Annotated in this window: 201 protein-coding genes, 1 tRNA gene, 1 pseudogene and 1 riboswitch (1 of these 204 running past the window's edge); of the genes and pseudogenes, 107 read left to right on the forward strand and 96 right to left on the reverse strand. The window is 70.4% G+C overall.

The genetic code is table 11. The features are described from left to right. Positions 1–159: 159 nt before the first annotated feature. The 6 genes from ACIBAE_RS00810 to ACIBAE_RS00835 form a co-directional block, all read right to left on the reverse strand. On the reverse strand, positions 160–561 hold the full coding sequence (locus ACIBAE_RS00810) for a cyclic nucleotide-binding/CBS domain-containing protein (protein WP_399281579.1): 402 nt from the start codon (positions 559–561) through the stop codon (positions 160–162). A 268-nt stretch (positions 562–829) separates the two neighbouring features. Next, positions 830–1630 (reverse strand): histidinol-phosphatase, encoded by an 801-nt coding sequence (gene hisN, locus ACIBAE_RS00815; RefSeq protein ID WP_399281580.1) that lies wholly within the window; start codon positions 1628–1630, stop codon positions 830–832. Positions 1631–1816: 186 nt separating this feature from the next. Next, positions 1817–2140 (reverse strand): DMT family transporter, encoded by a 324-nt coding sequence (locus ACIBAE_RS00820; protein WP_399281581.1) that lies wholly within the window; start codon positions 2138–2140, stop codon positions 1817–1819. 89 nt (positions 2141–2229) lie between these two features. Continuing rightward, complete coding sequence (gene rsgA / locus ACIBAE_RS00825) at positions 2230–3240, reverse strand: ribosome small subunit-dependent GTPase A (RefSeq protein WP_399281582.1); 1011 nt, start codon at positions 3238–3240, stop codon at positions 2230–2232. Positions 3241–3243: 3 nt separating this feature from the next. After that, complete coding sequence (gene aroA / locus ACIBAE_RS00830) at positions 3244–4608, reverse strand: 3-phosphoshikimate 1-carboxyvinyltransferase (protein ID WP_399281583.1); 1365 nt, start codon at positions 4606–4608, stop codon at positions 3244–3246. Positions 4609–4673: 65 nt separating this feature from the next. Next, a complete protein-coding gene (locus ACIBAE_RS00835; protein ID WP_399281584.1) occupies positions 4674–5396 on the reverse strand; it encodes a M50 family metallopeptidase in 723 nt (240 codons plus the stop codon). 504 nt (positions 5397–5900) lie between these two features. Between ACIBAE_RS00835 and ACIBAE_RS00840 the strand changes: the two genes are divergently transcribed. The 9 genes from ACIBAE_RS00840 (at position 5901) to ACIBAE_RS00880 (ending at position 14569) form a co-directional block, all read left to right on the forward strand. Next, positions 5901–6716 carry an SOS response-associated peptidase gene (locus ACIBAE_RS00840; protein ID WP_399281585.1) on the forward strand — a complete coding sequence of 272 codons (816 nt, stop codon included), beginning with the start codon at positions 5901–5903 and terminating at the stop codon, positions 6714–6716. 98 nt (positions 6717–6814) lie between these two features. Then, positions 6815–7480 (forward strand): alpha/beta family hydrolase, encoded by a 666-nt coding sequence (locus tag ACIBAE_RS00845; RefSeq protein WP_399281586.1) that lies wholly within the window; start codon positions 6815–6817, stop codon positions 7478–7480. A gap of 249 nt (positions 7481–7729) precedes the next feature. Further along, positions 7730–8386 carry a sigma-70 family RNA polymerase sigma factor gene (locus ACIBAE_RS00850; protein WP_399281587.1) on the forward strand — a complete coding sequence of 219 codons (657 nt, stop codon included), beginning with the start codon at positions 7730–7732 and terminating at the stop codon, positions 8384–8386. Beyond that, complete coding sequence (gene rsrA, locus ACIBAE_RS00855; RefSeq protein WP_399281588.1) at positions 8383–8703, forward strand: mycothiol system anti-sigma-R factor; 321 nt, start codon at positions 8383–8385, stop codon at positions 8701–8703. Before ACIBAE_RS00850 ends, rsrA begins: the two co-directional genes overlap by 4 nt. 302 nt (positions 8704–9005) lie before the next feature. Beyond that, on the forward strand, positions 9006–10478 hold the full coding sequence (locus ACIBAE_RS00860; protein ID WP_399281589.1) for an HD-GYP domain-containing protein: 1473 nt from the start codon (positions 9006–9008) through the stop codon (positions 10476–10478). Then, positions 10475–11764, forward strand: coding sequence for an HD-GYP domain-containing protein (locus ACIBAE_RS00865; protein ID WP_399281590.1), 1290 nt, complete (start codon positions 10475–10477; stop codon positions 11762–11764). The genes ACIBAE_RS00860 and ACIBAE_RS00865 overlap by 4 nt, the downstream gene beginning before the upstream one ends. A 96-nt stretch (positions 11765–11860) precedes the next feature. Further along, entirely contained in the window at positions 11861–12865 is a 1005-nt protein-coding gene (locus tag ACIBAE_RS00870; protein WP_399281591.1) for a tetratricopeptide repeat protein, read from the forward strand. 120 nt (positions 12866–12985) lie between these two features. Further along, positions 12986–13642 (forward strand): peptide deformylase, encoded by a 657-nt coding sequence (gene def / locus ACIBAE_RS00875; RefSeq protein ID WP_399281592.1) that lies wholly within the window; start codon positions 12986–12988, stop codon positions 13640–13642. Positions 13643–13831: 189 nt separating this feature from the next. After that, the gene (locus tag ACIBAE_RS00880) at positions 13832–14569 is read left to right on the forward strand and encodes a D-Ala-D-Ala carboxypeptidase family metallohydrolase (protein WP_399281593.1); all 738 of its coding nucleotides are present in this window, start codon (positions 13832–13834) and stop codon (positions 14567–14569) included. Between the two features lie 252 nt (positions 14570–14821). Here ACIBAE_RS00880 and ACIBAE_RS00885 read toward each other — a convergent pair whose 3' ends face one another. After that, the gene (locus tag ACIBAE_RS00885; RefSeq protein WP_399281594.1) at positions 14822–15850 is read right to left on the reverse strand and encodes a ribonucleotide-diphosphate reductase subunit beta; all 1029 of its coding nucleotides are present in this window, start codon (positions 15848–15850) and stop codon (positions 14822–14824) included. After that, entirely contained in the window at positions 15850–18261 is a 2412-nt protein-coding gene (locus ACIBAE_RS00890) for a ribonucleoside-diphosphate reductase subunit alpha (protein ID WP_399281595.1), read from the reverse strand. The genes ACIBAE_RS00885 and ACIBAE_RS00890 overlap by 1 nt, the downstream gene beginning before the upstream one ends. A gap of 143 nt (positions 18262–18404) precedes the next feature. Beyond that, positions 18405–18537, reverse strand: a riboswitch (cobalamin riboswitch). A gap of 130 nt (positions 18538–18667) precedes the next feature. Here ACIBAE_RS00890 and ACIBAE_RS00895 point away from each other — a divergent pair. Then, positions 18668–19231, forward strand: a complete 564-nt coding sequence (locus tag ACIBAE_RS00895; protein WP_399281978.1) for a Uma2 family endonuclease — start codon at positions 18668–18670, stop codon at positions 19229–19231. Between the two features lie 56 nt (positions 19232–19287). Here ACIBAE_RS00895 and mctP read toward each other — a convergent pair whose 3' ends face one another. The 3 genes from mctP to ACIBAE_RS00910 form a co-directional block, all read right to left on the reverse strand. Continuing rightward, positions 19288–20919, reverse strand: a complete 1632-nt coding sequence (mctP, locus tag ACIBAE_RS00900; protein WP_399281596.1) for a monocarboxylate uptake permease MctP — start codon at positions 20917–20919, stop codon at positions 19288–19290. After that, entirely contained in the window at positions 20916–21188 is a 273-nt protein-coding gene (locus tag ACIBAE_RS00905) for a DUF3311 domain-containing protein (protein WP_399281597.1), read from the reverse strand. The genes mctP and ACIBAE_RS00905 overlap by 4 nt, the downstream gene beginning before the upstream one ends. Before the next feature lie 290 nt (positions 21189–21478). Continuing rightward, complete coding sequence (locus ACIBAE_RS00910; RefSeq protein ID WP_399281598.1) at positions 21479–22243, reverse strand: GntR family transcriptional regulator; 765 nt, start codon at positions 22241–22243, stop codon at positions 21479–21481. Between the two features lie 281 nt (positions 22244–22524). On the opposite strand from ACIBAE_RS00910, the gene ACIBAE_RS00915 reads away from it, so the two are divergent. The 4 genes from ACIBAE_RS00915 to ACIBAE_RS00930 all read left to right on the forward strand — a co-directional run bounded on the left by ACIBAE_RS00915 (position 22525) and on the right by ACIBAE_RS00930 (position 27312). Then, the gene (locus tag ACIBAE_RS00915) at positions 22525–23808 is read left to right on the forward strand and encodes an extracellular solute-binding protein (RefSeq protein ID WP_399281599.1); all 1284 of its coding nucleotides are present in this window, start codon (positions 22525–22527) and stop codon (positions 23806–23808) included. A gap of 77 nt (positions 23809–23885) precedes the next feature. Further along, complete coding sequence (locus tag ACIBAE_RS00920; protein WP_399281600.1) at positions 23886–24881, forward strand: carbohydrate ABC transporter permease; 996 nt, start codon at positions 23886–23888, stop codon at positions 24879–24881. Continuing rightward, entirely contained in the window at positions 24878–25756 is an 879-nt protein-coding gene (locus ACIBAE_RS00925; protein WP_399281601.1) for a carbohydrate ABC transporter permease, read from the forward strand. The genes ACIBAE_RS00920 and ACIBAE_RS00925 overlap by 4 nt, the downstream gene beginning before the upstream one ends. An 8-nt stretch (positions 25757–25764) precedes the next feature. After that, positions 25765–27312 (forward strand): glycoside hydrolase family 3 protein, encoded by a 1548-nt coding sequence (locus ACIBAE_RS00930; RefSeq protein ID WP_399281602.1) that lies wholly within the window; start codon positions 25765–25767, stop codon positions 27310–27312. Between the two features lie 81 nt (positions 27313–27393). Here the strand turns inward: ACIBAE_RS00930 and nagB are convergent, their stop codons facing one another. Beyond that, positions 27394–28176 carry a glucosamine-6-phosphate deaminase gene (gene nagB / locus ACIBAE_RS00935; protein ID WP_399281603.1) on the reverse strand — a complete coding sequence of 261 codons (783 nt, stop codon included), beginning with the start codon at positions 28174–28176 and terminating at the stop codon, positions 27394–27396. A gap of 613 nt (positions 28177–28789) precedes the next feature. Here nagB and ACIBAE_RS00940 point away from each other — a divergent pair. After that, positions 28790–30283 (forward strand): PAS domain-containing sensor histidine kinase, encoded by a 1494-nt coding sequence (locus ACIBAE_RS00940; RefSeq protein ID WP_399281979.1) that lies wholly within the window; start codon positions 28790–28792, stop codon positions 30281–30283. Positions 30284–30589: 306 nt separating this feature from the next. Here the strand turns inward: ACIBAE_RS00940 and ACIBAE_RS00945 are convergent, their stop codons facing one another. Together ACIBAE_RS00945 and ACIBAE_RS00950 are read right to left on the reverse strand one after the other, a co-directional pair. Next, the gene (locus tag ACIBAE_RS00945; RefSeq protein WP_004937597.1) at positions 30590–30847 is read right to left on the reverse strand and encodes a WhiB family transcriptional regulator; all 258 of its coding nucleotides are present in this window, start codon (positions 30845–30847) and stop codon (positions 30590–30592) included. 315 nt (positions 30848–31162) lie between these two features. Beyond that, positions 31163–32131 (reverse strand): diacylglycerol/lipid kinase family protein, encoded by a 969-nt coding sequence (locus ACIBAE_RS00950; RefSeq protein WP_399281604.1) that lies wholly within the window; start codon positions 32129–32131, stop codon positions 31163–31165. A 126-nt stretch (positions 32132–32257) separates the two neighbouring features. On the opposite strand from ACIBAE_RS00950, the gene ACIBAE_RS00955 reads away from it, so the two are divergent. Beyond that, positions 32258–32692: a hypothetical protein gene (locus ACIBAE_RS00955; RefSeq protein ID WP_399281605.1), complete on the forward strand. Its 435-nt coding sequence runs from the start codon at positions 32258–32260 to the stop codon at positions 32690–32692. Between the two features lie 200 nt (positions 32693–32892). Here ACIBAE_RS00955 and ACIBAE_RS00960 read toward each other — a convergent pair whose 3' ends face one another. From ACIBAE_RS00960 to ACIBAE_RS00970, 3 genes are all read right to left on the reverse strand, one after another. Next, complete coding sequence (locus tag ACIBAE_RS00960) at positions 32893–33879, reverse strand: RNA polymerase sigma factor SigF (RefSeq protein ID WP_399281606.1); 987 nt, start codon at positions 33877–33879, stop codon at positions 32893–32895. Next, the gene (locus ACIBAE_RS00965) at positions 33876–34289 is read right to left on the reverse strand and encodes an anti-sigma regulatory factor (protein WP_329829332.1); all 414 of its coding nucleotides are present in this window, start codon (positions 34287–34289) and stop codon (positions 33876–33878) included. The genes ACIBAE_RS00960 and ACIBAE_RS00965 overlap by 4 nt, the downstream gene beginning before the upstream one ends. 242 nt (positions 34290–34531) lie before the next feature. After that, on the reverse strand, positions 34532–34795 hold the full coding sequence (locus ACIBAE_RS00970; protein WP_399281607.1) for a UBP-type zinc finger domain-containing protein: 264 nt from the start codon (positions 34793–34795) through the stop codon (positions 34532–34534). A 35-nt stretch (positions 34796–34830) separates the two neighbouring features. On the opposite strand from ACIBAE_RS00970, the gene ACIBAE_RS00975 reads away from it, so the two are divergent. Beyond that, positions 34831–36441, forward strand: a complete 1611-nt coding sequence (locus ACIBAE_RS00975) for a Na+/H+ antiporter (protein ID WP_399281608.1) — start codon at positions 34831–34833, stop codon at positions 36439–36441. Here ACIBAE_RS00975 and ACIBAE_RS00980 read toward each other — a convergent pair. Together ACIBAE_RS00980 and ACIBAE_RS00985 are read right to left on the reverse strand one after the other, a co-directional pair. After that, positions 36408–37352: a 1-aminocyclopropane-1-carboxylate deaminase/D-cysteine desulfhydrase gene (locus tag ACIBAE_RS00980; RefSeq protein ID WP_399281609.1), complete on the reverse strand. Its 945-nt coding sequence runs from the start codon at positions 37350–37352 to the stop codon at positions 36408–36410. The genes ACIBAE_RS00975 and ACIBAE_RS00980 overlap by 34 nt on opposite strands. A 93-nt stretch (positions 37353–37445) precedes the next feature. Beyond that, the gene (locus ACIBAE_RS00985; RefSeq protein ID WP_399281610.1) at positions 37446–38036 is read right to left on the reverse strand and encodes an N-acetylmuramoyl-L-alanine amidase; all 591 of its coding nucleotides are present in this window, start codon (positions 38034–38036) and stop codon (positions 37446–37448) included. Positions 38037–38453: 417 nt separating this feature from the next. Here ACIBAE_RS00985 and ACIBAE_RS00990 point away from each other — a divergent pair, with 417 nt between their 5' ends. The 4 genes from ACIBAE_RS00990 (at position 38454) to ACIBAE_RS01005 (ending at position 42203) form a co-directional block, all read left to right on the forward strand. Beyond that, complete coding sequence (locus ACIBAE_RS00990; RefSeq protein WP_399281611.1) at positions 38454–39860, forward strand: family 2B encapsulin nanocompartment shell protein; 1407 nt, start codon at positions 38454–38456, stop codon at positions 39858–39860. Positions 39861–39972: 112 nt separating this feature from the next. Further along, complete coding sequence (locus tag ACIBAE_RS00995) at positions 39973–41013, forward strand: family 2 encapsulin nanocompartment cargo protein polyprenyl transferase (RefSeq protein ID WP_399281980.1); 1041 nt, start codon at positions 39973–39975, stop codon at positions 41011–41013. 89 nt (positions 41014–41102) lie between these two features. Next, complete coding sequence (locus ACIBAE_RS01000) at positions 41103–41711, forward strand: GNAT family N-acetyltransferase (RefSeq protein WP_399281612.1); 609 nt, start codon at positions 41103–41105, stop codon at positions 41709–41711. A gap of 48 nt (positions 41712–41759) precedes the next feature. Beyond that, positions 41760–42203: a DUF6304 family protein gene (locus ACIBAE_RS01005; RefSeq protein WP_399281613.1), complete on the forward strand. Its 444-nt coding sequence runs from the start codon at positions 41760–41762 to the stop codon at positions 42201–42203. Between the two features lie 88 nt (positions 42204–42291). Here ACIBAE_RS01005 and ACIBAE_RS01010 read toward each other — a convergent pair whose 3' ends face one another. Both ACIBAE_RS01010 and snpA read right to left on the reverse strand, forming a co-directional pair. Continuing rightward, positions 42292–42948, reverse strand: coding sequence for a hypothetical protein (locus tag ACIBAE_RS01010; protein WP_399281614.1), 657 nt, complete (start codon positions 42946–42948; stop codon positions 42292–42294). A 111-nt stretch (positions 42949–43059) separates the two neighbouring features. Next, positions 43060–43749 carry a snapalysin gene (gene snpA, locus ACIBAE_RS01015; protein ID WP_399281616.1) on the reverse strand — a complete coding sequence of 230 codons (690 nt, stop codon included), beginning with the start codon at positions 43747–43749 and terminating at the stop codon, positions 43060–43062. Positions 43750–43938: 189 nt separating this feature from the next. On the opposite strand from snpA, the gene ACIBAE_RS01020 reads away from it, so the two are divergent. The 3 genes from ACIBAE_RS01020 (at position 43939) to ACIBAE_RS01030 (ending at position 45843) form a co-directional block, all read left to right on the forward strand. Beyond that, entirely contained in the window at positions 43939–44913 is a 975-nt protein-coding gene (locus tag ACIBAE_RS01020) for a LysR family transcriptional regulator (RefSeq protein ID WP_399281617.1), read from the forward strand. Positions 44914–44987: 74 nt separating this feature from the next. Continuing rightward, on the forward strand, positions 44988–45323 hold the full coding sequence (locus ACIBAE_RS01025) for a hypothetical protein (RefSeq protein ID WP_399281618.1): 336 nt from the start codon (positions 44988–44990) through the stop codon (positions 45321–45323). A gap of 166 nt (positions 45324–45489) precedes the next feature. Then, complete coding sequence (locus ACIBAE_RS01030; protein ID WP_399281619.1) at positions 45490–45843, forward strand: hypothetical protein; 354 nt, start codon at positions 45490–45492, stop codon at positions 45841–45843. A 388-nt stretch (positions 45844–46231) separates the two neighbouring features. Here ACIBAE_RS01030 and sodN read toward each other — a convergent pair whose 3' ends face one another. After that, entirely contained in the window at positions 46232–46627 is a 396-nt protein-coding gene (gene sodN, locus ACIBAE_RS01035; RefSeq protein WP_399281620.1) for a superoxide dismutase, Ni, read from the reverse strand. A gap of 150 nt (positions 46628–46777) precedes the next feature. Between sodN and sodX the strand changes: the two genes are divergently transcribed. Then, complete coding sequence (gene sodX, locus ACIBAE_RS01040) at positions 46778–47194, forward strand: nickel-type superoxide dismutase maturation protease (RefSeq protein WP_399281621.1); 417 nt, start codon at positions 46778–46780, stop codon at positions 47192–47194. On the opposite strand, the gene ACIBAE_RS01045 is transcribed toward sodX, so the two are convergent. Beyond that, positions 47098–47727, reverse strand: coding sequence for a CGNR zinc finger domain-containing protein (locus tag ACIBAE_RS01045; protein ID WP_399281622.1), 630 nt, complete (start codon positions 47725–47727; stop codon positions 47098–47100). The genes sodX and ACIBAE_RS01045 overlap by 97 nt on opposite strands. 89 nt (positions 47728–47816) lie before the next feature. Here ACIBAE_RS01045 and ACIBAE_RS01050 point away from each other — a divergent pair, with 89 nt between their 5' ends. Next, positions 47817–48578, forward strand: a complete 762-nt coding sequence (locus ACIBAE_RS01050) for a class I SAM-dependent methyltransferase (RefSeq protein ID WP_399281623.1) — start codon at positions 47817–47819, stop codon at positions 48576–48578. A gap of 153 nt (positions 48579–48731) precedes the next feature. On the opposite strand, the gene ACIBAE_RS01055 is transcribed toward ACIBAE_RS01050, so the two are convergent. Genes ACIBAE_RS01055 through ACIBAE_RS01065 form a run of 3 tightly spaced genes read right to left on the reverse strand, consistent with a single transcriptional unit; the run spans position 48732 to position 51420 of the window. Continuing rightward, positions 48732–49505, reverse strand: coding sequence for an amino acid ABC transporter ATP-binding protein (locus ACIBAE_RS01055; protein ID WP_399281624.1), 774 nt, complete (start codon positions 49503–49505; stop codon positions 48732–48734). Beyond that, the gene (locus ACIBAE_RS01060) at positions 49502–50440 is read right to left on the reverse strand and encodes an amino acid ABC transporter permease (protein WP_399281625.1); all 939 of its coding nucleotides are present in this window, start codon (positions 50438–50440) and stop codon (positions 49502–49504) included. Before ACIBAE_RS01060 ends, ACIBAE_RS01055 begins: the two co-directional genes overlap by 4 nt. 29 nt (positions 50441–50469) lie before the next feature. Continuing rightward, complete coding sequence (locus ACIBAE_RS01065; RefSeq protein WP_399281626.1) at positions 50470–51420, reverse strand: ABC transporter substrate-binding protein; 951 nt, start codon at positions 51418–51420, stop codon at positions 50470–50472. A 522-nt stretch (positions 51421–51942) separates the two neighbouring features. Here ACIBAE_RS01065 and ACIBAE_RS01070 point away from each other — a divergent pair. Together ACIBAE_RS01070 and ACIBAE_RS01075 are read left to right on the forward strand one after the other, a co-directional pair. After that, positions 51943–53229, forward strand: coding sequence for an NADP-dependent malic enzyme (locus tag ACIBAE_RS01070; RefSeq protein WP_399281627.1), 1287 nt, complete (start codon positions 51943–51945; stop codon positions 53227–53229). A 281-nt stretch (positions 53230–53510) separates the two neighbouring features. Then, entirely contained in the window at positions 53511–54473 is a 963-nt protein-coding gene (locus ACIBAE_RS01075) for a zinc-binding dehydrogenase (protein ID WP_399281628.1), read from the forward strand. 89 nt (positions 54474–54562) lie between these two features. Here ACIBAE_RS01075 and ACIBAE_RS01080 read toward each other — a convergent pair whose 3' ends face one another. Next, a complete protein-coding gene (locus ACIBAE_RS01080) occupies positions 54563–55441 on the reverse strand; it encodes an MBL fold metallo-hydrolase (RefSeq protein WP_399281629.1) in 879 nt (292 codons plus the stop codon). A gap of 63 nt (positions 55442–55504) precedes the next feature. Here ACIBAE_RS01080 and ACIBAE_RS01085 point away from each other — a divergent pair, with 63 nt between their 5' ends. From ACIBAE_RS01085 to ACIBAE_RS01095, 3 genes are all read left to right on the forward strand, one after another. Continuing rightward, positions 55505–55714, forward strand: coding sequence for a helix-turn-helix domain-containing protein (locus tag ACIBAE_RS01085; RefSeq protein WP_399281630.1), 210 nt, complete (start codon positions 55505–55507; stop codon positions 55712–55714). Further along, positions 55714–56271 carry a Clp protease N-terminal domain-containing protein gene (locus ACIBAE_RS01090; RefSeq protein WP_399281631.1) on the forward strand — a complete coding sequence of 186 codons (558 nt, stop codon included), beginning with the start codon at positions 55714–55716 and terminating at the stop codon, positions 56269–56271. The genes ACIBAE_RS01085 and ACIBAE_RS01090 overlap by 1 nt, the downstream gene beginning before the upstream one ends. Positions 56272–56405: 134 nt before the next feature. Then, positions 56406–57029 carry a GntR family transcriptional regulator gene (locus tag ACIBAE_RS01095; RefSeq protein ID WP_399281632.1) on the forward strand — a complete coding sequence of 208 codons (624 nt, stop codon included), beginning with the start codon at positions 56406–56408 and terminating at the stop codon, positions 57027–57029. Positions 57030–57126: 97 nt separating this feature from the next. On the opposite strand, the gene ACIBAE_RS01100 is transcribed toward ACIBAE_RS01095, so the two are convergent. Together ACIBAE_RS01100 and ACIBAE_RS01105 are read right to left on the reverse strand one after the other, a co-directional pair. Beyond that, complete coding sequence (locus ACIBAE_RS01100) at positions 57127–58128, reverse strand: helix-turn-helix transcriptional regulator (RefSeq protein WP_399281633.1); 1002 nt, start codon at positions 58126–58128, stop codon at positions 57127–57129. A 1-nt stretch (position 58129) separates the two neighbouring features. Beyond that, positions 58130–59041, reverse strand: a complete 912-nt coding sequence (locus ACIBAE_RS01105; protein WP_399281635.1) for a DUF4097 family beta strand repeat-containing protein — start codon at positions 59039–59041, stop codon at positions 58130–58132. A gap of 162 nt (positions 59042–59203) precedes the next feature. On the opposite strand from ACIBAE_RS01105, the gene ACIBAE_RS01110 reads away from it, so the two are divergent. Further along, positions 59204–60019, forward strand: coding sequence for a hypothetical protein (locus ACIBAE_RS01110; RefSeq protein ID WP_399281636.1), 816 nt, complete (start codon positions 59204–59206; stop codon positions 60017–60019). Positions 60020–60091: 72 nt separating this feature from the next. On the opposite strand, the gene ACIBAE_RS01115 is transcribed toward ACIBAE_RS01110, so the two are convergent. From ACIBAE_RS01115 to ACIBAE_RS01135, 5 genes are all read right to left on the reverse strand, one after another. Next, entirely contained in the window at positions 60092–60277 is a 186-nt protein-coding gene (locus ACIBAE_RS01115; protein ID WP_030207192.1) for a DUF6104 family protein, read from the reverse strand. 142 nt (positions 60278–60419) lie between these two features. Further along, a complete protein-coding gene (locus ACIBAE_RS01120) occupies positions 60420–64283 on the reverse strand; it encodes a multifunctional oxoglutarate decarboxylase/oxoglutarate dehydrogenase thiamine pyrophosphate-binding subunit/dihydrolipoyllysine-residue succinyltransferase subunit (RefSeq protein WP_399281638.1) in 3864 nt (1287 codons plus the stop codon). 280 nt (positions 64284–64563) lie between these two features. Continuing rightward, positions 64564–65619 (reverse strand): ATP-binding protein, encoded by a 1056-nt coding sequence (locus ACIBAE_RS01125; RefSeq protein ID WP_399281981.1) that lies wholly within the window; start codon positions 65617–65619, stop codon positions 64564–64566. A gap of 128 nt (positions 65620–65747) precedes the next feature. Then, positions 65748–66485 carry a response regulator transcription factor gene (locus tag ACIBAE_RS01130; RefSeq protein WP_399281639.1) on the reverse strand — a complete coding sequence of 246 codons (738 nt, stop codon included), beginning with the start codon at positions 66483–66485 and terminating at the stop codon, positions 65748–65750. Positions 66486–66588: 103 nt separating this feature from the next. Continuing rightward, positions 66589–67206, reverse strand: coding sequence for a spermidine synthase (locus ACIBAE_RS01135; RefSeq protein ID WP_399281982.1), 618 nt, complete (start codon positions 67204–67206; stop codon positions 66589–66591). Positions 67207–67753: 547 nt separating this feature from the next. On the opposite strand from ACIBAE_RS01135, the gene lon reads away from it, so the two are divergent. Further along, positions 67754–70168 carry an endopeptidase La gene (gene lon / locus ACIBAE_RS01140; protein WP_399281640.1) on the forward strand — a complete coding sequence of 805 codons (2415 nt, stop codon included), beginning with the start codon at positions 67754–67756 and terminating at the stop codon, positions 70166–70168. A 67-nt stretch (positions 70169–70235) separates the two neighbouring features. Here the strand turns inward: lon and ACIBAE_RS01145 are convergent, their stop codons facing one another. Together ACIBAE_RS01145 and ACIBAE_RS01150 are read right to left on the reverse strand one after the other, a co-directional pair. Then, the gene (locus ACIBAE_RS01145) at positions 70236–70784 is read right to left on the reverse strand and encodes a GntR family transcriptional regulator (protein ID WP_399281641.1); all 549 of its coding nucleotides are present in this window, start codon (positions 70782–70784) and stop codon (positions 70236–70238) included. Positions 70785–70905: 121 nt separating this feature from the next. Further along, complete coding sequence (locus tag ACIBAE_RS01150) at positions 70906–71754, reverse strand: lysozyme (RefSeq protein ID WP_399281642.1); 849 nt, start codon at positions 71752–71754, stop codon at positions 70906–70908. A gap of 205 nt (positions 71755–71959) precedes the next feature. On the opposite strand from ACIBAE_RS01150, the gene ACIBAE_RS01155 reads away from it, so the two are divergent. Then, complete coding sequence (locus ACIBAE_RS01155; protein WP_399281643.1) at positions 71960–72454, forward strand: MarR family winged helix-turn-helix transcriptional regulator; 495 nt, start codon at positions 71960–71962, stop codon at positions 72452–72454. Between the two features lie 52 nt (positions 72455–72506). Here ACIBAE_RS01155 and ACIBAE_RS01160 read toward each other — a convergent pair whose 3' ends face one another. After that, positions 72507–73289, reverse strand: a complete 783-nt coding sequence (locus ACIBAE_RS01160) for a hypothetical protein (protein WP_399281644.1) — start codon at positions 73287–73289, stop codon at positions 72507–72509. 385 nt (positions 73290–73674) lie between these two features. On the opposite strand from ACIBAE_RS01160, the gene ACIBAE_RS01165 reads away from it, so the two are divergent. From ACIBAE_RS01165 to ACIBAE_RS01185, 5 genes are all read left to right on the forward strand, one after another. After that, positions 73675–76737, forward strand: a complete 3063-nt coding sequence (locus tag ACIBAE_RS01165; protein ID WP_399281645.1) for a nitrate- and nitrite sensing domain-containing protein — start codon at positions 73675–73677, stop codon at positions 76735–76737. Continuing rightward, positions 76734–77216 (forward strand): roadblock/LC7 domain-containing protein, encoded by a 483-nt coding sequence (locus ACIBAE_RS01170; RefSeq protein ID WP_399281646.1) that lies wholly within the window; start codon positions 76734–76736, stop codon positions 77214–77216. The genes ACIBAE_RS01165 and ACIBAE_RS01170 overlap by 4 nt, the downstream gene beginning before the upstream one ends. After that, entirely contained in the window at positions 77213–77629 is a 417-nt protein-coding gene (locus ACIBAE_RS01175) for a DUF742 domain-containing protein (protein ID WP_399281647.1), read from the forward strand. Before ACIBAE_RS01170 ends, ACIBAE_RS01175 begins: the two co-directional genes overlap by 4 nt. Beyond that, positions 77610–78269: a GTP-binding protein gene (locus ACIBAE_RS01180; RefSeq protein WP_399281648.1), complete on the forward strand. Its 660-nt coding sequence runs from the start codon at positions 77610–77612 to the stop codon at positions 78267–78269. The genes ACIBAE_RS01175 and ACIBAE_RS01180 overlap by 20 nt, the downstream gene beginning before the upstream one ends. Before the next feature lie 71 nt (positions 78270–78340). Beyond that, positions 78341–79582, forward strand: a complete 1242-nt coding sequence (locus ACIBAE_RS01185) for a styrene monooxygenase/indole monooxygenase family protein (protein WP_399281649.1) — start codon at positions 78341–78343, stop codon at positions 79580–79582. Here ACIBAE_RS01185 and ACIBAE_RS01190 read toward each other — a convergent pair. The 10 genes from ACIBAE_RS01190 to ligD form a co-directional block, all read right to left on the reverse strand. Next, complete coding sequence (locus tag ACIBAE_RS01190; RefSeq protein WP_399281983.1) at positions 79563–80846, reverse strand: NlpC/P60 family protein; 1284 nt, start codon at positions 80844–80846, stop codon at positions 79563–79565. The two genes, ACIBAE_RS01185 and ACIBAE_RS01190, sit on opposite strands and share 20 nt — an antisense overlap. Before the next feature lie 421 nt (positions 80847–81267). Then, positions 81268–81564, reverse strand: coding sequence for a hypothetical protein (locus ACIBAE_RS01195; RefSeq protein ID WP_399281650.1), 297 nt, complete (start codon positions 81562–81564; stop codon positions 81268–81270). Positions 81565–81713: 149 nt separating this feature from the next. Further along, positions 81714–82658, reverse strand: a complete 945-nt coding sequence (locus ACIBAE_RS01200; protein ID WP_399281651.1) for a diiron oxygenase — start codon at positions 82656–82658, stop codon at positions 81714–81716. A gap of 272 nt (positions 82659–82930) precedes the next feature. Beyond that, the gene (locus tag ACIBAE_RS01205; RefSeq protein WP_399281652.1) at positions 82931–83356 is read right to left on the reverse strand and encodes a VOC family protein; all 426 of its coding nucleotides are present in this window, start codon (positions 83354–83356) and stop codon (positions 82931–82933) included. A 79-nt stretch (positions 83357–83435) separates the two neighbouring features. Continuing rightward, positions 83436–84893, reverse strand: a complete 1458-nt coding sequence (locus ACIBAE_RS01210; RefSeq protein WP_399281653.1) for a penicillin-binding transpeptidase domain-containing protein — start codon at positions 84891–84893, stop codon at positions 83436–83438. Then, positions 84890–86440 carry an FtsW/RodA/SpoVE family cell cycle protein gene (locus ACIBAE_RS01215; RefSeq protein WP_399281654.1) on the reverse strand — a complete coding sequence of 517 codons (1551 nt, stop codon included), beginning with the start codon at positions 86438–86440 and terminating at the stop codon, positions 84890–84892. Before ACIBAE_RS01215 ends, ACIBAE_RS01210 begins: the two co-directional genes overlap by 4 nt. Before the next feature lie 126 nt (positions 86441–86566). Continuing rightward, positions 86567–86941, reverse strand: coding sequence for an SH3 domain-containing protein (locus ACIBAE_RS01220; RefSeq protein WP_399281655.1), 375 nt, complete (start codon positions 86939–86941; stop codon positions 86567–86569). A gap of 151 nt (positions 86942–87092) precedes the next feature. Continuing rightward, on the reverse strand, positions 87093–87431 hold the full coding sequence (locus ACIBAE_RS01225) for a zinc-ribbon domain-containing protein (protein ID WP_399281656.1): 339 nt from the start codon (positions 87429–87431) through the stop codon (positions 87093–87095). A 140-nt stretch (positions 87432–87571) separates the two neighbouring features. Next, positions 87572–88072, reverse strand: a complete 501-nt coding sequence (locus tag ACIBAE_RS01230; RefSeq protein ID WP_399281657.1) for a levansucrase — start codon at positions 88070–88072, stop codon at positions 87572–87574. Between the two features lie 71 nt (positions 88073–88143). Next, on the reverse strand, positions 88144–89031 hold the full coding sequence (gene ligD / locus ACIBAE_RS01235) for a non-homologous end-joining DNA ligase (protein ID WP_399281658.1): 888 nt from the start codon (positions 89029–89031) through the stop codon (positions 88144–88146). 41 nt (positions 89032–89072) lie between these two features. Here ligD and ACIBAE_RS01240 point away from each other — a divergent pair, with 41 nt between their 5' ends. From ACIBAE_RS01240 to ACIBAE_RS01250, 3 genes are all read left to right on the forward strand, one after another. Continuing rightward, positions 89073–90137 (forward strand): Ku protein, encoded by a 1065-nt coding sequence (locus ACIBAE_RS01240; protein ID WP_399281659.1) that lies wholly within the window; start codon positions 89073–89075, stop codon positions 90135–90137. 111 nt (positions 90138–90248) lie between these two features. Further along, positions 90249–90320, forward strand: a tRNA-Arg gene (locus ACIBAE_RS01245). Positions 90321–90615: 295 nt separating this feature from the next. Further along, a complete protein-coding gene (locus ACIBAE_RS01250) occupies positions 90616–90741 on the forward strand; it encodes a hypothetical protein (RefSeq protein WP_399281660.1) in 126 nt (41 codons plus the stop codon). Between the two features lie 42 nt (positions 90742–90783). On the opposite strand, the gene ACIBAE_RS01255 is transcribed toward ACIBAE_RS01250, so the two are convergent. Further along, a complete protein-coding gene (locus tag ACIBAE_RS01255; RefSeq protein WP_399281661.1) occupies positions 90784–91140 on the reverse strand; it encodes a hypothetical protein in 357 nt (118 codons plus the stop codon). Positions 91141–91264: 124 nt separating this feature from the next. On the opposite strand from ACIBAE_RS01255, the gene ACIBAE_RS01260 reads away from it, so the two are divergent. From ACIBAE_RS01260 to ACIBAE_RS01380, 25 genes are all read left to right on the forward strand, one after another. After that, positions 91265–91771, forward strand: a complete 507-nt coding sequence (locus tag ACIBAE_RS01260) for a PleD family two-component system response regulator (RefSeq protein ID WP_399281984.1) — start codon at positions 91265–91267, stop codon at positions 91769–91771. A 68-nt stretch (positions 91772–91839) separates the two neighbouring features. After that, positions 91840–92841: an ArgS-related anticodon-binding protein NrtL gene (nrtL, locus tag ACIBAE_RS01265; RefSeq protein ID WP_399281662.1), complete on the forward strand. Its 1002-nt coding sequence runs from the start codon at positions 91840–91842 to the stop codon at positions 92839–92841. Between the two features lie 89 nt (positions 92842–92930). Further along, positions 92931–94325 carry a diaminopimelate decarboxylase gene (gene lysA, locus ACIBAE_RS01270; protein ID WP_399281663.1) on the forward strand — a complete coding sequence of 465 codons (1395 nt, stop codon included), beginning with the start codon at positions 92931–92933 and terminating at the stop codon, positions 94323–94325. A 95-nt stretch (positions 94326–94420) separates the two neighbouring features. After that, entirely contained in the window at positions 94421–95710 is a 1290-nt protein-coding gene (locus ACIBAE_RS01275; protein WP_399281985.1) for a homoserine dehydrogenase, read from the forward strand. A gap of 7 nt (positions 95711–95717) precedes the next feature. Next, complete coding sequence (gene thrC, locus ACIBAE_RS01280) at positions 95718–96797, forward strand: threonine synthase (RefSeq protein ID WP_399281665.1); 1080 nt, start codon at positions 95718–95720, stop codon at positions 96795–96797. A 395-nt stretch (positions 96798–97192) separates the two neighbouring features. Then, a complete protein-coding gene (gene thrB / locus ACIBAE_RS01285) occupies positions 97193–98113 on the forward strand; it encodes a homoserine kinase (RefSeq protein ID WP_399281666.1) in 921 nt (306 codons plus the stop codon). 383 nt (positions 98114–98496) lie between these two features. Then, complete coding sequence (gene rho, locus ACIBAE_RS01290; protein ID WP_399281667.1) at positions 98497–100590, forward strand: transcription termination factor Rho; 2094 nt, start codon at positions 98497–98499, stop codon at positions 100588–100590. 194 nt (positions 100591–100784) lie between these two features. Beyond that, positions 100785–101912: an LCP family protein gene (locus tag ACIBAE_RS01295; protein WP_399281668.1), complete on the forward strand. Its 1128-nt coding sequence runs from the start codon at positions 100785–100787 to the stop codon at positions 101910–101912. Between the two features lie 156 nt (positions 101913–102068). Next, entirely contained in the window at positions 102069–102290 is a 222-nt protein-coding gene (gene rpmE / locus ACIBAE_RS01300; protein ID WP_161309761.1) for a 50S ribosomal protein L31, read from the forward strand. A gap of 99 nt (positions 102291–102389) precedes the next feature. Continuing rightward, the gene (gene prfA, locus ACIBAE_RS01305; RefSeq protein ID WP_399281669.1) at positions 102390–103469 is read left to right on the forward strand and encodes a peptide chain release factor 1; all 1080 of its coding nucleotides are present in this window, start codon (positions 102390–102392) and stop codon (positions 103467–103469) included. A gap of 93 nt (positions 103470–103562) precedes the next feature. After that, positions 103563–104402, forward strand: coding sequence for a peptide chain release factor N(5)-glutamine methyltransferase (prmC, locus tag ACIBAE_RS01310; RefSeq protein WP_399281986.1), 840 nt, complete (start codon positions 103563–103565; stop codon positions 104400–104402). Between the two features lie 128 nt (positions 104403–104530). Continuing rightward, positions 104531–105178, forward strand: a complete 648-nt coding sequence (locus tag ACIBAE_RS01315; protein WP_399281670.1) for an L-threonylcarbamoyladenylate synthase — start codon at positions 104531–104533, stop codon at positions 105176–105178. Beyond that, positions 105175–105831, forward strand: a complete 657-nt coding sequence (locus tag ACIBAE_RS01320) for a protein-tyrosine-phosphatase (RefSeq protein ID WP_399281671.1) — start codon at positions 105175–105177, stop codon at positions 105829–105831. The genes ACIBAE_RS01315 and ACIBAE_RS01320 overlap by 4 nt, the downstream gene beginning before the upstream one ends. A 114-nt stretch (positions 105832–105945) precedes the next feature. Further along, positions 105946–107235 carry a serine hydroxymethyltransferase gene (gene glyA, locus ACIBAE_RS01325; protein ID WP_399281672.1) on the forward strand — a complete coding sequence of 430 codons (1290 nt, stop codon included), beginning with the start codon at positions 105946–105948 and terminating at the stop codon, positions 107233–107235. Positions 107236–107372: 137 nt separating this feature from the next. Beyond that, the gene (locus ACIBAE_RS01330; RefSeq protein WP_399281673.1) at positions 107373–108731 is read left to right on the forward strand and encodes an MraY family glycosyltransferase; all 1359 of its coding nucleotides are present in this window, start codon (positions 107373–107375) and stop codon (positions 108729–108731) included. 277 nt (positions 108732–109008) lie between these two features. After that, the gene (locus ACIBAE_RS01335; protein WP_399281674.1) at positions 109009–109446 is read left to right on the forward strand and encodes a hypothetical protein; all 438 of its coding nucleotides are present in this window, start codon (positions 109009–109011) and stop codon (positions 109444–109446) included. 210 nt (positions 109447–109656) lie between these two features. Next, positions 109657–110493, forward strand: a complete 837-nt coding sequence (gene atpB, locus ACIBAE_RS01340) for a F0F1 ATP synthase subunit A (RefSeq protein ID WP_399281987.1) — start codon at positions 109657–109659, stop codon at positions 110491–110493. Positions 110494–110568: 75 nt separating this feature from the next. After that, positions 110569–110799, forward strand: coding sequence for an ATP synthase F0 subunit C (gene atpE / locus ACIBAE_RS01345; protein ID WP_073889576.1), 231 nt, complete (start codon positions 110569–110571; stop codon positions 110797–110799). 41 nt (positions 110800–110840) lie between these two features. Then, positions 110841–111395, forward strand: a complete 555-nt coding sequence (locus ACIBAE_RS01350; protein WP_399281675.1) for a F0F1 ATP synthase subunit B — start codon at positions 110841–110843, stop codon at positions 111393–111395. After that, on the forward strand, positions 111392–112207 hold the full coding sequence (locus ACIBAE_RS01355) for a F0F1 ATP synthase subunit delta (protein WP_399281676.1): 816 nt from the start codon (positions 111392–111394) through the stop codon (positions 112205–112207). The genes ACIBAE_RS01350 and ACIBAE_RS01355 overlap by 4 nt, the downstream gene beginning before the upstream one ends. A 139-nt stretch (positions 112208–112346) precedes the next feature. Next, positions 112347–113942, forward strand: a complete 1596-nt coding sequence (atpA, locus tag ACIBAE_RS01360; protein WP_399281678.1) for a F0F1 ATP synthase subunit alpha — start codon at positions 112347–112349, stop codon at positions 113940–113942. 20 nt (positions 113943–113962) lie between these two features. Next, a complete protein-coding gene (locus ACIBAE_RS01365; protein WP_399281679.1) occupies positions 113963–114880 on the forward strand; it encodes a F0F1 ATP synthase subunit gamma in 918 nt (305 codons plus the stop codon). After that, positions 114880–116334 carry a F0F1 ATP synthase subunit beta gene (gene atpD, locus ACIBAE_RS01370; RefSeq protein ID WP_399281680.1) on the forward strand — a complete coding sequence of 485 codons (1455 nt, stop codon included), beginning with the start codon at positions 114880–114882 and terminating at the stop codon, positions 116332–116334. The genes ACIBAE_RS01365 and atpD overlap by 1 nt, the downstream gene beginning before the upstream one ends. A gap of 123 nt (positions 116335–116457) precedes the next feature. Continuing rightward, positions 116458–116832, forward strand: a complete 375-nt coding sequence (locus ACIBAE_RS01375) for a F0F1 ATP synthase subunit epsilon (protein ID WP_399281681.1) — start codon at positions 116458–116460, stop codon at positions 116830–116832. 132 nt (positions 116833–116964) lie between these two features. Then, positions 116965–117411: a DUF2550 domain-containing protein gene (locus tag ACIBAE_RS01380; RefSeq protein WP_399281682.1), complete on the forward strand. Its 447-nt coding sequence runs from the start codon at positions 116965–116967 to the stop codon at positions 117409–117411. Positions 117412–117499: 88 nt separating this feature from the next. Here the strand turns inward: ACIBAE_RS01380 and ACIBAE_RS01385 are convergent, their stop codons facing one another. From ACIBAE_RS01385 to ACIBAE_RS01395, 3 genes are all read right to left on the reverse strand, one after another. Further along, complete coding sequence (locus tag ACIBAE_RS01385) at positions 117500–119371, reverse strand: glycosyl hydrolase family 18 protein (protein WP_399281683.1); 1872 nt, start codon at positions 119369–119371, stop codon at positions 117500–117502. 201 nt (positions 119372–119572) lie between these two features. After that, positions 119573–121582, reverse strand: coding sequence for a GTP-binding protein (locus ACIBAE_RS01390; RefSeq protein ID WP_399281684.1), 2010 nt, complete (start codon positions 121580–121582; stop codon positions 119573–119575). A gap of 156 nt (positions 121583–121738) precedes the next feature. Beyond that, positions 121739–122311: a cob(I)yrinic acid a,c-diamide adenosyltransferase gene (locus ACIBAE_RS01395; RefSeq protein ID WP_399281685.1), complete on the reverse strand. Its 573-nt coding sequence runs from the start codon at positions 122309–122311 to the stop codon at positions 121739–121741. 180 nt (positions 122312–122491) lie between these two features. On the opposite strand from ACIBAE_RS01395, the gene ACIBAE_RS01400 reads away from it, so the two are divergent. From ACIBAE_RS01400 to ACIBAE_RS01410, 3 genes are all read left to right on the forward strand, one after another. Then, the gene (locus tag ACIBAE_RS01400; protein ID WP_399281686.1) at positions 122492–123340 is read left to right on the forward strand and encodes a 3-hydroxyacyl-CoA dehydrogenase family protein; all 849 of its coding nucleotides are present in this window, start codon (positions 122492–122494) and stop codon (positions 123338–123340) included. Between the two features lie 143 nt (positions 123341–123483). Continuing rightward, positions 123484–123807: an STAS domain-containing protein gene (locus tag ACIBAE_RS01405; RefSeq protein ID WP_399281687.1), complete on the forward strand. Its 324-nt coding sequence runs from the start codon at positions 123484–123486 to the stop codon at positions 123805–123807. A 203-nt stretch (positions 123808–124010) separates the two neighbouring features. Further along, positions 124011–126710, forward strand: coding sequence for an ATP-binding protein (locus ACIBAE_RS01410; protein WP_399281688.1), 2700 nt, complete (start codon positions 124011–124013; stop codon positions 126708–126710). A 96-nt stretch (positions 126711–126806) separates the two neighbouring features. Here ACIBAE_RS01410 and nucS read toward each other — a convergent pair whose 3' ends face one another. After that, the gene (gene nucS, locus ACIBAE_RS01415; RefSeq protein ID WP_399281689.1) at positions 126807–127478 is read right to left on the reverse strand and encodes an endonuclease NucS; all 672 of its coding nucleotides are present in this window, start codon (positions 127476–127478) and stop codon (positions 126807–126809) included. 214 nt (positions 127479–127692) lie between these two features. On the opposite strand from nucS, the gene ACIBAE_RS01420 reads away from it, so the two are divergent. Further along, a complete protein-coding gene (locus ACIBAE_RS01420; RefSeq protein WP_399281690.1) occupies positions 127693–128085 on the forward strand; it encodes an SCO5389 family protein in 393 nt (130 codons plus the stop codon). 61 nt (positions 128086–128146) lie between these two features. Here ACIBAE_RS01420 and ACIBAE_RS01425 read toward each other — a convergent pair whose 3' ends face one another. Continuing rightward, on the reverse strand, positions 128147–129172 hold the full coding sequence (locus ACIBAE_RS01425; RefSeq protein WP_399281691.1) for an LLM class flavin-dependent oxidoreductase: 1026 nt from the start codon (positions 129170–129172) through the stop codon (positions 128147–128149). Positions 129173–129385: 213 nt separating this feature from the next. Between ACIBAE_RS01425 and ACIBAE_RS01430 the strand changes: the two genes are divergently transcribed. Then, on the forward strand, positions 129386–129718 hold the full coding sequence (locus ACIBAE_RS01430; protein WP_399281692.1) for an ATP/GTP-binding protein: 333 nt from the start codon (positions 129386–129388) through the stop codon (positions 129716–129718). Between the two features lie 38 nt (positions 129719–129756). Here the strand turns inward: ACIBAE_RS01430 and ACIBAE_RS01435 are convergent, their stop codons facing one another. From ACIBAE_RS01435 to mce, 7 genes are all read right to left on the reverse strand, one after another. After that, positions 129757–130620: an ABC transporter permease gene (locus tag ACIBAE_RS01435; RefSeq protein WP_399281693.1), complete on the reverse strand. Its 864-nt coding sequence runs from the start codon at positions 130618–130620 to the stop codon at positions 129757–129759. Continuing rightward, positions 130617–131753: an ABC transporter ATP-binding protein gene (locus ACIBAE_RS01440; protein WP_399281694.1), complete on the reverse strand. Its 1137-nt coding sequence runs from the start codon at positions 131751–131753 to the stop codon at positions 130617–130619. Before ACIBAE_RS01440 ends, ACIBAE_RS01435 begins: the two co-directional genes overlap by 4 nt. A gap of 149 nt (positions 131754–131902) precedes the next feature. Beyond that, positions 131903–132682 carry an ABC transporter permease subunit gene (locus ACIBAE_RS01445; protein WP_399281695.1) on the reverse strand — a complete coding sequence of 260 codons (780 nt, stop codon included), beginning with the start codon at positions 132680–132682 and terminating at the stop codon, positions 131903–131905. 4 nt (positions 132683–132686) lie between these two features. Beyond that, a complete protein-coding gene (locus ACIBAE_RS01450; RefSeq protein WP_399281696.1) occupies positions 132687–133700 on the reverse strand; it encodes an ABC transporter ATP-binding protein in 1014 nt (337 codons plus the stop codon). Positions 133701–133819: 119 nt separating this feature from the next. Further along, positions 133820–134758 (reverse strand): cellulose-binding protein, encoded by a 939-nt coding sequence (locus ACIBAE_RS01455; protein ID WP_399281697.1) that lies wholly within the window; start codon positions 134756–134758, stop codon positions 133820–133822. Between the two features lie 188 nt (positions 134759–134946). Then, a complete protein-coding gene (gene scy / locus ACIBAE_RS01460; protein ID WP_399281698.1) occupies positions 134947–138663 on the reverse strand; it encodes a polarized growth protein Scy in 3717 nt (1238 codons plus the stop codon). 160 nt (positions 138664–138823) lie between these two features. Continuing rightward, the gene (mce, locus tag ACIBAE_RS01465; protein ID WP_399281699.1) at positions 138824–139252 is read right to left on the reverse strand and encodes a methylmalonyl-CoA epimerase; all 429 of its coding nucleotides are present in this window, start codon (positions 139250–139252) and stop codon (positions 138824–138826) included. 253 nt (positions 139253–139505) lie between these two features. Here mce and ACIBAE_RS01470 point away from each other — a divergent pair, with 253 nt between their 5' ends. From ACIBAE_RS01470 to ACIBAE_RS01485, 4 genes and pseudogenes are all read left to right on the forward strand, one after another. Continuing rightward, complete coding sequence (locus tag ACIBAE_RS01470; protein ID WP_399281700.1) at positions 139506–140705, forward strand: acetyl-CoA C-acetyltransferase; 1200 nt, start codon at positions 139506–139508, stop codon at positions 140703–140705. Positions 140706–140764: 59 nt separating this feature from the next. Next, positions 140765–141727, forward strand: coding sequence for a methylmalonyl Co-A mutase-associated GTPase MeaB (meaB, locus tag ACIBAE_RS01475; protein ID WP_399281701.1), 963 nt, complete (start codon positions 140765–140767; stop codon positions 141725–141727). Between the two features lie 93 nt (positions 141728–141820). Beyond that, a pseudogene (locus ACIBAE_RS01480) lies at positions 141821–141963 on the forward strand (MFS transporter); the annotation flags it as partial. 9 nt (positions 141964–141972) lie between these two features. Next, positions 141973–142155, forward strand: a complete 183-nt coding sequence (locus ACIBAE_RS01485; RefSeq protein WP_399281702.1) for a hypothetical protein — start codon at positions 141973–141975, stop codon at positions 142153–142155. A gap of 185 nt (positions 142156–142340) precedes the next feature. Here ACIBAE_RS01485 and ACIBAE_RS01490 read toward each other — a convergent pair whose 3' ends face one another. Beyond that, the gene (locus ACIBAE_RS01490) at positions 142341–142886 is read right to left on the reverse strand and encodes an ATP-binding protein (protein ID WP_399281703.1); all 546 of its coding nucleotides are present in this window, start codon (positions 142884–142886) and stop codon (positions 142341–142343) included. A 268-nt stretch (positions 142887–143154) separates the two neighbouring features. Here ACIBAE_RS01490 and ACIBAE_RS01495 point away from each other — a divergent pair, with 268 nt between their 5' ends. Then, the gene (locus tag ACIBAE_RS01495; RefSeq protein WP_399281704.1) at positions 143155–144546 is read left to right on the forward strand and encodes a sporulation protein; all 1392 of its coding nucleotides are present in this window, start codon (positions 143155–143157) and stop codon (positions 144544–144546) included. Positions 144547–144609: 63 nt separating this feature from the next. Here the strand turns inward: ACIBAE_RS01495 and ACIBAE_RS01500 are convergent, their stop codons facing one another. Continuing rightward, the gene (locus ACIBAE_RS01500; RefSeq protein WP_399281705.1) at positions 144610–145335 is read right to left on the reverse strand and encodes a PepSY domain-containing protein; all 726 of its coding nucleotides are present in this window, start codon (positions 145333–145335) and stop codon (positions 144610–144612) included. A gap of 132 nt (positions 145336–145467) precedes the next feature. Here ACIBAE_RS01500 and ACIBAE_RS01505 point away from each other — a divergent pair, with 132 nt between their 5' ends. Together ACIBAE_RS01505 and ACIBAE_RS01510 are read left to right on the forward strand one after the other, a co-directional pair. Further along, positions 145468–146130, forward strand: coding sequence for a response regulator transcription factor (locus ACIBAE_RS01505; RefSeq protein ID WP_399281706.1), 663 nt, complete (start codon positions 145468–145470; stop codon positions 146128–146130). An 86-nt stretch (positions 146131–146216) separates the two neighbouring features. Next, the gene (locus tag ACIBAE_RS01510) at positions 146217–147773 is read left to right on the forward strand and encodes an ATP-binding protein (RefSeq protein WP_399281988.1); all 1557 of its coding nucleotides are present in this window, start codon (positions 146217–146219) and stop codon (positions 147771–147773) included. A gap of 138 nt (positions 147774–147911) precedes the next feature. Here the strand turns inward: ACIBAE_RS01510 and ACIBAE_RS01515 are convergent, their stop codons facing one another. The 4 genes from ACIBAE_RS01515 to ACIBAE_RS01530 all read right to left on the reverse strand — a co-directional run bounded on the left by ACIBAE_RS01515 (position 147912) and on the right by ACIBAE_RS01530 (position 150640). Beyond that, positions 147912–148388 carry a MarR family winged helix-turn-helix transcriptional regulator gene (locus ACIBAE_RS01515; RefSeq protein ID WP_399281707.1) on the reverse strand — a complete coding sequence of 159 codons (477 nt, stop codon included), beginning with the start codon at positions 148386–148388 and terminating at the stop codon, positions 147912–147914. A gap of 115 nt (positions 148389–148503) precedes the next feature. Continuing rightward, complete coding sequence (locus ACIBAE_RS01520; protein WP_399281708.1) at positions 148504–149313, reverse strand: AIM24 family protein; 810 nt, start codon at positions 149311–149313, stop codon at positions 148504–148506. Then, positions 149310–149960, reverse strand: a complete 651-nt coding sequence (locus ACIBAE_RS01525) for an AIM24 family protein (RefSeq protein ID WP_399281710.1) — start codon at positions 149958–149960, stop codon at positions 149310–149312. The genes ACIBAE_RS01520 and ACIBAE_RS01525 overlap by 4 nt, the downstream gene beginning before the upstream one ends. Continuing rightward, the gene (locus ACIBAE_RS01530; protein WP_399281711.1) at positions 149960–150640 is read right to left on the reverse strand and encodes an AIM24 family protein; all 681 of its coding nucleotides are present in this window, start codon (positions 150638–150640) and stop codon (positions 149960–149962) included. Before ACIBAE_RS01530 ends, ACIBAE_RS01525 begins: the two co-directional genes overlap by 1 nt. 127 nt (positions 150641–150767) lie before the next feature. On the opposite strand from ACIBAE_RS01530, the gene ACIBAE_RS01535 reads away from it, so the two are divergent. The 4 genes from ACIBAE_RS01535 to ACIBAE_RS01550 all read left to right on the forward strand — a co-directional run bounded on the left by ACIBAE_RS01535 (position 150768) and on the right by ACIBAE_RS01550 (position 155349). Continuing rightward, positions 150768–151112 (forward strand): DUF3817 domain-containing protein, encoded by a 345-nt coding sequence (locus tag ACIBAE_RS01535; RefSeq protein WP_399281712.1) that lies wholly within the window; start codon positions 150768–150770, stop codon positions 151110–151112. Beyond that, positions 151109–151402, forward strand: a complete 294-nt coding sequence (locus ACIBAE_RS01540; protein ID WP_399281713.1) for an MTH1187 family thiamine-binding protein — start codon at positions 151109–151111, stop codon at positions 151400–151402. The genes ACIBAE_RS01535 and ACIBAE_RS01540 overlap by 4 nt, the downstream gene beginning before the upstream one ends. Positions 151403–151572: 170 nt before the next feature. Further along, positions 151573–153351, forward strand: coding sequence for a glycosyltransferase family 2 protein (locus tag ACIBAE_RS01545; RefSeq protein ID WP_399281714.1), 1779 nt, complete (start codon positions 151573–151575; stop codon positions 153349–153351). A 3-nt stretch (positions 153352–153354) separates the two neighbouring features. Next, positions 153355–155349, forward strand: coding sequence for a galactose oxidase-like domain-containing protein (locus tag ACIBAE_RS01550; protein ID WP_399281715.1), 1995 nt, complete (start codon positions 153355–153357; stop codon positions 155347–155349). Here the strand turns inward: ACIBAE_RS01550 and ACIBAE_RS01555 are convergent. Then, positions 155346–156458: a glycoside hydrolase family 6 protein gene (locus ACIBAE_RS01555; protein WP_399281716.1), complete on the reverse strand. Its 1113-nt coding sequence runs from the start codon at positions 156456–156458 to the stop codon at positions 155346–155348. The two genes, ACIBAE_RS01550 and ACIBAE_RS01555, sit on opposite strands and share 4 nt — an antisense overlap. Before the next feature lie 237 nt (positions 156459–156695). Here ACIBAE_RS01555 and ACIBAE_RS01560 point away from each other — a divergent pair, with 237 nt between their 5' ends. From ACIBAE_RS01560 to ACIBAE_RS01585, 6 genes are all read left to right on the forward strand, one after another. Continuing rightward, on the forward strand, positions 156696–157202 hold the full coding sequence (locus tag ACIBAE_RS01560; protein WP_399281717.1) for a MarR family winged helix-turn-helix transcriptional regulator: 507 nt from the start codon (positions 156696–156698) through the stop codon (positions 157200–157202). A gap of 116 nt (positions 157203–157318) precedes the next feature. Next, positions 157319–157645 (forward strand): DUF3817 domain-containing protein, encoded by a 327-nt coding sequence (locus ACIBAE_RS01565; RefSeq protein WP_399281718.1) that lies wholly within the window; start codon positions 157319–157321, stop codon positions 157643–157645. 117 nt (positions 157646–157762) lie between these two features. Further along, positions 157763–159466 carry a methylmalonyl-CoA mutase gene (locus ACIBAE_RS01570; protein ID WP_399281719.1) on the forward strand — a complete coding sequence of 568 codons (1704 nt, stop codon included), beginning with the start codon at positions 157763–157765 and terminating at the stop codon, positions 159464–159466. 191 nt (positions 159467–159657) lie between these two features. Next, positions 159658–160113 (forward strand): MarR family winged helix-turn-helix transcriptional regulator, encoded by a 456-nt coding sequence (locus tag ACIBAE_RS01575; protein ID WP_399281721.1) that lies wholly within the window; start codon positions 159658–159660, stop codon positions 160111–160113. Then, positions 160110–161039 carry an ABC transporter ATP-binding protein gene (locus tag ACIBAE_RS01580; protein WP_399281722.1) on the forward strand — a complete coding sequence of 310 codons (930 nt, stop codon included), beginning with the start codon at positions 160110–160112 and terminating at the stop codon, positions 161037–161039. The genes ACIBAE_RS01575 and ACIBAE_RS01580 overlap by 4 nt, the downstream gene beginning before the upstream one ends. Next, positions 160999–161859, forward strand: coding sequence for an ABC transporter permease (locus ACIBAE_RS01585; protein WP_399281723.1), 861 nt, complete (start codon positions 160999–161001; stop codon positions 161857–161859). Before ACIBAE_RS01580 ends, ACIBAE_RS01585 begins: the two co-directional genes overlap by 41 nt. Positions 161860–161910: 51 nt before the next feature. On the opposite strand, the gene ACIBAE_RS01590 is transcribed toward ACIBAE_RS01585, so the two are convergent. After that, complete coding sequence (locus tag ACIBAE_RS01590) at positions 161911–162549, reverse strand: TetR/AcrR family transcriptional regulator (protein WP_399281724.1); 639 nt, start codon at positions 162547–162549, stop codon at positions 161911–161913. A 282-nt stretch (positions 162550–162831) separates the two neighbouring features. Here ACIBAE_RS01590 and ACIBAE_RS01595 point away from each other — a divergent pair, with 282 nt between their 5' ends. From ACIBAE_RS01595 to ACIBAE_RS01610, 4 genes are all read left to right on the forward strand, one after another. Further along, the gene (locus ACIBAE_RS01595; protein ID WP_399281725.1) at positions 162832–163800 is read left to right on the forward strand and encodes a tetratricopeptide repeat protein; all 969 of its coding nucleotides are present in this window, start codon (positions 162832–162834) and stop codon (positions 163798–163800) included. 656 nt (positions 163801–164456) lie between these two features. Next, on the forward strand, positions 164457–165098 hold the full coding sequence (locus tag ACIBAE_RS01600; RefSeq protein ID WP_399281726.1) for a DUF6230 family protein: 642 nt from the start codon (positions 164457–164459) through the stop codon (positions 165096–165098). A gap of 97 nt (positions 165099–165195) precedes the next feature. Beyond that, complete coding sequence (locus tag ACIBAE_RS01605; RefSeq protein WP_399281727.1) at positions 165196–165741, forward strand: DUF6114 domain-containing protein; 546 nt, start codon at positions 165196–165198, stop codon at positions 165739–165741. After that, on the forward strand, positions 165731–167041 hold the full coding sequence (locus tag ACIBAE_RS01610) for a hypothetical protein (RefSeq protein WP_399281989.1): 1311 nt from the start codon (positions 165731–165733) through the stop codon (positions 167039–167041). Before ACIBAE_RS01605 ends, ACIBAE_RS01610 begins: the two co-directional genes overlap by 11 nt. A gap of 250 nt (positions 167042–167291) precedes the next feature. Here the strand turns inward: ACIBAE_RS01610 and ACIBAE_RS01615 are convergent, their stop codons facing one another. The 4 genes from ACIBAE_RS01615 to ACIBAE_RS01630 form a co-directional block, all read right to left on the reverse strand. Further along, positions 167292–167987 (reverse strand): hypothetical protein, encoded by a 696-nt coding sequence (locus ACIBAE_RS01615; RefSeq protein ID WP_399281728.1) that lies wholly within the window; start codon positions 167985–167987, stop codon positions 167292–167294. An 85-nt stretch (positions 167988–168072) separates the two neighbouring features. After that, positions 168073–169143, reverse strand: a complete 1071-nt coding sequence (locus ACIBAE_RS01620; protein ID WP_399281990.1) for a radical SAM protein — start codon at positions 169141–169143, stop codon at positions 168073–168075. A 57-nt stretch (positions 169144–169200) separates the two neighbouring features. Then, positions 169201–169743, reverse strand: a complete 543-nt coding sequence (locus ACIBAE_RS01625; protein ID WP_399281730.1) for a class IV adenylate cyclase — start codon at positions 169741–169743, stop codon at positions 169201–169203. Then, positions 169731–170129: an ATP-binding protein gene (locus tag ACIBAE_RS01630; RefSeq protein ID WP_399281731.1), complete on the reverse strand. Its 399-nt coding sequence runs from the start codon at positions 170127–170129 to the stop codon at positions 169731–169733. The genes ACIBAE_RS01625 and ACIBAE_RS01630 overlap by 13 nt, the downstream gene beginning before the upstream one ends. A 231-nt stretch (positions 170130–170360) precedes the next feature. Between ACIBAE_RS01630 and ACIBAE_RS01635 the strand changes: the two genes are divergently transcribed. The 3 genes from ACIBAE_RS01635 to ACIBAE_RS01645 are packed head-to-tail and all read left to right on the forward strand — an operon-like array spanning position 170361 to position 172959. Continuing rightward, positions 170361–171788, forward strand: a complete 1428-nt coding sequence (locus ACIBAE_RS01635) for a helix-turn-helix domain-containing protein (RefSeq protein ID WP_399281733.1) — start codon at positions 170361–170363, stop codon at positions 171786–171788. Between the two features lie 32 nt (positions 171789–171820). Next, complete coding sequence (locus ACIBAE_RS01640; RefSeq protein ID WP_399281734.1) at positions 171821–172504, forward strand: RibD family protein; 684 nt, start codon at positions 171821–171823, stop codon at positions 172502–172504. Beyond that, a complete protein-coding gene (locus ACIBAE_RS01645) occupies positions 172501–172959 on the forward strand; it encodes a deaminase (protein ID WP_399281735.1) in 459 nt (152 codons plus the stop codon). The genes ACIBAE_RS01640 and ACIBAE_RS01645 overlap by 4 nt, the downstream gene beginning before the upstream one ends. A gap of 149 nt (positions 172960–173108) precedes the next feature. Here the strand turns inward: ACIBAE_RS01645 and pyk are convergent, their stop codons facing one another. The 3 genes from pyk to pta form a co-directional block, all read right to left on the reverse strand. Next, the gene (pyk, locus tag ACIBAE_RS01650) at positions 173109–174536 is read right to left on the reverse strand and encodes a pyruvate kinase (protein WP_399281736.1); all 1428 of its coding nucleotides are present in this window, start codon (positions 174534–174536) and stop codon (positions 173109–173111) included. 74 nt (positions 174537–174610) lie between these two features. Further along, positions 174611–175945, reverse strand: a complete 1335-nt coding sequence (locus tag ACIBAE_RS01655) for an acetate kinase (RefSeq protein WP_399281991.1) — start codon at positions 175943–175945, stop codon at positions 174611–174613. Positions 175946–175977: 32 nt separating this feature from the next. Continuing rightward, positions 175978–178053, reverse strand: a complete 2076-nt coding sequence (gene pta / locus ACIBAE_RS01660) for a phosphate acetyltransferase (RefSeq protein WP_399281737.1) — start codon at positions 178051–178053, stop codon at positions 175978–175980. 351 nt (positions 178054–178404) lie between these two features. Here pta and ACIBAE_RS01665 point away from each other — a divergent pair, with 351 nt between their 5' ends. Next, on the forward strand, positions 178405–179430 hold the full coding sequence (locus ACIBAE_RS01665) for an ATP-dependent 6-phosphofructokinase (protein WP_399281738.1): 1026 nt from the start codon (positions 178405–178407) through the stop codon (positions 179428–179430). A gap of 169 nt (positions 179431–179599) precedes the next feature. Here the strand turns inward: ACIBAE_RS01665 and ACIBAE_RS01670 are convergent, their stop codons facing one another. The 6 genes from ACIBAE_RS01670 to ACIBAE_RS01695 all read right to left on the reverse strand — a co-directional run bounded on the left by ACIBAE_RS01670 (position 179600) and on the right by ACIBAE_RS01695 (position 186789). Continuing rightward, positions 179600–180931 (reverse strand): ABC transporter substrate-binding protein, encoded by a 1332-nt coding sequence (locus ACIBAE_RS01670; RefSeq protein WP_399281993.1) that lies wholly within the window; start codon positions 180929–180931, stop codon positions 179600–179602. A 227-nt stretch (positions 180932–181158) separates the two neighbouring features. Next, the gene (locus tag ACIBAE_RS01675) at positions 181159–181983 is read right to left on the reverse strand and encodes a carbohydrate ABC transporter permease (protein ID WP_399281739.1); all 825 of its coding nucleotides are present in this window, start codon (positions 181981–181983) and stop codon (positions 181159–181161) included. Continuing rightward, on the reverse strand, positions 181983–182948 hold the full coding sequence (locus ACIBAE_RS01680) for a carbohydrate ABC transporter permease (protein WP_399281740.1): 966 nt from the start codon (positions 182946–182948) through the stop codon (positions 181983–181985). The genes ACIBAE_RS01675 and ACIBAE_RS01680 overlap by 1 nt, the downstream gene beginning before the upstream one ends. After that, on the reverse strand, positions 182945–184297 hold the full coding sequence (locus ACIBAE_RS01685) for an extracellular solute-binding protein (RefSeq protein ID WP_399281741.1): 1353 nt from the start codon (positions 184295–184297) through the stop codon (positions 182945–182947). Before ACIBAE_RS01685 ends, ACIBAE_RS01680 begins: the two co-directional genes overlap by 4 nt. 186 nt (positions 184298–184483) lie before the next feature. Continuing rightward, the gene (locus tag ACIBAE_RS01690; RefSeq protein WP_399281742.1) at positions 184484–185167 is read right to left on the reverse strand and encodes a response regulator; all 684 of its coding nucleotides are present in this window, start codon (positions 185165–185167) and stop codon (positions 184484–184486) included. Then, positions 185164–186789: an ATP-binding protein gene (locus ACIBAE_RS01695; RefSeq protein ID WP_399281743.1), complete on the reverse strand. Its 1626-nt coding sequence runs from the start codon at positions 186787–186789 to the stop codon at positions 185164–185166. The genes ACIBAE_RS01690 and ACIBAE_RS01695 overlap by 4 nt, the downstream gene beginning before the upstream one ends. A gap of 135 nt (positions 186790–186924) precedes the next feature. Between ACIBAE_RS01695 and ACIBAE_RS01700 the strand changes: the two genes are divergently transcribed. Continuing rightward, the gene (locus ACIBAE_RS01700) at positions 186925–188283 is read left to right on the forward strand and encodes a cation:dicarboxylate symporter family transporter (RefSeq protein ID WP_399281744.1); all 1359 of its coding nucleotides are present in this window, start codon (positions 186925–186927) and stop codon (positions 188281–188283) included. Between the two features lie 108 nt (positions 188284–188391). Here the strand turns inward: ACIBAE_RS01700 and ACIBAE_RS01705 are convergent, their stop codons facing one another. Then, on the reverse strand, positions 188392–189675 hold the full coding sequence (locus ACIBAE_RS01705; protein ID WP_399281745.1) for a cytochrome P450: 1284 nt from the start codon (positions 189673–189675) through the stop codon (positions 188392–188394). Positions 189676–189786: 111 nt separating this feature from the next. Here ACIBAE_RS01705 and ACIBAE_RS01710 point away from each other — a divergent pair, with 111 nt between their 5' ends. Continuing rightward, positions 189787–191313: an FAD-dependent monooxygenase gene (locus tag ACIBAE_RS01710; RefSeq protein ID WP_399281746.1), complete on the forward strand. Its 1527-nt coding sequence runs from the start codon at positions 189787–189789 to the stop codon at positions 191311–191313. Positions 191314–191358: 45 nt separating this feature from the next. On the opposite strand, the gene ACIBAE_RS01715 is transcribed toward ACIBAE_RS01710, so the two are convergent. The 3 genes from ACIBAE_RS01715 to ACIBAE_RS01725 all read right to left on the reverse strand — a co-directional run bounded on the left by ACIBAE_RS01715 (position 191359) and on the right by ACIBAE_RS01725 (position 194320). Continuing rightward, positions 191359–191901, reverse strand: coding sequence for a DUF4870 domain-containing protein (locus ACIBAE_RS01715; RefSeq protein ID WP_399281747.1), 543 nt, complete (start codon positions 191899–191901; stop codon positions 191359–191361). Positions 191902–192026: 125 nt separating this feature from the next. Further along, positions 192027–193091 carry an SGNH/GDSL hydrolase family protein gene (locus ACIBAE_RS01720; protein ID WP_399281749.1) on the reverse strand — a complete coding sequence of 355 codons (1065 nt, stop codon included), beginning with the start codon at positions 193089–193091 and terminating at the stop codon, positions 192027–192029. 950 nt (positions 193092–194041) lie between these two features. Next, positions 194042–194320, reverse strand: coding sequence for a hypothetical protein (locus ACIBAE_RS01725; protein WP_399281750.1), 279 nt, complete (start codon positions 194318–194320; stop codon positions 194042–194044). A gap of 550 nt (positions 194321–194870) precedes the next feature. Here ACIBAE_RS01725 and ACIBAE_RS01730 point away from each other — a divergent pair. After that, positions 194871–195455 (forward strand): DinB family protein, encoded by a 585-nt coding sequence (locus ACIBAE_RS01730; RefSeq protein ID WP_399281751.1) that lies wholly within the window; start codon positions 194871–194873, stop codon positions 195453–195455. A 125-nt stretch (positions 195456–195580) separates the two neighbouring features. On the opposite strand, the gene ACIBAE_RS01735 is transcribed toward ACIBAE_RS01730, so the two are convergent. The 4 genes from ACIBAE_RS01735 to ACIBAE_RS01750 form a co-directional block, all read right to left on the reverse strand. Further along, complete coding sequence (locus ACIBAE_RS01735; RefSeq protein WP_399281752.1) at positions 195581–195826, reverse strand: hypothetical protein; 246 nt, start codon at positions 195824–195826, stop codon at positions 195581–195583. Between the two features lie 86 nt (positions 195827–195912). Then, positions 195913–196134, reverse strand: a complete 222-nt coding sequence (locus ACIBAE_RS01740) for a hypothetical protein (RefSeq protein ID WP_399281753.1) — start codon at positions 196132–196134, stop codon at positions 195913–195915. A gap of 172 nt (positions 196135–196306) precedes the next feature. Next, the gene (locus ACIBAE_RS01745; RefSeq protein WP_399281754.1) at positions 196307–196594 is read right to left on the reverse strand and encodes a glutaredoxin domain-containing protein; all 288 of its coding nucleotides are present in this window, start codon (positions 196592–196594) and stop codon (positions 196307–196309) included. Between the two features lie 338 nt (positions 196595–196932). After that, entirely contained in the window at positions 196933–197190 is a 258-nt protein-coding gene (locus ACIBAE_RS01750; protein WP_399281755.1) for a hypothetical protein, read from the reverse strand. A gap of 18 nt (positions 197191–197208) precedes the next feature. On the opposite strand from ACIBAE_RS01750, the gene ACIBAE_RS01755 reads away from it, so the two are divergent. Both ACIBAE_RS01755 and ACIBAE_RS01760 read left to right on the forward strand, forming a co-directional pair. After that, positions 197209–199203 carry a HelD family protein gene (locus tag ACIBAE_RS01755; protein WP_399281756.1) on the forward strand — a complete coding sequence of 665 codons (1995 nt, stop codon included), beginning with the start codon at positions 197209–197211 and terminating at the stop codon, positions 199201–199203. A gap of 33 nt (positions 199204–199236) precedes the next feature. Next, positions 199237–199449, forward strand: coding sequence for an EF-hand domain-containing protein (locus tag ACIBAE_RS01760; RefSeq protein ID WP_399281757.1), 213 nt, complete (start codon positions 199237–199239; stop codon positions 199447–199449). 172 nt (positions 199450–199621) lie between these two features. Here the strand turns inward: ACIBAE_RS01760 and glgB are convergent, their stop codons facing one another. The 4 genes from glgB to ACIBAE_RS01780 all read right to left on the reverse strand — a co-directional run bounded on the left by glgB (position 199622) and on the right by ACIBAE_RS01780 (position 207904). Next, on the reverse strand, positions 199622–202201 hold the full coding sequence (gene glgB / locus ACIBAE_RS01765; protein WP_399281758.1) for a 1,4-alpha-glucan branching enzyme: 2580 nt from the start codon (positions 202199–202201) through the stop codon (positions 199622–199624). 170 nt (positions 202202–202371) lie between these two features. Beyond that, positions 202372–203937, reverse strand: coding sequence for a maltokinase (locus tag ACIBAE_RS01770; RefSeq protein WP_399281759.1), 1566 nt, complete (start codon positions 203935–203937; stop codon positions 202372–202374). Positions 203938–204191: 254 nt separating this feature from the next. After that, positions 204192–205919: a maltose alpha-D-glucosyltransferase gene (gene treS / locus ACIBAE_RS01775; protein ID WP_399281760.1), complete on the reverse strand. Its 1728-nt coding sequence runs from the start codon at positions 205917–205919 to the stop codon at positions 204192–204194. Beyond that, entirely contained in the window at positions 205916–207904 is a 1989-nt protein-coding gene (locus tag ACIBAE_RS01780) for a maltotransferase domain-containing protein (RefSeq protein ID WP_399281994.1), read from the reverse strand. Before ACIBAE_RS01780 ends, treS begins: the two co-directional genes overlap by 4 nt. A 570-nt stretch (positions 207905–208474) precedes the next feature. On the opposite strand from ACIBAE_RS01780, the gene glgP reads away from it, so the two are divergent. The 5 genes from glgP (at position 208475) to ACIBAE_RS01805 (ending at position 224779) form a co-directional block, all read left to right on the forward strand. Beyond that, positions 208475–211120: an alpha-glucan family phosphorylase gene (gene glgP, locus ACIBAE_RS01785; RefSeq protein ID WP_399281761.1), complete on the forward strand. Its 2646-nt coding sequence runs from the start codon at positions 208475–208477 to the stop codon at positions 211118–211120. Positions 211121–211400: 280 nt separating this feature from the next. Further along, positions 211401–212666 carry an alginate lyase family protein gene (locus ACIBAE_RS01790; RefSeq protein WP_399281762.1) on the forward strand — a complete coding sequence of 422 codons (1266 nt, stop codon included), beginning with the start codon at positions 211401–211403 and terminating at the stop codon, positions 212664–212666. 350 nt (positions 212667–213016) lie between these two features. Beyond that, complete coding sequence (locus ACIBAE_RS01795; protein ID WP_399281763.1) at positions 213017–217264, forward strand: LamG domain-containing protein; 4248 nt, start codon at positions 213017–213019, stop codon at positions 217262–217264. A 136-nt stretch (positions 217265–217400) separates the two neighbouring features. Further along, positions 217401–224288, forward strand: coding sequence for an RHS repeat-associated core domain-containing protein (locus ACIBAE_RS01800; RefSeq protein ID WP_399281764.1), 6888 nt, complete (start codon positions 217401–217403; stop codon positions 224286–224288). Continuing rightward, positions 224285–224779, forward strand: a complete 495-nt coding sequence (locus ACIBAE_RS01805; protein ID WP_399281765.1) for a DUF2247 family protein — start codon at positions 224285–224287, stop codon at positions 224777–224779. Before ACIBAE_RS01800 ends, ACIBAE_RS01805 begins: the two co-directional genes overlap by 4 nt. 598 nt (positions 224780–225377) lie before the next feature. On the opposite strand, the gene ACIBAE_RS01810 is transcribed toward ACIBAE_RS01805, so the two are convergent. The 3 genes from ACIBAE_RS01810 to ACIBAE_RS01820 all read right to left on the reverse strand — a co-directional run. Next, a complete protein-coding gene (locus tag ACIBAE_RS01810) occupies positions 225378–226532 on the reverse strand; it encodes a DUF3103 family protein (protein ID WP_399281766.1) in 1155 nt (384 codons plus the stop codon). A 298-nt stretch (positions 226533–226830) separates the two neighbouring features. Further along, entirely contained in the window at positions 226831–228867 is a 2037-nt protein-coding gene (locus ACIBAE_RS01815) for a M4 family metallopeptidase (RefSeq protein ID WP_399281767.1), read from the reverse strand. Between the two features lie 561 nt (positions 228868–229428). Next, positions 229429–230686 carry the 3' portion of an ATP-binding cassette domain-containing protein gene (locus ACIBAE_RS01820; protein ID WP_399281768.1) on the reverse strand. 734 nt of this gene lie beyond the right edge of the window, so 1258 of the gene's 1992 nt are visible here — the last part of the coding sequence; its start codon lies beyond the right edge, outside the window; its stop codon occupies positions 229429–229431.

A 230686-nucleotide genomic window follows, 5' to 3' on the forward strand; every position in this document is an offset into this window, starting at 1 on the left:
CAGCAGCGGATGATGTCGCGTACGGAGACGACGCCGACCGGCTCGTGATCGTCGAGCACGATGAGGTGGCGGAAGCCGCCGTGAGACATGGCGGAAGGGGCCGGGTCCTTGCGGGGATGCGGCCCCTGTCGCCGTTCCGTCGGCGAGCGGTGACCGGGTTCAGCCGGTCAGCACCGCCGCTTCGCGCCGGGCCGGGGCCCAGCAGCGGATGATGTCGCGTACGGAGACGACGCCGACCGGCTCGTGATCGTCGAGCACGATGAGGTGGCGGAAGCCGCCGTGAGACATGGCGGAAGCGGCCTCTTCGAGCGTCCACCCGGGCGCGGCGAAGACGACATCGGTCGTGGTGTGGGTGCAGGCGGTCTCGGTGTCCGGGCTCTGGCCCGCGCCGACCGAGTTGAGGATGTCGCGTTCGGTGAGAATGCCGATCCCGCAGTGGTCGGTGTCGAGGACGACGGCGGCGCCTACGCGGCGGGCCGCCATCAGCCGGGCCGCCTGGCGGAGCGTATGCGTGGGACCGATGGTGAGGACCACCGAGCTCATGGCGTCACGGACAAGCATGGGATGAAGCCACCTCCTTCGTGAATCGGCCCCGGAGAGGCTGGAGAAACGATTCACAAGTTCACAAGATGGGGGGACTTTCAGAGTGACACCGTTGCGCTGAGTCAACAAGAGGGCGGTAGAGGCTCGGCGAGGGGCGTGCAAAAAACCGGCACGCCCTGCACGGGCGCCCCACGCGCCCTATCCGTGACGCTGAAACCCTTGCGGGAACCGGCCCGTGGTGGTGCGAGCGCCGGATGCCGGCCGGGCGGTGCGGGGCGCTGACGCGTCAGTAGCGCTGGTTCAGATAGCCCAGAAGTTCCTCGTGGAGCACACCGTTCGACGCGGCGGCGTTGCCGCTGTGCGGCCCGGGCCGCCCGTCGAGGCCGGTGAAGCTGCCGCCCGCCTCCTGCACGACGATCGCGGTCGCCGCCATGTCCCACAGGGACAGCTCGGGCTCGGCGCAGATGTCCACCGATCCCTCGGCGACCATCATGTACGGCCAGAAGTCGCCGTAGCCGCGGGTGCGCCAGCAGGCCCGGGCCAGGTCCAGGAACCCGTCGAGCCGCCCCTGCTCCTCCCAGCCGGTGAGTGAGGAGTAGGCGAACGACGCGTCCGGGATCCGCGAGACGTCCGAGACCCGCAGCCGGGTCGCCGACGTGAGGCTGCGGCCCGTATAGGCGCCGCCGCCCTTCGCGGCCCACCAGCGCCGGCCCAGCGCCGGCGCGGACACCACGCCGACGACCGGCTCGTAGCCGCCCTCTCCCGCCACCATCAGCGAGATCAGCGTCGCCCAGACCGGCACGCCGCGCACATAGTTCTTGGTGCCGTCGATCGGGTCGATGACCCAGCGGCGCGGGCCGGTGCCCTCGATGCCGTACTCCTCGCCCAGGATCGCGTCGCGCGGTCGCGCCCGCTGGAGATTGCCGCGGATCAGCTCCTCGGCCGCCTTGTCGGCCTCGCTCACCGGAGTCATGTCCGGTTTGGTCTCCACCTTGAGGTCCAGGGCCTTGAACCGGTCCATCGTCACGGCGTCGGCGGCGTCCGCGAGGACATGGGCGAGACGCAGGTCATCGTGGTAATCGGGCATGGTCGTCACAGTATCGACCGCGGCACCGGCGGGGCCACGGGGTCCGGCGCGGCGGGAAGTCGCCACGGGCCTTGACGCTCAGCGACCGGTCGGCGACTCTGTGTATACATCCGCATGTGGCGCCCGACCCGCCACGCCAATCATCCGGTCCGCTCACCCCACCGAATCGCTCAGTCCATCAACCGCTCAGTGCGCCGAACCCGAGAGCTGGAGGCCGACAACTCCGATGATCACCAGAGAGATCGAGACGAGCTTGAGGACGGAGACGATATCTCCGAGAAAGACCATGCCGTAGATCGCGGTACCCGCGGCGCCGATGCCCGTCCACACCGCGTAGGCCGGACCGACGTCCAGCTTCCTCAGCGAGAGCGTCAGCAGACCGAAGCTGCCGAGCGCGAAGCTCGCGAACGCGATGGTCGGCCACAGCCGGGTGAAACCATGCGAGAGCTTCAGACAGACGGCGAAGCCCGTTTCCAGGACCCCGGCGACCAGAACCAGCAGCCACGCCATTTTCAGAGCCTCCCGCGTTCGTGACTGCTCGGTCTCGCTCGGGCCGAGTATGCACTGGCCAACGCGGGCTCACAGCAAATTTATGCCCGTCAGTCGCCTTCGCGTCGTTCCCGGGTCGCGAGAAGGCGACGAAGCGAGTAGAGCCGGGCCGGATCCGCGTGTCCTTCGGCCACCCAGGCGTCGAGTGCGCAGTCCGGTTCGTCGTGGCTGCACGCGCGCGGGCAGCCCTCGGTCCCCGGTACGAGATCGGGGAAAGCAAGGATGACGCGGGAGGGATCGACGTGGTGCAGCCCGAAGGAGCGGATGCCCGGGGTGTCGATCACCCAGCCCTCCGCCTTCTCCAGCGGCAGCGCGAGCGCCGAGGTGGTGGTGTGGCGGCCCCGCCCCGTCACCGCGTTGACCAGGCCGGTCACCCGTCGGCGATCGTCCGGCACCAGTGCGTTGACCAGCGTCGTCTTGCCCACGCCGGAGTGACCGACGAAGGCCGTGACCCGGTCTTCGAGATATTCGCGCACCAGATCGGCCGCATAGCCGCTGGCCAGTTCGTCACGCCGGGTGACGACGTACCGGATGCCGAGTGTCTGGTAGGTCTCCAGCAGTTCGTCCGCCGAGGCCAGGTCGGACTTCGTCAGCACCAGCAGTGGTTCCAGTCCCGCGTCGAAGGCCGCGACCAGACAGCGGTCGATCAGCCGGGGGCGCGGTTCCGGATCGGCGAGCGCGGTGACAATCGCCAGCTGGTCGGCGTTGGCGACGATCACCCGCTCGTACGGATCGTCGTCGTCGGCCGTCCTGCGCAGGACCGAACGGCGCTTCTCGATCCGTACGATGCGCGCCAGGGTGTCCTTCTTGCCCGACAGATCGCCGACCAGGCTGACCTGGTCGCCCACCACGGCGGCCTTGCGGCCGAGCTCGCGCGCCTTCATGGCCAGGATGACACGGTCGTCGACGAGGCAGGTGAGCCGGCCGCGGTCGACGGTCAGGACCATGCCCTCCGCCGCGTCCTCGTGCTTGGGCCGGATGTTCGTCCGCGGTCGGTTGCCCTTGGGATTGGGGCGGGTGCGGATGTCGTCCTCGTCGGGGTTCTTGCCGTAGCGCCGCATGTATCAGGCCCCCGTGCCCGCGAGCATGCCGGCCCACATACCCGGGAAGTCGGGCAGTGTCTTCGCCGTCGTCCCGACGTTCTCGATCTCCACGCCTTCGACAGCGAGGCCGATGATCGAGCCGGCCGTGGCCATGCGGTGATCCTCGTACGTGTGGAAAACGCCGCCGTGCAGGGGGCGGGGACGGATGTGCAGACCGTCCGCGGTCTCGGTGACATCGCCGCCGAGCTCGTTGATCTCCTTGGTGAGCGCGGCCAGCCGGTCCGTCTCGTGGAGTCGCAGATGCGCGACACCGCGCAGCGTGGAGGGCGAGTCGGCGAGAGCGGCGACCGCCGCGATACCCGGTGTCAGCTCGCCGACCTCGCTCAGATCGACGTCGATGCCATGGATCTTGCCGGTGCCCGTGAAGGTGAGGCTGCCGCGGCCGTCGCTCGTCAGGCCGAACTCGCAGGAACCGCCCATCTCGGTGAAGATCTCGCGCAGCGCGTCACCCGGCTGGGTGGTCCGCTCGGGCCAGTCGGGGACCGTCACCCGGCCGCCGGTGACCAGGGCCGCCGCCAGGAACGGCTGGGCGTTGGAGAGGTCCGGCTCGACGGTGAGGTCGCGGCCGAGCAGCGCGCTGGGGGAGACCCGCCAGACGTTCGGCTCCCCGCCCGTCTCCGGCTCGTCGACCTGGGCGCCGACCGCGCGCAGCATGTCGACGGTCATCCGGATGTGCGGAAGGGAGGGAAGGGCGGAGCCGACATGCCGTACCTCCACGCCCTGGTTGAACCGGGGGCCGGAGAGCAGCAGGGCGGAGACGAACTGGGAGGACGCGGAGGCGTCGATCCGCACCGCACCGCCGTCCAGCGCACCGCCGCCGTGCACGGTCAGCGGGAGCGAACCGCGGTTGTCGTCGTCGATCCGCGCGCCGAGGGCACGCAGCGCGTCGATGACCCCGTGCAGCGGGCGCTCGTAGGAGCGGGGGTCGCCGTCGAAGTGGATGGGGCCGTCGGCGAGCGTCGCGACGGGAGGCAGGAAACGCATCACGGTGCCGGCGTTGCCGACATCGACGGTGGTGGGGCCGTGCAGTCCGGCGGGGATCACCCGCCACGCCTCGCCGGTGGAGCCGGGGACGCCCTCGGCGGCGGAACTGGACGACACGGTTTCCTCGATGCCCACGCCCATGGCCCGCAGCGCCTCGGCCATCAGCAGGGTGTCGCGGGAGCGCAGCGGCCGCCGCAGCCAGCCCGGCTCAGCGGCCAGCGCGGCGAGGACGAGACCCCGGTTGGTGACCGATTTGGATCCGGGCACGGTGACCGTCGCTTCGACGGCCCCGCTCGCGTAGGGGGCGGGCCAGAGGGCGGGCTGCACGGAGCTTTCGGTCATGGCTTTCACTTTAGTGGTTCTCCACGGACCCGGATCCCGTTCAAAAGCCCCGAAATCATGACGTATCAGAGAGCCAGTAGCCAGCGCCCGCCCCCGATCAGCGAGCAGAGCGAGACGGCATGGAAGAGGAAGAGCCACAGCGCGGGCGGCGCCTGCGTCAGCCGCCCGAGCTGGTCCGCGTCCGAGTCCCCGGCGCCGCCGTGGCGGCGCTTGGACTGGAGCTCGAATGCCGGGCGTACGCCCCCGAGCAGCAGAAACCAGACGGCGGCGTACGCGAAGGCCGACTGGACGGCGGGACCGGCCAGCCATGAGACGGTCAGGAAGGCCGCCCCGGTGACGATCACGGTGAGCGCGCCGTACGCGTTGCGGATCATCACCAGCATGGCGATCAGCAGGGCCGTCGCGAGCCAGAGCAGCAGGGTGATGTGGTGCGCGGCCAGCAGCCAGGCGCCGCCGAGTCCGAGCAGCGGCGGGGCGGTGTAGCCCGCGGCCGCGGTGAGGATCATGCCGATCCCGGTGGGCCTGCCGCGGCTGACCGTCAGACCCGAGGTGTCCGAGTGCAGCCGGATGCCGTTCAGCCGGCGCCCGGTGGCCACCGCGATCAGCCCGTGGCCGCCTTCGTGGGCGATGGTGATCGTGTTGCGGGTGAGTCGCCAGACCGGACGCGGTACGACGGCGGCGAGTGCGACGACCGCCGTCACGATCACCAGCCAGTCGTCCGGGGCGGGCTGCGTGCCGAAGACGCGATCCCACAGATCGACGGTCGAGGCGGTGTCTATGCCGGCCATTGCTCGGTTGGCTCCTCACGGGGGGTTCGCGTCGTAGCAGTGTGGCACTGGCGTACGAGCGCGCGGATGAGGTGGCTGAGGCCGGAGGCAGGCGAGGGCCGTTACGGCTCGGTCCGCCGGTTCCCGAGACCTTCCAGGATCAGGTCGAGGGCGAAGTCGAAGCGCCGGCCGAAGCTGTCGGCGCCTACGCGCTCGTGCTCATCGCGGTGTGTGTGCCGCGCGGCGAACCCCCGGCCGCGCGGCGAGCCCCCGGCCCCCGGCCGCCGACGGCTGGACTACGCGGGAGCCGGGCTTCTCGTTCGGCGACGCCGGTACCGGCTCTGGTCGGCATGAACGAGGCGCCCCGCCGGGGCTGGGGCTCGCTCCGGGGCGTCGCCTCGTCCCGGCCGCCTTCTCGGCGGCCGGGTGGTTCCGGTGGGACCGGCGCCGCGCACCCGGGGAGGGCGGGGCTGACTTCGGCCCGCCGCTCGGGCAGAATTTCCGGTGGGGAGAGGTGATGACCGGATGTGCGGACGGTACGCGGCGAGCCGGCGGCCCGAGGACCTTCAGGGAGCCTTCGGCATCGAGAAGTGGGAGCCCGAGGAGACCCTCGCCCCCGATTGGAACGTGGCCCCCACCAAGGAGGTCTACGCGGTGCTGGAGCGTCCGCTCAAAGACGCGGCGGACTCCCGCCCGGTCCGTCAGCTGCGCCGGCTGAAGTGGGGGCTCGTGCCGTCCTGGGCCAGGACACCCGAGGGCGGCGCGCGGATGATCAACGCCCGGGCCGAGAGCGTGCACGAGAAGCCGTCGTTCCGCCGGCCGTTCCTCTCCCGCCGCTGCATCCTGCCCGCCGACGGTTATTACGAGTGGGTCACCGGTGCGGGCGGGCGGCAGCTGGAGGAGCAGGGCAAGAGGAAGCGGTCGCGCAAGCAGCCGTACTTCGTCACCCCGGCAGACGGCTCCGTGATGGCTCTCGCCGGGCTGTACGAGTTCTGGCGCGACCGGAGTCTGCCGGACGGCCACCCGGGCGCGTGGTGGGCGACCTGCTCGGTGATCACCACCGAGGCGGAGCGGACCCCGCTGGGTGTGGCCCCGGCCGAGGGGCCCGGAGCGCTGGCCGACATCCACCCCCGGATGCCGCTGATGCTGACCCCGGACCGCTGGGACGCCTGGCTCGACCCGGCCCGTACGGACCCCGGGGAGCTGCGCGAGCTGCTCGCCCCGCCGCCCGCCGGGCTGATGCGGGCGTATGCGGTCCCGACCGCCGTGAGTGACGTCCGCAACAACGGACCCGAGCTGCTGGAGGAACTGGCCGCGCCGGAGGAGAGCACGCTCTTCTGACGGTACTCGTCACGCCGCCGATGACGGTGGCGAAGCCCGTGACGGCGCTCGCCCCGGCGGTCCTCGGTGATAGCTCCGTCACACGGCAGGATGGCCCTGTGACCAGCACAGCACCGAACCGGCCGGGCGCGCCGGAGCAGCAGACCGTCGAAACGCCCGCCGGGGACGCCCGCATCACCTGGCACCTGGCGAAGCGGCCACGGCTCGTCCTCGCCGCCGGCCATGGCGCCGGCGGCGGGATCGAGGCACGCGACCTCCAGGCACTCGCCGCCGCACTCCCCGCGCTCGGGGTCACCGTCGCCCTGGTCGAGCAGCCCTGGCGGGTGGCGGGCAAGAAGCTGGCGCCCGCGCCCAAGACCCTCGACACCGGCTGGCGGGCGCTCTGGCCCGCGCTGGAACGGCCGGGGCAGCCCATCGTCGCCGGCGGGCGAAGCGCCGGGGCGCGCGTGGCCTGCCGTACGGCGGGCGAGCTGGGCGCACACGCCGTACTCGCCCTGAGCTTCCCGCTGCACCCACCCGGCAGGCCGGAGAAGTCCCGCGCCGCGGAACTGCTGGAGTCGGGCGTACCCACCCTGGTCGTCCAGGGCGGGAACGACCCTTTCGGAAGGCCCGCCGAATATCCCGGGGGACCGTATGAACTCCTGGAGGTGCCGGGCGCGGACCATGGCTTCGCGGTAGCCAAAAGGGCTCCCATTTCTCAGGAGGACGCCCTCGGCATCCTGACAAAAGGAGTCGCGGTGTGGCTAAAAACACTAGGGGAATGAAGAGTGCCTGATCGCTGTTGTCAGGTGCATCGGTACACGACGTCAGAAGAGGGAGTCCGTCGCATGGGTTCGACCATCTGCCCGCAGCGCCCAGACGCCGCAGGCCTGGAGTGGACGGTGCTTTCGGCCGCCAAGACCGCTCCCGCGCGGGCTGCCGGCGGAGTCGACGGGAACGCCTCCGTTCAGCCCGGTCGACTATTCTCCAATTCGAGTGGGTCCGCATATGGACCCGCCGCAGCGTTGGAGGAGGTGGGTCCGGTCACTGGGACCGACGCAGGGACGGAAGACGCCCTCATCGAAGAGACCACCGCCGAGCGCAATGCGCGCTTCGAGCGGGATGCCCTGGGCTACCTCGACCAGATGTACTCGGCCGCATTGCGCATGACGCGTAATCCGGCCGACGCCGAGGACCTCGTGCAGGAGACCTACGCCAAGGCGTACGCCTCCTTCCACCAGTTCCGTGAGGGCACCAACCTCAAGGCGTGGATGTACCGCATCCTCACCAACACCTTCATCAACTCGTACCGCAAGAAGCAGCGCGAGCCTCAGCGCAGTGCCGCCGAGGAGATCGAGGACTGGCAGCTGGCACGCGCCGAGTCGCACATGTCGACCGGTCTGCGCTCCGCCGAGTCCCAGGCACTCGACCACCTCCCCGACTCCGATGTGAAGTCCGCGCTCCAGGCGATTCCCGAAGAGTTCCGCATCGCGGTGTATCTCGCCGATGTAGAGGGCTTTGCCTACAAGGAGATCGCGGACATCATGGGGACACCCATCGGTACGGTCATGTCACGACTGCACCGCGGCCGCCGCCAGCTGCGCGGCATGCTGGAGGATTACGCCCGCGAGCGCGGGCTCGTCCCGGCGGGTGTCGGAGAGTCATCGGACGGGAAAGGCTCGGGCGCATGAGCTGCGGAGATCCGCATGAGACGGATTGCACCGAGGTTCTCGATCATCTCTACGAGTTCCTCGACCATGAGATGCCCGCCAGCGAGTCCAGCAAGTTCGAGGTGCACTTCGGGGAGTGCTCCCCCTGCCTGGAGAAGTACGGCCTGGAGAAGGCCGTGAAGACGCTGGTCAAACGGTGCTGCGGGCAGGATGACGTACCCACCGATCTGCGGGCCAAGGTCATGGGGCGGATCGACCTGATCAGGTCGGGAGGCGTCGTACCCGAGCACGAGGTGTCGACCGCCGGCGCGGACGCACCTGGGTCCGCCACGGAGTAGTCCGGTCGGCGCGAGTGCTGCCGAATGTCGTTCCGGAGGGCGTGCCGCGTGACGCGCGGCACGCCCTCCGGCGTGTTCGCGCTCTCCGGCGTGCCGCTCTCCGGTCATGTCGGCGCTCTCCGGCCATGCGCGGCCGGCCATGCGCGCCCTCCGGTGATGTTCGCGCCCTCGTGCGTCTTCGCGCCCCCGCTCCGAGCGCCGCTGTCACCCGAAGGTGCGAATCGGTGGCATCCAGCAGCCCTCCGCTGTCCCACTCGCTAGCCTGACCGTCTGTTTGGGCCGGGCCGAGGGGGCGAGGACGCGTGAGGGTCATACCGGGCGCGGCGCGCGCGTACATCCTGGGCACCGCGCTCTGCGCCGCCGCGTGTGTCCACCCCGCGCTGCGCTCCGGCACTCCCTGGCGGGCCGTCGCGCTGCTCGCCGTCCTGTACGCCTTCTGCGAGATGCCCGCCCGCTGCCGCGTGCTCGGGCGCTCGCTCGGTGGCACCGCGCCGGTCGCCGCCGGATCGTTCTTTCCCGTGCTGCTGGCCGCCGCCTTTCTGCTGCCGCCCGCCGCTGCCGCCCTGGTGGCCGTACCGGGCGCGCTGCTCGGCCGGGTCGAGCGGCGCCCCAGGAGCCCCCGCCGGATCTGGCGCGCGGCGCAGCTCACCGTCGCCACCTGGGCGGCGGCGCGCGCCCAGGAGCTCTTCGGCGGCCCGGTCGCGCTGGGCGGCGGGGGCTACGGGCTCAAGACGCCCGACTTTCCGTACGTCCTGCTTCCCGCCGCGGCCGCGGCCCTCACCTTCTCCCTGGTGCTGTCGGCGCTCGACGGCGGCATCCTCGCCGCCGCCGAGCGCCAGCCGCTGCGCACCGCCTGGCGCGGGCTGCTGGTGCGTTCGCTCGCCGCGCACGGTGCGCACGGGCTTGCCGGGCTGATGATGGCGGTCCTCTGGCGCAGCCCCTACGGGCCGCTCTCCGCGCTCTTCGTGCTGCTGCCCATGTACATCTCCTGCTGGGTCTTCGCCCAGTACCACCGTGAGCGTGCCGCCCACCAGGCCACCATCAGGGCGCTCGTCCAGGCGGTCGACATCAAGGACAGGTACACCCGGGGGCACAGTGAGCGCGTCGGCCACGCTTCCGTGCTGATCGCCCAGGAACTGGGGATGGAACGCGAGCGGATCGAGGTGCTCCGCTTCGCCGGGATCCTGCACGACGTCGGCAAACTCGGCGTGCCGACCCGGGTGCTGCGCAAGGACGGCCCGCTGACGCCCGACGAGCGGCGGGTGATCGAGCTGCATCCCGAGTACGGGCACGAGATGGTGCGCGGCATCGGATTCCTGGGGGAGGCGCGGGCGGCGATCCTGCACCACCACGAGCGGCTGGACGGCAACGGCTACCCGTACGGTCTCGCCGGCCGCCAGATCCCGGAGTTCGCCCGGGTGGTGGCCGTGGCCGACGCCTTCGACGCGATGACCTCGACCCGCTCGTACCGGCGGGCCCGACCGGTGGGGACCGCGCTGGCGGAGCTGGAGCGGTGCTCGGGGACGCAGTTCGACCCGGAGATGGTCGGCGCGCTGGCGCGGGCCCTGGACCGACACGGCTGGCGGACCACCGTCACGGCGGACGAGGAGAACACCACCGCCCCGGCGGCGGGCGCGTTACGGGCCCGGGACCCCCTGCCGTGCCCGCCCACCAACCCCGTGCCGGACCCGTGCCCGCCCCCCGCCTCCGTGCCGCCCCCGGGCTCCGCCCCGCCCCCGGCGCTCGGCCGCACCCCTCGCGGCGGCAGGCGATGACGGCCACCGCGGCCAGGCCCGTCTCCGGCCTGGGACCGGCCGCCTCCCTCACCGTCGTCGCCGTGTACGGCGCGGCGGCGCTGCTGACCGCCGCCGCCCTCGGCCGGACGCTCTGGCAGGGGGTCGCGGAGCCCCGCGACGCGCTCGCCTTCGGCCTGCTCATCGCGGTCGGCGAACTGGCCCGCTGGGGCGCCCTGCCCGGCGAGCGGGAGCCCGCGCCGCTCGGCTCCGCCGGGGCGCTCGCGTACGCGCTGCTCGGCGAGAACGCCGGCCGGCCGACCACCCACGGCGTGCTCCAGACGCTCGCCGTCGTCGTCGTGGCCGGGCTCGCCGGAGCCGTACCGCACGTCGCCCGGGGACACGGGCCCGCGCTCGACCACATGGCGCGCCGCGTCCTCACCGTCGGCTTCGCCGCCGTGTGCTTCCAGCCGCTGTACAACTCAGGCGCGCTGCGCGGACTGTTCGGACAGAGCCCCTGCTACGCGGTGCTGCTGCTCCTGCTGCTGGTGCTCACCGCGCTCTGCGACGCCGTCCTGGCCGCCCTGATGCTGCGCGCCCGTACCCGCCACCCCTTCGGCCCCCTCCTCCGCGACGAGCTGCGGGCCCTGCTGCACATCGGCTCGGCCGTGTGCGCCACGGGCGCGGTGATCGCGCTCGGTGTCGCCGTCGCGGGGCTGTGGGCGCTGCCGGTCTTCTGCGTGCCGCTGCTGCTGACCCAGCTGTCCTTCCGGCGGTACGCGGAGGTGCGGGCGACGTACCGGCAGCTGATCGCCTCGCTCGCGCGGTCCACCGAGATCGCCGGCTACACGCCCCCCGGACACGCCCGCAGGGTCGCGGACCTCAGCCGGGCCGTCGGCCGTGAGCTGGGGCTCTCCGGCCCCGAACTGACCGTCCTGGAGTATGCCGCCCTGATGCACGACATCGGCCAGCTGTCCCTCGTCGACCCCGTACCGGAAGGCGCCACCGCCCTGCTGCCGGTCGCCGAGCAGCGGCGCATCGCCCTGCTCGGCGGGGCGGTGGTCCGCCAGACCGGCGTCCCCGACGCCGTCGCGGTGGTGGTGGAACGGCAGGCGGATCCGTACCGGGAGCAACCGCTGTCCGCCCGGATCGTCCGCGCGGTGAACGCGTACGACGACCTGGCCGGGGAATGTGCCAGTGCGAGCGGTCCGCTCAGCGCGCTGGAGCGGCTGCGGCTCGGGACGGGGCACGACTACCAGCCCGAGGTGGTGGAATCCCTCGCGCGCGTGCTGTCCCGGGGCGGCCCGGCCCCTGGTGGGGCGGAGTGACCCATGGGTAATGAGCGGGCGTCCGACCGGGCATGGTTGGATGCGAAGAAGAGGGTGTCCGGGGGCAGTGACCCGAGCGACCGGCAGGCGGGAATCGTGAGGATCTTCGGGAAGGTACGGCATCGGCCCTCCGCTTCGTGGCGGCAGGCCACCGACCGCGCGTTCACGCTGATCGGTGACGGTCGGTACGAGGACGCGGGCGCGTTGCTGACGCGCGCGGCCGACCTTGAGCCCTGGCTCTCCGAGTCCTGGTTCAATCTCGCGCTGCTGCACAAATTCCGGCACGACTGGGAGCAGGCGCGGGCCGCGGGCCTGCGCGCCGTCGCCCTGCTGGACAAGGAGACCGGCGCCCCCGACTGGTGGAACGTCGGGATCGCCGCCACCGCGCTCCAGGACTGGCCGCTGGCCCGCCGCGCCTGGCAGGCGTACGGCCTGAAGGTCCCGGGCAATCAGCACAGCGTCGAGGCCAACGGCGAGCCGGAAGGCATGGAGCTGGGCAGCGCGGCCGTCCGGCTCTCGCCCGAGGGCGAGGCCGAGGTCGTCTGGGGCCGCAGGCTCGACCCGGCCAGGATCGAGGTGCTGTCGATCCCGCTGCCGTCGTCCGGGCGGCGCTGGGGCGAGGTCGTGCTGCACGACGGTGTGCCGAACGGCGAGCGTGTCACGTCCGCGAGCCCGGACGGCGCCACCCGCGCGTACCCGGTCTTCGACGAGATCGAGTTGTGGGCCCCCTCACCCGTACCCACCTGGGTGGTGCTGCTGGAGGCCGCCACCGAGGAGGACCGGGACGCCCTGGAGCGGCTGGCCGCCGACGCCGGGTTCGCCGCCGAGGACTGGTCGTCCTCCGTACGGCTGCTCTGCCGCGCCTGCTCGGAGAGCCGGATGCCGAGCGCCGAGGGGGACGGCGAGCATCTCGACCCGCACGACCACAGCGAGCCGGGCCACCCGGGGCCGCTGGGGCACCGTACGGCCGGTGAGCTGTGGGTCCCGGAGCGCGAGTGCGGGATCGCGGCGCCGCCGGGGCTGGTCCGTGGCCTGCTCGACGGCTGGGTCGCGGACAGCCCGGACACCCGTGAGTGGCGGGATCTCGAAGAGGTCTGCTGAGCGCCGCCGCCGGTCGCTGTCGCCGAGCGCTCCTGGCGCTGCCCGTAGGCTGTACGCCTTTAGGCTGTACGGGCACATCGTGCGGGCAGCATCGGGAACCGAGGAAGGCGTACTGCGGACATGGCGCAGCAGGAGACGGACCAGCGGAACGACAGCGACACCTCCGTGGCGGGGCCGGGGAACGGGTTCCTCGTGGACACGGAGGACGCCGAGGCGCGTGAGCTGGCGTACCGCGAGCGGGGCACGTCCCGCCCGATCACCGTCGTCGGGAATCCCGTGCTCCACAAGGAGTGCGAGGACGTCACGGAGTTCGACGACAAGCTCGCCGCGCTGATCGACGACATGTTCGCCAGCCAGCACACGGCCGAGGGCGTGGGTCTGGCCGCCAACCAGATCGGTGTGGACCTGAAGGTCTTCGTCTACGACTGCCCGGACGACGACGGCGTGCGGCATGTGGGCGCCATCTGCAACCCGGTCCTGGAGGAGCTGCCGCCGGGGGAGCGCCATCTGGACGACTCCAACGAGGGCTGCCTGTCCGTGCCCACGGCGTACGCCTCGCTGCCGCGTCCCGACTACGCGGTGGTCAGCGGCCAGGACGCCGAGGGCAAGCCGATCCGGGTGGAGGGCACCGGCTACTTCGCGCGCTGCCTCCAGCACGAGACGGACCACCTGTACGGCTACCTGTACATCGACCGTCTCTCGAAGCGGGACCGCAAGGACGCGCTGCGGCAGATGGAGGAGAACACCCCTCGCTACGAGATCGTCCCCAACGACTGACGTGTGGGACGTATGACGGTCCCCGCCGGTGCGTCGCCGGTGCGCCCGGGAGCGGGCCGGCGGCGCGCGGCGCCGTCGGCGGGGACCAAGTGGCCCTTTCCGGGCCGGGGTTGACGCGCGTCGACCGGTAGGCCAGTCTCGGCCTCGGCGCCGCCCTGTCCACCTGTGAGTCCCTGTGAGGGAGATCCGATGCTCAGACGTCCGCTCCGCCTGCTGCTCAGCTTTGTCATGGCCATGTCTTTTGCTTGGGCCGGTACGCTCGCCACGGCGGGCACCGCGCACGCCGACGGCTGCTACACCTGGTCGCGCACACTCTCCCAGGGCGCCTCGGGCGCCGATGTCACCCAGCTCCAGATCCGGGTCGCCGGGTACCCCGGCAGCGGCGCCGTGCTCGCCATCGACGGCGCCTACGGACCAGGGACGGCCGCCGCCGTCAAGCGCTTCCAGTCCGCGTACGGGCTGGCCGCCGACGGCGTCGCGGGCCCCGGGACCTTCAGCAAGCTCTACGCGCTCCAGGACGACGACTGCACACCGGTCCACTTCAGCTACGCCGAGCTGAACGACTGCAACACCACCTGGGCGGGCGGAGCGGTCGACGCCACCACCGCCAAGTCCAACGCCCTGCGCACGATGTGGAAGCTGGAAGCGCTCCGGCACGCGCTGGGCGACAAGCCGATCACCGTGACGAGCGGCTTCCGCTCCCAGGCATGCAACAGTTCGGTCGGCGGAGCGGCGAGCAGCCGTCATCTGTACGGTGACGCCGCCGACCTCGCCGCCGGAGCGAACTCCCTGTGCGCCCTGGACCTGGAGGCCCGCAACCACGGCTTCAACGGCATCCTCGGCCCCGGCTACCCGGACCACGGCGACCACGCTCACGTCGACCACCGGCCGAGCCGCTTCTGGTCGGCGCCCAACTGCGGTATCTGACCGCGCCTCTCCGTACGGACGAGCGCGCTCCGCCCGGCCGGTGCGGCCGGCACCGTGTGGAGCGCGTCACCGGCGTGCCCGCCGGCCGTGCCGGTGGCCAGGGCCGTAACTCCCAGGCCCGTGGCCGGAGTCGGGACCGCCGCACCACATGCCACCAGGCGCGTACGCGCGAGAACGCCCATGCCGGGCACCCTCAGCCGCCGTACGCGCCTGGTGTCGTCCTCGTGGACGCCCTCCCGGACGTCGTCCTTCTCAGAAGTCGTCGTCGAAGCCGACCGTGCCCTCGACCGCGACCTGGTAGGCCGACGGACGGCGCTCGAAGAAGTTCGTCAGCTCCTGGACACCCTGCAGCTCCATGAAGGAGAACGGGTTCTCCGAGCCGTACACCGGGGCGAAACCGAGGCGCTGGAGGCGCTGGTCGGCGACGCACTGGAGGTACTCGCGCATCGACTCGGTGTTCATGCCCGGCAGGCCGTCGCCGCACAGGTCGCGGCCGAACTGGAGCTCCGCCTCGACGGCCTCCTTCAGCATGTCCGTGACCTGCTGCTGGAGGGCGTCGTCGAACAGCTCCGGCTCCTCCTTGCGGACCGTGTCCACGACCTCGAACGCGAAGTTCATGTGCATGGTCTCGTCCCGGAACACCCAGTTTGTGCCGGTGGCGAGACCGTGCAGCAGACCGCGCGAGCGGAACCAGTACACGTACGCGAAGGCGCCGTAGAAGAACAGCCCCTCGATGCAGGCCGCGAAGCAGATCAGGTTGAGCAGGAAGCGCCGGCGGTCCGCCTGCGTCTCCAGCCGGTCGATCTTCTCGACCGAGTCGATCCACTTGAAGCAGAACTGCGCCTTCTCGCGGATCGACGGGATCTCCTCCACCGCGTCGAAGGCCGCCGCGCGGTCCGCCGGGTCGGGCAGATACGTGTCCAGCAGGGTCAGATAGAACTGGACGTGCACGGCCTCCTCGAAGAGCTGGCGGGAGAGGTACAGCCGCGCCTCGGGGGAGTTGATGTGCTTGTAGAGCGTCAGCACCAGGTTGTTCGACACGATCGAGTCGCCCGTCGCGAAGAACGCGACCAGCCGGCCGATCATGTGCTGCTCGGCGGGGCTGAGCTTGGCGAGGTCGGCGACGTCGGAGTGGAGGTCGACCTCCTCCACCGTCCAGGTGTTCTTGATCGCGTCCCGGTAGCGGTCGTAGAAGTCCGGGTAGCGCATCGGCCGCAGCGTCAGTTCGAAGCCGGGGTCCAGCAGGTTCTTCGTCTTCTCGGTGGAGATCTCGGTGGACATCACTGACAGGCCTCGCAGGACTCGGGGTTTTCCAGGGAGCAGGCGATCGCGTCCGCGTCGGGAGCCGTGGGACCGGCCTGCTGGAGGGGGATGGCCGCCGCCGGGGAGGCGGTGGCCGCCGCCGCACCACCGCCCGCCGCGCGGGCGATGCGGGTCGCCGGGCGCGAGCGCAGGTAGTACGTCGTCTTGAGCCCCTTCTTCCAGGCGTACGCGTACATCGAGCTGAGCTTCCCGATGGTCGGCGTCTCCAGGAACAGGTTCAGCGACTGGCTCTGGTCGAGGAACGGCGTACGGGCCGCCGCCATGTCGATCAGACCGCGCTGCGGGATCTCCCACGCCGTGCGGTACAGATCGCGGATCTCCGCCGGTACCCAGGTGAAGCCCGCCACCGAGCCGTTGGACTCGCGCAGCGCCTCACGCGTCTGCGCGTCCCAGACACCGAGGTCCTTGAGGTCCCGCACCAGATACGAGTTGACCTGGAGGAACTCACCCGACAGCGTCTCGCGCTTGAAGAGGTTGGAGACCTGCGGCTCGATGCACTCGTACACACCCGCGATGGAGGCGATGGTCGCCGTCGGGGCGATCGCCAGCAGCAGCGAGTTGCGCATGCCGGTCGTGGCGATCCGGGCGCGCAGCGCGGCCCAGCGCTCCGGCCAGGTCAGCTCGACGTCGTAGTGGTCGGGGTGCAGCACACCGCGCGCCGCGCGCGTCTGCGACCACGCGGGGAGCGGGCCACTCCGCTCGGCGAGGTCGCAGGACGCCTCGTACGCGGCGAGCATGATGCGCTCGGCGATCTTCGTGGAGAGCGCGGAGGCCTCGGCGGAGTCGAAGGCGAGGCGCTTCTTGAAGAAGACGTCCTGGAGACCCATCGCGCCCAGGCCCACCGGACGCCACTTGGCGTTGGAGCGGCCGGCCTGGTCGGTCGGGTAGAAGTTGATGTCCACGACCCGGTCGAGGAAGGTCACGGCGGTACGGACGGTCTCGTCGAGCCGTTCCCAGTCGATCTCGCCGGAAGCCAGCACGAACGAGCCCAGGTTGATCGAGCCGAGGTTGCAGACGGCGGTCTCCCCGTCGTCCGTCACCTCCAGGATCTCCGTGCAGAGGTTGGAGGAGTGCACGACCTTGCCGGGCTCGGCCGTCTGGTTGGCCGTGCGGTTCGACGCGTCCTTGAAGGTCATCCAGCCGTTGCCGGTCTGGGCGAGCGTACGCATCATCCGGCCGTACAGCTCACGGGCCGGGATGGTCTTGCGGGCCAGGCCCGCCGCCTCCGCCTCCCGGTAGGCCGCGTCGAAGTCGTCGCCCCACAGGTCGACCAGCTGCGGCACGTCGGCGGGCGAGAACAGCGACCAGTCGCCGTCCGTCTCGACCCGGCGCATGAACTCGTCCGGGATCCAGTGCGCGAGGTTCAGGTTGTGCGTACGCCGGGCGTCCTCACCGGTGTTGTCGCGCAGCTCCAGGAACTCCTCGATGTCGGAGTGCCAGGTCTCCAGGTAGACGGCGGCGGCGCCCTTGCGCCGGCCGCCCTGGTTCACGGCGGCGACCGAGGCGTCCAGGGTCTTCAGGAACGGGACGATGCCGTTGGAGTGACCGTTGGTGCCACGGATCAGCGAACCGCGCGAGCGGACCCGGGAGTACGAGAGGCCGATGCCGCCCGCGTGCTTCGACAGCCGGGCCACCTGGTGGTAGCGGTCGTAGATCGAGTCCAGCTCGTCCAGCGGGGAGTCCAGCAGGTAGCAGGACGACATCTGCGGGTGGCGCGTACCGGAGTTGAAGAGGGTCGGCGAGGACGGCAGGTAGTCCAGGCGGCTCATCAGCCCGTACAGCGCGGCGACCTCGTCCAGCGCGCGGACGCTGTCGTCCTCGGCGAGGCCGGAGGCGACGCGGAGCATGAAGTGCTGCGGCGTCTCGATGACCTGGCGGGTGATCGGGTGCCGGAGCAGGTAGCGGCTGAAGAGCGTCCGCAGCCCGAAGTAACCGAAGCGGTCGTCGGCGGCCGGATCGATCATCTCGTCGAGGCGGGACGCGTGCAGCGTCACGAAGTCGGCCGTCCGGTCGGCGATCAGGCCCTCGCGGTGGCCGACGGCGACCGACGCGGAGAACGACACCGCGCCCTGTCCGGCCGCTTCCTCGGCGATGGTGCGGGTGAGCAGCCGGGCGGCCAGCCGGGAGTAGGCCGGGTCCTCGGAGATCAGTCCTGCGGCTGCCTCGGTGGCGAGCTCACGCAACTCGGCCTCGTCCGACCGGGCGTTGCGGCCGCGCAGCGCGGCGGCCGCGACCTTGCCGGGGTCGGTGTCGGGCAGATCGGCGGTCAGGTCCGTCAGGACCCGCAGCAGCGCGGTCCCCGGTTCGTCGGTCACCTGTGCGGCGGCCTCGGACGTGCCTGAAACCGGATCGGCTGGCGCGATGGTCACGTGGTGCTCTCCCTCGCTCGGCTCTGGGCCGTCGGGAGGGGAGCGGGGGCGCGCACAGCCGTACGACCCGTATACGGGCAGCACGAGGTGTGGCGTCCACCGGCCCAGCCTCGAGGCCCGGACGTCTTGGCACCCGGATCGGTCGAGCCGGATGCGCTGCCGGCAGGTGTTCGGACTCGTGGGTACGACGAAGCACACCACATCACACCGTTGCGGGACAGTTCCGGATTCGCACCGGATTCCCCTGCGTCGACAGCGAGCACGAGCATACATGTGGGGGCCTGTTCATGAACGTGCCCCCACATGTTGTGTCGTGCGGCACTTCTCCCCTGCTGTCGGCCCCCTCCGCTATCGTCGGAAGGACCAAGGAGGTGCCCCGATGACGGCCATCGATTACGCGACGTAGATCCTCCCGGAGGAGTTCGACGAGGCCACCCGGATACTGGCCCGCACCATCGAGGGCATCCGGCTGGAACTCATCGACGGGAAGATCAGGAGCAGGGTTGTGCCGGACGGGGATCACGGGCGCATCATCGAGTGGCTGACACGCATCTGCATGCAGTCGCGCCCGGAGCTGTGGCTCTATCCCGACCAGGGGCTCAAGGTGCAGGCCTACCGTAAGGGCCGGGCCCGGCCGGACGGCTCCCTGGCGCTCAGCGGCGCTTTCGTCGGCCAGGGCGAGTGGGGCGACGCCGCCCCGGTTCTGATGGCGGTCGAGGTCACCTCGTACGACTCCGACTCCGACTCCGATGAGCGGGACCGGGTGGAGAAGCCGCGCGCGTACGCGCAGACCAAGATCCCGGTCTATCTGCTGATCGACCGGGACAGCTGCGAGGTGACGGTCTACAGCGAGCCTGACGGGGTGCGGTACGAGAGCGCGCGCACCGTGCCGTTCGGCAAGGGGATCACGCTGCCCGATCCGGTGGGGATCACGCTGGAGACCGAGGCGCTCAAGGAATGGGTGCGCTGAGCGGCGGACGGGCCGCCGGGTGAGCCGGCGGCCCGTCCCTCTCCTGAGCGGCCGCGTCAGTGCACCGGGTCCGCCGCCGTGGCGGGTGGCAGTTCGGCCACCACGCCCGGGTCACCGGCGTCGGCCGTGTAGTCGGAAGGGCTCGTCTCGTCGATGCCGTCCGGCGCCTTCGCCGCGCGCAGCACGAACGTCAGCACGAGCGTCACCACCACGTTGAGCACGAACGCGGTGAGTCCGATGTAGCCGATCTCCCCGAGCCCGGGGATCTCGTTCGACGATCCGCCGAAGTGCTTCTGCGTCGGGCTGGCGACGCCGTACGCGGCGGCCGTGCCGTACGCCATACCGGCGGCCCAGCCGGCGAGCAGCGCCCAGCGGTGGAACCAGCGGGTGAACAGGCCGCCGACCAGCGCCGGCATCGTCTGGAGGATCCAGATGCCGCCCAGCAGCTGGAAGTTGATCGCGACCGTCTTGTCCATGGACAGCACGAAGGCCAGCGCGCCCACCTTCACCAGCAGCGAGACCAGCTTGGAGACCTTGGTTTCCTGCGCCGGGGTCGCGTCGGGCTTGAGGAAGTCCTTGTAGATGTTGCGCGTGAAGAGATTGGCCGCCGCGATCGACATGATGGCGGCCGGCACGAGCGCGCCGATGCCGATGGCCGCGAAGGCCACGCCCGCGAACCAGTCGGGGAACATGTTCTCGAAGAGCTGCGGGATCGCCAGCTGCGTGTTGTCGACCTTGATGCCGGCGGCGATCGCCATGAAGCCGAGCAGCGCCAGCAGACCCAGCATCAGTGAGTACAGCGGCAGGATCGTGGTGTTGCGCCGGATCACCTCGCGGCTGCGGCTGGAGAGCGTCGCCGTGATGGAGTGCGGATACATGAAGAGCGCGAGCGCGGAGCCGAGCGCCAGCGTGGCGTACCCCCACTGCCCGGCGGCGCCCGGCGCGAGCGCGCCGCGCGGCTGGCCGGTCTTCGGATTGGGCTGTGCGAACGCCTCACCCGCCTTGGCGAAGATGTCGTCGAAGCCGCCCAGCTTGATCGGGATGTAGATGATCGCGACCAGTATCACGACATAGATCAGGCCGTCCTTGACGAAGGCGATCAGCGCGGGCGCCCGCAGGCCGGAGGAGTAGGTGTACGCGGCCAGCACGGCGAACGCGATCAGCAGCGGCAGGTCCCTGACGAACCAGTGGGTGTTCTCGCCGCCGCCGATGCCCATCACGTCCAGCACCGCCTGGATGCCGACGAGCTGGAGCGCGATGTAGGGCATCGTGGCGAGGATGCCGGTGAGGGCGACCGCCAGCGAGAGCCCCTTCGAGCCGAAGCGGCCCCGGACGAAGTCCGAGGTGGTGACGTACCCGTGCTTGTGCGACACCGACCAGAGCCGGGGCAGGAAGGTGAAGATGAGCGGGTAGACGAGGATGGTGTACGGCACGGCGAAGAAGCCGGCCGCGCCCGCCGCGTAGATGGCGGCGGGGACGGCGACAAAGGTGTACGCCGTGTAGAGGTCGCCACCGAGCAGGAACCAGGTGACCCAGGTGCCGAACGACCGTCCGCCCAGGCCCCATTCGTCGAGGCTCTGCTCGTTCTCCGCCCTGCGCCAGCGCGCGGCCAGGAAGCCCATGGCCGTGACGGCCAGGAAGAAGAAGATGAAGACGGCGAGTGCCACGCCGTTCACGCCGTCCTTCATCGCGCCGCACCCGCCTTTCCGGCGCTCCGGGCGAGCCGTCCGCGCTGGTCCCGCTGCCACAGCTGATACGCGATCAGGGTGAGCGCGGTCGAGATCACGACCCAGAGCATCTGGTACCAGTAGAAGAACGGGATGCCGATGAAGTCCGGCTCGACCTTGGCGTAGGAACTCACCCAGAGCAGCGCCACGAAGGGCGCGAAGAGGCAGAGGGCGATGACCACCCGCAGCGGGGTGACCGTGGGCGGTTTCTCTTCAGGAACTTCTGACACGGTGGCTCCGTTCCCCTGGTTGATCGCCTGGCGTAATGCGCAGGAAATCTAGGGGGAGGGGCGGGGTCGCCGTAACCCCCCGTCCGTATTCCGGTACGCGAACGGAGCGGCGAACCGGTCCCCCGGGCACGGTTGCTGACCGTTCGTCCGCGCCGGGGCCGTACGGGGTCCGTACTGGGCCTGTACCGGGCCGTGCCGGGGGCGTACGGGGTCGTGCCGGGGGCGGTACCGCAGGCCGGTCCGGGTCGCCGGCTGCGACTGGGCCGAACGGGTGACTCGGCCGAGGGCGCTCAGCCGATCGGGCGGCTCAGCCGTGCCACGAACTTGTAGCGGTCGCCCCGGTAGACCGAGCGCACCCATTCCACCGGCTCGCCGGCCGCGTCGACGGAGTGCCGGGACAGCATCAGCATCGGCAGGCCGACGTCCGTACCGAGCAGCCCGGCCTCGCGCGGTGTGGCCAGCGAGGTCTCGATGGTCTCCTCGGCCTCCGCCAGCCGTACGTCGTACACCTCGGCCAACGCCGTGTAGAGGGAGGTGTACTTGACGAGCGACCGGCGCAGCGCGGGGAAACGCTTCGCCGAGAGGTGCGTGGTCTCGATGGCCATCGGCTCACCACTGGCCAGCCGCAGCCGCTCGATCCGCAGCACCCGTCCGCCGGCCGAGATGTCGAGCAGTCCGGCCAGGGTGTCGTCGGCCGTGACGTAGCCGATCTCCAGCAACTGCGAGGTGGGCTCCAGGCCTTGGGCCCGCATGTCCTCGGTGTACGAGGTGAGCTGGAGGGCCTGGGAGACCTTGGGCTTGGCGACGAAGGTGCCCTTGCCCTGGATGCGTTCCAGCCGGCCCTCGACGACGAGCTCCTGGAGCGCCTGCCGTACGGTGGTGCGCGAGGTGTCGAACTCGGCGGCGAGTGTCCGCTCCGGAGGTACCGGCGTACCGGGTGGCAGCGTCTCCGTCATGTCGAGCAAGTGCCGCTTCAGCCGGTAGTACTTGGGCACGCGCGCCGTGCGGATCGCGGCCCCGCCCTCGGTCTCGGTGCCGCCCCCGTCCGTGGCCATAACCTGCCTTCCCGACTTCTGCGCTGCTGCCGTCACCGGCTCCTCCGTCTGTCGCGGCTCACATGGTGGCACGGGCCGGTCATGGGTCGCCGCCCTCCCTCAGGTGTCGGTCCGATAACGGACACGACTGCCCTTCTTATACACCCTTGACACCTATAAAGGTCTAGGCCAAGCTCCCCGTACTGGTCTAAACCATTAAAGACCAGGTCCCAGCCCCGGCAGTACTCGGCGTAAGTCTTCGCGGTGGGCGGGGGGTTGCAGTAATCCCTGAGGAGGGTGGCGTGAAGCGCAAGCTCATCGCGGCGGTCGGCGTCGCGGGCATGTTGGTCAGCATCGCGGCGTGTGGCTCGGAGGACAAGAAGGGCGGGGCGGCCCAGGCCGAGTCCGTCAAGGAGCTCACCGTCTGGCTGACGGTCGACGCCCAGAACAACTGGCCGGAGCTGGTGAAGGCCGCCGACGACGCGGTCGCCAAGAAGCACCCGGGCATCGAGATCAAGCACGAGTACTACGGCTGGCCCGACAAGAACGCCAAGCTCGACGCGGTTCTCGCCACCGACAAGGCCCCGGACGTTGTCGAGATGGGCAACACCGAGATGCTCGGCTACACCGTGAAGGGTGCCTTCGCCGAGATAGACCCGTCCAAGTTCGACAACTCCGACGCCTGGCTCGACGGCCTCAAGGCATCGGTGACGTACGGCGGCAAGGCCTACGGCGTGCCGTACTACGCGGGCGGCCGCGTCGCCAACTGGCGCAAGGACGTCGCCAAGGACGCCGGCATCACGGCCGTCCCGAAGACGTACGCCGAGCTGACCGCCGACCTGGACAAGATCCAGGCCAAGAAGGGCGACAAGTTCAGCGCCTGGTACCAGCCCTCCCGTGACTGGTACGCGGCCATGTCCTTCGTGTACGACGCCGGCGGCTCCATCGCCAAGGAGGACGGCGGCACGTTCAAGTCCAACCTGTCCTCGCCGGAGTCCCTCAAGGGGCTGGGCGAGTACAAGGACGTCCTCGACAAGTGGATGAAGGGCGACAAGACCAAGGACGAGTCCGACCGTTACACCGTCTACGGCCTGGGCAACGCCGGCATGATCTTCGGCGCGGCCTGGGAAGGGTCGGCCACCGAGGACCCGAAGGTCGACAAGACCGGCAAGCTCAAGGGCAACCTCGAGAACTTCGTGATGCCCGGCCCGTCCGGCAACAACATGCCCGTCTTCCTGGGCGGTTCGGACCTCGCGGTCCCGGTCAAGTCCAAGGCGCAGGCCACCGCCGCCGAGTGGATCAACGCCTTCACCGGCGCCCAGGGCCAGAAGGGTCTGATCGGCAAGGGCAACCTGCCGAACAACAAGACCGACCTGGCCGGCCTGAAGGCCGACCCGGCGACCGCCGTTCCGGCCACGGCCGCCGAGTCCAGCTGGTTCGTCCCGATGGCCCCGGGCTGGGGTCAGGTCGAGAAGGCCCAGGTCCTCCAGACGATGCTGCAGTCCATCGCGACCGGCAAGAAGTCGGTGGCGGACGCCGCGAAGGAAGCGGACGCCGCGATCGACCAGGTCATCAACACCAAGTGACCTGATGGCAGGGCCCCGTCGAGCCGACGGGGCCCTGCCTGGCCCGCACCAGGAGAGGGACCGCTGAGGAGCGCGCGATGAGTGCCGTAGAGACAACGACCGCCAAGGTGCCGCCGGCGCGGCGCGATCCACAATCGGGCGGGGCACCGGGAAGCCCGGACCGGCCCGGCAAGAAGCCTGGCGCGGGCGGGGGTTCGGTGCCCTGGCTGCTGCTCGCCCCCTGTCTGGCCGTCCTCGCCCTGGTGCTCGGCTATCCGCTGGTGCGGCTGGTCACCCTGTCCTTCCAGAAGTTCGGACAGCCCCAGCTGTGGGGCTTCCAGGCCCCGGAATCCGCGGGCTTCGACAACTTCACCAACGTCCTCGGGGACAGCGCCTTCTGGGCTGTCGTCGTCCGCACGGTCGTCTTCGCGGCCGGCGCGGTCATCCTCACCATGGTGCTCGGGATGCTCATCGCGCTGCTCCAGCAGCGCGTCTCCGGCTGGGTGAAGACCCTGATCAACATCGCTCTGGTGGGGAGCTGGGGCATGCCCGTCGTCGTCGCCATCACCATCTTCAAGTGGATGTTCGACTCGGACTACGGTGTCCTCAACTGGGTCCTGAGCAGGATCCCCGGGGTCGACCTGATCGGCCACAACTGGTTCGCGAGCGGCACACAGGGACTCGCCGTGATCATGCTGCTGGTGGTGTGGGGCGCCGTCCCGTTCGTCGCCATCACCCTCACCGCCGGCCTCACCCAGGTCCCGAAGGAGCTCGAAGAGGCGGCCCGCCTCGACGGCGCCGGAGCCTGGGGTGTCTTCCGCCATGTCACCCTGCCCATCCTCAAGCCCATCATCGTGATGCTCGCGACGCTCTCGGTGATCTGGGACATGGGTGTCTTCCCGCAGGTGTTCGTCATGCGCAACGGCCACCCCGAAGCCGAGTTCCAGCTGCTCACCACCTACTCGTACGACAAGGCCTTCGTGGTCAACGACTACTCCCAGGGCGCGGCGATCGCACTGATCACGGTGCTTCTCCTGCTGGGCGTGATCGCGGTCTACATGCGGCAGATGCTCAAGATCGGAGAGGTGGAGTGACCACGACGACCGCGGCTCCCGCCGCCACCGCGACCCGCCCCCAGCGGAGCGGGAAGGCCAGGAAGAGCAAGCTCGGCTGGAACCTGATCGGCCTGCTGGTCTTCGTGACCATCGGCTTCCCCGTCTACTGGATGCTCAACACGGCGTTCAAACCGGCCGGGGACGCGATCGACTCCGACCCGCACTTCTTCCCCCGCACGTTCACCCTGGAGAACTTCCGCCGGGCGCTGGACATCGCCGACTTCTGGGGACCGGTCGGCCGTTCGCTGCTCGTCTCGCTCGTCGTGGTCGTCATCGGGATCGCCGTCGGCCTGCTCGCCGCCCTCGCCATCTCGCGGTTCGCCTTCCGCGGCCGCAAGATCGTGATCGTCGGCATCCTCGCCGTGCAGATGGTTCCGCTGGTCGCGATGATCATCCCGGTCTTCCTGCTGCTGAACGACCTCGGTCAGTACGACAAGCTCTCCGGCCTGGTCATCACCTATCTGACCTTCATCCTGCCCTTCACGGTGTGGACGCTGCGCGGCTTCATCGTCAACATCCCGAAGGAGCTGGAGGAAGCGGCGATGGTCGACGGCTGCAGCCGCACCAGCGCCTTCGTCCGCGTGGTCTTCCCGCTGCTCGCCCCGGGCATGGTCGCCACGTCGGTGTACGGCTTCATCCAGGCGTGGAACGAGTACCTGTACGCGCTGATGCTGATGAGCCAGCAGAACCAGACCGCGACGGTCTGGCTCTCCAACTTCTCCACCAAGCACGGAACCGAGTTCGCCCCGATGATGGCCGGCTCCACCATGATGGCCCTGCCCATCGTGATTCTGTTCCTCCTCGTCCAGCGCAAGATGGCCGCGGGTCTCACGGCCGGCGCGGTGAAGGGTTAAGGCCTCCGATGACCACACTCGTGAGCGGTACGGACACCCTCACCCGGGACGCCCTCGCCGTCCTCCAGCCCGGCTTCCTCGGCACCACGGCGCCGGACTGGCTGCTGCGGCGCATCGGCGAGGGCCTCTCCTCCGTCGGCCTGTTCGGCCGCAACATCGCCTCATCTGAGCAGCTCGCCGCGCTCACCGCGCAGCTGCGGGCCGAGCGGGACGACATCCTCGTCGCGATCGACGAGGAGGGCGGCGACGTCACCCGGCTGGAGGTCCGCGACGGTTCCTCCTTCCCGGGCAACTACGCCCTCGGCGCGGTCGACGACCTGGACCTGACCCGGGCCGTGGCCCGGGAGCTGGGACGGCGGCTCGCGGAATGCGGGGTCAACCTCAACTGGGCCCCCTCCGCCGACGTCAACTCCAACCGGAACAATCCGGTCATCGGGGTGCGGTCCTTCGGCGCCGACCCCCAATTGGTCGCCCGGCACACCGCCGCGTACGTCGAAGGACTCCAGAGCGCCGGCGTCGCCGCCTGCACCAAGCACTTCCCCGGCCATGGCGACACCGCGGTGGACTCGCACCACGCGCTGCCGCGCATCGACGTGGACCTGGACACGGTCCACGCCCGTGAGCTGCTGCCCTTCCGGGCCGCGATCGCGGCGGGTTCCAAGTCGGTGATGAGCGCGCACATCCTGCTCCCCGCACTCGACCCGAACCGCCCGGCGACGCTGAGCCCGCAGATCCTCACCGGTCTGCTCCGGGACGAACTGGGCTACGACGGTCTCATCGTCACCGACGGCATGGAGATGCAGGCCATCGCCTCGACGTACGGGATCGAGCGCGGCTCCGTCCTCGCCGTCGCGGCGGGCGCCGACGCCATCTGCGTCGGCGGCGGCCTGGCGGACGAGGAGACCGTACTGCGGCTGCGCGACGCGCTGGTGTCGGCGGTGCGCAGCGGCGAACTCCCCGAGGAACGACTGGCCGACGCGGCCGCGCGGGTGCGCGCCCTCGCCGACTGGACGCTCCGGGTCAGGGGGGCCCGGGAGCCGGGCGCGGACGCGCGGGAGGGGACCGCGCCCGGCACCCCGATCGGGCTCGTCGCGGCCCGCCGCGCGCTGCGCGTCACGGGAACGGCCGAGCCGCTCACGGAAGCCCCCTACGTCGCCGCTTTCACCCCGGTGGCGAATATCGCCGTCGGGGACGAGACCCCGTGGGGCGTCGCGGTGGAGCTGGAGCGCCTGCTGCCCGGCACGGAGACCGGCTCGTACAGCGGTACCCCGGTCGCGGGTGCGGACCCGGCCGTGCTGGTCGAGCGGGTGCTCGAAGCGGCCGGGGGCCGTCCGGTCGTCGCCGTCGTGCGCGATCTCCACCGGCACGCCTGGATGTCCGATGCCCTGGACGGCCTGCTCGCGGCCCGGCCGGAGACGGTTGTGGTGGAGATGGGCGTGAACGACGCGGAGCCGAGGGGAGCCCTGCACATCGCGACGCACGGCGCCGCCCGGGTGTGCGGACAGGCGGCGGCGGAGACCATCACCGGCCGCGGAGTCCGGCCCCGGGCGGTCTGACCGCTGACCCTGGATACGACGGTGCCGGGCAGCCTCCCATGTGGGGGGCTGCCCGGCACCGTCGTTGTCCGCCCCGCGCGCTTACAGTCCCTGCCACCGCGGCTTGGAGGCGAAGGTGGCGCGGTAGTAGTCGGCGAGCTTCAGCTTGGAGGCCGCCGCCTCGTCCACGACGACGGTGGCGTGCGGATGCAGCTGGAGCGCGGAGGCGGGCACCAGTGCGGCGACCGGTCCCTCGACGGACTGCGCGACGGCCTCGGCCTTGCCCTCCCCGGTGGCGAGCAGCACCAGGTGGCGGGCCTCCAGGATGGTCCCGATGCCCTGGGTGATGACGTGGTGCGGCACGTCGTCCAGGCTGTCGAAGAAGCGCGCGTTGTCCTCACGCGTCTGCTGTGTCAGCGTCTTGATCCGGGTGCGCGAGGCGAGCGAGGAGACCGGCTCGTTGAAGCCGATGTGCCCGTCCGTGCCGATGCCGAGCAGCTGGAGATCCACCCCGCCGGCCTCGGTGAGCGCGCGGTCGTACGCCTCGCACGCGGCCTGGACGTCCTCGGCGGTCCCGTCGGGGCCGAGGAAGGAGCTCTCGCTCAGCCCCAGCGGCTCGACGACCTCGCGCAGCACCACCGAGCGGTACGACTCGGGGTGGCCGGACGGCAGCCCCACGTACTCGTCGAGCTGGGCGATCCGGGCGCCCGAGGCGTCCACGGCGCCGGAGCGGACCAGGGCTGTCAGTGCCTGGTAGATCGGCAGCGGGGTCGAGCCCGTGGCCACCCCGAGGAGGGCGTCGCGCTTGCGGCGCAGCAGGCCGGCGATGCTGTCCGCGATGAGCTCGCCGCCTGCCGTGGCGTCCTTGACGATGACAACTTCCACGATGGGCCCTGCCGATCTGATGATGAGTCTTTGTGGTATAGACCAATCTAGCAGAGCGGGCGTCACGATCCAGGGTGCTCCGGAGAGGCCGCCGGGGGCGAGGCGGAGGCGCCTGGGGGGCGGAAGAGGTGCCGGTGCGGCGGGGGGCGACTCGGGCCCGGGTCTCGGGCCTCGGGCTCCGCGCCGCGGATTGTGGACCTCGGCGGGAGAGTGGTCGGACGGTCCCGCCGTCGTGGCGGCCCGGCCGGGAGGGATGCGGCGGGCAGGGTGGCCACGGCGAGTGAGGTCACGATGTGAGAAGTCACGGAGTGAGAAGCCACGGTGCGGGACGGCCACGTGCGAGCGGGCCCACCCTCGGGCCGCGGCACCGCGACGGGACCCTCAGCCCGTCCGGCACCGCAGCCCGGAGTTGCTACGGCCGGCAGGTGTGCGGTCCCGCCCGGCCGTGGGAGAGGCAGCGACGCGGTCAGGGCAGAGAGCGCCGGATGCCTCGGTCCCCCCTCCTGTGCGGGGAGGGAGGAGGTCTACCTCACCATTGTGGACTAGACCATTCTGTGCTGTCCATCCGTACGCGGATGCTATCTCCGCGGGTACGCTCCCCTGTGTGCCCTCCATGAACGACCTCGTCCGCCAGCACACAGCCCTCGGTGAATCCGACCTCGAGTGGCTCCATCTGCTGGTCTCGGAGTGGCAGCTGCTCTCCGACCTGTCCTTCGCCGACCTCGTCCTCTGGGTCCCCACCCGGGACGGCACGCGCTACGTGTCCGTCGCCCAGATGCGCCCCAACACCGGACCCACGTCCTATCAGGACGACATGGTCGGCCATCTCGTTCCGCGTGGACGGCGCCCTCTGCTCGACGCCGCGCTCGACGAGGGGCGGATCGTCCGGGAAGGTGACCCCGAATGGCGCGAGGAGGTGCCGGTACGGGTCGAGTCCATTCCCGTACGCCGCGAAGGCCGCGTCCTCGGCGTCATCGCGCGCAATACGAACCTGCTCACCGTCCGTACCCCCAGCAGGCTGGAGCTGACCTATCTCCAGTCCGCCTCCGACCTCGCCCAGATGATCGCCGCCGGTTCCTTCCCGTTCCCCGGCCAGCAGGTCGACATGGACGCCTCGCCGCGCGCCGGTGACGGACTGATCCGGCTCGACGCCGACGGTGTCGTCCAGTACGCGAGCCCCAACGCCTTGTCCGCCTACCACCGGCTCGGCCTCGCCTCCGACCTGGTGGGCCAGCACCTCGGCAGGACGACCGACGAACTGGCGCCCGCCCGGGGCCCGGTCGACGAGGCCATGGTCAAGCTCGCCAGCGGCTACGCGCCCCGGGAGGCCGAGGTCGAAGGCAGCGGCGGGGTGATTCAACTGCGCGCCATTCCGCTCAAACCGAAGGGCACGCGTATCGGCTCTCTGGTACTGCTCCGTGACGTTACGGAACTACGGCGCCGTGAACGCGAGTTGATAACCAAGGACGCCACCATCCGGGAAATCCACCACCGGGTGAAGAACAATCTGCAAACAGTAGCCGCGCTCCTCCGGCTCCAGTCGCGGCGTATGGATTCTCAAGCGGGCAGGGACGCGCTCAACGAGGCGGTACGGCGCGTCGGTTCCATCGCGATCGTGCATGAGACGTTGTCACAGAATCTGGACGAGCGCGTCGAATTCGACGAGATCGCCGACCGGGTACTGGCGATGGTCTCGGAGATCTCACCGGGCAAAGTCGTCTCCCGCCGCACGGGCCGGTTCGGCATTCTGGACGCCGAAGTGGCCACTCCGCTCGCCATGGTGCTCACCGAAATCCTGCAGAACGCGCTGGAGCACGCCTTCGCACCGGGGGAGCAGGGCCAGGTCGAGGTCTCCGTGGTCCGCAGCGGCGACTCGCCGGCCGGCAGGCGTGACGGATCGCGCTCGGATGCCCGGCTGCTGATCACCATCCAGGACGACGGGCGCGGGCTGCCCGAGGGATTCGACCCGCAGCGGGCGGGGAATCTGGGGCTGCAGATCGTGCGGACCCTGGTGGAGGGCGAGTTGGGCGGTGCCTTCGACATGGTGCGGGCGCCGGTGCGCGGCACCCAGGTGGTGCTGGACATCCCGGTGCTGTCCCAGAAGTAGCCGTACGACGTAGCCGTACGCCCCCGGTGTGCGGCATCCCGCGCAGGTCCCGGCCCCTTTCACGGGGGCCCGGCCTTCGCGGCCGGGGTGCTCTCCGGCCCTTCGACGGCCGCACACCCCGTTCGCACTCCCCATCCGTACTCCCCGTCCGCACAGCAGCGAGCCCCGAACCGTGATGACGGTTCGGGGCTCGGCTCGAAGCTCACTTTGCGATGCGCATCGGGGGTACTGCGCGCTGCGTTTCGGGGGCGGGACCATGCGTACTCGCTGTACGCTCCGCCGGCCTCAGGCTTCTTAGGGGGTGCTTCAGGCGGTCGCGTTACGCGCCCGGTTGCGAGCGGCACGACGCTTCATTGCGCGGCGCTCGTCCTCGCTGAGGCCACCCCAGACACCCGAATCCTGACCGGACTCGAGCGCCCACTGCAGGCACTGCTCCATGACGGGGCAGCGACGGCAGACGGCCTTGGCTTCCTCGATCTGCAGCAGCGCAGGACCGGTGTTGCCGATGGGGAAGAAGAGCTCGGGGTCTTCCTCGCGGCAAACGGCGTTGTGACGCCAGTCCATGGCTGCTACCTCTCTTGGTATTACATACAGATTGCTTGTGAATGTGAACGCTTTCACGAATCCCTCGACAAGGGAAGGGCCGACCGCCAGACGGACTGGTGGGTCCCAGGTTTGAGGAGGGGTTCTGGTTCTCAGGGAGGCCGATGCTGCGGGCCGTCCCGATCGCCATGTAGAGATTCGCAAACCTCGGCGGCGGATACAACCCCTTCCGGAAAGTTTTTTTTGATTCCTCGGTGTCGACTAGGTCACAGCCGTACTTCCATGGGGTGGATGCCAGCCTAAACGTTCGAGTGAAAGGACTTTGAGCCCTTCCGCTCACACAATCACACGCAGTGCACGGCGTACGCCTGTGAACGTCACGCTCGTACGCAGTCCCAGGTGGTCGCCGTCCATCTGGAAGGGGAGGGGTGCCTTGGAATGCAAGGTGAAGTCCGTCAGGTCGTGGAGAGACACCGCGTGACGACCATGGGGGCCCCGGTCGGGGGTCGAAGTGAGCAATTGCGTCGCGTATCGGGCAACGGCGGTGGTCGACAAGCTGCTCAGTCCCAGGACGTCCAGGGCCGTGTCGAAAGAGGCCCCCGGGGACGCGTACAACGGACGATTGCCCAGGTAGCTCCAGGGCGCGGTGTTACAGACTATGGACAGGACGAGATCCTCCACCGGATCCTCACCCGGCCGGTCGAGTGTGATCATCCCGCTCCGGCGGTGGGGCTCCTCCAGGAACTGACGCACCACCTGACGCACATACAGAGCGTGCGTCGACCGCTTGCCCCGCTCTCGCTGCTGTTCGACCCGGCCCACCACTCCCGCGTCGAAACCGAAGCCGGCGCAGAAGGTGAACCAGCGGGACGGAACGGACTCGTCGTCCGTGCCGGGAGTCCCGGCCGCCAGTCCCAGACCGACCGTACGTTCGCTCCGCTGGGCCAGCGCGTGCAGAATCGCGCCGGTCGCCTCCACCGCGTCGTTGGGCAGCCCGAGTGCGCGGGCGAAGACGTTGGTCGAGCCGCCGGGGACGACCGCGAGGCGCGGCAGCCGGTCCGGATCGGGCCCCCTGTGCAGCAGACCGTTCACGACCTCATTGACGGTGCCGTCGCCGCCGAGCGCGACGACCAGCTCTATCTCCTCGGAGTCCGCGGCCCGCCGGCCCAGGTCACGGGCATGCCCCCGGTACTCCGTCGTCACCACTTCCAGCTTCATCTCGCTGGCGAGCGCGTGGATGAGCACATCGCGGGTGCGGGCACTGGTGGTGGTTGCTGCCGGGTTGACCACGAGGAGTGCGCGCATGCCCAGCAGATTACCGGCCGGGGGCGGGCGGGTCGCGCCCGGGACGCGGCAGGCTACCGGGCGGTACACGCCGTGGCGGAGGGTAGCCGCGAAGGGTGGCCATGGGGCGGCGGCTACCCTGCAGGGGTGAGCAGCAGTGAGCAGAACGACCACGCACCGACCACGCGCCCCACGCGCCTGACCGTCGCCGCCGGCGCCTGCGGCCTCGAAGCCCTGGCGCTGATCGCGGGCGGTGTGTACCTGCTGGTGATGGGGCTGCTGGGTCGGCCCGACAGCCCGCAGCAGGCGGAGACGGGCGGCCTCACCCTGATCGCGCTCGGCCTGATCCCGCTGCTCGCCGCCCGAGGTCTGCTGCTGCGTCGCAGCTGGAGCCGGGGGCCCGCGCTGATCACCCAGATCATGGCGCTGCCGGTCGCGTACACGCTGCTGACCGCCGGCACGGGCGGGCTGGTCCCGGTCGGTATCGCGCTCGCGGCGGTCGCCGTGACGGCCCTGGTCCTGCTGGTCAACCCGACGACCACCGAAGCCCTGGGCATCCGCGGCCCGGCGCGCGACGCCTGAACGCTCACTAGGTCACCAGGTCCCTAGGTCACCAGGTCCCTAGGCAGGTCCTCAGGCCAGCCACTCAGCCGCTCAAGCGCCCGGCCGTTCCGGTCCGAGGCCCGGCAGGGGGCGATACCGGCTTGGCGCGACGCCGGCCGGGGGCGGGTGCCGGCCGGGGGCGGGCGCCGGGCCGGCCGTACGCCCCCTCCACGCCCGTTCTACTCCTCGATCAGCAGCCGCTCGCGCAACTGCGCCAGCGTGCGGGCCAGCAGACGGGAGACGTGCATCTGGGAGATGCCGACCTCCTGCGCGATCTGCGACTGGGTCATGTTGCCGAAGAAGCGCAGCAGCAGGATGCGCTTCTCCCGGGGCGGCAGATCCTCCAGCAGCGGCTTGAGGGACTCCCGGTACTCGACGCCCTCCAGCGCCTCGTCCTCCGAGCCCAGGGTGTCCGCGACCGCCGGCGACTCGTCGTCCGTGTCGGGGACGTCCAGCGACAGCGTGGAGTACGCGTTGGCGGACTCCAGGCCCTCCAGGACCTCCTCCTCCGAGATGCCGAGACGTTCCGCCAGCTCGTGCACCGTCGGTGAGCGGCCGTGCTGCTGGGACAGCTCGGCCGTGGCCGTCGTCAGGGCGAGACGCAGCTCCTGGAGCCGGCGCGGCACCCGGACCGCCCAGCCCTTGTCCCGGAAATGCCGCTTGATCTCCCCGACGACGGTCGGCGTCGCGTACGTCGAGAACTCGACACCGCGCTCCGGGTCGAACCGGTCCACCGACTTGATCAGGCCGATCGTCGCGACCTGTGTCAGATCGTCCAGCGGCTCACCCCGGTTGCGGAACCGCCTCGCCAGATGCTCGACCAGCGGAAGGTGCATCCGCACCAGCCGGTTGCGCAGGTCCGCCCGCTCGGGTGAACCGTCGGGCAGTTCGCGCAATTCGATGAAGAGCGCCCGCGCCCCGCTGCGGTCATGTGGATCGTGGTGCTGCTGCTCGCTCATAAAGGCCGCCCGCTCTGCCTGCGCCTGTTCCACCGCGGCCGTCTGGCCGTCAAGTTGGCCGTCGAGTCCGTCCACCGGGTGGGGACGGGCCTGCTGCTCCGGGATGCCCGCCGGGGCGGGCACCTGCTCCACCGGAGCTTCGTGCCCTCCCCGCGGGCCCCCTGGGATGCGCCCCTCGTCACGCACCGGACCGTCCCCGTTCCTCACGCCGGCCCGGGTCCCGCGCCGCGCTGTTTGTAGAGGCTGATGGTGACCGTACGGTCCTCCGCGACCGTCGATTCGACCTTGCCCGCCAGTGCCGACAGCACCGTCCAGGCGAAGGTGTCTCGTTCGGGCGCGCGTCCATCGGTGGTGGGGGCCGAGACGGTCACTTCGAGCGAGTCCTCGACAAGGCGGAAAACGCAGCTGAGAACGGAGCCGGGTACGGCCTGCTGGAGCAGGATCGCGCAGGCTTCGTCCACCGCGATGCGGAGGTCCTCGATCTCGTCGAGGGTGAAGTCCAAGCGCGCCGCGAGGCCGGCCGTGGCCGTACGCAGCACGGACAGATAGGCACCCGCAGCGGGCAGCCGGACTTCCACGAAGTCCTGGGTCCCGGGCTCGCCTGCGATCTGGGACACCCTCACCTCCAAGGTGGCACAAGGTCTTCAGGACTCCGGGACGGGGAACGCCCCGGAGCCTCGCGGTACGTGTTGGTACGTAGCCGGTCTGGACTGGCGACGCTATCGCGATCCATGGTGCTCTGTCGCCGGGCCCCCGCCCTCCGCCTGTCACTCATGGTAAGCATATGAGAACAGATTGTGGCTAGGGGTCATCGGCGCCCAATTGCGAAGAACCGGCGGAGGGTTGACGTACCCAGGCGTCAGACGATCGAACCGTCCACGTAGCACCAGCGCCAGGTCTCCCCGGGCTCGAAGCTCCGCATCACCGGGTGACCCGTGTCCCGGAAGTGCCGCGTGCCGTGCTGGAAGGGTGAGGAGTCGCAGCATCCGACATGCCCGCAGACCAGGCAGAGCCGCAGCTGGACCGGGGAGTGGGCACCTACCGTGAGGCACTCGGCGCATGTGTCGCTCCTCGGCTCGGGCTCGGGGCGCGGCAGTCCTTCCACATGTCTGCACTCGCTCATGATGGCCAGGTTACGACTCATCTGAGGACGGTGGGATGGACGTATTGCAGCTGGTCGCGCTGGTGGCGGGCAGCGCGGCCATCGCGGGGGCGGCACGCCGGACACCGGTCGCCGCGCCGCTGCTGCTGGTGGCCGCCGGGCTGATCGCCGCGTATGTCCCCGGGGTGCCCGGCTACACCCTCGATCCGCATATCGTGCTGCCGCTGCTGCTGCCTCCGCTGCTGTACACGGCCGCGGTGGACAGCTCGTACCTCGACCTGCGGGCGAACATCAGACCGATCGCGCTGCTCTCGGTCGGCTACGTGCTCTTCGCGACCGTCGTCGTCGGTTTCCTCGCGCATCTGATGGTGCCCGGCCTGCCGCTGACCGCGGCCCTCGTGCTGGGGGCGGTCGTCGCCCCGCCCGACGCGGTGGCGGCTTCGGCCATCGCCCGCAGACTGGGCCTGCCGAGCCGGATCACCACCATCCTCCAGGGCGAGTCACTCGTGAACGACGCGACCGCGATCACCGCGTTCAAGGTCGCGCTGTCCGCCGCCGTCGGTGAGGGAGCCAGCTGGGGCGGCGGTCTGGCGGAATTCGCACTGGCCTCGGTCGGCGGTGTCGGAATCGGACTGGTGCTGATGGTGCCCCTGCACTGGCTGCGTACCTATCTGACCGAAGCGCTGCTCCAGAACACGCTCTCGCTGCTCATCCCCTTCGCCGCCTACGCGGCGGCCGAGGAGGTCGGCGCGTCGGGCGTGCTGGCCGTGGTGGTCGTCGCCCTCTATCTGGGTCACCACTCCTGGCAGGTGGACTTCGCGACGCGACTCCAGGAGTACGCGGTCTGGAAGATGATCGCGTTCATCCTGGAGTCGGCGGTCTTCGCGCTGATCGGTCTCCAGCTGCCGTTCGTCCTCGCGGGGCTGGGGCAGTACGCCGTCGGGGACGCGGTGCTGTACGCCCTCGGGCTCTTCGTGACGGTCGTCCTGGTCCGCTACCTCTGGGTCTTCCCCGCGACCTTCGTGCCGCGCGTCCTGTTCCCGAAGATCAGACAGCGCGAGCCGGAGACCACCTGGGTCGCGCCGCTGATCGTGGGCTGGGCCGGGATGCGCGGAGTGGTGTCGATGGCGATCGCCTTCTCGATCCCGACGACGGTGCACGGCGGCACGCCGTTCCCCGGGCGGAGCGTCATCCAGTTCCTGACCTTCACGACCGTGATCGGCACACTGGTCGTCCAGGGCCTCACGCTGCCGCCACTGATCCGGCTGCTGAAGGTGCCGGGACGTGACCGGCACACCGAGACGCTGGTCGAGGCCCAGGCACAGAGCCAGGCGTCCGTGGCGGCGGAGCGGCGGCTGGACGAACTGCTGGCCGAGGACCGCAACAGGCTGCCGCTCCCCCTGGCGCAGCGGCTCCGTACGGTCCTGGAGCGGCGCCGGAATTCGGTCTGGGAGCGGCTCGGGACGGTCAACGAGGTGACCGGTGAGTCGGCGGACGCGACCTACCGGCGGTTGTCCCGGGAGATGATCGAGGCGGAGCGCGCGGTCTTCGTGGAGCTGCGGGATCAGCGGAGCATCGACGACGAGATGATGCGGACGCTGCTGCGCCGGCTGGACCTGGAGGAAGCGGCGGGTTACCGGGAGGAGGGCTCGGACGGCTCCGGCTGACCGGTGATCACCGCCGCGACGGTCGTGCCGGACGGAAAGGCGCCCTCCGTCACCAGTGCGGTGAGGCCGTACAGCATTTTGGCCACATACAGCCGCTCGACGGGAAGCCCGTGCCGGTCCTCGAACTCCCGGGCGAAGGCGTCGAGCGTGGCGGAGGTACGGGCGAAGCCGCCGAAGTGGAAGCGGTCGTCGAGGCGCCAGTCGCCCGCGGGGCCGCCGAACGCGGCGCGCTGGAGGTCCCGTATCTCCTGGCCCAGGAAGCCGCCCTTGAGTACGGGGAAGCCCACGGCCCGCTGACCGGCGCCGAGCCCCGCGGCGAGCCCCGCGAGGGTCCCGCCCGTCCCGCAGGCGACGGCGACCACGTCGGCCGCGCCGCGCAGCTCCCGGCCGAGATCCGCGCAGCCCTGCACGGCGAGCGCGTTGCTGCCACCCTCGGGGACGACGTACACGCGGTCGCGCGCCGCCGGTCCCGCCTCTGCGAGCACGGCGCTCACCACCGCGGGCTCCGCCTTGCGGCGATAGGTCGAGCGGTCCACGAAGGCCAGCCGCATCCCGTCGGCCGCGCACCGGGCGAGCGAGGGATTGAGCGGGCGGTCCGCCAGCTCCTCGCCCCGTACGACCCCGATGGTGGCGAAGCCCAGCAGCCGTCCGGCGGCGGCGGTCGCGCGCAGGTGGTTGGAGTACGCGCCGCCGAAGGTCAGCAGGGTGTCCTTCCCGGCGGTGGCGGCGGCCCGCAGGTTCGGTGCGAGTTTGCGCCATTTGTTCCCGGGCAGCTCGGGGTGGATCAGATCGTCCCGCTTCAGCAGCAGTCGCACACCGTGACGGGCGAAGCGTTCGTCCTCGACCGGCCGCAGCGGCGAGGGGAGCCACGGTCGCAGGGCGGCGGGGCCGAGCGCATCTGGGGACGTCACGTCACCATTGTCGGTCCTGGTGGAGGGACCGTGGGCGGGGGCGGCGGGGGTACGGCGGAGGGGACGGCGGAGGGACCGGGGGAGGGGCCCCGCTCATGTCAGCCGGTCCTGGATGCGAGCCCGCAGGGAGGCCATGGTGAACCCGCGCGGATCGACCTTGCCGGGCTGCCACTCCAGATGCCCGATCACCGAAGGGGCACCCCAGCCGTGGTGGCGGCAGAGCGCCGCGGCGGCCTTCTCGATGGCGTCCAGCTGGACGGCGGGCCACGGATCCTTGCCGTCGCCGAGGTTCTCGCACTCGAAGCCGTAGAAATGCGTGTTGCCGTCGGTGTCGGCCTTGGCGTCCGGGGGGAGCGCCTTCTCGGCGATCACGGCCCGCAGGACGTCGCCGTCGCCGAGGCCCGCGTGATTGGCGCGGCCGTAGCCGATCAGATGGACGGTGCCGTCCTTGGCGATGACACCGTGGCAGAGGGGGCCCGGCAGGCCCGCGTAGCCGTCCCGGCAGATGCTGACGGTGGCGTCGGTGCCCTGGGTGACGGTGTGATGGATCATCACGCCGTTGACCGGGCCCCAGGAGCCCTGCTGATCGCGGTTGTGGGTGCGCCAGTCGCCGACCTCGACGACCGTCAGACCCTCGTTCCGCAGCGCGTCGAGGAAACTGTTCGCGGACATGGGTGAGGCCATGGCCGGCTCCTTCCGGTGGGGGGTGTCCGGGTGGACCGGCCGGACCGGGTGGACCGAAGCAGACCGGGTAATCGGAATGCCCCGTACCGCTTGTACCCCGGGGCGCGGGCGGTCACCAGCCGTTCGTACGGCGAGCGAGCCGATCCGGACAGTGGGGACCGTCGTGACAGCGGTGACAGCGGTGACAGCGGTGACAGCGGTGAGTGTGGCGACAGCGGCGACAGTGGCGACAGCGGTGCCGACTGAGCCCAAGGTGCCTGCCCGGCCGGGGCATCGGGTGGGCTGGGAGGGTGAACTTCCGCGTGTCCTGCCCCGTTCCGCGCGATGTAGTCCCACTCATTTGTGTAATGGCGCACCCACACGCTGTGCTGGAAGTCTCTCTGTTGCAGGTCAGCTCATGATCGAGAGGGAGACTTCATGTCGGTTGGTGACGAGGTCCGCGCAGTTCAGCCCCCACCCCAGCAGAGTCTGGGTACGGCCGCTGCCCGGAACCTGGCGACCACCACCAAGTCCGCACCGCAGATGCAGGAAATCACCTCGCGGTGGTTGCTGCGCATGCTGCCGTGGGTTCAGGTGCAGGGTGGCACCTACCGGGTGAACCGTCGGCTCAGTTACGCCGTCGGTGACGGTCGTGTGACCTTCGTGCAGACCGGTGACCGGGTGGCGGTCATCCCCGCCGAGCTCGGCGAGCTGCCGGCGCTGCGCGAGTACGACGACCAGGAGGCGCTCGCGGAGCTGGCACGCCGCTGCGACCAGCGGGAGTTCGCGGCCGGTCAGGTTCTGGCCACCTCCGGCGACACGGCTGACCAGGTCTTCCTGCTCGCCCACGGCCGGGTGGAGAAGCTGGGCGCGGGGCCCTACGGGGCCGAGACGGTGCTCGAAGTCCTCGCCGACGGCGCGTACTTCGGCGATCAGGCGCTGGTGGACGGGGAGGCCACCTGGGCATACACGGCCCGCGCGGCGACGGCGTGCACGGTGCTGGTGCTGACACGCCAGGACGTGCTCAACCTCGCGGAGCGCGCGGAATCGCTGCGGAGCCATCTGGACGCGCTGGCATCCGTGCCGCACCAGCGGACCAACAAGTACGGCGAAGCCGAGATCGAGCTCTCCGCCGGCCATGTCGGCGAGGCCGTCGTGCCGCACACCTTCGTGGACTACGACGGCGCGCCGCGCGAGTACGAACTGAGCGTCGCGCAGACCGTGCTGAAGGTCCACAGCAGGGTCGCGGACCTCTACAACCAGCCGATGAACCAGACCGAGCAGCAGTTGCGGCTCACGGTCGAGGCGCTGCGCGAGCGCCAGGAGCACGAGCTGATCAACAACCGTGAATTCGGTCTGCTCAACAACTGCGACTACGGACAGCGGCTGCAGCCGCACGACGGCGCGCCCAGTCCGGACGACATGGACGAGCTGCTGTCCCGCCGCCGTGGCTCGAAGCTCTTCCTGGCGCATCCGCGGGCGATCGCCGCCTTCGGGCGCGAGTGCAACAAGCGCGGGATCTACCCGGACAGCGTCGAGGTCGCGGGCCACCATGTGCCCGCCTGGCGCGGAGTGCCGATCTTCCCGAGCAACAAGATCCCGATCTCGGACGCCAGGACGACCTCGATCATCTGTATGCGTACGGGTGAGGCCGAGCAGGGGGTCATCGGGCTGCAGCAGAGCGGCATCCCGGACGAGATCGAGCCGAGCATGTCGGTCCGCTTCATGGGCATCGACGAGCAGGCGATCATCTCGTACCTGGTCACGGCCTACTACTCGGCGGCCATCCTCGTGCCGGACGCCCTCGGTGTCCTGGAGAACGTCGAAGTGGGCCGCTGGCGCTGAGGCCGCCGATCCCGGGCGGGCCGGCCGTACGAGCCCTACGGCCGGCCCGCCCGGGTCCCGGCACCACGGCACCCCCGGTCCCACGCACGCCGCAGAGGAAGTGACCGTGACCATGACCAGCACGGATGCCGCCACCGAGGGCCACGAGGCCGTCGCCCTCCTGGAGCGCACCCGCACCTACGTCCATCCCGAACTCCGTTCCACCGTGGAGTCGTTGCCGGATTCCATACGCCGGATCGCGATGTACCACTTCGGCTGGGAGCAGGCCGACGGCACTCCGGCCTCGGAGCGGGCCGGCAAGGCGATCAGACCCGCGCTCGTCCTCGCCGCCGCCCGGGCGCTCGGCGGGGACCCGCGGCACGCCGTGCGGGCCGCCGTCTCCGTCGAGCTGGCCCACAACTTCACCCTGCTCCACGACGACGTGATCGACGAGGACCCCACCCGCAGGCATCGTGCCACCGCGTGGACCGTCTTCGGCACACCGGACGCGATCATCGCCGGTGACGCTCTGATGGCCCTCGCCCTGCGGCTCCTGGCCGAGGACCCGCATCCGGCGTCGGCGGCGGCCTCGGCCCGGCTCGCCGCCTGTGTCATCGAGCTGTGCGCCGGGCAGCAGGCGGACTGCGCCTTCGAGCAGCGCGGCCCGCACGACGTCTCGCTGGACGAGTGCGTCGCCATGGCCACGGCCAAGACAGGTGCGCTGCTGGGCACCTCCTGCGCGCTCGGCGCGCTGTACGCGGGCGCGGGGGAGGAAGAGGTCGCCGCGCTGGACGCCTTCGGCCGGGAGGCGGGGCTGGCCTTCCAGCTCATCGACGATCTGATCGGGATCTGGGGAGACCCCGACCGCACGGGCAAACCCGCCGGCGCCGATCTGGCCGCTCACAAGAAGTCCCTGCCGGTGGTCGCCGCCCTGGCCTCCGGCACCCCGGCCGCCGAGGAACTCGCTGAGCTGTACAGCGGACCGATGGACGACGCCGCGATCCGGCGGGCGGCGGTCGCCGTCGAGCGGGCCGGCGGGCGGGACTGGGCACAGCTCCAGGCGGCCGACCGGATGTCCCGGGCGGTTCACCAGCTCTCCCGGGCGGTGCCCGATCTCACGGCGGCAGGCGATCTGCTGGCCCTGGCGGAGTTCGTCACGCGCCGTAGCCGCTGAGAGCCTGCGCTGAGCCGGCGGACCGGCCCAACTCTAAGATCGCAGCGGCATGTTGCCGATGAGGCGATCGAGAAGGAGGGCCGGGACAGATGGGCACAGGGAGCGCGCGGCGGATCAGACAGGCGGGGGAGAGCGACCGGGCCACGCTGGTGCGGTTGCTCGACGCGGCCTTCATGAACGATCCGGTGAGCTGCTGGGTCTTCCCCGAGGAGGCCCATCGCCGCAAGGTGCACAGCTTGTTCCTCGGGGTCTTCGCCGATGTCGCTCTCGCCGAGGGGCGGGTCGACATCATGGAGGACGAGACGGCCATGGCGCTCTGGCTCCAGGTGCCGGCGGGTCTGCCCGAGGAGGAGGACGACACTCCGGCCCTGATGCGGAGGACAGCCGATCCGGAGAACGAACGAGCCGAGATGATCGGCCGGCTGACCGGTGCGGTCCATCCGCATGACCGGGCGCACGAGTATCTGCTGATGATCGCGGTGGACCCGGAGCACCAGGGCCGAGGACTGGGCCGGGCGCTGATCGAACCCGTACTGGAGCGGTGCGACCGCGAGGGGATACCGGCCTACCTGGAGGCCAGCAGCGAGCGCAGCAGCCATCTCTACGAGCGGCTCGGGTTCGCCTTCACGGGAACGGCGGTCGATCTGCCCGACGGGCCGCGGATGTGGCCCATGTGGCGTGAGCCGGCGGCCGGCTGAGGAGACCCACGCGCCGGAGGAAGATCCCGTACCGCTACAGTCCGCGCCATGACAGCGGAGTCGACGGATTCATGGGCGGGTTGGTACCGGGACCGCCTGGGCGCGGAAGCGATCACCCTCACCGCGGGTGGGCAGCAAGTACGCACTCATATCAGGGGAGTTGAGTACGAAGGGGAAGATTTCGCCGTTCTGGAGTCGGTGGACGCGGGCGAAGCTCTGGCGTCCTGCGTCATGGAGTGGGACATCCCGATGCCCGTCAGCTCCGACGGTTCGGTTCAGCAGGCCACGCTCAACTGCCTGCTGACACTCGGTGAGCGGATGTCGGGCGGCGCTGTCGAACGCGCCGAACTGAGCCTGACGCTGCACTGCGGCGGGGCGGCCTACGCCTCGGGCATCGCGGGCGGCGGCTTCGAGGAGGCGCTCGCCCGCATCCGGCGCCAGCTGCCGGCCGACACGGAGCTGGACGGCAGGCGGCTGGTGGGGGTGTCCTGATGTCCTGAGGCGCGCAAGGGTCCTCAGGGACTCCGGCCGACCGGAGTCCGCGCGCGGTCGTGCGGGTCGGGCGACCGGTCGCCCACGGTCACTCCACGCCGGGGTTGTCGTCGTGGAGGACAAAGCCCTCCTCGACGTCGGCCGGGCGGTAGCCCGCCGCGATGAGCCCGTCGAGCAGCGCGTCCAGCCGGGCGCGCGCGGCCGGTCTGCCCACACCCCGGGCACGCTGCGTCACGACGCGCTCCTGGGCGCCGCCGGGCAGCACCCGGCGGGCGTTGCGCGAGACCTGTGCGGCGTGCTGTTCCGCGACGGCGGCCAGCCGCTTCGTGTCGTACGGGATCGGCAGCCACAGCTTGACGCGGTGCTCGAAGTGGCACGGCGCGGGGAGCGTGGTGGCCTCGGCGTCGGTCTCGGGGACACCGTCGTTCCAGGGTGCCGCCGCCACCTTCGTCCGTAAGACCGCGAATCCGGCCGTGGCGAGTCGCTCGGCGCACCGGTCCGCGGCGTGGCGCTGCTCGGCGAGAGTGCCCCTGCCGAGCAGGGTCAGCACCGGCTGGGAAGGGGTGCGGCCACGGTCCAGCACTACCGGGGTGAGCCGCAGACCGTGGGCGGCCGCCCAGGCGGCGAGGGCCGCGACCGCGTGCGGCGGGTCGGCACGTACCGTCAGATGTGTTTCGAACTCGCCCTCGATGGTCCGGCCGGGATCGCGACGGGGCGATGCGCCGAACTCCGTACTGAAGTCCACCGAGCGACGTTACCAAGGGGGACACGGGAAGGGGCGCCCCCCGGTGCTGACGGGGACGCCCCTGTCGCGCCGCCGGCCGCGTGCCGACCGGGCGCGTGCCGTGCCGTGCGGTCAGGACACCTTGGCGAGCGCGGCGGCGAGGCCGTTCGCCCACAGGGCGTTGACCTGGGCGACCTCCTGCGCGTTCGGCTGGGTGTTCTGGCAGGACGTACCGGGACCGCCGCCCGACATCAGCTGGGAGCACGGGCCGTCGTACGTGTCGGGGAGACCGAGCACGTGTCCCGTCTCGTGCGCGGTGACGCGGGTGGAGTTGTACTGCTGGTTCTGGGCGTAGTCCAGGAAGACGTAGCCCTGGCCGTGCCCATTGGTGCTGGCGTACGAACCGGCCGGGTCGTTGCCCTCGTAGTAGGCGAAGTCGGCGTTGCCGCCCGACTGCAGCTTCACGTTGGAGACAGAGCCGTTCCAGATGGAGGCGCTGCTGGCTATCTGGCTGCTGAAACTGGGGGCCTGGGACGCGTCGTAGACCACGGTGACGGCCTGGGCGCCGGGGTTCGCGGCGCGCTTCTCGGCGACCGACTTGAGGACGGCCTCGAAGAACGCCTTGTTGCCGGCGGCGTCTTCCGACGAACCGGCGTACGCGGCGAAGGCGGCGTGCGAGGAGAGGGCGGCGTGCGAGGAGAGAGCGGCGGCGCTGGTGGGGGCAGCGGCGCTCGCGGCGGCGGTGGGCGCGACGCTGAACGCGGTCGCAAAGGCCAGGCCGATTCCGCAGATCGCGGAAATCACCGTCTTGGGGTGTCTCATGTGGGGGGCTCCTACTCGTCCGGTGAACGGGTTCGGTACCGGAGAGTCTCGGGGAGATCGCCCCCGCGCGGATGATGTCAAAGACCGATAGCACCAGCGCATCACCTGGCCGTTTTTCTTCGGAAGCCAGTCAATTACTGCGATTCGGGTGCCTGGTGCGGCTCGGGATGCCCCTCTACTCTCGAGTACATGGAGCTGGAGGTGAGACATCTGCGGGCCCTGTGCGCCATCGCCGACGCCGGCAGTCTGCACAAAGCGGCCCGGCAACTGGGAATGAGCCAGCCGTCGCTGACGACCCAACTGCGGCGTATCGAGAACACCCTCGGCGCGGAGCTTTTCTCCCGCGAACGCACCGGCTGCCGGCCGACCCCGCTGGGCCGCACCGTACTGAACCGGGCCAGACCGCTCGTCTCCCAGATGGCCGCGCTCGTCGCCGACGCGCGCTCGGCGGCCGACCGGTCCGACGGGCCCCGGCTGCGGATCGGTTCCACCGCGAGCCGCGCGCTCGCCGGTTGGCTGCGCCGCCTCAGACACCGGCTGCCCGGCACCGACATCTCACTCCATATGGACGTCTCCGCCAGCGCCCTGCTGCGGGCGGTCGCCGCCGGACAGCTCGATGTCGCCTTCGTCCACGAGGTGGAGGGCTGCCCGCTGACCGTCCCCGACGGGCTGGACAGGCGCGTCCTGGTCGACCGGGAACCGCGGTTCATCTCGATGGCCCGCGACCATCCCGCCGCCGCCAGTCCCGTCGTGGCACTCGCCGACCTCGCCGGGGACCGCTGGATGGTCGACCCGACGGTGGACGGCGAATGGGACGGACTGCGCCGCGTCCTGGACGAGGCCGGGCTCAACCCGCCGGTCGTCGAGGGGGATTACCTGACGGCGGCCTCACTGATCGCGGTCGGCGAAGCGGTCGCCCCCTGCCAGCCCACCTCGGGACCGCGCGACGACATGGTGATCCGCCCGCTGCGCGACGATCCGCTGGCCGTACGGCTCCTGTTGTTCTCGCGACCGGACACACCGGAGGACGACGAGGGGTTCCGGGGCGCGGAGGTCTACGCGGACCTGGAGGCGGCCTACCGTGAGGCGGCCCTGCGAGCTGTCGGCTACCGCCAGTGGCTCGCCCGCCACAAGAGCCCCCTCCTGCGCAGACCCGCCGCCTGAGCCATCTCTCGCTGTCGCGATGTCAGTGGCCTTTGAGATGCTGCCCGGAGGCGAGACGACAGTAGGAGGAGAGGGTGGGAGCAGCCGGTGAGGTCTGGCGCGTCATAACGGGCCGGCGAGGGGGCACGGTCGGTGACATCGTCATCGAGGAGGCTGATGCCCCCTGGCATCGAGGCCGCTTCATACCTGGCCCCGGATTCGCCTCGGTGAAGCCGCTGTTCGAGCGTGAGCTGACGCTGCTCGGCCGTATCGACGAGGAGCCGGAGGCCTGGGAGGCAGCGTACGACCAGGTCGCGCGGGCGGTGTCCCTGGTGGCACCCCGGGGCCCGGTGGCGGATTTCCTGCTGCACATCGACGGCGACCGGGCCTGGTTCCGCTGGAGCGACACGCCCCTCACCGATGAAGCCTGAGGCGGCAACTGCCTTAGAGCCCTCACCCGAGAAGCTCCCGGGTCCCCGCGCGTACGGCGGCCCAGTCCGTCCTGGGGTGCGGTCATGGCGGGCCGCGGGCGGGACGCCCCGTGCCCCCTCTTACGCCGCCCACAGCGGCCACTTCCCGAATCCGGAGAGCACCCCTATGACTCACCGCCACGCGACGACGACCCTGTGGCGCCCGACCGGCCCCGTGGAGCTGGATCTGGTCCGGAGACTGGAGTGGCGTGCCTGGCCTCCCCGGCTGCCCGAGCAGCCGATCTTCTATCCGGTCCTCAACGAGGAGTACGCGATCAGGATCGCGAGGGACTGGAACGTGAAGCACGACGGAGCCGGCTACGTCACGCGCTTCGAGGTCGAGTCCGACTTCGTGGCCCGCTGTCCCGTTCAGCAGGCCGGCGGGCGGACCATCCTCGAACTCTGGGTTCCCGCCGAAGAGCTCGACGATTTCAACGCTCACATCGTCGGCAGGATCGAGGTCGTTCACGAGTTCCGCTGAGCGGCCCGACGGAGGGACCGGGCCGCCAGTGCCCGTCGCCCGGAGGTGACGGGGTGCCAACGGTCGGTGTCCGCTGTGGCCGGATGCCCCGGGGAAGAGACGGCTCCAGGAGCAGGCCCGGCCGGTCGCCGCGAGCCGGTAGGCCGGGCTCACCGCGCGCCGTAGCTCCACCGGGGTGCGGCCGTCTCCCGTCCACGCCTTGTCGCATCGCGCCATCCCATCACCGGGCGCGCTGATTCTCCATCGGCTTTTCACCCGGTCCGGCGGCGGCGAAAAGAAGACCGCACCCGGGCCGTCAGGAACGCCGGTGTCCGGCGGTCCGCGGACCGGGTGCGGGCGGGTGGGCGGTGCGACTCGCGGTGAGCGGGTCAGGCTGCCCCGGCCGTGATCAAGCCTTCTTGGTCTCCCAGAAGATCTTGTCGATCTGGGCGATGTAGTCCAGCGCCTTCTGGCCCGTGGCCGGGTCCTTCGAGGCCTTCGCGGCCGACAGGGCCTTGAGGGCGTCGTTCACCAGCTGGTGCAGCTCCGGGTACTTCTCGAAGTGCGGGGGCTTGAAGTAGTCGCTCCAGAGCACCGAGACGTGGTGCTTGGCGAGCTCGGCGCGCTGCTCCTTGATGACCGTCGCGCGCGCCTGGAAGTGTGCGTCGTCGTTTGCCTGCATCTTTTCCTGGACGGCCTTGACCGACTCGGCCTCGATGCGGGCCTGGGCGGGGTCGTAGACACCGCAGGGGAGGTCGCAGTGGGCGCTGACCTTCACCTTGGGGGCAAACAGGCGGGAAAGCATGGAGCTGTCCTTCCTCGTGATCGTCTTCTCAGGTGGGACATTACTCCGTGAGAAGCCTGATTTCGCGAGTGCCCCCTGGGGCTTAGGACAAAAGTCCGGGGTGGATATCGGTCGGGCGGCGGAACGTACCGTGTGATCGGGAGGTGCCGGATGACGGAGCACGGGCTGGATCCAAGAGTGCCGTTGGGGATCGCTGAGGTGATGGGGCCGTCCATGTACCCGACGCTCAAGCACGGCGACCAACTCCTGGTGCACTACGGCGCACCGGTGAGGGCCGGGGATGTGGCGGTCCTGAAGCACCCGCTGCAGCAGGACCTGCTCATCGTGAAGCGGCTGATGGAGCGGCGCGACGGCGGGTGGTGGGTGCTCGGGGACAATCCCGGGGCCGAGGGGGACAGCCGGGTGTTCGGCGCGGTGCCCGAGGAGCTGCTGCTGGGGCGGGTGAGGGCGAGGTATCGGCCGCTGGGTGGTCAGCGGTCGGCGCTCGCGCTGGCCTCCTGGCTGGTGTCGGCGGTGCGTCCGGTGTCGGCGGGGGGCTCGGTCTCGCGGCGTTTCCGGGCCCGGTAGGCGGCGACGTTGGCCCGGGTCGCACAGCGGTCCGAGCAGTAGCGGCGCGAGCGGTTGGTCGAGGTGTCGAGATAGGCGTTGCGGCACGGCGCCGCCTGGCACAGGCCGAGCCGGTCGACGCCGTACTCCGTCAGGTGGAACGCGAGCCCCATCGCGGCGGTCGCGGCGTACCCCGCCGTCGCGTTGGAGGGGTGATCCGCGAGGTGCATGTGCCAGCGCGGGTGGCCCTCGTCGTCGAGGAAGTCGTGCCCGGAGACCTGGGGACTGACCGGGAATTCCAGCAGCAGCGAATTGAGCAGATCCACCGCCCGGGTGGCCTCGCCCGCGTCGGCGGCGGTGAAGACCGCGCGCAGCCGGGTCCGTACCGACCGGAAGCGGGTGACGTCCGCGTCGGTGGCGCGGCGGGCGGCCTGGGAGCTCGCGTCGAAGAGGGCGCGGACGGCCTCGACCGAGGTCAGGGTGTCCGTACCGCGGGCCGGTTCCTCGGTGTTGACCAGGCGTACGGCGGAGTCCGAGTAAGAGGCCAGTTCCACTTGTAGTCCTTACGGCGGTGGTCTAGGGTCGGGGGCGCGGTGAGGTAATGGACGATCGTCCTTTGAGGGTATTACACAGGAGAGGGCATATGACGGAGACGGCGACCGGGACCGACTGGCACGGCTGGCAGGAGAGCTGGGACCGGCAGCAGGAGTGGTACCTGCCCGACCGCGAGGAGCGCTTCCGCGTCATGCTCGACATGGTGGAGGCCACGGTCGGCCCCGAGCCCAGGGTGCTGGACCTGGCCTGCGGTACGGGAAGCATCACGGACCGGCTGCTGCGCAGGCTCCCCGGCGCCACCAGCACCGGCGTGGATCTCGACCCCGCGCTGCTCGCCATCGCCCGCGGCTACTTCGCCGGGGACGACCGCGTCAGCTTCGTGACGGCCGATCTGAAGGACCCGGGCTGGACGGAGCTGCTGCCGTACGACGCGTACGACGCCGTCCTCACCGCGACCGCGCTCCACTGGCTGCACAGCGAGCCACTGACCGCGCTGTACGGGCGGCTCGCCGGCCTGGTCCGGGACGGGGGCGTCTTCATGAACGCCGACCGGATGAAGGACGCGACTACTCCCCGGATCAACGAGGCCGAGCGTGCCCACCGGCATGCCGCCATGGACCGCGCCAAGGAGGCCGGCGCCCTCGACTGGGCGCGGTGGTGGGATCTCGCGGCCCAGGACCCGGTCCTCGCCGGACCGACAGCCGAGCGCTTCCGGATCTACGGTGAGCACGCCGACGGCGATACGCCGTCCGTGGAATGGCACGCGCGGACGCTGCGTGAAGCCGGGTTCGGCGAAGCGCGCGCGGTCTGGTCCTCGCCCGCCGACTCCCTCATCCTCGCGCTGAAGTAGCTGAAGTAGCCGGAGCGGTTGGAGCAGCCGGAGCGGCCGACGCACGCGCAGCGGCCGGACCGGGCGCCCCGCATGGCGTAACCGTCGCAACGAATCCCCCTCGCGCATACGGAAGGGGCGGTACGGACAGGTCCGTACCGCCCCTTCCCTCTCTTACAGCACCTTCGACAGGAACGACTTCGTGCGGTCGTGCCGCGGGTTCGTCAGTACGTCACGCGGGTGGCCCGACTCGACCACCACACCGTCGTCCATGAAGACCAGCGCGTCGCCGACCTCCCGCGCGAAGCCCATCTCGTGCGTGACGACGATCATCGTCATGCCGTCCTCCGCGAGGTCGCGCATGACGTCGAGGACATCACCCACCAGCTCCGGGTCGAGCGCCGACGTCGGCTCGTCGAAGAGCATCAGCTTCGGCTCCATCGCCAGCGCACGGGCTATCGCCACCCGCTGCTGCTGGCCGCCGGAGAGCTGGGACGGGTAGCTGCGGGCCTTCTCGGCCAGGCCCACCCGGTCCAGCAGCCGCTCGGCGCGGGCGCGGGCCACGGCCTTCGCCTCGCCGCGCACCTGGACCGGTGCCTCCATGACGTTCTCGATCGCCGTCATGTGCGGGAAGAGGTTGAAGCGCTGGAAGACCATGCCGATGTCCCGGCGCTTCGTGGCGACCTCGCTGTCCTTCAGCTCGTACAGCTTGTCGCCCTTCTGGCGGTAGCCGACCAGCTCCCCGTCGACCGACAGCCGTCCGGCGGAGACCTTCTCCAGGTGGTTGATGCACCGCAGGAAGGTCGACTTGCCGGAGCCGGACGGGCCGATCAGACAGAAGACCTCACGCGGTGCGACCTCCAGGTCGATGCCCTTGAGGATGTGGGCGGCGCCGAAGGACTTGTGGACGTTCTCGGCCTTCACCATCGGGGTCGTGGCCGGGCTCATGCCGTACCTCCCTGGGGGCCCCGGAGGGACAGGATGTTGGTCTTGATGCGCTGGAACGGCGTCGCCGGCAGGCTGCGGCTGGATCCCCGCGCGTAGTACCGCTCCAGATAGAACTGGCCGACGCTGAAGACGGTGGTCAGTATCAGGTACCAGGCGGCCGCGAGGAACAGCATCTCCGCCGCCGCCCCCGAGGTCTGCCCGATGTCCTGGGACACCCGCAGCAGTTCGGTGTACTGGACCGCCGAGACGAGCGAGGTCGTCTTCAGCATGTTGATGACCTCGTTGCCCGTGGGCGGCACGATCACCCGCATGGCCTGCGGAATCACGACCCGGCGCAGCGTCTTGGCGTGGCTCATGCCCAGCGCGTGCGACGCCTCGGTCTGGCCCTCGTCGACCGAGAGCAGACCGGCCCGGCAGATCTCCGCCATGTACGCGGCCTCGTTGAGGCCGAGACCCAGCAGCGCCGTCAGGAACGGCGTCATGAAGGACGACCAGTAGTCCTTGTAGATCGGCCCGAGATTGATGTACTCGAAGACCAGACCCAGGTTGAACCAGACGAGGAGCTGTACGTAGACCGGGGTGCCCCGGAAGAACCAGATGTAGAACCACGAGATGGCCGAGGTCACCGGGTTCTTCGACAGGCGCATCACCGCGAGCAGCACGCCCAGGACCACGCCCATGAGCATGGCCAGGACGGTGAGCAGCAAGGTCTTGCCGACGCCGGAGATGATCCGGCTGTCGAAGAAGAAGTCGGGGATCGCACCCCAGTTCACCCGTCCCTGCGCGAAGGCGTAGACGAGCGAGACGAGCAGGCCGATGGCGACCACAGCCGTCACGTACCGTCCGTAGTGCCGGACCGGAATGGCCTTGATGGCCTCCGGTGCGACGGACGGCGGCGTGCCGGCGGGGTCCACCTTTTCGATGTCAACAGTCATAGGTGCCGCCTCTCAACGCCGCTATCCGGTCAGGAGCCGCCGTTGATCGTGGCCTCGGTGACCGCACCGGCCTCGGCGCCCCACTTGGCGAGGACCTTGCCGTACTCGCCATTCTCGATGATGGCGGTCATGGCCGCCTGGAGCGCCTTGGCGAGCTCGCTGCCCTTGGAGACGGCGATCCCGTACGGCGCCGCCTCGACGGTCTCGCCGACGAGCTGGAAGTCCTTGCCGCCGCCCGAGGTCTTCACCGCGTACGCCGCGATCGGCGAGTCGGAGGAACCGGCGTCGGCGCCACCGCTGCGCAGCCGGACCTGGGCCTGCTGGTCGTTGTCGAAGGACTCGATGGCGAGCTTCTTGCCGGCGGGACACTTCGCCGCCTGGGACTTGGCGAGGTCCTCGGAGACGGTGCCGCGCTGCACGACGACCTTCTTGCCGCAGAGGTCGTCCCAGCTCTTGATGCCCTTGTCGTCGCCCTGCTTGGTGTAGATCGACACGCCGGCGGTGTAGTAGTCGACGAAGTCGACGCCCTCGCCGACCTTCTTGCCGTCCTCCACGCCGTCCTGGCGGTCCTTGGTGTCCGTCATCGCGGACATCGCCATGTCGTAGCGCTTGGCGCGCAGGCCGGTGACCAGGGTGTCGAAGGTGCCGTTCTCGAATTCGAACTTCACCCCGAGCTGCTTGCCGAGCGCGTCGGCGATGTCCGGGTCGATGCCGACCGTCGCGCCGGAGCTGTCCTTGAACTCCACGGGCGCGTACGCGATGTCGGAACCGACCTTGATGACGCCCTTGTCCTGGATCTCCTTGGGCAGCTGGTCGAAGAGAGGCGCCTTGGTGGCGCCGGCGGCGGCCGGCTCCTTCGTGCCGCTCTTCGTCTGGTCACCGCAGGCGGTCAGCAGCAGGGCGCCGGCGACCGCGATCGCGCCGGCCGCGGCGATCCGGGACTTCGCGGCGGTCGTACGGCGGGTGGTGCGTGCGGTCATGATCAGGGTCCTCCGACGGTCGGGAGATGCCAGGCAGTCGGGGCACACATCTTTGAGTGTCGCGACCTTGTGTGATTACGGCATCTTGCCATTTGGACTAGCCCATTCAGGGGACCGGGCATGTCAAAATCGGGTAACGGGAAATCCCCTAGTCCTCACATGCTGGTCTCTCCGGACCGGACCATCTGCTGGAACACTTCCTTCCAGCCGGAGGATCTTCGGTCCGCGTCGTCCGACGAACGTGATTCATGCCGCGTACCCGATGTGTCGGAAAATTTCGGCTATGAGTCATGTCACCGCAGTCATATGGACTCGTGGACCAGATGGTCCGTCAGGTAAGAAGGACGATTACACCCCTCATCCGGGGCCCAGGGCGCGTGTGCGGCGCGCCCGCGCGTACGTATCACCCCCTTGCCGGGCCGGCCAACCGCCGCCGCCAGGGCGCGGACGCGGTGCCCACCCACCCCTCCTCAACCAGGAGTGGCCACCCTCAACTGATGAAGACCAAAGGGGTCAAACCACATGGCAGCGGAGATCGTCAATCCTCGCAGCGACAGCGCCACCGACAGCGTTCTGGACAGCGCCACCGGCAGCGTTCCGGACAGTGCCACCGGCAGCGCCCTGAGCGGTGGCACCGACGGCAGCACTCCCGAAGAGCCCTTCGATCCGGCCTTCGCGCTGCACCGCGGCGGCAAGATGGCCATCCAGGCCACCGTCCCGGTGCGCGACAGGGACGATCTGTCCCTCGCGTACACCCCGGGCGTCGCGAAGGTCTGCAGCGCCATCGCCGAGAACCCTGAGCTGGTGCACGACTACACCTGGAAGTCCCAGGTCGTCGCCGTCGTGACGGACGGCACGGCGGTGCTCGGGCTCGGCGACATCGGCCCTGAGGCCTCGCTCCCCGTGATGGAGGGCAAGGCGATCCTGTTCAAGCAGTTCGGCGGGGTCGACGCCGTGCCGCTGGCGCTCGCCACCACCGACACGGACGAGATCATCGAGACGGTCGTACGGCTCGCGCCCTCCTTCGGCGGCATCAACCTGGAGGACATCGCGGCGCCGCGCTGCTTCGAGATCGAGCGGAAGCTCCAGGAGCGCCTGGACATCCCGGTCTTCCACGACGACCAGCACGGCACCGCCGTCGTCACCCTCGCGGCCCTGCGCAACGCGGCGAAGCTCACCGGCCGCACCCTCGGCGACCTGCGCGCCGTCATCTCGGGCGCCGGGGCGGCGGGGGTCGCCATCGCGAAGTTCCTGCTGGAGGCGGGCATCGGCGATGTGGCGGTGGCCGACCGCAAGGGCATCGTCAGCCCGGACCGCGAGGACCTGACCGACGTCAAGCGCGAGCTGGCCGCGATCACCAACCGGGCCGGGCTCTCCGGCTCGCTGGAGTCCGCGCTGGCCGGCGCCGATGTCTTCATCGGGGTGTCCGGCGGCACGGTCCCGGAGACGGCGGTCGCCTCGATGGCGCCCGGCGCGTTCGTCTTCGCGATGGCCAACCCGAACCCCGAGGTCCACCCCGACATCGCGCACCGGCACGCGGCCGTCGTGGCGACCGGGCGCAGCGACTACCCGAACCAGATCAACAACGTGCTGGCGTTCCCCGGCATCTTCGCGGGCGCCCTCCAGGTGCGGGCGTCCCGCATCACCGAGGGCATGAAGATCGCCGCGGCGAACGCGCTGGCGGACGTGGTCGGCGACGAGCTGGCCGCCGCGTACGTCATCCCGTCGCCGTTCGACGAGCGCGTCGCGCCGGCCGTGACGGCGGCGGTGGCCGCGGCGGCCCGCGCGGAGGGCGTCGCGCGCCGCTGAGCCGCCGCCGGCCTGTTGCGGGGCCGGGGAGCCTGGCTCGCGGGCCGGGGCCGTACCGCTGTGAGGCGGAGGTACGGCCCCGGGCCGGCCGCCGATCGCCCCGGCCGCCCTTCGTCTCGTCCCGGACCGTCTCGTCCCGGACCGTCTCCGTCCTGGACCGCTTCCGTCCTGGACCGCTTCCGCTGCGGATCGGGCTCCCGCCCCGGGCGCCGCCGCGCTGTGCCGCGTTTTCCCGCGCGTACGGTTCCTTCGCGTCCCGCCCCCGCCCTATCGTCGACGACATGTTCGCCGCCTACGCCGCCCGCATCGACCGTGACCAGCCCCTCAACGGCCTTGAGCTGGGCGAACGCCCGGCCCCCGGGGCGCGCCCCGGCTGGACCACCGTCACCGTCAAGGCCGCCTCCCTCAACCACCACGACCTCTGGTCCCTGCGCGGGGTCGGGCTGACCGAGGACAAGCTGCCGATGATCCTCGGCTGCGACGCCGCCGGGCTGGACGAGGACGGCAACGAGGTGGTGGTCCACTCCGTCATCGGCGCGACCGGCCACGGCGTCGGACCGTACGAGACCGGCTCGATCCTCACCGAGCGCTACCAGGGCACCTTCGCCGAGCAGGTCACCGTGCCCACCTGGAACGTCCTGCCCAAGCCCGCCGAACTCACCTTCGAACAGGCCGCCTGCCTGCCGACCGCCTGGCTCACCGCGTACCGCATGCTCTTCACCAACGCGGGCGTACGGCCCGGGGATTCGGTCCTCGTGCAGGGCGCGGGCGGCGGGGTCGCCACGGCCGCGATCATCCTTGGCAGCGCGGCCGGTCTGCGCGTGTACGCCACGAGCCGGGACGCGGCCAAGCGGGCCCGGGCCGTCGAGCTGGGCGCGCGGGACGCCTTCGAGCCGGGTGCGAGGCTGCCGCACCGGGTGGACGCCGTCATCGAGACGGTCGGCGCCGCGACCTGGTCGCACTCCGTCAAGTGCCTGCGGCGCGGCGGCACCCTGGTGATCTCGGGCGCGACGAGCGGCGACCGGCCCGCCCACGCCGAGCTGACCCGGATCTTCTTCCTGGAGCTGAAGGTCGTCGGTTCGACGATGGGGTCCAAGGACGAGCTGGAGGATCTGCTCGCCTTCTGCGCGACGACGGGTGTACGGCCGGTCATCGACGAGGTGCTGCCGCTGGACCGGGCGCGCGAGGGCTTCGAGAAGATGGCCTCGGGGGACCTCTTCGGGAAGATCGTGCTGACGGGCTGAGCCGGGGTCAGGTCTGCTGCTCGTACACTTCGAGAAGATGGCCTCGGGGGACCTCTTCGGGAAGATCGTGCTGACGGGCTGAGCCGGGGTCAGGTCTGCTGCTCGTACACGAGGACGAAGTCGTCGTACGGGTGCGAGCCCGGCCGCCCGGCGGTCTCCGCCAGCGCCTCGCGCAGCAGGCGCAGGTGCCCGGCGGTGAGCGCGAGCGGCGACTCGTCCGGCTGGTGGGTGGTGCCGCGCGGATAGTCCACGCCGGGGGTGGCCGTCATCTCGATGTGGCAGCCCAGGACGTGGGTGATGGTCCGGGCCGCGCAGAAATCGAGCAGCCGGTCGACCGTCCGGGTGTACGCGGCCGCGTCCTGGACGTACAGTCGGCCGGGGTAGAGGGAGTCGCCGGTCAGCAGCAGGCCGGTGTGCCGGTCGTGGAAGACGACGGCGGCGTCCTGGTGGCCGGGCCCCGGGACGAGATCGAGCACCCGCCCGCCGAGATCCAGTTCGCCGAGCCCGTCCGGCCATCCGGCGAGCCCGTACGCGGCGATGACGTCGTCCCGGCCCGGTCCGACGACCGTGGTGCCGGGCCGGCCGTGGAACTGCCCGTCCGCCGCGATGTGGTCGCCGTGTCCGTGGGTGTGCGCGATGACCAGGCCGTACGGCTCCGCGCGGGCGTCGCGTCCGTTCCGTAGCAGCCAGTCGTCCACCAGCCGGTCGACGGTCACCCGGAGCGGGAAGCGCACCGGGTCGGCGGTGGCTCCGGTGTCGAGGAGCAGGGCGCGGTCGTTCCCGAACAACAGGAAGAGGAACGGCGCTTCGAAGTGCGTCGACTTGTTCTGGCGCAGGATCAGCGTGTGCTCGGTGTAGGCGTGCACCTGGATGGCCGGTGCGGTGGCATCGGCGCCGGCGGCCACTCCGGCGTACCAGACGGTGTCGAGGGTGCCGGGCACGGGGGCGTCCGCGAGGAAGTCGATCACCGGCCCAGCGTACCCCTGTCAACCATGGTTGACACGCGGTTCATGTCAACCTACATTGACACCATGACCGAAGCAACGGATCTCGCCGAACGGGCGGGTGATCGCGACCCCCGGGTCGGACTGCGGGCCGTCGCCGCGCTGCGGCGGCTGCTGGAGCGGCTCGAATCCGTACAGGTACGCAGCGCCCGCACCCAGGGCTGGTCGTGGCAGGAGATCGCGGACGAGCTGGGCGTCAGCCGGCAGGCCGCGCACAAGAAGCACGGGAGGCAGTGATGTTCGAACGGTTCACGGACGGCGCCCGGAGGGTGGTCACCGGCGCGGCCGGACACGCCGAACGCACGGGCGCGGACAGCATCACCGAGGAGCACATGCTGCTGGCGCTGCTGGACCAGGAGGGCACACGCGCGTCCTTCGCGTTCGCCTCGCTCGGCATCGGCGACCGGCGCGCGTCCATCGAGAACGCCCTCGCCGACGCGCGCCGGCGAGGCGGCCTGTCGCAGGCCGACACCGACGCGCTGGCCGGGATCGGCATCGATGTCGGGGAGATCATCTCGAAGGTGGAGGAGGCGCACGGCGCGGGCGCGATGCACCCCGGCGACCGGCCGAAACGCCGGTGGTCGGGCCGCCGGGGCTTCACCCGGGCGGCGAAGGGGACGCTGGAGAAGTCCCTGCGCATCGCGGCCGGCCGAGGCGACCGCCACCTCGGCGAGGAACACATCCTGCTGGCCCTGACGGCCCGCCCCGGCGTGGTGGCGGAGGTCCTGGCGGACCACGGCGCGACGTACGAGACGGTGGAACGAGCGGCGTTCGGAGCGGGTCCGGCGGCGTGAGGGCCGGGTCTCCGGGGTGGGGTCGGTGTGGATGATCGACCGCACCGGAGGCGGTGCCGCGTCTGGGTCCTGTCCCGCGAGGATCCGCCGGACAGGGCCTTAGGGTGTCCGGAGAAGAGGGAGGAGCTTCCCGCATGGCAACCGAGGGCGGCGGCCGTCAGCCGCACCACCGGCGCGTCGTCGACCCGCTCCGCGAGGCCGAGTCCCACGAAGGTGCCGGTATGTTCGTCCGGCCGCTCAGGCGGCGCGGTGTTCAGCGGTTGTCGCGTGAGCTGTGGGGAGAGGGCCGCTCGATCTGGTCGGCGGACATCGAGGAGCGGTCGCTCGTCGTCGACCAGGTCCATGTGACCGAGGAGGCCGCCCCCGAGCGGATCGCGCGCGTGCTCGACCTGGCGCCGGGCGACGCCGTGTGCGTACGGAATCGTCGCTACGTCCTGGACGGGAAGCCGGTCCTGCTGGCCACCAGCTTTCTCCCGGCGGCCCTGGTGGCGGGGTCGGCCGTCACCAGGGAGGACCCGGGGCCAGGCGGAATCTACGCCCGTCTGGAGGAACTCGGCTTCGGGCCGGTGCACTTCCGGGAAGAGGTCCGCTCCCGCATGCCGTCCCAGGACGAGACCCGTCGCCTGAGTCTGTCTCCGGGTAGGCCGGTCATGCTCATCGGCCGATCGGCGTTCGCCGCCACGGGCCGTCCGGTCGAGGTCAACGAGATGACTCTCGACTCGGCCTCGTACGTACTCGAATACGACTTCGACGCGTAGACCGTCACGGCCGGCGACATCGCTGACGGCGGCGGGGCAACGACCGACGGCCCCCGTACGTCACCGTACGGGGGCCGGGCCGCCTGTCCCGGGGCGCTCAGTCGCGCGGTGTCCTGAGCAGCGCGCCGATGTGGGCCGCCGCCGTCGAGAGGTGGCGGCGGGCCTCGCCCAGCTGGGACTCCGTCACGCCGTGGTCCCGCGCGGCGTCGCGGATGTCGTCGCGGAAGCGGTCCAGGAGACGGTCCAGGTCGCGCGCCGGGTCGTCCGTCGTCGGGGTGTCGTCCCAGGCGGTCGGGGTGTCGTCCCAGGCCGGAGGTGCGGTCTCCGCTTCGGGCTCGGCGTCCGGCTTGCCGTACGGCGGCCATGAGGTGCCCGCCAGGCCGCCCAGTTGGCCGGCCAGTTCCGAGAGCCCCTCACGGACCCCCGTCGGCCAGTCGCCCCGGGCGAAGTGGTCCTGCACCTGGTCCTGGACCTGCTTCGCGATGCGCTGCATCTCCTGACGCGCCGTCTCCTGGGCCTCCTTCGCCTGGCGGCGGGCCTGCTGCGCGTCCTCGCGGGCCCGGCGGGACTCGTCCTTCGCCCGGCGGGCCTGCTCCTTCCACTCCTGCTTCGCACGCCGCAGCTCCTCCTTCGCCGCGCGCCAGGATTCGCCGTCGCCGAAGGCCTTCTCCCAGTCGGTCCCCGCGCCCGACGTCGGGGGTGACGGGGGTGTGCGGCTCTCGGAGGCCGCCGCGCGCATCTCGTTGCGCAGCCGGCCCGCCGCGCCCCGCACGTCGTCACGGATCTCGGCGGCCAGCTCGGAGACCGACTCCCGGATCTCCAGCTCCAGATCGGCCAGCTCACCACCGCGCCCGGCCAGCTCCTCGCGGCCCGCGTCGGTGATCGAGTAGACCTTGCGGCCGCCCTCGGTGGCATGGGTGACGAGCCCTTCGGCCTCCAGCTTGGCCAGCCGGGGATAGACGGTGCCGGCGGAGGGCGCGTACAGGCCCTGGAAGCGTTCCTCCAGCAGCCTGATCACCTCGTACCCGTGGCGCGGGGCCTCGTCGAGGAGCTTGAGCAGGTAGAGGCGGAGTCGGCCGTGGGCGAAGACGGGGGGCATGTCAGAGCTCCTTCGTGTCGGCCGGAGCGGGGTCGGCCGGGGCGGGGTCGGCCGGGGCGGCGGCGAAGCCCTGGGGGTCGCCGTTCGCCGGCGGACGGCGCAGCAGTGCGATCGAGCCGGACACCGTCGTCGCCTTGATCGTCCCCGTGCCGGCTCCCAGCGTGCCGGTGATCTTCTTCGCGCCCCACTGCCCGCTGACCCGCAGGCCGTCGAAGGTGTTGGAGACGGAGCCGGTCGCGGTGTTCGCCTCGACGCGCGTGTCCGTGAGGTGCGGCAGCCGGATCGCGACCTCGCCGGAGACGGTGGTGAGCTTGATGTCGGTGGGTTCGTCCGCCGGGTCCAGGTCGATGACCATGTCGCCGCTGACCGACTCGGCCCGTACGGAGGACCCCGCGCCCTCGACGACGGTCAGGTCGCCGGAGACCGTCTGGAAACGAAGGTCGCCGGAGACCGCCTGGGCCTCCACGTTCCCGGAGACGGTGTCGGCGCGGACCGCGCCCGACAGGCCGACGAGCGTGGTGTCGCCGGTGACGCCGCGGATGTCCGTACGCCCCCGCATCCCGGAGACCACGGCCCCGGCACCGACCACGCCGACCTCGACCCTCGCCCCGGCGGGGACGGCGAGGGAGACGACGGCGCTGCGCTGCCAGCCCTTGCGGTCGAGCCACTTGAGGAAGCCGTTCCAGGGCAGGTCCTGGTAGGCGACGGTGAGCGTGGAGCCGTTCTGGGTGACGGTCAGTGGCGGGCCCTCGATCTGGGAGATCTCCAGGCGGGCACCGCCCTGCTCGTCGAGTGCGGCGTCCGTGCCGACGACGTTCACCGTCCCGTTGACGAGGCGCACGCTGAGCGCCGTCACCGGATCGTCGAAGGTGAGTTTCTTCGGCTCAGCGACGTGCCACGTCGACTCTGCCATGGTGCTGACCTCCCGGGGCCGCCCGTGACGCAACATATCGCGTCTTCTTGCTCAACACGATATATCGCGGTTGGGGTAAGTCAAGGCCGGGTGAGAGGCTCGGGGCGGCCCCTCCAGGGACATAGCGCTCATATCAGGGCAAGGTGGCCTAGCGTAAGAACCATGAACGCGACACCCTCAGGTGCTCTGCTGTTGTGCCGGGCCGAGCCCCCGGCGGTACGGCCCGCCGCCCGGCTGCTCCGCGAACGGCTGATGCTCGCCCCGGCGGGCCGTGACTGGAGTGTGCTCGTGCCCGAGGGCAAGCCCTGGCTGCACGTCGGTGAGCCGGTCGAACGGGTGGTCTCGGGCTGGGCCATCGCCCTCGCCGTGGGCGCCAACTGGCCGGTCCTCGCGCTGTGGTGGGACGAGGACCGCGCCGGATACACCCTGGCCGCCGGTTTCCGCCGTACGGTCGGCTACGTCTGGCTCGCGGACGGCACACCGGCCGGCGAGGACGAGGCGATGCGGACGTTCGCGGCCCGTCTCGGGCTCGATCCCGTACTGGACTTCCAGGCCCTGGAGCCGCTCACCCGCCCCGACCCCTCGGCCGACGCGCGGGCCAGGCTGCTCGCGCTGTCCGCGGTCCTCACCCGGACCGGGGTCTCGCTCCCGGCCGGTCTGACGCCGGGGTCTCCGGCCGACCGGCTGCGGCAGGCGGTACGCGACCAGCCGGGTGCGGAGGAGGTCGAATGGGCGGGGCCCCGTGAGGTGGTCCGTACGGTACGGACCGGGGCGCACCCGGTGAGCGCCGGGCCCGGAGGCGCCTGGTTCCGGGGGCCCCGGGCCCGGATGCTCGGCGCCGCCCAGCTCACGGCCGGCGTCCCGCTGGCCCTCTGGGGCGTCCGCCGGCACAGCGCCGGCTGGACCGTCGCCGGAGCGCTGCTGATCGCGCACGGCGCGCTGGGACTGGCGTACGACCGGCCACGCCTCCGCCACTGAGCGGGACGGCGGTGGCCGTACGGCAGGGGGTCAGTGCGCGAGGCCGCTCCCGTCAGCGCGAGGCCGCTCCCGTCACTCCTCGTCGTCCTCGTCGTCGTCCAGCCGCGCCAGCCACGTGGCGAGCCGCTCGACCGGGACCTCGAAGTCGGGGTTGAGATCGACGAACGTACGCAGCTGCTCGGCGAGCCACTCGAAAGTGACCTCCTCCTCGCCGCGCCGCTTCTCCAGTTCCTCGATGCCACGGTCGGTGAAGTACAAGACATGCTCCTGGTGGGACGGGCTTTTCCCCTCAGGATAAGTCGTGGCACATGCCGGAGGGCCCGGCCCGCGAGACGATCGCGGGCCGGGCCCTCCGGCATGTGCGGGTGAAGCCGTACGGACAGAGCCGTACCGACGCCGGTCAGGCGTCGAAGACCTCGCTGACCAGCTGCTGCTGCTCGGCCTGGTGGCGCTTGGCCGAGCCGACCGCCGGGGACGAGGAGTGCGGACGCGAGATCCGGCGCAGGCGCTCGCCGTGCGGGATGTCGGCGCCGACCGCCAGGTCCAGGTGGTCGATCAGGTTGAGCGCGATGAACGGCCAGGCACCCTGGTTCGCCGGCTCCTCCTGGGCCCACAGGTACTTGTCGGCGTTCGGGAACTTGGCGATCTCGGCCTGCAGTTCCGCACCCGGCAGCGGGTACAGGCGCTCCAGGCGCAGGATCGCGGTGTCCGTGACGCCGCGCTTCTGCCGCTCGGCCTCCAGGTCGTAGTAGACCTTGCCCGAGCAGAAGACGACCTTGCGGACCGCGTTCGGGTCCACGGACGCGTCGCCGATCACCGGGCGGAAGCCGCCGGTGGTGAACTCCTCCGCCTTGGACGCCGCGGCCTTCAGACGCAGCATCGACTTCGGGGTGAAGACGACGAGCGGCTTGTGGTGCGGGTTGTGGACCTGCCAGCGCAGCAGGTGGAAGTAGTTCGACGGCAGGGTCGGCATGGCGACCGTCATGTTGTGCTGGGCGCACATCTGGAGGAAGCGCTCCGGGCGGGCGGACGAGTGGTCCGGGCCCTGGCCCTCGTAGCCGTGCGGCAGCAGCAGCGTGACGCCGGACGTCTGGCCCCACTTCTGCTCGGCCGACGAGATGAACTCGTCCACCACGGTCTGCGCGCCGTTGACGAAGTCACCGAATTGCGCCTCCCACATGACCAGCGCGTCCGGGCGGGCCAGCGAGTAGCCGTACTCGAAGCCCATCGCCGCGTACTCGCTGAGCAGCGAGTCGTAGACGTTGTAACGGGCCTGGTCCTCGGAGAGGTACTGCAGCGGGGTGTAGTCCTCGCCGGTCTCCTGGTCGACCAGGACCGCGTGGCGCTGGCCGAACGTGCCGCGGCGGGTGTCCTGGCCGGAGAGCCGGACCGGGGTGCCCTCCATCAGCAGCGAGCCGATGGCGAGGGTCTCGCCCATGCCCCAGTCGATCGTGCCGTCGTCCACGGAGGACGCGCGGCGCTGCATCTGCGGCATCAGGCGCGGGTGGACGCTGACGGTGTCCGGGATGTTGACCTGCGACTCGGCGATCCGCTTGACGACCTCCTGGGAGACCGCCGTGGTGACGGCCACCGGGAACTCGGCCTGGGCGTCCGGGACATGCGTCGGGGCGGGCCCCGAGGTGGCCTCGCGGACCTCCGCGAAGACCTTCTCCAGCTGGCCCTGGAAGTCCTGGAGCGCCTGCTCCGCCTCTTCCAGCGTGATGTCGCCCCGGCCGATGAGGGACTCGGTGTAGAGCTTGCGCACCGAGCGCTTCTTGTCGATCAGGTTGTACATCTGCGGGTTGGTGAACTGCGGGTTGTCGCCCTCGTTGTGACCGCGGCGGCGGTAGCAGATGAGGTCGATCACGACGTCCTTGTTGAACGTCTGGCGGAACTCGAAGGCGAGCCGCGCGACGCGGACCACGGCCTCCGGGTCGTCACCGTTCACGTGGATGATCGGCGCCTCGATCATGCGGGCGACGTCGGTCGCGTACATGGACGAACGCGAGGCCTCCGGGGCGGCGGTGAAGCCGACCTGGTTGTTGATCACGATGTGGACCGTGCCGCCGGTGCGGTAGCCGCGCAGCTGCGACATGTTGAGCGTCTCGGCGACGACGCCCTGGCCCGCGAAGGCCGCGTCGCCGTGGAGGGCGACGGGCAGGACCGTGAAGTCCGTACCGGCCTTGTTGATGATGTCCTGCTTGGCGCGGGCGATGCCCTCCAGGATCGGGTCGACCGCCTCCAGGTGCGAGGGGTTCGCGGCCAGCGAGACCTTGATCTGCTCGCCGTCCAGCCCGGTGAAGGTGCCCTCGGCGCCCAGGTGGTACTTCACGTCGCCGGAGCCGTGCATCGACTTCGGGTCGAGGTTGCCCTCGAACTCCCGGAAGATCTGCGCGTACGACTTGCCCACGATGTTCGCGAGGACGTTCAGGCGGCCGCGGTGCGCCATGCCGATGACGACCTCGTCCAGGCGCGACTCGGCGGCGGAGTCGATGACCGCGTCGAGCAGCGGGATGACGGACTCGCCGCCCTCCAGCGAGAAGCGCTTCTGGCCGACGTACTTCGTCTGCAGGAACGTTTCGAACGCCTCGGCCGCGTTGAGCCGGCGCAGGATGCGGAGCTGCTCCTCGCGCTCGGGCTTGGCGCGCGGGCGCTCCACCCGGTCCTGCAGCCACTTGCGCTGCTTCGGGTCCTGGATGTGCATGAACTCGATGCCGGTGGTGCGGCAGTACGACTCACGCAGCACGCCCAGGATGTCGCGCAGCTTCATCATGGACTTGCCGGCGAAGCCACCGACCGCGAACTCCCGCTCCAGGTCCCACAGCGTGAGCCCGTGCTCGGTGATGTCCAGGTCGGGGTGCTTGCGCTGGCGGTACTCCAGCGGGTCCGTGTCGGCCATGACGTGGCCGCGCACCCGGTAGGAGTGGATCAGTTCGAAGACCCGGGCGGGCTTCGTGACGTCGTCGTCGTGCGAGGCGTCGATGTCCTTGAGCCAGCGGACCGGCTCGTACGGGATGCGCAGCGCCTTGAAGATCTCGTCGAAGAACTCGTTCTCGCCGAGGAGCAGTTGGCTGAGGATCCGCAGGAACTCGCCGGAGGCGGCGCCCTGGATGACGCGGTGGTCGTACGTCGAGGTCAGCGTCATGACCTTCGAGATGCCCAGCTTGTTCAGGGTGTCCTGCGAGGTGCCCTGGAACTCGGCGGGGTAGTCCATCGCGCCGACGCCCAGGATGAGGCCCTGACCGGGCATCAGGCGCGGTACGGAGTGGACGGTGCCGATGCCGCCCGGGTTGGTCAGCGACGCGGTGACTCCGGTGAAGTCATCCATCGTCAGCTTGTTGTTGCGGGCGCGGCGGACGATGTCCTCGTACGCCTGCCAGAACTCGAAGAAGTTGAGCGTCTCGGCCTTCTTGATGCCGGCGACGACGAGCTGGCGGTCACCGTTCGGCTTCACCAGGTCGATGGCGAGACCGAGGTTCACATGCGCGGGCTTGACCAGGGTCGGCTTGCCGTCCCGCTCCGCGAAGGAGTGGTTCATCGACGGCATGGCCTTGAGCGCCTGCACCATCGCGTACCCGATGAGGTGCGTGAACGAGATCTTGCCGCCGCGCGCACGCTTCAGGTGGTTGTTGATGACGATGCGGTTGTCGAAGAGCAGCTTCACCGGGACGGCGCGCACGGACGTGGCCGTGGGCAGTTCCAGCGAGGCGTTCATGTTCTTCGCGACGGCGGCCGACGGGCCGCGCAGCGTCAGGTACTCCGGACCCTCGGCGGGCGAGCCGTCCTTGCCGGCGGGCGCGGCGGCGGCCTTGGGCGGCGCCGGGGCGGCGGCGGGCTTGGCGGCGGGTGCCGCCTGCGCCGGAGCGGCCGGAGCCGGTGCCGCCGCGGCGGGCTTCGCCGGAGCCGCGGGCGCGGCGGCCGGAGCGGCGGCCTGGGCCGGAGCCGGGGCGGCCGCGGCGGGCTTCGCCGGAGCGGCTGCCGCGGCGGGAACCGGGGCGACGGCCGGGGCCGGGGCCTGGGTCGTGGGCACCGCAGCCCCCGCGGCTGCGGTCTCCGCGGGCTTGTCCGCCGTGCCGGAGGTGCCCGGCTTGTAGTCGGCGAAGAAGTCCCACCAGGCACGGTCGACCGAATTCGGATCCTGGAGGTACTGCTGGTAGATCTCGTCGACGAGCCATTCGTTGGCTCCGAAGGCAGCGGCAGGGCTCTTGCCCTGCCCGTCTTCGTCGGTCGAGATGCTCGCGTTACTGGGGGACTGAGACGACACGGCGTGAACCGCCCTCTTCCGCTTCACAAGGTGATGGACAGCGGGAATCAAGGCTACGCCTACCAGGCCAGCAGGTGCAGACCGGGCGTGCCATCGTCGTGCATCTCACATCGAACGGTGGGTTTCAGCGTATGAAATGGCGGGAAACAAGCCAGGTTCCGTTGCGCCAGGGATGCACAAGAGTCGCTCGGCCGCCCCGCCACGGCCGGTCCGCGGCCCGTAGCCCGCCCGTCCCCGACTCCGTACCCGGAGATCGTGCGCTAACGCTTCGAACTGTACGTCAACCGCGCGCCCGGGGGACTCCCGGAAGGGTGACCTGTATCCGGCAGCCCCGAGCGGATTCGGCCACGCCGATGCGCCCGCCGTGCAAATCCACCGCCCAGCGCGCGATCGCCAGCCCCAGACCCGTACCGCCGTCGCTGCCGGGGCCGTGCGGGGACTGCGCGGTGCCCCGGTTGAAGCGCTCGAAGACCTGGTGCCGCTCCTGCTCAGGAATCCCGGGCCCCTCGTCCTGCACCTCCAGGTCCAGCGACTCGGGCTGCTCGCCGCGCCGGGCCCGGACGGTGACCCGGCCGTGCGGCGGGCTGTGCTTGACCGCGTTGTCGATGAGGTTGGCGACGACCTGATGCAGCCGCTCCGCGTCCGCGTGCGCGGTCAACTCCGGCGGCGAGACATCCAGATGCAGATGTACGTCCGTACGGGTGTGGTTGCCGGAGCCGGAGCTCAGTTTGCGCTGCGAGGCGGCCAGACCGGCTTCCTTGAGCACGCCGGAGAGATACGGCCACACCTCGAAGCGCTGGGCCCTCAGCGTGACGACGCCGTTGTCGAGCCGGGACAGGTCGAGCAGCGTCTCCACCAGCCGGCCGAGCCGCTCCGTCTGCCGCAGCGCCGTCCGCATCGTCTCCGGATCGGCGGCGGACACCCCGTCGACGACGTTCTCCAGCACGGCACGCAGGGCCGCGATGGGCGTGCGCAGCTCGTGCGAGACGTTCGCGACCAGCTCCTTGCGGTGCCGGTCCACGGCCTCCAGATCGTCGGCCATGCGATTGATGGTGGAGGCGAGGTCACCCAGCTCGTCACGGCGGTCGGCGCCGCTCACCCGGCGGGTGTAGTCGCCATGCGATATGCCCTTGGCGACCGTGTTCATCTCGTCGAGCGGAGCGGTCAGGCCGTGGGCCACGAACTGGGTGATCAGCAGCGTCGCGATCACCGAGAAGACCGTGATGAAGCGCAGCTCGGTCTTGGTGTGCAGGGCCACCATCAGCAGACCCGTCGTGATGAAGACGGAGACGACGACGAGCGTGCCGAGCTTGGTCTTGATGGAGAACGGCCGCAGCCCGGTTCTCTCCGGGCCGGTGGCGCGGCCACGGACCTCCCGGCCGCGCCGGTCGTGACCGTACCTGTCGTGACCGTGTCTCTCCCGGCCCTGTCTCTCGCTGCCGGCACCGCCGCCCCGGGGCCGGGTCATGGCGCCGGAGTCTCCAGCGCGTAGCCGACGCCGTGCACGGTACGGATCCGCTCGGCGCCGATCTTCCGGCGCAGCGCCTTGATGTGACTGTCGACCGTACGGGTGCCGGAGGCGTCCGCCCAGTCCCACACCTCGGCGAGCAGCTGCTCCCGGGAGAGCACCGCGCGCGGGGTGTTCGCCAGGCAGACCAGCAGATCGAACTCGGTGGGTGTCAGATGGACGTCCTCGCCGCGCACCCGCACCCGGCGCTGCGCGTGGTCGACCTCCAGCTCACCCAGGCGCAGGATGCCGCTGCGCGGTGTCACCGCGGCGAGCGCCGCGCGCTCCACCCGGCGCAGCAGCACATGCACCCGGGCCGCCAGCTCGCGCATGGAGAACGGCTTGGTCATGTAGTCGTCGGCGCCGACCCCGAGGCCGACCAGCATGTCGGTCTCGTCGTCACGGGCCGTCAGCATCAGCACCGGCACCGGGCGCTGCGCCTGCACGCGGCGGCAGACCTCCAGGCCGTCGAAGCCGGGCAGCATGATGTCGAGGACCATCAGGTCCGGCTGCCAGGCCTCGGCCGCGTCGACGGCAGCCGGGCCGTCCACCGCCGTCTGCACCAGAAAGCCCTCGGCCCGCAGCCGCGCCGCGATCGCGTCGACGATCGTGGCGTCGTCCTCGACGACCAGGACCCGGCGCTGGGCGCTGGGCGTGGCCGCGACTCCGCTGTGGCTGGTGTGTGTCTGCTCCATCGCCCGCCCCTGGTACGCGTTTCGCGATCCCTGATCCACATTCCTCATGCGGATGGTGGATCCGTGTGTCGGGAGCAGCGTAGAGGCAGCGGGAGGGTCCCGGCTACGCAGTGCGAACAGCGAGATGGACCACGTCGGGTACGCCTCGGGCAACCGGGATCTCTTCCGCCCTTACCCCGGTGAACCCGGCATTCCGTAACGCTTCGCCAAAGGCGGGAGACGGTTGCGCCGACCAAACGGCGAGGACACCGCCCGGTTTCAGCCGCGCCCGGCAGGCCGCGAGCCCCTCCGGCGAGTACAGGCCGACGTTGCCGTCGGTGACGGTCCAGTCCGGTCCGTTGTCGATGTCCAGACAGAGTGCGTCGTAACGTTCCGTGGCCGCCCGTACATACTCCACCAGGTCGGTGTGGAGGACGGCCGTACGCGGATCGGCGAGCGCCGTGCCCGAGATCCGGGCGAGCGGGCCGGTGAGATGCCAGTCGATGACGGCCTGTTCGCGCTCGACGACCACGATCCGGCCCCAGCGGCGGTCGGCGGCGGCGTGCGCGAGGGAGAAGCCGACACCGAGGCCGCCGATGAGGACGGCGGGCCTCTCGTCCCGGTCTCCGGGAAGCGCGTCCAGCGCGGCGTCGATCAGCAGCCGCTCGGAGCGGCCGTCCGAGGTGTCCATCAGAAAGCACCCGTTGGCGATGATTTCCAGCCGCGCGCCTCGCTGCCGCAGGACGACCTCGCCGTACGGCCCGTCCCGCCGGTCGAGCGTGACGGGCGCGGCGTGCGCGTCGGCGCCCGGGCCCGTGCCGGTGCCGAGGCCGGTGCCGAGGCCGGTGACGGTGCCGATGTCGGGAGCCGGGTCGTCGGCGATCGGGCCGTCGGCGATCGCGTCGTCGGGAATCGGGTCGTCGGCGATCGGGATGGGCGCGGGGTGGGGCACGGTGGATCTCCTCGTCCGGCGGCCGGCTGTCGCTGATCATCCTGGCGGGACGAGGACAGCGGGGACAGTCCATTTCTCCGCCCGGCGAACCCTGATCGCCGGCCGGGACCGCTGAGAGCCCGGGCGATCCGCCCGCCGACCGAGGTCCGTGGAGTGAGGACGACCACCGCGCGGTGCCGTGGAAGGTCTTACGGCTGCTGGACGTTGTCGTCAGGAAGCCGCGCTCCTTCCGGGCCGTGCGAGAGCGATCGCTCTCAGCGAACGAGACCCCGGGAACATCTGCCGACCCACCAGCATTGAGTCCACATAGCTCAACTTGATTGCCGAAGGGGAGATCATGGCTGCCACGTCCACATCGCTCACGCTTCCCGTGCTGCCGCTCGACGACGAGGTCGTTCTGCCCGGCATGGTGGTGCCTCTCGACCTGTCCGACACCGAAGTCCGCGCCGCGGTCGAGGCCGCGCAGGCGGCATCCCGCGCCGGTGACAGTGGCGCGGGAAAGCCCAAGGTGCTGCTCGTGCCGCGCATCGACGGGACCTACGCCGGCACCGGCGTGCTGGGCACCGTCGAGCAGGTCGGCCGGCTCTCCGACGGCGACCCCGGCGCACTGATCCGCGGTAGAGGCCGCGTCCAGATCGGCGCCGGTACGAGCGGCCCCGGCGCGGCCCTCTGGGTCGAGGGCGTCAGCGTCGACGAAACCGCGCCCGAACCGCTGCCCGGCGCCGTCGCCGACCTGGTGAGGGAGTACAAGGCCCTCGCCACCGACTGGCTGAAGAAGCGGGGCGCCTGGCAGGTGGTCGACCGGGTGCAGCAGATCGACGACGTGTCGACGCTCGCCGACAATTCCGGGTACTCACCGTTCCTCTCCACGGCCCAGAAGGTCGAGCTGCTGGAGACCACCGACCCGGTGGCCCGCCTCAAGCTCGCCACCGAGCAGCTGCGCGAGCACCTCGCCGAGCAGGACGTCGCGGAGTCCATCGCCAAGGACGTCCAGGAGGGCGTCGACAAGCAGCAGCGCGAATTCCTGCTGCGGCGCCAGCTCGAAGCCGTACGCAAGGAACTGCGCGGGCTGAGCGGCGAGGGTGACGACCAGGACGAGTCCGACGACTACCGGACGCGTGTCGAGGCCGCCGACCTCCCCGAGAAGGTGCGGGAAGCCGCCCTCAAGGAGGTCGAGAAGCTGGAGCGCTCGTCCGACCAGAGCCCCGAGGGCTCCTGGATCAGGACCTGGCTCGACACCGTGCTCGAACTGCCCTGGAACGAGCGCACCGAGGACGAGTACGACATCCGGGGCGCCCAGTCCGTCCTCGACGCCGAGCACGCGGGCCTGGAGGACGTGAAGGAACGCATCACCGAGTACCTGGCCGTGCGCAAGCGGCGCGCGGAGCGCGGCCTCGGTGTGGTCGGCGGCCGTCGCGGTGGCGCCGTCCTGGCTCTGGTGGGCCCGCCCGGCGTCGGCAAGACCTCGCTCGGCGAATCGGTCGCGCACGCCATGGGACGCAAGTTCGTCCGGGTCGCGCTCGGCGGTGTGCGGGACGAGGCGGAGATCCGCGGACACCGGCGTACCTACGTCGGCGCCCTGCCGGGCCGCATCGTCCGGGCGATCAAGGAGGCCGGTTCGATGAACCCGGTCGTCCTGCTCGACGAGATCGACAAGGTCGGCTCCGATTTCCGGGGCGACCCGGCCGCGGCCCTGCTCGAAGTCCTGGACCCGGCGCAGAACCACACCTTCCGTGACCACTATCTGGAGGTCGAACTCGACCTGTCCGACGTGGTGTTCCTCGCCACGGCGAACGTCCTGGAAGCCATCCCGGAGGCGCTGCTCGACCGCATGGAGCTGGTCCGGCTCGACGGCTACACCGAGGACGAGAAGGTCGTCATCGCCCGCGATCACCTGCTGCCCCGGCAGCTGGAGCGCGCGGGCCTGGAGCCCGGCGAGGTCACCCTGGAGGACGACGCGCTGCGGAAGCTGGCAGGGGAGTACACCCGCGAAGCGGGCGTGCGAAACCTGGAGCGGTCCATCGCCAGGCTGCTGCGCAAGGTCGCGGCCGAGCACGAGCTGGGCCGGCGCGAGCTGCCCTTCACGCTCCGCGACGAGCACCTGCGCGGGCTGATCGGCCGGCCGCACCACGTCCCCGAGTCCGCCCAGGACCCGGCCGAGCGCCGCACGGCGGTGCCCGGCGTGGCGACGGGGCTCGCGGTGACCGGCGCGGGCGGTGACGTCCTCTTCGTCGAGGCGTCGCTGGCCGACCCGGAGACCGGCGGTTCCGGCCTGACCCTGACCGGACAGCTCGGTGACGTGATGAAGGAATCGGCGCAGATCGCGCTCTCCTTCCTCCGCTCGCGCGGCGCCGAACTGGAACTGCCGGTCGCCGACCTGAAGGACCGGGGCGTGCACATCCACTTCCCGGCGGGCGCGGTGCCGAAGGACGGCCCGAGCGCGGGCATCACGATGACGACGGCGCTCGCGTCGCTGCTGAGCGGCAGGCAGGTCCGCACCGACGTCGCCATGACCGGCGAGGTCTCACTGACCGGCCGGGTCCTGCCCATCGGCGGCCTCAAGCAGAAGCTGCTGGCCGCCCACCGGGCCGGCCTCACGACGGTGGTGATCCCGAAGCGCAACGAGGCCGACCTGGACGACGTCCCGGCCGAGATCCTCGACAAGCTGGACGTCCGCCCGGTGACGGATGTCCGTCAGGTCCTGGAGATCGCCCTGTCCCCGGCGGAGGTCCTGGTGTCGGCGGCGGCGTAAGGCCCACGAGAACGGACGCGTACGACGGCAGGGCCCGGAACGAAAATCCGGGCCCGGCCGTCGTGCGTCACGGTCTTCCGATGCTGATCTCGTAGCGCAGCCGCTGAAGGCGGGCCGGCATCGTCATGATGTCGACCTGGATGGGCCGGTCGTCGGCGTCCAGGGTGACGCGCGTCAGACGCAGCACCGGTTCGTCCGCCTCCGTGCGCAGGGCTTCCCGCTCCTCCTCACCGGGCAGGCGAGCGGTCACCTCCTCCCGGACGCGTACCCCCACGTGCCCCAGCTGGGCGAGCAGGGTGACGGCTCCGCCCGGGATCTTGGCTGTTCCGGCGAGACGCGTGCCACGCGCGACGGAAGCCGGGTAGTAGGTGTCGGTCAGCTCGCACAGCACGTCTTCGAGGTACATCACCCGCCTGCGGACGACGACGGTCTCGCCCTCGGCCACCCCGAGGAGCCCCGCCGGCTCCGCGGACGCCGGGATCTCTCCCGCGTGAACGACGCGCTGGCTTCCACGCCGCCCCCGCGCGGCCAGCTCGGCGCCCCAGGCGTCCGGCTGCCCGCTGTCCCGAGGCGTCAGGTACGGCATGGAGCTGCTGACCCACTCACCGGCGCTCATGATGTCCTCCCGTACCGCCGACTGCTCGTGATCTCCAGCTCTGCCGCTGACAGCATGACAGCGCGGTCCCGACCGGGGGTCCGTTCCGGTCGGGACCGCGCTGCGTGCGTTCGCGGCGGGGTCAGCCGTTGGCCAGGGCCACGACCCGGTCCAGAGCGCCGTTGAAGCGGTCGTGGTCGCCGACGTACGGGCCCGTCGAGGTGTACTGCCAGATCGTCTGGACGTCCCAGCCGGCCGGCAGCTCGCCGACCGTGGTGTTGTAGCGGGCGATCCAGAGCGGGTTCGTGGCACCGAAGCCCGTGTAGTTGCCCGTGCACTCGATCCACCAGCTCGTCGCCGTGTAGATCACCGCGTCGCGGCCGGTGCGGGCCTTGTACGTGTTCAGGAAGTCCCGGATCCAGTCCACCATCTGGGCCTGGGTCTTGCCGTAGCAGGACTCGCCGTACGGATTCCACTCGATGTCCAGCACGCCCGGCAGGGTCCTGCCGTCCCGCGACCAGCCTCCGCCGCCGTCCACGAAGTAGTTGGCCTGCACGGCGCCGCTCGCGTCGTTCGGGGTGCCGAAGTGGTACGCGCCGCGGATCATGCCGACGTTGTACGAGCCGTTGTACTGCGAGGAGAAGGACGGGTTCTTGTAGTAGTTCCCCTCGGTGGCCTTGACGTAGGCCCATTTCACGCCGCTGTTCCACAGGGACGCCCAGTCGACGTCCCCCTGATAGCCGGCGACGTCGACGCCTTCCGTCTGCACGACGCGTTCGTCGCGGGGCATACGGCCCTGGCCGTCGTGCGCGATGACGCCCATGCCCATGTGGGCCGAGCCTCGTGCGGGCAGCTCGGCCGGGGGATCTGCCGGGGGGTCGGCGGCGTTCGCCGCGCCCGGGAGGGTGAGGACGAGCGCGAGAGTTGCGAGGAGAGCGCCGGCCACGGCGCGGAACGAGCGGCCGTACGTTCCGGATCTGTGCACGGGCATTGCGTGCCTCCGAAGACCTCGGTGGGGGGACCTCATGACGGGGCGGCGTGCGGTGGGGCGGCACGCCCGCACTGACGCTACGCACGTAGACCCGCGTGACGGAAGGGCGCCACGCTGCCGTCGTTGGTATAAACCTGCGAAATACTGAACGAGCTGCGGCAACGGCCGACGGTGGAAGAAACTTTCAGGAGCGGAAAAGCGCACGATGAGTGCTGACGTGCACGGGAGCGGTACGGCCGACCGACCGGATCCGGCCCAGGGATGTGGTGTGGACCACGAATTCCTGGCGCTGGAAAGGGAGTTGGCGGTCTTTCTGCGCCGCGCCCGGGCCAGCTCCGGCGAGATGGCCCGCGAGGTCCACCCCGAGCTGGAGCCCGCCGCGTACGGACTGCTCGTCCGGCTGGAGGAGACCGGCAGCCAGCGGGCCACCGAGCTGTCCTACTACTTCGGCGTCGGCAAGGCCACGATGAGCCGCCAGCTGCGCGCGCTGGAGGAGCTGGGGCTCGTCACCCGCGAGCCCGACCCGGCGGACGGGCGCGCTTCACTCGTCCGTGTCACCAACGAGGGCCTGGCCCGTTTCCGGCAGGTCCGGGACGCACGCCGCGAGCTGTACGTACAGAAGCTGGCCGACTGGGACCGGGCCGAGATCGCGGAGCTGGCCCGGCTGCTCCACCACCTCAACGCCCGCGCCGAGATCTGACGCGGCCGGTCCGCTCCGGGGGCCGGCCGCGCCACGGCCGGCCCGGCACGCGCTAGAGCTCCACGTACGTCACCGTCGCGTCGTCGCTCGACTTCCAGCGGCGGAACGCCGCGCCGTCCCGGTCCGCCGACTCCGCCGCCCGTACCCGGTCGATCAGCTCCTGCGGGCCGTTCTTGCGGACCAGCGCCAGGCAGTCCGACCAGTCGCCTTCCCGGAAGAGCTCCACCCAGCGGGTCGCGCCGTCCGTCAGGGCGAGGAGGGAACGCACCTCCGCGACCGGCGTGCGGCCCGTCACCGCCTTCCCGGCGACCGACGGATCCGCCGCCGCGGTGAAGAAGCCGCCCTCCGCGTTGCGCAGCGTGTCCGTCGCGGCGAGTGAGCGGAGCGTCTCGGCGGGCAGGCGGTCCAGCCGGTCGTCCAGCACCGCCCGTACTCCGCCGTCCGGCGACTCCAGAAGGAGCGTCGAGTCGGAGAGCACCAGATGCTCGACCACGTCTCCGCCCCAGCGCGCGAGGACGACGGTCGCCTGAGGTGTCCGCACGTGAGAAAGGTCACAGGTGGTGCGGTGGGCGTCCGCGGTGCGCGCGATCGACGCGGCCAGGATCTCGGCCAGCGTCAGATCCCGGCGTGAACCGGACAGTTCGGCCAGGGCGCCGCCCAGTCGTGCGGTGAACCACGGGACGCCGTGCACGCACCCGTCGTCGCCGACCGGGGGCGTCACCCCGTCCAGGACCACCAGGGCTCCGCCCTCGCCGGCGGCGGGCAAGGACACTGCTGTCCAGTCCTCATTGGGCCGTACGGCGGCGCCGGGTGCGGTGGCCAGTTCGATGCGCATGATGCCCAGTCTGCCTGACGGTGACGACTGCCCGCATGAGTCCTTCACCTCGTGCGCACATTCGCCCGGGGGGTCGTCGCACCAGGTCAGGCCGGTGTCTTCGGGCCGGAATCAGCCACTCCGGACGGGTCCGGGAAGCTGCGGGCGCGCATCCTGCCAAAGCCCGCGCGGAAGGTCCACCCGGCACAGGTGGTTCCGCCGAGCGCGCGCCGGGCGGAGTTGGTCGTCAACTGATCCGTACTGTTCACTCCTTCGGGTGGTGGAGCGGCCGATGCGCGCCCCCCTCCCAAAAGCGCTGGAATGGTCGGAAGCCGTACCAGGGGTGGGTGGGGGTTTTCCGTTGTGACCGGTCGTCACCTCTGCTTCATGGGCGGACGAGTGAAGAATGCGAGCACCGGTGCAGAAAAAGCGGCCTCGGGGCAACGACGTCATGCGCGGCGGAACTCCGGGTGAGCCCCAGAAGGCGGGCGTCGGAGCCACCCCGGGCACCGGAGCCACCCCGGCCACCGGAGTGACGTCGACCCCGGCCAAGGAAGGGCGCCGCGTGCGGGTACGCAGCCGCCTCATCGCCGGTGTCGCCCTCGTCGGTGTCACCGTCGTCGTGGCGGGCGCCCCCGCCGTCCTCGCCGCCTCGGCCGAGCTGACCGACGCTCAGCGTCTGGTGACCCTCGCCGAACTCAACCGGCAGGCCGTGACCCTCGCCCACTCCCTCGCGGACGAACGCGACGAGGTCATGGTCCATATCGCCGCGGGCCGTGACGGGCAGTCGGGTGGCGAAGAGAGCGACGGCAGCGGTACGACCGACGGCAGCGGTACGGCCAAGGGCAAGGCCGGGCAGAAGGTCTCCGGCACCCGCAGCGCCCGCGTCGACCGGCAGATCGACGAGATCCGCGCCGCCGCCTCCGCGTCCCCCGGCCTGCTGCGCGATCTCGCCACCGTTCCCTCCATCCGCCGCACCGCCCTCACCGGCGAGGGCTCGGCGATGGAGGCGTACACCGCGTACTCCGACGTCATCGCCAAGCTCCAGGCCCTCGCCGACGAACTCGCCGAGAAGACCCCGGCCGAGGCCGCCGACGGCGTCCGCGCCCCCGGTGCGCTCAGCCGCGCTGTCGAGCAGGCGTCCGCCACCCGTGGCCTGCTGCTGGCCGCGCTGGCCGTGCCCGGCGACCCGGAAGGGAACGCGAACACGGGCATGGTGTACGACCCCGTCACGGGGCTCTACGCGCCGCCGCGGCCTGACCCGGAGACCGAGAAGAACGACCAGCTCCGCGACGACCTCAGCGCCGCCGCCCAGCAGTCGCGCATCCGGGAACTCGCCGCGCTCGCCGACTTCGACCAGACCGCGAGCACCCGGGCCCGCGACTCCCTCACGAGCACGGTCACCGGACCCGATGTCAAGACCGCCGAGGGGTACCTGACCCGGCTCACCGACCGGCCCGAACTCTCCGACAGTGACCGCAAGGCCAATCAGGAGAAGGTCGGGTCCTCGCTCTCCGCCCGCATCGACCAGATGCGCGGCGTCGAGTCCGGTCTCGGCTCCACCCAGGTGGCCCGCCTCGAACAGCTCCGCGACGACGACGTCACCGGCCTCGAACTGCGGGTCGCCCTGCTCGGCGGCTGTCTGCTGATCGCCATCGGGATCTCCACGGCCGTCGCCCGTACGCTCACCAGGCCGCTCGCCGCCGTACGGATCGGCGCGGCCAGGATCGCCGCGTCGCCCGAGAGCGAGGAGCCGGTACGTTTCACCGGCCGCAACGACGAGTTCGCGCAGGTCGTACGGTCCCTCAACGCCCTGCACGGCAAGCTGCTCGACCTTTCCGTCCGCGCCGGAAGGGGCGGCGCCGACCCGAGCGACCTGGTCGGCGAGCGCGAGAGGGCCGCGGCCCAGCGCTCCGAACTCCTGCAGCGCACCGCCGAGATGGCCGCCCAGCTCCAGGAGCTGCGGCACACGGTCCACCACACGTTCGTCAACCTCTCGCTCCGCACCCTCGGCCTCGTCGAGCGCCAGCTCGGCGTCATCGAGCAGCTGGAGGAGCGCGAGCAGGACGCCGAGCGGCTCGACACCCTCTTCCGGCTCGACCACATGGCCACGGTCATGCGCCGGCACAGCGAGAACCTGCTGGTACTCGCGGGCCACGAGCACGGCCACGGCCCTACGGGGCCGGTCCCGCTCGTGGACGTCCTGCGCGCCGCCGTGAGCGAGATCGAGCGGTACGAACGGGTCACGATCCAGTCCCTCCCGGCGCACGCCCAGGTGGCCGGCTTCGCCGCCGACGACCTCAGCCATCTCGTCGCCGAGCTGCTGGAGAACGCCGCGTCGTTCTCGCCGCCCGACGCCGATGTCCAGCTCTCCGGCTGGCTGCTGGAGAGCGGCGAGGTGATGCTCTCCGTCGAGGACCAGGGCATCGGCATGTCGGCGGACCGGATCACCCGGCTCAACACACGGCTCGCCGCGCCGGAGGGCGTCGAGGGTCGCGAGGGCTTCGCGGAGCGGAAGACGTTCGACGGCGAGGGCGAGGGGCTCGGGCTGCGCGTCGCCGCTCTGCTCGCCGCCCGGCACGGCGTGAAGATCGAGCTGCGCGAGCACCAGCAGGGCGGTGTGGCGGCGGTCGTCATACTGCCGCCGGCCCTGCTTCCGGCATCGCCGCCGGCCGTGAAGGCGCCCCAGGCACGGAAGGCGGGGGCGGCGCCCGCGCTCAGTCAGCCGGGATCGACGGCGGAGGCCAACTCCAACGCGCTGCCCGGGCGTTCCGCGCCCGACCCGCTGGTGCTCGCGGCGGAGGAGGCGATCCGCAAGGCGGAGGCCGCTGAGGCGGCCGAAGCGGCGGAGGCCCCCAAGGCCGAGCGCGCCGACGTCGCCGAGCGCGGCGAAGCCGCCCAGCCCACCGTGCCTGCCGAGCCCACCGAAGCCGTAGCGTCCGCCGAGGCCGCCGTGCCCGACGAGGCCGCCGAGGCCGACGAGGCCGCCGCCGAACGCGAGAGCGCCCGGCCCGGCCCGTACGCCATCGGCCCGGACGCCCACGAGCGCGTCCGCGACGGTGCCGGCGACGGCGCGGGTGAGCCGGCGGAGACCGGCCTCGACCAGGACACCTTCCTGATGCGGCTGCCCCGGCCGACCGCCGACGCCGCGTCCCCCGTGGGCGCCCCGACCGCCGGGGCGGAAGAGGACGCCGACGACGAGTCCCACACCGCCGAGCGGGTACGTATCACCGACAAGGGGCTGCCCAAGCGCGCCCCCAAGATCGTCAAGCCCGCCGCCGCGCCCACCGGGCGCACCGGCAGTGTCGACGCGGAAGCCCTGCGCCGTCGGCTCGGCGGTTTCCACCAGGGGGCGAAGGAGGGCCGGCGCGATGTCGAAGCCGAGCTCGCGGAGCAGATAGCACCCGAAGCACAGACCGAGCTACACACCGAAGAGACGGGGGAGACAGTCGAGGAGGCACGCAGTTGACTGCGACCGGCACATTCGGACTGAGCAGCGAAGCACGTAACCTGCACTGGCTGTTGACCAACCTCGTCGAGGAGGTGCCAGGAGTGCGTTCGGTCGCCGTCGTCTCGTCCGACGGACTGCTCCTGCTCTCCTCCGACCCCGGTCAGCACGGAGAGGCGGCCACACCCGCGCGCCGGGAGGGCCCGCGCGGCTCCAGCGCCGACCTGGCCACCATCGTGTCGGGCATCGGCAGTCTCTCCGTGGGCGCGGCGAAGCTGATGGACGGCGGCGGGATCAAGCAGACCATGATCGCCATGGAGGAGGGCAGCGTCTTCATCATGTCGATCAGCGACGGCTCGCTGCTCGGAGTCCACGCCACCCCCGACTGCGACATGGGTGTCGTGGCCTACCACATGGCGCTCTTCGTCGGCCGTGCCGGACACGCGCTGACGCCCGAACTCCGCGACGAGCTGCGCCAGTCGATGGAGAGCGGCCGGTGACGCCTCCTGTCGTCGACCCGCTGCGCAGACTGCCCGTACGCGGCTCCGACCGGCGGCCGGCCCGGGTCCGCCCGTACTCGCTGACCGGCGGCCGTACGCGTTTCGGACACGTCCTGCTCGTCGAGACGTTCGTCGCCGCGCTCGAAGCGGCCGACGAGCGCAAGGAGCTGGCGAACGGCGCGGCGCCCGCGCGCGCCATGCCGGAGATGCTGGCCATCGTCGAGCTCTGTCGGCGCATGCGTACCGTCGCCGAGATCTCGGCGCTGCTCAAGATGCCGCTGGGCGTCGTCCGGGTGCTGCTCAGCGACCTGGCCGACCAGGGAAAGATCCGTGTGTACGGGACCGGTCACGGCACCGGCCGGCCCGACCACGCGCTGCTGGAAAGGGTGCTGAGTGGACTCCGCCGTCTCTGACGTCTCCGCCGTATCGGGGATCTCCGCCCCGGCGGCGGCCGCCGAATCCGAGGAGGAAGCGCGGGCGTGGCAGCTGGACCGTACCCGCGCCCCGATCGCCACCAAGATCGTGGTCGCGGGCGGCTTCGGCGTCGGCAAGACGACCTTCGTCGGGGCGGTCTCCGAGATACCTCCGCTGCAGACGGAGGCGATGATGACGCAGGCCAGCGCCGCCACCGACGATCTCACCGCGACGCCCGACAAGATCACCACGACCGTGGCGATGGACTACGGCCGGATCACCCTCGACGACGACCTCGTGCTGTATCTCTTCGGCACACCGGGCCAGCAGCGCTTCTGGTTCATGTGGGACGACCTGGTACGCGGCGCGATCGGCGCCGTCGTGCTGGCCGACACCCGGCGGCTGCCCGACTGCTTCCCGGCGCTCGACTACTTCGAGAGCTGCGGTCTGCCGTACGTCGTCGCCGTCAACCACTTCGAGGGCACCCCGGCGTTCGAGCCCGAGGACGTCCGCGAGGCCCTGACGATCCCGCCCGGCGTCCCCATATTGATCATGGACGCGCGAAAGCGGATCACCGCCGTCGAGGCACTGCTCGCGCTGGTGCGCCACGCCCTCGACGCCTCTCCCGCACCAGGCTGACCGGGCGTCAGGAAGCGCGCCCCGCCTGCCGGCCCCGCCTCTACACACGTACGCAAACGGAGAACCCGCCCATGCGGAAGATACTCATCGTCGGAGCCGGCCAGTCCGGCCTCCAGCTCGCCCTCGGTCTCCAGTCGGAGGGGTACGAGGTCACCCTGATGTCCAACCGCACGGCGGACGAGATCCGGTCCGGCCGGGTCATGTCGACGCAGTGCATGTTCCACACCGCGCTCCAGCACGAGCGTGACCTCCAGCTCGGCTTCTGGGAGTCGCAGGCGCCGAAGATCGAGGGCGTCGGTGTCTCGGTCTCCGCCCCCGACTCGACCCGCGCCATCGACTGGGTCGGCAAGCTGGACGGCTACGCCCAGTCCGTCGACCAGCGGGTCAAGATGGCCGGCTGGATGGAGACCTTCGCGCAGCGCGGCGGCCAGCTGGTGATCCACGGCGCGGCCGTCTCCGACCTGGACTACTTCTCCCGCACGTACGACCTGGTCCTGGTCTCGGCGGGCAAGGGCGAACTCGTCTCGATGTTCGCCCGCGACGCGTCCCGCTCGCCCTTCGACGCCCCGCAGCGCGCGCTGGCCGTCTCGTACGTGCACGGCCTGGGCCCGCGCCCCGAGCACCCGGATCACGAAGCGGTCCGCTGCAACCTGGTGCCCGGCGTCGGCGAGCTGTTCGTGATGCCGACCCTCACCACCTCCGGCCGGGCGGACATCCTCTTCTGGGAGGGCGTCCCCGGCGGCCCGCTCGATGTCTTCCAGGGTGTCAAGGACCCGGCCGAGCATCTCTCGCTCACCCTGGAGCTGATGGAGCGATTCACGCCCTGGGAGTACGCGCGCGCCACCAAGGTGGAGTTGACGGACGCGGGCGCCACGCTGTCGGGGCGGTACGCGCCGACCGTCCGCAACCCGATCGGGCGGCTGCCGGGCGGCGGGCTCGTCCTCGGCGTCGCGGATGTCGTGGTCGCCAACGACCCGATCACCGGACAGGGTTCCAACTCCGCGTCCAAGTGCGCAGCGGCCTATCTGGACTCCATCGTCACGCACGGCGACAAGGAGTTCGACGAGGCGTGGATGCGGTCGGCGTTCGACCGGTACTGGGACACCGCGCGGCACGTCACCAAGTGGACGAACGCGATGCTGGGCGTCCCGCCGGAGCACGTGCTCAACCTGATCGGCGCGGCCGGCCAGCTGCCGCCGGTCGCCGACCGGTTCGCGAACGGCTTCGACAATCCCGCCGACTTCGAGAACTTCTTCTACGAGCCCGGGAAGACGAACGCGTATCTGGCGGAGGTCACGGCCGGCGCGGCCTGACCGGATCCGGACCGGCCGGGGTGCCTCGGGATTCGGGCCGAGACACCCCGGCTGTCAGTTGTCGGCCGCCGACCGCCGGTGGCCTGCCACCGGCGGTCGGCGGCGCGGTGCCGGAGCCGTCCGCCGCGCCCGGGGGCAGCGGTAGCGGTGCGTACGACTCCGGGGCGAGCGCCCTGGCCTCCGGATCAGGCCGTACGGCGCCGAGTAGCGGATTCGCCGCGATCGGCGAGACCTTGACGCGGGCGCCGGGGCGCGGAGCCTGGATCACCATGCCGTCGCCCAGATAGATCGCCACGTGCGTGGCCTTCCGGAAGTAGATCACCAGGTCGCCGGGGCGGAGATCCGGCAGCGGGACGCGGGGAAGTGTGCGCCACTGCTCCTGGCTGGTCCGGGGAATGGCCCGTCCGGCGCGCGCCCACGCCTGCGAGGTCAGACCCGAGCAGTCGAAGGACGCGGGGCCCTCGGCACCCCACTCGTACGGCTTGCCGATCTGCTCGACGGCGTACCTCAGGGCCCGGTCGCCCTGGGCGGAGGGGGGACGGTGGCCTGCGGGCTGTCCGGACGGGCCGGCCCGGCCGGAGGGGTTGGCGAGCGGGTCGGACTGCTCGGGCTGGTCGTCGAGCGGGCCGCGCGGTTGGCCACGCTGCTGGTCCGCCTGGCCGTCCGCCTGGCCGTCCGTTCGGCCGTCCGTTCGGCCGTCCAGTGAGTCCGTCTCGCCGAGTGCGCCGGAGGAGATCAGCTCCCGCTGCGCCTCGTCCGTACCGGCCTTCTCCAGGTCGGCCACCGCCGCGATCTCCGTGCTGCTCAGCGAGGCGAGCAGTTTCTCGACCCGCAGCAGCCGCGCCCTGACGGCGTCGCGCTGCTTCTTCTGTTTCGCCGCGAGTGACTGCTGCTTGTCGAGGGCCCTGCGGGACGCCCTCGCCAGGTCACCGGCCCGCTGCTCGCCCCCCGTCAGCCGCGCCACCGTCTCCGCCCTGCCGCGCGCCGCGCGCTCCAGCAGATGCCCCTGCTCCATGGCGCGCTGCGGATTCCGGGCGAGCAGCAGCCGGACATAGCCGGCGAGGCCGGACTGCCCCCGGTACTGCTCCCGGGCCAGCCGGCCGGCGTCGCCACGGCTGTGGGCCAGGGCGGTACGGGCCTGGGTGAGCCCGCTGCCCAGTTTCACGGTCTCGGAGCGCAGCCGGGTCAGCTCTTCCTCGGTGGCGTTGTACGCCTCGCTGGCCTCCTCGGCCTCGCGGTAGAGCTCCTGGAGCTGGGTGAGCATCCCGGCGACGGTGGTGGGGGGAGGGGAGGCGTTGTCCGGCCTGTCGGCCCCCGGCTCACCGGCCCCCGGCTCGGCGGATGCCGAGGGTGAAGCCGATGCCGAGGGTGAAGCCGACGGAGGCGCGGACGCGGCGGGTCCCCCCGTGTCGTCGCCGGGTTCCGCGGTGGCGGTCGACGCGAACGGCACCGCCGCGAAGACCGTCGCGGTCACCAGCGCCGTCGTACAGGCCGCGCGCGACACTCGTCCTGACACGTCATCACCTCTGCTTGTGGGAGGGACAGTCCAGCCCACCCAGTCCTAGATGATGATGTGACGAAACATGGTGTGACCAGCTCATGAGTGGGCGATTCGGCTCAACGGTGTCACCCCGCGCGGGCGAATCCGTCCGCCGCCCGGCGTGGTGGCTCGGCACCCGGACGTCCTACGGCGTGCCGCCGCCGTCCGGCGTTCCGCCGCTCGGCTTCGACCAGGGCCACTTCAGCTTGCGGGCCTCGCGGCCCTCGGAGGCGTACACGTACTTCCAGCCGCGCTGGAGCCCGAGCCGCTTGGTGTAGCCGATCGGTTCGCGCCGGTAGGTGAGGATGGTGGGAGGCCCGCCGTCCGCGTCCGGCACCGGGACCTCGTACCACTTGGGCGGGTGCCCGGTCGGCCCGGTCAGGATGGGCAGCACGCGGCCGTCCAGCGGCCCGTCCACGAATGGCGTGTTTTCGCTTCTCACACCTCCAGTCTCGCTCAGACCGGGCGGCCGCCCAAGCGGTAGGGGCTCCCGGGGCCGGTGCGCCACGGGCCGGTGCGGGTACGGCAGCGTCCGGGCGCTCGTGCCCCACCGGGGCGCGGACGGCCACCGGGATCCCCTCGCCGGAGAGGTCAGGCGAGGAGACCGGAGGACTTCCAGAGCTCTCGTCCCACCCCTCGCAGCACCCCGATGTCGTCGAGGAAGTCCGTGAGGCGTTCGGCGCCGGACTGCATCACCTCGCGCCGGTGGCCGCTCGACCTCACCTGGGCGACGGCCTCTCGGCGGTCGAGCCCGACGTTCTCGTACACCTGCGGATTGACGAAGCAGACCGAGAAGATCCGGGCCGCGTGGCCGGAGCCGAGCCGGGTCAACTCCTGCTCCCAGCGCGGCGCGGACACCATCTGCCGCCGCAACTCCTCCCGGGCGTAGCGGACATGACGTGCCTCCTCCACGACGTGGATGCGGGTCACCCCTCGGACGAGGGTCTGGACGCGGTCATCGGGGAAGGTCAGCCGCTGCATCCAGTCGAGGATCTCCTCGCCGAGGAGGGTGGCCGCGAAGGATCCGGGCGTGGTCGAGACGGTCTTCAGGACGCGCGCCATGTTGTGGTACGGCCGGGGCACGGGATAGGCGGGGGTGCCGCTCTTCTGGATCAGCTTGGCGAACATCATCGAGTGCCGGCACTCGTCGGCTATCTCGGTGAGGGCGTAGCGGACGTGGTTGCTGGTCACGGGCTTGTCGTAGATGTGCCTGACGAGCAGCTGCATCAGGATGATCTCGAACCAGATGCCGAGCGAGGCGAGCGACGCGGCCTCGTGCCTGGCCAGGTCCATCCGCTGTTCCTCGGACATCCTCCGCCAGAGCGGGGTCCCGTAGAGGGAGACCAGCTCGGGCGGCCAGAACCACTTGCCGTCCTCCAGCGGGGCCTCCCAGTCGAGATCCTTCTCCGGGTCGAAGGAGTGCTTGGCGGAGGCTTCGAGAAGCCGGGCGGCGACCTGCTCGCGGTCCCGGAGGGGGCCGAGTGCGTCGCGGAGCACCCGCACGTCGCGTTCGGAGGCTTCGGGCACTGTCGTCATGGTGGAGCGCCCCTCAAGGCTGGGTTACCGGCGGTCACCTCTTATGAGACTGCCCGTCAGCAAGGACGTCAATCCCCTGCGAAGGTTGAACTGAGCCGATCCGCATGCGAGTTGGACCGACCGGCACGAGGGGGTCGCTGGGGGCCCAGGAGGGGGGTGAGATCTTGGTGGACGGCTGCGTCACCCCACTCGGGATCGTCTCCGACGGAGCCGGCCGGCACGACCCGCCCCCGCTCGGCCCCACCCTGCTGCGCAGGCGTGGAATTCGAAGCTCAGGCAGATTCACCGTCGTGAAGTGAGGGGGCGTAGGAGATGCCGACGATCAAGCCGTCGTCCGTGAGGAGCCGGGTCACCGTCTGCCCCCACGGCTCGGTACGGGCCGGGCGCAGCAGCGCGAAGCCCGCGCGCTCAAGCTCGCCGCCGGCCGCTGCGACAGCGTCCGCGTCCTCGACCTCGAACTCGACCGATGCCTGGGGGACCGCCCGGTCGGCGGGCCACGTCGGCGTGCCGAAGCACGCCTCGGCTGCCTGCGAGAGCGGCCAGATGCCGAAGTGTTCGCTGCCCGGGATGCTCCCACTGGAGTAGTAGCCGTCCTCTTCGCCCTCCAGGGGGAGGCCCAGGGCGTCGATGAAGAGTTCGCGGCTCTGCGGTGGGTCGGCGACGACGACCGCCGTACTCGCGATGAAGAGAACGTTCATGTGACGCAGCGTATGGGCCGCGGCTCCCAGGAGGCGGAAACGCCGGCAGCCCGGACGTGTCCTGGTCCTACGACAAGGCCTAGTCTTCGAGCGCCGCCTCCATCACCGACCGCGCGATGGGCGCCGCGTCGCCCCCGCCGCTGATGTCCGCCCGGTCGGCTTCCGCGTCCTCGACGACGACCGCTACCGCGACCGCCGGGCGGGCCGAGTTCGCCGCCTGGGCCCAGGCGATGAACCACGCGTACGGCGTACCGGAGTTGCCCACCCCGTGCTGCGCGGTCCCCGTCTTCCCGCCGACCGTCGCCCCGTCGATCCCGGCCCTCGTCCCCGTACCGTCCCGCACCACATCGATCATCATCTGCCGCAGCTGCCGCGCCGTCGCCGGATTCATGGCCCGCTGGTAGGTCCTCTCGGGCGTACGGGACACCACGTCGCCGTCCGAGGCCAGGGTCCGGTCGACCAGGAAGGGGTATCTGAGGTCGCCGCCGTTCGCGACGGCCGACGCGACCATCGCCATCTGGAGCGGGGTCGCCCTCGTGTCGAACTGGCCGATCGAGGAGAGCGCCAGCTGGTCGTCGGTCATACGGGTGTCGAAGTTCGACGCGGCGACCCCGGACGGGATCTTGATCCTGGTGTCGTTGAAGCCGAACTTCTGCACGGTGTCCAGCATCCCGGCCAGTCCGACCTCCACCCCGAGCCCGGCCATGACCGTGTTGCAGGAGAATCTGATCGCGTAGGCGAGTGACGCCCTGTCGCACCCCTCCGCCTCGTTGGGGAGCGTGGTGCGCGTCCCCGGCAGGACGTACGGCTCCGCGATGTCGGTCGGGGCGTCCACATCCGTGACCTTCTCGGACTCCAGCGCGGCCGCCGCCGTCACGATCTTGAAGGTGGAACCCGGCGGATACGTCTGCCGGATGGCGCGGTCGAGCATCGGCTGGTCGTTCTCCCCGTTCAGCCGGGACCAGGCGGTGGTGACGTCCCGGCCGGTGCCCGACAACTGCTCGGGGTCGTACGACGGACTGCTGACCAGCGCGAGGATCCTGCCGCTGAACGGCTCGATCGCCGCTACCGCGCCCCGCCGCCCGGCCAGACCGTCGTACGCGGCGCGCTGCATGGACGCCTTGATGGTGGTGGAGACATTGCCGCCGGGCTGCCGGCCGTGCGTGACGTCGTTCCAGAAGGGCAGCGGAGCCAGCATCGGGTCCGTACCGGTGAGGATGCCGTCCTCGGCGTTCTCCAGCAGCGTCGTGCCGTACGTCTGGGAGGCGTAGCCGGTGACGGGGGCGTACAGCGGTCCCTGCCGGTAGGTCCGTTCGTAACGCAGCTGTTGTCCGGTGTCCTTCGTCCCGGTGACGGTCGCGCCGCCGACGAGGATATCGCCGCGCGGCTGGGCGAACCGGGCGATGGTCTCCCGGCGGTTGGCGGGGTTGTTGTCGAGTGCGTCGGCCTGGAAGACCTGGATCCTGGCCGCGTTGACGAGCAGGGCGAGGAGGAGCAGCAGGCAGAAGGCGGCGGCCCGCCGGATATAACGGATCACCGTCGGCCCCTTCCGGTCTCCCCGGGTCCGCCGGTCGCCCCGGGCCCGCCGGATCCGCCGGTCTCCCCGGGTCCCTCACTCTCCCCAGGGCCCCCGGGCCTTCCGCTTCCTCCCGGCCCGCCGGGCCGGCTCGCGGGGGTGATCCGCCCGATCGGGGTGATGACTCCCGCCTCCGGGTCCTCCACGATCGGTGCGATGACTCCGGTCTCCACGGTGCCCGGACGGGGGCGGCGGGCCGAGTCGCTGATCCGGATGAGCAGCGCCACGATGATCCAGTTGGTGACGACGGACGAACCGCCCTGGGCGAGGAAAGGCATCGCCATACCGGTCAGCGGGATCAGCCCCATCACTCCGCCCGCGATCACGAACACCTGGAGCGCGAGAATCGAGGAGAGGCCGATGGCGAGGAGTCGCCCGAAGGGGTCGCGCAGGGCGAGCCCGGCCCGGTAGCCGCGGGCGACGAGCAGCGCGTACAGCAGGAAGATCGCGGTCAGGCCGACCAAACCCAGTTCCTCGCCCGCGGTGGCGAGGATGAAGTCCGACTTGGCGGCGAAGCCGATCAGGATGGAATGGCCGAGTCCGAGGCCCGTGCCGAACATCCCTCCGGCGGCGAACGCGAAGAGGGACTGGGCGAGCTGGCTCGGCCCACGGCCCGCGTCGATGGACGCGAACGGGCTGAGCCAGTCCTGGACGCGGCTGTGCACGTGCGGTTCGAACGAACCGACGGCGAAGGCGCCCACCCCGGCGAGCAGCAGTCCGACGGCGATCCAGCCGGTGCGTCCGGTCGCCACGTACAGCATGATCACGAAGAGCCCGAAGAAAAGCAGCGAGGTGCCCAGATCCCGTTCCAGGATGAGCACGATGACGCTGAGCAGCCAGATCGCGACGATCGGCCCGAGGACCCGGCCCGGTGGCAGCTGGGGCTTCCAGCTCCTCCGGCCGGAGTAGGCGAGCGCGTGGCGGTTGGCGGCGAGGTACGCGGCGAAGAAGACCGCGAGCAGGACCTTGGCGAACTCCCCGGGCTGGAAGGAGAGTCCGCCGAACCTGATCCAGATCTTCGCGCCGTTCACTGCGGGGAAGAAGATCGGGACGATCAGCAGCACGAGCGCGGTGGCGACCGAGAGGTACGCGTACCGCTGGAGGACGCGGTGGTCGCGCAGGAAGACGACGACTCCGGCGAACAACGCGACGCCGAGCGTGGACCAGACCAGCTGGGTGGGAGCTGCCTGGTCGGACGGCGTCTGCAGGTCGAGCCGGTAGATCAGCACCAGGCCGAGGCCGTTGAGGAGCACCGCGATCGGGAGCATCAGGGGGTCCGCGTACGGGGCCCGGAGGCGTACCGCGATATGCGCGAGGAGGGCGAGCGCGCCCAGACCGGCGCCGTATCCGGCCGCGTCCGGCGGTACGGCGTCGGCCTTGCCGAGGCCGACGCTGAGGTAACCGAAGACGGAGATGAGGACGGCGCAGACGAGAAGCGAGAGTTCGACCCCCCGGCGCTTGGGGAGGCGTAGCTCGGGCGGGGGGTCGTCCGCCGTCGTTGCGGTCATGCCCCGCAACGTAGCAAGGCGACATGCCCTATGTCCGGTTATGTGAAAGACAAGAGGCATGTCGACATCGCGTCACAGCGGTCGTCGGCTCTTCTCAGCCAGGCGTCAGCCGCCTTCGGCCGGGCTTCAGCACCAGCTGGGCGCCCGGCCGATGTTGGAGATGTACTTGGCCGACGCCCAGGCCCAGGTGCCGTCGGCGAGGAGATACCAGCGGTCGTTGCCCTCCACGTCGTCGCCGCGCGTCTTGCAGAAGATGTCGACGACGGAGCCGAAATCGACACTGCCGACGATCCTGCTGCTACGGGTCGGCCGGTCGCGGAGCAGCAGCCCGGTCCTGGCGGTGACCCGGCCCTTGAAGTGGGGGCGGGCGGCGGACTCGATCCTGGGCGCCGTGTCGTCGGCCGTCGTGGCGAAGGCGGGGGCGGCGGTGGCCAGGGCCGCGGCGGCGACGGTGGTGGCGACCAGAGCGACGGCGCTGCGGCCGAGGGAACGCAGGGGCATGTTGACTCCTGGGACCTGAGGGCGAGGATCCGGTGATTCCGGCATGCGGCTCGCGTGACTCACGCTAGGTTCGCCACTCCCTGTCCGCAACATGTCACTTTGTGGCACGGTCGCGACGGGATCCCGCCCGGCGCGGACCCGCCCGCTCCGCTCAGCGCTGGTACGGGTTCTGCTGCTCGGGATGCTGCGGCTGCCCCTGGCCCGGGCCGCCCTGCCCGCCCTGTCCGCCCTGCCCGCCCTGTCCGTACGCCTGGCCGGCGCCCTGGGCGAGGAGCTGTTCCGCCTGTTCCTTGGTCACCCGCTGCTCCGCACCGCAGAACGTGCACTGCGTCGCGTACTTCGTGGAGAACGGGAACAACGGCACGAAGAACAGCGTGAACTTGGTGACGTGCTTCCGGAGCGTGTGCGCCGACGGGTTGCCGCAGTGGCCGCATATCAGCGTGAGGATCGCGAGTTGGTAGAGATAGCCCTTGCTGCCGAAAATGATCATCTGAGATTCCTTCCATGGGACGCGAGTGCTGAGGAGCGATGGGGAGTTCGAAAGGAGAGTGTGCCGCACGGCTCTGACGGTGGGCGGCCCGAGCGAGGCGCCCGCCCCGCCGGGACCCACCGCAGGCCCGGCCGCCGGTCCTATCCAGGGAAGGGGAAGTAGCGCTCGCCCTTCTGGATGAGGTGGGACGCGTAGGCGCGGCCCAGCGTGGGCTTCCCGCCGTAGAGCCCCACGTGGCGCCGCGTGGCATCGACGACGACGGGGCGCGCGAAGCAGGCGAACTGATTGCGCTGCTTCTCCTCCGCCCACGCGATCGCCGCCGGGTCCACCCGTTCGCTGACCAGCACCGGGAAGACGGCGACCCCGGTCTGCAATCCGACGGGCAGGCCGCCTTTGTTCTTCCTGGCGTACGCCAGGGTCTGCGTGGTGAACGCCTGGATCCCCGGAACGGTGACCTCGGGAACGGAGGCGGCGATGGTGAACAGGTGCAGGTTCGTGCCCATCCAACGCCACCGGAAGTCGGCCCGGCGTCCGATGAGAACGGGTACGCCGGCCCAGTCCTCCCAGCGCGGAGCGCACCCGTCGGCACTCAACTGGCCCTCGACCGAAGCCAGATACTCTCTTGTCAGATCATCATTCATATGGTCATGGTCCGCTGATCACCACGTCCCGTAAAGATCGGCGGGAAGGCGAGATCACCAGGAAGGCGAGATCACCGGGGAAGGTGCCCGGCCCGCTCCGGGTCGAGGAGCGGGTCGAAGAGGTCCCCGTACCGGTCGAGTCGCCCCGCGAGGTCTCCCAGTCGGAAGACCAGTTGCCCGGGGGTCGTACAGCCCTCGACTTCCGCCCAGGTCAGGGGGGTGGACACGGTCGGCTCCGGACGGGCCCGCAGGGTGTAGGGCGCGGCGGTCGTCTTCGCGGCGGCGTTCTGACTGTGGTCGACGAAGACCTTCCCCGGCCGCAGTGACCGCCGCATCCGGTGCACCACCAGCTCCGGCAGAGCAGCCTCCGCCTCGACGGCCAGGGCCTTCGCGTACGCCGAGACCTCCGGCGAGGGCGCCCGCACCAGCGGTACGAGGACATGCAGCCCCTTCGATCCCGAGGTCTTCACGTACGCGTCGAGCCCGTCCGCGCGCAGCCGCTCGCGCAGCCGGAGGGCCACGGCGCAGCACTCCACGGCGGTGGCGGGCGGGCCCGGGTCGAGATCGAAGACCAGCCGGTCGGCGCAACCGGGCTCGTCCGCCCGCCACTGCGGCGTATGGAACTCCACCACCAGGTTCGCCGCCCACATCAGCGTCGCCAGATCGCCCACGACCACCTGCCGGCTCGTGGTGGCCGTGGATCGCGGCACATCGGCGACCCGCACCCAGGAGGGCGTGCCGGGCGGCGGGTTCTTGGTGAAGAACCGCTGGCCGCCGGGTCCGTCCGGATAGCGCAGGAAGGAAACGGGGCGGCCGGCGAGATGGGCCAGCAGGGGGCCCGCCGTACGGGCGTAATAGTGCAGGATCTCGCCCTTGGTGGTGCCGGTGGCCGCGTACAGCACCTTCTCCAGATTGCTGAGCGCCAGGCGCCGCCCCTCCACCTCTGTGATCGGCGTCATACGATGAGAATCCCACGAAAAGCGGATGAAAGGGATGGAACGTGCGATCCATATGGAACGGCGCGATCTCCTTCGGGCTCGTCAGCATCCCGATCAAGCTGGTGAACGCCACCGAGAACCACTCGATCTCCTTCCGCCAGATCCACCGGACGGACGGCGGCCGCGTCCGCTACCGCAAGGTCTGCGAGCTGGACGAGCAAGAGGTGACGTCGGCGGAGATCGGCAAGGGGTACGAGGAGGCCGACGGGTCCATCATCGAGATCACCGATGCCGACCTGGCGGCGCTGCCGCTGCCCACGGCGAAGACGATCGAGATCGTGGCGTTCGTCCCGGCCGCCTCGATCGACCCGCTCCAGATGGACGCGGCGTACTACCTCTCCGCGAGCGGCGTCCCCGCCGCCAAGCCGTACACCCTGCTGCGCGAGGCGCTGAAGCGCAGCAACAAGGTCGCCATCGCCAAATTCGCGCTGCGCGGGCGGGAACGGCTCGGCATGCTGCGGGTGCTCGACGACGTCATCGCCATGCACGGCCTGCTCTGGCCGGACGAGATCCGCGCCCCCGAAGGTGTCGCCCCGGAGACCGACGTCACCGTACGGGACGCCGAACTCGACCTGGCCGACGCCCTGATGGACACCCTGGGCGCGGTCGACCTCGACTCGCTGCACGACGACTACCGCGAGGCGGTCGAAGAGATGATCGCCGCCAAGGCCGACGGCGAACCGGCTCCCGAGCGCGAGCCGGCGGAGAGCGGCGGCGGCAGGGTCATCGACCTGATGGCGGCGCTGGAGAGCAGCGTGCGCGCGGCGAAGGAGGCGCGCGGCGAGGATGCCGGGGGCGCCGAGAGTACGGAGAACGCCGAGAACGCCGAGGACGCCGAGGACGCCGAGGACGCCGAGGTCACGCAGCTCAGGCGGAAGCGGTCGCCGGCGAAGAAGGCGCCCGCGAAGAAGGCGGCGAAGGCGGCGAAGTCCACGCCGAAGTCCACGGCGAAGAAGACATCGTCCGCGAAGAGCGCGGACAGGACCACCAGCACGAACAAGCGCGCCGCCAAGAAGACGACGGCGAAGAAGACGGCCTCCTCCTCCGGCAAGCGCGCCTCTGCCTGACCCCCGGCCTCCGACCCGCGACACCCCGCCCACACGGCACGGGAAATACCTGTTCACGGCAGCCCCGCCGAAGCTGGTAAGGTTCCCTTCGTCGCCAAGCAAGACGACGACGCCCCCGTAGCTCAGGGGATAGAGCAACGGCCTCCGGAGCCGTGTGCGCAGGTTCGAATCCTGCCGGGGGCACTCCAGCCGGAGCAGCGTGAATGAAGCGCTGACCCGCTGAAGTGCCAGACTTTCGAGAGTCGGATCCAGTCCTCCTGGGTCCGACTCTTTGTCGTTCTGCCGTTGTCTCCCGCCGCCCCTGACAGTCGCGTTCAGCGGCGGCCGCGTCACCGTCACCGTCACCAAGGCTGACACCGCGACGGGACAGCGACCCCGGCCCGACGGCACTGACAGACCGGTGCCTTCCCGGCGTGAGGAGGTCGCGTGCCGACGCACCGACGACGGCCCATGGATGCCGAGGCGTACGAGGCCCCTCATGTCCGAGAACGGCGTGCTGGACCCGCCGTACGCCGGTGCCGCCGACCTGGCCGTGCGGCTGCGTCAGGCGGTCGGCAGGCGGATGGACGAGGAGCCGGAGGAGTCCGCAGATGGACCTCGGTGATTGACGGCGGCGGGCCCCGCGGACCCGGGTCCCTGCCCTGGCCTACGCCGCGTCGTTCGGGCGCGACATGCGCAGGGCCAGGTCGCGCAGCAGGTCCGCCGACGTGATGTCCGTGCGGCCCGCGTCGTGGGTTTCCGCCAGTTCGGCGAAGACGAAGGTGAACGCGCCGATCAGTTGCATGATCGCCGGTAGCGCGGCCTCCGTCACCGCGTGGGCCGCTTCCAGGGGGGTCGCGTCCGGGGACACCTGGAACGATGGGAAGACCTCGGCGAGCAGCGATCCGATCTGCCCCTCGCCCAACCCCCGCTCCGCGTCCGGGTTCTCGCCGACCGTGCGCATCCACTCGGCGGACTGCGTGAGAACGCCGATGGCCCTGAGGACGACTTCGCTCTGCTCCATGTCCGGAGCCTAGTGCCGCGACCGACGGATCCGGCATGCGGTGTGTTCTCCCCGAAAACGCCACCGCCACCTGCCCGTTCGGGCGGCCCGGGCCGCGCGTGCGGGCCGCGTGCCCCACGTGGAAGTGGCCAAAACCCGGACGCGGGCCCAGGGCCGGACCTACTCTCGAAGGGTGTCAGGCGCGTCCGGCCGGGTGCTCGTTGTCGACGACAACAGGGGTATCAGGCAGCTGATCAGGGTCAATCTCGAGCTGGAGGGCTTCGAGGTCGTGACCGCGGCCGATGGTGCCGAGTGCCTGGACGTGGTGCACGAGGTCCGGCCTGATGTCGTCACTCTCGATGTGGTGATGCCGCGCCTCAACGGGCTGCGCACCGCGGAGCTGTTGCGCGCCGACCCCCGGACGAGCGGACTGCCGGTCGCGATCATCAGTGCCTGTACGCAGTACGAGGTCGACTCCGCGCTCAACGCCGGAGCGGACGCCTATCTCGCCAAGCCCTTCGAGCCGTCCGAGCTGGTCCGGCTCGTACAGCGGCTGGCGCACCCCCTGTACCCGGACAGGGACCCGCACAGGGACCCGCACGCCATGGACGGCCGGCACGGTGCCGGGCGGGCCGGAAGCGCCGCGGGCTGACCGGCCCCGTGACCGCATCGCGAAACCGGTTCGCGAAGAGGCCCCCCTCCTCCCCTACGCTGGTCCCCGTGACGCCCGCAGAACTCTCCAGCACCGTGTTGCGCGCCGTGTGCCGCGCGGTCGAGGACGACGCCCTGCCGGGGCCCGTGCCCGAGCGGGTCGTCGTCGAACGCCCCCGCCCCGGTGGCAGCGGGGACTACGCCACCAATGTCGCGCTCCGGCTGGCGGGCCCCGCCGGACGCCCGCCCCGCGAGGTCGCCGAGATCCTCCGTACCCGGCTCGCCGGAGCCGACCGGATCGAGCGCGTCGAGATCACCGGCCCCGGATTCCTGAACTTCACGCTGGCCCGCGACGGCGGCGCCGAGGTCGTCCGTACGGTGCTCCGCGCCGGTACGGCGTACGGCCACGGCGACGCGCTCGCCGGGACCACCGTCTCCTTCGCCCCCGCGTACGAGCCGCGGGCCAGGATCTGGACCGACGCGGTCGTCGCGCTGCTCCGCTCGCAGGGCGCCGAGGCCGGGGTCGTACCGGGCGGGACGCGGCCTCCGCATGTGGTGCCCATACCCGCCGGCGCCGACCCCTTCGCCCGGCTCGGCCCCGACGCCGCCCGCTGGGCGCTGCTGCGGCCCGCCGCCCACGACCGGCCCCACACCGGACCCGAGCTGCTCGTCCAGCGCGAGAGCAACCCGCTCTTCCAGGTGCGGTACGCGTACGCCCGGACCCGCGCCCTCGCGCGGAACGCGGCCCAGCTCGGCATCGCTCCCGCCTCTGATACGTCCCTCACCGCCCTGTCCGGCCAGGGCGTCCCCGCCCTGCTGGCCGTCCTCGGCGATCACCCCGCCGTCCTGGAAGCGGCCGCCCGGCTGCGCGCACCCGACCGGCTCGCCCGCCATCTGGAACACACCGCGGAGGCGTTCCTGCGTTTCCAGGAGACCGGCCGCCCGCTGCCGCTCGGTGACGAGAAACCCGGCGCCGCCCACCGCTCCCGGATCGCGCTCGCCGAGGCCGCCGGGGCCGTGCTGGCCGGCGGCCTGACCCTGCTCGGTATCGACGCCCCGGAACATCTCTAGTGCCGTTCCCGGCACCGGCCGCCACTCCCGTGCCCCTCTTCCGCATCTTCCGTCTCTCACCTCTCTGAGAAAGCCAAGAGAACCCACAGATGAGCCGTTCAGCGCACCCCGCAGGCCCCCGTCACGGTGATGTCCTCCCCGAAGGGCACTACTCCGCCCCCGCCGCCGACCTGAACGCCCTGGACGAGAAGGTCTGGTCGCGTACGGTCCGCCGGAACGAGGACGGTGTGGTGACCGTCGCAGGCATCGAAGTGACCCGGCTGGCCGAGGAGTTCGGCACCCCGGCGTACTTCCTCGACGAAGCCGACTTCCGCGCCCGCTGCCGGGCCTGGTCGGATGCCTTCGGCCCGAACGCGGACGTGTTCTACGCGGGCAAGGCGTTCCTGTCCCGCGCCGTCGTCCGCTGGCTGAACGAGGAAGGGCTCAACCTCGACGTGTGCTCCGGCGGCGAACTCACCACCGCCCTCGACGCCGGGATGCCCGCCGAGCGCATCGCCTTCCACGGGAACAACAAGTCCACGGCCGAGATCGAGCAGGCCGTCTCCGCGGGCGTCGGCCGCATCGTCCTCGACTCCTTCCAGGAGATCGTGCGGGTCGCACACGTCGCCCAGCGCCTCGGCAGGCGCCAGCGCGTCCAGATCCGGGTCACCGTCGGCGTCGAGGCACACACGCACGAATTCATCGCCACCGCGCACGAGGACCAGAAGTTCGGCATCGCGCTCGCCGACGGACAGGCCGCCGAGGCCGTCAGGAGGGCCTTGCAGCTCGACGGGATCGAGCTGATCGGCATCCACTCGCACATCGGCTCGCAGATCTTCGACATGGCCGGCTTCGAGGTCTCCGCCCGCCGCGTCGTCCAGCTGCTCGCCCAGGTGCGCGACGAGCACGGCGTCGAGCTGCCCGAGATCGACCTCGGCGGCGGCCTCGGCATCGCGTACACCTCCGACGACGACCCCCGCGAGCCGCACGACATCGCCAAGGCACTCAGCGACATCGTCACCCGTGAGTGTGAGGCGTCCGGGCTCACCACCCCCCGTATCTCCGTCGAACCGGGCCGCGCGATCGTCGGCCCCACGGCCTTCACGCTGTACGAGGTCGGCACCATCAAGCCGCTCGAAGGGCTGCGGACGTATGTCAGCGTGGACGGCGGCATGTCCGACAACATCCGTACGGCCCTCTACGACGCCGAGTACAGCGTGGCGCTCGTCTCGCGCCGCTCCGACGCGGAACCGATGCTGACGCGCGTCGTCGGCAAGCACTGCGAGAGCGGCGACATCGTCGTACGCGACGCGTTCCTGCCCGCCGACCTGGCGCCCGGCGACCTGATCGCGGTCCCCGCCACCGGCGCGTACTGCCGTGCGATGGCGAGCAACTACAACCACGCGCTGCGCCCGCCCGTCGTGGCGGTCAGGGACGGCGAGGCGCGGGTGATCGTCCGGCGTGAGACGGAGGAAGATCTCCTGCGTCTGGATGTCGGTTACTGAAATACATGTCTCAGTCATTGGACAGAGGGCAGAAACCGCCGTCCGGTGAGTGAGACTGGTCCGCATTCCCCGCATTGACGAAACGAGGTCGGATGATGCGTACGCGTCCGCTGAAGGTGGCGCTGCTGGGCTGTGGTGTGGTCGGCTCAGAGGTGGCGCGCCTCATGACGGCGCACGCCGACGACCTCGCCGCGCGGATCGGTGCCCCGGTCGAACTGGCCGGGGTCGCCGTCCGGCGTCCCTCCAAGGTCCGGGCGGGCGTCGACCCCGCGCTGGTCACCACCGACGCCACCGCCCTGGTCAAACGCGGCGACCTCGACGTGGTCATCGAGGTCATCGGCGGGATCGAGCCCGCCCGCTCGCTCATCACCACCGCCTTCGAGCACGGCGCCTCCGTCGTCTCCGCCAACAAGGCGCTGCTCGCCGAGGACGGGGCGACCCTCTACGCGGCCGCCGCCGAGCACGGCAGGGACCTCTACTTCGAGGCCGCCGTCGCCGGCGCCATCCCGCTGATCCGGCCGCTGCGCGAGTCCCTGGCAGGCGACACGGTCAACCGCGTCCTCGGCATCGTCAACGGCACGACGAACTTCATCCTCGACCGGATGGACACCGCCGGAGCCGGCTACTCCGAGGCGCTCGACGAGGCCACCGCCCTCGGGTACGCGGAAGCCGACCCGACCGCCGACGTCGAGGGCTTCGACGCCGCCGCCAAGGCCGCCATCCTCGCCGGGATCGCCTTCCACACCCGCGTACGCCTCGACGACGTGCACCGCGAGGGCATCACGGAGGTCACCTCCGCCGATCTCGCCTCCGCGCAGCGCATGGGCTGCACCGTCAAGCTCCTCGCCATCTGCGAGCGGGCCGCCGACGGCCGGTCCGTCACCGCCCGCGTCCACCCGGCGATGATCCCGCTCAGCCATCCGCTCGCCTCCGTACGCGGGGCGTACAACGCGGTCTTCGTCGAGGCCGAGGCGGCCGGGCAGCTGATGTTCTACGGCCCCGGCGCGGGCGGCGCCCCCACCGCCTCGGCGGTGCTCGGCGACCTCGTCGCCGTCTGCCGCAACAAGCTGGGCGGGGCGACGGGCCCCGGGGAGTCGGCGTACACGCGGCTGCCCGTGAGTCCCATGGGCGATGTCGTGACGCGCTACCACATCAATCTCGACGTGGCCGACAAACCGGGCGTGCTCGCCCAGGTCGCGACGGTCTTCGCCGAGCACGGCGTGTCCATCGACACGGTCCGCCAGAAGGGAAAGGACGGCGAGGCCTCCCTCGTCGTCGTCACCCACCGCGCACCCGACGCCGCCCTCTCCGGGACCGTCGCGGCGCTGCGCAAGCTCGACACCGTACGCGGTGTCGCCAGCATCATGCGTGTTGAAGGGGAGTAAGGGACCCATGACCAGCAGCAATGGCACCCACCAGTGGCGCGGCATCATCGAGGAGTACCGGGACCGCCTCCCGGTGACGGAATCGACGCCGGTCGTCACACTCCGCGAGGGCGGCACGCCGCTCGTCCCCGCGCAGGTACTGTCCGAGCGAACGGGCTGCGAGGTGCATCTCAAGGTCGAGGGCGCCAACCCGACCGGCTCCTTCAAGGACCGTGGCATGACGATGGCCATCACGCGCGCCAAGGAGGAGGGCGCCCAGGCGGTCATCTGCGCCTCCACCGGCAACACCTCGGCGTCGGCGGCGGCTTACGCGGTACGGGCCGGGATGGTCTGCGCCGTCCTCGTACCGCAGGGCAAGATCGCCCTCGGCAAGATGGGCCAGGCCCTGGTGCACGGCGCGCGCATCCTCCAGGTCGACGGCAACTTCGACGACTGCCTCACCCTGGCCCGCTCGCTCTCCGACAACTACCCGGTGGCGCTGGTCAATTCGGTCAATCCGGTCCGTATCGAGGGGCAGAAGACCGCCGCCTTCGAGATCGTGGACGCGCTGGGCGACGCCCCGGACATCCACGTGCTGCCGGTCGGCAACGCCGGCAACATCACGGCGTACTGGAAGGGGTACACCGAGTACGCCGCCGACGGCCCGGCCGGGCGCACCCCGCGCATGTGGGGCTTCCAGGCCTCCGGATCGGCGCCCATCGTGCGCGGCGAGATCGTCAAGGACCCGCACACCGTCGCCACGGCGATCCGCATCGGCAACCCGGCGTCCTGGCAGTACGCGCTGGCCGCCCGTGACGAGTCCGGCGGTCTGATCGACGAGGTGACGGACCGGCACATCCTGTCCGCCTACCGCCTGTTGGCCTCCCAGGAGGGCGTCTTCGTCGAGCCCGCCTCGGCCGCCTCCGTGGCCGGTCTGCTCAAGGCCGCCGAGGAGGGCAAGGTCGACCCCGGACAGCGCATCGTCTGCACGGTCACCGGAAACGGCCTCAAGGACCCGGACTGGGCGGTCGCGGGAGCGCCCCAGCCCGTCACCGTGCCGGTCGACGCGGTGGTGGCCGCGCGGAGCCTCGGCCTGGCCTCGGCCTGATCCGGGTCCGCGGTGAGGCGTCCGTCCGGGGCCGGATGGTCCCGGACGGACGCCCCGGCGTCCCACCCGGGCGCCCTGAAAGGGTGTTACGGGCGCCTGATTCCGGGTCAAAAGGCAGGTAACCCCGGGTAAGGCCCCATGCGGCCGACGAAGAAGCACAGCGGGCCGCACGACACGCATCGTGCGCCTCCTGTGCGCCCTATGTCGCGACAGAACCTTCCTTCGATAGTCTGTAGCCAACCCGCCCCGCCGCATGTGCCGCGGTGTTGTCGCCCCCGTGGTCCCCGGGCCTTCCGTGCCCCCTCACCTCCTCGAACATCTCGCAGTCGGTCAGCCCAGCAAGTCGGTCAACCCAGCCTGTCAGTCCCGCAGTTGCAAGGAGAGTCCACAGAGCGATGGCCGGTCCCGCGTTCCGCGCCGCCGCCGTACGGGTGCGCACCCCCGCCACCAGCGCCAATCTCGGTCCTGGCTTCGACGCCTTCGGCCTGTCGCTGGGGCTGTACGACGACGTGGTCGTCCGCGTCGCCGACTCCGGCCTGCACATCGACATCGCCGGTGAGGGCGCCGAGACGCTGCCCCGCGACGAGAGCCACCTGCTCGTACGCTCCCTGCGCACCACTTTCGACCTGCTCGGCGGACAGCCGCGCGGCCTCGAAGTCGTCTGCGCCAACCGCATTCCGCACGGCCGCGGGCTCGGTTCCTCCTCGGCGGCCATCTGCGCCGGAATCGTCGCCGCCCGCGCGGTGACCATAGGCGGGGACGCCCGGCTCGACGACGCCGCACTGCTCGAACTGGCCACGGAGATCGAGGGGCACCCCGACAACGTCGCCGCCTGCCTGCTCGGCGGCTTCACCCTGGCCTGGATGGACGGTGGCGCCGCGCGCGCCATCAGGATGAAACCCGCCGCTTCCATCGTTCCGGTGGTTTTCGTCCCCGGCAAACCGGTGCTCACGGAGACGGCCCGCGGCCTGCTTCCGCGTACCGTCCCCCATGTGGACGCGGCGGCCAACGCCGGTCGCGCGGCCCTGCTCGTCGAGGCGCTGACCAGGCGCCCCGAGCTGCTGCTGCCGGCCACCGAGGACCGGCTGCACCAGGAATACCGGGGTCCGGCGATGCCCGAGAGCGTCGCCCTGGTCAACCGGCTGCGCGCGGACAGCGTCCCGGCGGTCATCTCCGGCGCGGGTCCCACGGTCCTCGCGCTGGTCGAGGACGGTACGGCCGACAAGGTCGCACGGCTGGCGGGAGAGGGATGGGCGGCCAACCGGCTCTCCCTCGACGCCGCGGGCGCGAGCGTTCTGCCGCTCGGCTCGCAGTGACAGGAGATTACCGGTGAGTGAGAGGGGGAATGTTTGTTGGGGGCGGAAGTGTTAACCTCAAGTCTGCAACCGACGTCTTTGTGGCGTGGTGCTTCGCGTCCCGTTTCGGGACCACCTTTCTTCCGGGAGCCTCCCCAACTGCCTGAGCAGCCTGCCTGAGCAGTTTTGAGCACGCACCGGAACCGGCACGACACCCCCCGCTTTTCCCAGCGGTGGGCCGAGCAGGGGGACCTCGGGCCGGACCCATCGCACGTTCGCACGTTTCTCCGCCGTACCCGGCGGGACCACCGCCCCGGCACGGTCCACAAGATGGGACCGCCGTCGGACAGCACAACCGGTCGCCGAGCCAGAAGGCCGACGTCCGCTCCAGGGAAGGACCCTTCGTGAGCGACACCACCGATCTGATGGGCGTGACTGCCGACAACAGCGTCGACACCGCGTCCGCCGCAGGTGCTGCCTCCGGCACCACCGCACGGCGCCGCCGCTCCGGCACCGGCCTCGATGGCATGGTCCTGGCCGAGCTGCAGCAGGTCGCGTCCGGCCTCGGCATCAGGGGCACCGCGCGTATGCGCAAGAGCCAGCTGATCGAGGTCATCAAGGAGACGCAGGCAGGAGCCTCGTCCGCGCCGAAGAGCGCCGACTCCGCCGGCGCCGACGGCGAGACCAAGCCGAAGCGGCGCGCCACCTCCAAGGCCCGGACGGGCGAGGCGGCCACGGCCGCCGCGGAGAAGGCCGGCCGGGACGAAAAGGCCGTCGCCCAGCAGCAGATCGACATTCCCGGCCAGCCCGCCAGCGACGACCAGCCCGCCGGTGAGCGTCGCCGTCGCAGGGCGACCGCGGGCGCCGGCAGCCCCGAGGCCAAGGCCGAGGCCAGGACCGAGTCCGGGACCGACGTCAAGGTCGAGGCCCAGCCCGACACCAAGGCCGAGGCCGCTGTTTCCGCCTCGGGCACCGCGCAGAACGACGCCGACGGCCGGCGCGGGGAGCGCCAGGACCGCGGCCAGCGCGGCGAGCGCGGCGACCGTGACCGCGGGGAGCGCCGTGACCGGCAGCGCGACCGCCGGGGCAAGGGCGACGAGCAGCAGGGCGGCCAGGGCGGCCAGCAGCAGGGCGGCCAGCGCCAGCAGCGGGACAGCCGCGGCGGCGGACAGGGCGGCGGCCAGGGTGGTGGCCAGAGCAGCGGCCCGAGCGCCGGGCAGAACAACGGCCCGCAGGACGACTTCGACGACGAGGCGGGCGGCCGTCGCGGCCGTCGCGGCCGCTACCGTGACCGCCGTGGCCGTCGTGGCCGCGACGAGTTCGGCCCCGGTGAGCCCCAGGTCGCCGACGACGACGTGCTGATCCCCGTCGCGGGCATCCTCGACATCCTCGACAACTACGCGTTCATCCGGACGTCCGGCTACCTGCCGGGCCCCAACGACGTGTACGTCTCGCTCGCCCAGGTCCGTAAGAACGGCCTGCGCAAGGGTGACCACGTCACCGGCGCGGTGCGCCAGCCCAAGGACGGCGAGCGCCGCGAGAAGTTCAACGCGCTGGTCCGCCTCGACTCCGCGAACGGCATGGCGGCCGAATCCGGCCGCGGGCGCCCGGAGTTCCAGAAGCTGACGCCGCTGTACCCGCAGGACAGGCTCCGCCTGGAGACCGACCCGGGTGTGCTGACGACGCGGATCATCGACCTCGTCGCACCGATCGGCAAGGGCCAGCGCGGTCTGATCGTGGCCCCGCCGAAGACCGGCAAGACCATGATCCTGCAGGCCATCGCCAACGCGATCACGGTCAACAGCCCCGAGTGCCACCTGATGGTCGTCCTCGTCGACGAGCGTCCTGAAGAGGTCACCGACATGCAGCGGTCGGTCAAGGGCGAGGTCATCTCCTCGACCTTCGACCGCCCGGCCGAGGACCACACCACCGTCGCCGAGCTGGCCATCGAGCGCGCCAAGCGTCTCGTCGAGCTGGGTCACGACGTGGTCGTCCTGCTGGACTCCATCACCCGTCTGGGCCGCGCGTACAACCTCGCGGCGCCCGCCTCCGGCCGCATCCTGTCCGGTGGTGTCGACTCGACCGCGCTGTACCCGCCGAAGCGCTTCTTCGGTGCCGCGCGCAACATCGAGGACGGCGGCTCGCTGACCATCCTGGCCACCGCGCTGGTCGAGACCGGCTCGCGCATGGACGAGGTCATCTTCGAGGAGTTCAAGGGCACCGGCAACATGGAGCTCAGGCTCGACCGGAAGCTCTCGGACAAGCGCATCTTCCCGGCGGTGGACGTGGACGCGTCCAGCACCCGTAAGGAAGAGATCCTGCTCGGCAGCGACGAGCTCGCCGTCGTCTGGAAGCTCCGCCGGGTGCTGCACGCGCTCGACCAGCAGCAGGCGATCGAGCTGCTCCTGGACAAGATGAAGCAGACGAAGTCGAACGCGGAGTTCCTGCTCCAGATCCAGAAGACGACCCCCGGCGGTAACGGCAACGGCAACGACTGACCGGTCGGCTCCATCGGAAAGCCGCCCCGGCGCTTCGGCGCCGGGGCGGCTTTCCGCGTTCAGGGCGGGGGACACAGCGCGCCGAGTCTCCCCTCTGATGCTTCACTGTCTGTACAAAAGGCGATAAATCGCCCCGTTGAGCACATCTGACCACGGCAGGAGGCAGCCGGACCGGCCCCGAGGAGAGGGAGACCATGACCGACCGGAGCAGCGGCCGAATACGCGACCGCATACGGCGCCACAAGGCGCGCGCCACGGCGCGGAACAGGGCGCGGAGCAAGCGCCGTCGCACGACCGTCGTCGTCGCGTGGTCCGCCGCGGCCCTGGTCATCGTCGGCGGGTCCGGGATCGGCTACGTCTACGTCAGGCTCAACGGCAACATCAAGGACGTCGACATCAACGGGCAGCTGGGCAGGGACCGCCCCGCCAACGTCGACAACGGCTCCGAGGACATCCTGATCCTCGGCTCCGACTCCCGCGCCGGAGCCAACCGCGAGTACGGACACAACGCCGGGGACGCCCGCTCCGACACGGCGATGATCGTGCACGTCTACGAGGGCCACCGGAAGGCCGCCGTCGTCTCCGTACCGCGTGACACCCTGGTCGACCGCCCGGCCTGCACCGACCCCAAGAGCCGCCGGCCCGTCCCCGCCCAGCAGCTCGCCATGTTCAACTCGGCGTACGAGGTCGGCGGGCCGGCCTGCGCCGTGAAGACCGTCGAGAAGATGTCCGGCATCCGGATGGACCACTACATCGAGATCGACTTCACCGGCTTCAAGAAGGTCATCGACGAACTCGGCGGCGTCAAGATCACCACCACCCGCGCCATCAACGACCCCGAGAGCCACCTGAAGCTCGCGCCCGGCACCCACACCCTCAAGGGCGAACAGGCCCTCGGCCTCGTCAGGACCCGCAAGAGCGTCGGCGACGGCAGCGACCTGGGCCGCATCCAGCTCCAGCAGGCATTCATCAAGGCGCTGATCGGCCAGGTCAGGACCATCGGCGTGTTCAGCAACCCCAAGAAGCTGTACGACGTCGCCGACACCGCCACCCGCGCGATCACCCCTGACTCCCAGCTGAACACGGTCCAGAAGCTGATCGGCTTCGCCGGCGGACTCAAGAGCCTCGGCGCCGGGGACATGAAGATGATCACGCTGCCGGTACGGTACGACCCCGCCAACCGGAACCGCGTGCTCCCCGTCGAGCCGGGCGCCCGGCAGGTCTGGACGGCCCTCGCGCACGACAGGCCGATCCCCGCCTCCGCGACCAGGGACTCCGAGGGAGACCGGGGCAACGCGCACGGCGTGGTCAGGGGCGGATAGCGGCACACGCACACGAGGGGGCGGCCGGAATACTTCCGGCCGCCCCCTCGTTTTGGGAGATACGGCGAGTCCTGGCAGACTGGTACGTCGGCCCCGGTTCACGTACGAGCAATCCGCGGATACGACCCGGGCGCCCTCCCGAAACTAGGAGACACCTTGAAGCGCGACATCCACCCCACGTACGTCGAGACCCAGGTCAGCTGCACCTGCGGTGCGTCGTTCACCACCCGGAGCACCATCGAGAGCGGCACCATCCGTGCCGACCTCTGCTCCGAGTGCCACCCGTTCTACACGGGCAAGCAGAAGATCCTCGACACCGGTGGCCGTGTGGCCCGCTTCGAGGCCCGCTTCGGCAAGGCTGCCGCCGCCAAGAAGTAGCGAGCCATCTGCGCCGGTCCTCGGCGCCCCTCTCCCGGGGCGTCGGGACCGGCGCTTTTGCCGTCCCGAAGCACCTTCGTACGGAACCAGGAGACCCCGATGTTCGAGGCGGTCGAGGAACTGATCGGCGAGCACGCCGATCTGGAGAAGAAGCTGGCCGACCCGTCGGTCCACGCCGATCAGGCGAACGCGCGCAAGCTCAACAAGCGCTACGCCGAGCTGACCCCGATCGTCGGCGCGTACCGCTCCTGGAAGCAGACCGGGGACGACATCGGCACGGCCCGCGAGTTCGCGGCCGACGACCCCGATTTCGCGGCCGAGGTCAAGGTGCTGGAGAAGCAGCGCGAGCAGCTCACCGAGAAGCTCCGCATGCTGCTCGTACCGCGTGACCCCAACGACGACAAGGACGTCATCCTGGAGGTCAAGGCGGGCGCCGGCGGCGACGAGTCCGCGCTCTTCGCCGGCGACCTGCTCCGCATGTACCTGCGGTACGCGGAGCGCGTCGGCTGGAAGACCGAGATCATCGACGCCACCGAGTCCGAGCTGGGCGGCTACAAGGACGTCCAGGTCGCCGTGAAGACCAAGGGCGGCAACGGGGCCACCGAGCCGGGACAGGGCGTCTGGGCCCGCCTCAAGTACGAGGGCGGGGTGCACCGCGTCCAGCGCGTGCCCGCCACCGAGTCCCAGGGCCGTATCCACACCTCCGCGGCCGGTGTCCTCGTGACACCGGAGGCCGAGGAGATCGACGTCGAGATCAACCCCAACGATCTGCGCATCGACGTCTACCGCTCCTCCGGCCCCGGCGGCCAGTCCGTCAACACCACCGACTCCGCCGTGCGCATCACACACCTGCCCACCGGTGTCGTGGCCTCCTGCCAGAACGAGAAGAGCCAGCTCCAGAACAAGGAGCAGGCCATGCGTATCCTGCGCTCGCGGCTCCTCGCGGCCGCCCAGGAAGAGGCGGAGAGCAAGGCCGCCGACGCCCGGCGCAGCCAGGTGCGTACCGTCGACCGGTCCGAGAAGATCCGCACGTACAACTTCCCGGAAAACCGGATCTCCGACCACCGCGTCGGTTTCAAGGCGTACAACTTGGACCAGGTGCTCGACGGAGAGATCGACCCCGTCATCCAGGCCTGCGTCGACGCGGATTCCGCCGCGAAGCTCGCGGCCGCCCAGTAATCACTCTCGCAGTCCGGAGGAACCAGCGTGCAGCCACATTCTGGGGGGCCCAGCGACCCTCAGCGGCTCCGCCGCGGGCCCGTCCCCCGCAGTCTGCTGCTCGCCGAGGTGGCCCAGGCCACCCAGCGGCTGGCCGACGCGGGCGTGCCCTCACCGCGCTTCGACGCGGAGGAACTCGCCGCCTACGTCCACGGCGTCAAGCGGGGAGAGCTGCACAACGTCAAGGACACGGACTTCGACGCCCGGTACTGGGAGACCATCGCCCGCCGCGAGGCCCGCGAGCCGCTCCAGCACATCACCGGCCGCGCCTTCTTCCGCTACCTGGAACTCCAGGTCGGGCCCGGCGTCTTCGTCCCGCGCCCGGAGACCGAATCGGTCGTCGGGTGGGCCATAGACGCGGTACGCGCCATGGACGTCGTCGAGCCGCTCATCGTCGACCTGTGCTCCGGCTCCGGCGCGATCGCGCTCGCCATGGCGCAGGAGGTGCCGCGCTCGCGCGTGCACGCCGTGGAACTGTCCGAGGACGCCCTCACCTGGACGCGGAAGAACGCCGAGGGGTCCAGGGTCACCGTGCACCAGGGAGACGCCCTGAGCGCCCTCCCGGAGCTCAACGGCCAGGTCGACCTCGTGATCTCCAACCCGCCGTACATCCCGCTCACCGAATGGGAGTACGTCGCCCCCGAGGCCCGCGACCACGACCCGGAGATGGCCCTCTTCTCCGGCGAGGACGGCCTCGACACCATCCGCGGCATCGAGCGCACCGCGCACCGGCTGCTGCGGCCCGGCGGCCTCGTCGTCATCGAACACGCGGACACCCAGGGCGGACAGGTCCCGTGGATCTTCAGCGAGGAATCCGGCTGGGCGGACGCGGCCGACCACCCCGACCTGAACAAGCGCCCCCGGTTCGCGACGGCCCGCAAGGCCATGCCGTGACCCTTACCGCGCTGTGCGCCGCTTCCACCGCCGCCCCCGTTTCTTCCGCGGTCCCCGCGTCTGCGGTGGTTCCCGCATCTTCCGCTCCGATCCATCAGACCGTGTGTGTGCACGAGGAGGCCCGTTAAATGGCTCGGCGATACGACTGCAACGACGCGACCGACCGCTCCACCGGTCTGCGGGAAGCCGCGTCGGCCGTCCGCCGCGGCGAGCTGGTCGTGCTGCCCACCGACACCGTGTACGGGATCGGCGCGGACGCCTTCGGCTCGGAGGCCGTCGCCGACCTGCTCGCGGCCAAGGGGCGCGGCCGCAACATGCCCACCCCCGTCCTGATCGGTTCCCCGAACACCCTGCACGGCCTCGTCACGGACTTCTCCGAGCAGGCGTGGGAACTCGTCGACGCGTTCTGGCCGGGCGCCCTCACCATCGTCGCCAAGCACCAGCCGTCCCTCCAGTGGGACCTCGGCGACACCCGCGGCACCGTCGCGATCCGTATGCCGCTGCACCCCGTCGCCATCGAACTGCTCACCGAGGTCGGCCCGATGGCCGTCTCCAGCGCCAACCTCACGGGACACCCGGCCCCCGAGAACTGCGACGCCGCCCAGGAAATGCTCGGGGACTCCGTCTCCGTCTACCTCGACGGCGGTCCCACCCCGGGCAACGTCCCCTCCTCGATCGTCGACGTCACCGGCAAGGTCCCCGTCCTGCTGCGGGCCGGCGCCCTCGACGCGGCGGAGCTCCGCAAGGTCGTACCCGACCTCGAGGTGGCCAATTGACCGCCCCTGAGGGGCGTGGCATAGCGGATACCGCACACACCGGCCACACCTTCCGCATCCTCCACGTCAGCACCGGCAACGTCTGCCGCTCGCCCATCACCGAGCGGCTGACCCGCCATGCCCTCACCGTCCGCCTCGGCGAAGCGCTCACCGACGGCCTGATCGTGGAGAGCGCCGGCACCTGGGGACACGAAGGCGCCCCCATGGAAGCCAACGCCGAGGCCGTGCTCGCCGACTTCGGCGCCGACGCGTCCGGCTTCATCGGCCGTGAACTCCTCGACGAACACGTCATCCGCGCCGACCTCGTCCTCACCGCGACCCGCGACCACCGCGCCCAGGTGATCTCCATGGGCCACTCCGCGGGTCTGCGGACCTTCACGCTCAAGGAGTTCACCCGGCTCGTCCGGGCCATAGACCCGGCCACCCTGCCCGACCCCCTCGACGAAGGCGTGGTCGAACGCGCCCGCGCCCTGGTCCGCGCGGCCGCGGCACTGCGCGGGTGGCTGCTCGCCCCGAACGCGGAGGCCGACGAGGTCTACGACCCGTACGGCGCCCCCATCACCTTCTTCCGCTCGGTCGGCGACGAGATCCACCAGGCCCTGGACCCGGTCGTCACGGCACTCACCGGTGTCCCGGCCCGGGGCGTCCTCTGAGCGGGCGATCCCCCCGCCGGTAGTTCTGAGGGCTCGGTTCGTCTCCGGGGCGCAGCCGTACCGGCAGCGGCCTACATTGGATGGCGAGCACATTTCCGAGGCCCGGAGCCAGCGATGCCGGTCATCAGCGCACGATCCGCCGCACCAACAGCCGCCCCCTACACGCCGGAGCCGGACGCCCTGCTGCGGCAGGATCCCGAGATGGCCGAGCTGATCTTCGGGGAGCTGCGCCGGCAGTCCGACAGCCTCCAGCTCATCGCCGCGGAGAACTTCACCTCGCCCGCGGTCCTCGCCGCGCTGGGTTCCCCGCTCGCCAACAAGTACGCCGAGGGCTACCCCGGCGCCCGCCACCACGGGGGCTGCGAACTGGTCGACGCGGCGGAGCGGATCGCCGTGCGGCGGGCCCGCGCCCTCTTCGGTGCCGAGCACGCGAACGTACAGCCGCACTCCGGGTCCGCCGCGGTCCTCGCCGCGTACGCCGCGCTGCTGCGGCCCGGCGACACCGTGCTCGCGATGGGGCTGCGGCAGGGCGGCCACCTCACCCACGGCTCGACCGCCAACTTCTCCGGCCGCTGGTTCGACTTCGTCGGATACGGGGTCGACGTGGAGAGCGGCCTGATCGACTACGCGCGGGTACGGAACCTGGCGCGCGCACACCGCCCCAAGGCCATCGTCTGCGGCTCGATCTCCTACCCCCGCCATATCGACCACGCCGCGTTCCGCGAGATCGCCGACGAGGTCGGCGCGTATCTCATCGTCGACGCGGCCCACCCCATCGGCCTGGTCGCCGGGGGAGCAGCGCCCAACCCGGTGCCGTACGCCGATGTGGTGTGCGCGACCACGCACAAGGTGCTGCGCGGTCCGCGCGGCGGAATGGTGCTGTGCGGCGCGGAGTTGGCCGAGCGCGTCGACCGCGCGGTCTTCCCGTTCACACAGGGCGGCGCGCAGATGCACACCATCGCCGCCAAGGCCGTCGCTTTCGGCGAGGCGGCGACCCCGGCGTTCACGGCGTACGCCCATCAGGTCGTCGCCAACGCGCGGGTACTCGCGGACGCGCTGGACGCGGAGGGTTTCGACATCACCACGGACGGTACCGACACCCATCTGATCACCGCCGATCCCGCTCCGCTCGGGATGGACGGCAGAGCGGTACGCGGCCGGCTCGCCGCGGCCGGCATCGTGCTGGACATCTGCGTGCTGCCGCACCTGGAAGGGCGGGGGATCCGGCTCGGGACCGCCGCCGTGACCACTCAGGGCATGTCTGAGGCGGAAATGGCGCGGATCGCGGTCCTCATCACCTCGGCGCTGCGCGAGGACGCTGACGGGGCGCGCAGGGTCCGTTCCGAAGTGCGGGAACTGACGGAGAGGTTTCCGCCCTATATGCGGGTGAAGCGAGGGGAATGAACCCCGGCGGGAAGTGGTGCAACCAGTTCCGCTGATCCGCCGTCCTCGCTCGTAGGGCGACTCGGTATCCGACAGTGGGTCCGGCGCGGGCTAGTGTGTGGGGCTGAGATGGCCGGCGATTCCTGTGGGGCAAACCCGTGCGTGATTACCTGCTGACGCTGTGTGTGACGGCTGCGGTGACCTATCTGCTGACCGGCCCGGTGCGGAAGTTCGCCATCGCGACCGGTGCGATGCCCGAGATCCGCGCCCGTGACGTTCACCGCGAACCGACGCCGAGACTCGGCGGCATCGCCATGTTCTTCGGGCTGTGCGCGGGACTGCTCGTCGCCGACAACCTGCAGAACCTCAACGGGGTCTTCGAGTTGTCCAACGAGCCGCGCGCGCTGCTCTCCGGCGCCGCTCTGATCTGGCTGGTCGGCGTCCTGGACGACAAGTTCGAGATCGACGCCCTGATCAAACTCGGCGCGCAGATGATCGCCGCGGGCGTGATGGTGGTGCAGGGGCTGACGATCCTGTGGATCCCGGTGCCCGGCTACGGCACCGTCTCGCTGACCTCCTGGCAGGGCACCCTGCTCACTGTCGCGCTGGTCGTCATCACGATCAACGCGGTCAACTTCGTGGACGGTCTGGACGGTCTCGCGGCGGGCATGGTCTGCATCGCGGCCGGGGCGTTCTTCCTGTACACGTACCGGATCTGGTACGGGTACGGCATCGAGGCGGCCGCCCCCGCGACGCTCTTCGCCGCCATCCTGATGGGCATGTGCGTGGGTTTCCTGCCGCACAACATGCACCCCGCCCGGATCTTCATGGGTGACTCGGGATCGATGCTGATCGGACTGGTGCTCGCCGCCGGCGCGATCTCGGTGACGGGCCAGGTCGACCCGGACGCCCTGAAGATCTTCGAGGGCTCCACCCGTGAGGCCACCCACGCGGCGCTGCCGGTCTTCATCCCCCTGCTGCTGCCGCTGACGATCATCGCGATCCCGTTCGCCGACCTGGTGCTGGCGGTCGTACGCCGTACCTGGAACGGCAAATCACCGTTCGCCGCGGACCGGGGCCATCTCCACCACCGGCTGCTGGAGATCGGCCACTCGCACAGCAGGTCCGTCCTGATCATGTACTTCTGGTCGGCGCTGATCGCGTTCGGTGTGGTGGCGTACTCGGTGCACTCGGCGTCGACCTGGATCGTGCTGGTCATCGTCGGGCTGAGCGCGGTCGGTCTGGTGCTCCTGCTGCTGCCGCGCTTCACGCCGCGCGCTCCGCTCTGGGCGCAGGCCTTCGTGCCGCCGCGCTACCGGCGCCGCCGGTGGCAGGAGGAGCGCTACGGCCGTGCCGGGAACGCGGTCGGGGCCGGAGCGGAAGCCGAACGGGCCCAGGAGGCCCTGGAGGAGGCGGGAGCGGAACGTACGCCCGTTCCGGCCGGCGTCAACGGGGCGACGGCTCTGAGCGCTCGTTCGCGTTTTCCCGATCGTGGGAAAGCCAGTTCACGTAACTGAACGATCGGGCATTTTTCCCATCGCGGCGCATTACCAGGCAAGCCGTGCTGTTGTCTTGCTCACGCGCGCACGGTCACTCTCGCGTGTGACGGTCCGCACAGTCCAGAGTAAAGACCTCATCAAATAGTTTGTGATATCGTTCACGAAGCTCGGCGACAGAGCCGAAAGACCCTAGTGCGAGGGTGCGTTGGCCCGAGAGCCTTCTCTCGGACCGGGCCTACGCTCGTCCATGACGACCTCATCTGCCCCACCCAGTCCACCCAGCGGAGCCGCCGCCATGCCGTCCAACGACGTCCGGAACCTCCTTCACACCGCCGTACCCACCGCTGCCGTCGGCGCGATCGCCGCCGTGATCAGCGGGGTGCTCGCGGGCGGCAAGGGAGCTCTCGGAGCCGCCGTCGGAGCGCTGGTGGTCATGGTCTTCATGGGCATCGGGCTCGTGGTGCTGAACAGGACAGCGAAGTCCCTGCCGCATTTGTTCCAGGCGATGGGCCTGATGCTGTACACGGCCCAGCTGTTGCTGCTCTTCATCTTCGTGGCGACCTTCAAGGACACCACGCTGTTCAACCCGAAAGCCTTTGCCATCACGCTCGTCGCGGCGACCCTCGCGTGGATCGCCGCCCAGGCCCGTGCGCATATGAAGGCCAAGATCCTCTATGTCGAACCCGACTCCTCGAAGGCCGACACGACCACGAAGACGGGGTCGTCGACGTGAGGGGTAGGGCCGGGATAAGCACCGGTTCCGGATCCTGCTATCGTCCGGTGCCAACTGCGGCATTGCGGGCGCGGGCATCCGAGCTGACGCCTGTACCCACGCGAGGCTCAAGGCCCGACCGCTGTTCCCACATCCGTTTCACCAGTCCAGTGCCGTACCGCGGCTGTGCGCCGTGCCGACACAACGAGGTTGCCGTACCTATGCGCCATGCTGAAGGAGCCCGCGGTGAGTGCTGACCCGACGCAGGTGCTCGCCTTCGAGACCGACTGCCACATCTTCGATGGTTGTGGCTTCCCGGCACCCGGCCTGCACTCGTTCCTGTTCGAGCCCCTGGTGGGTGACGCGAGCAGCAACCTGTACTTCAACAAGCCGATGCTGCTGGCGCTGCTCGGCTCGATCATCATCGTCGGCTTCTTCTGGGCCGCCTTCCGCAAGCCGAAGATCGTCCCCGGCAAGCTCCAGATGGTGGCTGAGGCCGGCTACGACTTCGTCCGGCGCGGCATCGTCTACGAGACGCTCGGCAAGCGCGAGGGCGAGAAGTACGTCCCGCTGGTCGTGTCGCTGTTCTTCTTCGTCTGGATGATGAACCTCTGGTCGATCATCCCGGTCGCGCAGTTCCCGGTGACGGCGATCATCGCGTACCCGATCGTGCTCGCACTGATCGTCTATGTCCTGTGGGTGTCGCTGACCTTCAAGCGGCACGGATTCGTCGGCGCGCTCAAGAACATCACCGGCTACGACAAGTCGCTCGGCCCGGTGCTCCCGCTGGCCATGCTGATCGAGTTCTTCTCGAACCTGCTGGTCCGGCCGTTCACCCACGCCGTGCGACTCTTCGCGAACATGTTCGCCGGTCACACCCTGCTGCTGCTCTTCACGATCGCCAGCTGGTACCTGCTGAACGGCCTGGGGATCGTGTACGCGGGCGTCTCGTTCATCATGGTCATCGTGATGACGGCCTTCGAGCTCTTCATCCAGGCGCTGCAGGCGTACGTCTTCGTACTCCTGACCGTCACCTACATCCAGGGCGCGCTCGCCGAGAACCACTGATCGGCGCCCGCTTCACCACCCAAGTCGTCCGGTGGCCAACCCCCACCGGTCCGTGAAAGAGAAGGAAGAACTGGCATGTCCCAGACTCTTGCTGCTGTCAGCGGCTCCCTCGGTTCCGTCGGCTACGGCCTCGCCGCGATCGGCCCCGGCGTCGGCGTCGGCATCATCTTCGGTAACGGTACCCAGGCTCTCGCCCGTCAGCCCGAGGCCGCCGGTCTGATCCGCGCCAACCAGATCCTCGGCTTCGCGTTCTGTGAGGCGCTGGCCCTCATCGGTCTGGTCATGCCGTTCGTCTACGGCACGTGATCTTCGATTCACGACCAGCCCACTAGACGAAAGGCACTGATATGAGCGCACTGCTCACTATCGCGTCCGGGGAGTTGGAGAACCCCCTGGTCCCGCCGATTCCCGAGCTCGTCATTGGCCTGCTCGCCTTCGTCATCGTCTTCGGTTTCCTCGCCAAGAAGCTCCTCCCGAACATCAACAAGGTTCTGGAACAGCGTCGCGAGGCCATCGAAGGCGGCATGGAGAAGGCCGACGCGGCCAAGACCGAGGCCGAGAGCGTTCTTGAGCAGTACAAGGCTCAGCTCGCCGAGGCCCGTCACGAAGCTGCCCGGCTCCGCCAGGAGGCGACCGAGCAGGGTGTCGCGATCATCCAGGAGATGAAGGCCGAAGGCCAGCGTCAGCGCGAAGAGATCATCGCCGCCGGCCACACCCAGATCGAGGCGGACCGCAAGGCCGCGGCCGGCGCACTCCGCCGCGACGTGGGCAAGCTCGCCACCGACCTGGCCGGCAAGCTCGTCGGCGAGTCCCTTGAGGACCACGCCCGGCAGAGCCGCACCATCGACCGCTTCCTCGACGAACTCGAGGACGGCGCCGAGAAGGCCGAGGCCGCACGATGAACGGAGCGAGCCGCGAGGCACTGGCTGCCGCACGTGAGCGCCTCGACGCGCTGACCGACAGCACCTCGGTCGACGCGGCGAAGCTCGCCGACGAGCTGGCCGCCGTGACCGCGCTGCTCGACCGTGAGGTCTCACTGCGCCGGGTCCTGACCGATCCGGCCCAGGCCGGCGAGGCCAAGGCCGAGCTGGCCGGGCGCCTGCTGAGCGGGCAGGTGGGCGGCACCGCCGTCGACCTGATCTCCGGCATGGTCCGGTCCCGCTGGTCGCAGCCCCGCGACCTCGTGGACGCGGTGGAGGAGCTGGCGGCCACCGCCGAGCTCACCGCCGCCCAGCGGACCGGCGCGCTCGACGACGTGGAGGACGAGCTGTTCCGGTTCGGCCGGATCGTCGAGTCCAGCACCGAACTGCGGGCCGCGCTGACCGACCGGGCCGCTACGGTCCCCGCCAAGACCGGGCTGCTCAGCAGCCTGCTCGGCGGCCGGGCCGACGCGAGCACCGAGCGCCTTGTCGTGCGCCTGGTGACCCAGCCCCGTGGACGTAGCCTGGAAGCGGGTCTTCAGACCCTGTCCCGGCTCGCCGCGGCCCGCCGGGACCGCATGGTCGCCGTCGTGACCTCGGCGGTGCCGCTCACCGACGGACAGAAGCAGCGCCTCGGCGCCGCTCTGGCGAAGCTGTACGGCCACCCCATGCACCTGAACCTGGACGTGGACCCCGAGGTCCTCGGCGGGATCTCGGTGCGGGTCGGCGACGAGGTCATCAACGGCACGGTCGCGGAGCGTCTCGAAGAGGCGACCCGACGGCTCGCCGGCTGACGTCCGCGACGGACCGCCAACAGAAAACAGCAAGACCAGCGGCCCGGTTGGGCCGTGCAGAAATTGCGGAAGATTCCTGGGGGTCGCCCCCAGACCCCCTTAGAAACTTCGGGCCCAACAAGGAGAGCAGGGAACCCAGATGGCGGAGCTCACGATCCGGCCGGAGGAGATCCGGGACGCGCTGGAGAACTTTGTCCAGTCGTACAAGCCGGACGCGGCCTCGCGCGAGGAGGTCGGTACGGTCAGCGTGGCCGGAGACGGCATCGCCAAGATCGAGGGTCTTCCCTCGGCCATGGCGAACGAGCTGCTGAAGTTCGAGGACGGCACCCTTGGTCTCGCCCTCAACCTTGAGGAGCGCGAGATCGGTGCGATCGTCCTCGGCGAATTCAGCGGTGTCGAGGAGGGACAGTCGGTCACCCGTACCGGCGAGGTCCTCTCCGTCGCTGTCGGCGAGGGCTACCTGGGTCGCGTCGTCGACCCCCTCGGCAACCCGATCGACGGCCTCGGCGAGATCGAGACCGATGAACGCCGCGCCCTGGAGCTGCAGGCCCCGGGCGTCATGATCCGCAAGTCGGTCCACGAGCCGATGCAGACCGGCTACAAGGCTGTCGACGCCATGGTGCCGATCGGCCGTGGCCAGCGTCAGCTGATCATCGGCGACCGTCAGACCGGCAAGACCGCGCTGGCCGTCGACACGATCATCAACCAGCGTGACAACTGGCGCTCGGGCGACACGAAGAAGCAGGTCCGCTGCATCTACGTCGCCATCGGCCAGAAGGGCTCCACCATCGCGTCCGTACGCGGTGCGCTGGAGGAGGCGGGCGCGCTCGAGTACACGACGATCGTCGCCGCCCCCGCGTCCGACCCGGCCGGCTTCAAGTACCTGGCGCCGTACACCGGTTCGGCCATCGGCCAGCACTGGATGTACCAGGGCAAGCACGTCCTGATCATCTTCGACGACCTTTCGAAGCAGGCCGACGCCTACCGCGCCGTGTCCCTGCTGCTGCGCCGCCCGCCGGGCCGTGAGGCGTACCCGGGCGACGTCTTCTACCTGCACTCGCGTCTGCTGGAGCGCTGCGCCAAGCTCTCCGACGAGATGGGTGCCGGTTCGATGACGGGTCTCCCGATCGTCGAGACGAAGGCCAACGACGTGTCGGCGTTCATCCCGACCAACGTCATCTCCATCACCGACGGCCAGTGCTTCCTGGAGTCCGACCTCTTCAACGCCGGCCAGCGTCCGGCTCTGAACGTCGGTATCTCGGTCTCCCGCGTCGGTGGCTCCGCCCAGCACAAGGCCATGAAGCAGGTTTCCGGCCGACTGCGCGTGGACCTCGCCCAGTACCGTGAGCTGGAGGCGTTCGCCTCCTTCGGCTCCGACCTGGACGCGGCCTCCAAGGCGTCGCTGGAGCGCGGTAAGCGCATGGTCGAGCTGCTGAAGCAGCCGCAGTACTCGCCGTACCCGATGGAGGAGCAGGTCGTCTCCGTCTGGGCCGGCACCACCGGCAAGATGGACGACGTACCGGTCAACGACATCCGCCGCTTCGAGACCGAGCTGCTGGAGTACCTGCGCCGCGAGCGCAAGGAACTGCTGACCAGCATCGCCGAGGGCGGCAAGATGTCCGACGACACGCTGCAGTCCGTCGCGGACGCCATCACCGCCTTCAAGCAGCAGTTCGAGACCTCGGACGGCAAGCTCCTGGGCGACGACGCGCCGGCCGCCAACGCGTCCAAGTGACGACGGAAGGGACCTGACTCATGGGAGCCCAGCTCCGGGTCTACAAGCGTCGCATCAAATCCGTCACCGCGACCAAGAAGATCACCAAGGCGATGGAGATGATCGCCGCCTCGCGCATCGTCAAGGCGCAGCGCCAGGTGGCGGCGTCCACGCCGTACGCGATCGAGCTGACCCGCGCGGTCACCGCGGTCGCGACGGGGTCGACGACGAAGCACCCGCTGACCACCGAGGCGGAGTCTCCGGTCCGTGCCGCGGTTCTGCTCATCACGAGCGACCGCGGTCTGGCCGGCGGCTACTCCTCGAACGCCATCAAGGCGGCGGAGCAGCTCACCGAGCGGCTCCGTGGTGAGGGCAAGGAGGTCGACACGTACATCGTCGGCCGCAAGGGTGTCGCCTACTACGGCTTCCGTGAGCGCAAGGTCACGGACGCGTGGAGCGGCTTCACCGACAACCCGACGTACGCGGACGCCAAGAAGGTGTCGGCTCCGCTGATCGCGGCCGTCCAGCAGGACACGGCCGAGGGTGGCGTGGACGAGCTCCACGTCGTCTTCACCGAGTTCGTCTCGATGCTGACGCAGACACCGGTCAAGAACCGGCTGCTGCCCCTCAGCCTTGAGCAGGCGGCGGAAGAAGCCGGTACGAAGGGCGAGATCCTTCCGCTGTTCGACTTCGAGCCGTCGGCGGAGGACGTCCTCGACGCTCTGCTGCCGCGCTACGTCGAAAGCCGTATCTACAACGCGCTGCTCCAGGCCGCTGCTTCCAAGCACGCTGCCACCCGCCGCGCGATGAAGTCGGCGACCGACAACGCCGGAGAGCTCATCAAGACGTTCTCCCGGCTTGCCAACGCGGCCCGCCAGGCCGAAATCACCCAGGAAATCAGCGAGATCGTCGGTGGCGCCAGCGCCCTGGCCGACGCGACCGCGGGGAGTGACAAATAATGACCACCACTGTTGAGCCGACCGCTCCTGCCGGCGTGGCCACCGGCCGTGTCGCGCGGGTCATCGGCCCGGTCGTCGACGTGGAGTTCCCCGTCGACGCGATGCCGGAGATCTACAACGCGCTGACCGTCCAGGTGGCCGACCCGGCCGAGGACGGGAAGCTCAAGAAGCTGACCCTGGAAGTCGCCCAGCACCTGGGTGACGGTGTGGTCCGCGCCATCTCGATGCAGCCCACCGACGGTCTGGTCCGCCAGGCCGCGGTGACCGACACGGGCAACGGCATCACGGTGCCGGTCGGCGAAGTCACCAAGGGCAAGGTGTTCAACACCCTCGGTGAGATCCTGAACAAGCCCGAGGCCGAGTCGGAGATCACCGAGCGGTGGCCCATCCACCGCAAGGCGCCCACGTTCGACCAGCTCGAGTCGAAGACCGAGATGTTCGAGACCGGCGTCAAGGTCATCGACCTGCTGACCCCGTACGTCAAGGGCGGCAAGATCGGTCTGTTCGGTGGTGCCGGTGTCGGCAAGACCGTGCTGATCCAGGAAATGATCTACCGCGTCGCCAACAACCACGACGGTGTGTCGGTGTTCGCGGGCGTCGGTGAGCGTACCCGTGAGGGCAACGACCTCATCGAGGAGATGACCGACTCCGGCGTCATCGACAAGACGGCGCTTGTCTTCGGTCAGATGGATGAGCCGCCGGGCACGCGTCTTCGCGTCGCGCTGGCCGGTCTGACCATGGCGGAGTACTTCCGCGATGTGCAGAAGCAGGACGTGCTCTTCTTCATCGACAACATCTTCCGTTACACCCAGGCGGGTTCGGAGGTGTCCACCCTGCTCGGCCGTATGCCGTCCGCGGTGGGTTACCAGCCGAACCTGGCCGACGAGATGGGTCTCCTCCAGGAGCGCATCACGTCGACCCGCGGTCACTCGATCACCTCGATGCAGGCGATCTACGTCCCCGCGGACGACCTGACCGACCCGGCCCCGGCCACCACGTTCGCCCACCTCGACGCGACGACGGTTCTCTCCCGTCCGATCTCCGAGAAGGGCATCTACCCGGCCGTGGACCCGCTGGACTCCACGTCCCGCATCCTGGACCCGCGCTACATCGCGCAGGACCACTACGACACGGCGACCCGTGTCAAGGGGATCCTGCAGAAGTACAAGGACCTCCAGGACATCATCGCGATCCTCGGTATCGACGAGCTGGGCGAGGAGGACAAGCTCGTTGTCCACCGTGCCCGTCGCGTCGAGCGCTTCCTGTCGCAGAACACCCACGTCGCCAAGCAGTTCACCGGCGTGGACGGTTCGGACGTTCCGCTCGACGAGTCGATCACCGCGTTCAACGCGATCTGCGACGGGGACTACGACCACTTCCCCGAGCAGGCGTTCTTCATGTGCGGTGGCATTGAGGACCTCAAGGCCAACGCCAAGGAGCTGGGCGTCTCCTGAGCCCCCGCGGCTCATGGAGGGGGGCGGGTTCGTCCTGCCCCCCTCCGACGCTCCCATCGACACCCCATAGAATTAAGCCCAACACCCGGCTGAACAGCCGGGTGGTGACCCGAGGAGCCACCCTTGGCTGCTGAGCTGCATGTCGAGCTGGTCGCCGCTGACCGCAGTGTCTGGTCCGGCGAGGCCACCCTGGTCGTCGCGCGCACCGCGTCCGGCGACATCGGCGTCATGCCCGGTCACCAGCCGCTCCTGGGTGTGCTGGAGTCGGGCCCGGTGACCATTCGTACGAGCGACGGCGGGACGGTCGTGGCCGCTGTGCACGGCGGTTTCATCTCGTTCGCCGACAACAAGCTTTCGCTGCTGGCGGAGATCGTCGAGCTGGCGGACGAGATCGATGCCCAGCGCGCCGAGCGTGCGCTGGAACGCGCGAAGTCGGACGACGACGATGCCGCTGAGCGGCGCGCCGACGTCCGGATGCGCGCGGTGGCGGTGCGCTGACGCGCGTCGCGGACGCTTTACCCTCAGCCGCGGCCCTGGCTGGACTCTCCAGACCGGGTCGCGGCTGAGGCGATGCAGGTGGCAGGCGCTGTTCTTGGTCCGGGACTGGATAAGGCGAGGAGGTCGGTGTTGATGATCCTCGTTCTGCTCGTGTGCGGACTGGTCGTCGTACTGGTTGCGGTGGGGCTCTTCGTCTTCGGTCTGCGCCGGCGGCTGATCCAGCGCTCCGGAGGGACCTTCGACTGCAGCCTGCGCTGGAATGTGCCGGAGGAACCCGATCTCTCCGGCAAGGGCTGGGTGTACGGCGTCGCCCGCTACAACAGCGACCGGATCAACTGGTTCCGGGTCTTCTCGTACGCCCCCCGCCCGCGCCGCACCCTGGAGCGCTCGGCGATCGAGGTCCTGGCCCGCCGCGCCCCCGAGGGCGAGGAGGAGCTGGCCCTGCTCTCCGACGCGGTCATCCTGGTGTGCGCGCTCGGCGAGGTCCGCCTGGAGCTGGCGATGAGCGACGACGCGCTCACGGGCTTCCTCGCGTGGCTGGAGGCGGCGCCGCCGGGACAGCGCGTGAACGTGGCCTGAGCGGGCCTCCGGAGTTTCCGGGACGAAGATGACGTGAGGGGGGCGGCGCCGATGCGCCGCCCCCCTCACGTGTGCCGCCGGACAGGACTTAGCCGAGGCCGCCGCTGAGCGCGGTCACCAGTTCGCCGCTCGCGGTGTCACCGGTGAAGTCCCAGAAGAACGCGCCTCCCAGGCCCTGCTGGTTCGCCCACGACATCTTGGACGTGACCGTGGCCGGGGTGTCGTAGCTCCACCAGTTGGTGCCGCAGTGGGCGTAGCTGGTGCCGGCGATCGTGCCGGTGGGCGGGCAGGTGTTCTTGAGGATCTTGTAGTCCTCGATGCCCGCCTCGTACGTGCCGGGGGCGGCGCCGGTCGCGGTGCCGCCCGGGGCGTCCTGGGTCACGCCCGTCCAGCCGCGCCCGTAGAAGCCGATGCCGAGCAGCAGCTTGCCGGCCGGGACTCCCTGTGCCTTGAACTTGGCTATCGCCTCGGCGGAGTTGAAGCCGGCCTGCGGGATGCCCGGGTACGAGGTGAGCGGGGAGTGCGGGGCCGTGGGGCCCTGCGCGGCGAAGGCGCCGAAGAAGTCGTACGTCATGACGTTGAACCAGTTCAGCGACGGGGCAGCGCCCGCGTAGTCGACCTTGTCGATCTTGCCACCGGCCGAGGCGTCCGCCGTGACAGCCGCGGTGACCAGGGCGTTCGCGCCGAACTTGGCCCGCATGGCCTGCACCATGGTCTTGAAGGAGGCCGAGCCGCTGGTGTCGCAGGACAGGCCGCAGGCGTTCGGGTACTCCCAGTCCAGGTCGATGCCGTCGAAGACGCCGGCCCAGCGGGGGTCCTTCACCAGGTCGTAGCAGGACTGCGCGAAGGCCGTCGGGTTCTTCACGGCGTCCGGGAAGCCGCCGGACCAGGTCCATCCGCCGAAGGACCAGAGGACCTTGATGTTCGGGTACTTGGCCTTGAGCTTGCGCAGCTGGTTGAAGTTGCCGCGCAGCGGCTGGTCCCAGGTGTCGGCGACGCCGTCGACCGCCTGGTCGGCCGTGTACGCCTTGTCGGTAGCGGCGTAGGCGTCACCCATGGCGCATTTGCCGCCGGTGACATTGCCGAACGCGTAGTTGATGTGGGTGATCTTGGCCGCGGAGCCGGAGGACACCACGTTCTTGACGTGGTAGTTCCGGTCGTAGACGCCCCACTCGGTGAAGTAGCCGAGCTTGACCTTGCCGCCGGTGCCCGGGCCGCCCGGGTCGGTGCCGCCACCGCCGCCGCCCGTGGTGCGGACCGCGCGGGCGCCGCTGACCGGGCCGGTCTGGTCGGCCGTGTCACGGGCCTGGACGGTGTACGAGTAGTCGGTGCCCGCGCTCAGACCGGTGTTGGTGTACGTCGTACCGGTGACCGTGGCGATCTTCGCGCCGCCCCGCAGGACGTCGTAGTTCTTGACGCCCTTGTCGTCCGTCGCCGCCGTCCAGCTCAGGGTGACCGAGGTGTCGGTGATGCCGCTCGCGGTCGGGGTGCCGGGCGCGGAGGGCGGGTTGTCGGCGGGAACGCCGCCGCCGGTGCCGTCGCACGCGGCGCCGTTCAGCTTGCAGCCGGACGGCGAGCCCGCGCCGGCGCCGTTGAAGCCGAAGCTGACCGACGCGCCGGGGGCGAGGGTGCCGTTGTAGGACTTGTTCCTGGCGGTCCAGTGGTTGGCGGAAGCGGTGATGTCGGCGTCCCAGCCGGAGGTCACGGCGGTGCCGGCGGGGAAGTCCCACTCCACGGTCCAGGCGCTGAGGCTGGTGGTGCCGGTGTTCTTCACCGTCCACTTGCCCTCGAAGCCGGTGCCCCAGTCGGACGCCTTGGCGTAGGTGGCGGTCGCCGAGGTCGCGGCCTCGGCGGGGGAGGCCAGCCCGACGAGGGCGGCCATCGGAAGCAGCAGCGCGGTAAGGCCCGCGACGGCTCTGGATCTGAACCGGGCTCCGGGGAGGGAGGGTCTGATGTTCATCGTGCTCCTCAGGTGAGTACTACCGGACAATGTCGGGGTTGGTCCGTGCACCGCTCACCCTGCGACGGCTCACCGCAGTGTGTTGCGGTGAGAGTAAGAAGGTCTGGACCACTCGTCAATAGGTCCAGACCAAAGGCGACCCATAGCTGCCGATGCGTCAACTCCCTTGCCGTGGAGCTTCCTTGTTCCCAGCCCGCCCGCTCAGCCGTCCTCCCGGCGGCCGCCGACCCGCCGCATGACGCGGAGCAGGTACTCCCTGCGGTGCAGTGGATCGTGGTCCGACCTCGGCCGCTCCGGGACCGCGCCATGGACCGGTTGGTAGTGGTCGAAGGCGCACTCCAGAAGGCCTTCGCCGCTGGTCAGCGACGGCAGCTGGAGCTCCAGCCCGTGCACCGAGGCGGCCGGGATCTCGCCGTGCACCAGATAGGACGAACCGCGCGTCACGGATGTCCGCGGTACGGCACGCAGCCGCGCCAGCACCGGCAGCACCGCTCCGAACAGGTCCGCCGGGATGTCGAGGCGGAAGCGGTGCATGGGTTCGTACACCCGCGTACCCGCCTGTCGCAGCGCGCTCATCAGGACCAGCGGCGTCAGGTGGCGGAAGTCCGCGCCGGTGCTCGACATGCTCTTGTCGAAGATGGCGTGGGAGTGGCTCTGCCGTGCTGAGTAGCCGGAACGCGTCATGGTGACCGTGCAGTCGGTGACCTGCCAGCCGTGAATTCCTTGGCGCAAGGTCTCTTCGACGGTTTCCTCGACCGCCTTGAAAAAGGCGAACGGCATCGAGCCGAGTTCGACATCGAGCCGGAATTCGACTCCCGTATCGGCCGGTGCCGGGTCGATGCGCAGTCCGATGGTCGCGAGGAACGGATTGGGATCGGCGCCGAGAATTTCGACGGCCGTACCGGAATCGACCGGCCGTTCGATATGCAGGGTGGTCGTTTCGCGGAAGGTGACATCGATGCCGAAATCGTTCGCCAGCGTCGCCTGGATGACTTCTTTCTGGACCTCGCCGTAGAGCGAGAGAGACATGTCCCGCTGGATGTCGTCCTGGCGGAGATTGATCAGCGGATCCTGCTCGGCGAGCTGGGAGAGCGCGATGTGCAGCGCTCCTCTGTCGGCGGGGCGGCTGGGGGAGACGATCGTCTCCAGGGTCGGCGGGGAGAAGTGGTGGCTGTCCGCGGGTGCCTGGCGCGTCGTGCCGAACGCGTCCCCGATACGGATGCCGCCGAGTCCCCAGAGCCTGCCGATCCGGCCCGCGGCCACCGAGTCGCCCGGCCGGTCGGAGCCGCGCTCGAACACGCTGATCGCGGTGACCTTGCCCCCCTCGCCCCCGCGGACGTGCACACGGTCCCGTACCCGAAGAGTTCCCGAGAGCATCCGGACGTAGGCGATCTTCTCCCCGGCCGGACCGCGTTCGATCTTGAAGACGGTGCCCGAGACCGGACCACCGGCATCGCCCTCGTCCGCCGGCAGCAGTTCGGTGATGCCCGCGATCAGGTCGTCCACCCCGGCGCCCGTGATGGCCGAGCCGAAGAACACCGGATGCACCAGGGCCCGCCCGGTCTGCGCCGCGAGTTCGCCGCGCAGTCGCGCGTACGGGAGGGCCGTCTCGTCGTCGACGTACGCGGCGAGGAACGCGTCGTCGTGGTCGGCGAGGAGACCGATGAGCCGGGACGTGAAATCGGCGTCGCCGGCGCCGTACGGCACGCAGTGCGCGCCCCGTGTACCCAGCCCGCCGGCCGAGCACATCGCGATGTTCGCCGCGGCCAGTTTCCCGGTGATGCCCCGCAGCACCCGCTCGTCCTGGGCGCCACGGCGGTCGATCTTGTTCACGAAGACGAGGGTGGGGATGCGCAGCCGCTGGAGCGTCCGCATCAGTACGCGGGTCTGCGCCTGTACGCCCTCCACGGCGGAGACGACCAGCACCGCGCCGTCGAGCACGCTCAGCACCCGCTCCACCTCGGCGATGAAGTCCGGGTGACCGGGTGTGTCGATCAGATTGACGGTGATGTCGTCGACGACGAAGGAGGCGACGGCGGACTTGATGGTGATGCCGCGTTGCCGCTCCAGCGCCAGGGAATCGGTCCGGGTGCTGCCTTGATCGACGCTGCCCATGTCGTCGATGACGTCGGCCGCGTGAAGCAGCCGCTCCGTCAGGCTTGTCTTACCGGCGTCAACATGCGCCAGAATTCCCAGGTTCAGTGTTCGCACGACGTGTCATGTCCTTGGAATAGGTGTCAATTTCCTCCTGGATGGACGGGAAAGCTCGGCACATGGTCGTGACTCCTCGATCGGTCGGATGCTGTCGGGGAAGTGCAGCAGAGGGCCGCCCCGGAAAGCAACCGCATTAATTCCGGTGCGTGTCCGTCAGCGCTCGCCGCCCGGCACCCACAGAATGTCGCCGACCTCCTTGTTGGCCGTTCGCGCCAGAATGAAGAGGAGATCGGACAGACGGTTCAGATACGTCGCCGTGAGCGGGTTCATCAGTTCGGCGTGTGCCTCGAACGCCGCCCAGGTCGAGCGCTCGGCGCGTCGTACGACCGTGCACGCCTGGTGCAGCAGCGCCGCGCCGGGGGTGCCGCCGGGGAGGATGAAGCTGCGCAGTTTGTCGAGCGTCTCCAGGAAGTGGTCGCAGTCCGCCTCCAGCTTGTCGATGTACGACTGCTCGACCCGCAGCGGCGGGTACTCCGGGTTCTCCACGACCGGCGTGGCGAGGTCCGCGCCCACGTCGAAGAGGTCGTTCTGGACCCGGACAAGGACCTTCACGACCTCGGTGGGGAGCTGTCCCAGGGCGATCGCCGTACCGATGGCGGCGTTGGCCTCGTTCGCGTCGGCGTACGCGGCGATCCGCAGATCGGTCTTCGCGGTACGGCTCATGTCACCGAGCGCGGTGGTTCCCTTGTCGCCGGTGCGGGTATAGATGCGCGTCAGATTGACCATACGGCCAGCCTAGTTGCGCGGTACGGGGACCTCGGGGGAGCACTCCGATGTGATGTCCGTCATGTGAGACGTGACGCGCATCTCTTCACCGCCACTCGGCCGTCCGTGAACGCTAACCTCCGGCAGAGCACGCAAATGTAAACCAGGCGTTAAGGCCGGAGAAGAATCAAGGGGTGCGTCGTGGCCAGGAAGCTCGCCGTCATCGGGGCCGGACTCATGGGGTCCGGTATCGCGCAGGTCTCGGCGCAGGCCGGCTGGGACGTCGTGTTGCGTGACGTCACCGACGCGGCGCTGGCCCGTGGGATCGACGGCATCAGGGCCTCGTACGGCAAGTTCGTCGCCAAGGGCAAGCTCGAAGAGGCGGACGCCGACGCGGCGCTCGCCCGGATCAGCACGACCACCGACCTGGACGCCGTCGCCGACGCGGACATCGTCGTCGAGGCCGTCTTCGAGAAGCTCGACGTGAAGCACGAGATCTTCCGGGCGCTCGACAAGCTCGTTCGGGACGACGCCGTCCTCGCCTCCAACACCTCGGCCATCCCGATCACCAAGATCGCGGCGGTGACCGGACGTCCGGAGCGGGTCGTCGGCACGCACTTCTTCTCGCCGGTGCCGATGATGGGGCTCTGCGAGCTGGTGCGCGGCTACAAGACCAGCGACGAAACCCTGGCCACCGCTCGGGAGTTCGCCGAATCGGTGGGGAAGACCTGCATCGTCGTCAACCGCGATGTGGCAGGCTTTGTGACCACACGGCTGATCTCCGCCCTGGTCGTCGAGGCCGCCAAGCTCTACGAGTCGGGCGTCGCGTCCGCCGAGGACATCGACATCGCGTGCAAGCTGGGCTTCGGCCACGCCATGGGCCCGCTCGCCACCGCCGACCTGACCGGTGTCGACATCCTGCTCCACGCGACGGAGAACATCTACACCGAGTCGCAGGACGAGAAGTTCGCACCGCCGGAGCTGATGCGCCGGATGGTGGACGCGGGTGACATCGGCCGTAAGAGCGGGCAGGGGTTCTACAAGCACTGAGCCGTGTCCCCGGTGTTCACATCGCCCCACAGGGTGAATTTGGTATCGGTTCGCTCACGGACGACAACTTCTTCTGCTGTCGGGCAATCAGTTCTTTGAAGACAGAACAGACACGGAGCACGAAGCACTCGCGGGGAGAGCGTATGCACATCAGGGGCGACCACGCCGAGCTGGTCGTCGGGGGCCGCCTCGACGTCCGCAGCGCGGCGGACGCCCGTACGGTCCTGCACTCGGCCGTCGACGACGGAGCCGGCGACCTCGTGCTCGACCTGACCGATCTGGACTCCTGGGACGCCACCGGACTCGGCGTCATCATGGGAGCCCACCGGCGTGCGGGGCGGTGCGGCCGGAGGCTTGTGCTGCGCGGCGTTCCGCCGCAGATGCAGCGGTTGCTGGTGGCCACCAGATTGCACCGCATTCTCGCCATCGAGGGCGGAATCGCCGCGGAGTCGCTGCCCCGGGTGTGACCCGGCCGCCCTGTCCCGCCCTCCTGACCACCGTGACGAACCGGACCGGGTGGCACCCCGGCTGATCGTCGATAAGGTGCGGAGGTCTAGGGTTCGGCCGTCTGCCGATTGACGGACCCGCAGGGCAGGCACCGGACCAGCAGCGACAGATGGGCGTGCGAGGCCGGGAGCAGCCGCACGCCACGATCTGGGGGACTTTCACCATGGACCCGATGAGCCGGGGACCGGAAGACTACGGCCACGACGAGGGACGGCCCGGCGACGGGCGCCTTGGTGACGGGCGCCTTGGCGACGGGCGCCAGGACGACGGACGGCCCGGCGAGAACAGCGACCCGGGGCGTCCGCCGCGCGTCGCCCTTCCGCCCGGCCCCGCGGCCAGGCCCGCCGTCCCATCCGCCATCCCTCCGGCGCCGGCCCACCTCAAGGGCGCGGGCACCACCCCGCCGCCCGCCCGCACGGTCCAGCTGACCTCGGGCGACCTCCTGCTCACCGTCAACCCCGTGGACGGCAGCGAGATCGAGCTCTGCCCGCCGGGCCGGCAGCCCGCCACCCCTGCCCGGCGCGGCGCCCAGGAGCGCGTCGCTCTGCAGCGCGCCGGCCGCCCGCCCGTACCTGCAGGACCCGCCGCGCCGCCGCTCCCGCTGCTGGAGCGGCGTGAGGAGCGCGAGCGGCTGATACGGATGCTGGAGCGCGGCCGCTCCATACGCCTGACCGGGCCCGCGGGGTCCGGGAGGACCTCCCTGCTCGAAGCCGTCGCGGCGGAGTGCGCGCACCTCGCGCCCGACGGAGTCGTACGCCTCTCCGGTCACCACCGCACCACCACCGAGCTGCTGTACGAGCTGTACGCGACCGTATACAAGCCCGCGCTCCACCGGCCGGACCGCGCAGGGCTGCTCGGACTGGTCCACGGCATCGGCGCGGTCGTCGTCCTGGACGATCTGGAACTGGGCGGGGAGGCACTGGACGAACTCCTCGCCGCGACGCCCGAGTGCGCCTACCTGTTCGCCGCGACGCCCGACACCGACCCGCCCTCCCCCGACGCGCGCCTGGAAGAGGTCGCCCTCGGCGGCCTGGGCCGCGGCTCGTCGCTGGAACTGCTGGAGCGCGCCGTGGAACGGCCGCTCACCGACGAGGAGGCGAACTGGGCGGGCGACCTCTGGTTCGAGTCCGAGGGCCTCCCCGTGCGCTTCGTCCAGGCCGGGGCGCTGCTGCGCCAGCGCGACCGGCTCCTCGGTGTCCCCGAGGCTTTCGACGAGTTCGAGCCCTTCGCCCGCAGCTCCGCCGAGGCACCGTACGAGACACCGGCCGACAGCCCGGACGGGTACGACGTACCGCTGCCCTCCGTCGGCGAGGGCGCCGCGCCCGCGGCCCTGCTCGCCTCCCGGCTCAGTGAAGCCGCCCGCGCCACCCTGCGGTTCGCCGTCGCGCTCGGCGGCGAGGTCCCGCACCAGGCCCATCTGCCGGCCCTGGTCGGCGACACACACGCGGACGCCGCACTCGGCGAGCTGATGAGCTGCGCGCTGCTCACCCCCGTCGGCGGGCGCTACCGGCTCGCCCCCGGAGTCGTCGCCCAGCTGGAGGAGAAGGGGTACGGCGACGACGCCGCGGCTCACGCGCACACCGCCGCCCAGCACTACGCCTGGTGGGCGGGACACCCCTCGGTGACACCCGAGCGCGCCGCGGCCGAGGCGGACGCCATCCTCGCGTCGATGGCCCCGCTGGTGCCGGGCCAGGAGGCGGGGCACCCGAGCGCCGCCGTCCTGCTGGCCCGCAGCGCCGCCCCCGCCTTCCTGGCGGGGCTGCACTGGGGCGCCTGGGAAAGGGCCCTGCGGGCCGGCTCGGAGGCCGCCAGGATCGCCGGGGAGGTCGCCGAAGAGGCTTACTTCCACCATGAGTTGGGCGTGCTCGCGCTCTGCGTCGGAAATCTGGACCGGGCCCGTGCCGAGCTGGAGGCGTCGATCGCCATGCGTGGCGCGCTCGCCGACAAGAGCGGCACGGTCGCGGGACGCAGGGCGCTGGCCCTGGTCACGGACCGGGAGGGCGGGCTGTCCGCCGAGCGCACGCCGGTGGGGGAGGGGGGCGCACTCGTACGGTACGAGGCCCCCGCGTCCCCGGGTGTCTCCGCGACGGCGGGCACCGCCGTCCTGCCGGCGCTGCCCGGCCCGCCCGGAGCGGCCGGGACCGCCGCCTCGGCCACCCGGCGCGACCTGCCGGTCTCCGCCCCCGCCACCGGCCCTGGCGGACGGCCTCCGGCGCCCGCGCGGCGTCCGGTGCTCGGCGGTGCCCGTCGCAACCTGGTCGCGGCCGGCGCGGGCGCGGTGCTCGCGGCCGTACTCGGCACGATGGTGACGCTGGGCGCGACCTCCGGCAACGACGCCTCGCAGACGGACCAGCTCCGCACGGAACAGCCCGACGATCCGGACGGCGACGGTGACGGCGTGGTGGACGGGCAGCCCACCGACAGCTCGACCCGCCAGCCCGGCGGAGCCCAGGCCGAGCAGGGCCGGCCCGGCCCGTCCACCCCGGCCGGCGGCGGCGTCCCGTCCGGTACGGCTCCGGTGCCCGGCACGCCCGCCGGCAGCACCTCGTCCCCCGGCGGCAACGGCGGGGCCGGAGGCGATCCGGCGGACCCGGGCGGGTCGCAGGCGCCGCCGACGAAGCCGACATCGCACCCGACCACGCCGTCGCACACGCCCTCGGAGACCACGCCCACGGAGGAGCCCCCGACCGAGGAGCCGTCCGGGACGCCCTCGGACACCCCGCCGCCGTCCGCGCCCCAGAGCTCGGCGAGCGGGCCGGCCCCGAGCCTCAGCGCGAGCGCCCCGGAGCCCGTCGGCCCGACGGCCTCCGCGTACCCGACAGCCGCCGCCTATCCGACCGCCTCGGCGGACTGGTTCGCCTAGTACGGCGCCCCGCGGCGGCGCCGCCCTGGCCTCGTGACGGCGAACGGCCCGCGACCGGGTGCTGGTCGCGGGCCGTTCGTGGTCGGAACTCCGTGCTCAGAACAGGCGGAGCTTGTCGTCCTCGATGCCGCGCAGCCCGTTGTAGTCGAGGACGACGCAGCCGATGCCCCGGTCCGTCGCCAGCACACGCGCCTGCGGCTTGATCTCCTGGGCCGCGAACAGGCCCTTCACCGGAGCCAGATGGGGATCGCGGTTCAGCAGCTCCAGATAGCGCGTCAGCTGCTCCACGCCGTCGATGTCGCCGCGCCGCTTGATCTCCACCGCCACGGTCCCGCCGTCCGCGTCCCGGCACAGGATGTCCACAGGACCGATCGCCGTCGGGTATTCGCGGCGGATCAGGCTGTAGCCCTTGCCCAGTGTCTCGATCCGGTCCGCGAGCAGCTCCTGGAGGTGCGCTTCCACGCCGTCCTTGATGAGGCCCGGGTCGACGCCCAGCTCGTGCGAGGAGTCGTGGAGGACTTCCTCCATCGTGATGATCAGTTTCTCGCCCGCTTTGTTCACGACCGTCCATACGCCGGCCTGCTCGCCCGAGCCCTCCTTGAGGGTGCACGGCGGCGACATCCAGTTGAGCGGTTTGTACGCCCGGTCGTCGGCGTGGATCGACACACTGCCGTCGGCCTTGACCAGGATGAGGCGGGGAGCGGAGGGCAGGTGGGCGGTGAGCCGGCCCGCGTAGTCAACGGAGCAGCGGGCAATGACGAGACGCATGGTCGGCAACGCTACTCGACTGCCCCCGCCGCGCGCGATTCGCCCCGGAAGCCCCCTTCGTTATTGGCCGGTTGTGTTCCCATTCTCCTGGTGCGGTTCGGACAGCGCGCCTAACGTGGATGCAGGAGGTCGCCGGTCGTGCACGCTGCGTCGTCGTCGCCTTCTTTTCCCTGCCCGTACGACCCCGCTGCTCGGGGTCGCGAGAGGAGAACCCATGTCGCTCGACGTCTCACCGGCACTGTTGGAACAGGCCGAGCGAGGCGAGGTCGACGAAGCTGCTTTCGTCGACTGCGTCCGGACCTCCCTGCCCTACGCATGGGAGATGATCAGTTCTCTGGTGGCACAGCTGAAGGTGGACGGTGGAGAGTTCGCCGACAACCAGACGCCTCCGCCGGACGAGCAGGCCCGCGGTCAGCTGCTGCGCGCGCTGGCGAGTGATGCCATTCGCGGTGCGCTCCAGCGGCACTTCGGAGTGCGTCTCGCGTTCCAGAACTGCCACCGCGTCGCGGTGTTCCCGCTGGACTCCTCGGTCGACGAGCGGCATGCCCGCTTCACCTCGATCAGGGGCCAGTTGCTCAACCAGTCGCCTGAACTGCGGGACTGCTGAGGTCCGTCGCTGCCGCTCCGCATCGCGGAACGACGTCCTCCGCGGTGTCGGAGCGGCAGCTTCAGGTGAGCAGCGGCAGGACCTCGGACCCCAGTCGCCGTACGTTCTCCTCCGTCGCCGCCAGGTCGCCGGAGCCTTCGACGAGCAGCGCGAAGCGCGTGATTCCGGTCCGTTCGGCGGTGACCGCGAGCCGGTCGGCCGCCAGCCGGGGAGGCCCGACCGGATGCAGGTCGCACAGCAGTTCCGTATAGGCGACGGGGTCCCGCATCGACCTGGTCCTGCCGTCGACCGTCACATGGGCACCGAGTCCTTGCCGCAGCCAGCCGGGCACCGCCTTGACCAGGGTCTCCTTCGCCTCGGTCCGGCGGTCCGCGATCTGCGCCACCCCGGCCGACACATGGCCGGCCCCCTCGATCTCGTGGGACGGGCGGCCCGCCGCCCGCGCGTGGGTACGCCACAGGGTGACCATCTCCGCCTTCTCGTCGTCGCCGCAGTGCATGCCCAGCAGCATGGGCAGGCCGTGTTCGGCGGCGAGTTTCACGCTCCTCGGCGAGGTGCAGGCGACGACGACCTCGGGTCCTTCCTTGTCCAGCAGCTCGTCGGGTCGCGGGACGACGGGTACTTCGCGGAAACGGAAGCGTTCCCCCGAGGCCGAGACGCTCGGTTCCCGAAGCCAGCGCAGGAGCAACCCGAGGGACTCGGGGAAGTCCCGCTCGTACGCGCCCAGGCCGGCGCCGAAGACCTCCAGGTCGATCCAGGGGCCGCCCCGGCCCACGCCGAGCGAGAACCGGCCGCCGGAGACGAGGTGCAGCAGTGCGGCCTGCTCGCCGAGCGCCACCGGATGGACGTTCGGCAACACACTGACCGCCGTACCCACCCGGATGTGCCGGGTGCGGCCGAGGAGCAGTCCCGCCAGGGTGACGGCCGATGGACAGACTCCGTACGGCACGAAGTGGTGCTCGGCGAGCCAGACGGCGTCGAGCCCGGATTCCTCGGCGACTTCGGCGGTGCGCACCGCCCGGTGCAGCGCTTCCCCGGGTCCCTGGCCCGGGAATTGCGCCGCCAGTACAAAAGCCCCAACACGCATCGCCTTCTGCCTCCTCGCGGCCGACGCGACTCCCCCTTACCGGCAACAACGTCTGACACGTGCCAAAGGCACGGCCGGGCGGCAAGTTCTTGCGATTGTCCGCTAACCGGCGCCCCTGGGGGCTCCGTCCTCGGGCCCCGGGGGACGTGTACCCGCGCGTGCGGGCCGTAGGCTTGTCGGGAACCGTGCTGTCCGGCCCCCGTGAGGTGTCCTGTGTCCCCGCGCCGCAACCGCCCCCGTGGCGGCGACCAACCGACCGAGCGAGCCGATGACACGGCCGGGGAGCGGTATGGCGGCTTCCAGCGGGCGGAGTCCTGGCAGGGCGAGGCGTGGTCGGTACGGCATGTGGCCGGGGCCGGCTCCGCGGGCAAGCGCTACCGCTGCCCCGGCTGCGACCAGGAGATCCCTTCGGGGGTCGCGCATGTGGTCGCCTGGCCCGAGTACGGCGGCGTGGAGGACCGGCGCCACTGGCACCAGGCCTGCTGGAACGCGAAGGACCGCCGCACCACGCGGGTGCAGCGGTCCCGGAACGCGCCGAAGTACTGAAACGGGCTCAGGCGTCGACGCCGGCGTACTGAGCGGCCTCAGACGTCGCGCTTGTCGAGGGCGAGGAAGGCCCCGGCCATCACGACCGCCGTCACCGCGAGCATGACGCCCACCGGCTCCCAGCCGGACGGCCCCGAGGCGCCGGGCCCGCCGCCGGTGGAGTCGTCGTACAGCGCCGCGAGCTGGTTCGGGATCGAGTAGTTGAACAGGGCTTCGCGCAGCCCGCTGAGCCCGTCCGAGAACATGAACATCGCCATGACCAGCGGCAGCAGGACCACCCCGATCATGATCGTGATGGCGCCCGCCGAGTGCCGGATCAGTGAGCCGACCGCCAGGGCCAGCAGCCCGAGCGTCGCCACGTGGAGACCGACGCCGACCGTCGCGCGCAGGTACTCCTCACCACCGGGAGCGGCCGTGTCCGCGATCGCGACCTGCAGCGCGGCCACGACCGCCGTGGTCACCGTCGTGATCGTGAAGACCAGCAGGAAGAAGACCAGCGACTTGGCGGCCAGCACCCGGGCCCGGCTGGGGCACGCGGTCAGGGTCGTACGGATCATGCCCGTGCCGTACTCCGAGGAGATGGTCAGCACGCCCAGCGTGATCACGCAGATGCTGCCCAGCAGCGTGCCGAAGAGGCCGAGGGGGAGTACGGACCCGCTGTCCTCGGGGCTGCCGGACACCAGCGCCGCCGCGAGCAGGCCGATGCCCGCGATCAGGACGATCATGACGCCGAGCGTCCATACCGTGGACCGCAGGGAGCGGAGCTTGGTCCACTCGGAGGCGAGGGCGTCGCCGAGCGTCGCCGGGCGGACCGGGATCGGCGACCGGTAGCCGCCCATGGCCTGCCCCGGCTGCGGGGTGGCCGGCGACGGGGGCACGGGCTGCTGGTACGGGGTCGTCATCGGGCGTCCTCGTTGATGTCGCGCGTCGGGGTGGTGGCGGGAGCGGCGGGGGCCGCACCGGCGGGAGCGGCGGGCGCCGCACCGGCGGGCGGCGGCGGGGCGTACCAGCCCTGCTGCGGCACGGCCGGGATGCCGGGCGGCGCGTAGCCCGGGGGAGCGTACCCCTGAGCGGCCCCGCCGGGGCCCTGCGGCGGCTGGAAGCCGGCCAGCGCGTCGGCCGTCGACCGATGGTCCACCGCGCCCTGCGTCATCCGCATGTAGGCCTCCTCCAGCGACGCCTGGTGCGGCGAGAGCTCCCAGAGCCGTACATCGGCCGCGTGCGCCACATCGCTGATCCTCGCCAGCGGCAGCCCGGTGATCCGCAGTGCGCCGTCCGGCTCGGACAGCACGCGTCCGCCGGCCTCGGTCAGCGCCGACATCAGCTTCTCCCGCTGCTCCGGCTCGCTCCCGGGGGTGCGCACCCGGGCGAAGTCCGCCGAGTTCGCCGATATGAACTGCGTGACGCTCATGTCGGCGAGCAGCCGGCCCCGGCCGATCACGATCAGATGATCGGCGGTGACGGCCATCTCGCTCATCAGGTGCGAGGAGACGAAGACCGTACGCCCCTCGGCGGCGAGCGACTTCATCAGATTGCGGACCCAGAGGATGCCCTCGGGGTCGAGACCGTTGACCGGCTCGTCGAACAGCAGCACCTGCGGGTCGCCGAGCAGCGCCGCCGCGATACCGAGGCGCTGGCCCATGCCGAGCGAGAAGCCCTGGGAGCGCCTGCGGGCGACATCCTGGAGGCCGACCACCCCGAGCACCTCGTCGACCCTGGCGGCCGGGATGCCGGAGAGCTGGGCCAGCGAGAGGAGGTGGCTGCGCGCGCTGCGGCCGCCGTGCACCGCCTTGGCGTCGAGCAGCGCGCCGACCTGGCGGGGCGCGTTCGGCAACTGCCGGAAGGGGTACCCGCCGACCGTCACATGGCCGGCGGTCGGCCGGTCGAGCCCGAGGATCATCCGCATCGTCGTGGACTTGCCGGAACCGTTGGGACCGAGGAAGCCGGTGACGGATCCGGGACGTACCTGGAAGGAAAGGTCGTACACGGCCGTCTTGGCGCCGTAGCGCTTCGTCAGGCCGACTGCCTCGATCATTCTGCAGCCCCATCGACAGGTCAGGTCGGCGGGGCAGTGGCCGTTCCTGACCGAAGGCCCCCGTAAGAGCTAGGAGGATATCGGGGCGCTGACGGTTCCGGCCAAGCCGTTACGGCGGTGCGGCGGGACGGGATCTTCCCGGCGATCGCCTACGCGTCCCGCTTCTTCAGTACGGCGTAGCCGCCCGCCAGCGCGGCCAGCACCCACAGGACGAGGATCCCGAAGCCGCCCCACGGCCCGTACGGCGTCCTGTCGGCGTTCATGGCGTTCGGGACCACCTGAAGGATCTTGGAGCCGGCCTGGTCGGGGAAGTAGTGGGCGACGTTCTTGGCGACCGGGACCGCCGAGAGGATCTGCGAGACCAGGAAGAAGAACGGCATCAGGATGCCGAGCGACAGCATCGAGCTGCGCAGCATCGCGGTGACGCCCATCGAGAACACGGCGATCAGCGCCATGTAGAGGCCGCTGCCGATGACCGCGCGCAGCACGTTCGGCTCGCCGATGCTCGTCCCGTGGTCGCCGAGCAGCGCCTGGCCGAGGAAGAACGCCAGAAAACCGGTCACGAGCCCGACTGCCAGCGCCAGCACCCCGGCCACCAGGATCTTGCCGAAGAGGAAGGTGGCCCGCTGCGGTACGGCGGCCAGCGAGGTGCGGATCATGCCCGAGCTGTACTCGGATCCGACCACCAGCACCCCGAAGACCACCATCGCCAGCTGACCGAGGATCATCCCGGAGAAACTGGTGAAGGTCGGGTCGAAGGTGGCCTGTTGGACCCGGTCCAGATCGCCGAAGGTCGAGTTCAGCAGCGCGGAGAGCGCCGCGCCCAGGGCCACGGTCACGACCAGGGCGCTGATCAGCGTCCAGGTCGTGGAGGAGACCGTGCGGATCTTGGTCCACTCGGACCGGAGAACCGCTGGTACCGATGCCATCGCGTCAGACTCCCTTGTCCTGCTGGTCCTGGCCCCAGTGGGGCGCCACGGGCGTCGCCCCGGCCTGCCCGCCCTGATGCGCCTCCGGCTGCCCGGCCGACTGTCCCTCGCCGCCCGAATGCGCGTGGTACTCGACGGACTCCGCCGTCATCCGCATGAAGGCGTCCTCCAGCGAGGCCCGCTGGGAGCTCAGCTCGTGCAGGACGAGCTGGTGCCGGGCGGCCAGCTCACCCAACTGCTCGGTCTCGGCGCCGTCGATCTCCAGTACGCCGCCGGCCGCCTCGACCGCCGTGTATCCGGCCTCGTGGAGGACGTCCTTGAGCCGCTCCCGCTCCGGCGAGCGCAGCCGCGCGTAACTGCGTGAGTTCTGCTGAATGAAGTCGGCCATCGAGGTGTCGGCCAGCAGTCTTCCCTGCCCGATCACGATCAAGTGGTCGGCGGTGAGGGCCATTTCACTCATCAGATGACTGGAGACGAAGATCGTGCGGCCTTCTTGTGCCAGCGCCTTCATCAGATTGCGGATCCAGTGAATTCCCTCGGGGTCCAGACCATTGACCGGTTCGTCGAACATCAGGATCCGCGGGTCGCCGAGCAGCGCGCAGGCGATTCCGAGCCGCTGTCCCATACCGAGGGAGAAGCCCTTTGATTTCTTCTTCGCCACCGCGGCCAGCCCGACCATGTCGAGCACGTCCGACACCCGGCTCGCCGGGATGCGGTTGCTCTGGGCCAGGCAGAGGAGATTGTTGTACGCGCTGCGCCCCCCGTGCATCGCCTTGGCCTCCAGCAGCGCCCCGATGTCCTTCAGGGGCTCCGCCAGCTCCCGGTAGTGCTTGCCGTCGATCCGGACCGATCCGCTGGTCGGGTTGTCCAGGTCGAGCATCATCCGCATCGTGGTCGACTTGCCCGCCCCGTTGGGCCCCAGAAAACCCGTCACCACACCCGGACGCACCTGGAAGGAGAGCTGATCGACCGCGACCTTCCGGCCGAAGCGTTTGGTGAGCCCCTCAACCTCGATCATGCGGCCAACCTAGAGGCGCGCAAAGCCCCCCGCCACCGGAGTGGCGGGGGGCTTTGCGGGATTGTTATACGACTGCCGAGTGGTTACCCGGCGGGCCGGTCACGCGGCGGGACGCTTGCTCAGCGGGACTGCTGGGCCGGCACTCCGCGCGAGATCGGCTCGTCGTCGGCCGGGGCGCTCGCGGCGGCCACCGCGGCACCGGTCAGCGTGGCCAGCATCTCGCGGACGTTGGTCAGCTGGGCGTTGATCGAGTCGCGGCGGTTGGTGAGCGCCGCCAGCTCGCGCTCCGATTCGCTGCGGATCCGGTCGGCCTTGGCGTTCGCGTCGGCCACGATGTCCTCGGCCTGGCGCTGCGCCGTCTCGACGGTCTGACGGGCCCGGCGCTCCGCGTCCGTACGCAGCTTCTCCGCCTCCAGGCGCAGCTGCTCGGCACGGTGCTCGATCTCCGCCAGGCGCTTCTCGGCCTTCGCCTGACGCGAGGCCAGGTCGCGCTCCGACTGCTCCCGCCGCTTGGCGAGGTTCGTCTCGAAGTCCGCGGCGGCCTGGGCGGCCTTGGCGCGGGTCTCCTCGAAGAGGGCGTCGGCCTCCTCGCGCTTGGACTGCGCGTCCTTCTGCGCCTCCGAGCGGAGGGTCTGGGCGTCGCCCTTCGCCTTCTCGACGATACGGACGCCTTCGTCCTCGGCCTTGGACTTGCGCTCCGAGGCGAACGACTCGGCGTCGTTGCGCACCTGCTGGGCCGCCGAGTCGGCGAGCTCACGGTGCTGCTCGGACGCGCGGCGGGCCTCCTCGCGCAGGTCCTTCGCCTCTTCCTCGGCGAGGCGGAGGATCTTCTCGACGCGGGCGCCGAGGCCGGCGTACGACGGCTCCGCGTCGCTGACCTGGGCCTGGGCGTTCTGCGTCTCGAGGTGGAGTTCCTCGATGCGCTTTTCCAGTGCGGTGATGCGGGCCAGGGCACTGTCTCGGTCAGCGACGAGCTTGGTAATGCGGTCGTCCACCTGACCGCGGTCGTAACCACGCCGCACGAGCTCGAAGCCGAATGGGGAGGATGTTTCGCTCATGGGGTTCCTGTCGAATGAGACCGGTGAGGTGATAGGGGGAATCCTAGGGGCCGGGGCGGCGTGTCATCGAGTGGATGCGGGTTTGATCTGGAGAATGTCCAGTCTTTCGGGTGGCATACGGGTAACCGAGTAGTACGGGTGCCGCTCCCGACCAGCTTGCCCCATCGCGAACGCTGCCGGTCACGGCACTAGCTCTCCGATGACTTGCCGCTCGAACGGGTGTTACCCGCCGCCGCACCCGCCTTGACGGGGTTGTCCTTCGGGGCGGCCGACGGCGCCTCGAAGGATTCCAGAGCTTCCAGTACGTCCTGGACCCTGGAGATCTCGGTCTGGATGTCCTCGCGTCTGCGGACCAGGACGTCCAGTTCGCGCTGACCGTCCTCGACCATCTGCCTGGCCTCCCGTTCGGCGTCGGCACGCAGCTTCTCGGCCTCCCGGATCAGGCCGGCCTTCTTCTGCTCGGCCTCCTTGAGGAGACCCTCCGCCTTCTTCACGGCTGAGATCCGGACCGTACTCGCTTCCGCGTTGGCCTCGGCGACCATCTCCTTGGCCTTCGCCTCGGCCTCGGCGCGCTGCTCGCCGGCCGCCTTCATCAGGTTGTCGACCCGCTCACCGGCGGTCCTCAGCTGCTCCGACGTCTCGCGGCGGGCCCGCTCGTGGAGCTGCTCGACCTCGCTCTCGGCGCGCTCCCGCAGCTCCTCGGCCCGCTCGCGTACGGCCGTCGCGTCGCCCCGCGCGCCGACCAGCAGCTCGTTCGCGTCCGTACGGGCCTTCTCCACCAGGGAGTTGCCCTCGACCGTCGCGTCCTCGGTGATCCGGTCGGCCGCCGTACGAGCCGCGCCCACCAGCTTGTCAGCCTGCTCCTCGGCCTCGGTGGCGGCGCGCAGCGCCTCCTCCTGGGCCTTGTTGATCAACTGGTCGGCCTGTTCGGCGGCGTCGGCGCGGCGCTTGGCCGCGTCCTTGCGCGCCTCGTCCAGGAGCCAGTCGGTCTCCTCCTGCGCCTCGTTCCTCAGCCGCTCGGCGGCGGCCTCGCTGTCCGCCCTGATCTGTTCGGCCTCGGCACGCAGCCGCTCGGCGGTCCGCTGCGCGGAGCCCACCGTCTCGGCGGCCTCGGCGCGCATCCGCTCCGACTCGCCCGTCGCCTCGCCGATGAGCCGGTCGGCCTGGGTGGCGGCCTCGCCACGGATCCGGTTGGCGTCCTCGCGGGCCTCCGCGCGGGCGCGGGCCGCGTCCTGCTCGGCCTGGGCGAGCGAGTCGGACGCCTCGGTCCGTACCCGCTGCGCGTACTCCGCGGTGTCCGAGCGCAGCCGCTCCGACTCGGTGATCGCCTCGCTGACGGTCCGCTCGGCCAGCGCCCGCGCGGCGTCCGACTCCTCCTGGGACCTGGCGCGGACCCGGCCGGCGTCCTCGGAGGCCCGCTCCCGCTCGGCGTACGCGTCGGAGCGGACCCGGTCCGCCTCCTCCCGCGCCTCGGTCCTGGCGCGGTCGGCGGCATGCTCGGCGGCGGAGCGCAGCCCCGCGATCTCCTGCTCGGCCTGGTCCTGGAGGCCGGCCACGGCCTCCCGTACCTGCTGCGCGCTCTGCTCGGCGGCGGACACCAGCTCCGTCGCGCGCCGATCGGCCTCCTCGACCAGCCGCTGCGCCTCGGTCTGTGCCTCCTCGACCCGCTTACGAGCCGAGGCGAGCAGCTCCTCGCTCTGCTCGCGGGCCCGCTCGCGCTCCTGCTCGGCCTCCGCGCGCGCACCGGTGAGGGTCTCCTCGGCCTCGCGGCGGCGGCGGGTCGCCTCCTCCTGCGCGGCGGCCAGCGCTTCGGCGGCCTCGGTGCCGACCCGCTCGGCGGCGGCCCCGGCCTCCGCCCTGACCCGGTCGGCGGTCTCCTGGGCCTCGGTCTTGAGTCGTTCCGCCTCCGTGGCGGCCTCGGCGCGCAGCCGTACGGCGGCGGTCTCCGCCTCGGCACGGGACCGCGAGGCGTCGGCGGCGGCTTCGGTACGGAGCTGCTCGGCCTCCTGCTCGGCCTGTCCCTGGAGCGTACGGACGCGCTCGGCGGCCTCGGTACGCAGCCGCTCGGCCTCCTCGGCGGCCTCGCGGCGGATCCGCTCGCCCTCGGCGCGCGCGGCGGTGAGCGCCTCCTCGGCGGCGGCGAGACGCTGCTCGGCCTCCGCGTGCAGCCGGGTCAGCTCGCCCGCGGCCTCGGCCTTGCGCGACTCGACGCCGCGCTCGGTCTCCTCACGCAGCTCCTCGGCGGCGCGCTCCGCGGCGACCCGGGCCGCCTCGGCCTGCTCCTCGCCCTCGGCCCGCAGCCGGTCGGCCTCGGCGCGGGTGCGCTCCAGCGTCTCCTCGGCCTGCCGGCGCAGGGTGGTGGCGCGCTCGATGGCCTCGGTGCGGACCCGCTCGCTCTCGGCGGTGGCACCGGAGCGCAGCTCGTCGGCGTCCGCCTTGGCCTTCGTCAGCAGTTCCTCGGCGGTCCTGGCCGCCTCCTCGATCTGCTGGACCGCCTCCCGGCGGGCCTCGCCGCGGATGCGTTCGCCCTCGGCGACCGCCTCGGCACGCAGCTGCTCGGCCTCGCCGCGCAGCCTGCGGGCCTCCTCCTGGAGCTCGACCGTCTTGGCGCGGTACTCCTTGGTGTCGTCCTTGGCGGCGCCCTTGAGCTGGTCGGCCTGCTCGGCGGCCTCGCCGCGCAGCCGGTCCGCCTCGGCCTCGGCCTCGCGGCGGATCCGCTCGGCCTCCTCGCTCGCGGCCCCGGTGGTGGCCTTGGCGTCGGCGGACGCCTTCGTCAGTACTTCCTCGGCGGACCTGGCGGCCTTCGCGAGCGCGGCGGCCGCGTCCTCGGCGGCGGCGGTACGGGCCTTCTCCGCGGCCTCCGCGACCAGCTTCTCGGCCTCGGCGCGGGCGTCGGCGAGCGACTGCTCGGCCTCCGCCCTGGTGGCCTCGGCGTCCTTGGTGGCCTCGCCGACCAGCCGGGCGATCTCCGACTTGGCCGTACGGGTGCGCTGCTCGTTCTGCGATTCGGCGCCGGCCAGCCGCTTGGCCGCGGTTTCCTTGGACTCCGTGGTGACCTTCTCGGCCTCCGCGCGGGCCGCCCGCAGCCGGTCCTCGGCCTCCTGCAGCCGCTGCTCGGCGGCGCGGGTCAGCTCGGCGGCCTGCTGGCGGGCCTGGTCGGTCTCGGCGGTCGTGGACGTACGGAGCTGCTCGGCGTGGCTGTTGGCCTCCTGCGCCTGCGCGGAGGCGGCGTTCAGCAGCCGTTCGGCGTCCCGGCGGGCGCGCAGGATGGTCGCCTCGGCCTCGGCACGGGCGGCCTCGGACTCCGAGCCTAGCCGCCGGCGGGCCTCCTCGGTGACCCGGGCGGCCTCCGCGCGGGCCGCGGCCAGGGACTGCTCGGCCTCGGAGCGCGATTCGTCGAGCAGCCGGCGGGCCTGGGATTCGGTACGGGCACGGAGCTGCTCGGCCCAGGCGACGTTCTCGTTGACATGCGATTCGACGGTCTGCCGGCGCTCGGCGAGCTCCTGGTCGAGCCGCTGGCGGCGCTGGACGGCCTCGGCGTGCAGCTCGGCCTGGAGCCTGGCCTGGTGCTCGGCGTGCTCCTGCAGGATGCGCTGCGTCTGGGCGCGGGCGTCCCGCAGTTCGCGCTCGGCGTCCGCGCGCATCTGCTCGGCCTGCATCTGGGCGTTACGGAGGAGCTGTTCGGCCTGGTAGCCCTGGTCGCCGTTGTCGTACGAAGGGCGGGTGGCCAGACTGCGGCGTGCCTCATGGAGCTTGGCGCGCAATACCTCGACTTGGTAACCGAGGTCCTCGGCGTGCTGGACGGCCTTCTCTCGCGCGGTCTTCAGCCGTTCCATCTCGGCTTCGAACCGCGAGAGGTGGTCGTCGTCAGCTCGGTGGCTCTCCTGGCGTTCGTAGCCCCGCACTGCGCGGTCCCATCCGTCCCCTGGTCGCAACTGGCCAATTCGAGCACCGTTCGCGGCGAACGGCCCCCCGGGGAATGGTGTCAGATCAACAGCGGGGGCACGGCCCCACCCCGGCCCCGGCCCGGAGCGGCCCACTCTACCGGGCCGGGAATCCTTAAGGTCAGTGCTCCGTGCGGGAGGTGACGAGTTCTGTGAGGACTCCGTGACAGTCCTTGGGGTGGAGGAAGGTGATGCGGGAGCCCATGGAACCGGTGCGCGGCTCGTCGTACAGCACCCGTACGCCCTTGTCACGGACGGCCTGGGCGTCACCGTCGACGTCCTCGGTCCCGAACGCGATGTGGTGGACGCCCTCGCCGTTCTTCGCCAGCCACTTGCCCACGGCCGAGTCCTCCCGGATCGATTCGAGGAGCTGGAGGTACGAAGCCCCGCCGTCGGACGTCTCGTTGATCTTGAGCATGGCCTCGCGGACCCCCTGCTCCTCGTTCACCTCGGTGTGGAAGACCTCGAAGCCGTACGTGGCCCGGTAGAACTCGACCGTGGCATCGAGATCGAAACAGGCGATTCCAATGTGATCAATTCGCGTCAGCATGGGGACAGTGCAGCGGTTCGGGCGTGGTTGCGCAAGGTGCGCGCGATCACACTCACCGCCCGGTGACCCGGAGTCGTACCACTCAGTACATTTGAGTGAACCAGCGTTCACTCCGCAGGCCGCGGACACACCGCACACGCACCGCACACGCACCGTTCGTCCACCGCAGGTCAAAATCGCAGGTCAAGCCGCAGGTCAAGCCACAGGCCAAGGCCGCAGGTCACAACCGCAGGAACAAAGGGGATCGCGTCTCATGTCTGGAACGAACACCACCACCTCTGTGATCGTCGCGGGCGCCCGTACCCCCATGGGGCGCCTCCTCGGCTCGCTCACCCCTTTCTCCGGCGCGGAGCTGGGCGGCTTCGCCATCAAGGCCGCGCTGGACCGGGCCGGCGTCAGCGGTGACCAGGTCCAATACGTGATCATGGGCCAGGTGCTGCAGGCCGGAACCGGCCAGATCCCGGCCCGCCAGGCCGCCGTCAAGGGCGGCATCCCGATGAACGTTCCCGCGCTCACCATCAACAAGGTCTGCCTCTCCGGGCTCGACGCGATCGCGCTGGCCGACCAGCTGATCCGCGCCGGCGAGTTCGACATCGTCGTCGCCGGCGGCCAGGAATCCATGACCAACGCCCCGCACCTGCTGCCCAAGTCCCGCGAGGGCTACAAGTACGGCGCGGTCGAGATGCTCGACGCCATGGCGTACGACGGACTCACCGACTCCTTCGAGGACATCGCCATGGGCGCCTCGACCGAGAAGCACAACACCCGGCTGAACATCGCCCGCCCCGAACAGGACGAATTCGCCGCGCTCTCCCACCAGCGCGCCGCCGCCGCGCGGAAGAACGGGATCTTCGACGCCGAGATCGCCCCGGTGGAAATCCCGCAGCGCAAGGGCGACCCGGTGGTCTTCGCGCAGGACGAGGGCATCCGCCCCGAGACGACCGTCGAGACCCTGGGCCGGCTGCGCCCGGCCTTCGCCAAGGACGGCACGATCACGGCCGGCAGCGCCTCGCAGATCTCCGACGGCGCGGCCGCGGTCGTCGTCATGAGCAAGGCCAAGGCGCTGGAGCTGGGCCTGGAGTGGCTCGCGGAGATCGGCGCGCACGGCAATGTGGCGGGCCCGGACAACTCCCTCCAGTCCCAGCCCTCGAACGCGATCCAGCACGCCCTGAAGAAGGAGGGCATCGGCATCGACGACCTCGACCTCATCGAGATCAACGAGGCGTTCGCCGCCGTCGCCGTGCAGTCAATGAAGGACCTCGGCGTATCCCCGGAAAAGGTGAACGTGAACGGGGGCGCCATCGCCCTCGGCCACCCGATCGGCATGTCCGGCGCCCGGCTCGTCCTGCACCTCGCCCTGGAGCTGAAGCGGCGCGGCGGCGGGGTCGGCGCGGCGGCGCTGTGCGGCGGCGGGGGCCAGGGCGACGCGCTGATCGTGCGCGTCGCCGACTAGTCGTCGACCAGCACCGACCCCCGACGGGCACCGTACGCAGCGAACGAAGGAACGGAACTGTGACACAGGACGTCCCCGAGCTGGTGGCTCAGGCACGCGAGGGCCGGCCCCGCGCCGTGGCCCGGCTGATCTCACTGGTCGAGGGGGCGTCCCCGCAGCTGCGCGAGGTGATGGCGGCGCTGGCACCGCTCGCGGGCGGCGCGTACGTCGTCGGCCTCACCGGATCGCCCGGTGTCGGCAAGTCGACCTCCACCTCCGCCCTGGTCTCCGCGTACCGGCGGGCCGGCAAGCGGGTCGCGGTACTCGCCGTCGACCCCTCGTCGCCCTTCTCGGGCGGCGCGCTGCTCGGCGACCGTGTCCGGATGTCCGAGCACGCCTCCGACCCCGGCGTCTACATCCGTTCGATGGCCACCCGCGGCCACCTCGGCGGCCTGGCCTGGGCGGCCCCGCAGGCGATCCGGGTCCTGGACGCGGCGGGCTGCGACGTGATCCTGGTGGAGACCGTCGGGGTCGGCCAGTCGGAGGTCGAGATCGCCTCCCAGGCCGATACGTCGGTCGTCCTGCTGGCACCCGGCATGGGCGACGGCATCCAGGCGGCGAAGGCCGGAATCCTGGAGATCGGCGATGTGTACGTGGTCAACAAGGCGGACCGCGACGGCGCCGACGCGACGGCCCGCGAGCTGAACCACATGCTCGGCCTCGGCGAGACCCGGGGCCCCGGCGACTGGCGGCCGCCCATCGTCAAGACCGTCGCCGCGCGCGGCGAGGGCATCGACGAGGTCGTCGAAGCCCTGGAGAAACACCGCGCGTGGATGGAGGAGCACGACGTCCTCGCCGGGCGCCGCGCCAGGCGCGCGGCCCGCGAGGTCGAGACCATCGCGGTCACCGCCCTGCGCGAACGCATCGCGGACCTCCACGGCGACCGCCGCCTCGACGCCCTGGCCGAACGGATCGTGGCGGGCGAGCTGGACCCGTACACCGCCGCGGACGAACTGGTCGCGGGCCTCACCGGCCGGAACTGACCCCCGACGGCGGCCGGTTGCCCACCTCGCACCGGCCCCGCGCGGCCCCGCGCGGCCCCGCGCGGTCGGTTCCGGCGGCGGTCGGCGGGGATGGGTGCCTGGGTCAACACGGCGGTGAACGCCGGGTCTTCCGGCCGGGCGGCGGCCGTGGGGCTGCTGGTCGGACGGCTCCCTCTCGCGCTGTGTTCGTCCTGGTAGCCCTCCCGGCGCTGCTCCCGGCGGCCGCGCCCGGTTGAATGGGGCCCATGGAAAACGGAGTGTGGGACGCGCTGCCCACCGAGGCGCGGGACGAGATCGACGCCCTCGTGCGGAAGAACGACCGGATGCACGCGATCAAGGTGATCAGGGAGGCCGGCCTGGACCCGTCGCCGGGGCTCGGTGAATGCTTCGCCCTGTTCGCGGAGCGCCGGGCCGCGCTGGGCGGGTAGGTCCGATCCGGGTCCGTGGGCCCGGATCGGACGTGGGAGGGGCAGGTCACCGCGCGGCGGCGTTGCAGCGCTGACCGGAGCGGCGACCCACGCTCGGGCGCGATGTGTTGTCAAGGCCTCGCTCCGTCCGACGTGCCTTTATGAGGGCGTGCGGGATGTAGCGGTGGAATGCCGTCTGCCCGGCGTCAGGCCGGAGCGGTGGTCGAGTCGTCGGCGCCACGACATCCCGACGGCGAACGATTTCCCGGCAGAGGCAGCAGCACGGTGACGGTCTTGCCGAGCCCGTCAGCGTCCCTTGGCACGCTGGTCCTCCCGCCCGCCTCGGCGGCCAGGGCCTCGATCAGTCGCAGTCCCCAGCCGCCGCTCCCGTCCAGATGCGGAACATCTGCCGGCTCGGGAAGCCGGGGGTGCCGGTCGTGCACGGAGACGGTCAGGTATTCGCTGTCCATGCAGACCGCCACCTCTGCTCTGGGCGAGGAAAGTGCCGCGTGCTGAACGCAGTTCGTGACCAGCTCGCTGACTGCGAGCAGAGCCGTATCCGCCACATCCGAGCCGGGTGGCAGCCCCCAGATCGCCAGTTGAGCGGCGATCTCGCGGCGGGCGACGGGCACACATGCGTCGATCGTCGCAACGGTGAAGGACAAACGGCGGTCGGTGACAGAGGCCGCCGTCGCAGACGTCTCGACTCCGCCCGTCCGCCGGTCGGGCCACTCGTCCGGTACAGCTCGCATCGTCGGGACTCCTCATGTGGGGACTGCGCTCGTACGCTCCTGCTGCCGACGATCGGCGACACAGCACCAAGGGTCGTGCGGCATCGTCAGAAGGACGAAGGGAAGCTTCATCACAGCCGCCGGCCGAAGGCCGGGGGAGGGCTCACAAGGGGGCCCACAACTCGCCGACCCGATTCACTGCGAGTGCGGAAGGCAATACCCTCGGTGACTCAACGGTGTGAATCGCGTGCGGCGGCCACGCCGGTACTGGTCATTCAAGGGGGGCGCTGTGGCGCCGACTGTCCGCCGGACCCGTCCGCCCAATACGGATCTGGTCCGGCTCATCGAAGCCAGCGGCGCGAGTCACAAGTCGCTGGCTCTGCGGGTGAACCGACTCGCCCAGGCCTCGGGTACGGAGACGGACTACTCGCACACCTCCGTGGCGAACTGGGCCCGTCGCGGGATGACGCCGAAATGGCCTGTCCCGAAGCTGTTGGCACAGGCCATCGGCGAGCGGCTCGGTCGGCCCGTCAGTCTCGCGGAAATCGGTATGGCGGAGGCGGAGACGCCGGACGCGGATGTGGGATTGGATTTCCCGCGGCACCCCGCTGATGCCGTCCGCGTCGCCACTTCGTTCTGGAGATCCGTGAATCGCCGCGACCTTTTGGCCGGATCCGGCTTCGCCGTATCCGCGTTCGCCACCCCCGTCACCCGCTGGCTCGTCACACCGGCCGACAAGCCCGCCGACCACGCCGGTGGTCGTCAGGTCGGGCACTCGGACCTGGATGAACTGCGGGAAGCCGCAGAAGAAGCAAGGCGGTGGGACTCGAAGTACGGCGGCGGGAACTGGAAGGCGAGCTCCGTCACCGGCTGCCTCGAACAGCGTGCGGCCCCGCTGCTGCGGGGGTCGTTCTCCGACGAGGTGGGCCGTGAACTCTTCTCGGTCACCGCTGAGCTCTCCAGGCTGGCGGGCTGGACGGCCTTCGATGTCGGTCAACACGAAGCCGCACAAAGGCACTTCATTCAGGCGCTACGCCTTGCCCGTGCGGGAGGGAATGTTCAGCTCGGCTGCTACGTACTCACCACCATGGCCATGCAATCGCTGCTGCGGGGCTTCGCCAGCGAGGCTGTGGACATGGCTCAGGGCGCCTTTGAACGGGCCAAAGGACAGGCTGCGCCCCGGGTGCTGGCGTTCACCAAATTGATCGAGGCCCGAGCTCACGCCCGCGAGAACGATCCGCGCTCTGCTTCACATGCTCTGGCCGCCTCGGAAAACCTTCTCAGCAGGGCCGAGGGGGGCTGCGGCGACGAGCCTGCGTGGATCGACTTCTACCATCACAGCAGGCTGTCGGCGGACGCGGCTGAGATCTTCCGGGATCTGAAGAATCCTCAGGCGGCGCTGGCCTGGAACCTGCGGGCCGCCGCCATGCCGCTCGAGGTATTCACCCGCTCCGTCGGTATGCGCCTCGCGATCGTCGGAACCGCCCATCTCCAGGCTCGCGATCTCGACCACGGCCTCGAACTCGGCAACCGCTCTGTCGACATCCTTGGCCGGGTCCGGTCCAGTAGAGCGCTGGACTATGTCCGTGAATTCAGCACCGCTCTGGCCCCCTGGCGACGCGAGCGGTCCGTCCGCGAGTTTCAGCGGCGGACTCGTCAGGAACTGGGCGCAGTCGTCTGAGCCGGGCCCGGGGGCCCGGCTCAACGTGCGAGGTGTCAGGTCACCGCGCGGCGGGCGCGCTCATCAGCGCCGGCCGCCGTGGTCGTCACCACGGTCGTGCCCCGTACCCTCGCCGTGGTCGTCGGAGCGGCCCTTGTCGTCGGACCGGGTCCCGTCGTCGGCCCCGCCATGGGGGTGGTCGTCGTGGTGAGGCGTCACCTGACCGGTCTTCGGGTGGACGTCCACTTCGTGCGTGCGGCCGTCCTTGCCGTCGACCTCGACCTCCCAGCGGCCGCCCCGGTCGTCGTCGAGCTCGACGGAGGTCACCGTGCCGGGTACGGAGGCGACCGCGGCGGCCCCCGCCCTGCCCGCGTCGACCGTGGCGCCGCGCAGGGCGGCGCGGTCGTCACGGGCGTCGTGACCAGGGGTGTTGTCGGTGCCGCTCGTGCTGCTCGTGCCGGTCGGGCTGTTGGAGAGGCGACCGCCGGTGCGTACGGCGCCCGTGGCCGCGTCGATCCGCACCTCGCGCCGGCGGTTGTCCTTGCCCAGGATCTTCACCTCCCAGCTGCTGGTCCTGTCGGTCCCGTCGTCGTCCCGTTCGACGGAGATGACGGTGCCCGGGTACTTCTTGAGTGCCAGCGCGGCCGCCTCGCTCGCGCCGCGGACGGCGCCGCTCCCGGCGGGCGCGGGCCGGGCCGTCGTGGCCGTACCGCTCCGGTGGTCGTCGCCGCCCATGGCGACCGCCGTGTACGTGCCGCCGCCGAGCAGCGCCGCCGCTGTGATGGCCGCGATGACGAGATTGCGCTTCATGAGAGGTCCTCCCGAGTCGGTCTGCCGGTCTGTCCGCTCCGTGCGGAACGACTTCACTGTCGCGGGGGGAAGCTGAACGCAGCCTGAAGCCACCTGAAGAGATCTTCAGGTTCGTTTTGCGAAGGTGGGCGCATGCGCTTGCTGATAGTCGAGGACGAGAAGCGGCTCGCGGTCTCGCTGGCCAAGGGGCTGACGGCCGAGGGCTTCGCCGTGGATGTCGTCCACGACGGGCTCGAAGGGCTGCACCGTGCCGGTGAGGGCGTGTACGACCTGGTGGTGCTCGACATCATGCTGCCCGGGATGAACGGCTACCGGGTCTGCTCCGCTCTGCGCGCGGCCGGCCAGGACGTGCCGATCCTGATGCTCACCGCGAAGGACGGTGAGTACGACGAGGCGGAGGGGCTCGACACCGGCGCCGACGACTATCTGACCAAGCCGTTCTCGTATGTCGTGCTCGTCGCCCGGGTCAAGGCGCTGCTGCGCCGCCGGGGTTCGGCCGGGGCTTCGCCGGTCCTGCGGATCGGGGGGCTCAGGATCGACACGGCGGCCCGCCGCGTCTTCCGGGACGATGCCGAAGTTGCCCTCACGGCAAAGGAGTTCGCGGTGCTGGAGCAGTTGGCGGTGCGTGCGGGCGAGGTGGTCGGCAAGCCGCGGATCCTGGAGCACGTCTGGGACTTCGCCTACGACGGCGACCCCAACATCATCGAGGTGTACATCAGCGCCCTGCGCCGCAAGATAGGCGCCGCGCGGATCCAGACGGTGCGTGGCGCCGGTTACCGTCTGGTCGCCGTATGAGCACGGCGGGTACGGCGGGTACGGCCGGTACGGCGGGTACGGCCGGTACGGCGGGTACGGCCGGCGCGGCCGGCACGACGAGCGCGATGAGCCCGCTGAGACGCCCTCTCGCCTCCGTACGGGCCAAGGCGTCGCTCGCCGCGACCGCCGTGGTGGCGGTCGCGCTGATCGCCGCCGGGATCGCCGTGCTCCTCTCACTGCGCTCCAACCTCACCGACCAGGCGGACCGTCAGGCCGATTCGGCCGCACGCGAGGTCGCCCTGGACATCGCCTCCCGGGTCCCGGACCAGCTTCCGTACGCCGAGCTGGAACTGCCGGACGACGAGGACCACCCGGTGCAGGTGGCCGCCGAGGACGGTGGGCTGCTCGCCGTCAGCGGGGACCTGGAGCGGATCAGCGGCACCGGGCTGTCCGCGGTGACGCTCCCGAAAAGTCCCGCTCCGGCGACCCGGACACCGGACAGCGGCGGTGAGGCCGGTGAGGCCGGTGAGGCCGGTGACGACAGCGGTGGCGGTGACGACGACAGCGGGGACCGGCGGGGCCGGGACCGGGACCGTGGCGGCGATGACGACGACGACAACCCCGCCGCCGTCAGGATCGGCGACATCACCGCGCACACCACCGGCACCGCCACGGTGGACGGTGCGACCGGCCACTACCGTTTCACCGCCCTCCAGGTGACCGACCGCGCGGGCCGTACGGTCACCGTCCACGCGGGCGCGTCCCTGGGGGCCCGGGAGAGCGCGGTCGGCACCGCCACCGTGGCGATGCTGGTGGGGCTGCCCCTCCTGCTGCTGGTCGTCGGGGGCGTGACCTGGCTGGTGACCCGGCGGGCGCTGCGGCCCGTGGAGGGCATCCGGCGGGAGATGGCGGCCATCACCGCGTCCGAGGACCTTTCCCGGCGGGTGCCCGAGCCCGCCACGTACGACGAGGTCGCCCGGCTGGCCCGTACGACCAACGAGACGCTCACCGCGCTGGAGGCGTCCGTGGAGCGGCAGCGCAGCTTCGTCGCGGACGCCTCGCACGAGCTGCGCAGCCCGATCGCCTCGCTCCGTACGCAGCTCGAAGTGGGCGCCGCCCACCCGCACCTGCTGGATGTCCCGGGCGCGGTCGAGGACACCGTACGGCTTCAGCGGCTCGCCGCCGATCTGCTGCTGCTGGCACGGCTGGACGCGGGGGAGCGGCCGGGGCAGGCGCGGTTCGAACTGGGCGCGCTGGTCCGTGAGGAGGTCTCGCAGCGGACCGCCGACCGGATCCCGGTGACACTGGAGGTGCGGGAGGCGCTCGACGTGACCGGTTCGCGCGGTCAGTTGGCCCGGGTGCTGGGCAATCTGCTCGACAACGCCCAGCGGCATACGCGCTCCGAGGTCCGCGCGTCCGTGCGGCTGGACGGCACCGAGGTGGTGCTCGCGGTCGCCGACGACGGCTCCGGGGTGGCGGAGGCGGAGCGCGAGCGGATCTTCGAGCGGTTCGTACGGCTCGACGAGGCGCGCGGCCGTGACGACGGCGGCGCGGGGCTCGGGCTGGCCATCGCCCGCGACGTGGCCGAGCGCCACGGCGGCACGCTCACGGTCGGGCGGAGCCCGGCGGGCGGAGCCCGGTTCGAACTGCGGCTGCCCCCGGCGGGCGATACCGGGGGCTGAGCGGGACCGCTGAGCGGGACCCCGCTGAACGCCGCGTACGGAAGCGTGCCTGCCGTGCCTGCCATGCCCGAGAAGCGGCGCCTCAGAGGTCGGGCCTCAGAGGTCGGGACTCAGAAGTGGTGCCTCAGGAGCCGGGACTCAGAGCTTGCCGCGCTGGCCGTGCAGATGCTCGGCCACCGGGGCGAGCGCCGCGCGCAGTTCCTCCTGCGACTGGGCCGTGAGCAGGTCGATGAAGTGTGTGCGGACGGACGCGACGTGCTGCGGCGCGACCCTCCGCATCGTCTCCATGCCCTCGTCCGTGAGGACCGCGAACAGCCCGCGCCGGTCCGACTCGCAGTGCTCCCTGCGGACCAGACCCGCGGCTTCCATGCGGGTGATCTGGTGCGAGAGTCTGCTCTTGGACTGGAGCGTGGCGGTCGCGAGATCGCTCATCCTCATGCGGCTCTCGTCCGATTCCGAGAGGTTCACCAGGATCTCGTAGTCGTTCATGGTCAGGCCGAACGGCTGGAGATCCTTCTCCAGCTGGTGCATCAGCAGCTTGCTGACTTCCAGGTGGGTGCGCCAGGTGCGCTGCTCCGTATCGCTCAGCCAGCGAGTGGCTGTCTCAGTCTCCATATGCGGATTCTACCTAAGAAGTTGAATTCTGGACGAAGTCTGGGTGTGTGACGCCTGCGGCAGGATCGTCAGGAGGGGGCGCAGATGTTCGACGTCACACTCCGCAGACTACCGTTCACAGACCGAAGCGACGCTGGAGATCCCCCAGCTGACCGGGCAACCGGGGAGCGGCCCCCTGCTGGCCCTGACCCGGGCCGTGGCCCTGGCCCGCGTATCCCGGCGCACCGGAGCCGCCTCCGGGCACGCCCGCCTGCTGGGGCACCGCGCCCGTCGCCTGCTCCGCCATCAACATCTCGGTCGACTGGAGCAGCACCGTGCCGGCCCCCACGAACTCGAACTGGTGCTCCTCGCCCGAGGTCCCGCCGATACCCGTCAGCGACCGCAGGCCGCCCATCACGCCGGTCATGTAGCCATGATCGTAGTGGTGGCAGGGGGAGGGGCAGTCCGCCCAGCCCACCAGCGCCTGTGGATCCACCCTGATCGGTGGTTCCATGAAGACCACCGGACCGTTCGACGCCGCCACGAACTTCCCCGTACCGATCAGGGTGAGGAAGCCCGGCACGATCGACTGCTTCAGAGCCAGGGTGGGCTGGTAGGCCAGCAGATTCCCGGAGCGGATCGTCAGATTGCCGTCCTCCAGGTCGAAGGAGTTGACGTCGAAGGCCCGGTCGGCGAGCAGCATCTTGCCGCTGCCCTCCGCCACCACCCAGTCACTGGCGTGCAGCGGCGAGTGGAAGCTGGTGCGCAGCAGCCGCTCGAACCGGCCGTTGCCGATGCCGTTGAAGTCGATCCGCCCGTAGTAGGCGATCATCTTCCCCTTCTGCAGGAACCACTGGCCCCCTTTCAGCTCCACGCAGAAGGTGTACGCGTTGACGTTGTCGTCGCTCGGCAGCGTCATCGGGTCGAAGATCACGGGCGCGCTCACAGCTTCTCCTCCGACGCCTGGACGTACACCGCACCACTGCCGCTCAGCTCCAGCTGGAACGCCTCGCCCGAGCCGCGCCCCACCATGTCGCGCCAGCCGAGCGCCGTGGAGAGCTTGTTCCGTACGTCGCCGTGGTGCGCGACATACGCCTGCGGGTCCACATGGACGGGCCGGCCCGGTGTGATGGGCACCTCGATCACCCCGCCGTGCGCCATCACCGCGACCGCGCCGTGGCCCTTGAGCGTGGTGGTGAACAGGCCCTGGCCGGTCACCTGACCGCGCACCATGCCCATCACCCCGCCCTGCGACCCCATGAACATGGTGCCCTGCTGGAGGGTCCCGTCGAAGGCGAGCAGCCGGTCCGCCTCGACGTACAGGGTGTCGCCGGCCAGGCCGATGACCTGGATGTGATGGCCGCCGTGGCCGAACATCACCGTGCCACTGCCTTCGACCGTCATCAGCGGCGTCGCCTCGTTGGCGACCCGCCGGCCGATCATCGACATCAGGCCGCCCTGGCCGCCCTGCAGGTTGGGGGTGAAGCTGACGTCTCCCCGGTACGCGAGCATCGCGCCGCGCTGGCTGTACATCTTCTGGCCGGGCAGGACCGTCGCCTCGACCATCTTCGAGTTGATCTCACGGAACGGCATCAGATGTCACCCCCGACGGTGTTCCGCTCGCTCGGCTGTACGTAGACGAGCCCGTCGCCCTCGAAGCGGATCTGGAAGGCCTCGCCCGAGCCCTCGCCGATGAAGGTCCGGAAATTCACCCCGGACTGGAAGTGCTGCTGGAGACTGCCCTGGTGCGCTATGTACGCGCCGGGGTCCACGGCGAGCGGGTACTGCGGGGTCACCCGCAGGATCACCGCCGGGCCGTCCGACATGATCGCGGCCTGGCCCATGCCCTCGACGGTCGTGGTGAACAGACCGTTGCCGGTCGCGCCGCCGCGCAGCCCGGTGAACGACGTGCCGGTGCGCAGGCCCGCGTCCACGCAGAGCAGGTTGCTCGCCTCGACATAGAGCTTGTCGCCGTGCAGCGACACGAGATTGATCTCGCTCGCCCGGTCGGCGAAATAGCAGGTCCCCTGGCCCCTCACCTCCATCACGGTCATCTGCTCGCCGGTGATTCGGCGGGTCACCATCCCGCGGATGCCCTCACCGCCGCCGGACATCTTCTTGAAGGCCATCTGGCCGTCGTACGCGACCATCGAGCCGTTCTTCGCTTTGACGGCATCGCCGGACATGTCGACGGCGAGCACCTTGCTGCCTTGCAGTCGGAACTGAGCCACGGATCGAAGGTAACGGGCGACGGCGAGCACGAACAGAGGCATCCGTCCCGGAAGACCCCCGGCCCGGCCCCGACATCGGCCGGCCGGAGCGCGGCTGCCACAATGAGCCGACGCTTGTGCACGCGTTCACAAGACGATCACCGCCCCCGATGACGAAGGTGCCTACCTCGTGGACATCAAGACCGCCTCCGCACTCCACCGACTCCGTCTGGTCTCCGCACCCGAGGCCGTGTCCTTCCTCCTGCTGCTGGTCTGCTCGGTGCTCAAGCGCACGACGGAGTTCAACGCGGTCCCCGCCATGGGAATGATCCACGGCCTGCTCTTCATCCTGTACGTGATCTTCTGGCTGCTGGCCTGGAACCGCGCCAAGTGGTCGTTCGGCACGGGCGTCCTCTACTTCGTCCTCTCGGTGCTGCCGACCGGCGGCTTCTTCGCCGACCGCAAGCTGCGGCGCGCCGCCTCCGACGCGGTCATCGCCTCCCGCGCCCGCAATGCCGGTACGGTGAACGCATGATCGTCGCGTTTTCCGTGAGCCCGATGGGTGTGGGCGAGGACGTCGGTGAGTACGTCGCCGACGCCGTCCGCGTCGTCCGCGAGTCCGGCCTGCCGAACCGCACCGACGCCATGTTCACCTCGATCGAGGGGGAGTGGCACGAGGTGATGGACGTCGTCAAGCGGGCCGTCGCCGCCGTCGAGGCCCGCGCACCGCGCGTCTCGCTCGTCCTGAAGGCCGACATCCGGCCCGGCGTCACGGACGGCCTCACCTCGAAGGTCGAGACCGTGGAGCGCCATCTCTCCGCCTGACGGGCGGGATCGCGGGGCGGCCGCGTTCGCGGCGACCGCCTCCGCGCCCGTCACCCCGAACGCAGTAGCCCGCCACCCGTAAAGCCGCTCGCACGGACGCCTCCGGTCGACACGCCGGTCGATATCCCCTTCTGTGGTGATATTGACCCCGCTCTACTGCTGGAGGCACCGTGCGGCCGGAGGGCTACGACTACGAGACCTACAGCCGCCTGGCCGGTCCCCTCGAAGAGCCGGACCCGGCGGCCGGCTATCAGGTGCGGTACCGGAGTCTGCTCGCACGCGAGCCCCACCGAATACGCGCCGTCCTGCTGATGACCCTCGCGCCGCTGCTCTCCGGCGCCCTGCTCGTCTATCTCCTCCTGCCCAGTCACCGCACCGAGCGGGCCGGCGGCCAACGCTGGCTGATCGTCTTCGACCACGTGATGCTCGGGTCGATCGGACTCATCGCCTTCTTCACGCTGGTCAACGTCGCCTCCGTCGCCCATGCCACGCTGGTGGCCAGGGACCCGATACCCGTCCCCGCCGAGCCCGGCACCCGCGTCGCGTTCCTCACCACCTACGTACCGGGCAAGGAACCCCTCGCCATGGTGCGGGCCACGCTCGAAGGCGCCGTACGGCTGCGCCACAGCGGCCCGCTCGACATCTGGCTGCTCGACGAGGGCGACGACCTCGCGGCCCGGGCGCTCTGCGAGCGGCTGGGGGTCCGGCACTTCACCCGCAGCGGGGTACCGGAGTGGAACCGGGACACGGGCGTGCACAAGGCCCGTACCAAGCACGGCAACTACAACGCCTGGCTCGCCCTGCACGGCCACGCCTACGACTTCTTCGCCTCCGTCGACACCGACCACGTCCCGCTGCCCAACTTCCTGGAGCGGATGATGGGCTACTTCCGTGATCCGGACGTCGCCTTCGTCGTCGGCCCGCAGGTGTACGGCAACTACACCTCGCCGGTCACCAAGGCCGCCGAGTCCCAGCAGTTCCTCTTCCACGCGCTGATCCAGCGGGCCGGGAACCGCTATCACGCCCCGATGTTCGTCGGCACGAACAACGCCGTCCGGATCACGGCGCTCCAGCAGGTCGGCGGAGTGTACGACTCGGTCACCGAGGACATGGCCACCGGCTTCGAGCTGCACCGCGCGAGGAACCCCGGCACCGGGCGGTTCTGGCGCTCCGTCTACACCCCCGACGTGCTGGCCGTCGGTGAGGGGCCCGCGTCCTGGACCGACTTCTTCACCCAGCAGCTGCGCTGGTCCCGGGGCACGTACGAGACGCTCATCAAGCAGTACTGGAAGGCGCCCTTCCGGATGCCGCCCGGCCGCCTCCTCAGCTACACGCTGATGCTCGTCTACTACCCGATGACGGCGGTCAACTGGCTCCTCGGCGTCCTCAGCTGCGTCCTCTTCCTCTGGCTGGGAGCCTCCGGTACGCAGGTCTCCTCCTCGGTCCTGCTGATGCTCTGCAGCGACGCCGCCGCCCTGCAGATCGGCCTCTACCTCTGGAACCGGCGGCACAACGTCTCGCCGCACGAGCCCGAGGGTTCGGGCGGCCTCGCCGGGATGGCGATGTCCGCGCTCTCCGCGCCGGTCTACCTGAAGTCGCTGGGCTCGGCGCTGCTGCGCACCCGTGGCGGATTCGTCGTCACCCCCAAGGGCGGCGAGGCCAGCCCCGACCGGCTGGCGACCTTCCGGCTGCATCTCTTCTGGGCCGCCGTGCTGACCAGCTCGATCCTGGCGTCCGCGTACCTCGGCCACACCCACGCGGCGATGCGCGCCTGGGCCGGACTGGCCCTCGCCATCGCGCTCGCGCCGGTCGGCGTCTGGGGGTGGACCACGGTGCGCCGGCGCGTCGGCCCGCAGGCGCCCGCCGTGGCCCCGGAGGTGACGGCGACGCCGGTCGCGACGACGCCGGTCGCGACGACGCCGGTCACGACCACGACCGGAGGGAGCTGAGCCATGGCCAAGCCGCGCGGGCCGGCCGGCGCCTTCAGGAGGACACTGCTGGGCGGCGGAGCGGTGGTGGTGCTCGCGGGCCTCAACGCCCCCGCCGTGCTCTCCTTCACCGCCGAGAAATACCACGCGTACAAGATCGCGCAGCCCGGTTACCAGCGGCAGTACGGCTCCTGGGAGGTCCTCGACGTCCCGAGGAAATACCGTACGAACGCGATCCACGCCGCCCTGCTGCACACCGGCAAGGTGCTGATCATCGCGGGCTCCGGCAACAACCAGAAGAAGTTCGACGAGGGCACCTTCGACACCATCCTGTGGAACCCGGCCGACAACACCTTCAGGAAGATCCCCACCCCCGAGGACTTCTTCTGCTCGGGTCACGCCCAACTCCCCGACGGACGGCTGCTGGTGGCGGGCGGTACAGCGCGCTACGAAGTACTCGACGGCAAGGTCAGCCGGGCCGGCGGCGGGATGCGGGTCAAGAACGAGGACCCGGACAAGGACGTCACGTTCCGCAAGGGCACCCGCTTCCGCTCCCCGTCGGGTGTGGAGTACGTCAGCAAGTTCGCCGTCACCGTGCCCCGGGCGAAACGGGACTTCACGATCGGGTACGGCAGGAGCGGCCGGATGCTGCCGTGGAAGACCAAGCTGACGGCCGGTGAGGCGCGGGTGTTCGTGGAGGCGGCGGAGAAGGGGCCGCAGGCGCTGACGACCCAGGCGGCGCAGTACGAGATCGTCGGCCTCACGGGCAAGGACGCCGACAACCTGTACGGCATCGCACAGAAACTCACCACGGAGAAGCAGGACTTCCAGGGCATCAGGGCCGCGTACGAATTCGACCCCAGGGCCGAGAAGTACGTCCCCGTGAACCCGATGAAGGAGGCCCGCTGGTACCCGACGCTGGTGACGCTGGGGGACGGCAAGGTGCTCGCCGTCTCCGGGCTGGACGACGTCGGCGCCGTACTGACCGGGGACAACGAGCTGTACGACCCGAAGAGCAAGACCTGGTCCAAGGGGCCGACCCGCTACTTCCCGACCTACCCCGCGCTCTTCCTCACCCAGAGCGGCAAGCTCTTCTACTCCGGGTCCAACGCGGGGTACGGGCCCGCGCTGAAGGGCCGCCAGCCGGGGCTGTGGGACCCGCGTACGAATGCCTTCACCCGGGTCAACGGGCTGACCGACATCGACAGGACCGAGACCTCCTCCTCCCTGATGCTGCCGCCCGCGCAGGACCAGCGGGTGATGCTCCTCGGCGGCGGTGGCGTCGGCGAGTCGTCCAAGTCGACCGCGCGCACGGCGATCGTCGACCTCAAGGAGGACAACCCGGCCTTCCAGGAGGGGCCCCGGCTGCCGCAGGGCACGCGCTACCTGAGCAGCGTGCTGCTGCCGGACGACACGGTGTTCACGAGCGGCGGCTCCTCGGACTACCGGGGCCGGGGCGCCAGCGACATCCTCAAGGCGCAGTTCTACGACCCGAGGACCAACACCTTCCGGCCCGCCGCCGACCCGACGGTCGGGCGCGACTACCACTCCGAGGCGCTGCTGCTGCCGGACGGGCGGGTGGTCACCTTCGGCTCGGACCCGCTCTACGGGGACGCGGACAACACGAAGCTGGGGACCTTCGAGCAGCGCGTGGAGATCTACACACCGCCGTACCTCCAGGGACTCCGGGGGCACCGGGCAGCGAAAACCGGCCGGGCGGGGCGGCCGGTGCTGGGGGACGGGCCGCAGCAGGTGGACCAGCACGGCCGGGCGACCTTCCGGGCGGCGCGTCCCGACCGGATCGTCACGGCGCGGCTGATGCGGCCGAGCGCCGTCACGCACAGCACGGATGTCGAGCAGCGCTCGATCGCGCTGACGCTGAGCCGGACCGGGGACTCCGTGACGGTGGACGTGCCGTCGGACCCGGCGCTGGTGCCGCCCGGCTGGTACATGCTCTTCGTCACCGACGCGCGGGGAGTTCCGTCCGAGGCGAAGTGGATCCGGGTGGGAAAGCCTTAGCCCCCGCTTCCCCTCCCGTTCCCGCCTCCGCTGCGGCGGGCGAGGCCCAGCGCGTAGTCGGGCCACCAGGTGCCGGCGGCCGGGCCGCCCCGGCAGGGGCCGTCCGAGTCGCCCGGCCGCTTGATCCACAGGTAGGCGTCGAGCAGTTCGTTGCCGGTGTCGGTGGTCGGCGGGGTGCCGAGCGCGCGTCCCGGCGGGTTGCACCACGCCTGTTCGTGCTTGCCCGGCAGCGGGCCCGCGCCGTTCCGGCTGGTGTCGACCGTGAAGTGGGCCTCGCCCAGCAGCCCGGCCAGCTGGGTGCCGAAGGACCTGACGGCATCGTTGGTCTGGAAGTTGGACACGTTCAGCGAGAAACCGTCCGCCGCGTTGACGCCCGCCCGCCGGAGCGGTCCCACGAGCTTGGCCGGATCGGAGATCCAGTCCGGGTTGCCCGCGTCCAGATAGACCCGGGTCCCGCCCTGCCGCTTCAGCCGGCCGACCGCCTCCGCGAGCAGCGCGTACCGCTCGGCGTGGTGTTCCGCCGGGGTACAGCCGTCCACGAGGTGCGGGACGGCGTCCGGCTCCAGGATGACGATGGCCGGGGCGTCCCCGATGGCGTCGGCGAACGTGTCGATCCACGCGCGGTAGGACGACGCGTCGGGGGCGCCGCCGGCGGAGTAGCGGCCGCAGTCGCGGTGGGGAATGTTGTACGCGACGAAGACCGCCGTGCGCCGGCCCGCGGCCGCTCCCCGTACGGCCCTTCTGATCTCCGGCGCCGGGTTGTCACCGGGCGGCCAGCCGGCCACCGCCCGCTCGGAGATCCGCTTGAGTGCCCTCGCGTCCGCCGCGCGGCCCTGCTTCCGCCACCGCTCGACCTGCCGGGCCGCGTCGCTGTCGGGGTCGATCCAGAAGGGCGACGCGGCACTGGGGGCGGGCTCGCCCTCGACCACGGGGGAACCCGCCGGGTCGGCGGCGGCCTCCGCGCGGGAGGGGTGCGGGGACGAGGGGGAGCAGCCGGCCATGGTCAGGGCGAGAAGGGCAGCGGCCAGGGAACGGCACCAGGCCGGACGGCACCAGGCCAGGGGCGTGCGCCGGGCGCCGTACGGGCGAAGCGGTCTGCGGCCGGACATCCAGCCCCCTCGGACGACGACTGGGGTACGACAGGACCGGCTCATCGTGACATAACGGTCAGCCGGGGCCGGGATGCGACACCGCGAGGGCGGTCCCGAGCGGCGTCCGCTCGTGCCGCACCTGATTTGCCCGTACCGGCGCGCGGTCCACCGGGCTCCACCGCCCCCGTGGAGCCCGGTGGACCGAAGGTCGAGACGGTGCCGCCTGTCATATGACCACTGGGTAAGGTCGATGCCGTGCCGAAGCCGCTCAGCCTTCCCTTCGATCCCATCGCCCGCGCCGAAGACCTCTGGCGGGAGCGCTGGGGCCCGGTGCCCTCCATGGGTGCCATCACCTCGATCATGCGCGCGCATCAGATCCTGCTCGCCGGGGTCGACGCGGTGGTCAAGCCGTACGGGCTGACCTTCGCCCGGTACGAGGCGCTGGTGCTGCTCACCTTCTCCAAGGCCGGTGAGCTGCCGATGTCCAAGATCGGCGAACGGCTGATGGTCCACCCGACCTCGGTCACCAACACCGTGGACCGGCTGGTGAGGTCGGGACTGGTCGACAAGCGTCCCAACCCCAACGACGGCCGGGGCACCCTCGCCTCCATCACCGAGAAGGGCCGCAAGGTGGTGGAGGCGGCGACCCGGGACCTGATGGCGATGGACTTCGGGCTCGGGGCGTACGACGCCGAGGAGTGCGCGGAGATCTTCGCGATACTCCGCCCGCTGCGGGTGGCGGCCCAGGACTTCGAGGAGTAGGACCTGCGGGGAGCGGGCCCCGCGAGGAGTGGCCCACGACGAGCGGGACCCGGCCGGGACGCCCGGTCGGCGGGCCGCCGGAAGATCGCCGGTTGTGTCCCGTTAGGCTCCCTCCCATGAAGTCGAATGTGCTGACCCGCTACCGGGTGATGGCGTACGTCACCGCTGTCTGGCTGCTGGTGTTCACCGTGGCGATCATCCTGAAGTACGGGTTCGATACCGGCGACACGATGCTGATCTCCCAGATCCACGGCGTCCTGTTCATCGTCTATGTCGTCTTCGCCTTCGACCTGGGCTCCAAGGCGAAGTGGCCGTTCGGCAAGCTGCTCTGGGTGCTGGCGGCCGGCTGCATCCCCGTCGCGTCGTTCTTCGTCGAGCCGAAGATCACCCGCGAGGTCCAGCCGCTGATCGTTGGCCGCGAACCGGAGCCCGTCAAGGCGTAGGCGAGGCACGACGGCGGCGCCCCGGGCGCCCCGGCGTGCGGACCCCCGACGCCCCGCGCACACGTGCGGGGCGTTTCCCATCGACAGATACTTGGACGTCCTAGTAAATTCGTGGGTATGGACGGTACTGACGCCATCGAGGAGGGCCGCCGACGCTGGCAGGCCCGGTACGACAAGGCCCGCAAGCGCGAAGCGGACTTCTCCACGCTCTCCGGTGACCCGGTGGAGCCGGTCTACGGGCCCCGGCCCGGAGACACCTACGAGGGCTTCGAACGGATCGGCTGGCCGGGCGAGTACCCCTTCACCCGCGGGCTGCACCCGACCGGCTACCGGGGCCGCACCTGGACCATCCGGCAGTTCGCCGGCTTCGGCAACGCCCAGCAGACCAACGAGCGCTACAAGATGATCCTGGCCGCGGGCGGCGGCGGGCTCTCCGTCGCCTTCGACATGCCCACCCTCATGGGCCGCGACTCCGACGACCCGCGCGCCCTCGGCGAGGTCGGCCACTGCGGCGTCGCCATCGACTCGGCCGCCGACATGGAGATCCTCTTCGGTGACATCCCGCTCGGCGAGGTCACCACCTCGATGACCATCAGCGGCCCGGCGGTCCCGGTCTTCTGCATGTACCTGGTCGCCGCCGAGCGCCAGGGCGTCGACCCCGCCGTCCTCAACGGCACGCTCCAGACGGACATCTTCAAGGAGTACATCGCGCAGAAGGAGTGGCTCTTCCAGCCCGAGCCGCATCTGCGCCTGATCGGCGACCTGATGGAGCACTGCGCGGCCGCCATCCCCGCGTACAAGCCGCTCTCGGTCTCCGGGTACCACATCCGCGAGGCCGGGGCGACGGCCGCGCAGGAGCTCGCCTACACCCTCGCGGACGGCTTCGGCTACGTGGAACTGGGGCTGAGCCGCGGCCTGGACGTGGACCATTTCGCCTCCGGTCTCTCCTTCTTCTTCGACGCGCACCTCGACTTCTTCGAGGAGATCGCCAAGTTCCGCGCGGCCCGCCGGATCTGGGCGCGCTGGATGAAGGAGGTGTACGGCGCCACGACGGACAAGGCGCAGTGGCTCCGCTTCCACACCCAGACGGCAGGCGTCTCGCTGACCGCGCAGCAGCCGTACAACAACGTCGTACGGACCGCCGTGGAGGCCCTGGCGGCCGTCCTCGGCGGCACGAACTCGCTGCACACCAACGCCCTCGACGAGACCCTCGCGCTGCCGAGCGAACAGGCCGCCGAGATCGCGCTGCGCACCCAGCAGGTGCTGATGGAGGAGACCGGTGTCGCCAACGTGGCCGACCCGCTCGGCGGCTCCTGGTACGTCGAGCAGCTGACCGACCGTATCGAGGCCGACGCCGAGAAGATCTTCGAGCAGATCAAGGAACGCGGTCTGCGGGCCCACCCGGACGGACGGCATCCGATCGGCCCTGTCACCTCGGGCATTCTGCGCGGGATCGAGGACGGCTGGTTCACCGGCGAGATCGCCGAGTCGGCCTTCCAGTACCAGCGCTCGCTGGAGAAGGGCGACAAGCGGGTCGTCGGCGTCAACGTCCACCACGGCTCGGTCACCGGCGACCTGGAGATCCTCCGCGTCAGCCACGAGGTCGAACGCGACCAGGTCCAGGTCCTCGCCGCCCGCAGGAGCGCCCGCGACGACGTCCGGGTGCGTACGGCCCTGGAGGCCATGCTCACGGCGGCCCGGGACGGCTCGAACATGATCGCCCCCATGCTGGAGGCGGTGCGGGCCGAAGCGACACTCGGCGAGATCTGCGGCGTCCTGCGCGATGAATGGGGCACCTACACGGAGCCGCCGGGCTTCTGAGACGCGAGGGTCCCGGGGGGGAGATGCCCCTCCGGGGAACGCCGAGGGCCGCTCCCCGTGCGGGGGGCGGCCCTCGGCGGTCTACTGGAGGGTGCGGGGCCGGTGGAGTACGCCCCGGAGCCGCCCCCGGACTCCGGGACGCTCCTGTGCGCCCTGGAAAATACCTCTGAGTGAGAGCTAAAATAGATGGCATGACCACGGAGGAGTTCCCCGACTCGCTCGCCGGTGTGCTGGCCGGAGTCCAGCGCATGATCCGACGGCGGCTCCGCGACGGTCTGACCACCCCGCCACTGCGCGGGGCACAGGTCGAACTTCTCAGGCTGGTCGCGGCCGAGCCCGGCATCCGGGTGTCGGCCGCCGCCAAAGAGCTGTACCTCGCGGGCAATTCGGTCTCCACGCTGGTCAACCAGCTCTGCCAGGCCGGTTTCCTGATCCGCGAGGTCGATCCGGACGACCGCCGTTCCGCGCTGCTGTTCCCCACCCCCGCGGCCGGGGCGCGGCTGCACGCCTGGCAGACACGCCGGGGTGCGCTGGTGCGTGAACAGGTGGAACGTCTCACCGAGGAGGACCAGGCGGCCCTGGCCGCGGCCCTCCCGGCGCTGCGCAGGCTCGCCGAGAACCTGCACGAGGAAGTGGAGGGGACATGACCGACGAAGCGCGACCGGAGGCCCGACCACAGGCACGGCCACAGGATCCCGGCCCCGGAACCGGACAGTCCGGTCCCGGGCCCGACGCCGTCACCTGTACCGGGCTGAACTACGCGTTCGCCGAGACGAAGGCCGTCGACGACCTCGATCTCTCGGTCGGCTCGGGTGAGGTTTTCGGCCTCCTCGGTCCGAACGGGGCGGGCAAGACCACCGCGATCCGCTGCATCACCACGCTGCTGCCCGTCCCCACCGGCATGGTGCGGGTGTTCGGGCACGACGCGGCGAAGGAGAAGATGGCGGTGCGCCGCCTGCTGGGCTACGTACCGCAACAGCTCTCCGCCGACGCGGCGCTGACGGGCCGCGAGAACGTCACGCTCTTCGCCCGCGTCTTCGACGTACCCCGCCGCGAGCGGGCCGAGCGTGTCGCGCAGGCGCTGGAGGCGGTCGGTCTGACCGAGGCGGCGGACAGGATGGCCAAGACATTCTCCGGCGGCATGATCCGCCGCCTCGAACTCGCACAGGCGCTGGTCAGCGCGCCCCGGCTGCTGATGCTGGACGAGCCGACGATCGGCCTGGACCCGATCGCCCGTACCAGCGTGTGGGAGCACATCAACGCCGTACGGAACGCCACGGGCATGACCGTCCTGGTGACCACCCACTACATGGACGAGGCCGAGCAGTACTGCGACCGGGTCGCGCTGATGCACCGCGGCCGGATCCACGCGCTGGGCACCCCGGACGAGCTGCGGGCCGAACTGCGCGAGCGGCGCCAGGCGTCCGGCCCCCCCGGTGCCACGGCCGCGCGGGTCCCCATGCCGACGCTGGAGGACGTCTTCCGGGACGTCGCCGGCAGCGGTCTCGACGAGGAGGGAGGCGACTTCCGCGATGTCCAGAGCACCCGCCGCACCGCGTCCCGCGTCGGCTGAGGCCATCGATCTCGGCCGGCTGAACCTGCTGCTCGTCCCACCGCGCGCCCGTACCGGCTGGCAGGTCCTGCCCGCCAGGGTCATCGCGATGTGCGTGGTCGAGCTGCAGAAGCTGCGCCACGACCGCACCGAGCTGTACACGCGGGCCATCCAGCCCGCCCTCTGGCTGCTGATCTTCGGTGAGACCTTCACCCGGATCAAGGCCATTCCGACGCAGGGCATCCCGTACATCGACTTCCTCGCACCCGGCATCATCGCCCAGTCCGCGATGTTCATCGCGATCTTCTACGGCATCATGATCATCTGGGAGCGGGACGCCGGTATCCTCACCAAACTCCTCGTCACCCCGACCCCGAGATCGGCCCTGATCAGCGGCAAGGCGTTCGCCTCCGGAGTGAAGGCGCTGATCCAGGCGGTCGTGGTGATCGTCATCGCCGCCGCCCTCGGGGTGGGTCTGACCTGGAATCCGCTGCGGCTGCTGGGCGTGGCCGTCGCGGTGATCCTCGGATCCGCCTTCTTCTCCTGCCTGTCGATGACGATCGCGGGCATCGTGCTCACCCGCGACCGGCTGATGGGCATCGGACAGGCCATCACCATGCCGCTCTTCTTCGCCTCCAACGCCCTCTATCCGGTGGCGATCATGCCCGGCTGGCTCCAGGTGGTCAGCAAGGCCAACCCACTGAGCTACCAGGTCGACGCGCTGAGAGGGCTGTTGCTCGGCACCCCGTCCCATCTGCTGCTGGACTTCGGGGTGCTGGTGGTGGCGGCGGCAGCGGGCATCGCGGCGGCCTCGTCGCTGCTGGGCCGGCTGGCGAGGTGAGAACGCCGTAACCGCCACAACCGCCGCGTGGTCTCCTGACCGGAGGGCCGGTCAGGAGACCACCGCGGCGGCCAGCCCGCCCAGCAGCAGGGTGGTGAACGTCCGCGCCCACCCCTCGTCGACCGGTTCCACGCTGACCAGGGAGCGGTGCACCACCGTGCCCGCGATCACGTCGAAGATCAGGTCCGCGGTGCGGGCCGCCGTCGCGTCGTCGGGCTCGCGGGGGAGTTCCCCGCGAGCCTGCGCGCGCTCCCGCCCCAACAGGACCAGGCGCTTCTGCCGGTCGACGATCGACCCCCGGATCCGCGCGCGCAGCGCTTCGTCCCGGGTGGCCTCGGCGACCACCGCCATCAGCGCGGTCCTGGTCTCCGGCCGCTCCAGCAGCGCGGCGAACCGGAGCACCACGCCCTCGACGTCGGCCGCCAGGCAGCCCGCGTCGGGCAGTTCGAGTTCGTCGAAGAGGACGGCGACCGCGTCGACGACCAGCTCACTCTTGTTCGCCCACCGCCGGTAGAGGGTGGTCTTGGCGACGCCCGCCCGGATCGCCACATCACCCATCGTCAGCTTGGACCAGCCCAGCTCGACCAGCGCGCCCCTGGTCGCCTCCAGGATCGCGGAGTCGGTCCCGGCGCTGCGGGGGCGGCCGGTACGGGACGTGCGCACGTCGGTGTCGCGGGAGCGGGTACGCATGGCCCCGACCATACCGGCCGGTAGGCAATCTGCTGTGAGCCAGTTCACCGAAAAAATCCGGCGCGCGTTCCGGAGCGTGGAGTTACGCTACGACCCGTAGCGGAAGCCTTGATCAGCTTCGCGCGACGACCACTGGCGCCGGGTGGGGACCCGGCGGTGAACTTCTGGGGCGCGTCCGACCGTATCTCTCGCACGCCGGCGAGGACCACGGCGGGCGGTGTTCCGGCACGGCGCGCGCGTACCGCTTTCCGGAAGTGCGCGCCGAAGGGGGAGGATGTACTCATGCAGCCTAGGAACATGTCCATGAGCGGCGTCGTCGACCTCGCCGCGATCAAGGCGGCCGGTGAGGCCAAGGCGAAGGCGGAGCAGGCCCGCGCCGATGCGGCCCGCCACGGCGGCCCCGCTGCCGTAGCCCCGTCCAGCCTGGTCGTCGACGTCGACGAAGCCGGCTTCGAGCGCGATGTCCTCCAGCGCTCCGCCGAAGTCCCCGTCGTCATCGACTTCTGGTCCGCGCGCGCCGAGCCGAGCATGCAGCTGACCCCGGTGCTGGAGCGGCTGGCGCGGGAGTACAACGGCCGGTTCGTCCTCGCCAAGATCGATGCCGACACCAATCAGATGCTGATGCAGCAGTTCGGCATCCAGGGCATTCCCGCGGCCTTCGCGGTGGTGGCCGGGCAGGCGCTGCCGCTCTTCCAGGGCGCGGCCCCGGAGACCCAGATCCGCCAGACGCTCGATCAGTTGATCCAGGTCGGTGAGGAGCGCTTCGGACTCACCGGCATCCTGGTCGACGCGGACGCGGACCAGGCCGGTTACGAGGCCGCGGTGCCCGAGGGCCCGTACGACGCCCTGCTCGAAGCGGCCGTACACGCCCTGGACGCCAATGACTTCGCCGGCGCCGCCCAGGCGTACCGGAACGTGCTCACCGACGACCCCGGCAACACCGAGGCCAAGCTGGGCCTCGCCCAGGCCGAACTGCTCGCGCGCGTCCAGGGGATGGACCCGCAGCAGGTGCGCAAGGACGCGGCGGAGGCTCCCGGCGATGTCCAGGCGCAGATCGCGGCGGCCGACCTCGATCTGGTCGGGGGCCATGTGGAGGACGCCTTCGGCCGGCTGGTCGAGGCCGTGCGCCGTACGTTCGGTGACGAGCGGGAGGCGGCCCGGGTGCGGTTGCTCGAACTGTTCGAGGTCATCGGTGGGGACGACCCCCGGGTGACGGCGGCGCGTTCGGCCCTGGCGCGGGTCCTTTTCTGAGGTGCTGACGCCTTGACGGGGTGACACCTCAGGTGACACCCCGACGCCTTGACGCTCCGGTGTGCCGACGGCGCGTCGGATTCGTCGCTGATGTGGCGACAGAGTGAGGACAGCGGCCGGGCTTTGCCAAAACTTGGCAAACGCGGCCGCTGTTACTCGAAGTTACGCGCAGTAAAGCAACTCCCGTGCTCTGTCCGGCTATGGGTGGCAATCGCCGCTTCTGCCATACCGGTGAGCCGCACCCTGTGTGGCCGTCCGGTACCCCCGGGTCGCCGTCCGGTTATCTCGCCGTTACTAGTCGGTAACGAAGCCCCTTGTGTCCTGGCCGTGAATGCACCACGATCGTCGACGCTCGGTCCAATTCCGCACCAGCACGGCAGCCGGCCGCGCCGTCCGGTCCTTGGGTCCCCACCGGGCGGACCGGCGGCAACGCCGCCGGCCCGGACAGGGGGGTTCCTGCCCACCTGGCAGGGCCTGTCCAGAGGTTGCGCGAACGCGTGGCCAGTGGTTGTCGCTCGGGGGTGATCGCCGGTGTTCGGGACACGGCTCGCGTCTCCGGAAGCAGGTGCTCCCCTTCCCGAGGACGTCGCACTTCTCCCATCCCAGGTCGGGCTCCGGCCCGATCCGGAGATGTACGTCCGAGAAGGAGGAAATTCATGGAGTCCCAAGTTCGCGGCGGGACCAGATGGAAGCGTTTCGCCGTTGTCATGGTGCCGAGCGTGGCCGCGACGGCCGCGATAGGCGTCGCTCTCGCCCAGGGGGCGCTGGCCGCCTCGTTCAGCGTGTCCGGCCAGAGCTTCAAGGTGAGTGCCGACAGCCTGGTCGGTGACAACTTCGTCCAGTACGGATCGATCGACACCGGCACGGATCTGAAGGGCAACCCGGCCGCACATCCGGTCGCGGTCTCCGGATTCAGCTCGGCCACCATCACCAACATGTGCCAGTCGGTGGTCACGCCGGACGTCCCGGTCTTCGGCAGCGTCAGCCTTGAGCTGCGTGCCGGCCAGGACGCCAAGAAGCCGGTCAAGGCGACGAACATCTACATCGACGTCGCCCAGCTCGACGCCGACGCCGTGTTCAAGAACATCGACATCGGTGTGGCGGCGGGCGATCCCAGCAACGGGACGAAGATCCAGCCCGGCAGCGAGAGCAAGGTCAACCCGTACGGCTTCGCGCAGCGCGCGGAGAAGGCGACGCTGACCGGCGTGAAGCAGACGGCGTGGGCGACCACGGCCGGCACCTTCAAGCTCAGTGGTCTGAGCCTGAAGCTGCACACGGGCACCAAGGAGTGCTTCTAAGCACCCGCCCGGGCGGGCGGGGAGCCACCGAGACGTTCCCGCCCGCCCACCCCTGACTCTTTCTCACAGCAACACCGGTTCCAGGGAGCTGTTTTCCATGAGCGCCGAGTCCACAGGTTCCCGCGGATTCACCTATTGGCGGCTTCACTTCCGTGCCTGGCGAGGTGCCCGGCCCTTCTGGGCGGGCCTGTTCACGCTGCTCAGCGGAGCGCCGATCGCCTACTTCCCGTACGCCCATCTGCAGCTGGGCCATCTCACACTGGCGATGGCCACCACGGCGGGCGCGGGCTCACTGATCATCGGTGTCCTGCTGATCACGCTGGGCCTCACGATGTGGTTCCACAGCATCGTGCGGGTCTTCGCCGGTGTCGCCACCATCCTGCTGGCCCTGGTGTCGATCCCGGTCGCCAACATCGGTGGTTTCCTCATCGGCTTCCTGCTCGCCCTGGTCGGCGGCGCGCTCTCGATCTCCTGGGCACCCGGCAAGGCCGCCGAGCCGGCCACCGGGATCGACGCCCCCCACCAGGAGCCGGCGCCGCACGGCGCCGATGATCCTTTCTTTCCCGGTCCGCGCGACGGGGAGGACCCGAACGTGACGGAAACGACTGCCCATGCCAACGGCGGGAGGAACAGTGCGGGGTGACGACGCGCAGTGGGACGCGGCCGGAGACGATGAATCCCGGGTCAGAAAGGGGCCGCGCCACGCGGCCCCGAAGAAGTCCCTTCTGACGAAGCTCCACATACCCGCCGGCAAGGCGATGGCGCTGGCCGCGATGCCGACGGCCGTCTTCGTGGGCATGGGGCTCACCCCCAGGCTCGCGATGGCCGACGACCACCAGGACATACCCTTCGCGCCGGGCCCGTGCGTGACGCGTTCGGACGAGCCGGAGGCGTCCGCGACACCGACGCCCTCGGGGTCCCAGTCGCCGTCCCCCTCGAACTCACCCGCGTCCCCGGACTCTCCTTCCGCGACGCCCACGCCGGACCCGTCGGAGAGCACGGCCGCACCGGGGAGCCCGGGCGAACCCGAGAGTTCGACCGCGCCGGAGGCAGAGGCACCGGCAGCCCCGAAACCGACGCCCACTCCGACCAGGACCACGAAGCCTCGGGACCCGCTGGGCCTGGGGGACCTGCTCGGCGGCCTCCTGGGCGGCGGGTCCGGCAAGGAGAAGCCTGGCACCCCCGCGCCGGGCACCTCAGCGCCGCAGGCACCGGCCGGGACCCCGCACGGGGACCCGACGCCGAAGCCCCCGGTGTCGAAGCCCCCGGCCACGTCCCCGGCCGGGCCAGCCGCTTCGCCGGGCGACGCTGTCGGCGGAGCACTGGAGGGCACGAAGAACGCCATCAAGGACGCGGCGAACCAGGTCGGCGCCACCGTGGAAGAACTGGACGACAACGCCAAGGGCCTCGAAGCCCACGCGGACGACGACATCCCGCGGGGCGCCGACGGCAAGGAACCCTTCCCCTGCCCGACCGCCGACCCCGAGGCCCTCGCCGCGGCCAAGGAGGAGCAGGGCCTCCCGCGCCTGCCCGACGACCCCTGGAAGCTGCAGAGTTCACTGCTGACCCTCAACGGTCTCGACTACCACGGCATCGTCGAGGTGAAGACCGGCAGCGGCAAGATCAAGAAGGTGCTGAAGTTCACGGCCTCGTCGCTGGACATCAGGGATCTGCACCAGACCGTCGTCTATCCGGAGGGCAGGACAGCCCACGTGAAGGCCCGCGCGGGCTCCACCTCCACGATCCGCGACGGCCAGGTGACGATGTACACGGAGGAGCTGAAGGGCAACCTCTTCGGCCTCATCCCGATCACGTTCAGCCCCCAGACCCCGCCTCCGGTGAACGTCCCCTTCGCCTTCTTCACCGACGTCCAGGTCACCCAGGCCGGGCAGTTCGGCGGCACGCTCACGATCCCGGGCCTGCAGAACTACATCACGGACTGACCAAGGACCTTTCCGGGAGCCGCGGTCATGGCGGTGTCCCGCACCGACCGGTCGGTGCGGGACACCGCCATAACTGTCCTCCGCTGTGCACGACATCGGCGCCTGTCGCTGCATACCGGTCCCGGGTCAGGTCATGTCGATGTCCGCGCAAGAGTGTCGGCCAGTTCGGTGGCCGTCGGGCGGGCGGCGGCCCGAGCCGTGAGTACGTCGGCGAGTACAGCGCGCGGCTCCGCCCACCGCCATCCACCGGTCAATGGGATACCACCTGCGGCAATCGCCTTCCGCAGTTCGGCCAAACCGGAACGACGTACGGTGATCCCGGCCGCCCTGTAGTCCAGCGGCCACGTACCGTGGCACAGGTCCAGAGGGCCCCGGCGAGCGCGTACACGTCGGCTGCCACGGTCGGTGTGACGTGCCGCGCGCCGTCATCGATCCGTGCGGCGAACTCGGGGGCGTCCAGGTGGGTGACACCACCACGGAAGTGCGCCGGAGCGGACAGTCCCTCCCGCCAGGACCAGGCGAAGTCGATCAGGCAGACCCCGGCCGCCCTGTGGATTCCGTGAGAGGGTTGCAAGTCGCTTTGACGCCAGCCCAGTTCGTGCAGTTCGGCTGCTGCCCGGCACAGTTCTACCGCCCCGGTCAGGGCCCACGTGCGACCGTCGACGCCGTCGCGGACCGGCTGGAACACCTTCCATGTGGACGGGCCGTCGAGCCAGTCGGTGACGTACCAGACGCTGTCACCGGTCCTGCCTCCGACGACGGTGCGGCCGGACAGCTCATTGAGGACGGTGGTCTCCCGCAGAACGCTCTCCGCGCCGACTCCGTATCCGCTCTTCACGGCCACCGAACCACGCGGGCCGACGGCCTTCCAGACCGCCGAGCCGCGCCGGTCCGTGATCCCGGTCAGTATGACCGGACTACCGCACAGCGTCTCGGCCGTGCTCACAGCCTCTGCCGGGCATGGAGGGAAGCCGCCCATGCGCGCGCCGCCTTCCCGTCGTACGCATCGCAGGGGAACGTCCGCGAACACGTCATCGGACGCCATGGGCGGCATGGAGAGCGGTGAGCCGGGCGTGTTCGGCATCACGGAGTGCCTGGACTTCGTGGCAGAGCCGGCTCATGACGAAGTTCCCCAGAGGGACGCAGAGATCCATGCGCTGGATGCAGACGCCCACCATGAAGGGGCCGCCCTGTGCCCGGTAGAGGCGTAGGCCGTAGTAGCCCTCCTGGCAGTCCCGGTCGTTGTTGAACCGGCAGTCGGCGCAGGTCTCCGGAAGTCTTACGGGGCGGATGGATTTGGCATAGAGGAGGCGGCCGTCGGGGAGCCGGTATTGAGTGCGTTGGTCGGAGCCCCCTGCGGTCAGGATGTGTCGAACCGGAACGGCATCGAGCCGGTCGAGGATCTCCTGCGTGGCGGACAGAGACACGCCACCGTCCGCCAGTGAGACGAGCATGCGCACCACCACGTCCCGCCCGTATTCCTCGATGGTTTTCACTACGCGGGAGACGTGCGCGTGGTCAGGGACCACGATGTTGGCCGAGACCTTCACGCCATGGGAGAGCGCTGTCTCCATCGTGGCGTGCAGTGCGGCCAGTTTCCGCTCGGCCAGTTTGGCGGAGCCGATTCGGGGTGCTTGGACGGCAGCCAGTTCGTCCGGGGTGCTGCCGAAAACGGACAGGTTGATGCGGTCGAGTCCGGCTGCGGCACAGTCGGCGAGAACCGCCGCGCCATTTTCCCCGTTGGAGGTCAACCCGACGGTGAGGCCCAGGCGGCACCCCATGGCGACCAGCTCGGGAAGCCGGGGATGGAGTGTGGGTTCGCCGCCCGTGAAGTGGACCTCACTGGTGTCGAGGCTGCCACGCACGGCAGCCAGTGCGAGGGCGAAGTCCGCGTCGGGTTCTACCCGGGCAGGGAGGAAGGAGGCTCCGTTGGTGCTCAGGTAGATGGACACCCGCCCGGCGCGTCCGGCTGTGCCGGTAAACTCTCCTGCCGATTTGCCGAGGTTGTCGGCGGTCACCGGCGTCCCCTCGTTGTGGCAGAAGGTGCAGGACAGGCCGCAGGCGTCGATGATCTTGACGCGTAGGGTGCGGTCCGGGCGGATCTCTACGGGCAGGTCGGTTTTCTCGCGCGTGGCGCCGCTTTCTGGCTCCGGGGTGGATCAGGACAGGAATCGCAGTTCGGCGATGCTCTCCAGGTCGATGCCGTAACGGGCATAGACAGCCCTGGTGTTCTCGCTCGTCAGCTCCTCCTGAGTGATGGAGAGCCGCTCGGACGCTTCCCACACCTGCTCGGGGCTGTCACCCTCGATCTCCAGGTAGGGCGGGATCCCCGGCCAGGAATCGATCTCCAGGCGGACACCGTCCAGCAGCCAGGAGGAGCGCCGGTTCTCCTGATAAGCCTTGGCGCGGAAGCCGAGTTGGCCGAGCAGAGCGTGGGTGGTGTCGAAGTCACCGACGGTGACCTCGGTTTCGAGCGTGCCGTCGATCGCGTCGGAGGTGATCTCCTTGACACACAAGGTCACCTCGGCCCCGGTGTCGCGCAGCCGGATCCAGCGCCCGGCCCGGCCGGTGACGATGTCGTACACGTACCGGCGCATTACCCGGTCCGCCACGTGAACCCCTCCCGCGCCGGTGATGCGTTCCGCCATCGCACTCGGGTCGATGTCCAGTACCTTCGCTTCGAATTCCGTCAGCGCGGCCACGCCGCCTCCTTGTCGGTGGTCAGAGTCAGCCGGGCCCACACCGTTTTGCCGCCCTCCGGGCGGAGGCGGTGGCCGAAGTCGTCGGCGAGGGCGGCGACGAGGTGGAGTCCTCGGCCGTGTTCGTCGTCGGGCGTCGGCGAAGCCGGCCGGGGAGGGACGGTGAGCGGATCGGACACCTCGATCAGGCAGGCGTTGCCGTTCACGGTCACCTGGACCTCGAAGCGTTCGCCCGGGACGCGGGCGTGCTCGACGGCGTTCGTGGCCATTTCGCCGCAGATCAGCACGGCGGTCGCCGTGTCGTCCTCCGCGCACCCCCAGCCGGTCATGGCGCGCTCGATCTGCCGGCGGACGAGCCATACGCACTTCGCGTACGGCGTGAACTCCATGTGCCAGGTCAGCGCGAGGGCTGGAGGCGGAGGTGCGGTTCGTGGTGCTCGGGTGGTGGCTTCTGGTGGCATTGCTCCCCCTGGGTGGGAAACCCCGGCGATCGCCGCTCGTTGCGGTGTGTACTGGGTACGGAACGTCGTGGAACCATTCAGGCCCACGGCGGTATCCGTCCGGTAGTCCGGCATGTGGACGACAGTGGGTGTCCACATCGATGGCCGAAGGGGGATCGGATGCCGCAGCCGCCCAAGCCCTTGGAACCGGGCCGGTCCGACCGGGACTGGTTCGGCGCCGAGTTACGCCACTGGCGCACCCGGCACGCCCTCACCCAGGATGAGCTGGGCGCCTCCGTGCACGTCAGCGGCGATCTCATCGCGAAGATCGAGAAGGCGGTACGGCGCTGCACGCCCGAGCTCGCGGAGGTCCTGGACGCGCGGTTGAGGACGGGCGGTGTGCTGGCCCGCGCGCTGGTGCGGGTCATGGCGGAAGCGGACAGTCGTACGGCCGATGCGGACAACCGCGGTGTCGATGCGGACAGTTCCGCCGGAGCGGGCCGACATGGTGATCCGCCGGAGCGGAGTGCGGCCATGCTGGACGAGGCCGGCGACCGGGAGATCCGCGTCCCGTGCCGTACCGCCGACGGGAGGATCATCTTCGTGACGATGCCGCGCCGAGCACTCCTGCGTGGAGGGCTCACCGGAGCCGCGCTGCTCGCCCCCGGCGGCGCCGCCCTGACGGGGATCGGCGCCGCCGCCTGCGGTGCGTACGTCCCTGATACCCATCCCGTCCAGCACCTTCAGCAGCTCCGCCGCGCCTTGGTCGAGTGCGACAACCTTCTCGGCTCCGGTCACGTGATCGGGACCGTGCGCGATCACATCGCCCTCATCCAGCGCCTGCGCGCGGACACCTCCGGCGCCGACCGCCGGGCTCTGCTCCAAGTGCAGGCGGAATACGCCGAGTTCTGCGGCTGGCTCCACCAGGACGCGGGAGACCACCGCGCGGCCCAGTACTGGACGGACCGCGCCCTGGACTGGTCCCACGCGAGCGGCGGCCGGGAGCTGGTCACGTACGTCATGGTGCGTAAGGCACATCTGGCAGGAGACATCGGCGACCGCGCGGAAGCGCTCGATCTGGCCGACGCCGCACAGGTCATGGCGCCTCCGCACGGTCGCCTCCAGGCGATGAGCGCCATGTACGGAGCACACGGCCACGCACTGTACGGTGACAGCGGGGCTTGCCGACGTGCGTACGACATGGTTCTGAACCTCGTCAGCGAGCTGCACGACGAGGCCGGCCGCCGGGGCGGTTGGCTGGACACGACTTATGTCCAGGCTCAGCGGGCCCATTCGCTGTCCGCCCTCGGCGACCACAGCGCCGCCGCCGAAGGATTCGCGCAGGCCATCCGCTCCCTTCCGCCGTACTACCGGCGGGACCGGGGTGTGTACCTCTCCCGCGCCGCAGTCGCCCATGTCCGGGCAGAAGAGCCCGAACAGGCCGTGGAAAACGGCCTCCAGGCCCTGCCCATCGCGGCGCAGACCGGGTCGGCGAGGATCTTCAACGAGCTGTCAGTGCTGGACGCAGAGCTGGGGCGTTGGCAAACCAGCCCGGAGGTGGTCGAATTCCGGGCAGCTCTCGACAGCATCGTGACCCATCAAGCCTGACCGAGTCTCACAAAGGAACGGACGAAGCATCCATGGCCGAGCGCCCGTACGTCCTGCTCAGCGTCGCCACGTCCATCGACGGCCACATCGACGACACCTCGGCCGAGCGACTGCTGCTGTCCAACTCCGAGGACTTCGACCGGGTCGATCAGGTACGCGCCGAGTCCGATGCCATCCTCATCGGCGGCAACACCCTGCGCCGGGACAATCCGCGCCTGCTGGTGAACGACCCCGAACGCCGTGCGGCCCGCCTGGCGGCGGGGAAGTCCGAGTACCCCCTGAAGGTCACCCTCACCGCCGCCGGCTACCTGGACCCCGAGTTGAAGTTCTGGCACCACGGTGATCAGAAGGTCGTCTACACCACGGCCGCCGCCGCGCCGAAGCTCCGCGAGACTCTCGATGGCCTGGCCGAGGTCGTCAGCACCGGCCCGGAAGTGGACTTCGGCCTCCTGCTGGACGATCTCGCCGCTCGTGGGGTCCGGCGGTTGATGGTCGAGGGCGGCGGAACCATCCATACCCAGTTCCTCTCGCAGGGACTGGCCGACGAAGTCCAACTGGCCATAGCTCCGCTGCTGGTCGGCCAGTCCGAGGCGCCACGATTTCTCAACCCGGCCGCCTATCCCGGCGGCTCCACCCGCCGTATGACTCTCCTGGAGACGCGCGCCGTCGGCGATGTCGTTCTCCTCCGTTACGCGCCCAAGGAGGCAACCCCGTGACCGTCGACCCCGCCCAGGACCACGCGTGGCTGGCCCGTGCAGTCGAGCTGGCCACCAACTGCCCGCCCAGCGAGGCGGCGTTCAATGTCGGAGCCATCATTGTGGGGGCCGACGGCGAGGAGATCAGCCGTGGCTTCAGCCGGGAGAGCGACCCGCACGTCCACGCCGAGGAATCCGCTCTCGCCAAGCTCGCGGAGGCCGACCCCCGCCTGACCGGCGCCACTCTCTACAGTTCTCTGGAGCCCTGCTCCGAACGCCGATCCCGGCCCCGTACGTGCAGCCAATTGATCCTTCATGCCGGCATTCCGCGCGTCGTCGTCGCCTGGCGGGAGCCCGACCTGTTCGTCACCGGCTGCCAGGGGATCGAGTTGCTGGCACAGGCCGGCGTCGAGGTCGTGGAGATTCCGGCACTGGCGGAAGCCGCGCAAGCTGCCAACGCGCACCTGGCGATCTAGGGTCTTCACGGCAACCTCTGTCCCGCCGCGACATCAGCCCGCGTGCTCGCCGTATCGGGAATCGCTGCGGGCCAGGGCAAGAACGCGCCGCACAGCACGTCGGCCCGCCGGGGGTCCCGGCGGGCCGACGTGGCGAAGCGAGAAGCGCGTCAGGCGTTCGTGCCGCCCAGGTGGTGGACCCGGACCATGTTCGTCGTGCCGGGGACGCCGGGGGGCGAGCCCGCCGTGATGACCATCGTGTCGCCCTCGTTGTAGCGGTGGAGCTTCAGCAGCTCCGCGTCGACGATGTCGACCATCGCGTCCGTGGTGTCCACGTGCGGGGCCACGAAGGACTCCACGCCCCAGCTCAGCGCGAGCTGGTTGCGGGTCGTCTCGTCCGTCGTGAAGGCCAGGATCGGCTGGGCCGCGCGGTAGCGGGACAGCCGGCGGGCCGTGTCACCGGACTTGGTGAAGGCGACCAGGGCCTTGCCGTCCAGGAAGTCCGCGATCTCGGCGGCGGCGCGGGCCACCGCACCACCCTGCGTGCGGGGCTTCTTGCCCGGGACCAGCGGCTGGAGGCCCTTGGAGAGCAGCTCCTCCTCCGCCGCGACCACGATCTTCGACATGGTCTTGACCGTCTCGATCGGGTACGCGCCCACCGAGGACTCGGCGGAGAGCATGACCGCGTCCGCGCCGTCGAGGATCGCGTTGGCGACGTCGGACGCCTCGGCGCGGGTCGGGCGGGAGTTGGTGATCATCGACTCCATCATCTGGGTCGCGACGATCACCGGCTTGGCGTTGCGGCGGCACAGCTCGATGAGCCGCTTCTGCACCATGGGGACCTTTTCGAGCGGGTACTCGACGGCCAGGTCACCACGGGCGACCATGACGCTGTCGAACGCCGCGACGACGGACTCCATGTTCTCGACCGCCTGCGGCTTCTCCACTTTGGCGATGACGGGGACCCGGCGGCCCTCCTCGTCCATGATCTTGTGGACGTCCAGCACGTCGTCCGCGTTCCGGACGAAGGAGAGCGCGACCATGTCGCAGCCCATCCGCAGACCGAAGCGCAGGTCGTCGATGTCCTTCTCGGACAGCGCCGGGACGTTCACCGCCGCGCCGGGCAGGTTGATGCCCTTGTGGTCGGAGATGACGCCGCCCTCGATGACGATCGACTTGACCCGGGGGCCCTCGACCTCCACCACGCGCAGCTCGACGTTGCCGTCGTTGATCAGGATCTGGTCGCCCTTGGTGACATCGCCGGGCAGACCCTTGTACGTGGTGCCGCAGATGGACTTGTCGCCCGGGACGTCCTCGGTCGTGATGGTGAACTCGTCACCGCGGACCAGTTCGACCGGTCCCTCGGCGAAGGTCTCCAGGCGGATCTTGGGGCCCTGGAGGTCGATGAGGACACCCACGGCGCGGCCGGTGTCCTTCGCCGCCTCGCGGACGCGCTGATAGCGCCCCTCGTGCTCCGAGTGGCTCCCGTGGCTCATGTTCAGACGGGCCACGTTCATACCGGCCTCGATGAGCGACTTCAGTTGCTCGTACGAGTCGACGGCGGGACCCAGGGTACAGACGATTTTGGAACGGCGCATGAGGCGGATCCTATCGGTTTGTTTCGACGCGGAATATTCCGCCTGGTGGAAAGTACAAATGGGCGAGGGGCCGCTCAGGCGTCGAGTGTTCGATTATCACTGACCAGTGCGAACGTCTGCTGCGCGATCTCCAGCTCCTCGTCGGTCGGCACCACGGCCACCACGACCCGGGCACTGTCCGGGGAGATGATCCGCGGCTCACCGGAACGTACGGCGTTGCGGCCGGCGTCCACCGCCAGGCCCAGCTGCTCCAGACCTGCGACGGAAGCTTCCCGCACCTCCGCCGCGTTCTCCCCCACACCCGCCGTGAAGACGACCGCGTCCACCCGCCCGAGTACCGCGCTGTAGGCGCCGATGTACTTCTTCAGCCGGTGGATGTACACGTCGAAAGCGAGCTTCGCCCGCTCGTCGCCCTCCTCGACCCGACGGCGGATCTCCCGCATGTCGTTGTCCCCGGAGAGGCCGACCAGACCGCTTTTCTTGTTGAGAAGTTCATCGATCTCGTCGACGGACATGCCGGCCACCCGCTTGAGGTGGAAGATGACCGCCGGGTCGATGTCGCCGGAGCGCGTGCCCATCACCAGGCCCTCCAGGGGGGTCAGCCCCATCGAGGTGTCCACGCAGCGGCCGCCAGCCACGGCCGACGCCGACGCGCCGTTGCCGAGGTGCAGCACGATCACGTTGACCTCGGACGGGTCCTTGCCCAGCAGCTCGGCCGTCTTCCGGGAGACGTAGGCGTGCGACGTGCCGTGGAAGCCGTACCGGCGGATGCGGTGCGCGTCGGCCGTCTCCACGTCGATCGCGTAGCGGGCCGCGTACTCCGGCATCGTCGTGTGGAACGCGGTGTCGAAGACGGCGACCTGCGGCAGGTCCGGGCGCAGCGACCGCGCCGTACGGATCCCGGTCAGGTTCGCCGGGTTGTGCAGCGGCGCCACCGGCACCAGCCGCTCGATCTCCGCCATGACGTCCTCGTCGATGACCGTCGGCACGGTGAAGCGCAGACCGCCGTGGACGACCCGGTGGCCGATCGCCGCCAGTTCGGGGGAGTCGAGCCCGAGCCCGTCCCGCGCCAGCTCCTCGGCGACCGCCTCCAGTGCCGCCGCGTGGTCGGCGATCCTGCCCGTACGTTCCCGCTTGCCCGCGCCGTCGCCCGCCGGCGGGGTGTGCAGCGGGGTGTGTACCAGCCGGGAGTTCTCCTCACCGATGCGCTCGACCAGACCGGCGGCGAGCCGCGAGCTGTCCCGCATGTCCAGCAGCTGGTACTTCACCGACGAGGAACCGGAGTTGAGGACGAGGACACGGGTGGCACGGGTGGCATGGGTGGTCACGGATCGGGCGCCTTCTGTGGGGACGGTGGTCGGTACGGCGGTGGCCGGTACTGCGGTGGTCGGTACGGCGGTGGCCCGCATGACGCCGGCCGGCACGGCGGGAAGAGTCCCGGTCATGCGGTCTCGCCCTGTGCCTGGATCGCCGTGATGGCCACCGTGTTGACGATGTCCTGCACCAGCGCGCCGCGCGACAGGTCGTTGACCGGCTTGCGCAGCCCCTGGAGCACCGGGCCCACGGCCACGGCCCCGGCCGAGCGCTGCACCGCCTTGTACGTGTTGTTGCCGGTGTTCAGGTCGGGGAAGATCAGCACCGACGCCTGTCCCGCCACCTCCGACTCCGGCAGCTTCGTCGCGGCGACCGACGGCTCCACCGCCGCGTCGTACTGGATCGGGCCCTCGATCCGCAGGTCGGGCCGCTCCCCGCGCACCAGCTTGGTGGCCTCGCGTACCTTGTCGACGTCCGCGCCCGAGCCCGACGTGCCGGTCGAGTACGAGAGCATCGCGATCCGCGGCTCCACCCCGAACCGGGCGGCCGTGGCCGCCGACTGGACGGCGATGTCCGCGAGCTGCTCCGCGTTCGGGTCCGGGTTCACCGCGCAGTCGCCGTACACCAGCACCCGGTCGGCGAGGCACATGAAGAAGACCGAGGAGACGATCGAAGCGTCCGGCTTGGTCTTGATGATCTCGAAGGCGGGGCGGATCGTCGCGGCCGTCGAGTGCACCGCGCCCGACACCATGCCGTGGGCCAGGCCCTCCTGCACCATCAGCGTGCCGAAGTAGTTCACGTCCGCCACCACGTCGTACGCCAGCTCCACGGTGACACCCTTGTGCGCGCGCAGCTGTGCGTACCGCTCGGCGAAGCCCTGACGCAGCTCGGAGGTGACCGGATCGATCAGCTGCGCCGGGCCGAGATCGATGCCGAGGTCGGCGGCCTTCTTGCGGATCGCGTCGGGGTCCCCGAGGAGGGTGAGATCGCAGATGTCACGGCGCAGGATGACGTCGGCGGCGCGCAGGACCCGCTCCTCGGCTCCCTCGGGGAGGACGACCCGGCGGCGGTGGGCACGCGCCTGTTCCAGCAGCTCGTGCTCGAACATCATCGGTGTCACCCGGCCGCTGCGCGCCACCGACATCCGGGCCAGCAGGTCCGTGGTGTCGACATGGCGCTCGAACAGGCCCAGCGCCATCTCCGCCTTGCGCGGGGTGGCGGCGTTCAACTTCCCTTCCAGCCGGAAGAGTTCCGCCGCGGTGGGGAAGGATCCGCCGGCCACCGAGACGACCGGGGTGCCGGGCGCGAGCCGGGAGGCCAGGGTCAGGATGGCGTCGCCGGGCCGCTCGTCGAGCGTGAGCAGAATGCCGGCGATGGGGGGTGTGCCCGCCGAGTGCGCCGCGAGGGCGCCCACCACCAGATCGGCGCGGTCGCCGGGGGTGACCACCATGCAGCCGGGGGTCAGCGCGCCGAGGAAGTTCGGCAGCAGCGCCCCGCCGAAGACGAAGTCCAGCGCGTCCCTGGCCAGGCCAGAATCGTCCCCGAGCAGCACCGTGGCCCCCAGCGCCTGGGTCACCTGGGCGACGGTCGGGGCGGCGAGGGCCGGCTCGTCCGGCAGGACGTAGCAGGGCACCGGCAGCCGTGCCGTGAGCCGGTCGGCGATCGCCTCGCGGTCCTCGGCGGCGACCCGGTTCACCACGACGGCCAGGACGTGGCACCCCAGGACGTCGTACGCGCGGTGCGCGTTGCGCGCCTCGGCCCGTACGGACTCGGCCGTCTGGTCCTTGCCGCCCACCACGGCTATGACGGACGCGCCGAATTCGTTCGCGAGCCGGGCGTTGAGCGAGAGCTCGTCGGGCAGCTGGGTCTCGGCGAAGTCGGTGCCGAGGACGAGGACGACCTCGTAGTCCCGCGCCACCTGGTGGAAGCGCTCGACCAGCTGCGAGACCAGCTCGTCCGTTCCCTGCTCGGCCTGGAGCGCGGACGCCTCGTGGTAGTCGAGCCCGTAGACCGTGGCCGGGTCCTGTGACAGCCGGTAGCGGACACGCAACAGTTCGAAGAGGCGGTCCGGGCCGTCATGGACGAGCGGACGGAAGACCCCCACCCGGTCCACCTGGCGGGTCAGGAGTTCCATGACTCCCAGCTCCACGACCTGCCGGCCGTCGCCGCGGTCGATCCCGGTCACGTACACGCTGCGCGTCACGCGTGTTCTCCCGTCCATGCTTGTGGGACGTCCCTCGCGCCGGTGGGTGAGTCCCCCGCGCCCGTGGAATGTCCCGGGTCGTGTGACACATTTCCGTCAGGGTGGCAGTGTCCTCTTGACAATACCTCTGTGGATGGTTACGGCGGCTGTGAGGTATCTCCGGTGGGCCCCTGGGCGGCGGGCGGCCCGTGACGGCTCGCAGCCCCGGCCCAGGTCCCCTGTCCCGCGGAACGGACAGGGGGGCACACGGCCGTGGCCGACCATGGGAGGATCGGACACGGCTCATGTGTGGGCGGCCGACGGCCCGCCTTCCGGAGAAGCACGGCACTAGCGAGCAGGAGACACAGCACGATGCGTATCGGAGTTCTCACCGCAGGCGGCGACTGTCCTGGCCTGAACGCAGTGATCCGGTCGGTCGTGCACCGGGCTCTGACCGGCTACGGGGACGAAGTCATCGGCTTCGAGGACGGATTCAAGGGTCTGCTCGACGGGCACTTCCGCGAACTGGACCTCAACGCTGTCAGCGGCATCCTCGCCCGGGGCGGTACGATCCTCGGCTCGGCCCGGCTGGAGCGCGGCCGGCTGCGTGAAGCGGCCGAGAACTGCGCCGAGTTGGCCCACCGTTACGGCATCGACGCGCTCATCCCGATCGGCGGCGAAGGCACGCTGACCGCGGCCCGGCTGCTCTCCGACGCGGGGATGCCCGTCGTGGGTGTGCCGAAGACCATCGACAACGACATCTACTCCACCGACCGTACGTTCGGGTTCGACACCGCCGTCACCGTCGCCACCGAGGCCATCGACCGCCTCAAGACCACCGCCGAATCCCACCAGCGGGTGATGGTCGTCGAGGTCATGGGCCGGCACGCGGGCTGGATCGCGCTGGAGTCCGGCATGGCCGGCGGTGCCCACGGCATCTGCCTGCCTGAGCGGCCCTTCGAGGTCGACAGTCTGGTGAAGATGGTCGAGGCGCGTTTCTCGCGCGGCAAGAAGTTCGCGGTCATCTGCGTCGCCGAGGGCGCGCACCCGGTGCAGGGCACGATGGAGTACGGCAAGGGCGAGATCGACCAGTTCGGGCACGAGCGCTTCCGGGGCATCGGCAACGTACTCGCCGCGGAGCTGGAGCGGCGGCTCGGCAAGGAGGCCAGGCCGGTCATCCTCGGTCACGTCCAGCGCGGTGGCACCCCCACGGCGTACGACAGGGTGCTCGCGACCCGCTTCGGCTGGCACGCGGTGGAGGCGGTGCACCGCCAGGAGTTCGGCCGGATGACGGCGCTGCGCGGCACGGCGGTCGAGATGGTGCCGCTCGCGGAGGCGGTCACCCAGCTCAAGACGGTCCCGGAGGACCGGATGCACGAGGCCGAGTCGGTCTTCTGACGGCCCGTCGGCCGCGAGTGACGGCAGGGGCACGGGCAGGGCGAGGGCCCCGGGTGCGGTCGCGGAATCCACGGCCGTACCCGGGGCCCTCGCCGTCCTGCGTGGTCGCCGTCCTGCGTGGTCGCCGTCCTGCGCGGTTACCTTCCGGCCCGTTCACGCTCCGGCCCGGTCACCCTCCCGCGCCCGCGTCGGCGACGATGGTCTTCAGCTGCTCGTCGTAGTCCCGTGCCGCCCGCGCCGGGGTGCTGTCACCCGTCGTCACCTTCTCCATCGCCTCGCCGATCGCCGTCGAGACCTGCGGATAGACGGGCAGTGCGGGCCGGTAGTGGGTGTACTGGACGAGCCCGGTGAAGAAGGTGATGCCCGGCATCGACTTCAGATACCGGGGATCGGCCGCCACGTCCTTGCGTACGGCGATCTGCGCGTCGACGACGTCCCACTCGACGGCGTTCTCCTTCGTCTGCAGCGTCTCGATGAACTCCCAGGCCAGATCAGGGTTCTTGGATTTGGCGGGGATCGCCCAGGTCCAGCCGCCCGACATCGACACCGTGCCGGGCGCCTGCCCGTCCCGCGTCGGCATCGCCGCCTGCGCGAGATCCTTCGACCAGTCGGGCCACTGCCTCGGACCGTTGTTGATCCAGTTCTGGCCCATCCACGAGCCGTCCAGGGAGATCGCCAGCTTGCCCTCCGGGAACCACTGCGTGGCGACCGTCGAGCCGACGTTCGGATCGAGGGCGTCGGACACGTCGGGCCCGAGCTTCTCCCCGTACACCGTCCGGACAAAGCCCAGCGCGTCCTGGAAACCCTTGTCGCCCCCCACCCACTTCTTCGCGGAGGGGTCGTAGAGCGGGTCCTCGCCGGTGCCGTAGACCAGCATCTCGAAGCCCTGCATCACGGCGGCCTCGCCGGGGCCCTTGCCGGTGTAGACGTTCAGTGGGATGACGCCGGGCACCTTCCGCTTGATGACGCGGGCCGCGTCCAGCACCTCCGCCCAGGTCCTGGGCTGCCAGTCGGCCGGCAGTCCGGCCTTGGCGAAGATCTTCTTGTTGAACCACAGTCCACGGGTGTCGGTGCCGTCCGGCACGGCGTACGTCTTGCCGTCCTCGGCCTTCGCGGCCCCTTTCGCCGTGTCGACGAACTGGTCCCAGGTGTCCCACTTCGCCAGATAGCCGTCCAGCGGGCGCAGATATCCGGCCTTGATGTCGGCATTGATACGGAACGTGTCCTCGTAGACCAGGTCCGGCGCGGTCTTCGGGGACCGCATCATCTGCTCCGCCTTGGTGGCGTAGTCGTTGTCCGGCGCCTGGATCGGAAGGAGCTCGACCTTCTTGCCCGGGTGCTCCTTCTCGAACTGCTTCTTCACCGACTCCAGATAGCCGTCCTTGAAGCGGATCTTGCTGTCGGTGGAGCGGTTGTAGGCGACCCTGACGGTATCCGGGTCGCTGCCGGAACCGCTGCCGCACGCGGTGAGGGAACCGGCGGCCAGGACGGCGACGAGCATCAGTGGGGCGGTGGGGCGCACGGGTCGACGACCTCCTCTGAGCAGCGTGGGGGCTGCTGCCCGGTGACCGTAGGACCGCTCCGGGGCGAAGGTCAATCCCCTTGCACAGAAAGGACTTTGGGCTTGTGGAGGTCGTCGTCCTGAGGTATTTCGAGGAGTGGTGCGCGGCCCGCCCCGGCGTCCGGCGTTCACGGGGGGACGGGCTCACGCGACATCGACCGGCCGGTTCAGCCCTTGACCGCGCCACCCAGGGCGAAGCCGCCGCCCAGGCGGCGTGAGATGAGGATGTACAGGACCAGTACCGGCGCCGAGTAGAGGATCGAGAACGCCGCGAGCTGGCCGTAGATCACCGAGCCGTAGTTGCCGAAGAAGTTGAAGATCGAGACCGAGGCGGGCAGTTGCTCGGGGGTCAGCAGCAGCATGTACGGGACGAAGAAGTTCCCCCAGAGGTGGATGAACGTGTAGATCGTCACCACCGTCAGTCCCGGTCCCATCAGCGGCAGTACCACCCGGGTCAGGGCCTGGAAGTTCGAGGCCCCGTCCATCCAGGCCGCCTCCTCCAGGACCGTGGGCACCCCGTCCATGAAGTTCTTCATCAGCCATATGGAGAAGGGGAGTTGGGAGGTGGCCAGGAAGAGCGCCGTGCCGTACATCGTGTCCACGAGATTGACCTGCACGAACAGCCCGTACACCGGCACCATGATCGCGGTGATCGGCAGGCAGGTCGTGAAGAGGATCGTCAGCAGATACGGGCGGTTGAAACGCGACTTGTAACGCGAGAGCGGGTAGGCGGCCAGCGCCGCGCATACCACCGTCAGCAGGGTCGCACTGCCGCACAGCAGCAGGCTGTTGAGCATCGGCGTGAAGGTGATCTCGTCGGTGAGGACCGCGCTGAAGTTGTCCGTGGTCAGCGACGAGGGCATCCGCACGCGCAGATCGGCGCTGGTGTCGACCGAGGCGAGCACCAGCCAGATCAGCGGCACGGCGAAGGCGGCGGCGATCACCAGCAGAGAGGCATCCGACGCGAGGCGCGCCCGGACCTGACGATTCATCAGACTTCCACCTTCATCAGCCGCAGATAGACCAGCGAGAAGAGCGCGCCGACGATCAGCAGCAGCAGCGCGACCGCCGTGCCGTATCCCATCAGGCTCTTCAGGAACGCCTGGTCGTACATGAACACCGGCAGGGTCTGGCTGCGGTTGCCGGGACCGCCTCGTGTCATCGCCCAGATCAGCCCGAAGACGGAGAGCGTGGAGAGGGTGTTCAGCATCAGGTTCGTGCCGATCGAGCGGCGGATCATCGGCAGGGTGATGTGCCAGATCCGGCGCACTCCGTTCGCCCCGTCGACCTCCGCCGCCTCCGTGATCTCCTTCGGGATCTCCGAGAGGGCCGCCGAGTAGATCAGCATGGAGAAGGCTGTCCCGCGCCAGACGTTGGCGAACGACACCGCCAGGATGGGCAGCGTGAACAGCCAGTTCTGGGAGGGCAGATGGAGCCAGTCCAGGACGGCGTTCAGCGTTCCCTCGCGGCGGAAGAAGGCGTACAGCAGGAACGCCGCGACGATCTCGGGCAGCACCCAGGCGGCGATCACGAGTATGCCGGTGAGGGTGCGGACCGGCCGGGACGCGGTCCGCATCAGCCCGGCCAGCCCGAGCCCCAGGGTGTTCTGTCCGAGGATGGACGAGAGGATGGTGAAGACGATCGTCAGCCAGACGGCGTTGCGGAAGTTCTCGTCGGCGAAGGCCCGGCGGAAGTTCGCGAGGCCGACGAAGTCCACGGTCGACGAACCGGTCAACTGCATGTTGGTGAAGGCGATCCAGACGCAGTACACGATGGGGCCGCCCAGGAAGAGCAGCAGCAGGGCGGTCGCCGGGGCGAGCGGCAGCCAGCGCCACACCCGCCCCTGCTGACGTCCCGCCGCCCCGCCCGACGATGAGCCGGACGAGCCCCCCGGTGATCCGTCCGAGGACGCGCGGGCGCCGGATTCCGCCGGGGCCGCCGCGTTGAGCGCACTCATTCGGCGCCGCCCGCGTTGTCGACGATGTTCTTCAGCTGCTCGTCGTACCCCTTGGCGGCCTTCGCCGGCGAGCTGTCACCGGTGGTCACGCTCTCCATCGCCTCGCTGATCGCCGTCGAGACCTGCGGATAGACGGGCAGTGCGGGCCGGTAGTGGGTGTACTGGACGAGCCCGGTGAAGAAGGTGATGCCCGGCACCGACTTCAGGTAGCGGGGATCGGCCGCCACGTCCTTGCGTACGGCGATCTGCGCGTCGGCGACGGCCCACGTGGCAGCGTTGTCAGGGGTTTGCAGCGTCGTGATGAACTCCCAGGCCAGATCGGAGTTCTTGGACTTCGCCGGCATCGCCCAGGTCCAGCCGCCCGACATCGACACCTTGCCGGGCGCCTGCCCGTTCTGCGTCGGCATCGCGGCCTGCCCCAGCTCCGTGCTCCAGGCCGGCCATTCCTTCGCGGCGCCCTTGACCCAGTTCTGGCCCATCCACGACCCCTCCAGGGACATCGCGAGCTTGCCCTCCGGGAGCCATTCCGTGGCGACCTTCGTATTGATATTCGGGTCGAGGGCGTCGGTGACGTCGGGGCCGAGTTTCTCCCCGTACACCGTTTGGACGAAGCCCAGCGCGTCCTGGAAACCCTTGCTGCCCGAGACCCACTTCTTCGCGGAGGGGTTGTAGAGCGGGTCCTCGCCGGTGCCGTAGAGCAGCATCTCGAAGCCCTGCATCACCGCCCGCTCGCCCGCGCCCTTCCCGGTGTAGATGTTCATCGGGATGACGCCGGGGACCTTCCGCTTGATGAGGCGGGCCGCGTCCAGCACGTCTTCCCAGCTCGTGGGCTGCCAGTCGGCCGGCAGTCCGGCCTTGGCGAAGATCTTCTTGTTGAACCAGAGCCCGCGCGTGTCCGTGCCGTCCGGCACGGCGTACGTCTTGCCGTCCTCGGCCTTCGACGCCGCCTTCGCCGTGTCGTCGAACTGGCTCCAGGCGTCCCACTTCGCCAGATAGTCGTCCAGCGGGCGCAGATATCCGGCCTGGATATCGGAATTGATGCGGAAGGTGTCCTCGTAGACGAGATCCGGTGCGGTTTTCGGTGACCGCATCATCTGCTGCGCCTTGGTGGCGTAATCGTCATCCGAGGCCTGGATCGGAAGGAGCTCGACCTTCTTGCCGGGGTGCTCCTTCTCGAACTGCTTCTTGATGGATTCCAGATGCTTGTCCCGGAGACGGATCTGGTTATCGGTAGAGCGGTTGTAAGCCACCCTGAGGGTGTTCGGGTCACTGCCGGAACCGCTGCCGCACGCCGTGAGGGAACCGGCGGCAAGGGCGGCTACGAGGATCAGTGGGGCAGTCGGGCGCATCGTCGGAGACCTCCTCTGAGCAGCAGGGAAGCTGCCCGGCGACGTTAGGACCGGCCCAAGAGCAAGGTCAATCCTTGTGCACGGAAGAATTTCCGATCGACTATTGCGCTCACACCTTCTTCACGCTCCGGCCATATTCATGGAGAGAATTGCGTCCGAAAATGCACCCTGTGCAACGGTGCTTTTTCAGTGCGGCGTGCGAATCCAGCGGTATTGCAGCTCCGGGCGGCCGACCTGCCCGTACTGCGGGCTGCGCTCGGCTCTGCCATTTGTCACCAGATGTTCCAGGTAGCGCCGCGCCGTAATACGGGAGGCGCCGACCCGGAGCCCCGCCTCCGCCGCCGTCAGTCCCGTGGCGCACGAGCGCAGCGCGCGCGTCACCGCCTCCAGCGTCGGCGCGCTCAGCCCCTTCGGCAGCGAGGACGGCTGCGGAGCGCGCAGCGCGCCGAGTGCCCGGTCCACCTCCTCCTGACCGCTCGCCTCCCCGGCCGCCCCCCGGAACTCCGCGTACCGGACGAGCCGGTCGCGCAGCGTGGCGAAGGTGAAGGGCTTCAGGACGTACTGGACGACTCCGAGGGACACGCCCTCCCGCACCACCGTGAGATCGCGCGCCGAGGTGACGGCGATGACATCGGCCTGATGCCCGGCGGCCCGCAGGCCGCGCAGCAGCTGGAGGCCATGGCCGTCCGGGAGGTACAGGTCGAGGAGGATCAGGTCGACGCCCGTACGTTCCAGGACCCGGCCGGCCTCCGCGCGCGAGTGGGCGACGCCCACGACGGTGAAGCCGGGGACCCGGCCCACGTACAGCTCGTGGGCGTCGGCGGCGACCGGGTCGTCCTCGACGACGAGGACCCGGATGGCAGCGCTCACGGCCCGGCCTCCACGGCCGCGCCGCACGTCTCCGCCGAAGGCAGCCGTACGGTGAACTCCGCGCCGCCCCCGGGGCCCCGCGCCACCTCCACCGTCCCGCCGGCCCGGTGCACGGCCTGCCGGACCAGTGCCAGGCCGAGCCCGCGCCCAGGTCCCCGGGTCGACCAGCCGCGCCGGAACACCGCGTCCATGTCCCCGGGGTCGACCCCGGCCCCGGTGTCCCTCACGCCCAGGACCAGTTCGCCGCCGGAGACGAGCGCGGTGACGGTCACCCGGGCGGCGCCCGGGCCGTGGACGCCTCCCTGGGCGGCGTCCACCGCGTTGTCGATCAGGTTGCCCAGGATGGTCACCAGGTCGCGCGCCGGCAGCGCCCCGGGCAGGACCCCGTCGTCGATACGGCTGTCGTCGGCGAGCACCAGCTCCACCCCGCGCTCGTTCGCCTGCGCCGCCTTCCCTAGCAGCAGGGCCGCGAGCACCGGCTCGGCGACCGCGCCGACCACGCGGTCCGTGAGCGCCTGGGACAGCTCCAGTTCGGCCGTCGCGAACTCCACCGCCTCGTCCACCCGCCCCAGTTCGATCAGCGAGACCACGGTGTGCAGCCGGTTGGCCGCCTCGTGAGCCTGCGAGCGCAGCGCCTGGGTGAAACCCCGTTCCGAGTCCAACTCGCCTGACAGCGCCTGGAGTTCGGTGTGGTCGCGCAGGGTGATGACCGTGCCGCGCTGCTCACCGCCGACCACCGGACGGGTGTTGACCACCACGATCCGGTCGGCGGTCATGTGCACCTCGTCGACGCGCGGCTCCGACGCGAGCAGGGCGCCGACCAGCGAAGCGGGCAGCCCGAGTTCCGGGACCGGGCGGCCGACCGCGCAGTCGTCGAGGCCGAGGAGCTCCCGGCCGCCGTCGTTCATCAGGGCGATCCTGCGCTGCCCGTCGAGCATGAGCAACCCCTCGCGCACAGCGTGCAGAGCGGCCTCGTGGTAGTCGTGCATCCGGCTCAGTTCCGCCGCGTTCATGCCGTGCGTGTGCCGGCGCAGCCGCGCGTTGATCACGTACGTCCCCAGTCCGCCGAGCACCAGCGCCGCGCCCGCCGCCAGGGCGAGCACCCGCAGCTGCTCGGTGACCTGTGTGGAGATCCGGTCCACGGTGATCCCCACGCTGAGCAGCCCGACGATCCCGCCGTGCCCGTCCCTGACCGGCGTCACGGCCCGCACCGACGGGCCGAGCGTGCCGGTGTACGTCTCCGTGAAGGTGGCGCCGCGCAGCGCCGGGGCCGTGCGCCCCAGGAACGGCATCCCTATCTGCCGGGGATCCGGGTGTGTCCAGCGGATCCCCCGCGGGTTCATGATCGTGACGAAGTCGACCCCCGTGTCGACCCGTACCTTCTCCGCGTACGGCTGGAGCAGAGTCGTCGGGTGGTCCGTACGGATCGCCTCACGCACGGACGGCGAATCGGCCATCGCCCGTGCGGTGGCCTGAACCTGCCTGCGTGCGGTCTCGTTCGCCTGGGAACGGCTTGTGACGTACGTGAAGAGCGCGCACCCCGCCACCACGGCCGCCACCAGCACCACTTGCATCGCGAAGAGCTGGGCGGCGAGGCTGCGCGGGTGCGGTATGCGGGGCATGGTCCCAGTCTGCCTGGCCGGATTCGTATGAACTAAATGAACGTAAGGGTGACCGGCGTCACAGGCTGGTGGATAGTCGCCGGGACCCCTCGGGACAGGGACGGGGGGCTTGCAGGGACGAGTCAAGGAGGACCCGTGGCCGCAAGGCGGGACCGTACCCATTATCTGTACATAGCGGTGATCGTAGCCGTGGCGCTCGGCATTCTGGTGGGCTTCGCCGCCCCCGGTGTGGCCGTCGAGCTGAAGCCGCTCGGCACCGGCTTCGTGAACCTCATCAAGATGATGATCTCGCCCATCATCTTCTGTTCGATCGTGCTGGGCGTCGGATCCGTCAGGAAGGCCGCCAAGGTCGGCGCGGTCGGCGGGCTCGCCCTCGGCTACTTCCTCGTGATGTCGACCGTCGCGCTGGCCATCGGCCTCGTCGTCGGCAACATCCTGGAGCCCGGCTCCGGCCTCCACCTGACCGAAGCCACACGCGGCGCGGGAGCCGCCCAGGCGGAGGGCGCGAGCGCGTCCCTGCCGGACTTCCTGCTCAGCGTCATCCCGACGACGATGGTGTCGGCGTTCACCTCGGGCACGGTTCTGCAGACGCTGCTCGTCGCGTTGCTCGCGGGCTTCGCGCTCCAGGCGATGGGGTCGGCGGGTGAACCGGTGCTGCGGGGCATCGGGCACATCCAGCGCCTCGTCTTCCGGATGCTCGCCATGATCATGTGGGCCGCACCGGTCGGCGCCTTCGGCGCCATGGCCGCCGTCGTCGGCGAGACGGGCATCGACGCCCTGAAGTCGCTCGCGGTCATCATGATCGGCTTCTACGTCACCTGTGCGATCTTCGTCTTCGTCATCCTGGGCGGGCTGCTGCGGCTGATCGCCGGCGTCAATCTGTTCGCGCTGCTCAAGTACCTGGGCCGCGAGTTCCTGCTGATCCTGTCCACCTCCTCGTCCGAGTCGGCGCTGCCGCGACTCATGGCGAAGATGGAGCACCTGGGTGTCAGCAAGCCCGTCGTCGGTATCACCGTCCCGACCGGCTACTCGTTCAACCTGGACGGCACGGCCATCTATCTGACGATGTCCTCGCTCTTCATCGCCGAGTCCATGGGCAATCCGCTCTCGGTCAGTGAGCAGATCTCGCTCCTCGTCTTCATGATCATCGCGTCCAAGGGCGCGGCGGGCGTCACGGGCGCGGGCCTCGCGACGCTGGCCGGCGGCCTCCAGTCGCACCGCCCCGACCTGGTCGACGGCGTCGGCCTGATCGTCGGTATCGACCGCTTCATGAGTGAGGCGCGTGCCATGACCAACTTCGCGGGCAACGCGGTCGCCACGGTCCTGGTCGGCACCTGGACGAAGGAGATCGACAAGGAGCGGGTGGGCCAGGTGCTGGCCGGTCAGTTCCCGTTCGACGAGACGACCCTGCTCAACGACGGCCACGGCGCGCCCGCAGAGGAGGCGCCGGAGCAGACCGCGCCGCCGCGCGGCCTCGACAAGGCCGGGGTCTGACCTCCCCCTCACCCCGAGCCGCACAGGACCGGCCCGTACGGAGACCACTCCGCACGGGCCGGTCCTGTGCGTCGCGGCCCGGTCCTGCCCGCGGCGGCCGGACGGCGCCTACCAGGCCACCGGCAGCTCGTTCGGAAAGCGCCGGATCGTCTCGGTGTCCCACGTCAGCTCCTCGGCCGGCACCGCCAGCCGCAGCCCGGGGAAGCGCGCGAGCAGCATCCCGATCGCGATCTCCAGCTCCGCCATCGCCAGCGGGACGGCGATACAGCGGTGGTTGCCCCAGCCGAACGTCATGTGCGGAGTGGCGGGCCGGTCCGGATCGAGGGCGTCGGGGTCGTCGAACCGCGCCGGGTCGCGATTGGCCGTCAGGTACGAGACATGGACGTACTCGCCCTGACGGATCGTCACCCCGGCGATCTCCACGTCCTCGGTGGCGAGGCGCGGAATGCCGACACCCTTGCGGAACGGGATGTGGCGCAGGAGTTCGTCCAGTACCCGGGGCAGCGTCTCCGGGCGGCTGCGGACCCGCTCCAGGAGCGCCGGCCGGGTGAGCAGGGTGTAGACGATGTCGCTGATCTCGCAGGTCGCCGTGTCGTTGCCGCTCAGCATGAGAGTCAGGGCCATGACGGCCAGCTCCTGGTCCCCGAGGACGTCATCCCCCTCCCGCGCCGCCGCCAGGGTGCTGATCAGGTCGTCACCCGGAGCGCGCCGCCGCTCCTCGGTCAGCTCCCGGAAGTACGCGAGCAGCTCCCGTTTGGCCGCCACCGCCGCCTCGCGCCGGTCGGGGGCGGTGGCCAGCAGCTGGTGCGTACACCGCTGGAGTCGTTCCCGGTCGGCCGGCGCGACGCCCAGCAGCTCGCAGATGGTCTCCTCCGGCAGGGGCAGCGACAGATGCCGGGCCAGGTCCGCGGGTGGGCCGTGCTCCTCCATGGCGTCGAGCAGCCTGCCGGCGACACCCGCGACGGCGGGCCTCATCCGTTCCACATGACGCTTGGTGAACGCCTGTGAGGCGAGACGGCGCAGGCGCGTGCTGTGCGGCGGATCCAGCACATTGACCGACTCGGCGGACACGATCGGCTCCGGGGTCATGCGCGGATAGTCCCGGCCGACGACCCCCGCGCGGCTCAGCCGCGCCTCGGTGGTCACCTGCCGGATCCCCTCGAACCCGGTGACCAGCCAGGCGGCTTCGTCCCCGTAGGGCAGCCGGATCCGGCTGACAGGTCCCCGGGACATCAGATCCGCGAGCGAGGGGTCGAACTCCAGGCCCTCGCTGAAATCGAACGGACAGCTGACCGCCCCGGCACCGGTCACGGTCCCGGCACCGGTCGCTGTCCCGGTCGCGGCTGCTGGCTCGGCCTTGGCCTCGGTCTCGGTCTCGCCGATTTCGGTCATCGCGTACTCCAGGACGGGACGGACGGGGCGCGTGCGGCCGTCCGGCCAAGTGGGGGGAGGGGGCGGGCTCTCAGATGGGTACCTCCATTCTTTCGGTGATATGCCTGATTCATGCCAAACGAACCCTCCCGGAGTCGGACGGGACGTCCTCGGGCCGGCCGCAGCACGGATGTTCTCGTCGTCGGCGCCGGGCCGACCGGCCTCACCCTCGCGTGCGACCTGGCCCGCCGCGGTCTGGTCCCCCTCGTGGTCGAGCGCGCCGGCCGGCTCTTCCCGGGCTCACGCGGCAAGGGCCTGCAACCCCGTACCCAGGAAGTCTTCGAGGACCTCGGCGTCATCGACGCCGTACGGGCCGCGGGCGCCCCCTTCCCACCGATGCAGACCTGGCGGGACGGGCGACGACTGGGCCGGTGGCCACTGATCGAGGAGGACCCCGGCGCGCCCGCCTCGCGGTACGCGCTCCCGTGGATGCTCCCGCAGTGGCGCACCCAGCGGATCCTGTACGACCGGCTGCGCGCGCTCGGCGGCCGCGTGGAGTTCGGTACCCGGCTCGTCTCCCTGACCAGGACCGCCGACCACGTCGAGGCCGGGCTGACGGCGGACGACGGCCGGACCCGTACGGTCACCGCCGCGTATCTCGTCGGCGCCGACGGCGGACGCAGCACCACCCGCGAGGTCCTGGGCATCCGGATGACGGGCGCCCCGCAGCCGCTGCGCTCGGCCCTGGTGGCCGACGTACGGCTGACGGGCCTGGACCGCGACGGCTGGCACATCTGGCCCGAGGCGCCGGGCGGCACGATGGCGCTCTGTCCGCTGCCCGGCACCGATGACTTCCAGCTGTCCGTCCATACGGACGACGCGTTCCCGGACGGCAGGAGGCCGGAGCCCACCCTGGACTGGGTACGCCGGACCGTCGCCGCCCGCAGCCACCTGGCCGCCGACGCCATCACCGAAGTCCTCTGGGCCTCGCACTACCAGCCGCGCACCGCGCTCGCCGAACGCTTCCGGGACGGCCGCGTCTTCCTGGCCGGGGACTCCGCGCACGTACACCCGCCCGGCGGGGGCCAGGGGCTCAACATCGGGGTCCAGGACGCGTACAACCTCGGCTGGAAGCTCGGCCAGGTCCTGCGCCACGGCGCGCCGCCCGCGCTGCTCGACAGTTACGAGGCGGAACGGCGGCCCGTCGCCGTCGCCGTCCTGGAACTGAGCACCCAGCTCTACCGGGCGGGCCGCGACCCCGACGGCGGCAGCGCGGACGCCCGCAGGCGCGGCCGGGTGACCCACCAACTGTCGTACACCTACCGCGAATCCCCGGTCACCGACGAAACACGGCCCCGGCTGCCCGAGGAGTCCGTCCAGGCGGGGGACCGGGTCCCCGACATGCTCTGGCCCACGGCGGACGGAGCGCCCCGCCGGCTCTACGACCTCCTCGCGGGGCCGGATCTCGCCGTGCTCGCCGTGGACTGCGACCCGCCCCGCGTCCCGGCGGGCGTACGGGTCCACCGGGCGGAGGGCCCCCTCGCCGGGAAGGAACTCGGCACGGGCCTCTTCGTCGTCCGCCCGGACGGCTACATCGGCATGGCGACGCGGGACCCGGAGCGGGTCCCGCGCTACCTGGCCGGGCTGGGCGCCGGCTGACACAGCCCGCCCGGCTCGCGACCGAGGTCCGGCGTACCGCCGCCGTCACCCCTGCGCGGGCCCCGGCTTCACGAGACGGACGCACACCGGATAGCGGTGCCACTCACCCCGGGAGGCCGCGACCGCCGCCAGGATCTGCAGGATCAGGCAGCCCACGAACAGCAGCAGGGCCAGGACGAATCCGATGCCGGGGATCAGCCCGAAGAGGATCGACGGGATCAGCACGGTGAGCTGGAAGTTCAGCGACTCACAGGACTGGTCCCGCAGGAAGTCGGTCCTCGCCGTGAGCATCAGGACGAGGGGCGGGATGAAGCAGAAGAGGGCCGGGAACGGCAGAGGGAGGAACAGCGCGAAGAGGAACGCCACCACGAGGGGTGACCAGTGCGCCAGCGCGGCGAGTGTCCGCTCGTTCGCCACGGCGGCCTGCTGAGGCCCGTATCCGGGCGGCGGTCCGGGCGGAGGCGGCGGTACCTTCCCCGGGCCTGGCGCGGGTCCGTACTGCCGCTGGTAGCGGAAGAGCTGACAGGAGTCGCAGCCGCACGTCTCGACGTCGTGCGGGCTCTGTCCCGGGCTGGGTTTCGCGTCCATGCTCCCGCAGCGTACAGCGGCCTACCTCCCAACGCCGCTTCATAGAAGGAGAGTTGACGGAAGTGTGGCCGGCGGACGCTGTCGCACCGCCGGCCACACGGAGAACGCTCTGTTGCGATCTTGGGTCAGCCCGTCGGCCGCGCTGTCACCCGGAGGCTGTCGAAGGCGGCCCGGAGCCGGCGGGCCTGGTTGTCCGCACCGGAGGCGTTGGGGTGCACGAAGGTGCACGCTTCACCGTTGCCGGGGAGCTGGCGGCACAGCTCGGAGGGCGGCGAGTCCGTCTGGTCGCCGTTCCCGGTGAGGTCGTCCCTGACCCCGTACATCCAGCGTTCCCCGGCGGGCGCGCACAGCCCGTGGTCGACGCTGGACTCGTACGTGTCGACATAGATCGCGCCGTGCTCGGCGGCCTGCCGGTCGATCAGGCCGTTGAGCTCGCGCTCCACGCTGTCCAGCCAGGGCATGTCCCCCTTGGCGACGGTGCCGAGCTGGCGCCAGACTCCCCAGGAGCAGCCGCTGTTGTGCGGCACGATGGCCGGGTAGCCGACGACCAGGACCTTGGCGCGCGGCGCCCGGTTCCGGATCGCCGACATCATCTCGCCGTACTCATGGTCGAGTTGGGCGAACTTGCCGGCCAGCCACTCCCGTCCCTCCCCTTCCGTGTAGTAGTTCGTGCACGGAGTGCCGAAGCCGAGCGTGGAGAGGCCGCGCTCCAGGCACTGGGTGACGAGCGCGCCGAATCCGAGCGTGTTCCCGCCGATGCCGACGCTCACGTAGTCGGTGTCGTGGTGGACGGAGTCGATCTGCGGACGCTTCTCCGGCCAGCCGCCCTCGGGGGGTACGGACGGTGGCCCGAGCAGTTTCGCGGACGGCTGCGGACCCAGGATGCCGTCCCACACCTCGGCCGCGCCGCAGGTCACGTCGGTCAGGCGAAGGCCCAGCTCCTCGGCCACCTGATGGGGGTAGTTACGGAAGGAACGGCCGCAGCCGTCGTTGTCCTCCCAGGGCCGGACGAAGACATTGGCGCTGTACGAGTCGCCCAGTGCCACATAACTCGGCGCCCGGCTGACGGTGGCCGGGCTGTCGGCGGCCTGCGCGGCCGGGGTCGAGCCGAACACGGACAGGGTGGCGGCGAACGCGGCGGCAGCCGCGAGCGACGCCCGGACGGTGAGGGACCTGCGGGTTCTGGTCATGCGGTGATGGCCCTTCGTGTCTGTGCCGCGGGCACATCCCCACGGCACAGACACGAACAGTAGCGGCGATGGAACAGAGTGTGAAGGATTCTCGTGCTGCATCCCTCCGACGAGCGGCCGCGCACGGACAAACCCGAACGGGTCCCTCACTTTCCGCGCCGGGTTGGTGGCGGGGTCGGCTGGGCCGCCCCGCCGCCCCTGGTCGCCCCGTTCCACCGCCGCGCGACCCGCCCGCCGGCCCGCGGGCCGGGAGCGCTCCCTCGGAGGGGGCCGTCGCCTCTCAGTAGCCGCGCCGGACGGCCAGTACGAGGGAGCCGCTGATGACGGTGACCGCGAGGGCATGAAGGGCCTGCTCCAGGAGGGGGTTCATGGGGCGGGGGCTTCCTCCTCTTGCCGAGGCTCATTTCGACTGCTTCGAGGCGGAGTCGGTGGAGGGCGGCGAACGCGCGGGTGGCCGATGCGAGGTCACGCATGTGGTCGTCGGCGTAGCCGGGTGGGGTATTCGCGCCGGGCTGCCTGTGGCGGTCGAGCAGCCGGTAGGCGTCCCGGTGAGTCTCCCGCGCGCGGTCGGAGTCGGTGTCGCCGACGTCCTGGCGCAGGAGCAGTCGCAGATGGCCCCGGAGTCTGTGCGTCGTACGGTCTCCCCACCCAGCCTCCAAGTTCCCCGGCGGATCCGCCTTCATTCTGACCGGCGACGCATGGACCACCTTCGTCGACGCCCTCACCGCCAACGACCTCGACGCCCCCCGCCCTTAGGCGGAGGAATCCGTGGGCCGCCCGTCTCGGGGCGGCCCACAGCCGCGTTGTCCTCTCAGGGCCACACCCGGACACCGGCCGGCCGGACGGGGCAAGCCGCCTCCTCATGGCAAGTCCGCGCGGGAAGGCCACCGGCGCCCCTGCGGAAATCCGGAAGACATATCGTCTCCGGGCCCGTAGATGTCAGCGTGCCCTCAGCCGGGCTTTCGTACCCTGACCGCCAGGACGACCGGGGTCGGCGTGCCGTGCTCGGCGATGCGCTCCAGCGTCAGCCCCGCGTCGAGGAAGGCGTGCAGAAGGTCGGGCAGCGGAAGGTGCGCGGCGCCGGCCTTGGACCGTACGGCTCCGTCCGCACGGGACGCCTCCGTCCACCGGCCGTCGAGATAGCCCGGACGGATCACCACCTCGTCCCGGTTGCGGCGGTCGGCGAACTCTCCGCAGAAGCAGGGGCGGAGACCGATGTGTACGAGCACCCCGCCGGGACGCTGACTGCGCCTGCACCGCCAGCCGTCCCACTGGGGCGCGCGGAGTCCGTGGAACTCAGGTCAGGGCGAAGCCTCCACGGCGACGTGGTTTCACCCTCGACACGGTGACGACCGCACCGAAGGTGCTGCTCTACGACGAGTTCGGCGTCCCCACCCGACGGTCAGGCACCGCAACGCTACGGCCGGCTCGGCGGCGAACAGCGCTCCGGTGAGGCTTTGGACGGAGTTATCCTCATGGGCGCCCGCCTCTACAGCCCCGAACCGGGCCCGTTCCTGCAGACCGACGCCGACCCTGTCGGCAGCGCCAACGTTTACGACTACTGGTCCCCGGCACGATCGGCAACGTCGCCTCCGCCGTGGGCGCCATCTATCGGATACTTGGGCGTTGGCAAGTCAAGAGGTTGTCTCACGTGACAAGTTCCGCGAGCTTCTTCAGTAGCTCGGGGGCGGTGGCCACGGCCAGACTTCGGTACTGCCGGTCGTTGCGATCCATGTACGGGATTGAGGCCACGGGTAGCACATGGCAGGCTCATGCCGCATGATCGATGAATTCGCGAAGGGCGCCCTGCACGGGAGACTGCGGCGGGACCGCAAGGCGCTGCTCTGGAAGCTCGACGGCCTGTCCGAATACGACGCCCGCCGACCTTTGACAGTGACCGGGACCAACCTCCTCGGCCTGGTCAAACACGTGGCCGGCGTCGAGGCCAGATATTTGGGCGAGGTCTTCGACCGGCCGTCCCCAGAACCGCTGCCTCGGTGGCAGGACCACGATGGCAGCGATCTGTGGGCGGCTGCGGACGAGGGGCGCGATCAGATCATCGAGTCCTACCGACGCACGTGGGAACACTCGGACGCGACGATCGACGAGCTTGCCCTGGATGGCCCCGGCCATGTGCCGTGGTGGCCGGAGCCTTATACCAACACGAACCTGTTCGCCATCTTGGTCCACGTCCTCGGCGAGACCAACCGGCATGCCGGGCACGCCGACATCCTGCGCGAAGGCGTGGACGGCCGAACCGGGATGCGCCCCGAACACGAGATGCAGATCGATGAGGACGCCCGCACCGCCTACCGCGCGAAGATCGAGCAGGCCGCCAGATCGGCCGCATCAGTCGAGGCATAGAAGGGTGCGCCGGACCACATGCTCTGCCGACCACCTGGGAAGCTTCAGTATTCCCTCCGATCGAAGCGCCGACGGCTGGTCGCGGCAGCCTGACAGCAGGCCGGGACGTGAGATGCCTCCCGGCCTCAGCCCTGGGGCGGCGCCTTGATCTGCTCCAGCACCCGAGTGGCGAGTTCCTCAATGGGCAGCTCTCCGTCCAGACTCACCGTGTCCGCCGGCAGCAAAGGGATCGCCGCCTCGCACCGGGCGATCTGGTCCTTGCGCCAGATCCGTGTGCGGGCGTCATGCTCCGGATCGTCCGGTGTGAAGGTCTGAGCGTCGATCCGTGCCCTCAGGACATCGGCGGACACCTCCAGGAAGAAGTGCTGCACCTCCGTGCCCGCACTCCGGGGTCACCATGGATCTCCCGCAGGTAGTCCGGATTCACCAATGTCATCGGCACCAGGAGCTGTCGGTCCTACTCATCGATGAGTCGCAGCCCCAGATCCATCACCGACCGGCGCCAGACCGCCAGGTCCTGAAAGTCTCCCGTCGGCACCGGCACGATTTCCCGGACCACGTAGCCGACCAGCTCCGGGTCGTAGACCAGTGCTTCGGGCAGGCGCTCGCTCAACTCCTCGACCAGCGTGGTCTTGCCACCCCCGAAGGGACCGTTCACCCAGACGATCGAACCGCCCATGGTCATCTCCCGGAACCCGCCTGCCGACACTGCTTCCGAAACGGTGACATCCCCGCTGAGTACGCGTCAGGGCCACGCGCCCCTGACGCGCGCCGATCAACGGCGGCGTCGGCGGTCGCGCTCGTCGCTTTCGGCGGTGACACGGGCCGAGGCAGAACGCGGAAATCCAAGATCACTTCTCGGCGTTCGATCGGCCGAGCGCCTGCGGGGCATCGGCCCTGACCGCCTCCAGCAGCTTCCGCCGCGACGGGTTCACCAGTGCCTTCCCGGCCACGGTCACCGTCGGTACGGTCTCGTACCCGTTCGCGACCGACCGGACGAACGCCGCCGCGTCCGGGTCCCGCCAGATGTTCACCTTGGTGAACCGCAGCGGGGTGAAGAGCAGGCTGAGGCGCAGTTTGACGCAGTACGTGCAGCCCGGCCGCCAGTACATGACCACGCCGTCGTGGTCATCGGTCATGAAGTCCCCCTCGTCGCAGGCATATCGGGGTGACTCTAGTGCTGTTCCCGGTCCCGCCCCATGGGTTTTTGTCCGGCTTCGGAGGTGGGTGATCCCCCGGGTGATCCTCGCCTCGGCGCCGGACAACGACGGCGGACGTGCCGGTGAATCGGCGGACACGCGACCGCGCCGCCGCCCGGATGAGCCCCGCTCTTCCGCGAAGAGCGCACAAAAAAGCCCCGGATCCGAATTGACGGCCGGGGTCATTCTCCGCGTATATTGGTTGTTTCCGTGCTCGCTCAACATATTGAGCGAGAGTCGTCCAACTCCGCACAGCGTATCGAACAGGGGCTGAATTGTCAACCGAGGAATTGCGGAACGAGCAGCAATTCGTTTCCGCTCTCTACGAGCGTCTCGACGCTCTCAGAGAGCAGGCGGAGACGGCTGTCCAGGCGTCGATCGGCCAGGTCAGCACCGGTCGACAGGCGCGAGTCGAGCGTGATATCAGCGTGGCGGAACAGTCCGGCCGGATCTCCTCGCTCAATGCCGTGGAGGCCGGTCTCTGTTTCGGCAGGATCGATGTCGGAGAAAGTGATCTCGGCGACGGAGGGATCCATCACATCGGGCGGATCGGAATGCGGCAGGACGACGCCGACCGCACCCCGCTGCTCATCGACTGGCGTGCTCCCGTCGCCCGGCCGTTTTATCTCGCCACCGGATTCACCCCGATGGGGCTGCGACGGCGCCGGCACATCACCACGCGGGAGCGCCGCGTCACCGCGCTCCACGACGAGATCATGGACCTTACCGACACCACGCGTACCGGCTACGAGGACCCGGACGGCGACGCCGTCCTGCTCTCCGCGCTGAATTCCGCGCGGACCGGCCGGATGAGCGACATCGTCCAGACCATCCAGGCCGAGCAGGACCGCATCATCCGCGCACCGCACCACGGGGTGCTGGTCGTCGAGGGCGGCCCCGGCACCGGCAAGACCGCCGTCGCGCTGCACCGGGCGGCGTATCTGCTCTACGCGTTCCGCGAGCAGCTCGCCCGCCGCGCCGTACTGATCGTCGGCCCCAACCCCGCCTTCCTCGGCTACATCGGCGAGGTGCTGCCCTCGCTCGGCGAGACGGGGGTGCTGCTCGCGACGACCGGGGAGCTGTTCCCCGGGGTACGGGCCACCGGGACGGACACCCCGGCGGCGGCCGAGATCAAGGGCCGGGCCGACATGGCCGAGGCGCTCGCCGGGGTGCTCCGGGACCGGCAGACCGTGCCCGACCCCGCCGAGGAGATCCACCACGACTACCACGGGACGCTGCTGCTGGAGCGTGCGATGGCCGAGGACGCCCGCGCGGCGGCCCGCCAGACCGGGCTGCCGCACAACCTCGCCCGCCCCTACTTCTCGTTCCAGATCATCGACGCCCTGACGTCGCAGCTCGCCGAGCGCATCGGCGCGGACCCGTACGGCGGTCCCAATCTGCTCGGTCCCGACGACATCGCGCAGCTCGGCAAGGAGATCGCCACCAGCCCCGCCGTGCACGAAGCGATCGACGTGTACTGGCCGCTGCTCACCCCGCAGCGGCTGATCACGGACTTCCTCGCCGATCCCGGCCGGCTGCCGGACGCCGACGCCGAGCTGATCCGTCGCGCGCCCGGCGGCGCGTGGACCCCGGCCGACGTACCGCTGCTGGACGAGGCGGCCGAACTGCTCGGGGAGGACGACAGCGCGGCCCGCGCCGCCGCCGAGGCGGAGCGCCGGCGGCAGGTCGACTACGCGCAGGGCGTCCTCGACCTCTCGGCCGGCTCGGAGACCTACGAGTTCGAGGACGAGGGGGACTCGGAGATCCTCGCCGCGCACGACATCATCGACGCGGAGCGGTTCGCCGACCGGCAGGAGGAGGCCGACACCCGCAGCGCCGCCGAACGCGCCGCCGCCGACCGCACCTGGGCCTTCGGGCACATCGTCGTGGACGAGGCGCAGGAACTGTCCGCCATGGCCTGGCGGCTGCTGATGCGCCGCTGCCCGAGCCGCTCCATGACCCTGGTGGGCGACCCCGCGCAGACCGGCGACGCGGCGGGCAGCGACTCCTGGCAGCAGATCCTCCAGCCGTACGTCGGTGAGCGCTGGGAGCTGGCGAGGCTCGGCGTCAACTACCGCACCCCCGCCGAGATCATGGAGGTCGCGGCCGGGGTACGGCGGCTGACGGATCCGCTCTTCGAGCCGCCGAAGTCCGTACGGTCCACGGGCACGGGCCCGGTCGTACGCTCCGTACCGCAGGCCGATCTGGCGCGTACGGCGGCCGGGCTGGTGTCCGCCTACCGGGCAGACCACCCGGACGAGGGGCGCCTCGCCGTGATCGCCCCGGCGACCCTGCTGCCCGCCCTCGCGTCCCAGCTCCCCGACGCCTCCTGGGGGCCCGCCCCGGACCTGACGCGTCACGTGGTCCTGCTGAACGCCCGGCAGGCTAAGGGCCTCGAATTCGACACGGTCGTCGTGGTCGACCCGGAGGCGATCCTGGACGGCACTCCGCGCGGCACCAACGACCTGTACGTGGCGCTCACCCGGGCCACCCAGCGGCTCGCCGTCGTCCGCGACGCGGACACGCCGCCCCGGCTGCCGGTACGGTGACCGCGGCATCAGCAGCGGAGCGAGGGGACACAGATGGCGGACACCGAAGCACTCAGGGCAGCGTTCGACGAGTTCGATCTCGACAAGGACGGACAGATCACCGCGGCCGAGTTCCGGAGTGTGATGGCGGGACTGGGCGACACCACCCTGTCGGAGGCGCAGGCCCAGGCGCTGCTCGACGTCGCGGACGCCGACGGCGACGGGCGGATGACCTGGGACGAGTTCGTGGCTCTGCGGAGCCGCTGAGCGGTTCCGGGGCCGGTGGTTCCGGGCCGGTGGTTCCGGTCCTGATGGTTCCGGTCCGAGGGGCTGGGGCCGATGTCCCGGGCCTGGCCGTGGCCCCTCCGGAGCGGATCCGGAGGGGCCACGGGACACGGGGGCGGCGCCGAGCCCGTCGGCCAGGGGGACCGGCCAGGGGTCAGGCCGGGCGCAGCCAGATCGTCGCCAGCGGGGGCAGCGTCAGCTGGATACTCGCCGGGCGGCCGTGAGCACCCACCGATTCCGGCTTCAGCGGCTCGGGGTTGAGGACGTCGCTGCCGCCGTAGCGGGCGCCGTCCGTGTTGAGGATCTCCGTCCAGGCCGAGAACTCCTCCGGTACCCCGAGCCGGTAGTCGTGGCGCACCACCGGTGAGAAGTGGGAGACCGCCAGCAGGGGCGAGCCCGACGCGTCGAAGCGCAGGAAGGCGAAGACGTTGTCCTCGCCGGCGTCACCGTCGACCCAGGAGAAGCCCTCGGGCACGGTGTCCCGCTGCCAGAGCGCGGGCGTCGCGCCGTAGACCGTGTTGAGGTCGCGGACGAGATCCCGTACACCCCGGTGGTCGCCGGACGCCTCGTACGACGGGTCGAGGAGCCACCAGTCCGGGCCGTGGCCCTCGGACCACTCCGCGCCCTGGGCGAACTCCTGCCCCATGAAGAGCAGTTGCTTGCCGGGGTGGGCCCACATGAAGCCGAGGTAGGCGCGTTCGTTGGCGCGCTGCTGCCACCAGTCGCCGGGCATCTTGGAGACCAGCGCCTGCTTGCCGTGCACCACCTCGTCGTGCGAGATCGGCAGGACGTAGTTCTCGCTGTACGCGTACACCATGGAGAAGGTCATCTCGCCGTGGTGGTACTTGCGGTGCACCGGCTCCTTGGCGACATAGTCCAGCGAGTCGTGCATCCAGCCCATGTTCCACTTCAGCCCGAAGCCGAGACCGCCGAAGCCGTCCGGGCCGACGATGTGGGTGGCGCGCGTGACACCGTTCCAGGCGGTGGACTCCTCGGCGACGGTCACCACACCCGGGCAGCGGCGGTAGACGGTCGCGTTCATCTCCTGGAGGAAGGCGACGGCGTCCAGATTCTCCCGGCCGCCGTACTGGTTCGGCGACCACTGGCCGTGCTCGCGCGAGTAGTCGAGGTAGAGCATCGAGGCGACCGCGTCGACCCGCAGCCCGTCGATATGGAACTCCTCGCACCAGTACACGGCGTTCGCGACCAGGAAGTTCCGGACCTCCGTGCGGCCGTAGTCGAATTCCAGCGTGCCCCAGTCGGGGTGCTCGGCCCGCTGCGGGTCGGCGGGCTCGTACAGCGGACGGCCGTCGAACTGGGCCAGCGCCCACTCGTCCTTCGGGAAGTGCGCCGGAACCCAGTCGACCAGCACCCCGATGCCCGCGCGGTGCAGCGCGTCGACCAGATACCGGAAGTCGTCCGGGGTGCCCATCCGGGACGTCGGCGCGTAGAAGCCGGTGACCTGATAGCCCCAGGAGCCACCGAAGGGATGCTCCGCGACGGGCATCAGCTCGACATGGGTGAAGCCCAGGTCCCTGACGTAGGCGGGCAGCTGCTCAGCCAGCTGATGGTACGTCAGACCGGGTCGCCAGGAAGCCAGATGCACCTCGTACACGGAGAACGGCGCCTCGTGCACGGGCCGGTCCGCGCGGTGCGCCAGCCACTCCTCGTCGCGCCACACGTGGTGCGACTCCGTCACGATGGACGCGGTGGCCGGCGGCACCTCGGTGCGCCGGGCCATCGGGTCCGCGCGCAGCGTGTGCGACCCGTCGGGGCGCGTGATGTCGAACTTGTAGTGCGCGCCGTCGCCGATCCCCGGTACGAACAGCTCCCACACCCCGCTGGAGCCGAGCGAGCGCATCGGCAGGCTCGTACCGTCCCAGTAGGTGAAGTCGCCGGTGACCCGGACGCCCCGCGCGTTCGGCGCCCAGACGGTGAAGCGGGTGCCGGTCACGCCCTGGTGGACCATGGGCTGCGCGCCGAGTGCCTTCCACAGCTCCTCGTGCCTGCCCTCGCCGATCAGATGCAGATCGAGATCCCCGAGGGCGGGCAGGAAGCGGTACGGGTCCTGGGTCTCCAGCTCGTCGACCCCCGGGGCGTCGCCGTAGCGGACGAGCAGGGTGTAATCGGGCACGGCGCCCAGTGGCAGGACACCGGAGAAGAAGCCGTCCCCGTCGTCGGCCAGCTCGGTCCGGACACCCTCGGCGATGACGGTCACGGCGCGCGCGTACGGCCGCAGCGTCCGGAACGCCACGCCGTCCTCCACCGGGTGCGCGCCCAGCAGCCCGTGCGGGTCGTGGTGCGAGCCGGTGAGCAGCCGGTCGCGGTCGCCGTCGTCCAGCGGTCGCGCGGCCGGCACCCCACGGCCGCCCGGGCCGCGCTTGGCCGGGGTCGCGGCGGGGGTCGTGGCCGTGGTCCCGCGCGGCGGCCCCCCGGCCGGCCCCGTGGCTTCCGCCGGCCCCGTGGTTTCCGCCGGACGCGTGGCTCGTGCCGGGCCCTTGGCTCGCGCCGGGCTCTTCGCCGGCTCGCCCGCCGGGCCCTTGGCCGTGGCCGGGGCCTTGCGCGGCTCCTTGCCCGGATCCTTGCGCGGCTTGGGGGCCCCGGCCGCGGCGGTCTTCGGGCGCTTGCGGCGCGACTGCCCCCGCTCCTCGGCCGGGGAGGGAACCGGGGCGGGGAGGGAAGAGATCGGGTGCTCGGGCTCGGACGGACGGTCGGACGGCGGGCGGGCGGTCACGGGGGCTGCCTCCTCGGCGGGCTTCGTACGGCTTCGTCGTGTGGTGAGCGGGCGGGTAGGAGCGGGTGGGTAGGAGCGGATGGCCAGGAGCGGATGGACAGGAGGATGGCGCCGGAGCGGGGAGACGGCCTGGGCCGGCGGGCGGTGGCCCGGCCCCGCCGCCTCCGGCGTCAGACGCCGTCCGCCAGTCGGCGGATCGCCGCCATCGGGACCGGCAGCCAGTCCGGACGGTGCCTGGCCTCGTACAGCACCTCGTAGACCGCCTTGTCCGTCTCGTACGCGCGCAGCAGTTCCGGTTCCGCGCGCGGGTCGGTGCCCGAGGCCGCCGCGTATCCCTCGCAGTACGCGTCCCGGCAGCGCGCCGCCCAGTCGGGACGCCACGGTTCGTGGGAGCGGGCCGCGTAGTCGAAGGAACGGAGCATCCCCGCGACATCGCGGACCGGCGGCTGCGGGCGGCGGCGCTCCGCGAGCGGCCTGGCGGGCTCGCCCTCGAAGTCGATCACCGACCACCTGCCGTCCGGCGTCCGCAGGGCCTGCCCCAGATGCAGGTCCCCGTGGACGCGCTGGGCCGGCCGGCCGCGCCGGGCCTCGTCCAGCCCGGCGAGCGCGTCGAAGGCGGCGCGCAGCCCGGGAACGTACGGCCCCAGGGCGGGTACCGCCTGTGCGGCGGACTCCAGACGCTCGGCCATGCCGCCGGCCAGCTGCGCCGTCTGCGCACGGCCCAGCGTCACCGTGGGCAGGGCCGCGGCGAGCGCGGTGTGCACCTCGGCGGTGGCCTGCCCCAGCGCGCGGGCCTCGGAGGTGAATTCCCGGCCCTCGGCCAGCGCCGCCAGCGCCAGCTGCCAGCCGTCCCGCGAACCGCGCAGATACGGCTGGAGCACCCCGAGCGTGAGGACGTCCCCGCTGCCCGCGGGACCGCCCGCCTCGAACCAGGCGACGGGCGCCGGTACGCGCTCGCAGCCTTCCGCGGCCAGGGCCAGGGGCAGCTCCAGGTCCGGGTGGGGACCGGGGAAGACCCGGCGCAGGATCTTGAGGATGTAGGCGTCCCCGTACACCAGGGACGTGTTCGACTGCTCGGCGTCGAGCAGCCGGCCGGTCAGCCCGGACGGGACCGTGGACGCCCGGTCGAACCGCAGCGGACCGAGGGCGCCCGGTGTGCGCAATCGTTCCAGCAGCAGTTCGGCGAGGACCGGATCGTGCAGTCCTTCATAGACGGTCCGGCCGGCCAGCGGTCCCTGTTCCGCGTGGCCGATGAGGGCCGGCGCCAGGGACGGCGGCAGCGCCTTGCGGACCCCGATGAGCAGCTGGTAGCAGTCACCGGCCGTCGGCGAGACCGCTGACGGCGTCGCGGACGGGGTGGTCGAGGGCTTCGACGACGGAATCGACGGCGGCGGCCCGGAGCCGCCCCGCTGCTCGACCCGCACCAGCAGATGCAGCAGCCCCGGCCCCCCCGCGTGCGGCGGCAGCAGCTCGGTGACCGTCACCGGTACGAAACCGGTGATCGGGCGGCCCTTGCCCGCGAACCAGCGCTGGCGGGGCAGCCAGTCATGGAGCAGCGGAGCGAGCGAGTCGACCAGAGCCCTCGCGTCAGTGGCTGACACGGCGGGCGAGGCGGCGGCGAAGCGCGCTCCACCGCGGTCGTGGTCGTCCTGGGCCGGGGGTGCGCTGGGCTGGTGCCGGTGACGGTCACTCTCGTGCATACCCGGACCGATCCGGGTGGATGCAGCCTTCGACATGGCATCGCGTCCTTTCCCCGGGCACACCACAGGATGCGCAGAGTGTCCCGGATTGCGGCAATGGCTGTCCGGCTGTGCGGGACGTGTCGGGTGAGGATGATCCGTACGGCGTGATGCCGGCCCTGATCCGTACGCGATCTCTCCGTGATCCGTACGAAAATTCCGTACGAAACTCGATCGAACTGGATGTGGGGAGGGTGCCCCGTGCGAAGCGGCGGAAACCGCTCCGCACGGGCCCATGGGTTAACGCCGTGTCACGAGGACGCGGTGTCCTTCCTGAGGCGGAACCAGTAGAAGCCGTGGCCCGCGAGAGTCAGCAGGTAGGGCCACTCCCCGATGGCGGGGAAGCGCACCCCGCCGATCAGCTCCACCGGATGGCGGCCGCTGAACTCCTTCAGATCCAGCTCGGTGGGCTGTGCGAAGCGTGAGAAGTTGTGCACGCACAGCACCAGGTCGTCGCCCTGGCCCTCCACCGCCGAGGGCGCCTCGCGCAGGAACGCGAGCACCGCCGGGTTCGACGACGGCAGCTCCGTGTACGAGCCGAGGCCGAAGGCGGGGTTCTGCTTGCGGATCTCGATCATCCGGCGGGTCCAGTGCAGCAGCGAGGACGGCGACGCCATCGACGCCTCCACGTTGGTGACCTGGTACCCGTAGACCGGGTCCATGATCGTCGGCAGGTAGAGCCGGCCGGGGTCGCTGGAGGAGAATCCCGCGTTCCGGTCGGGGGTCCACTGCATCGGCGTCCGTACGGCGTCCCGGTCGCCGAGCCAGATGTTGTCGCCCATGCCGATCTCGTCCCCGTAGTAGAGGATCGGGGAGCCGGGCAGCGACAGCAGCAGAGCGGTGAACAGCTCGATCTGGTTGCGGTCGTTGTCCAGCAGCGGGGCGAGGCGGCGCCGGATGCCGATGTTGGCGCGCATCCGGGGATCCTTCGCGTACTCCGCGTACATGTAGTCGCGCTCTTCGTCCGTGACCATTTCGAGCGTGAGCTCGTCGTGGTTGCGCAGGAAGATGCCCCACTGGCAGCTCGTGGGGATCGCCGGGGTCTTCGCCAGGATCTCCGAGACCGGGTAGCGGGACTCGCGCCGTACGGCCATGAAGATGCGCGGCATCACCGGGAAGTGGAACGCCATGTGGCATTCGTCGCCGCCCGACGTGTAGTCGCCGAAGTAGTCGACGACGTCCTCCGGCCACTGGTTGGCCTCGGCGAGGATCACCGTGTCCGGGTAGTTGGCGTCGATCTCCTTGCGGACCCGCTTGAGGAACATGTGGGTGGCAGGAAGGTTTTCGCAGTTGGTGTTCTCCTGCTGGTACAGGTACGGCACGGCGTCCAGCCGGAAGCCGTCGATGCCCAGGTCCAGCCAGAACCGCAGCGCGGAGATGATCTCCTCCTGCACCGCCGGGTTCTCGTAGTTGAGATCCGGCTGGTGGGAGAAGAAGCGGTGCCAGTAGTACTGCTTGCGCACCGGGTCGAAGGTCCAGTTGGACGTCTCCGTGTCGACGAAGATGATCCGGGCGTCCTGGTACTGCTTGTCGTCGTCGGCCCAGACGTAGTAGTCGCCGTAGGGCCCTTCCGGGTCCTTCCGGGACTCCTGGAACCACTCGTGCTGATCGCTCGTGTGGTTCATGACGAAGTCGATGATCACGCGCATGCCGCGCTGGTGCGTGGCGTCGACGAACTCCACGAAGTCGGCGAGATCACCGAATTCGGGGAGCACCGCCGTGTAGTCGGACACGTCGTAGCCGCCGTCGCGCAGCGGCGACTTGAAGAACGGCGGCAGCCAGAGGCAGTCGACACCGAGCCACTGGAGATAGTCCAGTTTGGCCGTGATGCCCTTGAGGTCGCCGATGCCGTCGCCGTTGCTGTCCTGGAATGAACGCACCAGGACCTCGTAGAAGACAGCACGCTTGAACCAGTCGGGATCGCGGTCCTTGGCCGGGGTGTCCTCGAAGGTGTCCTGAACGGGCTCGTTGACGATCATGATGTGGGTGACCCTCCGATCGGCGGGGTGGGTCGCAGGACGACGATGTGCGCGGGCGTGACGCCCGGCTCTAGGCGCACATAGTTGGCCCTGCCCCAGTGATAGGTCTCGCCGGTGAGCTCGTCGCGCACCGGAACGGTCTCGTGCCGGTCCAGGCCGAGCCGCTCCATGTCCAACGAGACCGTCGCCTCCTGGGTGTGGTGAGGGTCGAGGTTGACGACCACCAGAACGATGTTCGAACCCGCGCGCTTGCTGTACGCGATCACCGCGTCGTTGTCGGCCTGGTGGAAGTGGATGTCACGCAGCTGCTGCAGCGCGGGATGCCGCCGCCGGATGCGGTTGAGCGTCGTGATGAGCGGGGCGATGGTGCGGCCCTCGCGCTCGGCCGCCTCCCAGTCCCGGGGCCTCAGCTGGTACTTCTCCGAGTCAAGGTACTCCTCGCTGCCCGGCTTGGCCGGGGCGTTCTCGCACAGCTCGAAGCCCGCGTACACCCCCCAGGCGGGCACCATCGTCGCCGCCAGCACGGCCCGCGCCTCGAACGCCGGACGGCCGCCCTCCTGCAGATACGCGTGCAGGATGTCCGGCGTATTGACGAAGAAGTTTGGCCGCATGTACGAGGCGGAGTCACCCGAGAGCTCGATGAGGTAGTCGGTGAGCTCCTGCTTGGAGTTGCGCCAGGTGAAGTAGGTGTACGACTGCTGGAAGCCCACCGCGCCCAGCGTGCGCATCATCGCCGGCCGGGTGAAGGCCTCGGCCAGGAAGATCACGTCGGGGTCGGTGCGGTTGATGTTGCCGATGACCTTCTCCCAGAAGAGCACCGGCTTCGTGTGCGGATTGTCGACACGGAAGATCCGCACGCCGTGGGACATCCAGTGGCGCAGGATGCGCGTCGTCTCCCGGACCAGCCCGCGCAGGTCGCTGTCGAAGGCGATCGGGTAGATGTCCTGGTACTTCTTCGGCGGGTTCTCGGCGTAGGCGATGGTGCCGTCCGCGCGGTGGTGGAACCAGTCCGGGTGCTTCTCGACCCAGGGATGGTCGGGGGAGCACTGGAGCGCGAAGTCGAGCGCGACCTCCATCCGCAGGGTGCGGGCCGTCTCCACGAAGTGGTCGAAGTCCTCGATCGTGCCCAGGTCGGGGTGGATCGCGTCATGACCGCCGTCGGCGGAGCCGATCGCCCAGGGGACCCCGACGTCCTCGGGGCCGGGGTCGAGGGAGTTGTTGGGCCCCTTGCGGTGGGTGGTGCCGATGGGATGGATCGGCGGCAGATACACGACATCGAAACCCATCGCGGCCACGGCGGGCAGCCGCTCGGCGGCCGTTTTGAACGTGCCGCTGACCGGCGGCTCGCCCTTCTTGACGACCGCGCCCTCGGAGCGCGGGAACAGCTCGTACCAGGAGCCGTACAGCGCTCTCCTGCGCTCCACCAGCAGCGGCGCGGGGCGCGAGGAGGTGACCAGCTCGCGCAGCGGATGGCGGGCCAGCGCGGCATCCGCCTCCGGGGAGAGGGCGGCGGCGAGCCGCGCCGTGGCGGACAGGCTCTTGTCGCGCAGGGCGTCCATGGCGGCCAGCACGGCCTCCCGCCCGTCGCGCTTCGGTACGCCGGCGGCGGCGCGCTCGTACAGCTCGGCACCCTCCGCGAGGACGAGGGCGGTGTCGATGTCCGCGGGGATCTTGATCCCGGCGGCGTGGCGCCAGGTGGCGACGGGGTCGCTCCACGCCTCGACGGTGTAGGTCCAGCGGCCTTCCTCGGTGGGGGTGACCTCGGCGCCCCAGCGGTCGGTGCCGGGGGCGAGCTCATGCATGGGGGTCCAGGGGCCGGGGCGGCCACCGGGGTCCAGGAGGACGACATTGGCCGCGACGGCGTCGTGGCCCTCGCGGAAGACGGTCGCGGTGACCTGGAAGGACTCACCGCTCACCGCCTTCGCGGGGCGTTTTCCGCAGTCGACGAGCGGGCGTACGTCCAGGACGGGAATGCGACCAATCAGCGGTTTCACTGGATCACCTGAGGGCAGTGCGGGCGTGGCAGGCAGGGCGGGTGCGGCGCGTGCGTCGGATATGACAGGTGTGCCGCGTATGACAGGCGCACCGCGGGTGGCAGGCGTGTCGACCGTGGCAGGTGCCCCTGTTTGGGCACGTTGGGGCGTTTTGCGGGCCTTTGCTGTTCTTTGTAGCTGCTCGGTATACGACTGGGAGGCTGCGGGCATGGCCGCTCCTGTCCGCGTTCACTCGAATAGCGCTGCGTTCGTGTGGAAACGCGCTCGTGTGCCGTGCGTACCGGTGGAGCCTTCCCATACTTTTCGGGTGGGCAATCCGGCTGGTTTGTTAACTACTAGGTCGTAGCTGGCAAGGAGACGGTCAACTGACAGCGTTCCTTCCTCGCGGGTGTCGCCGCCTCTCCCTACGTGTTGCCGCTGCCGGGCGCTCGAACCGGTGCGCGAGTGCGCGAATGCGCCGTGGTTCCGGGGGGCCGGGTACGACTACCTTCGGAGGGACGGGGGGACGTACACCGTGGTGCGTCCCTTGTGGCTCGTATGTCCCCTGCGAAGGTGGAACACGTGAAGGCAATCCGTCGGTTCACCGTCCGCCCCGTCTTGCCCGAACCACTACAACCGCTCAGCGACCTCGCCCGTAATCTGCGCTGGTCCTGGCATATCGAGACCCGTGAACTCTTCGAGTCCGTCGACCCCGCCGGATGGCGGGCCGCCGACGGCGACCCCGTACGGCTGCTCGGAGCCGTATCCGCCGCGCGCCTGGCCGAGCTGGCCTCGGACCGGCCCTTTCTGGAGAGACTCGCCGCCGCCGCCGGGGATCTCGACGCCTATCTGCACGGCGAGCGCTGGTACCAGGAGCGCGACGGCGACGGCGCGGAGCTGCCCGCCGCCATCGGTTACTTCTCGCCCGAGTTCGGCGTCACCGCGGCACTGCCGCAGTACTCCGGCGGTCTCGGTATCCTCGCCGGCGACCATCTCAAGGCCGCCAGCGACCTCGGCGTCCCCCTCGTCGCCGTCGGCCTGCTCTACCGGCACGGCTACTTCCGCCAGTCGCTGTCCCGGGACGGCTGGCAGCAGGAGCAGTATCCGGTCCTCGACCCCAACGAACTGCCGCTGACGCTGCTGCGCGAGGAGGACGGCACCCCCGCCCATGTCGTCCTCACCCTGCCGGGACGGCGGACCCTGCGCGCCCGCGTCTGGCAGGCGCGGGTCGGCCGGGTCCCGCTGCTCATGCTCGACTCGGACGTCGAGGAGAACGGTCCTGGCGAGCGCGACGTCACCGACCGGCTCTACGGCGGCGGCAGCGAGCACCGGCTGCTCCAGGAGATGCTGCTCGGCATCGGCGGGGTCCGGGCCGTGCGGACGTACTGCCGGCTCACCGGCCACCCCGCCCCCGAGGTGTTCCACACCAACGAGGGCCACGCCGGATTTCTCGGCCTGGAACGCATCCGTGAACTCGCGGACACCGGAGTCGGCTTCGAGGCCGCGCTGGAGGCCGTCCGCGCCGGCACGGTCTTCACCACCCACACCCCCGTGCCCGCCGGGATCGACCGCTTCGACCGGGGGCTGGTCGCCCGCCACTTCGGGGACGACGGCGAGCTGCCCGGCGTGGACGCCGAGCGGGTCCTCGGGCTCGGCATGGAGACCTACCAGGGCGGTGACCCCAACGTCTTCAACATGGCCGTGATGGGGCTGCGCCTCGCCCAGCGCGCCAACGGCGTCTCCACCCTGCACGGCGCGGTCAGCCGGGAGATGTTCGCCGGGCTCTGGCCCGGCTTCGACCCGGCGGAGGTCCCGATCATCTCGGTGACCAACGGCGTGCACGCGCCGACCTGGGTCGCGCCGGAGATCACCCGGCTCGGCGCCCGGCGGCTGGGAGCGGCCCGTACCGACGACGCGCTGTCCGTGGACGGCTCGCCGCGCTGGGACGCCGCCGCCGAGATCCCCGACGGCGAGCTGTGGGGCGTACGGAAAGCCCTGCGCGAGCAGCTGGTGGCGGACGTGCGCAAGAGGCTGCACGCGTCCTGGCGGCTGCGCGGCGCCGAGGCCGCCGAGCTGGGCTGGATCGACGGGGTGCTCGACCCCGACGTCCTCACCATCGGCTTCGCCCGCCGGGTCCCCTCGTACAAGCGCCTGACCCTGATGCTGCGCGACCGCGACCGGCTGCGGGCCCTGCTGCTCCACCCCGAGCGGCCGGTCCAGATCGTCGTCGCGGGCAAGGCGCACCCGGCGGACGACGGCGGCAAGCGCCTGGTGCAGGAGCTGGTCCGGTTCGCCGACGACCCGCGGGTCCGCCACCGCATCGTCTTCCTGCCCGACTACGGGATGGGCATGGCGCGCACGCTCTACCCGGGCTGCGACGTCTGGCTGAACAACCCGCTGCGGCCGCTGGAGGCCTGCGGCACCAGCGGGATGAAGGCCGCGCTCAACGGCTGTCTCAACCTGTCGGTGCTGGACGGCTGGTGGGACGAATGGTTCGAGCCGGACTTCGGCTGGGCCATCCCGACGGCCGACGGCGCGGCCGACGAGAAGCGCCGGGACGAGCTGGAGGCCAACGCCCTCTACGAGCTGATCGAGGACCGGGTCGCGCCCCGCTTCTACGACCGGGACGGCGGCGGGCTGCCCGACCGCTGGATCGAGATGGTCCGCCGCACCCTGGTCGCCCTCGGCCCGAAGGTGCTCGCGGGGCGGATGGTGCGCGAGTACGTGGAGCGGCTGTACGCCCCCGCCGCGCGAGCCCACCGCGCGATGGACGCCGACACGGCGACGGAGCTGGCGGCCTGGAAGTACCGCACGCGCACGCTGTGGCCGTACGTCTCGGTCGACCACGTCGAAGCCGTCTCGGCGGCGGCCGCCGGCGGCACGGCCGAGCTGGGCTCCACGCTCTCCCTGCGCGTCCGGGTCGCCCTCGGCGAACTGCGCCCGGACGATGTGGAGGTGCAGGCCGTCGCGGGCCGGGTCGGCGCGGACGACTCGATCGCGGACGCGGAGACGTTCCCGCTCAAGCCGGCCGGCGGCCCGAACGGCGTGCCGGACGGTGAGGGCCGCTGGGTGTACGAGGGGCCGCTCGCCCTGGACCGTACGGGCCCCTACGGGTACACCGTCCGTGTCCTGCCCGCGCACCCGCTGCTCGCGACCAGCGCGGACCTGGGGCTGGTCACGCTGCCGACGGAGACGACGGGGGAGGGCGCGGGGGTGCTGATGCGCTGATCGCGCGTCGCGCGTGCCGCGTCTTACGTGTCGCGCGTTGCGTATCGCGTCTTACGTGTCGCGTGTCGCGTGTCGCGCGGGGGGAGGGCCGGGTGCCGACGGGCGCCCGGCCCCTTCGTTTTCCCGCGTCTTTTCCCTTCCGTCCTCCATAGGTCCAGACCTTGACGTGTCCATGGAATGGTTCTACGTTCCTCACTCACCAAAAGGTTCACAACTCCACTCAATGTTCATATGGGTGAATGGAGTTGCGGAACGTCCACTGACCGGAAGGCACCCCCACATGCGCCCCGGATCGATTCCCCGACTGTTCGGACTCTCCACCGCCCTGGCCGGCGTGATCGCCGCGGCCCTCCTGGCACCGGCTTCCGCCTCCGCCTCCGCCGTCACCTCCGCTTCCGCCGGAAAGGCCGCCGCGACCACGACGGCCGCCGCCCCGGCCCCCGCGGTCGCCGCCGCCCCGGCGAACTTCACCCACCCCGGCGTGAACCTCAACACCGCCCAGCTCGACTTCGTACGGGGCAGGGTGCAGGCCGGGGCGCAGCCCTGGAAGGCCGCCTACGACCAGATGCTGGGCAGCGCCTACGCCTCCCTGTCGCGTACGGCCAAGCCCCGCGCGATCGTCGAGTGCGGCTCGTACTCCAACCCCAACAACGGCTGCACGGACGAGCGCGAGGACGCGATCGCCGCCTACACGGACGCGCTGGCCTGGTACATCACCCGCGACGACCGATACGCGCAGAAGTCCATCCAGCTCATGGACGCCTGGTCCAACTCCATCCAGGACCACACCAACAGCAACGCGCCGCTCCAGACCGGCTGGGCCGGCTCCTCCTGGCCCAAGGCCGCCGAGATCATCAAGAACGTCTACGGCAACTGGCCCAACTCCGGACGCTTCGACACCATGCTGCGCAACGTCTATCTGCCGAAGATCATCAACGGCTCCAATTCCAACGGGAACTGGGAGCTGACGATGATGGAGGCGGCGGTCAGCATCTCCGTCTACCTCAACGACAAGACGAGTTACGACAAGGCCATCGGCATCTACCTGACGCGGGTGCCGGCGTACATCTACCTCTCGTCGGACGGCGCGCTGCCGAAGACCGTGCCCAGCCAGAATCTCAACACCCGCGACAAGATCGTGAGTTACTGGCAGGGTCAGTCCACCTTCGTCACCGGCCTCACCCAGGAGACCTGCCGCGACTTCGTCCACACGGGCTACGGCATCTCCTCGGTCTCGCACGTCTTCGAGACCGCCCGCCTCCAGGGCCAGGACCTCTTCCCGCAGGTCGGCGAGCGGCTGCGGCAGGCGCTGGGCTTCCAGTCGAAGTACGAGATCCAGGCGGAGCCCGTCCCGTCGTCGATCTGCGGCGGCTCGGTGACCCGTGGCCTCGGCCCCATCACCGAGGTCGGCTTCAACGCGCTGAACACCCGGCTCGGTTACGCGATGACCAACACCCAGGCGCTCACGGAACGGCAGCGGCCGGCCGGTACGAACAATCTGTTCGTCGCCTGGGAGACCCTGACGAACGCGCAGAACCCGAACTGATCCCGAGCGGCGATCGGGTGGAGGGGGCCGGCCGCAGCCGCCCCCTCCACCCGCGAGTTCACTGATCCGCCTCTTCCGGGGCGACTCGAATAAAGGAGTAGGGCCTCAACTGTTCACCTGTGGCATGAGTCACGCATCAGGCTTTGTATTAATACTGGCCGCAGGCAACCATTTGCCCGGAAAGAACATCCTGGACGCGCCCGCCCTCTCTCCTTAGGTTCCGTGTTGTCTCGCGACGTGTGGGACCTGTGGGACCTGTGGGGAATTTGAGGGTGGGGAGTGCTGTGAGGCGACGGCTACGTCGAGGTCCGGCCGCGCGGGGTCTGGGGGGGCTCGTCAGCGCGCTGCTGGTGACGGGTCTGCTGGGAGGGGCGCCCGCCGCGGCCGTCCCGCCCGCCGGGATCACACCGGCCGACAGCGCACCGGCCGACAGCGCGGCGGGCGACACCGGCACCGCGCCCGCCGCGGGCTCGGAGGAGGCGGCGCTGGCCGAGGCCAGGCGCACCGGCAAGGACGTCGAGGTCACCGCGCTCCGCAGCGAGACGAGCGAGGTCTTCGCCAAGGCGAACGGTCGCCTGGAGTCGGTGCAGCACCTCCGCCCTGTCCGCACCCGGGTGAACGGCGACTGGCGGGACATCGACACCTCGCTGCGCAAGCTGCCCGACGGGTCCCTGTCCCCGGCGGTGGCGTCGGTGGGGATGGCCTTCTCCGGTGGGGGCGACAAGGCCCCGCTGATCACGCTGGAGCGCGCGGGACGCGAACTCTCCCTGTCCTGGCCGACCACCCTGCCCCGGCCGGTGATCGGCGGATCCACCGCCACCTACCCCTCGGTCCTGCCCGACGTGGACCTCCAGGTCCGCGCCGACGTGGACGGCATCTCGCAGATCCTGGTGGTCAAGACGCCCCAGGCGGGCGCCGACCCGAGACTCGCCACGCTGCGCATGGCGATGGACACCGACGGCCTCGCGGTGCGGGAGACCTCCGACGGGGGCCTCGTCGCGACCGACTCGGGCTCCGGCGGCCCGGTCTTCGAAGCACAGCAGCCGCTGATGTGGGACTCCAGCACGGGCACCGGTACTGATACCGCGTCGCGTACGACCGCCGCCCGTACCGGGGAGGACGCCCCGAGCGCTCCGGCCGAGTCCGCGAAGGTCGCCCCGATCGGTGTCGACATCCCCGCCGGCCGCGACGAGATCGTGCTCACCCCGGACCAGGACCTGCTCAAGAGCGCCACGTACCCGGTCTACATCGACCCGCAGTGGTACTCGCCGAAGGCCTCGAACTGGACCATGGCCTCGCGCTACTGGGCGTCGTCACCGCAGTGGCGGTTCAACGGCGACAAGGACGCGGGCATGGGCTACTGCGCGGGCGACGTGCGCTGCGCACCCGAGGACACCAAGCGCCTCTTCTACTCCGTCCCCACCTCCCAGTTCTCCGGCAAGTCGATCCTGTCCGCCGAGTTCGTGGTGAAGGAGACACACTCCTACAGCTGCGACAAGACCGACGTGCAGCTGTGGCGTACCAAGGGCATCTCCAAGACCACGACCTGGAACTCCCAGCTCGCGGACGGTTTCTGGGTGGATCTCCTGCAGACCCGGTCCGAGGCCAAGGGCTACGGCAGCAGCTGCCCCGGCGGTGACGTCGAGTTCTGGGCGCTGCGCGCGGTCCAGCAGGCCGCGGCCAACGGCTGGTCCACGACCACGTTCGGACTGCGGGCCAAGAGTGAGACCGACCGCTTCGCGTGGAAGCGCTTCTCCGACGACGCCTACCTCCGCGTCCAGTACAACAAGCCGCCCGCGCAGATCAAGATGTCGCAGCTGAGCCAGGACCCCGGCGGCTCCTGCTCCTCGACGACACGGCGGGTACGGATCCTGCCGACGCTCCGCGCGAACGCCGTCACCGACCCGGACGGCGACACCGTCGCGGTGCAGTTCCAGGGCACCTGGGACTCGGGTGACGGCAAGGGCCGCATCGTACGCTGGACGTCGTCGCAGTCGACGTTCAAGAAGTCGGGTTCGGACTTCTCGGTCACCATGCCGTCCAGCATCACCAAGAACGTGGCCATCGGCTGGCACGTGCGCTCCTACGACGGCGCCCAGTGGTCCCCGTGGTCGTACGAAGGCTCCGCGACCGACTGCTCCATGGTCTACGACACCTCCGTGCCCGCCGCGCCCTCGATCACCTCGGCCGAGTATCCGAAGTCTTCCGCCGAGGACCCGAGCGACCCCTGGCACGACGGGGTGGGCCGCTACGGCACCTTCACGATCAGCTCGGCGCAGACCGATGTGACGAAGTACTGGTTCGGCATCAACGCCAACCCGTCCAGCGCGCGCACGCTGACCACCTCCGGTGGCGGCGCGAAGACGATGACCTTCATGCCGACCAAGCCCGGCGTCAACTTCATCACGGCGCAGGCGTTCGACGCCGCCGGCAACGGCGGCGGCATCGCCACGTACTACTTCCGCGTACGGGCCGGCCAGCCCGACCGGCTCTCCCTGAACCTGGACGAGCCGGCGGGGTCCACCGCCGTCAGCGGACAGGGCGGCGGCTGGCCCGCGACCCTGTCCGGCGGAGCGAGCGCCGGCGGCGAAGGAGTCTCCGGCTCCGGCCTGCACCTGGACGGTGTCAGCGGCGAAGCGGTGACCGTCTCCCCGGTCCTGGACACCTCGAAGAGTTTCTCCGTGTCGCTGTGGGCCAAGCTGCCCGGCACCGACCAGGGGCGGGCGATGACCGCCGTCGCCCAGGCGGGCAACAACAACCACGGCCTGGAGATCTACTACTCCGCCGCGCTCGGCGGCTGGTCCTTCCTGCGGCAGACCGCGGACACGGCGACGGGAGCCAGCACGGTCCGTGCCACCCAGCCGGCCTGCCCCACCGGAGACACCGCCTGCGCCAAGGCGCGGGTCAGCCAGTGGACCCACCTCGTGGGCGTCTACGACAAGGTGACCAACCAGATCAGGCTGTACGTCGACGGCAAGCTCGTCGCCACCACCGCCTACGGCTCCGCCGACGCCTGGGACGCCCGCCGTTCCGTGCACCTCGGCGCCAGTCACCTGCTCGGCAAGCCGGGTGGCTACTTCGCCGGTGACCTGGACGAGGTGCAACTCCTCGACTACCCGGTCACCGACGCCCAGGTGACCACGCTGAACAGCAAGAAGCCGGTCATCACAGGCCGCCCGGCCAAGGCGGTGTGGTCGATGGACGAGGACACCTCCGCCACCACCGTCACCGGATACGGCCAGCAGGTGACCGCGACCCTGAACGGCGGCGCCACCCTCGGCGGCGCCGGAGCGCAGGGCACCTCCCTCAACCTCAACGGCACCAACGCGTACGCACAGACCGGGCAGTCCGTCCTCGACACCTACCAGAGCTTCTCCGTCTCCCTCTGGGCGCGTCTGCCCAAGGACAAGGCGGACAAGGCGATGACCATCGCCGCCCAGGGTGGCAAGGCACAGAGCGGATTCGAGCTCTACCACTCCTCGGCGCTGGGCGGCTGGGTCTTCATGCGGGCGGCGGAGGACAGCTCGACCGCGTCCATCGCCCGTGCCACCTACGCGGCGTGTCCCGCGAGCACCAACTGCGCGGCCGGCGGATTCGGTGAGTGGGCGCACATCGTCGGCGTCCACGACATGGACGCGAACCAGATCCGTCTCTACGTCAACGGTGTCCTGCGTTCCACCCAGCCCTTCACCGGGCGGTGGAACGCGACCGGCCCCCTCACCCTCGGCGCGGCCCCCTACCCGACCGGCGTCGGCGGCTTCTTCAAGGGCGACCTGGACGACGCCCGCGTGTACGACCGGGTCATCTCCGACGTCGAGGTGAAGGATCTCTTCGCGCAGCGCCCGGTGGTCAAGGGCCGCTGGCAGCTGGACTTCGCGTCGAAGGCGCCCATCACGTCCCCGGACGCCTCGACCGGCAACCGGCCGGTGACCCTCTACAACGGCGCCGCGATAGGCGGCGGCTGGGTCGACTCCGGCGCGCTCGAACTGGACGGCGAGAACGACTACGCGACCACCGACTCCGTACCGATCGACACCAGCCAGAGCTTCACGGTCAGCGCCTGGGCGCTCGCTCCGTCCGGGCGGCCCGAGAAGGCCGGCACCGTGCTCAGCCAGGAGGGCGCCGTGAACAGCGCGTTCAAGGTCGCGTACGACCCCGGGACCTCGAAGGTGCCCGCCGGCTGGCGTATCGAGATGCCGAAGGCGGACACGGCAGGCGCGGCGGTGTCGAGCGCGTCGAGTTCGATGTTCGACGACTGGGGCGCCGGAGGCTGGAACCACCTGGCACTGGTCCACGACTCGTTCGAGAACGAGATGAAGCTGTACGTCAACGGCCAGCTGGAGCAGATCGTCTGCGACGACGGCTCGACCGGCGAGGGCGGGTGCGTGAACAACGTGTCCTGGGCCTCCGACGTGGCGGCCTTCAACGCCACCAAGACCCTCCAGATCGGCCGCGCGAAGACGGCGGGCACGTGGGGCGGCAACTGGTCCGGGTCGATCGACGACGTCTGGGCCTTCCAGGGAGCGCTGAGCCAGGACCAGGTCCAGCGTCTGGCGGTCGGCGCCGCCGACCTGCCCACGGTGGTGCCCGGCTACTGAACAGCGGTACGAGAGGCGGCCCCGGCACGACCGGGGCCGCGTACAGCGGCAGGACCAGGACCGGAATCAGGCACATGGCAGAGCAAGGGGCGGGGCAGCGGTGAACAGGCAGCGGTGGAGACGGGCCCGTAAGCGGGTGGCACTGGGATTGTCGGCGGTGCTCGTGGCCACGGTCGTACAGACCGTGGAGATGGGGACGGCCACGGCCGCCGACCCGAGCACGGGCCGGCCCGGCGTCAAGCAGGGCAAGCCGGTAACGGGTCATGACGGCACGGTGTCTCCGCGCGAGCACACCTCCGCACCCGTCGTTCCGCAGGGTGACCCGAGGGCCGCGTGGCCGGCGCCGGGCACCGTGACCGTGACCGTGCCGACCACACGGACGACTTCCGAGGGCAAGCCCGCGCGGCAGCGCGCGGGCGACCTGCCCGTCTCCCTGCGGCTCGCGGGCGACGGAGCGACGGCCGCGAAGAAGCAGGCCGGTGCCGGGCGGCAGCTCACCGCCGCCCAGGTGCGGGTCCTGGACCGGAAGACGGCCCGGCGGGCCGGGGTCGACGGAATGCTCTTCACCGTGGAGCGCACCGATAAGGTCGCCACGGCGGGCGACGTGGGCCTGGACGTGGACTACAGCCGGTTCGCCGAGGCGTACGGCGGCGGTTACGGGTCGCGTCTGCGACTGGTGACCCTGCCGGCCTGCGCGCTGACGACACCTGACGTCGACGCGTGCCGGGTCGCGGAACCGGTGGCCGCCGTCAACGACACCGAGCGCCAGGTCCTGGAGGCGGACGCCGTCAGCGTTCCGGGTGTATCGGGCGTCCCGGGCGCGGCCTCCCGTACGGCCGCTTCCGCGACCGTGCTCGCGGTCATCTCCGCCGCCGAGGGGCCCAAGGGCGACTACACCGCCACGAGCCTGGCGGCCTCGGCCACCTGGAACGCCAACTACAACACCGGCGACTTCGCCTGGTCGTACGACATGGCCGTGCCCGATGTGCCGGGCGGTCTGACGCCGCAGGTCGGAATCTCGTACTCCTCCGGTTCCATCGACGGCAGGACGACGACGACCAACAACCAGGCCTCCTGGATCGGTGACGGCTTCGACCTGTGGCCCGGCTACATCCAGCGCTCCTACAAGCCCTGCGCGGACGACGGCGTCACCACCAACGGCAACAAGCCCGGTGACATGTGCTGGGGTTACGACAACGCCACGCTGACGTTCAACGGCGGCGGCGGTGAGCTGATCCCCGTCGGAAGCAACAAGTGGCGGTTGAAGAAGGACGACGGCACCCGGATCGAGAAGCTGAACGGATCCGCGTCCGACGTCCGGGACAACGGCGACAACGACCAGGAGTACTGGAAGGTCACCACGACCGACGGCACCCAGTACTTCTTCGGCTACAACAAGCTGCCCGGCTGGGCCACCGGCAAGGAGACCACCGACTCCACCTGGACGGTTCCCGTCTACGGTAACGACAAGAACGAGCCCTGCAACGCGAGCACCTTCGCCACCTCCTGGTGCCAGCAGGCCTGGCGCTGGAACCTCGACTACGTCGTGGACCTGCACGGGAACGCGATCGCCTACTACTACGACGCCGAGAACAACCGCTACAGCCGTAACCTGAAGGCGTCCGACGGCACCACGTACACCCGGGGCGGCACCCTGGACCGTATCGAGTACGGTCTGCGTTCCGACACCGTCTACTCGGCCAAGCCCCTCGCCAAGGTGAACTTCACCTCCGCCGAGCGCTGCCTGCCTGAGTCGGGCGTGACCTGCGCGGCGGACACGATCGACACCAAGTCGTTCTACTGGTACGACACCCCCTGGGACCAGAACTGCAAGGCGGACACCGACTGCGCCGGGCAGTACGCACCCTCGTTCTGGACCCGCAAGCGCCTGACCGGAGTGACCTCGCAGACGCTCAAGTCCGACGGTACGTACACCGACACCGACTCGTGGAGTCTCGCCCAGCGTTGGGGCATGGCGGACATCGACTACGCCCTGCTGCTCGACTCGATCCAGCACACCGGGAAGTCCGCCACCCCGAACATCACGCTGCCGAAGGTCACCTTCGACTACCGCCAGGACGCCAACCGCCTGGACAAGCAGGGCGACGGAACCGCGCCGTTCATCAAGGCCCGCCTGTCCACGGTCTCCGACGAGTCCGGCGGTCAGATCGACGTCAACTACTCCGCCGCTGAGTGCGCGTGGGACGCCCTGCCCACCCCGGAGACGAACACCACCCGCTGCTACCCGCAGTACTACACGGCCTCCGGTGCCGCCGACCCGACACTTCAGTGGTTCAACAAATATGTCGTCATCTCGACGACGGAGACGGACCGTACCCGGCAGTCGCCGGACATGGTCACCCAGTACGCGTACCTGGACGGCGCGGCCTGGCACTACGACGACGATGACGGGCTGACCAAGGAGAAGTACAAGACCTGGTCGCAGTGGCGAGGTTACCGCCACGTGCGGGTACAGGCCGGTGGCACGTCGGGGATGAAGTCGCAGACCGACCACTACTACCTGCGCGGCATGGAGGGTGACCGCAAGAACAAGTCCGGCGGGACGAAGACCGTCACCCTGGACGACGGTGAAGGCGCGACCCTCACCGACTGGGAGGCCCTGCAGGGCTTCGAGTACCGCACCGAGGTCTACTCCGCTCCGGCCGGGAAGATCCTGGTCAAGGACGTCCATCACGGCTGGTTCCATCAGACCGCGAGCCGCGTCCGCGACTGGGGCACCGCCACCGCCAACCACACGGGTGTCGCGTCCAGCGACAGCTACACCTCGCTCGACGCCGGCGCAGGCGGCAAGTGGCGCCGGACGACGGTGTCCCACACGTACGACGACGCCACCGGGCGGGTGACGCAGGTCAACGACCTCGGGGACGTCGCGGACAGCGGGGACGACCGGTGCACGCGCGCCGAGTACGTGGACAACGCCACGGCGAACCTCCTGTCGCTGCCCTCCCGCTCCGAGACCGTGGCGGTCAAGTGCGAGACGGCGCCGAAGCGTGCCACCCAGGTCATCTCCGACACCCGCACGGCCTATGACGGGACCGGCTACGGCGCGACGCCGACCAAGGGCGAGGCCCGGTTCAGCGCCACGCTGAAGAGCCACGACGGCACCACCGCCACCTATCTGGAGTCCGGGACCACCTTCGACACCTACGGCCGTGTGGTCACCACGACCGATCTCACCGCGAACATCACGGTCAACGGCTCGGGCACACCGACCCGCACGGCCCGCGACGACGGCCGCGCCACGACCACGGTGTACACGCCGGCCACCGGCATCCCGACGGGCACCAAGGTCACCGGGCCGCCCGCCAAGACCGGTACCAGCTCCACCGCTCAGACGATCACCACCACCCTGGACCCGGTGCGCGGACTGCCCCTCTCGACCCTGGACGCCGCCAACAGGCCCACCGAGTACGCGTACGACGCGCTCGGCCGCGCGACCAAGGTGTGGCTCGCGAACCGCCCCAAGACCGGCAACCCGATTCCGAACTACGAGTACGCCTACCTCATCGAGGAAGGCAAGGCTCCGGCGATCACTACCAAGACGGTCCGGAACGACGGCAGTCAGGAGAGCGCGTACACCATCTACGACGGTTTCCTGCGGACGCGGCAGACCCAGTCGCCGGGGCCGGAGGGCGGCCGGCTGCTGAACGACACGTTCTACGACGACCGCGGCCTGACCATGAAGTCGTTCGCTTCTTACTTCAACACGGCCGCGCCGTCCGCGACGCCGCTGAAGCTCGACGACGCGCTGAGCGTGGAGACCCAGACCTGGTTCGGCTACGACGGCCTCGGCCGTGAGATCCAGCGCAAGGACGTGGCCGGCAACGGTGACGGCGGCGCGGTGCTGTCCACCACGCTCACCGAGTACGGCGGCGACCGCACCACGGTGACCCCGCCGAAGGGCGGCGTTCCCACCACCACGGTCGACGACGCGCGTGGCCGGACCAGGGAATTGTGGCAGTACCGCGGAGGCTCCCCGAGCGGCGCCCACGACACCACCACGTATGCGTACGCCCTTGCTGGAGAGCTCTCCCAGGTCACGGACCCGGTGGGCAACCAGTGGTCCTACGAATACGACCAGCTCGGCCGCCAGACGGTGACCCGTGACCCGGACAAGGGCACGACCACCTCGAAGTACGACGACCGCGGTTTGCTCACCTCGATCACCGACGCGCGCGGAACCAACGCGTACGTCTACGACGACATCGGCCGCAAGACGGAACTGCGTTCCGGCAGCCCGACCGGCCCGGTGCTCGCCAAATGGACCTACGACACGGTGGCCAAGGGTCAGCTGACCTCCACCACCCGCAACGACAACGGCAACGCCTACACCACGACCGTCGTCACCTACGACGGCCTCTACCGGCCGACCCGCACCACTGTCAGCGTCCCGGCGGTGGAGGGCGCGCTCGGCGGCACGTACCAGTACGACAACCGCTACAACCTCGACGGCACCGTGGCCGGGACCTCCTACCCCGCCGCGGGCTCGCTGCCGGGTGAATCGGTCGCGTACGGCTACGACGCCACCCATCGGCCGCTCACGGTGAAGGGCGCCTCCGATTACCTGACCGACACCAAGTACAGCTACACGGGCAAGCCCCAGCAGCTGGAGCTCGCCGTCACCGGTGGCAAGCACACCTGGGCCAGCAGCACCTACCAGTGGGGAACCCAGCGGCTGGCGACCTCGCGGGTCGACCGTGAGGGATTCGCCGGTGTCGACCGTTCCACGGCGTACGGCTATGACGAGGCGGGCAATGTCCTGTCCATCGCCGACACCTCGCGTGACGGTACGGACGGGCAGTGCTTCACGTACGACTACCTGTCGCGTCTGACCGAGGCGTGGGCGCAGTTCACGCAGTCCTGCGCGAAGACCCCCTCGTCGTCACTGCTGGGCGGTCCGGCCCCGTACTGGCACTCCTACACCTATGACCTCGCATCGAACGGTTCCTCCCTCGGTAACCGCGCGACCGAGACGGTGCACGACCCCAGTGGCGACGCGTCCAAGAACGTCAAGCACACCTACACCTACCCGGGCGCGGGCGCGGTCCGGCCGCACTCGCTGACCCAGGTCGACACGGCAGGACCGGGGAGCAGCACCGCGCGGGACAGCTACACGTACGACGCGACCGGGAACACCGAGACCCGCACGATCGGCGGTGACAAGCAGACCCTGGTCTGGGATACCGAGGGCCATCTCGCGAAGGTCACCGAGCCGGACGGCAAGGGCGGCAGCAAGACCACGTCCTACCTGTACGACCCCGACGGCAACCGGCTGATCCAGCGCACCGACACCGAGACCACCCTCTACCTCGGCGGCAGCGAGATCACCCTCGCCAAGGGCGCGACCAAGGCGAAGGTCACCCGGTATTACGGCCTCGGCGGCGCCCAGGCCGTCCGTACCGACGACAACAAGGTCTCCTTCGTCCTGTCCGACCATCAGGGCACGGGCCAGCTGGCCGTCGACGCGTCGACGCTGGGGCTCCAGCAGCGCCGTACGACCCCCTTCGGCGGGGCACGCGGAGCCGTTCAGCCATCGGCATGGCCGGGTACGGAAGGATTCGTCGGCGGCACGGTCGACAAGTCCACCGGTCTGACACACCTGGGCGCGCGCGAGTACGACCCCTCCACCGGCCGGTTCGTCAGCGTGGACCCGATCATGGTCCTGACGAACCCGCAGCAGATCAACGGCTACGCGTACGCCAACAACAACCCGGTCACGGACGCGGACCCGACGGGGCTGTGCCCCTTCATCGACTGCCCGACCCGGCCCAGTCCCCTCCACGAGAACACCACTCCGGGCCACATTCCGGGACCGCCGCGGCTGACTCAAAGCGCCGCCGCAGCAGCCGAGGCGGCGATGAGGGCACGACGGGACAGGGAGAACAGAGACACGTGGAGCAGCCCGGGCAAGTCGAGCAGCCCTGGCAAGTCGAGCAGCCCTGGCAAGTCGAACAACGGGGTTGTCGCACCACCCTTCAAGAACGGCCCCGCTCCGAACGCTGATTTCCTCCGCTATCAGAACTCGGCCCCGAACGGCGTCTGCACATTCGCTGTGGCAAGTTCCTGTCCGGTTCAGGAACCGGCTCCCAAGACGGATCTGCCGACCGTACCGTGCCCTGAGGGGGAAGCGGCATGGAGGTGCGAGACCCGCAACGCCTGGCTGCAAGCCGGGGGTCTGATGGAAGGCATGTACGGCGGGGCCAAGTCACCTGGTTCGAAGTCAAAGGGGGGAGTTTCCGGGACGTCGTGCATGCACAGCTTTCTGGCGGGGACGCTGGTCCTGCTTGCCGACGGAACAACCAAATCCATCGAGGCTGTCGAAATAGGTGACGCGGTTGTCGTGACCGACACCGATTCCGACGAGTCGGGCGAGAGAAGAATTGTCGCCACCATCACCACGGAGGCCGACAAACACTTCACCAGGCTGACGGTGGCCACGGATATGGGTAAGGCCGACCTCGTCGCCACCGACACACATCCGTTCTGGGTCCCCGAACTCCACGCCTGGGTGGACGCCGGCGACCTGAAGCCGGGCCAGCACCTCCGCACAGCCTCCGGCGCCACCGCTCAGGTGGAGGCGATCGACCACTTCACGAAGCGGCAGCGAACGCACGACCTCACTGTTGACGGCGTCCACACGTACTATGTGCTCGCTGGTGAGACGCCGGTACTCGTTCACAACAGCAACGGATGGTGCGGAGTTGGCTCCGCAGAAGCACAGGGAATCATCAAGAACGCCAAGGGGCACGGGTCCGGACTTAAGAGAGATGCGGGCCACAGGGGGGCGGACTTCGTTGTTGATGACATTGCAGAAAAAGGTGTCACCACCCAACTTGTTGGCGGAGACGGAGTGGAGCGACTGCTGGTTCAAATGCCCGGAGAGATGAACGGGAAGGCTGGACGCTTCGAGTGGCTAGTTGAGCGCGGTGGAAGCGGGAACCTAATTACTCACCAAAGATTTGTAAATGGAGGAACAATCAATGGAATTCCGAACAAGCCATGAATGAGATGGCCAGGTTTAAGATTCCGGGAAGCTTCATTGCTGGCCGCATGACCCTAACGGCCACGGAAGTGGCTTACGGTAGGCGCTGGGGATGGCTGGACGATCATTCCTCTGTGCAGATTCTCCTGGCCAAGCTGCAGGAGGGCGGTGAGCTGTCGGAGGCAGAGGAGCGGTGGGCGCTTGCGCTGCCAGAAGAGGTTCGGTGCGGGGATCTTCCTGATATTTCAGCTAGTAACGCCGATGACTCGCCCGAGGTCACTGCTGTGTGGGTCTATCTCTCCATGGCTTGGTTGCATGAAAACGTCCCAGCGCGCCAGCAGCTGTTCGATATCATTGAGGAACTCTATGCGGACTTCGGATACCCGGAGGAGATAGAGGGCTTCGTGAAGTACATGCCGCCTCCCCCTGGGGGCAGGGCTGGGATTCCTGGAATGACTGAAAGGCTAGAGTCTTTCCTTAGGGCTGCGGATGCCTTCTACAGGAATCGTTGATGGAGGTTCTGCGGCGGCCGACGAAAAGTCGCTGAAGCAAATCTGAAGCACCGTCAGGTGCGTCCTGGCGGGGCTTCTGCGGTGGGTGACGGCCGTAGTTGACGGCAACGTCAGCGGACAAGGGCGGCGCAGGGTGGCGGGCCGCCGCCGTCGCGGCTGACCGTCTCGATGATCGACGGGCCGTTAAGGGCGGTGCTGAGGGTGTCGATGGCTTGCCGCTGGAGGCGGAGGCGGACGTGGGCATAGACGGTGGCGGTGACGCCGATGTGGGCGTGGCCGAGAAGTTCCTTGATGACGAAGCGCTCGACGCCCTGCTTCCAGGAGGAGTGTTGCGGTCGAGTGCAGGAGGCCGAGGAGGCGGATGCGGGGGAGGCCGGCCTTGCGGAGGAACGTGGTGAGGGTGCGGGTGGTTGGTCGGGCCGATCGGTCTGTCCTGCGAGGCGCTGACACGTGCCCGGTGTGGAGAGGGAGTTTCACCAGGTAGGAAGTCAGTAATTCGCCCCAAGAGACAGCGGATGCCGGGCCCGTAGGGGCCCGGCATCCGCTGTCTCCGCGTGGGCGGTGTGGCCGGGTGGCCGCACGGCCACACCGTCCCGCGTCAGAACTGCTGCACGAAGTACGGCTCGACCGTCATCCAGCCGTTGCCGCGCGCGCCGTTGCGGCGGCCGGTGTCGCTCTGGGCCAGGGTGTACCAGGAGTCGACGTAGTCCGGGTCGTCGGTCCACCAGGAGGTGGGGATGGCCGCCAGGATGGCGTCCACCAGCGGGATGTAGGCGCCCTGGTCGGTGATGGTGAGCAGCGCCGCCGCGAGGGCCTGGGCGAGGGCCTGGTAATTGGTGTCGCCGTCGTCCTCCATCATCACGGCGTCGGCGAGGTTGTACTTGTAGTTCGACCAGTTGACCAGGATCTGGTTGGGGTAGTAGACGACCCCGTCGTTGTCCAGGTACGGCATCTCCACCGTGTCGACGCGCGGCTTGCCGTCCAGGCCGAAGCCGGTCACCAGCGTGTAGATCTCCGCGTCGCCCTTGACCCAGGGCTCCTGGTCGTCGGCCAGCTCGACGGAGGTGATGCGCGTGGACCACCAGCCCCCGGCGGCGCGGTTCGCCGTCGGCTGCGGCAGGGAGACGCCGTGCTTCGCGAGCTCGTCCTTCATGACGTCCATGCCGGCCGCCAGGGCCTTCGAGACGTCGATGTCCACCACGTAGACCGGCCGGCTCGGAGCCTGGCGGGCGTCCAGTGTGTGGGCCCGGCCCTGGCTGTCGAACGCCGTGATCGTCGCGGCGTCGTCATCGGCCGGCGCGGCCGCCACCCAGGGGGCGGTTCCCGCCGTCAGGCCCTCGCGCATCGACGCGTCGCCGAGGCGTACCCGCAGCAGCGAACCGGTGCTCGCGTCCAGCCCCTTGGCCGCGGCGATACGCCGGTCCGCCTCGCGTACCCGCTGGGTGAGGGAGGTGCCGCCGCGCGTCGTCGCCTCGGCCGTCAGGGCCTGGAGGTCGACCTGGCCGGAGAGGGCCGCGGCGCGCATCCGGGAGCGCCAGCCCGAGTCGGCGAGCGAGGCGGCGAGGGAGCGGGCGGTGTCGTTCTCGATGCCGCTGACCGTGCCCGGCGCGACGGCGGACGATGTCCCGGCGGACGGCGCACCGGCGGGCGACGACGTGGCGGCCGATGCCGATATGGCGCCCTGAGCGGTGGCGACGGTGAGCGCGGAGAGCATGGCGCCGACGAGGGCGGTACGCCGCAGCTTCTGTCTCAAGAGATTCTCCTGATCGCGAGCGAGGACACCGCCCAGGACGAGGACGCCGGATGGGCGTCCCGTGGCTGGGCGGGGTATGGGGGACCTGGACCCAGGATGAAGCCGGCAGGTCTATGCGGGTAGATGTCCGAGGGTAAACTCTTGATGTCGATGACATGTCAAAAACGGGGATCCGGCGGGACCCGCCCGTAAGGGCGGCGACGGCGGCCGGGAACGGCAGAGCCGTCCGGGGTGAGGTCACCCCGGACGGCTCCGCGCATTCCGACGTTCAATCAGTCAGCTTGTCGGGCAAGGCGGTTCAGAACGTCAGCTTGAAGCTGTTGATGCGGCCCGTGTCCTGCGCCGCGGTGTCCTGGACCTTCAGCTTCCAGGCGCCGTTGGCCGCCACGGCGGAAGCGTTCACGGTGTACGTCTCGATGACGTTGTCCGCCGAGTCGCTGCTGCTGGCGCTCTTGAGCCGGTAGCTCGCGCCGCTCGGGGCGACCAGGTCGATGACCAGGTCGCCGCGCCAGGTGTGGGTGATGTTCACGCCGACCTGGAGGTTGTTCGGGGCGTTGCCGGCGATGCCGGTGACGTTGATCGTCGAGGTGACCGCCGCGCCGGCGTCCGGGATGGTGACGACCGTGTTGTTCGTGAAGACCGTGCCCGTGCCCGGGCTGCCGCCGCCACCGTCCGAGCGGGTGCCGACGCCGATGCCGGCCCAGGCGTCCTGGACGGACTTGTACTCGGCGCTGGTGGTGCCGTACAGCTCACCGGCGACCGCGAGGGTGCCCGTGCGGGCTGCCGCGTAGTTCGTCGTGGAGGTGAACTTCGTGGTGAGCGCCTTGAACCAGATCTGCTCGGCCTTCGCCCGGCCGATGCCGGTCACCGGCAGGTTGTCGGCGGTGGGGGAGTTGTACGAGACGCCGTTGATGACCTTGGCGCCGCTGCCCTCGGAGAGCAGGTAGAAGAGGTGGTTCGCCGGGCCGGAGGAGTAGTGGACGTCGGTGTTGCCGATGCCCGAGTACCAGCTGTCCGGCGAGATGCCGTCGCGGCTGGGCTTGTCCTGGTAGCGCAGCGGCGTGCCGTTGCCGTTGATGTCGATCTTCTCGCCGATGAGGTAGTCGCCCGGGTCCGAGGGGCTGTTGGCGTAGAACTCGACGCTCGTCGCGAAGATGTCGGAGGTCGCCTCGTTGAGACCGCCGGACTCACCGCTGTAGACCAGACCGGCCGTCACGGAGGTGACGCCGTGGGACATCTCGTGGGCGGCCACGTCGATGGAGGTCAGCGGCTTGTTGTTGCCCTGGCCGTCGCCGTACGTCATGCAGAAGCAGCTGTCGTCCCAGAAGGCGTTGACGTAACCGCTGCTGTAGTGGACGCGGGAGTACGCGCCGACGCCGTCACCGCGGATGCCGGTGCGGCCGTGCACGTTCTTGTAGTAGTCCCAGGTCTCGCCGGCGCCGTAGGCGGCGTCGGCCGCGGCGGTCTCGGTGTTGGACGCGACGCCGTTGCCCCAGACGTCGTCCGGGCCGGAGAAGAGCGTGCCGGTGCCGGAGGAGCCCCGGTTCAGGTTGTACGTCTTGTGGTTGCCCCGCGTGCTGTCGGTCAGGTTGTACGTCGAGCCCGACTGCGTGGAGCCCACGGTCACCTGGCCGCTGTACTGGGTGTTGCCCACACCGGTCTCGATGCCCTGCCACTCGAAGAGCTTCTTGCCGGTGGTGGCGTCGGTGACGACGTGCAGCTGGTTCGGCGTGCCGTCGTGCTGGAGGCCGCCGACGACCGTCTCGTACGCGAGAACCGGCGCGCCCTGCGCCATCCAGACGACCTTGCGCGGCGCGGAGTCGGCCTCGGTCTTCTTCGAGCCGTCCGCTGCGGCAGCGCTCAGCGCCTGCTTCTCGGCGGTGGCCGGCGCGACACCGGCGGTGGTGGTGACGCCCTGGAGGGCGGCCTGCGACGCCTTGTCGACGGACCGGGTCGCGCCGGCCTTCGTCGTGGCGACGACGAGGTCGCCACCGAGGACCGGCAGGCCCTCGTAGGTGCGCTCGTACCGGGTGTGCGTGGTGCCGTCGACATCCTGGACGACGTCCCGGACGACGAGCTTCTCCTGCGCGCCGAGGCCGAGGTCCTTGGCGGTGGCCGCCTTGCCGGCATCGGCCGCGCTGATCAGCGCGGCACGCTGGGCGGGAGAGAGTGCGCGCGGCAGCGCACCGGGGTTCGCCGTTCCGGCGACCGGTGCGGCGGTGGCGCCGTCGGGCCGTGCGACGGCGGTTCCTGTCTGCACACCGACGGTGAGCAGTGCTGCTGCGGCGATCAGAGCGCCGGTCGCGGTGGCGCGACGGCTGGGCGTGGATCTCACGCGAACTCCTTCTGCGAGGGGGGTACCGGGCCGCTCGTTGGGCCGCCCGGGCAGTGCACGCGGAGCAGATGGTGCGGAGAAGCGGTGCGAAGAACGGGGGAAGAGTGGCAGTCGTGGCCGCCGACTGTCAGGAGCGCGTCAACAAGTTGGCCGGAAAGCGTTCGCTGCCCGAAAGCGCTTGTTCGTTAAGCGAACGTTTCGCCGATCATCATGGCGAAGGCGTCCGAAGTTCTCCAGGACCCGAAACGCACATGCGGGACGAGTCCGCGAAGATCCCGCCCGATGTTGCGGTATGTGAACAGCGTGTGCGGCGATGGCAGGACGGCCGCCCCCGGACGCGCGCCGGAGTGTGGCTCATTCCTGGCTGTCCCGTCCCGTCCTTCCGCCGCCGGGGGGTGCGACCCGCGCGCGGTGTCCGACGCGTGGTCGCGTCGGACACCGCGGGCGGCGGGAGACTCAGCGGGCGGCGGGAGACTCAGCGGGCGGCGGGAGACTCAGCGGGCGGCGGGAGACTCAGCGGGCGGCGGGAGACTCAGCGGTCGGCGAGCGGCAGCGCGTGGATCACGTGAGGCTGTCGCGCCAGGCGCGGTGGAGGCCGGCGAAGTGGCCCGTGGCGGCGATCAGGTCGGCCGGGCTGCCGTCCTCGACGACGCGACCGTGTTCCATCACCAGCACCCGGTCGGCGATCTCGACCGTGGAGAGGCGGTGGGCGATCACCACGGCCGTACGGCCGTGCAGGACCGTGTCCATGGCCCGCTGCACCGCGCGTTCGCCCGGGATGTCGAGCGAGCTGGTCGCCTCGTCGAGGATGAGGACCGCCGGGTCCGCGAGCAGGGCGCGGGCGAACGCGACCAGCTGGCGCTGCCCGGCGGAGATGCGGCCGCCCCGCTTGCGTACGTCCGTGTCGTAGCCGTCCGGCAGGCCGCTGATGAAGTCGTGGGCGCCGATCGCCTTGGCCGCGCGCTCGATGTCCTCGCGGGAGGCGTCGGGGCGGCCGATGGCGATGTTCTCGGCGACCGTGCCGGAGAAGAGGAACGCCTCCTGGGTCACCATCACCACACCGCGCCGCAGTTCGGACGTCTCCAGGTCGCGCAGATCGACGCCGTCGAGCAGCACGCGGCCCAGGGTGGGGTCGTAGAAACGGGCCAGCAGCTTGGCCAGGGTCGACTTGCCCGCGCCGGTCGAGCCGACGACCGCGACCGTCTGGCCGGCCGGGATCGTCAGGTCGAAGCGGGGCAGGATCTCGCCGCCCGTACGGTACGAGAAGCTCACCCCGTCGAAGACGGCCTCGCGGCCGGGGAAGTCGCCGGCCGGCGCGGGCAGCGGCCGGGGAGAGGCGGCCTCGGGCACGGTGGGCGTCTGGGCCAGCAGGCCCGCGATCTTCTCCAGGGACGCGGCCGCGGACTGGTACGAGTTGAGGAACATCCCGAGCCGGTCGATCGGGTCGTACAGCCGGCGCAGATACAGCACGGCCGCGGCCAGCACACCGAGGGCCAGGGTGCCGCCCGCCACCCGGTAGGCGCCCCAGAGGACGATCCCGGCGACGGCCGTGTTCGCGACGAGCCGGGAGCCGACCACGTAGCGGGCCATCTCCAGCAGGGCGTCGCCGTTGCTGCGTTCATGGCCGCTGTTGAGCGCCTGGAAGTCCGCGTCGTTGGCGCGCTCGCGCCGGAACGCCTGCACCGGCCTGATGCCGTTCAGCGTCTCCGCGAACTTCACGATGACGGCCGCGATCGCCGTGGAGCGCCGGCCGAAGACCACGCCCGCCCGCTTCTGGTAGAGCCGCACCAGCAGATACAGCGGCACGAAGGAGATTACG

Source organism: Streptomyces sp. NPDC051569 (assembly GCF_044454085.1).
Taxonomy (GTDB): Bacteria; Actinomycetota; Actinomycetes; order Streptomycetales; family Streptomycetaceae; genus Streptomyces.

Bases quoted from the DNA above. Each gene is read 5' to 3' on its own strand.
- ACIBAE_RS00810 (WP_399281579.1), bottom strand. From the start codon at position 561: ATGCTTGTCCGTGACGCCATGAGCTCGGTGGTCCTCACCATCGGTCCC.
- hisN (WP_399281580.1), bottom strand. From the start codon at position 1,630: ATGCCCGATTACCACGATGACCTGCGTCTCGCCCATGTCCTCGCGGAC.
- ACIBAE_RS00820 (WP_399281581.1), bottom strand. From the start codon at position 2,140: ATGGCGTGGCTGCTGGTTCTGGTCGCCGGGGTCCTGGAAACGGGCTTC.
- rsgA (WP_399281582.1), bottom strand. From the start codon at position 3,240: ATGCGGCGCTACGGCAAGAACCCCGACGAGGACGACATCCGCACCCGC.
- aroA (WP_399281583.1), bottom strand. From the start codon at position 4,608: ATGACCGAAAGCTCCGTGCAGCCCGCCCTCTGGCCCGCCCCCTACGCG.
- ACIBAE_RS00835 (WP_399281584.1), bottom strand. From the start codon at position 5,396: ATGGCCGGCATAGACACCGCCTCGACCGTCGATCTGTGGGATCGCGTC.
- ACIBAE_RS00840 (WP_399281585.1), top strand. From the start codon at position 5,901: ATGTGCGGACGGTACGCGGCGAGCCGGCGGCCCGAGGACCTTCAGGGA.
- rsrA (WP_399281588.1), top strand. From the start codon at position 8,383: ATGAGCTGCGGAGATCCGCATGAGACGGATTGCACCGAGGTTCTCGAT.
- ACIBAE_RS00865 (WP_399281590.1), top strand. From the start codon at position 10,475: ATGACGGCCACCGCGGCCAGGCCCGTCTCCGGCCTGGGACCGGCCGCC.
- def (WP_399281592.1), top strand. From the start codon at position 12,986: ATGGCGCAGCAGGAGACGGACCAGCGGAACGACAGCGACACCTCCGTG.
- ACIBAE_RS00880 (WP_399281593.1), top strand. From the start codon at position 13,832: ATGCTCAGACGTCCGCTCCGCCTGCTGCTCAGCTTTGTCATGGCCATG.
- ACIBAE_RS00885 (WP_399281594.1), bottom strand. From the start codon at position 15,850: ATGTCCACCGAGATCTCCACCGAGAAGACGAAGAACCTGCTGGACCCC.
- mctP (WP_399281596.1), bottom strand. From the start codon at position 20,919: ATGAAGGACGGCGTGAACGGCGTGGCACTCGCCGTCTTCATCTTCTTC.
- ACIBAE_RS00910 (WP_399281598.1), bottom strand. From the start codon at position 22,243: ATGGCCACGGACGGGGGCGGCACCGAGACCGAGGGCGGGGCCGCGATC.
- ACIBAE_RS00920 (WP_399281600.1), top strand. From the start codon at position 23,886: ATGAGTGCCGTAGAGACAACGACCGCCAAGGTGCCGCCGGCGCGGCGC.
- ACIBAE_RS00930 (WP_399281602.1), top strand. From the start codon at position 25,765: ATGACCACACTCGTGAGCGGTACGGACACCCTCACCCGGGACGCCCTC.
- ACIBAE_RS00940 (WP_399281979.1), top strand. From the start codon at position 28,790: ATGAACGACCTCGTCCGCCAGCACACAGCCCTCGGTGAATCCGACCTC.
- ACIBAE_RS00945 (WP_004937597.1), bottom strand. From the start codon at position 30,847: ATGGACTGGCGTCACAACGCCGTTTGCCGCGAGGAAGACCCCGAGCTC.
- ACIBAE_RS00950 (WP_399281604.1), bottom strand. From the start codon at position 32,131: ATGCGCGCACTCCTCGTGGTCAACCCGGCAGCAACCACCACCAGTGCC.
- ACIBAE_RS00970 (WP_399281607.1), bottom strand. From the start codon at position 34,795: ATGAGCGAGTGCAGACATGTGGAAGGACTGCCGCGCCCCGAGCCCGAG.
- ACIBAE_RS00975 (WP_399281608.1), top strand. From the start codon at position 34,831: ATGGACGTATTGCAGCTGGTCGCGCTGGTGGCGGGCAGCGCGGCCATC.
- ACIBAE_RS00985 (WP_399281610.1), bottom strand. From the start codon at position 38,036: ATGGCCTCACCCATGTCCGCGAACAGTTTCCTCGACGCGCTGCGGAAC.
- ACIBAE_RS00990 (WP_399281611.1), top strand. From the start codon at position 38,454: ATGTCGGTTGGTGACGAGGTCCGCGCAGTTCAGCCCCCACCCCAGCAG.
- ACIBAE_RS00995 (WP_399281980.1), top strand. From the start codon at position 39,973: ATGACCAGCACGGATGCCGCCACCGAGGGCCACGAGGCCGTCGCCCTC.
- ACIBAE_RS01000 (WP_399281612.1), top strand. From the start codon at position 41,103: ATGGGCACAGGGAGCGCGCGGCGGATCAGACAGGCGGGGGAGAGCGAC.
- ACIBAE_RS01005 (WP_399281613.1), top strand. From the start codon at position 41,760: ATGACAGCGGAGTCGACGGATTCATGGGCGGGTTGGTACCGGGACCGC.
- snpA (WP_399281616.1), bottom strand. From the start codon at position 43,749: ATGAGACACCCCAAGACGGTGATTTCCGCGATCTGCGGAATCGGCCTG.
- ACIBAE_RS01020 (WP_399281617.1), top strand. From the start codon at position 43,939: ATGGAGCTGGAGGTGAGACATCTGCGGGCCCTGTGCGCCATCGCCGAC.
- ACIBAE_RS01030 (WP_399281619.1), top strand. From the start codon at position 45,490: ATGACTCACCGCCACGCGACGACGACCCTGTGGCGCCCGACCGGCCCC.
- sodN (WP_399281620.1), bottom strand. From the start codon at position 46,627: ATGCTTTCCCGCCTGTTTGCCCCCAAGGTGAAGGTCAGCGCCCACTGC.
- sodX (WP_399281621.1), top strand. From the start codon at position 46,778: ATGACGGAGCACGGGCTGGATCCAAGAGTGCCGTTGGGGATCGCTGAG.
- ACIBAE_RS01050 (WP_399281623.1), top strand. From the start codon at position 47,817: ATGACGGAGACGGCGACCGGGACCGACTGGCACGGCTGGCAGGAGAGC.
- ACIBAE_RS01055 (WP_399281624.1), bottom strand. From the start codon at position 49,505: ATGAGCCCGGCCACGACCCCGATGGTGAAGGCCGAGAACGTCCACAAG.
- ACIBAE_RS01060 (WP_399281625.1), bottom strand. From the start codon at position 50,440: ATGACTGTTGACATCGAAAAGGTGGACCCCGCCGGCACGCCGCCGTCC.
- ACIBAE_RS01065 (WP_399281626.1), bottom strand. From the start codon at position 51,420: ATGACCGCACGCACCACCCGCCGTACGACCGCCGCGAAGTCCCGGATC.
- ACIBAE_RS01070 (WP_399281627.1), top strand. From the start codon at position 51,943: ATGGCAGCGGAGATCGTCAATCCTCGCAGCGACAGCGCCACCGACAGC.
- ACIBAE_RS01075 (WP_399281628.1), top strand. From the start codon at position 53,511: ATGTTCGCCGCCTACGCCGCCCGCATCGACCGTGACCAGCCCCTCAAC.
- ACIBAE_RS01085 (WP_399281630.1), top strand. From the start codon at position 55,505: ATGACCGAAGCAACGGATCTCGCCGAACGGGCGGGTGATCGCGACCCC.
- ACIBAE_RS01090 (WP_399281631.1), top strand. From the start codon at position 55,714: ATGTTCGAACGGTTCACGGACGGCGCCCGGAGGGTGGTCACCGGCGCG.
- ACIBAE_RS01095 (WP_399281632.1), top strand. From the start codon at position 56,406: ATGGCAACCGAGGGCGGCGGCCGTCAGCCGCACCACCGGCGCGTCGTC.
- ACIBAE_RS01100 (WP_399281633.1), bottom strand. From the start codon at position 58,128: ATGCCCCCCGTCTTCGCCCACGGCCGACTCCGCCTCTACCTGCTCAAG.
- ACIBAE_RS01105 (WP_399281635.1), bottom strand. From the start codon at position 59,041: ATGGCAGAGTCGACGTGGCACGTCGCTGAGCCGAAGAAACTCACCTTC.
- ACIBAE_RS01110 (WP_399281636.1), top strand. From the start codon at position 59,204: ATGAACGCGACACCCTCAGGTGCTCTGCTGTTGTGCCGGGCCGAGCCC.
- ACIBAE_RS01130 (WP_399281639.1), bottom strand. From the start codon at position 66,485: ATGGAGCAGACACACACCAGCCACAGCGGAGTCGCGGCCACGCCCAGC.
- lon (WP_399281640.1), top strand. From the start codon at position 67,754: ATGGCTGCCACGTCCACATCGCTCACGCTTCCCGTGCTGCCGCTCGAC.
- ACIBAE_RS01145 (WP_399281641.1), bottom strand. From the start codon at position 70,784: ATGAGCGCCGGTGAGTGGGTCAGCAGCTCCATGCCGTACCTGACGCCT.
- ACIBAE_RS01150 (WP_399281642.1), bottom strand. From the start codon at position 71,754: ATGCCCGTGCACAGATCCGGAACGTACGGCCGCTCGTTCCGCGCCGTG.
- ACIBAE_RS01155 (WP_399281643.1), top strand. From the start codon at position 71,960: ATGAGTGCTGACGTGCACGGGAGCGGTACGGCCGACCGACCGGATCCG.
- ACIBAE_RS01160 (WP_399281644.1), bottom strand. From the start codon at position 73,289: ATGCGCATCGAACTGGCCACCGCACCCGGCGCCGCCGTACGGCCCAAT.
- ACIBAE_RS01165 (WP_399281645.1), top strand. From the start codon at position 73,675: ATGCGAGCACCGGTGCAGAAAAAGCGGCCTCGGGGCAACGACGTCATG.
- ACIBAE_RS01185 (WP_399281649.1), top strand. From the start codon at position 78,341: ATGCGGAAGATACTCATCGTCGGAGCCGGCCAGTCCGGCCTCCAGCTC.
- ACIBAE_RS01190 (WP_399281983.1), bottom strand. From the start codon at position 80,846: ATGCTCACCCAGCTCCAGGAGCTCTACCGCGAGGCCGAGGAGGCCAGC.
- ACIBAE_RS01200 (WP_399281651.1), bottom strand. From the start codon at position 82,658: ATGACGACAGTGCCCGAAGCCTCCGAACGCGACGTGCGGGTGCTCCGC.
- ACIBAE_RS01205 (WP_399281652.1), bottom strand. From the start codon at position 83,356: ATGAACGTTCTCTTCATCGCGAGTACGGCGGTCGTCGTCGCCGACCCA.
- ACIBAE_RS01215 (WP_399281654.1), bottom strand. From the start codon at position 86,440: ATGACCGCAACGACGGCGGACGACCCCCCGCCCGAGCTACGCCTCCCC.
- ACIBAE_RS01220 (WP_399281655.1), bottom strand. From the start codon at position 86,941: ATGCCCCTGCGTTCCCTCGGCCGCAGCGCCGTCGCTCTGGTCGCCACC.
- ACIBAE_RS01225 (WP_399281656.1), bottom strand. From the start codon at position 87,431: ATGATCATTTTCGGCAGCAAGGGCTATCTCTACCAACTCGCGATCCTC.
- ACIBAE_RS01230 (WP_399281657.1), bottom strand. From the start codon at position 88,072: ATGAATGATGATCTGACAAGAGAGTATCTGGCTTCGGTCGAGGGCCAG.
- ligD (WP_399281658.1), bottom strand. From the start codon at position 89,031: ATGACGCCGATCACAGAGGTGGAGGGGCGGCGCCTGGCGCTCAGCAAT.
- ACIBAE_RS01250 (WP_399281660.1), top strand. From the start codon at position 90,616: ATGTCCGAGAACGGCGTGCTGGACCCGCCGTACGCCGGTGCCGCCGAC.
- ACIBAE_RS01255 (WP_399281661.1), bottom strand. From the start codon at position 91,140: ATGGAGCAGAGCGAAGTCGTCCTCAGGGCCATCGGCGTTCTCACGCAG.
- lysA (WP_399281663.1), top strand. From the start codon at position 92,931: ATGAGCCGTTCAGCGCACCCCGCAGGCCCCCGTCACGGTGATGTCCTC.
- ACIBAE_RS01275 (WP_399281985.1), top strand. From the start codon at position 94,421: ATGCGTACGCGTCCGCTGAAGGTGGCGCTGCTGGGCTGTGGTGTGGTC.
- thrC (WP_399281665.1), top strand. From the start codon at position 95,718: ATGACCAGCAGCAATGGCACCCACCAGTGGCGCGGCATCATCGAGGAG.
- thrB (WP_399281666.1), top strand. From the start codon at position 97,193: ATGGCCGGTCCCGCGTTCCGCGCCGCCGCCGTACGGGTGCGCACCCCC.
- ACIBAE_RS01295 (WP_399281668.1), top strand. From the start codon at position 100,785: ATGACCGACCGGAGCAGCGGCCGAATACGCGACCGCATACGGCGCCAC.
- prfA (WP_399281669.1), top strand. From the start codon at position 102,390: ATGTTCGAGGCGGTCGAGGAACTGATCGGCGAGCACGCCGATCTGGAG.
- ACIBAE_RS01315 (WP_399281670.1), top strand. From the start codon at position 104,531: ATGGCTCGGCGATACGACTGCAACGACGCGACCGACCGCTCCACCGGT.
- glyA (WP_399281672.1), top strand. From the start codon at position 105,946: ATGCCGGTCATCAGCGCACGATCCGCCGCACCAACAGCCGCCCCCTAC.
- ACIBAE_RS01335 (WP_399281674.1), top strand. From the start codon at position 109,009: ATGCCGTCCAACGACGTCCGGAACCTCCTTCACACCGCCGTACCCACC.
- atpE (WP_073889576.1), top strand. From the start codon at position 110,569: ATGTCCCAGACTCTTGCTGCTGTCAGCGGCTCCCTCGGTTCCGTCGGC.
- ACIBAE_RS01350 (WP_399281675.1), top strand. From the start codon at position 110,841: ATGAGCGCACTGCTCACTATCGCGTCCGGGGAGTTGGAGAACCCCCTG.
- ACIBAE_RS01355 (WP_399281676.1), top strand. From the start codon at position 111,392: ATGAACGGAGCGAGCCGCGAGGCACTGGCTGCCGCACGTGAGCGCCTC.
- atpA (WP_399281678.1), top strand. From the start codon at position 112,347: ATGGCGGAGCTCACGATCCGGCCGGAGGAGATCCGGGACGCGCTGGAG.
- ACIBAE_RS01365 (WP_399281679.1), top strand. From the start codon at position 113,963: ATGGGAGCCCAGCTCCGGGTCTACAAGCGTCGCATCAAATCCGTCACC.
- atpD (WP_399281680.1), top strand. From the start codon at position 114,880: ATGACCACCACTGTTGAGCCGACCGCTCCTGCCGGCGTGGCCACCGGC.
- ACIBAE_RS01380 (WP_399281682.1), top strand. From the start codon at position 116,965: ATGATCCTCGTTCTGCTCGTGTGCGGACTGGTCGTCGTACTGGTTGCG.
- ACIBAE_RS01385 (WP_399281683.1), bottom strand. From the start codon at position 119,371: ATGAACATCAGACCCTCCCTCCCCGGAGCCCGGTTCAGATCCAGAGCC.
- ACIBAE_RS01395 (WP_399281685.1), bottom strand. From the start codon at position 122,311: ATGGTCAATCTGACGCGCATCTATACCCGCACCGGCGACAAGGGAACC.
- ACIBAE_RS01405 (WP_399281687.1), top strand. From the start codon at position 123,484: ATGCACATCAGGGGCGACCACGCCGAGCTGGTCGTCGGGGGCCGCCTC.
- ACIBAE_RS01410 (WP_399281688.1), top strand. From the start codon at position 124,011: ATGGACCCGATGAGCCGGGGACCGGAAGACTACGGCCACGACGAGGGA.
- nucS (WP_399281689.1), bottom strand. From the start codon at position 127,478: ATGCGTCTCGTCATTGCCCGCTGCTCCGTTGACTACGCGGGCCGGCTC.
- ACIBAE_RS01420 (WP_399281690.1), top strand. From the start codon at position 127,693: ATGTCGCTCGACGTCTCACCGGCACTGTTGGAACAGGCCGAGCGAGGC.
- ACIBAE_RS01425 (WP_399281691.1), bottom strand. From the start codon at position 129,172: ATGCGTGTTGGGGCTTTTGTACTGGCGGCGCAATTCCCGGGCCAGGGA.
- ACIBAE_RS01435 (WP_399281693.1), bottom strand. From the start codon at position 130,620: ATGACGACCCCGTACCAGCAGCCCGTGCCCCCGTCGCCGGCCACCCCG.
- ACIBAE_RS01440 (WP_399281694.1), bottom strand. From the start codon at position 131,753: ATGATCGAGGCAGTCGGCCTGACGAAGCGCTACGGCGCCAAGACGGCC.
- ACIBAE_RS01445 (WP_399281695.1), bottom strand. From the start codon at position 132,682: ATGGCATCGGTACCAGCGGTTCTCCGGTCCGAGTGGACCAAGATCCGC.
- ACIBAE_RS01450 (WP_399281696.1), bottom strand. From the start codon at position 133,700: ATGATCGAGGTTGAGGGGCTCACCAAACGCTTCGGCCGGAAGGTCGCG.
- ACIBAE_RS01455 (WP_399281697.1), bottom strand. From the start codon at position 134,758: ATGAGCGAAACATCCTCCCCATTCGGCTTCGAGCTCGTGCGGCGTGGT.
- mce (WP_399281699.1), bottom strand. From the start codon at position 139,252: ATGCTGACGCGAATTGATCACATTGGAATCGCCTGTTTCGATCTCGAT.
- ACIBAE_RS01470 (WP_399281700.1), top strand. From the start codon at position 139,506: ATGTCTGGAACGAACACCACCACCTCTGTGATCGTCGCGGGCGCCCGT.
- ACIBAE_RS01485 (WP_399281702.1), top strand. From the start codon at position 141,973: ATGGAAAACGGAGTGTGGGACGCGCTGCCCACCGAGGCGCGGGACGAG.
- ACIBAE_RS01490 (WP_399281703.1), bottom strand. From the start codon at position 142,886: ATGCGAGCTGTACCGGACGAGTGGCCCGACCGGCGGACGGGCGGAGTC.
- ACIBAE_RS01500 (WP_399281705.1), bottom strand. From the start codon at position 145,335: ATGAAGCGCAATCTCGTCATCGCGGCCATCACAGCGGCGGCGCTGCTC.
- ACIBAE_RS01505 (WP_399281706.1), top strand. From the start codon at position 145,468: ATGCGCTTGCTGATAGTCGAGGACGAGAAGCGGCTCGCGGTCTCGCTG.
- ACIBAE_RS01510 (WP_399281988.1), top strand. From the start codon at position 146,217: ATGAGCCCGCTGAGACGCCCTCTCGCCTCCGTACGGGCCAAGGCGTCG.
- ACIBAE_RS01515 (WP_399281707.1), bottom strand. From the start codon at position 148,388: ATGGAGACTGAGACAGCCACTCGCTGGCTGAGCGATACGGAGCAGCGC.
- ACIBAE_RS01525 (WP_399281710.1), bottom strand. From the start codon at position 149,960: ATGCCGTTCCGTGAGATCAACTCGAAGATGGTCGAGGCGACGGTCCTG.
- ACIBAE_RS01530 (WP_399281711.1), bottom strand. From the start codon at position 150,640: ATGCCTCTGTTCGTGCTCGCCGTCGCCCGTTACCTTCGATCCGTGGCT.
- ACIBAE_RS01540 (WP_399281713.1), top strand. From the start codon at position 151,109: ATGATCGTCGCGTTTTCCGTGAGCCCGATGGGTGTGGGCGAGGACGTC.
- ACIBAE_RS01550 (WP_399281715.1), top strand. From the start codon at position 153,355: ATGGCCAAGCCGCGCGGGCCGGCCGGCGCCTTCAGGAGGACACTGCTG.
- ACIBAE_RS01555 (WP_399281716.1), bottom strand. From the start codon at position 156,458: ATGTCCGGCCGCAGACCGCTTCGCCCGTACGGCGCCCGGCGCACGCCC.
- ACIBAE_RS01565 (WP_399281718.1), top strand. From the start codon at position 157,319: ATGAAGTCGAATGTGCTGACCCGCTACCGGGTGATGGCGTACGTCACC.
- ACIBAE_RS01570 (WP_399281719.1), top strand. From the start codon at position 157,763: ATGGACGGTACTGACGCCATCGAGGAGGGCCGCCGACGCTGGCAGGCC.
- ACIBAE_RS01575 (WP_399281721.1), top strand. From the start codon at position 159,658: ATGACCACGGAGGAGTTCCCCGACTCGCTCGCCGGTGTGCTGGCCGGA.
- ACIBAE_RS01580 (WP_399281722.1), top strand. From the start codon at position 160,110: ATGACCGACGAAGCGCGACCGGAGGCCCGACCACAGGCACGGCCACAG.
- ACIBAE_RS01585 (WP_399281723.1), top strand. From the start codon at position 160,999: ATGTCCAGAGCACCCGCCGCACCGCGTCCCGCGTCGGCTGAGGCCATC.
- ACIBAE_RS01590 (WP_399281724.1), bottom strand. From the start codon at position 162,549: ATGCGTACCCGCTCCCGCGACACCGACGTGCGCACGTCCCGTACCGGC.
- ACIBAE_RS01595 (WP_399281725.1), top strand. From the start codon at position 162,832: ATGCAGCCTAGGAACATGTCCATGAGCGGCGTCGTCGACCTCGCCGCG.
- ACIBAE_RS01600 (WP_399281726.1), top strand. From the start codon at position 164,457: ATGGAGTCCCAAGTTCGCGGCGGGACCAGATGGAAGCGTTTCGCCGTT.
- ACIBAE_RS01605 (WP_399281727.1), top strand. From the start codon at position 165,196: ATGAGCGCCGAGTCCACAGGTTCCCGCGGATTCACCTATTGGCGGCTT.
- ACIBAE_RS01630 (WP_399281731.1), bottom strand. From the start codon at position 170,129: ATGGAGTTCACGCCGTACGCGAAGTGCGTATGGCTCGTCCGCCGGCAG.
- ACIBAE_RS01635 (WP_399281733.1), top strand. From the start codon at position 170,361: ATGCCGCAGCCGCCCAAGCCCTTGGAACCGGGCCGGTCCGACCGGGAC.
- ACIBAE_RS01640 (WP_399281734.1), top strand. From the start codon at position 171,821: ATGGCCGAGCGCCCGTACGTCCTGCTCAGCGTCGCCACGTCCATCGAC.
- pyk (WP_399281736.1), bottom strand. From the start codon at position 174,536: ATGCGCCGTTCCAAAATCGTCTGTACCCTGGGTCCCGCCGTCGACTCG.
- ACIBAE_RS01655 (WP_399281991.1), bottom strand. From the start codon at position 175,945: ATGCGGGCCACCGCCGTACCGACCACCGCAGTACCGGCCACCGCCGTA.
- ACIBAE_RS01665 (WP_399281738.1), top strand. From the start codon at position 178,405: ATGCGTATCGGAGTTCTCACCGCAGGCGGCGACTGTCCTGGCCTGAAC.
- ACIBAE_RS01670 (WP_399281993.1), bottom strand. From the start codon at position 180,931: ATGCTCGTCGCCGTCCTGGCCGCCGGTTCCCTCACCGCGTGCGGCAGC.
- ACIBAE_RS01675 (WP_399281739.1), bottom strand. From the start codon at position 181,983: ATGAATCGTCAGGTCCGGGCGCGCCTCGCGTCGGATGCCTCTCTGCTG.
- ACIBAE_RS01680 (WP_399281740.1), bottom strand. From the start codon at position 182,948: ATGAGTGCGCTCAACGCGGCGGCCCCGGCGGAATCCGGCGCCCGCGCG.
- ACIBAE_RS01685 (WP_399281741.1), bottom strand. From the start codon at position 184,297: ATGCGCCCGACTGCCCCACTGATCCTCGTAGCCGCCCTTGCCGCCGGT.
- ACIBAE_RS01695 (WP_399281743.1), bottom strand. From the start codon at position 186,789: ATGCCCCGCATACCGCACCCGCGCAGCCTCGCCGCCCAGCTCTTCGCG.
- ACIBAE_RS01705 (WP_399281745.1), bottom strand. From the start codon at position 189,675: ATGACCGAAATCGGCGAGACCGAGACCGAGGCCAAGGCCGAGCCAGCA.
- ACIBAE_RS01710 (WP_399281746.1), top strand. From the start codon at position 189,787: ATGCCAAACGAACCCTCCCGGAGTCGGACGGGACGTCCTCGGGCCGGC.
- ACIBAE_RS01715 (WP_399281747.1), bottom strand. From the start codon at position 191,901: ATGGACGCGAAACCCAGCCCGGGACAGAGCCCGCACGACGTCGAGACG.
- ACIBAE_RS01720 (WP_399281749.1), bottom strand. From the start codon at position 193,091: ATGACCAGAACCCGCAGGTCCCTCACCGTCCGGGCGTCGCTCGCGGCT.
- ACIBAE_RS01730 (WP_399281751.1), top strand. From the start codon at position 194,871: ATGATCGATGAATTCGCGAAGGGCGCCCTGCACGGGAGACTGCGGCGG.
- ACIBAE_RS01740 (WP_399281753.1), bottom strand. From the start codon at position 196,134: ATGGGCGGTTCGATCGTCTGGGTGAACGGTCCCTTCGGGGGTGGCAAG.
- ACIBAE_RS01745 (WP_399281754.1), bottom strand. From the start codon at position 196,594: ATGACCGATGACCACGACGGCGTGGTCATGTACTGGCGGCCGGGCTGC.
- ACIBAE_RS01750 (WP_399281755.1), bottom strand. From the start codon at position 197,190: ATGGATCCCTCCGTCGCCGAGATCACTTTCTCCGACATCGATCCTGCC.
- ACIBAE_RS01755 (WP_399281756.1), top strand. From the start codon at position 197,209: ATGCGGCAGGACGACGCCGACCGCACCCCGCTGCTCATCGACTGGCGT.
- ACIBAE_RS01760 (WP_399281757.1), top strand. From the start codon at position 199,237: ATGGCGGACACCGAAGCACTCAGGGCAGCGTTCGACGAGTTCGATCTC.
- ACIBAE_RS01770 (WP_399281759.1), bottom strand. From the start codon at position 203,937: ATGTCGAAGGCTGCATCCACCCGGATCGGTCCGGGTATGCACGAGAGT.
- treS (WP_399281760.1), bottom strand. From the start codon at position 205,919: ATGATCGTCAACGAGCCCGTTCAGGACACCTTCGAGGACACCCCGGCC.
- ACIBAE_RS01790 (WP_399281762.1), top strand. From the start codon at position 211,401: ATGCGCCCCGGATCGATTCCCCGACTGTTCGGACTCTCCACCGCCCTG.
- ACIBAE_RS01805 (WP_399281765.1), top strand. From the start codon at position 224,285: ATGAATGAGATGGCCAGGTTTAAGATTCCGGGAAGCTTCATTGCTGGC.